Origin of the sequence: Mycobacterium sp. TY815 (assembly GCF_030755135.1) — a bacterium.
GTDB lineage: Bacteria > Actinomycetota > Actinomycetes > Mycobacteriales > Mycobacteriaceae > Mycobacterium.
Genome location: NZ_JAUFRX010000004.1, coordinates 1 through 230,686, shown reverse-complemented (window position 1 = coordinate 230,686; position 230,686 = coordinate 1). Strand labels below are relative to the sequence as shown.

At 63.9% G+C, this 230,686-nt stretch carries 203 protein-coding genes and 24 pseudogenes (1 of these 227 cut by a window edge); 123 read left to right on the top strand and 104 right to left on the bottom strand.

The window, feature by feature from the left end; translation table 11 throughout:
• The 6 genes from QXK92_RS31020 to QXK92_RS30995 all read right to left on the bottom strand — a co-directional run.
• Nucleotides 1-1,222: the 5' portion of an NADH-quinone oxidoreductase subunit L gene (locus QXK92_RS31020; RefSeq protein WP_055581887.1), read on the bottom strand. 611 nt of this gene lie to the left of the window's left edge; the window shows 1,222 of its 1,833 coding nt (coding positions 1-1,222); its start codon is at nt 1,220-1,222; its stop codon lies beyond the left edge, outside the window.
• Between the two features lie 5 nt (nt 1,223-1,227).
• Complete coding sequence (nuoK, locus tag QXK92_RS31015; RefSeq protein ID WP_055581874.1) at nt 1,228-1,530, bottom strand: NADH-quinone oxidoreductase subunit NuoK; 303 nt, start codon at nt 1,528-1,530, stop codon at nt 1,228-1,230.
• Nucleotides 1,527-2,090 carry an NADH-quinone oxidoreductase subunit J gene (locus QXK92_RS31010; RefSeq protein ID WP_055581873.1) on the bottom strand — a complete coding sequence of 188 codons (564 nt, stop codon included), beginning with the start codon at nt 2,088-2,090 and terminating at the stop codon, nt 1,527-1,529. The genes nuoK and QXK92_RS31010 overlap by 4 nt, the downstream gene beginning before the upstream one ends.
• Before the next feature lie 16 nt (nt 2,091-2,106).
• Complete coding sequence (locus QXK92_RS31005; RefSeq protein ID WP_055581872.1) at nt 2,107-3,027, bottom strand: complex I subunit 1 family protein; 921 nt, start codon at nt 3,025-3,027, stop codon at nt 2,107-2,109.
• Complete coding sequence (locus tag QXK92_RS31000; protein WP_231752709.1) at nt 3,020-4,144, bottom strand: hypothetical protein; 1,125 nt, start codon at nt 4,142-4,144, stop codon at nt 3,020-3,022. The genes QXK92_RS31005 and QXK92_RS31000 overlap by 8 nt, the downstream gene beginning before the upstream one ends.
• A gap of 116 nt (nt 4,145-4,260) precedes the next feature.
• Nucleotides 4,261-4,605, bottom strand: coding sequence for an NADH-quinone oxidoreductase subunit A (locus tag QXK92_RS30995; protein ID WP_055581870.1), 345 nt, complete (start codon nt 4,603-4,605; stop codon nt 4,261-4,263).
• Nucleotides 4,606-4,886: 281 nt separating this feature from the next.
• Between QXK92_RS30995 and QXK92_RS30990 the strand changes: the two genes are divergently transcribed.
• On the top strand, nt 4,887-5,612 hold the full coding sequence (locus QXK92_RS30990; protein ID WP_055581869.1) for a TIGR00730 family Rossman fold protein: 726 nt from the start codon (nt 4,887-4,889) through the stop codon (nt 5,610-5,612).
• 73 nt (nt 5,613-5,685) lie between these two features.
• Here the strand turns inward: QXK92_RS30990 and QXK92_RS30985 are convergent, their stop codons facing one another.
• A complete protein-coding gene (locus QXK92_RS30985) occupies nt 5,686-6,072 on the bottom strand; it encodes a hypothetical protein (protein WP_133437411.1) in 387 nt (128 codons plus the stop codon).
• Between the two features lie 229 nt (nt 6,073-6,301).
• On the opposite strand from QXK92_RS30985, the gene QXK92_RS30980 reads away from it, so the two are divergent.
• The 3 genes from QXK92_RS30980 (at nt 6,302) to QXK92_RS30970 (ending at nt 10,080) form a co-directional block, all read left to right on the top strand.
• Nucleotides 6,302-6,508, top strand: coding sequence for a heavy-metal-associated domain-containing protein (locus tag QXK92_RS30980; protein ID WP_082986209.1), 207 nt, complete (start codon nt 6,302-6,304; stop codon nt 6,506-6,508).
• A gap of 36 nt (nt 6,509-6,544) precedes the next feature.
• Nucleotides 6,545-8,797 (top strand): cation-translocating P-type ATPase, encoded by a 2,253-nt coding sequence (locus QXK92_RS30975; protein ID WP_306248256.1) that lies wholly within the window; start codon nt 6,545-6,547, stop codon nt 8,795-8,797.
• Nucleotides 8,798-8,937: 140 nt separating this feature from the next.
• Nucleotides 8,938-10,080 carry a pyridoxal-phosphate dependent enzyme gene (locus QXK92_RS30970; RefSeq protein WP_231752332.1) on the top strand — a complete coding sequence of 381 codons (1,143 nt, stop codon included), beginning with the start codon at nt 8,938-8,940 and terminating at the stop codon, nt 10,078-10,080.
• Nucleotides 10,081-10,509: 429 nt separating this feature from the next.
• Here QXK92_RS30970 and QXK92_RS30965 read toward each other — a convergent pair whose 3' ends face one another.
• A complete protein-coding gene (locus QXK92_RS30965; RefSeq protein WP_065135598.1) occupies nt 10,510-11,175 on the bottom strand; it encodes a class I SAM-dependent methyltransferase in 666 nt (221 codons plus the stop codon).
• A gap of 284 nt (nt 11,176-11,459) precedes the next feature.
• Here QXK92_RS30965 and QXK92_RS30960 point away from each other — a divergent pair, with 284 nt between their 5' ends.
• Nucleotides 11,460-12,053 (top strand): DUF305 domain-containing protein, encoded by a 594-nt coding sequence (locus tag QXK92_RS30960; protein WP_306237986.1) that lies wholly within the window; start codon nt 11,460-11,462, stop codon nt 12,051-12,053.
• A gap of 137 nt (nt 12,054-12,190) precedes the next feature.
• Here the strand turns inward: QXK92_RS30960 and QXK92_RS30955 are convergent, their stop codons facing one another.
• Nucleotides 12,191-14,173, bottom strand: a complete 1,983-nt coding sequence (locus tag QXK92_RS30955) for a serine/threonine-protein kinase PknD (protein WP_306248253.1) — start codon at nt 14,171-14,173, stop codon at nt 12,191-12,193.
• 18 nt (nt 14,174-14,191) lie between these two features.
• Nucleotides 14,192-15,298 carry a phosphate ABC transporter substrate-binding protein PstS gene (pstS, locus tag QXK92_RS30950; protein WP_371934629.1) on the bottom strand — a complete coding sequence of 369 codons (1,107 nt, stop codon included), beginning with the start codon at nt 15,296-15,298 and terminating at the stop codon, nt 14,192-14,194.
• 306 nt (nt 15,299-15,604) lie between these two features.
• Between pstS and QXK92_RS30945 the strand changes: the two genes are divergently transcribed.
• Nucleotides 15,605-17,191, top strand: a complete 1,587-nt coding sequence (locus tag QXK92_RS30945; protein WP_306248251.1) for a PPE family protein — start codon at nt 15,605-15,607, stop codon at nt 17,189-17,191.
• A gap of 124 nt (nt 17,192-17,315) precedes the next feature.
• On the opposite strand, the pseudogene QXK92_RS30940 reads toward QXK92_RS30945, so the two are convergent.
• A pseudogene (locus QXK92_RS30940) lies at nt 17,316-17,938 on the bottom strand (DUF1275 family protein); the annotation flags it as partial.
• A gap of 365 nt (nt 17,939-18,303) precedes the next feature.
• Here QXK92_RS30940 and QXK92_RS30935 point away from each other — a divergent pair.
• Entirely contained in the window at nt 18,304-19,218 is a 915-nt protein-coding gene (locus tag QXK92_RS30935) for an alpha/beta fold hydrolase (protein ID WP_082658380.1), read from the top strand.
• 747 nt (nt 19,219-19,965) lie between these two features.
• Here the strand turns inward: QXK92_RS30935 and QXK92_RS30930 are convergent.
• From QXK92_RS30930 to QXK92_RS30920, 3 genes and pseudogenes are all read right to left on the bottom strand, one after another.
• On the bottom strand, nt 19,966-20,586 hold the full coding sequence (locus QXK92_RS30930) for a DUF5134 domain-containing protein (protein WP_055576599.1): 621 nt from the start codon (nt 20,584-20,586) through the stop codon (nt 19,966-19,968).
• Between the two features lie 67 nt (nt 20,587-20,653).
• Nucleotides 20,654-21,034: pseudogene (locus QXK92_RS30925) on the bottom strand (HAD-IC family P-type ATPase); the annotation flags it as partial.
• Nucleotides 21,027-21,149, bottom strand: coding sequence for a hypothetical protein (locus tag QXK92_RS30920; protein ID WP_256101373.1), 123 nt, complete (start codon nt 21,147-21,149; stop codon nt 21,027-21,029). The pseudogene QXK92_RS30925 and the gene QXK92_RS30920, both read right to left, overlap by 8 nt.
• Nucleotides 21,150-21,457: 308 nt before the next feature.
• Here QXK92_RS30920 and QXK92_RS30915 point away from each other — a divergent pair.
• Nucleotides 21,458-21,751: pseudogene (locus tag QXK92_RS30915) on the top strand (PE family protein); the annotation flags it as partial.
• A 183-nt stretch (nt 21,752-21,934) separates the two neighbouring features.
• Here the strand turns inward: QXK92_RS30915 and QXK92_RS30910 are convergent.
• Nucleotides 21,935-22,969, bottom strand: a complete 1,035-nt coding sequence (locus tag QXK92_RS30910; protein ID WP_065135592.1) for an IS110 family transposase — start codon at nt 22,967-22,969, stop codon at nt 21,935-21,937.
• A 321-nt stretch (nt 22,970-23,290) separates the two neighbouring features.
• Between QXK92_RS30910 and QXK92_RS30905 the strand changes: the two genes are divergently transcribed.
• The 5 genes and pseudogenes from QXK92_RS30905 (at nt 23,291) to QXK92_RS30885 (ending at nt 30,470) form a co-directional block, all read left to right on the top strand.
• On the top strand, nt 23,291-24,346 hold the full coding sequence (locus QXK92_RS30905) for an IS110 family transposase (RefSeq protein WP_055577414.1): 1,056 nt from the start codon (nt 23,291-23,293) through the stop codon (nt 24,344-24,346).
• 625 nt (nt 24,347-24,971) lie between these two features.
• Complete coding sequence (locus QXK92_RS30900) at nt 24,972-26,117, top strand: PPE family protein (RefSeq protein ID WP_306248248.1); 1,146 nt, start codon at nt 24,972-24,974, stop codon at nt 26,115-26,117.
• A 768-nt stretch (nt 26,118-26,885) separates the two neighbouring features.
• Nucleotides 26,886-27,968: pseudogene (locus tag QXK92_RS30895) on the top strand (PLP-dependent cysteine synthase family protein); the annotation flags it as partial.
• A 197-nt stretch (nt 27,969-28,165) separates the two neighbouring features.
• Entirely contained in the window at nt 28,166-28,453 is a 288-nt protein-coding gene (locus QXK92_RS34220) for an anti-sigma factor (RefSeq protein ID WP_371934623.1), read from the top strand.
• A 508-nt stretch (nt 28,454-28,961) separates the two neighbouring features.
• Nucleotides 28,962-30,470: a hypothetical protein gene (locus tag QXK92_RS30885; protein WP_055577116.1), complete on the top strand. Its 1,509-nt coding sequence runs from the start codon at nt 28,962-28,964 to the stop codon at nt 30,468-30,470.
• A gap of 892 nt (nt 30,471-31,362) precedes the next feature.
• On the opposite strand, the gene QXK92_RS30875 is transcribed toward QXK92_RS30885, so the two are convergent.
• Nucleotides 31,363-31,764 (bottom strand): MerR family transcriptional regulator, encoded by a 402-nt coding sequence (locus QXK92_RS30875; RefSeq protein WP_197419784.1) that lies wholly within the window; start codon nt 31,762-31,764, stop codon nt 31,363-31,365.
• Between the two features lie 1,077 nt (nt 31,765-32,841).
• Here QXK92_RS30875 and QXK92_RS30870 point away from each other — a divergent pair.
• Nucleotides 32,842-33,672, top strand: coding sequence for a YHS domain-containing protein (locus tag QXK92_RS30870; RefSeq protein WP_069435279.1), 831 nt, complete (start codon nt 32,842-32,844; stop codon nt 33,670-33,672).
• Between the two features lie 41 nt (nt 33,673-33,713).
• Here QXK92_RS30870 and QXK92_RS30865 read toward each other — a convergent pair whose 3' ends face one another.
• From QXK92_RS30865 to QXK92_RS30850, 4 genes and pseudogenes are all read right to left on the bottom strand, one after another.
• Complete coding sequence (locus QXK92_RS30865; protein ID WP_133450400.1) at nt 33,714-36,044, bottom strand: ABC transporter permease; 2,331 nt, start codon at nt 36,042-36,044, stop codon at nt 33,714-33,716.
• Nucleotides 36,041-36,743, bottom strand: a pseudogene (locus QXK92_RS30860) (ABC transporter ATP-binding protein). The gene QXK92_RS30865 and the pseudogene QXK92_RS30860 overlap by 4 nt, the downstream one beginning before the upstream one ends.
• The gene (locus tag QXK92_RS30855; RefSeq protein ID WP_306237996.1) at nt 36,740-40,771 is read right to left on the bottom strand and encodes an amino acid adenylation domain-containing protein; all 4,032 of its coding nucleotides are present in this window, start codon (nt 40,769-40,771) and stop codon (nt 36,740-36,742) included. The pseudogene QXK92_RS30860 and the gene QXK92_RS30855 overlap by 4 nt, the downstream one beginning before the upstream one ends.
• A 589-nt stretch (nt 40,772-41,360) precedes the next feature.
• Nucleotides 41,361-41,516 carry a hypothetical protein gene (locus QXK92_RS30850; protein ID WP_205879636.1) on the bottom strand — a complete coding sequence of 52 codons (156 nt, stop codon included), beginning with the start codon at nt 41,514-41,516 and terminating at the stop codon, nt 41,361-41,363.
• Between the two features lie 282 nt (nt 41,517-41,798).
• Between QXK92_RS30850 and QXK92_RS30845 the strand changes: the two genes are divergently transcribed.
• Entirely contained in the window at nt 41,799-42,191 is a 393-nt protein-coding gene (locus QXK92_RS30845; RefSeq protein WP_055576571.1) for a condensation domain-containing protein, read from the top strand.
• A gap of 97 nt (nt 42,192-42,288) precedes the next feature.
• Here QXK92_RS30845 and QXK92_RS30840 read toward each other — a convergent pair whose 3' ends face one another.
• A complete protein-coding gene (locus QXK92_RS30840; protein ID WP_055576572.1) occupies nt 42,289-43,425 on the bottom strand; it encodes an NAD(P)/FAD-dependent oxidoreductase in 1,137 nt (378 codons plus the stop codon).
• Between the two features lie 651 nt (nt 43,426-44,076).
• Complete coding sequence (locus QXK92_RS30835) at nt 44,077-44,985, bottom strand: sterol desaturase family protein (RefSeq protein ID WP_055576573.1); 909 nt, start codon at nt 44,983-44,985, stop codon at nt 44,077-44,079.
• Between the two features lie 90 nt (nt 44,986-45,075).
• Here QXK92_RS30835 and QXK92_RS30830 point away from each other — a divergent pair, with 90 nt between their 5' ends.
• Nucleotides 45,076-45,822 (top strand): AraC family transcriptional regulator, encoded by a 747-nt coding sequence (locus tag QXK92_RS30830; RefSeq protein ID WP_055576574.1) that lies wholly within the window; start codon nt 45,076-45,078, stop codon nt 45,820-45,822.
• Nucleotides 45,823-46,041: 219 nt separating this feature from the next.
• Here the strand turns inward: QXK92_RS30830 and QXK92_RS30825 are convergent.
• Nucleotides 46,042-47,219, bottom strand: a pseudogene (locus QXK92_RS30825) (NAD(P)/FAD-dependent oxidoreductase).
• Between the two features lie 1,085 nt (nt 47,220-48,304).
• On the opposite strand from QXK92_RS30825, the pseudogene QXK92_RS30820 reads away from it, so the two are divergent.
• Nucleotides 48,305-48,613 (top strand): annotated as a pseudogene (locus tag QXK92_RS30820) (integrase core domain-containing protein); the annotation flags it as partial.
• A 922-nt stretch (nt 48,614-49,535) separates the two neighbouring features.
• Here the strand turns inward: QXK92_RS30820 and QXK92_RS30815 are convergent.
• The 3 genes from QXK92_RS30815 to QXK92_RS30805 form a co-directional block, all read right to left on the bottom strand.
• On the bottom strand, nt 49,536-51,044 hold the full coding sequence (locus QXK92_RS30815; protein WP_306248244.1) for a multicopper oxidase family protein: 1,509 nt from the start codon (nt 51,042-51,044) through the stop codon (nt 49,536-49,538).
• A 187-nt stretch (nt 51,045-51,231) separates the two neighbouring features.
• A complete protein-coding gene (locus tag QXK92_RS30810; RefSeq protein ID WP_133438223.1) occupies nt 51,232-52,533 on the bottom strand; it encodes an MFS transporter in 1,302 nt (433 codons plus the stop codon).
• Nucleotides 52,533-53,600: a PLP-dependent cysteine synthase family protein gene (locus QXK92_RS30805; protein ID WP_306248378.1), complete on the bottom strand. Its 1,068-nt coding sequence runs from the start codon at nt 53,598-53,600 to the stop codon at nt 52,533-52,535. Before QXK92_RS30805 ends, QXK92_RS30810 begins: the two co-directional genes overlap by 1 nt.
• 1,877 nt (nt 53,601-55,477) lie before the next feature.
• Here QXK92_RS30805 and QXK92_RS30800 point away from each other — a divergent pair.
• The 5 genes from QXK92_RS30800 to QXK92_RS30780 all read left to right on the top strand — a co-directional run bounded on the left by QXK92_RS30800 (nt 55,478) and on the right by QXK92_RS30780 (nt 59,799).
• Nucleotides 55,478-55,777: a PE family protein gene (locus QXK92_RS30800; protein ID WP_055581891.1), complete on the top strand. Its 300-nt coding sequence runs from the start codon at nt 55,478-55,480 to the stop codon at nt 55,775-55,777.
• A 28-nt stretch (nt 55,778-55,805) separates the two neighbouring features.
• Nucleotides 55,806-56,960: a PPE family protein gene (locus tag QXK92_RS30795; protein WP_055581892.1), complete on the top strand. Its 1,155-nt coding sequence runs from the start codon at nt 55,806-55,808 to the stop codon at nt 56,958-56,960.
• Nucleotides 56,961-57,188: 228 nt separating this feature from the next.
• Entirely contained in the window at nt 57,189-57,560 is a 372-nt protein-coding gene (locus tag QXK92_RS30790; protein WP_306248240.1) for a hypothetical protein, read from the top strand.
• A 99-nt stretch (nt 57,561-57,659) separates the two neighbouring features.
• On the top strand, nt 57,660-58,853 hold the full coding sequence (locus QXK92_RS30785) for a PLP-dependent cysteine synthase family protein (RefSeq protein ID WP_306248237.1): 1,194 nt from the start codon (nt 57,660-57,662) through the stop codon (nt 58,851-58,853).
• Between the two features lie 223 nt (nt 58,854-59,076).
• Complete coding sequence (locus QXK92_RS30780; RefSeq protein ID WP_055581894.1) at nt 59,077-59,799, top strand: YoaK family protein; 723 nt, start codon at nt 59,077-59,079, stop codon at nt 59,797-59,799.
• A gap of 847 nt (nt 59,800-60,646) precedes the next feature.
• Here QXK92_RS30780 and QXK92_RS30775 read toward each other — a convergent pair.
• Both QXK92_RS30775 and QXK92_RS30770 read right to left on the bottom strand, forming a co-directional pair.
• Nucleotides 60,647-61,105, bottom strand: a complete 459-nt coding sequence (locus QXK92_RS30775) for a DUF4189 domain-containing protein (RefSeq protein ID WP_240744042.1) — start codon at nt 61,103-61,105, stop codon at nt 60,647-60,649.
• Nucleotides 61,106-61,518: 413 nt separating this feature from the next.
• On the bottom strand, nt 61,519-61,698 hold the full coding sequence (locus QXK92_RS30770) for a hypothetical protein (RefSeq protein WP_306238054.1): 180 nt from the start codon (nt 61,696-61,698) through the stop codon (nt 61,519-61,521).
• Between the two features lie 63 nt (nt 61,699-61,761).
• On the opposite strand from QXK92_RS30770, the gene QXK92_RS30765 reads away from it, so the two are divergent.
• Complete coding sequence (locus tag QXK92_RS30765; protein WP_306238056.1) at nt 61,762-61,914, top strand: hypothetical protein; 153 nt, start codon at nt 61,762-61,764, stop codon at nt 61,912-61,914.
• 415 nt (nt 61,915-62,329) lie between these two features.
• On the opposite strand, the pseudogene QXK92_RS30760 reads toward QXK92_RS30765, so the two are convergent.
• Nucleotides 62,330-62,479 (bottom strand): annotated as a pseudogene (locus QXK92_RS30760) (DUF732 domain-containing protein); the annotation flags it as partial.
• Here QXK92_RS30760 and QXK92_RS30755 point away from each other — a divergent pair.
• Together QXK92_RS30755 and QXK92_RS30750 are read left to right on the top strand one after the other, a co-directional pair.
• Nucleotides 62,435-62,662: a hypothetical protein gene (locus QXK92_RS30755; protein WP_055577519.1), complete on the top strand. Its 228-nt coding sequence runs from the start codon at nt 62,435-62,437 to the stop codon at nt 62,660-62,662. The pseudogene QXK92_RS30760 and the gene QXK92_RS30755 overlap by 45 nt on opposite strands.
• 865 nt (nt 62,663-63,527) lie before the next feature.
• Entirely contained in the window at nt 63,528-64,448 is a 921-nt protein-coding gene (locus tag QXK92_RS30750) for a transposase (protein WP_306248235.1), read from the top strand.
• Between the two features lie 494 nt (nt 64,449-64,942).
• Here the strand turns inward: QXK92_RS30750 and QXK92_RS30745 are convergent, their stop codons facing one another.
• The 3 genes from QXK92_RS30745 to istA (QXK92_RS30735) form a co-directional block, all read right to left on the bottom strand.
• Entirely contained in the window at nt 64,943-65,380 is a 438-nt protein-coding gene (locus tag QXK92_RS30745) for a DUF4189 domain-containing protein (protein ID WP_055577520.1), read from the bottom strand.
• 1,438 nt (nt 65,381-66,818) lie between these two features.
• A complete protein-coding gene (gene istB / locus QXK92_RS30740; protein ID WP_306248232.1) occupies nt 66,819-67,634 on the bottom strand; it encodes an IS21-like element helper ATPase IstB in 816 nt (271 codons plus the stop codon).
• Nucleotides 67,634-68,848 carry an IS21 family transposase gene (gene istA / locus QXK92_RS30735; RefSeq protein ID WP_306248376.1) on the bottom strand — a complete coding sequence of 405 codons (1,215 nt, stop codon included), beginning with the start codon at nt 68,846-68,848 and terminating at the stop codon, nt 67,634-67,636. The genes istB (QXK92_RS30740) and istA (QXK92_RS30735) overlap by 1 nt, the downstream gene beginning before the upstream one ends.
• A 549-nt stretch (nt 68,849-69,397) precedes the next feature.
• Here istA (QXK92_RS30735) and QXK92_RS30730 point away from each other — a divergent pair.
• Complete coding sequence (locus QXK92_RS30730; RefSeq protein ID WP_306248230.1) at nt 69,398-69,532, top strand: hypothetical protein; 135 nt, start codon at nt 69,398-69,400, stop codon at nt 69,530-69,532.
• The gene (locus QXK92_RS30725) at nt 69,501-69,680 is read left to right on the top strand and encodes a hypothetical protein (protein ID WP_065133692.1); all 180 of its coding nucleotides are present in this window, start codon (nt 69,501-69,503) and stop codon (nt 69,678-69,680) included. Before QXK92_RS30730 ends, QXK92_RS30725 begins: the two co-directional genes overlap by 32 nt.
• Before the next feature lie 172 nt (nt 69,681-69,852).
• Here the strand turns inward: QXK92_RS30725 and QXK92_RS30720 are convergent, their stop codons facing one another.
• Both QXK92_RS30720 and QXK92_RS30715 read right to left on the bottom strand, forming a co-directional pair.
• Complete coding sequence (locus QXK92_RS30720) at nt 69,853-70,119, bottom strand: DUF2892 domain-containing protein (RefSeq protein WP_240744041.1); 267 nt, start codon at nt 70,117-70,119, stop codon at nt 69,853-69,855.
• A gap of 133 nt (nt 70,120-70,252) precedes the next feature.
• Nucleotides 70,253-70,507: pseudogene (locus QXK92_RS30715) on the bottom strand (metal-sensitive transcriptional regulator); the annotation flags it as partial.
• Between the two features lie 523 nt (nt 70,508-71,030).
• On the opposite strand from QXK92_RS30715, the gene QXK92_RS30710 reads away from it, so the two are divergent.
• Entirely contained in the window at nt 71,031-72,257 is a 1,227-nt protein-coding gene (locus QXK92_RS30710) for an Ig-like domain-containing protein (RefSeq protein ID WP_306248228.1), read from the top strand.
• A 236-nt stretch (nt 72,258-72,493) separates the two neighbouring features.
• Here the strand turns inward: QXK92_RS30710 and QXK92_RS30705 are convergent.
• From QXK92_RS30705 to QXK92_RS30695, 3 pseudogenes are all read right to left on the bottom strand, one after another.
• A pseudogene (locus tag QXK92_RS30705) lies at nt 72,494-72,792 on the bottom strand (IS3 family transposase); the annotation flags it as partial.
• A gap of 168 nt (nt 72,793-72,960) precedes the next feature.
• Nucleotides 72,961-73,766: pseudogene (locus QXK92_RS30700) on the bottom strand (ExeA family protein).
• Nucleotides 73,763-74,118, bottom strand: a pseudogene (locus QXK92_RS30695) (transposase); the annotation flags it as partial. The pseudogenes QXK92_RS30695 and QXK92_RS30700, both read right to left, overlap by 4 nt.
• A 54-nt stretch (nt 74,119-74,172) precedes the next feature.
• On the opposite strand from QXK92_RS30695, the gene QXK92_RS30690 reads away from it, so the two are divergent.
• Entirely contained in the window at nt 74,173-75,384 is a 1,212-nt protein-coding gene (locus tag QXK92_RS30690; protein WP_055577260.1) for a tyrosine-type recombinase/integrase, read from the top strand.
• Between the two features lie 597 nt (nt 75,385-75,981).
• A complete protein-coding gene (locus QXK92_RS30685; RefSeq protein WP_306248226.1) occupies nt 75,982-77,412 on the top strand; it encodes a hypothetical protein in 1,431 nt (476 codons plus the stop codon).
• A gap of 100 nt (nt 77,413-77,512) precedes the next feature.
• Here the strand turns inward: QXK92_RS30685 and QXK92_RS30680 are convergent.
• A pseudogene (locus QXK92_RS30680) lies at nt 77,513-78,090 on the bottom strand (helix-turn-helix domain-containing protein); the annotation flags it as partial.
• A gap of 52 nt (nt 78,091-78,142) precedes the next feature.
• Nucleotides 78,143-78,786 (bottom strand): annotated as a pseudogene (locus QXK92_RS30675) (hypothetical protein).
• Nucleotides 78,787-79,843: 1,057 nt separating this feature from the next.
• Between QXK92_RS30675 and QXK92_RS30670 the strand changes: the two are divergent.
• Entirely contained in the window at nt 79,844-81,490 is a 1,647-nt protein-coding gene (locus QXK92_RS30670) for a PE family protein (RefSeq protein WP_306248224.1), read from the top strand.
• Between the two features lie 48 nt (nt 81,491-81,538).
• The gene (locus tag QXK92_RS30665; protein WP_055576978.1) at nt 81,539-83,191 is read left to right on the top strand and encodes a PPE family protein; all 1,653 of its coding nucleotides are present in this window, start codon (nt 81,539-81,541) and stop codon (nt 83,189-83,191) included.
• A 31-nt stretch (nt 83,192-83,222) separates the two neighbouring features.
• On the opposite strand, the gene QXK92_RS30660 is transcribed toward QXK92_RS30665, so the two are convergent.
• Nucleotides 83,223-83,603, bottom strand: coding sequence for a hypothetical protein (locus QXK92_RS30660; RefSeq protein ID WP_231752362.1), 381 nt, complete (start codon nt 83,601-83,603; stop codon nt 83,223-83,225).
• A 55-nt stretch (nt 83,604-83,658) separates the two neighbouring features.
• A pseudogene (locus QXK92_RS34215) lies at nt 83,659-83,805 on the bottom strand (alcohol dehydrogenase catalytic domain-containing protein); the annotation flags it as partial.
• 369 nt (nt 83,806-84,174) lie between these two features.
• On the opposite strand from QXK92_RS34215, the gene QXK92_RS30655 reads away from it, so the two are divergent.
• Complete coding sequence (locus tag QXK92_RS30655; RefSeq protein WP_156781265.1) at nt 84,175-84,345, top strand: hypothetical protein; 171 nt, start codon at nt 84,175-84,177, stop codon at nt 84,343-84,345.
• A gap of 24 nt (nt 84,346-84,369) precedes the next feature.
• On the opposite strand, the gene QXK92_RS30650 is transcribed toward QXK92_RS30655, so the two are convergent.
• A complete protein-coding gene (locus QXK92_RS30650) occupies nt 84,370-85,557 on the bottom strand; it encodes a cytochrome P450 (protein ID WP_055576972.1) in 1,188 nt (395 codons plus the stop codon).
• Between the two features lie 81 nt (nt 85,558-85,638).
• Between QXK92_RS30650 and QXK92_RS30645 the strand changes: the two genes are divergently transcribed.
• Complete coding sequence (locus QXK92_RS30645) at nt 85,639-86,214, top strand: TetR/AcrR family transcriptional regulator (protein WP_232007890.1); 576 nt, start codon at nt 85,639-85,641, stop codon at nt 86,212-86,214.
• Between the two features lie 256 nt (nt 86,215-86,470).
• Here QXK92_RS30645 and QXK92_RS30640 read toward each other — a convergent pair whose 3' ends face one another.
• Both QXK92_RS30640 and QXK92_RS30635 read right to left on the bottom strand, forming a co-directional pair.
• Nucleotides 86,471-86,761: an IS110 family transposase gene (locus tag QXK92_RS30640; RefSeq protein WP_231752364.1), complete on the bottom strand. Its 291-nt coding sequence runs from the start codon at nt 86,759-86,761 to the stop codon at nt 86,471-86,473.
• A 253-nt stretch (nt 86,762-87,014) separates the two neighbouring features.
• Entirely contained in the window at nt 87,015-87,482 is a 468-nt protein-coding gene (locus QXK92_RS30635; RefSeq protein WP_055576974.1) for a hypothetical protein, read from the bottom strand.
• A gap of 1,173 nt (nt 87,483-88,655) precedes the next feature.
• Between QXK92_RS30635 and QXK92_RS30630 the strand changes: the two genes are divergently transcribed.
• From QXK92_RS30630 to QXK92_RS30605, 6 genes are all read left to right on the top strand, one after another.
• A complete protein-coding gene (locus QXK92_RS30630; RefSeq protein ID WP_063892821.1) occupies nt 88,656-89,033 on the top strand; it encodes an STAS domain-containing protein in 378 nt (125 codons plus the stop codon).
• Between the two features lie 702 nt (nt 89,034-89,735).
• The gene (locus QXK92_RS30625) at nt 89,736-90,407 is read left to right on the top strand and encodes a hypothetical protein (protein WP_156452356.1); all 672 of its coding nucleotides are present in this window, start codon (nt 89,736-89,738) and stop codon (nt 90,405-90,407) included.
• 804 nt (nt 90,408-91,211) lie between these two features.
• On the top strand, nt 91,212-91,922 hold the full coding sequence (locus QXK92_RS30620) for a hypothetical protein (RefSeq protein WP_055576976.1): 711 nt from the start codon (nt 91,212-91,214) through the stop codon (nt 91,920-91,922).
• Between the two features lie 101 nt (nt 91,923-92,023).
• Entirely contained in the window at nt 92,024-92,650 is a 627-nt protein-coding gene (locus tag QXK92_RS30615; RefSeq protein WP_156452357.1) for an RES domain-containing protein, read from the top strand.
• Between the two features lie 537 nt (nt 92,651-93,187).
• On the top strand, nt 93,188-93,415 hold the full coding sequence (locus QXK92_RS30610) for a ribbon-helix-helix protein, CopG family (protein WP_055580842.1): 228 nt from the start codon (nt 93,188-93,190) through the stop codon (nt 93,413-93,415).
• A complete protein-coding gene (locus tag QXK92_RS30605; protein ID WP_055580841.1) occupies nt 93,412-93,714 on the top strand; it encodes a hypothetical protein in 303 nt (100 codons plus the stop codon). Before QXK92_RS30610 ends, QXK92_RS30605 begins: the two co-directional genes overlap by 4 nt.
• A 671-nt stretch (nt 93,715-94,385) precedes the next feature.
• Here QXK92_RS30605 and QXK92_RS30600 read toward each other — a convergent pair.
• Nucleotides 94,386-95,009, bottom strand: a complete 624-nt coding sequence (locus QXK92_RS30600; protein WP_033719519.1) for an isochorismatase family protein — start codon at nt 95,007-95,009, stop codon at nt 94,386-94,388.
• A 368-nt stretch (nt 95,010-95,377) separates the two neighbouring features.
• Nucleotides 95,378-96,097, bottom strand: coding sequence for an SDR family NAD(P)-dependent oxidoreductase (locus tag QXK92_RS30595; protein WP_306248374.1), 720 nt, complete (start codon nt 96,095-96,097; stop codon nt 95,378-95,380).
• 58 nt (nt 96,098-96,155) lie between these two features.
• On the opposite strand from QXK92_RS30595, the gene QXK92_RS30590 reads away from it, so the two are divergent.
• From QXK92_RS30590 to QXK92_RS30570, 5 genes are all read left to right on the top strand, one after another.
• Nucleotides 96,156-96,734, top strand: coding sequence for a MarR family winged helix-turn-helix transcriptional regulator (locus QXK92_RS30590; RefSeq protein WP_306248218.1), 579 nt, complete (start codon nt 96,156-96,158; stop codon nt 96,732-96,734).
• A 250-nt stretch (nt 96,735-96,984) separates the two neighbouring features.
• Entirely contained in the window at nt 96,985-97,518 is a 534-nt protein-coding gene (locus QXK92_RS30585; RefSeq protein ID WP_306248217.1) for a LysR family substrate-binding domain-containing protein, read from the top strand.
• Between the two features lie 274 nt (nt 97,519-97,792).
• The gene (locus QXK92_RS30580) at nt 97,793-99,127 is read left to right on the top strand and encodes a cytochrome P450 (RefSeq protein WP_306248215.1); all 1,335 of its coding nucleotides are present in this window, start codon (nt 97,793-97,795) and stop codon (nt 99,125-99,127) included.
• Between the two features lie 136 nt (nt 99,128-99,263).
• Entirely contained in the window at nt 99,264-100,043 is a 780-nt protein-coding gene (locus tag QXK92_RS30575; protein WP_033719513.1) for an enoyl-CoA hydratase/isomerase family protein, read from the top strand.
• Nucleotides 100,037-101,065, top strand: a complete 1,029-nt coding sequence (locus QXK92_RS30570; RefSeq protein ID WP_306248212.1) for an MBL fold metallo-hydrolase — start codon at nt 100,037-100,039, stop codon at nt 101,063-101,065. Before QXK92_RS30575 ends, QXK92_RS30570 begins: the two co-directional genes overlap by 7 nt.
• Nucleotides 101,066-101,107: 42 nt before the next feature.
• Here QXK92_RS30570 and QXK92_RS30565 read toward each other — a convergent pair whose 3' ends face one another.
• The 7 genes from QXK92_RS30565 to QXK92_RS30535 form a co-directional block, all read right to left on the bottom strand.
• Nucleotides 101,108-101,350 (bottom strand): anti-sigma factor, encoded by a 243-nt coding sequence (locus QXK92_RS30565; protein ID WP_236724443.1) that lies wholly within the window; start codon nt 101,348-101,350, stop codon nt 101,108-101,110.
• Nucleotides 101,347-101,970, bottom strand: coding sequence for an RNA polymerase sigma factor (locus QXK92_RS30560; RefSeq protein WP_084270468.1), 624 nt, complete (start codon nt 101,968-101,970; stop codon nt 101,347-101,349). The genes QXK92_RS30565 and QXK92_RS30560 overlap by 4 nt, the downstream gene beginning before the upstream one ends.
• Before the next feature lie 287 nt (nt 101,971-102,257).
• Nucleotides 102,258-102,788 (bottom strand): hypothetical protein, encoded by a 531-nt coding sequence (locus QXK92_RS30555; RefSeq protein ID WP_142277974.1) that lies wholly within the window; start codon nt 102,786-102,788, stop codon nt 102,258-102,260.
• A 220-nt stretch (nt 102,789-103,008) separates the two neighbouring features.
• Nucleotides 103,009-104,010 (bottom strand): trans-acting enoyl reductase family protein, encoded by a 1,002-nt coding sequence (locus tag QXK92_RS30550; protein ID WP_033726142.1) that lies wholly within the window; start codon nt 104,008-104,010, stop codon nt 103,009-103,011.
• On the bottom strand, nt 104,007-104,489 hold the full coding sequence (locus tag QXK92_RS30545; RefSeq protein ID WP_080772726.1) for an SRPBCC domain-containing protein: 483 nt from the start codon (nt 104,487-104,489) through the stop codon (nt 104,007-104,009). Before QXK92_RS30545 ends, QXK92_RS30550 begins: the two co-directional genes overlap by 4 nt.
• Complete coding sequence (locus QXK92_RS30540) at nt 104,486-105,493, bottom strand: fumarylacetoacetate hydrolase family protein (RefSeq protein WP_050594273.1); 1,008 nt, start codon at nt 105,491-105,493, stop codon at nt 104,486-104,488. Before QXK92_RS30540 ends, QXK92_RS30545 begins: the two co-directional genes overlap by 4 nt.
• A complete protein-coding gene (locus tag QXK92_RS30535; protein ID WP_033726140.1) occupies nt 105,490-107,532 on the bottom strand; it encodes an FAD-dependent oxidoreductase in 2,043 nt (680 codons plus the stop codon). Before QXK92_RS30535 ends, QXK92_RS30540 begins: the two co-directional genes overlap by 4 nt.
• Before the next feature lie 63 nt (nt 107,533-107,595).
• On the opposite strand from QXK92_RS30535, the gene QXK92_RS30530 reads away from it, so the two are divergent.
• On the top strand, nt 107,596-108,204 hold the full coding sequence (locus QXK92_RS30530; RefSeq protein ID WP_033726138.1) for a TetR/AcrR family transcriptional regulator: 609 nt from the start codon (nt 107,596-107,598) through the stop codon (nt 108,202-108,204).
• Nucleotides 108,205-108,299: 95 nt separating this feature from the next.
• Here the strand turns inward: QXK92_RS30530 and QXK92_RS30525 are convergent, their stop codons facing one another.
• Nucleotides 108,300-108,812, bottom strand: coding sequence for a YkgB family protein (locus QXK92_RS30525; protein WP_033726137.1), 513 nt, complete (start codon nt 108,810-108,812; stop codon nt 108,300-108,302).
• A 408-nt stretch (nt 108,813-109,220) separates the two neighbouring features.
• On the opposite strand from QXK92_RS30525, the gene QXK92_RS30520 reads away from it, so the two are divergent.
• Together QXK92_RS30520 and QXK92_RS30515 are read left to right on the top strand one after the other, a co-directional pair.
• Nucleotides 109,221-110,480 (top strand): molybdopterin-dependent oxidoreductase, encoded by a 1,260-nt coding sequence (locus QXK92_RS30520; RefSeq protein ID WP_236723342.1) that lies wholly within the window; start codon nt 109,221-109,223, stop codon nt 110,478-110,480.
• 44 nt (nt 110,481-110,524) lie between these two features.
• Nucleotides 110,525-111,058 (top strand): hypothetical protein, encoded by a 534-nt coding sequence (locus QXK92_RS30515; protein ID WP_306248202.1) that lies wholly within the window; start codon nt 110,525-110,527, stop codon nt 111,056-111,058.
• 152 nt (nt 111,059-111,210) lie between these two features.
• Here QXK92_RS30515 and QXK92_RS30510 read toward each other — a convergent pair whose 3' ends face one another.
• Both QXK92_RS30510 and QXK92_RS30505 read right to left on the bottom strand, forming a co-directional pair.
• The gene (locus QXK92_RS30510; protein WP_033726135.1) at nt 111,211-111,987 is read right to left on the bottom strand and encodes a DUF427 domain-containing protein; all 777 of its coding nucleotides are present in this window, start codon (nt 111,985-111,987) and stop codon (nt 111,211-111,213) included.
• Nucleotides 111,988-112,278: 291 nt separating this feature from the next.
• Nucleotides 112,279-112,815, bottom strand: a complete 537-nt coding sequence (locus QXK92_RS30505) for a carboxymuconolactone decarboxylase family protein (protein WP_033719505.1) — start codon at nt 112,813-112,815, stop codon at nt 112,279-112,281.
• 101 nt (nt 112,816-112,916) lie between these two features.
• Here QXK92_RS30505 and QXK92_RS30500 point away from each other — a divergent pair, with 101 nt between their 5' ends.
• Nucleotides 112,917-113,591 (top strand): RNA polymerase sigma factor, encoded by a 675-nt coding sequence (locus tag QXK92_RS30500; RefSeq protein ID WP_230484275.1) that lies wholly within the window; start codon nt 112,917-112,919, stop codon nt 113,589-113,591.
• Nucleotides 113,581-113,856, top strand: a complete 276-nt coding sequence (locus QXK92_RS30495) for a zf-HC2 domain-containing protein (RefSeq protein ID WP_033726133.1) — start codon at nt 113,581-113,583, stop codon at nt 113,854-113,856. The genes QXK92_RS30500 and QXK92_RS30495 overlap by 11 nt, the downstream gene beginning before the upstream one ends.
• Before the next feature lie 331 nt (nt 113,857-114,187).
• Here the strand turns inward: QXK92_RS30495 and QXK92_RS30490 are convergent, their stop codons facing one another.
• The gene (locus QXK92_RS30490) at nt 114,188-115,423 is read right to left on the bottom strand and encodes a DDE-type integrase/transposase/recombinase (RefSeq protein WP_033726132.1); all 1,236 of its coding nucleotides are present in this window, start codon (nt 115,421-115,423) and stop codon (nt 114,188-114,190) included.
• Between the two features lie 158 nt (nt 115,424-115,581).
• Between QXK92_RS30490 and QXK92_RS30485 the strand changes: the two genes are divergently transcribed.
• Both QXK92_RS30485 and QXK92_RS30480 read left to right on the top strand, forming a co-directional pair.
• Nucleotides 115,582-115,992 (top strand): YHS domain-containing (seleno)protein, encoded by a 411-nt coding sequence (locus QXK92_RS30485; RefSeq protein ID WP_050594271.1) that lies wholly within the window; start codon nt 115,582-115,584, stop codon nt 115,990-115,992.
• A gap of 271 nt (nt 115,993-116,263) precedes the next feature.
• A complete protein-coding gene (locus QXK92_RS30480; protein WP_050594270.1) occupies nt 116,264-116,845 on the top strand; it encodes a TetR/AcrR family transcriptional regulator in 582 nt (193 codons plus the stop codon).
• A gap of 3 nt (nt 116,846-116,848) precedes the next feature.
• Here the strand turns inward: QXK92_RS30480 and QXK92_RS30475 are convergent, their stop codons facing one another.
• Both QXK92_RS30475 and QXK92_RS30470 read right to left on the bottom strand, forming a co-directional pair.
• A complete protein-coding gene (locus QXK92_RS30475) occupies nt 116,849-117,400 on the bottom strand; it encodes an Mpo1-like protein (protein ID WP_080772724.1) in 552 nt (183 codons plus the stop codon).
• A 143-nt stretch (nt 117,401-117,543) separates the two neighbouring features.
• A complete protein-coding gene (locus QXK92_RS30470; protein ID WP_080772723.1) occupies nt 117,544-118,305 on the bottom strand; it encodes an alpha/beta hydrolase in 762 nt (253 codons plus the stop codon).
• A 558-nt stretch (nt 118,306-118,863) separates the two neighbouring features.
• Here QXK92_RS30470 and QXK92_RS30465 point away from each other — a divergent pair.
• Complete coding sequence (locus QXK92_RS30465) at nt 118,864-119,331, top strand: GNAT family N-acetyltransferase (protein WP_033726130.1); 468 nt, start codon at nt 118,864-118,866, stop codon at nt 119,329-119,331.
• 185 nt (nt 119,332-119,516) lie between these two features.
• Here the strand turns inward: QXK92_RS30465 and QXK92_RS30460 are convergent, their stop codons facing one another.
• Entirely contained in the window at nt 119,517-120,233 is a 717-nt protein-coding gene (locus QXK92_RS30460) for a superoxide dismutase (RefSeq protein ID WP_275532061.1), read from the bottom strand.
• Between the two features lie 288 nt (nt 120,234-120,521).
• A complete protein-coding gene (gene mdlC, locus QXK92_RS30455) occupies nt 120,522-122,114 on the bottom strand; it encodes a benzoylformate decarboxylase (RefSeq protein WP_033726129.1) in 1,593 nt (530 codons plus the stop codon).
• Nucleotides 122,115-122,703: 589 nt separating this feature from the next.
• Here mdlC and mtr point away from each other — a divergent pair.
• The 4 genes from mtr to QXK92_RS30435 all read left to right on the top strand — a co-directional run bounded on the left by mtr (nt 122,704) and on the right by QXK92_RS30435 (nt 128,183).
• The gene (mtr, locus tag QXK92_RS30450; protein WP_033726128.1) at nt 122,704-124,083 is read left to right on the top strand and encodes a mycothione reductase; all 1,380 of its coding nucleotides are present in this window, start codon (nt 122,704-122,706) and stop codon (nt 124,081-124,083) included.
• A 920-nt stretch (nt 124,084-125,003) separates the two neighbouring features.
• On the top strand, nt 125,004-126,524 hold the full coding sequence (istA, locus tag QXK92_RS30445; RefSeq protein WP_306237251.1) for an IS21 family transposase: 1,521 nt from the start codon (nt 125,004-125,006) through the stop codon (nt 126,522-126,524).
• Nucleotides 126,521-127,333 (top strand): IS21-like element helper ATPase IstB, encoded by an 813-nt coding sequence (gene istB, locus QXK92_RS30440; protein WP_055577415.1) that lies wholly within the window; start codon nt 126,521-126,523, stop codon nt 127,331-127,333. The genes istA (QXK92_RS30445) and istB (QXK92_RS30440) overlap by 4 nt, the downstream gene beginning before the upstream one ends.
• 76 nt (nt 127,334-127,409) lie before the next feature.
• Nucleotides 127,410-128,183 carry an SDR family NAD(P)-dependent oxidoreductase gene (locus tag QXK92_RS30435; protein WP_033719499.1) on the top strand — a complete coding sequence of 258 codons (774 nt, stop codon included), beginning with the start codon at nt 127,410-127,412 and terminating at the stop codon, nt 128,181-128,183.
• Between the two features lie 53 nt (nt 128,184-128,236).
• On the opposite strand, the gene QXK92_RS30430 is transcribed toward QXK92_RS30435, so the two are convergent.
• Nucleotides 128,237-128,746: a DoxX family membrane protein gene (locus QXK92_RS30430; RefSeq protein WP_080772722.1), complete on the bottom strand. Its 510-nt coding sequence runs from the start codon at nt 128,744-128,746 to the stop codon at nt 128,237-128,239.
• Nucleotides 128,743-129,069 (bottom strand): DM13 domain-containing protein, encoded by a 327-nt coding sequence (locus tag QXK92_RS30425; protein WP_241780184.1) that lies wholly within the window; start codon nt 129,067-129,069, stop codon nt 128,743-128,745. The genes QXK92_RS30430 and QXK92_RS30425 overlap by 4 nt, the downstream gene beginning before the upstream one ends.
• Here QXK92_RS30425 and QXK92_RS30420 point away from each other — a divergent pair.
• Nucleotides 129,023-129,199, top strand: a complete 177-nt coding sequence (locus QXK92_RS30420; protein WP_306248389.1) for a hypothetical protein — start codon at nt 129,023-129,025, stop codon at nt 129,197-129,199. The genes QXK92_RS30425 and QXK92_RS30420 overlap by 47 nt on opposite strands.
• A 259-nt stretch (nt 129,200-129,458) precedes the next feature.
• Here the strand turns inward: QXK92_RS30420 and QXK92_RS30415 are convergent, their stop codons facing one another.
• Nucleotides 129,459-130,643, bottom strand: coding sequence for a cation:proton antiporter (locus tag QXK92_RS30415; protein ID WP_170925511.1), 1,185 nt, complete (start codon nt 130,641-130,643; stop codon nt 129,459-129,461).
• 1,026 nt (nt 130,644-131,669) lie between these two features.
• The gene (locus QXK92_RS30410; RefSeq protein WP_236722393.1) at nt 131,670-132,128 is read right to left on the bottom strand and encodes a GNAT family N-acetyltransferase; all 459 of its coding nucleotides are present in this window, start codon (nt 132,126-132,128) and stop codon (nt 131,670-131,672) included.
• A 758-nt stretch (nt 132,129-132,886) separates the two neighbouring features.
• Between QXK92_RS30410 and QXK92_RS30405 the strand changes: the two genes are divergently transcribed.
• Nucleotides 132,887-133,843 carry an SDR family NAD(P)-dependent oxidoreductase gene (locus tag QXK92_RS30405; protein ID WP_084021953.1) on the top strand — a complete coding sequence of 319 codons (957 nt, stop codon included), beginning with the start codon at nt 132,887-132,889 and terminating at the stop codon, nt 133,841-133,843.
• Between the two features lie 981 nt (nt 133,844-134,824).
• Here QXK92_RS30405 and QXK92_RS30400 read toward each other — a convergent pair.
• The gene (locus tag QXK92_RS30400; protein ID WP_033719496.1) at nt 134,825-135,460 is read right to left on the bottom strand and encodes an FMN-dependent NADH-azoreductase; all 636 of its coding nucleotides are present in this window, start codon (nt 135,458-135,460) and stop codon (nt 134,825-134,827) included.
• Between the two features lie 162 nt (nt 135,461-135,622).
• Here QXK92_RS30400 and QXK92_RS30395 point away from each other — a divergent pair, with 162 nt between their 5' ends.
• The gene (locus QXK92_RS30395; RefSeq protein ID WP_033719495.1) at nt 135,623-136,159 is read left to right on the top strand and encodes a nitroreductase/quinone reductase family protein; all 537 of its coding nucleotides are present in this window, start codon (nt 135,623-135,625) and stop codon (nt 136,157-136,159) included.
• Nucleotides 136,160-136,724: 565 nt separating this feature from the next.
• Here QXK92_RS30395 and QXK92_RS30390 read toward each other — a convergent pair.
• From QXK92_RS30390 to QXK92_RS34210, 3 genes and pseudogenes are all read right to left on the bottom strand, one after another.
• Nucleotides 136,725-137,030 carry a hypothetical protein gene (locus QXK92_RS30390; protein WP_306248179.1) on the bottom strand — a complete coding sequence of 102 codons (306 nt, stop codon included), beginning with the start codon at nt 137,028-137,030 and terminating at the stop codon, nt 136,725-136,727.
• 653 nt (nt 137,031-137,683) lie between these two features.
• Nucleotides 137,684-137,959 carry a TetR family transcriptional regulator C-terminal domain-containing protein gene (locus QXK92_RS30385; protein ID WP_172435214.1) on the bottom strand — a complete coding sequence of 92 codons (276 nt, stop codon included), beginning with the start codon at nt 137,957-137,959 and terminating at the stop codon, nt 137,684-137,686.
• Nucleotides 137,960-138,117: 158 nt separating this feature from the next.
• Nucleotides 138,118-138,255: pseudogene (locus QXK92_RS34210) on the bottom strand (helix-turn-helix domain-containing protein); the annotation flags it as partial.
• Between the two features lie 457 nt (nt 138,256-138,712).
• On the opposite strand from QXK92_RS34210, the pseudogene QXK92_RS30380 reads away from it, so the two are divergent.
• Nucleotides 138,713-139,548 (top strand): annotated as a pseudogene (locus QXK92_RS30380) (oxidoreductase).
• 337 nt (nt 139,549-139,885) lie between these two features.
• On the opposite strand, the gene QXK92_RS30375 reads toward QXK92_RS30380, so the two are convergent.
• Together QXK92_RS30375 and QXK92_RS30370 are read right to left on the bottom strand one after the other, a co-directional pair.
• Nucleotides 139,886-140,371, bottom strand: a complete 486-nt coding sequence (locus QXK92_RS30375) for a response regulator transcription factor (RefSeq protein WP_084021951.1) — start codon at nt 140,369-140,371, stop codon at nt 139,886-139,888.
• Nucleotides 140,368-141,504, bottom strand: coding sequence for a GAF domain-containing sensor histidine kinase (locus QXK92_RS30370; protein WP_306248175.1), 1,137 nt, complete (start codon nt 141,502-141,504; stop codon nt 140,368-140,370). Before QXK92_RS30370 ends, QXK92_RS30375 begins: the two co-directional genes overlap by 4 nt.
• On the opposite strand from QXK92_RS30370, the gene QXK92_RS30365 reads away from it, so the two are divergent.
• Nucleotides 141,503-141,808 (top strand): transposase, encoded by a 306-nt coding sequence (locus QXK92_RS30365; RefSeq protein WP_186275172.1) that lies wholly within the window; start codon nt 141,503-141,505, stop codon nt 141,806-141,808. The genes QXK92_RS30370 and QXK92_RS30365 overlap by 2 nt on opposite strands.
• 14 nt (nt 141,809-141,822) lie before the next feature.
• Nucleotides 141,823-142,698 carry an IS3 family transposase gene (locus QXK92_RS30360; protein ID WP_244975695.1) on the top strand — a complete coding sequence of 292 codons (876 nt, stop codon included), beginning with the start codon at nt 141,823-141,825 and terminating at the stop codon, nt 142,696-142,698.
• A gap of 26 nt (nt 142,699-142,724) precedes the next feature.
• Here the strand turns inward: QXK92_RS30360 and QXK92_RS30355 are convergent, their stop codons facing one another.
• Nucleotides 142,725-145,214 (bottom strand): GAF domain-containing protein, encoded by a 2,490-nt coding sequence (locus QXK92_RS30355; protein WP_306248170.1) that lies wholly within the window; start codon nt 145,212-145,214, stop codon nt 142,725-142,727.
• Between the two features lie 244 nt (nt 145,215-145,458).
• Between QXK92_RS30355 and QXK92_RS30350 the strand changes: the two genes are divergently transcribed.
• Nucleotides 145,459-146,097, top strand: coding sequence for a response regulator transcription factor (locus QXK92_RS30350; protein ID WP_084021949.1), 639 nt, complete (start codon nt 145,459-145,461; stop codon nt 146,095-146,097).
• A gap of 5 nt (nt 146,098-146,102) precedes the next feature.
• Here the strand turns inward: QXK92_RS30350 and QXK92_RS30345 are convergent, their stop codons facing one another.
• Nucleotides 146,103-146,768 (bottom strand): NAD(P)H-dependent oxidoreductase, encoded by a 666-nt coding sequence (locus QXK92_RS30345; RefSeq protein ID WP_084022911.1) that lies wholly within the window; start codon nt 146,766-146,768, stop codon nt 146,103-146,105.
• 421 nt (nt 146,769-147,189) lie between these two features.
• On the opposite strand from QXK92_RS30345, the gene QXK92_RS30340 reads away from it, so the two are divergent.
• Complete coding sequence (locus tag QXK92_RS30340; RefSeq protein WP_306248166.1) at nt 147,190-147,840, top strand: cutinase family protein; 651 nt, start codon at nt 147,190-147,192, stop codon at nt 147,838-147,840.
• A 318-nt stretch (nt 147,841-148,158) separates the two neighbouring features.
• The gene (locus QXK92_RS30335; protein WP_306248164.1) at nt 148,159-148,845 is read left to right on the top strand and encodes a class I SAM-dependent methyltransferase; all 687 of its coding nucleotides are present in this window, start codon (nt 148,159-148,161) and stop codon (nt 148,843-148,845) included.
• 36 nt (nt 148,846-148,881) lie between these two features.
• On the opposite strand, the gene QXK92_RS30330 is transcribed toward QXK92_RS30335, so the two are convergent.
• From QXK92_RS30330 to QXK92_RS30320, 3 genes are all read right to left on the bottom strand, one after another.
• The gene (locus tag QXK92_RS30330) at nt 148,882-150,744 is read right to left on the bottom strand and encodes an adenylate/guanylate cyclase domain-containing protein (RefSeq protein WP_084022914.1); all 1,863 of its coding nucleotides are present in this window, start codon (nt 150,742-150,744) and stop codon (nt 148,882-148,884) included.
• A gap of 331 nt (nt 150,745-151,075) precedes the next feature.
• On the bottom strand, nt 151,076-151,975 hold the full coding sequence (locus QXK92_RS30325; protein ID WP_084022920.1) for a haloalkane dehalogenase: 900 nt from the start codon (nt 151,973-151,975) through the stop codon (nt 151,076-151,078).
• Between the two features lie 1,128 nt (nt 151,976-153,103).
• A complete protein-coding gene (locus QXK92_RS30320) occupies nt 153,104-153,643 on the bottom strand; it encodes a TetR/AcrR family transcriptional regulator (protein WP_201789632.1) in 540 nt (179 codons plus the stop codon).
• A 95-nt stretch (nt 153,644-153,738) separates the two neighbouring features.
• Here QXK92_RS30320 and QXK92_RS30315 point away from each other — a divergent pair, with 95 nt between their 5' ends.
• The 10 genes and pseudogenes from QXK92_RS30315 (at nt 153,739) to QXK92_RS30265 (ending at nt 161,120) form a co-directional block, all read left to right on the top strand.
• Nucleotides 153,739-154,836 (top strand): NmrA family NAD(P)-binding protein, encoded by a 1,098-nt coding sequence (locus QXK92_RS30315; protein ID WP_084030198.1) that lies wholly within the window; start codon nt 153,739-153,741, stop codon nt 154,834-154,836.
• Nucleotides 154,837-155,123: 287 nt separating this feature from the next.
• On the top strand, nt 155,124-155,339 hold the full coding sequence (locus QXK92_RS30310; RefSeq protein WP_084030196.1) for a hypothetical protein: 216 nt from the start codon (nt 155,124-155,126) through the stop codon (nt 155,337-155,339).
• A gap of 34 nt (nt 155,340-155,373) precedes the next feature.
• Complete coding sequence (locus tag QXK92_RS30305) at nt 155,374-156,165, top strand: cyclopropane-fatty-acyl-phospholipid synthase family protein (RefSeq protein WP_170925322.1); 792 nt, start codon at nt 155,374-155,376, stop codon at nt 156,163-156,165.
• A gap of 49 nt (nt 156,166-156,214) precedes the next feature.
• On the top strand, nt 156,215-157,246 hold the full coding sequence (locus QXK92_RS30300; RefSeq protein ID WP_170925323.1) for an SDR family oxidoreductase: 1,032 nt from the start codon (nt 156,215-156,217) through the stop codon (nt 157,244-157,246).
• The gene (locus QXK92_RS30295; protein ID WP_084260843.1) at nt 157,243-157,500 is read left to right on the top strand and encodes a hypothetical protein; all 258 of its coding nucleotides are present in this window, start codon (nt 157,243-157,245) and stop codon (nt 157,498-157,500) included. The genes QXK92_RS30300 and QXK92_RS30295 overlap by 4 nt, the downstream gene beginning before the upstream one ends.
• Before the next feature lie 617 nt (nt 157,501-158,117).
• Nucleotides 158,118-158,660: a helix-turn-helix domain-containing protein gene (locus QXK92_RS30290; RefSeq protein WP_306248154.1), complete on the top strand. Its 543-nt coding sequence runs from the start codon at nt 158,118-158,120 to the stop codon at nt 158,658-158,660.
• A gap of 139 nt (nt 158,661-158,799) precedes the next feature.
• A pseudogene (locus QXK92_RS30280) lies at nt 158,800-159,551 on the top strand (SDR family NAD(P)-dependent oxidoreductase).
• A 10-nt stretch (nt 159,552-159,561) separates the two neighbouring features.
• Nucleotides 159,562-160,242 (top strand): NADPH-dependent F420 reductase, encoded by a 681-nt coding sequence (locus QXK92_RS30275; RefSeq protein ID WP_306248152.1) that lies wholly within the window; start codon nt 159,562-159,564, stop codon nt 160,240-160,242.
• 22 nt (nt 160,243-160,264) lie between these two features.
• Nucleotides 160,265-160,678, top strand: a complete 414-nt coding sequence (locus QXK92_RS30270; protein ID WP_306248150.1) for a putative quinol monooxygenase — start codon at nt 160,265-160,267, stop codon at nt 160,676-160,678.
• Nucleotides 160,656-161,120: a DUF3237 domain-containing protein gene (locus QXK92_RS30265; RefSeq protein ID WP_306248148.1), complete on the top strand. Its 465-nt coding sequence runs from the start codon at nt 160,656-160,658 to the stop codon at nt 161,118-161,120. The genes QXK92_RS30270 and QXK92_RS30265 overlap by 23 nt, the downstream gene beginning before the upstream one ends.
• Before the next feature lie 151 nt (nt 161,121-161,271).
• Here the strand turns inward: QXK92_RS30265 and QXK92_RS30260 are convergent, their stop codons facing one another.
• The 3 genes and pseudogenes from QXK92_RS30260 to QXK92_RS30250 form a co-directional block, all read right to left on the bottom strand.
• Nucleotides 161,272-162,210 (bottom strand): NmrA family NAD(P)-binding protein, encoded by a 939-nt coding sequence (locus tag QXK92_RS30260; protein ID WP_306248146.1) that lies wholly within the window; start codon nt 162,208-162,210, stop codon nt 161,272-161,274.
• Nucleotides 162,207-162,548 (bottom strand): hypothetical protein, encoded by a 342-nt coding sequence (locus QXK92_RS30255; RefSeq protein WP_139808738.1) that lies wholly within the window; start codon nt 162,546-162,548, stop codon nt 162,207-162,209. The genes QXK92_RS30260 and QXK92_RS30255 overlap by 4 nt, the downstream gene beginning before the upstream one ends.
• Nucleotides 162,549-163,434: 886 nt before the next feature.
• Nucleotides 163,435-164,613: pseudogene (locus tag QXK92_RS30250) on the bottom strand (DEAD/DEAH box helicase family protein); the annotation flags it as partial.
• 408 nt (nt 164,614-165,021) lie between these two features.
• On the opposite strand from QXK92_RS30250, the gene QXK92_RS30245 reads away from it, so the two are divergent.
• The 4 genes from QXK92_RS30245 to QXK92_RS30230 all read left to right on the top strand — a co-directional run bounded on the left by QXK92_RS30245 (nt 165,022) and on the right by QXK92_RS30230 (nt 168,351).
• On the top strand, nt 165,022-165,573 hold the full coding sequence (locus QXK92_RS30245; protein WP_306248141.1) for a hypothetical protein: 552 nt from the start codon (nt 165,022-165,024) through the stop codon (nt 165,571-165,573).
• Between the two features lie 134 nt (nt 165,574-165,707).
• Nucleotides 165,708-166,301 (top strand): RES domain-containing protein, encoded by a 594-nt coding sequence (locus QXK92_RS30240; RefSeq protein WP_306248139.1) that lies wholly within the window; start codon nt 165,708-165,710, stop codon nt 166,299-166,301.
• 379 nt (nt 166,302-166,680) lie between these two features.
• Nucleotides 166,681-167,727 (top strand): tyrosine-type recombinase/integrase, encoded by a 1,047-nt coding sequence (locus QXK92_RS30235; RefSeq protein WP_306248137.1) that lies wholly within the window; start codon nt 166,681-166,683, stop codon nt 167,725-167,727.
• Between the two features lie 69 nt (nt 167,728-167,796).
• Complete coding sequence (locus tag QXK92_RS30230) at nt 167,797-168,351, top strand: MucR family transcriptional regulator (protein ID WP_306248135.1); 555 nt, start codon at nt 167,797-167,799, stop codon at nt 168,349-168,351.
• Between the two features lie 366 nt (nt 168,352-168,717).
• Here the strand turns inward: QXK92_RS30230 and QXK92_RS30225 are convergent, their stop codons facing one another.
• Nucleotides 168,718-169,158 (bottom strand): hypothetical protein, encoded by a 441-nt coding sequence (locus QXK92_RS30225; protein WP_306248133.1) that lies wholly within the window; start codon nt 169,156-169,158, stop codon nt 168,718-168,720.
• Complete coding sequence (locus QXK92_RS30220; protein WP_306248131.1) at nt 169,159-169,797, bottom strand: DUF6308 family protein; 639 nt, start codon at nt 169,795-169,797, stop codon at nt 169,159-169,161.
• 37 nt (nt 169,798-169,834) lie between these two features.
• Between QXK92_RS30220 and QXK92_RS30215 the strand changes: the two are divergent.
• From QXK92_RS30215 to QXK92_RS30200, 5 genes and pseudogenes are all read left to right on the top strand, one after another.
• Nucleotides 169,835-170,399: pseudogene (locus tag QXK92_RS30215) on the top strand (recombinase family protein).
• 102 nt (nt 170,400-170,501) lie between these two features.
• Complete coding sequence (locus QXK92_RS30210; protein WP_306248127.1) at nt 170,502-171,125, top strand: type IV toxin-antitoxin system AbiEi family antitoxin domain-containing protein; 624 nt, start codon at nt 170,502-170,504, stop codon at nt 171,123-171,125.
• Nucleotides 171,122-171,211, top strand: a complete 90-nt coding sequence (locus QXK92_RS34205; RefSeq protein WP_156452507.1) for a helix-turn-helix domain-containing protein — start codon at nt 171,122-171,124, stop codon at nt 171,209-171,211. The genes QXK92_RS30210 and QXK92_RS34205 overlap by 4 nt, the downstream gene beginning before the upstream one ends.
• Nucleotides 171,211-171,432, top strand: coding sequence for a hypothetical protein (locus QXK92_RS30205; RefSeq protein WP_306248126.1), 222 nt, complete (start codon nt 171,211-171,213; stop codon nt 171,430-171,432). Before QXK92_RS34205 ends, QXK92_RS30205 begins: the two co-directional genes overlap by 1 nt.
• A 110-nt stretch (nt 171,433-171,542) precedes the next feature.
• On the top strand, nt 171,543-171,977 hold the full coding sequence (locus tag QXK92_RS30200; RefSeq protein ID WP_306248124.1) for a hypothetical protein: 435 nt from the start codon (nt 171,543-171,545) through the stop codon (nt 171,975-171,977).
• A 1,376-nt stretch (nt 171,978-173,353) separates the two neighbouring features.
• Here the strand turns inward: QXK92_RS30200 and QXK92_RS30195 are convergent.
• A complete protein-coding gene (locus QXK92_RS30195) occupies nt 173,354-173,962 on the bottom strand; it encodes an HNH endonuclease (RefSeq protein WP_306248122.1) in 609 nt (202 codons plus the stop codon).
• A 106-nt stretch (nt 173,963-174,068) separates the two neighbouring features.
• Between QXK92_RS30195 and QXK92_RS30190 the strand changes: the two genes are divergently transcribed.
• Nucleotides 174,069-174,713, top strand: coding sequence for a hypothetical protein (locus tag QXK92_RS30190; protein ID WP_306248120.1), 645 nt, complete (start codon nt 174,069-174,071; stop codon nt 174,711-174,713).
• Nucleotides 174,714-176,535: 1,822 nt separating this feature from the next.
• Nucleotides 176,536-178,005 carry a serine/threonine-protein kinase gene (locus QXK92_RS30185; RefSeq protein ID WP_306248117.1) on the top strand — a complete coding sequence of 490 codons (1,470 nt, stop codon included), beginning with the start codon at nt 176,536-176,538 and terminating at the stop codon, nt 178,003-178,005.
• A gap of 254 nt (nt 178,006-178,259) precedes the next feature.
• On the opposite strand, the gene QXK92_RS34200 is transcribed toward QXK92_RS30185, so the two are convergent.
• Together QXK92_RS34200 and QXK92_RS30180 are read right to left on the bottom strand one after the other, a co-directional pair.
• On the bottom strand, nt 178,260-178,841 hold the full coding sequence (locus QXK92_RS34200) for a DUF732 domain-containing protein (RefSeq protein ID WP_371934622.1): 582 nt from the start codon (nt 178,839-178,841) through the stop codon (nt 178,260-178,262).
• A 588-nt stretch (nt 178,842-179,429) separates the two neighbouring features.
• Nucleotides 179,430-180,595 (bottom strand): IS3 family transposase gene (locus tag QXK92_RS30180; RefSeq protein WP_306248115.1). Its coding sequence is split into 2 segments (ribosomal slippage): nt 179,430-180,308 and nt 180,311-180,595, totalling 1,164 coding nucleotides; the frame shifts between segments, so codons are not numbered across the junction.
• Between the two features lie 254 nt (nt 180,596-180,849).
• On the opposite strand from QXK92_RS30180, the gene QXK92_RS30175 reads away from it, so the two are divergent.
• Nucleotides 180,850-181,332 carry a hypothetical protein gene (locus tag QXK92_RS30175; RefSeq protein WP_306248113.1) on the top strand — a complete coding sequence of 161 codons (483 nt, stop codon included), beginning with the start codon at nt 180,850-180,852 and terminating at the stop codon, nt 181,330-181,332.
• A gap of 185 nt (nt 181,333-181,517) precedes the next feature.
• Here QXK92_RS30175 and QXK92_RS34195 read toward each other — a convergent pair.
• Nucleotides 181,518-181,724: pseudogene (locus QXK92_RS34195) on the bottom strand (phage major capsid protein); the annotation flags it as partial.
• A gap of 978 nt (nt 181,725-182,702) precedes the next feature.
• Nucleotides 182,703-184,547, bottom strand: coding sequence for a hypothetical protein (locus tag QXK92_RS30170; protein ID WP_306248111.1), 1,845 nt, complete (start codon nt 184,545-184,547; stop codon nt 182,703-182,705).
• Here QXK92_RS30170 and QXK92_RS30165 point away from each other — a divergent pair.
• The 6 genes from QXK92_RS30165 to istB (QXK92_RS30140) all read left to right on the top strand — a co-directional run bounded on the left by QXK92_RS30165 (nt 184,501) and on the right by istB (QXK92_RS30140) (nt 192,271).
• A complete protein-coding gene (locus tag QXK92_RS30165) occupies nt 184,501-186,651 on the top strand; it encodes a hypothetical protein (RefSeq protein ID WP_306248109.1) in 2,151 nt (716 codons plus the stop codon). The genes QXK92_RS30170 and QXK92_RS30165 overlap by 47 nt on opposite strands.
• Nucleotides 186,652-186,888, top strand: coding sequence for a tyrosine-type recombinase/integrase (locus QXK92_RS30160; RefSeq protein ID WP_306248108.1), 237 nt, complete (start codon nt 186,652-186,654; stop codon nt 186,886-186,888). It abuts the gene before it with no gap.
• Between the two features lie 69 nt (nt 186,889-186,957).
• On the top strand, nt 186,958-187,512 hold the full coding sequence (locus QXK92_RS30155; protein WP_306248106.1) for a MucR family transcriptional regulator: 555 nt from the start codon (nt 186,958-186,960) through the stop codon (nt 187,510-187,512).
• 832 nt (nt 187,513-188,344) lie between these two features.
• Entirely contained in the window at nt 188,345-189,469 is a 1,125-nt protein-coding gene (locus QXK92_RS30150; protein ID WP_371934621.1) for an IS110 family transposase, read from the top strand.
• A 472-nt stretch (nt 189,470-189,941) separates the two neighbouring features.
• Nucleotides 189,942-191,462: an IS21 family transposase gene (istA, locus tag QXK92_RS30145; RefSeq protein ID WP_306237251.1), complete on the top strand. Its 1,521-nt coding sequence runs from the start codon at nt 189,942-189,944 to the stop codon at nt 191,460-191,462.
• The gene (istB, locus tag QXK92_RS30140) at nt 191,459-192,271 is read left to right on the top strand and encodes an IS21-like element helper ATPase IstB (protein ID WP_306248102.1); all 813 of its coding nucleotides are present in this window, start codon (nt 191,459-191,461) and stop codon (nt 192,269-192,271) included. Before istA (QXK92_RS30145) ends, istB (QXK92_RS30140) begins: the two co-directional genes overlap by 4 nt.
• Nucleotides 192,272-192,898: 627 nt before the next feature.
• On the opposite strand, the gene QXK92_RS30135 is transcribed toward istB (QXK92_RS30140), so the two are convergent.
• The 3 genes from QXK92_RS30135 to QXK92_RS30125 all read right to left on the bottom strand — a co-directional run bounded on the left by QXK92_RS30135 (nt 192,899) and on the right by QXK92_RS30125 (nt 195,933).
• Nucleotides 192,899-193,882 carry a restriction endonuclease gene (locus QXK92_RS30135; protein WP_306248100.1) on the bottom strand — a complete coding sequence of 328 codons (984 nt, stop codon included), beginning with the start codon at nt 193,880-193,882 and terminating at the stop codon, nt 192,899-192,901.
• Nucleotides 193,883-194,015: 133 nt separating this feature from the next.
• On the bottom strand, nt 194,016-194,447 hold the full coding sequence (locus QXK92_RS30130) for a hypothetical protein (RefSeq protein WP_306248098.1): 432 nt from the start codon (nt 194,445-194,447) through the stop codon (nt 194,016-194,018).
• The gene (locus QXK92_RS30125) at nt 194,404-195,933 is read right to left on the bottom strand and encodes a serine/threonine-protein kinase (protein ID WP_306248096.1); all 1,530 of its coding nucleotides are present in this window, start codon (nt 195,931-195,933) and stop codon (nt 194,404-194,406) included. The genes QXK92_RS30130 and QXK92_RS30125 overlap by 44 nt, the downstream gene beginning before the upstream one ends.
• Nucleotides 195,934-196,517: 584 nt before the next feature.
• Here QXK92_RS30125 and QXK92_RS30120 point away from each other — a divergent pair.
• Nucleotides 196,518-196,964 (top strand): hypothetical protein, encoded by a 447-nt coding sequence (locus QXK92_RS30120; protein WP_306248094.1) that lies wholly within the window; start codon nt 196,518-196,520, stop codon nt 196,962-196,964.
• 313 nt (nt 196,965-197,277) lie between these two features.
• Here the strand turns inward: QXK92_RS30120 and QXK92_RS30115 are convergent, their stop codons facing one another.
• The 9 genes and pseudogenes from QXK92_RS30115 to QXK92_RS30075 form a co-directional block, all read right to left on the bottom strand.
• Entirely contained in the window at nt 197,278-197,559 is a 282-nt protein-coding gene (locus QXK92_RS30115) for a hypothetical protein (RefSeq protein WP_205878934.1), read from the bottom strand.
• 210 nt (nt 197,560-197,769) lie between these two features.
• Nucleotides 197,770-197,909: pseudogene (locus tag QXK92_RS34190) on the bottom strand (integrase core domain-containing protein); the annotation flags it as partial.
• Between the two features lie 389 nt (nt 197,910-198,298).
• Nucleotides 198,299-198,711 (bottom strand): annotated as a pseudogene (locus QXK92_RS30105) (AAA family ATPase); the annotation flags it as partial.
• A gap of 71 nt (nt 198,712-198,782) precedes the next feature.
• Nucleotides 198,783-199,145 (bottom strand): hypothetical protein, encoded by a 363-nt coding sequence (locus QXK92_RS30100; RefSeq protein ID WP_306248092.1) that lies wholly within the window; start codon nt 199,143-199,145, stop codon nt 198,783-198,785.
• On the bottom strand, nt 199,120-199,962 hold the full coding sequence (locus QXK92_RS30095; RefSeq protein ID WP_306248090.1) for a hypothetical protein: 843 nt from the start codon (nt 199,960-199,962) through the stop codon (nt 199,120-199,122). The genes QXK92_RS30100 and QXK92_RS30095 overlap by 26 nt, the downstream gene beginning before the upstream one ends.
• Before the next feature lie 25 nt (nt 199,963-199,987).
• Nucleotides 199,988-200,440 (bottom strand): annotated as a pseudogene (locus QXK92_RS30090) (sensor domain-containing protein); the annotation flags it as partial.
• 280 nt (nt 200,441-200,720) lie between these two features.
• Nucleotides 200,721-201,203, bottom strand: a complete 483-nt coding sequence (locus QXK92_RS30085) for a sensor domain-containing protein (RefSeq protein ID WP_306248369.1) — start codon at nt 201,201-201,203, stop codon at nt 200,721-200,723.
• Between the two features lie 6 nt (nt 201,204-201,209).
• On the bottom strand, nt 201,210-201,416 hold the full coding sequence (locus tag QXK92_RS30080) for a hypothetical protein (RefSeq protein WP_306248088.1): 207 nt from the start codon (nt 201,414-201,416) through the stop codon (nt 201,210-201,212).
• Nucleotides 201,417-201,602: 186 nt separating this feature from the next.
• The gene (locus QXK92_RS30075; RefSeq protein ID WP_306248087.1) at nt 201,603-203,462 is read right to left on the bottom strand and encodes a PE domain-containing protein; all 1,860 of its coding nucleotides are present in this window, start codon (nt 203,460-203,462) and stop codon (nt 201,603-201,605) included.
• A 526-nt stretch (nt 203,463-203,988) separates the two neighbouring features.
• Between QXK92_RS30075 and QXK92_RS30070 the strand changes: the two genes are divergently transcribed.
• From QXK92_RS30070 to QXK92_RS30035, 8 genes are all read left to right on the top strand, one after another.
• Nucleotides 203,989-204,363 carry a hypothetical protein gene (locus QXK92_RS30070; protein WP_205878820.1) on the top strand — a complete coding sequence of 125 codons (375 nt, stop codon included), beginning with the start codon at nt 203,989-203,991 and terminating at the stop codon, nt 204,361-204,363.
• Complete coding sequence (locus QXK92_RS30065; RefSeq protein ID WP_306248084.1) at nt 204,360-204,779, top strand: helix-turn-helix domain-containing protein; 420 nt, start codon at nt 204,360-204,362, stop codon at nt 204,777-204,779. Before QXK92_RS30070 ends, QXK92_RS30065 begins: the two co-directional genes overlap by 4 nt.
• 637 nt (nt 204,780-205,416) lie before the next feature.
• Nucleotides 205,417-207,069, top strand: coding sequence for a ParB N-terminal domain-containing protein (locus tag QXK92_RS30060; RefSeq protein ID WP_306248082.1), 1,653 nt, complete (start codon nt 205,417-205,419; stop codon nt 207,067-207,069).
• Between the two features lie 547 nt (nt 207,070-207,616).
• A complete protein-coding gene (gene nrdH, locus QXK92_RS30055; RefSeq protein WP_306248080.1) occupies nt 207,617-207,844 on the top strand; it encodes a glutaredoxin-like protein NrdH in 228 nt (75 codons plus the stop codon).
• 37 nt (nt 207,845-207,881) lie between these two features.
• The gene (locus tag QXK92_RS30050) at nt 207,882-208,166 is read left to right on the top strand and encodes a hypothetical protein (protein ID WP_306248078.1); all 285 of its coding nucleotides are present in this window, start codon (nt 207,882-207,884) and stop codon (nt 208,164-208,166) included.
• A complete protein-coding gene (locus QXK92_RS30045) occupies nt 208,166-209,437 on the top strand; it encodes a hypothetical protein (RefSeq protein ID WP_306248076.1) in 1,272 nt (423 codons plus the stop codon). Before QXK92_RS30050 ends, QXK92_RS30045 begins: the two co-directional genes overlap by 1 nt.
• On the top strand, nt 209,434-209,613 hold the full coding sequence (locus QXK92_RS30040) for an amidohydrolase (RefSeq protein WP_205878832.1): 180 nt from the start codon (nt 209,434-209,436) through the stop codon (nt 209,611-209,613). Before QXK92_RS30045 ends, QXK92_RS30040 begins: the two co-directional genes overlap by 4 nt.
• Before the next feature lie 8 nt (nt 209,614-209,621).
• Nucleotides 209,622-210,200 carry a serine protease gene (locus QXK92_RS30035; protein ID WP_306248074.1) on the top strand — a complete coding sequence of 193 codons (579 nt, stop codon included), beginning with the start codon at nt 209,622-209,624 and terminating at the stop codon, nt 210,198-210,200.
• A 111-nt stretch (nt 210,201-210,311) separates the two neighbouring features.
• On the opposite strand, the gene QXK92_RS30030 is transcribed toward QXK92_RS30035, so the two are convergent.
• Nucleotides 210,312-210,458 carry a hypothetical protein gene (locus QXK92_RS30030; protein WP_205878834.1) on the bottom strand — a complete coding sequence of 49 codons (147 nt, stop codon included), beginning with the start codon at nt 210,456-210,458 and terminating at the stop codon, nt 210,312-210,314.
• A 404-nt stretch (nt 210,459-210,862) separates the two neighbouring features.
• On the opposite strand from QXK92_RS30030, the gene QXK92_RS30025 reads away from it, so the two are divergent.
• The 3 genes from QXK92_RS30025 (at nt 210,863) to QXK92_RS30015 (ending at nt 213,002) form a co-directional block, all read left to right on the top strand.
• Entirely contained in the window at nt 210,863-211,402 is a 540-nt protein-coding gene (locus QXK92_RS30025) for a hypothetical protein (RefSeq protein ID WP_306248071.1), read from the top strand.
• A gap of 398 nt (nt 211,403-211,800) precedes the next feature.
• Nucleotides 211,801-212,130 carry a hypothetical protein gene (locus tag QXK92_RS30020; protein ID WP_205878836.1) on the top strand — a complete coding sequence of 110 codons (330 nt, stop codon included), beginning with the start codon at nt 211,801-211,803 and terminating at the stop codon, nt 212,128-212,130.
• A 497-nt stretch (nt 212,131-212,627) separates the two neighbouring features.
• Entirely contained in the window at nt 212,628-213,002 is a 375-nt protein-coding gene (locus QXK92_RS30015; RefSeq protein WP_205878837.1) for a hypothetical protein, read from the top strand.
• A gap of 71 nt (nt 213,003-213,073) precedes the next feature.
• Here the strand turns inward: QXK92_RS30015 and QXK92_RS30010 are convergent, their stop codons facing one another.
• Nucleotides 213,074-214,282, bottom strand: coding sequence for an IS110 family transposase (locus QXK92_RS30010; RefSeq protein ID WP_306240110.1), 1,209 nt, complete (start codon nt 214,280-214,282; stop codon nt 213,074-213,076).
• A gap of 248 nt (nt 214,283-214,530) precedes the next feature.
• Between QXK92_RS30010 and QXK92_RS30005 the strand changes: the two genes are divergently transcribed.
• From QXK92_RS30005 to QXK92_RS29975, 7 genes are all read left to right on the top strand, one after another.
• Nucleotides 214,531-214,977 (top strand): hypothetical protein, encoded by a 447-nt coding sequence (locus tag QXK92_RS30005; RefSeq protein ID WP_306248064.1) that lies wholly within the window; start codon nt 214,531-214,533, stop codon nt 214,975-214,977.
• 261 nt (nt 214,978-215,238) lie between these two features.
• Nucleotides 215,239-215,793: a hypothetical protein gene (locus QXK92_RS30000; protein WP_205878839.1), complete on the top strand. Its 555-nt coding sequence runs from the start codon at nt 215,239-215,241 to the stop codon at nt 215,791-215,793.
• 363 nt (nt 215,794-216,156) lie between these two features.
• Nucleotides 216,157-217,128 carry a DUF4192 domain-containing protein gene (locus QXK92_RS29995; protein ID WP_205878840.1) on the top strand — a complete coding sequence of 324 codons (972 nt, stop codon included), beginning with the start codon at nt 216,157-216,159 and terminating at the stop codon, nt 217,126-217,128.
• A 335-nt stretch (nt 217,129-217,463) separates the two neighbouring features.
• Nucleotides 217,464-218,432 carry a DUF4192 domain-containing protein gene (locus QXK92_RS29990; RefSeq protein WP_306248061.1) on the top strand — a complete coding sequence of 323 codons (969 nt, stop codon included), beginning with the start codon at nt 217,464-217,466 and terminating at the stop codon, nt 218,430-218,432.
• A 436-nt stretch (nt 218,433-218,868) separates the two neighbouring features.
• A complete protein-coding gene (locus QXK92_RS29985; protein ID WP_205878842.1) occupies nt 218,869-219,849 on the top strand; it encodes a DUF3560 domain-containing protein in 981 nt (326 codons plus the stop codon).
• Nucleotides 219,850-220,238: 389 nt separating this feature from the next.
• Nucleotides 220,239-220,514 (top strand): hypothetical protein, encoded by a 276-nt coding sequence (locus QXK92_RS29980; RefSeq protein ID WP_205878843.1) that lies wholly within the window; start codon nt 220,239-220,241, stop codon nt 220,512-220,514.
• Nucleotides 220,515-220,590: 76 nt separating this feature from the next.
• On the top strand, nt 220,591-220,833 hold the full coding sequence (locus QXK92_RS29975; RefSeq protein ID WP_205878844.1) for a hypothetical protein: 243 nt from the start codon (nt 220,591-220,593) through the stop codon (nt 220,831-220,833).
• A gap of 321 nt (nt 220,834-221,154) precedes the next feature.
• Here QXK92_RS29975 and QXK92_RS29970 read toward each other — a convergent pair whose 3' ends face one another.
• Nucleotides 221,155-221,295, bottom strand: a complete 141-nt coding sequence (locus tag QXK92_RS29970; RefSeq protein WP_205878845.1) for a hypothetical protein — start codon at nt 221,293-221,295, stop codon at nt 221,155-221,157.
• On the opposite strand from QXK92_RS29970, the gene QXK92_RS29965 reads away from it, so the two are divergent.
• The 9 genes from QXK92_RS29965 to QXK92_RS29925 all read left to right on the top strand — a co-directional run bounded on the left by QXK92_RS29965 (nt 221,294) and on the right by QXK92_RS29925 (nt 228,208).
• Nucleotides 221,294-222,496: a hypothetical protein gene (locus QXK92_RS29965; protein WP_241011297.1), complete on the top strand. Its 1,203-nt coding sequence runs from the start codon at nt 221,294-221,296 to the stop codon at nt 222,494-222,496. The genes QXK92_RS29970 and QXK92_RS29965 overlap by 2 nt on opposite strands.
• 421 nt (nt 222,497-222,917) lie before the next feature.
• Nucleotides 222,918-223,976, top strand: a complete 1,059-nt coding sequence (locus tag QXK92_RS29960; protein ID WP_306248052.1) for a DUF932 domain-containing protein — start codon at nt 222,918-222,920, stop codon at nt 223,974-223,976.
• 319 nt (nt 223,977-224,295) lie between these two features.
• A complete protein-coding gene (locus QXK92_RS29955; RefSeq protein WP_306248050.1) occupies nt 224,296-224,706 on the top strand; it encodes a hypothetical protein in 411 nt (136 codons plus the stop codon).
• Between the two features lie 86 nt (nt 224,707-224,792).
• Nucleotides 224,793-225,257 (top strand): hypothetical protein, encoded by a 465-nt coding sequence (locus tag QXK92_RS29950; protein WP_205878846.1) that lies wholly within the window; start codon nt 224,793-224,795, stop codon nt 225,255-225,257.
• A 32-nt stretch (nt 225,258-225,289) separates the two neighbouring features.
• Complete coding sequence (locus tag QXK92_RS29945; RefSeq protein ID WP_306248048.1) at nt 225,290-225,655, top strand: hypothetical protein; 366 nt, start codon at nt 225,290-225,292, stop codon at nt 225,653-225,655.
• 445 nt (nt 225,656-226,100) lie between these two features.
• Entirely contained in the window at nt 226,101-226,508 is a 408-nt protein-coding gene (locus QXK92_RS29940) for a hypothetical protein (protein ID WP_306248046.1), read from the top strand.
• 584 nt (nt 226,509-227,092) lie between these two features.
• The gene (locus QXK92_RS29935; RefSeq protein WP_205878849.1) at nt 227,093-227,575 is read left to right on the top strand and encodes a hypothetical protein; all 483 of its coding nucleotides are present in this window, start codon (nt 227,093-227,095) and stop codon (nt 227,573-227,575) included.
• Nucleotides 227,576-227,652: 77 nt separating this feature from the next.
• Entirely contained in the window at nt 227,653-227,979 is a 327-nt protein-coding gene (locus tag QXK92_RS29930) for a hypothetical protein (RefSeq protein ID WP_205878850.1), read from the top strand.
• A gap of 55 nt (nt 227,980-228,034) precedes the next feature.
• Nucleotides 228,035-228,208 (top strand): hypothetical protein, encoded by a 174-nt coding sequence (locus QXK92_RS29925; RefSeq protein WP_205878851.1) that lies wholly within the window; start codon nt 228,035-228,037, stop codon nt 228,206-228,208.
• A gap of 113 nt (nt 228,209-228,321) precedes the next feature.
• Here QXK92_RS29925 and QXK92_RS29920 read toward each other — a convergent pair whose 3' ends face one another.
• The 3 genes from QXK92_RS29920 to QXK92_RS29910 form a co-directional block, all read right to left on the bottom strand.
• Nucleotides 228,322-228,666, bottom strand: coding sequence for a hypothetical protein (locus tag QXK92_RS29920; protein WP_306248043.1), 345 nt, complete (start codon nt 228,664-228,666; stop codon nt 228,322-228,324).
• Nucleotides 228,667-228,929: 263 nt separating this feature from the next.
• The gene (locus QXK92_RS29915; RefSeq protein WP_205878853.1) at nt 228,930-229,403 is read right to left on the bottom strand and encodes a hypothetical protein; all 474 of its coding nucleotides are present in this window, start codon (nt 229,401-229,403) and stop codon (nt 228,930-228,932) included.
• A 130-nt stretch (nt 229,404-229,533) separates the two neighbouring features.
• Nucleotides 229,534-229,989 (bottom strand): hypothetical protein, encoded by a 456-nt coding sequence (locus QXK92_RS29910; RefSeq protein ID WP_306248367.1) that lies wholly within the window; start codon nt 229,987-229,989, stop codon nt 229,534-229,536.
• 374 nt (nt 229,990-230,363) lie between these two features.
• Here QXK92_RS29910 and QXK92_RS29905 point away from each other — a divergent pair.
• Nucleotides 230,364-230,686: relaxase domain-containing protein (locus QXK92_RS29905; protein WP_306248040.1), on the top strand; the 323-nt coding region annotated here is incomplete at its 3' end.

The window sequence follows — 230,686 nt, the reverse complement described above, 5'->3', positions numbered from 1 at the left end:
CGTAGGCCGCCGACAGCGCGGCGGCCACCAATCCCACGAGATAAAGAGCGATCGAATGGTCGAGCGCAACCGCTAGCACCCCGTCCTTGGTCGCCCATAACGATAGCGGCGCGATACCCGCCAAAGCGGCCGCACTGATGGTGGCGGACCAGCCGAGCAGCGGCCATCGCCGGGCCACACCGCGCAGCGTGTCGAGCTGCTTGGTGTCCAACAGTGACAGCCATGCGCCGGCGGCAAGGAAGAGCCCGCCCTTGGTGAAGGCGTGCGCGACCAGCTGCGCGGCGCCGCCGCTGATCGCCCCGACCCCAGCTGCCATCACCACGAATCCGAGCTGCGCCGCGGTGGAGGCGGCGAGCAGCTGTTTGAGGTCGCGTTGAGCCACCGCGACAGCACCGAGCAACACCGCGGTCACGGCCCCCGTCCAGGCCGCCCATTCGGCCGCCCATCCCGTCGCTGCCAGTAGCGGCTGGATACGCAACAGCAGGTATGCGCCCATGGCCACCATCGCTGCGGAATGCAGTAACGCGCTGACGGGGCTGGGGCCCTCCATTGCCCGGGAAAGCCAGAACGAAAACGGCAGCTGCGCCGCCTTGCCCAAGGCGGCGATGAACAAGCCGACCGCAATGACGTTGCGCCACGTCACGGTTGCCTGGGGCAGGTCGGCCAGCGCAAATCCCGCGCCGCCGGCAAGCGCCGCGCCGGCGCCGACATACAGCCCGAGATCGGCGCTGCGGGTGGTCACGAATGCGGTGAGGCCGGCCGACATTCGAAAGTCGTCGCGCCACCAGAAGCCGATCAGCGCATACGACGCTGCCCCCATCACCTCCCAGGCCAGCAGCAGCGCGGGCAGGGTGGCGGCTGTTGCGGTCAGCAGGGCGGCGGAGGCGAACAACAGCATCAACCCGTGGAATCGGCCCGCCGCGTCGCGGATGTCCGCCACGGCGAACATCAAGACGAAGAAGGTGACCATCGCGACCGCGGGGATCACCACTGCCGACAGGCTATCGACGGACAACCCGAACTGCCCGCCCGCGACGAACGCGACGCTGACCGCGGGGTGAGTGATCGCGACCACGATCGACAACGCCAACACAACCGCCGACACCGCGATCGATATTCCAGGCGCGAACCGATCCCCGCGGCGCGTGAGAAGCAGTGCCGCGCCGCAGCCTGCCGGAAGACAGATCAACAGCCATAAGGCTGGCTGCGTCGTCGAAGTCACCCCGTTCACCCGGCCAAGTCGGCAGCCGAGTCGGTCATGTCTGTGCGGCGCTCCCGGTGCAGCAGCGTGGCCGCCGCGAAACCCATCGCCATCTCTACCGTCATGGCGGCGATGATCACCAGCGCCATCACCTGTCCGGCCGGTGCGGGTGAACAGAACCACCAGAATCCGCCGGCCGCCAGGATGACGGCGTTCATCATCAGCTCGAGGCCCATCATCACCATGACCACGACTTGCTGTGAGAGTGCTCCGTAGAGGCCGACGCTGAATAGCGCCGCGGCGACCAGTAGCACGGTTTGCAGCGTCATCGGCCCAATCCGCCGGGTTGTGGATCGCTCGCGGGTTTGCGTTTGAGATTGTCGCCGAACCGGTCATAGCGGCCGCGGCGGGCGGCCAGGACGATGCCGGCGACGATGGTCGCGACCATCACCGGGCTGATCACCGTCATGGCCAGCATGCTGGGGCCCATCAACTCCTGGCCGAGGGCGAAGGTCAGATCCTTCGGCGGTGCGCCGCGCCGCGCCGGCCAGTCGGTCAGCAGGATCCCCGACGCCAGAATCAGGAACGTTCCGATTGCGGCGGCTACGGCGCGTCGGTTGTCGTGCACCATGCTCATGGGCATCAGCGCCGGGTTCATGCCCATGAACATGACCATGTAGACCGCCATGACCGCCATCTCCATCACCATCATCAAGATGATGACGATGCCGATGTAGTTCTGCTGCAATAGCACAACCACTATGCCGACCGCGATGAACGAAATGGCCAGAGCGTAGGTGGCGCGGGCCATGGAGTCGACGACGAAGACCGCGGTTCCGGCCAGCACGGCGGTCACTGCTAGGACGCCGAACACGATGTGGACAGTCATGAGAGTCACTTCCTCACTACGATCTCACTGCGATGATGGCCACGACGAGGTCTTGGACAAGCGTGAGCGGCAAGAGCACCATCCACCCGATCTCTAAGAACTTTTCGGGCCGCAGCACCGGAAGCCGGCTGCGCAGCCAAACGAACACCGACAGCACGGCGATGGTCTTGAGCAGCACCCACGACCAGGCCGGTAGGAGCGGACCGGCGCCGCCGCCGAGGAACATCGGCACCGCGAACGCCGCACCGGCCGCCAGGAGGCTGTAGCGGCCGGCCTGGAATACGAGTCGATCCACGCCGGACAGTTCCGCGCTGACACCGCCGGCAATATCAGCTCCCAGTGCCGCGGAAAAGGGTCCCCACACCGAAAAGGCCACCACCCCAAGGCAATACACGACGAACGCGATCGGCATCCATACCGCGAACCACAGCCCTTGTTGAGCGGCGGCCACATCGGCGACCCGGAGACTCTGCGCGGCGACGGGCGGGGCGACCAGCGCGAACATCAGCGGCATCTCGTAGCCGAGCCCGTGAGCCAGGAATCGATACGCGCCGACGAGGGGATGGGCGGAATTTGCACCCCACCCGGCAAGCCACACCAGTGCCCACACCATGACATCCATGGCGTTGAACCACATGACCCCGACGTCGAGATCGGCCAGCGTCCAGCGCCCGAGCGGCACCACAGTCACCATGAGCGACGCCGCGACAACCAGGCCCGCTCCGCCGGCGCGCCACAGCAACGTATCGGCGGCCACGGTGGTGCGGCGGCGCTGCCGCATCAGCCGTGCGACTTCGTAGAGCGCAGTGCCCGGTTTGCCGCCGTCAGCCGTGAGCACGACGTCGAGGGTCGCCGCGTAGAAGCCGAGGCACAGCAGCAAGGCGACACCGGCCAGCGCCCAGGCGCCCGAAACCACCGTGACCGAGACCTCAGCCATAGCGACCGCCCGGATGCGGTGTGGTGTCGATGCCCAGGCTGGCGATCACCAGCCGGGCGGCCCCGACGTCCAGTCCGCTCACCAGCCCAGGCACTGCGTCGAAGACGCCGGTTGCAGCTGCGGCGACACCGCTTGGTCCCGTCGTGAGCGCGTGCCGCGCCATGTCGACCTGGGCGAGGAGGCGGTCGTAGCAGTCACCGGCCAGGGCCGTGGGCAGCTCGAGGGTCTTGCAGTCCTCGGGGGTCAGCGATGCGACGTCGCGCAACGACCAGCGCAGCGTTGGCGAGCGGCGAAGTTTACTGTGCAGGGTGTCCAGCAGGGAAGCGGCGTGCCCGGCGTCGGCCTCGCCGAGCAGCTCGTCCCGCGCGCGACGGGCGATTGCGGCCGCACCCGGCCAGGCGGCCAGTGCCAGCAGATCAACGACATGATCACAATGTCGCGCCGCGAGGTGGGCCCTCGGTCCGGGCGGCGGAACGTGGTCGCCGACTTCTCTGTCGGCGATCCACGTCTCGGCTTGGGTGAGCACGTCCCCCTGCAACGAGCACCGCACCACCAGCCCCGCGGGCCAGTAGCGCAGGACCGGCCCAAGGCGAAGGTGCAGCACATCCATTTCCAATCCGTCACGGTCGTCGCCACCTTCGGCCAGCGCAATCCCAGCCGGCGCCATGTCCATCCCACCGTGGTGCATGTGCTGGTGTGCGCTGTGGTCCGTGTGCTCGGGCTTGCCGCGACTGCGGGCGTTGTGCTCGGTGTGCTCGTGCTCGACGTGGTTGCCGTGCTGGTGGTGCTCGTGCTCGCCGTGGTTGCCGTGCTGGTGGTGCTCGTGCTCGCCGTGGTTGGTGGCGTGGTGCTCCTGGTGCTCGTGTTCGCCGTGGTCATTGCCGTTCAGCTCCGGAGATTGCGCCCGCTCGCGCGCGTCCCGGCGGTGCACTTCGACCTCGGCCAACTGCATGGCCGCACGGTGCAGTGCCGATTCGACCGCGCTGGAATCGGGCAACTCGACGCGAACCCGAGGACCTGGCATCTGATCCCAGACCCGGTCGATCGCCTCATTCAGTTCCGGTCCCGGTGTACCGCAGATCGCCAACACGTCAGCGTCCGCGGGGGATTCAGCCACGCACCAACCGCGGACTCGAAGTCGGTGTTCGGTCTGTGCGCGCACCACCCAGAACCCAGGGGCCTCTACAAGGAGCACGTGCGCCCGGCGTGCTGCGCATCGCGCCAGCCGGCGTGTCAGACCCATCGCAGGGCGCCCTCGCGCCACGCCCAGGCCACCGCCACCAGCAGCGCTGCCAGAAACGCAAACATTTCAGTGATGGCGGTCGCGCCCATTTTGATGACGACCAGTGCCCAGGGATACATGAACAACATCTCGACGTCGAAGGCGAGGAACACCAAGGTCGCCAGATACCAGCGAACGTGATATCGCGACAACGCATGCTCTTCAGGTGGCCACCCTGACTGAAAAGGCAGTGTTGTCAGCATGTTCGGGCTGATCGCACTGACGCGATGCAATCCGTAGACACTGACAAGCCCAGCCACGGTAACCGATAGGGTCCACGCCACACCCGCATACATCGCGGCTCCTAGTCTGTTGTGGTCGCCGAATCGGTACCCTTGCGGCCGCTTCTCAAACCCTTGCCGTCGATCCCTTGTCCGTTGGCGGCCTTGGTCCGCGATATGCGTCCCCGGCCGCCGGTCAATGGCCGTCGACATAAGGTACCAGCCCTAGCCGGGGGGAATCTTCAACCGACGAAAGGTACGGGCGCGAACACGTTCGTTGCCCGAGGCCGACAAGACGAAGCTGCTTGTGCCGCTTCAGTTTCATCGGCGCCGCGGCCGTGGCACGATCGACTCAAATGCACGAATCAAGAGACTGCCCCGCGACGTGCGATGAGGATCTGCTGTCCTGCTTAGGGCCGGGCTTTCCGCCGCTGTCGGGCAGCGATCCCGGCCGCGTTGCCAGGATCCGCGACGAGGTGGCGCATGGTTTTGCGGCCCTGGCGGACGTCACCCATGCCGTGTCATTCTTTGGTTCCGCGCGGACGCCGCCGGATCACCCGCACTACAAGATGGCGCGAAAGATGGCCGCGCGCCTGGGCGGTTTGGGATTCGACATCATCACCGGCGGTGGGCCAGGGATCATGGAGGCCGCGAATCGGGGCGCCCGCGACGCCGGCGTGCGGTCGATAGGCCTGGTCATCGAGTTGCCCTATGAGCAGCAGCCCAATCCGTTCATCGACCTCTCCCTTCAGTTCAATTACTTCTTCGTGCGCAAGCTGATGTTCGTCCGCTACGCCTCGGCGTTCGTGGTCCTTCCGGGCGGCTTTGGAACGCTCGACGAACTTTTCGAGGCCCTGACGCTCATACAGACTCAGAAGATACGCAACTTCCCCGTCGTGCTTGCGGGTTCGGACCACTGGACCGGGTTGGAGCGGTGGATTCGTGATCGGCTGCTCGAGACGGGACTGGTATCGGGAGCAGACGTCGACCTGCTCGTGATCGCCGACGATCCGGACGAGATCGGCGAGCTCGTCAAGCGATGGCGCCGCCGACAGTTGGAGACCTACCGTCCATCGCGGTGAGGCGATGTCGAAACGCGCACGATCTGAGTCGTGGCCATTCGTCGGGCCTGTGCGACGTCGGGTCCTTAAAGGCCTAACGACCGAAGGCCCAGGACGAGATGTCAGACATCCGCACGCGGAGCTGATCGTGTGAATAGACTTCCTCGCCACTGCGGCGGTAGGTAACTCGCGACAGGTGCATGTACTCGTGGAGGTCGCCCCCGTTGGGGCAGTTCGGACAGTTGCCATCGGTGGAGGTCTGTCGGCTGTGGTCCCCACCGACCGTTTGAAGGTAGCCAAGGACCTTCTGGTCGAAATGCCAGCAGGGCTCGATGATACCGGTCACAGTTCCCCCTGGCAGGTGCAGCGTCACATCGACGTCTGCGCCGGGCGTGTGCGGATTGGACTCGATTGCGTTGATGATCAGGTGCAGTGAGCGGTCGATCGTCCCTGGCGCGAATGGTGTCGTGGCCGCGGTCACGGTGTCGGCTTGGTCTTTTGCCATCTGCTGTCCCTTCGTCGCCGCATCGATGGTGGGGCATGTGGGCGGGTAAACCGGGTACAGGCTAGTTCTACCGCATGCCGCACCCACGACACCGCGATTGCGGGGAGGAAATCGGGGTGCACCTCTTCATCCGCCGCCTTGATTACCCTAGGGGGGTATGGTAGACAGGAATCATCCGGCGCTTGGCAGAAGATTGGAGAGCGGCATGAGTACCTTGACCGTGATTGTTTCTGGGATGACCTGTGGGCACTGCGCTTCCTCTGTTCGTGAGGAAGTTGGCAGCATTCCTGATGTCACGGCAGTGGACGTGGAGCTTGGCAGCGGCAGGGTGACCATTGACAGCGATGGCGTGGTCGAGCTGGATGCGGTCAAGGCCGCGGTGGAAGAGGCCGGCTACCAGTTGGTCCCCTAAGACGACCTGTCGCGATTGGACTGAAGGAAACAGAGCATGGATTCCGCCACGGAAACCGCCCGGCATCTTGAGCTGCGGATCGGTGGGATGACGTGTGCTTCGTGCGCCGCCCGAATTGAGAAGAAGCTCAACAAGATCGACGGCGTCAGCGCCTCGGTCAACTATGCCACCGAGAGGGCCAGCGTCGACTACGTTGGCAACGTCGCACCCGATCAGCTGGTGATGACGGTGGAGCAGGCGGGCTATACCGCCCAACCGCCCAGCCAGGGTTCACCGGCCACGAACGACGAGTCTGCCGTGCCGGGCGCAGCGACCGATCCGGCGGCGGCGATCAGGCAACGACTACTGGTTTCACTGGTGTTGACCGTGCCGGTGCTTGCGATGGCCATGGTGCCCGCCCTGCAGTTCGCCAATTGGCAGTGGCTCTCGTTGACGCTGGCCGCGCCGGTGGTGGTGTGGGGTGGGCTTCCATTTCATAGGGCCGCGTGGGTGAACCTGCGGCACCACACCGCCACCATGGACACGCTGATCTCGATGGGGACGATCGCCGCACTGGGTTGGTCGGTGTATGCGTTGTTCTGGGGCACCGCCGGGATGGCGGGCATGAGGCACCAATTCGAGCTGACAATCTCCCGTACCGATGGCACTAGCAACATTTATCTGGAGGCGGCCGCAGGCGTCACCACCTTCATTCTCGCCGGCCGGTTCTTTGAGGTCCGGTCCAAGCGGCGGGCCGGTGCGGCGCTGCGGGCGCTGCTCGAACTCGGCGCCAGGGTGGTCGCGGTGCGCAAAGACGGTGTCGAGCACCGCATTCCGATTGAGCAACTCGCCATCGGTGACGAATTCGTGGTACGCCCTGGCGAGAAGGTGGCTACCGATGGCCTGGTTATCGAGGGCTCCTCGGCGGTGGATGCCTCTATGCTCACTGGTGAGTCGGTGCCGGTTGAAGTCGGCCCCGGAGATCAGGTAGTGGGCGCCACCGTCAATGTTGGCGGGCGAATCGTGGTGCGCGCCAACCGGATCGGGTCGGATACCCAGTTGGCGCAAATGGCGCGGCTGGTCGAAGAGGCGCAATCGGGCAAAGCGCAGGCGCAGCGGTTGGCCGATCGGATCTCGGGAATTTTCGTGCCGATCGTGATCGCGCTGTCATTGGCGACACTCGGGTTCTGGATCGCGGCAACCGGATCGGTTGCCGCCGCTTTCACTGCGGCGGTGGCGGTGCTGATCATCGCGTGCCCGTGTGCCCTGGGTCTTGCCACACCGACCGCCTTGATGGTCGGCACCGGCCGTGGGGCACAACTCGGGATCTTGATCAAGGGACCCGAAGTGCTGGAGTCCACGCGGCGAATCGACACCATCGTGCTCGACAAGACCGGCACCGTCACCACCGGCAACATGGCCCTGCTGGATGTCATCGCTGCACCCGATGAGCAGCCCGCCGAGGTGCTGCGGTTGGCGGGCGCGCTGGAGGACTCCTCCGAGCACCCGATCGGCCGCGCGATCGCGAAGGCAGCTCGTGACAAAGTCGGTCAGCTGCCCCCCGTCGAGGGTTTCGCCAACCGGGAAGGGTTGGGCGTGCAGGGCATCGTCGACGGTCACGCCATGACAGTGGGCCGGCAACTGCTGGCGGATCGCTGCCAGCAGCTACCGGACAGCCTCACCGGGTCGCTGGGTCAGGCCGAGTCCGAAGGCAAGACCGCGGTCGTGGTCAGCTGGGACGACACGGCCAGGGGAATCCTGGTGGTCGCCGATGCGGTGAAGCCGACGTCGGTCGAGGCCGTCGAGCGGCTGCGTGCGCTGGGATTGACCCCGATCATGCTGACGGGCGACAACGCAGCCGCAGCCCGTGCCATCGCTGGGCAGGTGGGCATCGACCAGGTCATCGCCGACGTGCTGCCCCGAGACAAGGTGGAGGTGGTGCGACGGTTGCAGGCCCAGGGCAAGGTGGTGGCCATGGTCGGTGACGGTGTCAACGACGCCGCGGCCCTGGCGCAGGCCGATCTGGGGCTTGCGATGGGGACCGGTACCGACGTCGCGATCGAGGCCAGCGATCTGACACTGGTTCGCGGTGATCTGCGCGCGGTGCCCGCCGCCATTGAGCTCTCGCGTAAGACGTTGGCGACGATCAAGGGCAACCTGTTCTGGGCGTTCGCCTACAACATCGCCGCACTGCCGCTGGCAGCCGCGGGCCTGCTCAACCCCATGTTGGCGGGTGCGGCGATGGCGTTCTCCTCAGTATTCGTGCTCACCAACAGCCTCCGGCTGCGCAGCTTCAAACCGCACGCATAGCCAAAGCTGCCACCGAGCGGGAGCCCTCCGATATGAGCGCACGGTATCTCGGATCGCTCCGGTGTCCCCGCTGTGGCGAAGAGGCGCCGGAAGTTCGAGTCTCCTTCGGGTGTCCGCGATGCGCACGCGAAGGTATCGGGGTGAATCTAACCCCCGTCTACGCGATCAATCCGGGCCCGCTGCCATGGAAGGCATCCCAGTCAGGAATCTTCGGATACCGCGAGTTGCTGCCGCTGGCGCCAGAGGACGCTCCGGTGACCTTGGGCGAAGGCCAGACGCCCGTCATTCCGTTGAATCGGCTGGGGCCTCGGCTTGGACTACGCAGGCTCATGCTCAAAGACGAATCTCGAAATCCGACGTGGTCGTTCAAGGACAGGCTGGCGGCGGCGGCCGTCACAAAGGCGGCGGCGTCGGGAGCATCGACTGTCGTCGTCTCATCGACGGGAAACCACGGCGCGGCAGTGGCCGCCTACGCAGCCGCGGCAGGGCTTCGGTGCGTGGTCCTCACATTGTCATCGATACCGCGCGAGATGAGCATTCTCATTCGAGGCTACGGCGCCTGCCTCGTCGCGTACGAGAAAGGCCCGGACCGGTGGTCGGTACTGCGTCAAGCGGTCGAGGCGTTCGGTTGGACTGCGATATCCGGGGCAGTGACTCCGCCGATCGGTTCCAACCCGTTCGGGGTCGAGGGATACAAGACGATCGCCTACGAGCTGTGGGGACAACTCGGGGAAGCGCCCGACGTGGTCGTCGTCCCGACCGCCTACGGGGACGCGTTATCCGGAATCCGCCGGGGTTTTGCCGACCTGATCGGTCTCGGCCTGACAACCCGCATGCCCAGGCTGGTCGCGGTCGATCCGTTTGGCGCCTACGCGCAGGGGCTCCAAGCCCCACCGGGACGTCAGCCGACGGTGCCCACTCGGCAGTCACTCGCGTTCTCGGTCGCTGCGCGGGTGGCCACCTATCAAGGCGTGGAGGCGATCCGGGCCACCAACGGTACCGCCGTGGCAGAACCAAGCGATGACGCGATTGTCCGTATGCAGCTCGAGTTGGCGTCCGGCGAGGGCATCTACGCAGAGGGCGCCTCCGTGTTGGCGGTACTTGCCGCTCGGCAGCTCGCTTCTCGACGTTGGATCGATGCTGACGAGAGCGTCGTCTTGCTGTCGACGTCGACCGGACTGAAAGATCCGGGCTCCACGGCCGGCCACCTGCCCGAATTGCCGGTCCTGGCGCCGACCTTGACAGCCCTTGAGGCGGCGCTACCGGCCGGCATGTGCCCGTGACGCGCCGATCCGCACGGCCGCGTCGGCGCGGTTACGGGGCCTCCGGTTGGGAATTATCACGGTGCCACAACCGGTCAGGCCCCTTTGGAGCCGCGCCGATGTTTGGCGGGCCACTTTCCGGGTAGCGCCTGGGTATGAAGCCAGAGATGGCGACTGCCGCGGTTACCGTTGCAACACAGCGACCTTGGGCGCGGGGTGACTAGGTTGGCGCGGTCAACGCTGAGGCAAAACCTGCACCGTCCCCAACTGATGCGTGTTGCTCTGGGCCCCATGCCAACCCCGTGTGCGACCCGAACTGGGATGGCAATTGGCGCCACGACTCTTTCAACCCCGTTGCAGGCCTTGGTTGTACCGGTTCCGGCGGCGGCGGAGGCTGAAGACACTTTCGCCCTCACCGTCGAGCACCGACCCACGAGCCCGTACCAAAGTTCAGACGTCTGCGAAGGCGGCGGTCAGATCGTGCGGCCGTTCGGCCGTGATGTAGCACAGTCGCGAGACGCGACCGGTTGCCATGGTGGTAAAGCCCGCCTCGGCCATCATCGCGCGAAGTCTGTCGAAGATGTCGTGCATCTCCGCTCGACCGTGCGCCGCGCTGACAACGCGCTCGAGAAGTCGAATCCGCGGCGGACAGACATCAGCGATGCACGCCCGTCCGCCCGGCCGCAACACCCGAAGCGCCTCGCGTATCGCCACGAGACGATGGTCAGGCGCAATGTGATGGAAGGTCAGACTTGACGCAACGACGTCGAAGGACGCATCGGCGAAGGGTAGATTCTGAGCTTGCGCTGGATAAAACGTGCAGTGCGGCGGGGAATGTGCCGCGGCATAGGCTAGGGACGGCAGTGACGGATCGATTCCCACCACCACTCCCGAAGGACCCACCACTGGGGCGATTCGGCGAGCAAAATATCCTGTGCCGCAACCAAGTTCGAGTACTCTTTGACCCGGCCGCGCGCCGGACGATACGACGAGACGGTCCCAAATACGGGCGCGCTGGCCGAAATACCAGACCTCGGACAACGCCTCGTAGGCCCTTGGCGAAATACCCTCGGAACGGGGACCGCGCCGACGCGCAGTTTCGGTACCTGATTGCATTGAAACCTCCTTCGCCGCGGGGGCCGCCTGCCCGTGCCTGCTACCGTGTACCCGTATAGGTATGTTGAAAACGACTCTGCTCTCTTGATTATCGAAAGGAAGTCATCCTGATGGTGCAACGATCGATGACCGCCTCCGCAGCTACAGCTGCGGTCGTGGGGCTACTGACCCTCACCGCATGCGGCAGCTCCGGCAACCAGGCCGGATCCAGTGCCACGACGGCCGGGTCGTCGAGTGTCTCGAGTTCGCCAGCGGGTTCGCAGGCGCACAACGATCAAGACGTCATGTTCGCCCAGCACATGATTGCCCACCATCAGCAAGCGATCCAGATGAGCGACATCATTCTCGGAAAGCAGGGTATCGATCCTCGCGTGATCGACCTGGCCAACCAGATCAAGTCGGCGCAGGGGCCAGAAATTCAGCAGCTGCAAACGTGGCTCAACCAGTGGGGACAGCCGACGACCCCGGGTGGCATGTCCCCCTCGTCGTCGATGCCCGGGATGCCCGGGATGCCGAGTCAGAGCGGGATGCCCGGAATGCCGAGCCACAGCGGCATGCCCGGCATGCCGAGCCACAGCGGAACGCCCGGCATGCCCGGGATGCCGAGTCAAAGCGGAACGCCCGGCATGCCCGGGATGGGTGGGACGGACGGAATGATGTCCGAGCAAGACATGCAGGCCCTGCGAGACGCGCAAGGTGTCGCCGCCAGCAAGTTGTTCCTCAACCAGATGATCCAGCATCATCAGGGCGCAATCAGCATGGCGCAGCACGAAATCAAGTCCGGTCAGTATTCTGCTGCTACTGCGATGGCGCAGTCGATCGTCGACACCCAGCAGAAGGAGATCACGACAATGCAGGCGATTCTGGGCTCGCTGTAGCGAGCGTTGTTGTGATTGCGGCGTTTACTCACTTCGTGGCGCCGGCTCAAGGATTCGCCAAAAGCAGTTTCCACTGGACCGGTTCGCACTGGACCGGCCAACTTCGGCCATGCAGCGGATAGCGGAAACCCTGCCGGCTATCCCGCTGCCAGCTGCACCAGTCTGCCGTTGCCGTTGTCGGCGACGAACACCTTCTTGCGGGAGGCGTCGACCGCCACGCCCACGGGATGGCCGCCGGTGAACGGCAGCGTTGTCGGGGCGCTCGATCCGGTGTCCAGCTTGGCCACCTTGCCGGTCTCGTGGTCGGTGACGTAGACGGCGCCGGCGGTGTCTACCGCGATACCCGAGGGCACGGCAAGTCCGGTGAAGGGCAACTCCGTCGGAGCGCTCGACCCGGGGTTGAGCTTCAGCACCCTGTCATTGTCCGAGTCGGTGACATAAACGCTGCCCGAAAGGTCTACGGCGACACCATCTGGATGGTTTAGGCCGGTGAACGGCAGATCAGCCTGAGTGTTGGATTTGGCATCAAGCTTCACCACTCGGTTGTTGCCGCGGTCTGCGACATAGATATTGCCGGTAGCATCGACCCCCACGCCCTGCGGGTACGCGAGGCCGGTAAACGGCATCACGGTCTGGGTGTTGGATCCGGCTGCCAGCTTGACCACCCTGTTATTGAAGTCGGCGACGTACACGGTGCCGTTGGCGTCTACTGCCAGCCCCTGCGGTTGGTAGAGGCCGCTGAACGGCAGCACGGTCGGGGTGGACGACCCGTCAGCCAACTTCACGACGCGCCCGTACATGCCTTGGCTGGTGACATACACGCTGCCGGTATTGTCCAGGGCGACCCCGCCCGGCGAAAAGGGAAAGCCGAGCCCGGTCATCGGCACTATTGTCTGTCCGGGCGCCGACGCCGCCGGTTGCGGTTTCGGCCGGAGTAGATGTCCGACGACGACGATGACGCCGATGATCACCACTAGTGCGGTGGCGCCGATGGGGACCCATATGCGTTTGCGTCGAGGCTTCGCCCGTGCCCCAGATGTGGGGGCCGGGTCCGGTGGGCCGGTAGGGCTGACGAAGGGTGGGACGTTCGGGCGGCTGCGCCAGCTCGAGGTGTCGGCGGGTGACGGTGTCCACCCGCTCTGGGTCGCGGGCGAACTTGACATCGCTGACCAGGGCCTGGCCTGTGTGACAGAGTCGGCGGCGGCTGGGCCGGCACCGGTCGATGAGATCGTTCGCTCGCCGCGCTGCGCAATCGCGGCCGCCTGGTTCTGCTCGGCTGTGGTCAGTGCGGCGTGGGCGGCGGCGGCCAGTTCACCGGCGCTGCGGAAGCGTTCCTCGGGGTTCTTGGCCATTCCTGTGGCGATCACCTGGTCGAGACCCGCCGGAACTAAGCCGGGCCGCAGTTGGCTGGGCCGCGGAGCGGGCTCCATCAGATGCGCGCCGATCACCCTCTCGATGCTGCTGCCGGGGTAAGGAGGTGACCCGGTCAAGCACTCGGCCAACACACATGCCAGCGAATAGATGTCGGCCCGGAAGTCAACTCTGTCGCCGGCGAATCGCTCCGGGGCCATGTAGTTGTAAGTTCCCAGCGCCATTCCGGTGTGGGTCAGCCCCGGATCGGTTGCGGCACGGGCAATGCCGAAGTCGACCAGGTAGGCGAAGTCGTCGACGCCGATAATGATGTTTTCCGGTTTGACGTCGCGGTGGGTGACCCCGCTGGCGTGTGCGGCGTCCAGCGCGGCGGCGACCTGCCGCACGATGGCCACTGCTCGCGCCGGTGTCAGCGGACCATAGGCCGTCAACATGCGGCGCAAAGAAATACCGTCTATCAGCCGCATGTCCAGGTACAGCTGCCCGTCGATCTCGCCGTAATCGTGGATCGGCACCACATGCGGTTCGGTCAGCCGTCCTGCGGCGTCCGCCTCGCGCTGCATCCGCTCGCGAAACACCGGGTCGGCAGAGAATTGCTCCGAGATCAACTTCAGCGCCACCACTCGGTGTTTGCGGGTGTCCTCGGCCTCGTAGACCTCGCCCATTCCGCCACGACCCAGTAGCCGCATCAGCCGATACGGCCCGACAAGCGAGCCTGCCCTCGGCCCGGACTCACTGACGCCTGCCATCAAACTCCTTCATGTTGATCAAGAGATAGCGTTGACCGCTGTCGCCAGCCTCGCCTGGAGCCAGTTCGGCGGTGTGATGGATCCATACTGCGCCAAGCCGTCTTGCCCCGGACCTATAACCGCCTGCATAAACGCCCTGACGGCTCTGCCCGTGGCGGACTCCGGATACTTCGAACAGACGATTTCATACGTTGGCTCTACAATCGGGTACGCGCCGGGCTGCGTCGGCTTGGCGAACGATGACGTATCCAACACCAAATCATTGCCCTGACTCACAATTCTGGCTCCCGCGATCGTCTTGGCGACTGTCTCGGGTGTGATAGACACGGGATCTGAACCTGCTGAGGTGATGATCTGGGCGATGTTCAGTTGTTTGCCCAGCGCGAATGACCAGGCAGTGTAGGTGATCGATCCGTCGGTAGTCTGCAGGGCCGCCGTCACCCCATTGTCTCCGTCGGCGCCGGTACCGACGCCCCCTTCAAACGTCTCGCCGTCGCCTCTGCCCCAGGCGCCGTTGGATGCGGCATTGAGGTATTGCTGGAAGTTGGCCGAGTTACCGGACTCGTCATTGCGGAAAATGACCCGGATGGGCGACGAGGGCAGGCTGGTGCCTGCGTTGAGCGCCCTGACCGCTGGGTCGTCCCACCGGGTGACGGTGCCGTTGAAAATTTTGGCCAGTGTGAGTGCGTCCAGCTTCAGCGAACTCACGCCGTTGATGTGGTAAGTGACCGCGATCGGCTCAAACAATGCCGGCAGCTGCCAGGCGGGGGACGCGCATCGTGCCGTCGCCTTGTTGGTTTCGCCTTTGGCCGGGTCCAATGGCACACCGGACCCGGCCAGATCCGTTTCGCCCTTGATGAACTGCTCGACGCCGGCGCCCGAGCCGTTAGCCTCGTAGTCCAGCGTGTAACCAGGGCACGCGTGGGCGTAGGCATTGACGAATTGTTGTATCGCGTTCGCTTGTGCGGTCGCGCCGCTGGCGTTGAGTTCCGCTTTCCCACCACAGTCGACTTTCGCGGATGGCCCCGCGGAGGGAGCGGAGGTATTGGTGCTGCCACCGCATCCCGATATCAGCAGCGCACCAACAAGCAGCAGGCCCATCACGTCGGTTCGACAAAATGTCACAGAACTCCTCTGACGGGATAAAGGGACCACCACATATACTTTGCCATCCCCCCGGGGGGAAGCGGTCGCCGTCGACTGATTGGACTCATGGGTTATCAGAATCCACTTGGGAGCAGTTACCGATACAGCAACGTTGGACGCCACTTAGGACTGACGGAGCTGACCATCCGAGGCTACCGACGCACCGCTGAACAGGCCGGGACCTGACGGCTGCGAATATGCCTAAGGAAGCACACTTCCACCTGTTGAAAATGATTGTCAGGTTCACTAAGCTCCGAAGCCAGTCGGGCGAAGGAGTGTGCACATATGGCCACGATGTGGATGGCGTCACCACCCGAGGTCCACTCAACCCTGCTCAGCGCTGGCTCCGGGGCAGGCTCATTGCTGTCTGCCGCCACGGCATGGTCGTCGCTGAGTGCCGAGTACGCGGACGTTGCTGACGAACTCATGGCTTTGCTCGTTGCGGTGCAAGCGGGAGTTTGGGAAGGTCCGAGCGTCGAGCAGTATGTGGCCGCCCACATCCCTTACCTGGCGTGGCTGACGCGCGCAGGCACAACCGCCGCGCGGGCCGCGGCGCAGCATGAAATTGTAGCCGCCGCATACGAAGCAGCGCTGGCAGCGATGCCGACGCTCCCAGAACTAGCCGCCAACCACGTCATTCACGGAACGCTGGTGGCCACAAACTTCTTCGGGATGAATACCATCCCGATCGCGCTCAATGAAGCCGACTACGTCCGAATGTGGATCCAGGCGGCCAGCACCATGGCTACCTACCAAACCGTCTCGGATGCGGCCCTGGCGTCCACTTCGCCAACCGGAACAGCCCCGGAGATAGTCCAGGAGACACAGTCCAGCGCGGGCACCGGTGTGGAGACGCACGCCGGCGAACCCACCGTGATCGACTACGTCGTTGCCGATTTCTTACGTAACATCTCCGGCGGTCGGGTGGATTGGAATGTCACCGAAGGCACCCTCAACGGACTTCCTTTCGAGGACTACACCAATGCCGCTGACCCATACTGGTGGGTGGCCCGTGCCATCGAATTCCCGAAAGATTTTGAAACGTTTATCCAAGAACTGCTTACAAATCCGCAAGAGGCGTTCCAGTCTTATTCCTATCTCATTTTCGTCGACTACCCAGAGCACATACCGCAACTCTTCCAAGCCTTGATTCAGTCACCGCAGTTGCTTGCTTTCGCGTTCGGTGCCGCCGCCTCGAATGTGGGGGCGGCCATCGGCTTAGCAGGACTGTCGGGCCTCGCCGCTGTCCAGCCACCGGCGGTCCCCGCCGTCGTGGCGCTGCCCGGGTCACCGCCAGCGTCGGTATCACCCGCGGTTGGGATGGCACCGGTAGCGTCAGTCGCTCCCACTGCTCCGGCTCCGGCCCCCACTCCTGCGCCTGCTACCAGCTCCATTGCCAGCGCAGGCCCCACACCGCCTCCAGCTTCGGCAATTACGGGACCAGGCTTTCCGTTTCTGGTCGGTGGTGGCCCCGGCATCGGGCACGGATCGGGCATGAGGACCAGTGCCAGCGCTGCCGCGAAGAAGAAGGCGCCGGAGCCCGATGTCGCTGCGGCTGCAGCCGGGGCGGCTGCGCGTTCGCGGACACGTCGACGTCGGCGTGCGGGGCTGCACGACCACAACGATGAGTTCATGAACATGAACGTCGACGTCGAACCGGACTGGGGCGCGCCAGCGGGTGGGGAATCGACGCCGTCAGCCGTGTTTTCCGAACAAGGCGCCGGAACTTTGGGATTTGCCGGCACAGCGAGCAGGGAAGCGGCTATTGCGGCGGGAGGCATGGCCAGGCTGGAGGAAGACGAGTTCGGTAGCGGGCCGAAACTGCCGATGATTCCGGGCACTTGGCGCGGGGACGAGGCCGGTGCCAGCTGAGTGCTGACGGGCCGTCGACCCGTTCGCAGATCCTTTTGCCTCCCGTGCCCAGGTGCGGACTGACATGCTCGAGCGGACGAGCGCCCCAAGCGATTTGGCGAACCCCGCCGCAGCTCGGCAGGAGTCACCGGCTGATTGTGTTCTTCGGCTCTGCTGCGCTCCGCGCGTGTCCGGGCAGCGGGGGCGGAGGTTGGTGTGCTGTTGTCAACCGCTCGCGACACCTGCGGTGATGCAATGCGTTGGCCGCCGCGAAAGCGAGGCACGCGACCGCGGCCGGGATGAGCGCCCGGTCGCCGATGCGACCGCCCACCACCACTCCGGCGGCGGCGCCGCCGACGAACAGCAGCACCGTTGTGTTGAGGATCGCTGCTTTCCAATAATCCAATCCGTGGCGGCGACTAAGGGCTACGAGAAGCCCTAAGTCAGTGGTGGTGCCGGTGAAGTGCGTTGTGCGGATGGGCATTTCAGGAAGCCCAGAAATCATCCCGTTCTGCAGGCCGCACGCCGCGGCAGCCAGCGGCGCCCGGATCAACGGGTGTTCGATACTAGCAGTGGCAATCAGTAGCGCTGCCTCGCCGATCAGGACCGCGGCGTGGCGAGGGCCTGTATGACTGTGCGTGGGAGCCAACAGCACGCCGGAAACCATGACGCCCCCGAGAAATCGACCACGATCGCCGCGATCATGGTTACCGGATGCAGCAATGGGTTGGTGGTGTGCTGGCCGATCTTTGTCGTTAACGCTGTGAGTTTCCGTAGCGTTGCTGGTCTGGGTGTATCCGGTAGGCAATGCTGCGTTTGGCAGCGAAACCGGCGGGCGTGATCGTGTGAAGTGCGCAGGCCGTGTTCGCAGAACGGTGTGGACAGCCCGCAGTTGACGTCGCTGACGCCAGCCCATCTCGTGTTAAAGCAGCAACGGGACAGCGATATCCACCGCCAGTGCCTCAGCCGCAAAATTCGCACCCCCAACACGAGTAAATGCGCTGTACCTGAACCTATTTCAGACGCGCCACGCAGAGCCGCAGAAATTGTTCACTCTGTGATGGTACGGCCCTCGACAGCAGCCGCGCTAGACTGACTCCAATCGTCTTCCATTATTCCGCGTGTGGGCGGCAATGACGACCAGCGGTGTCCACCACGAGAGGGAACTTAGATTGCCGACGCAAGCCGCCACCCGGGTCCATCTGGGTGAGCGAGTCACTCGCGCACGTCTGCTTGGTCAGGGGCCTACGGTCCTCCTTGAAGCCGGTGGGGCAGGTGAAGGAACGACGGACTCCTTCGGCGGCGTGTTGGAACAGTGGGTCGCGTCCTTTGCCACTGTCGTAACCTACGACCGTCTTGGTAGTGGTGACGCGGATGGTCCACCTCGGCGCAGCGTGGCCGAAATGGCTGATGACCTTGACTCCGTAATCCATCAAGTGCGTTGCGCTGCGCCGGTAGTGATCGTGGGGTGGTCGTCGGGTGGATTGGTCGCGCAGATGTTCGCTTTACGACATCCACAAGAAGTAGCCGGGTTGGTCTTGCTTGATCCCTCTGCGCCGGTAACCGAATCACGACTTGTCGAGTTGGTAGGGATGACCCTGGCTGCCGCAGGACTTTTCCTCCTCGGGATCGCCCAGCTGCTGAGGGTTCCCAGGACCAGCTTGGGCCGGCGCGTGTTGCGGCGGATGGCGCCGAAGGATATCTCGAAGCCGAGATTGGGCTGGTTCTACCGTTATGTCGATAATCATCCTTGGGCGGCATTGCAGACGGCACGGCTTGTGCCGCGTCATACGAGCTATTTGCGCGAAGTGAAGCGAGAACTCGAACGCGCATCACTGCCGGATGTGCCGGTGCGGGTGATTGTGCCGCGGTCGCGAACCCGGTGGCGCGCTACGTATGCCAAGATGGATGCGTCCAATCGTGCACTGGTCAAGCGTTTTCCCAGAGGCGAACTTGTGTTCGCTGACGGAACGAGCCACTCGTGGCTGCCTGTCGAACGGCCCGATGTAGTTGTCGCGGCCATCCGTGATGTGCTGAGCGTTGCCTAGCTTCGGATTGTCAAGGGCGGTATCCGCGGCTCGACGCTGAGCCTTAGCTGCGCGCCGAGTCGACAATCTTCCTGCCGCGCAGCTTGTTCAAGGCGTCGCTTTCTGCGGTGGCACGCGTGGGTCCGGCCCCGCCGGGGAATCTCGCGCCGTCAGAAGCGACCGCGCCGCACAAGTACATTGAAGGGCAATACCTTTGATGCAGTATGGGCTGCGGCGTGGGTGGACGATAACCGCCCCGGGACTGCTCTGCGCGACCATGATAGCGGCCATGCTGATGCATGTACTCACCGTGCGTTGTCGCACAAAGCGCTTCGTCGGAACCGCGACCTCCTCCACCCACGCAATACTGGCAGAGGTATGCCGTGTGGGGGGTAACGAAGGCCTCTATGCGAGTCGCCGCAATAGTTTTCGTCGAGGCTGCCCGGGATTGCGCCCTGCGGTCTTCTCTTGATCAGCGGTACCTCAATTTCCGTCCGTCTGTGCGATGTATCAGCATGGCGGGCACATATCCGGTGGCGTAGGGACACCAAGGGCCCTTCATTTGTAGTGGGTGGGCCGGCCAACTGGAAGTGGCACGGAGGTCTCAAGACGGCGCCGTCGAGGTGCCGTTGACGGCTGTAGCGGAGTTTGCCGCAACGGTGTTCATGCCGCTGCCCTCCAAGGGCTGAAGCGCTCGAGGCAGCACCATAGGAACCGTACCCCCCAAACAGTATCCGGCCCCCGGGCATTACAAATTGTGCGCGGAGGTCAAAGTTCGATCAGCGCGGCAGCGAACAAAATCGCCATTCCGGTGGCCATCATGGCTTCGGTGATGTCTCCCAGTAGCGGAGGTTGGATCGTACTGCGTCTGCGCTCGCGGAGGTATGCCACAACCCAAGATGCTGCTGCGATGGTGAAGATAACGACTCCAAGCCAGTTCATCGTGGTCACCCAGGTGGGCGGTTGGGTGGTTGCCGTGTGGTCCATCGCGGCCATGTTCATTTCGGGCATCGGGGCAGGCGGTTGACTGAGCGAAGCCGTAAGCGAGCCCAGGCTATTCATGCTGAGATACATCCATGCAGTGGCCAGCATCATCAGGCTGTGGTAACCCGCTGACGCCCGGGCGGCCGGCGAACGGGCGGTGATCAACGCGATCGCCACGAACCAGACCGCCGCCAACAGGAAGAAGGCCGCGGGCGCGGAGGCCGGCAGCCGCGCGCCCCACGGCCATGCCATCACAGCCATACCTGTTGCCATCAAGAAATGCAGACTGCGGCTGACAACCACCGTCGCGGGCCGGCGTCGCGTGAGGATCGGCACGCCGCATCCCAGGGCGCCGAGTGCAAACAGTCCGGTGACGACCCAACGCACGAGTAGGTCGTGGATCATGCCGGCGGGGGCCGCTCAGGTCGAAAACGATCGGGTCCATGCACTCCGAGAGTGGCGGGCGTTATTGTCATGTACCGCGGCCGAAGCGCCGGAGCCGTAGCGAGTTGGTCACCACGCTGACCGAGGAAAGCCCCATCGCCGCACCGGCAACCACTGGGTTCAACAGGCCGAATGCAGCCAGGGGTATCGCGGCGGTGTTGTAGCCGAAGGCCCAGCCCAGGTTTTGGTGGATCGTGCGCAGAGTCTGGCGGGACAGCTGGATCGAGCGCACGACACCGTCGAGGCGGTCCGACATCAACGTGATGTCTGAGGCTTCAATCGCCACATCGGTACAGGTACCGATCGCGATGCCCAAATCGGCTTGCACCAGCGCGGGGGCATCGTTGACGCCGTCGCCGACCATGGCCACCAGCCGCCCCTCGCCTTGCAGGCGGCGGACCTCAGACATCGAGGTCGCGCTCGCGGGCGCCGGCGACGATAGCCGCGCCGATGGGATGCTCGGAGCCGGCCTCGACCGCAGCGGCCAGCCGCACGTGCAGCGGCTGGCTGACCGAGTCAACCATCCGAGTGACTCCGGCCGACGGCCCGTGCGCCCTGGGCCTCGCGACCCCGACGGCGATGCCGGTGATGCCACAGTTGCGCGGGTATCGCAGCCGACGTGTGGTGCCAGAGCGCATTCCGCCGTCGGCCGCCTCTGCGGGAGTTGCTACCACATTGCCGGCGACGTCGTTTGTTGCCGCGCCGATCCAAAGTGTCCAGCAGCGGATGCCAATCAGGGTCGCCAGGAGACCCGGGCTCGTTCAATCACGGCCGGGAGCCAGCGACGACATCGACTGTTCTTGGACAACCATGACTGTGAGGAGTGAAGTAAATGTCTTTCGTAATCACACAGCCTGAAGCGTTGACCTTCGCGGCGAGCAAGCTGGAGGGTCTCGGTTCTTCGATGGCTGCGCAGGGCGCGGCAGCAGCAGCCGCAACCACTGATGTGATTCCTGCAGCCGCCGATCCGATATCAGCGCTGCAGGCCGAAGTATTTTCTGCCTACGGCACCCGGTACCAAGCGATCGCCGCCCAAGCCCAGGCAATCCAAGAGCTGCTGGTGAGCACCCTGGGCAACAGCGCGGGTGCGTACGGCACAACAGAAGCCGCCAACGCGGCCGCCGCCTCGTCCGACTCTGAATTTTCCAGTGATGATGGTTATCGGATGCCGGCCCGAGGATCTGACCCCGAAATTTCCTGGCCGATCGAGTGCCTTTCGTGAGGACCTGTCGAGCCTTGGGGCGGCATCCACCACATGAGAACTCGGGCTTCGGCGCGAAGCGGTGTGACCTGATAGCGCCTCTGTGTGTCAAGCGGCTTCGGGAAGGAGTTTCCGTTGATCACGCTTGAGCGTGCGGTAGACGGCGTTGGAGAGCCTGCGTTTGAGGGCGCGGCGTGCTTCAGCGGGTGTTTTTCCTTCTGCGATTTTGCGTCGGTAGTAGTTCTGTCCGATTCCGGGGTCGCGGATTTGGCAGGTGGCGATGATGTGCAGCACGCTGTTGAGGGCACGATTGCCTCCAGTGTTGAGTCGGTGGCGGACCGTGTTGCCGCTCGAGGCTTCCAGCGGGGCACTGCCGGTGTAGCTGGCGAAGTGATGTTCGGTCGGAAAGCGGTCAATGTTTCCGACGTGACCGAGGACTTTGGCGGCAAGGACGATGCCCATTCCCGGCAGTTCGGTGAGCGTAGTTCCGGTGGCGTTCAAAGCATCACGCATCTGCGTTTCGCTGCCTTTGATCAACCGGTCGAAGCGCCGCAGGTCGGCGACAAGGTCACGGACGAGGTCGCGCCGACAGCAGTCGGTCGCGGTCATCGGCCTGATCCACTTGAGAATGTCGGCGGCCTTGTCAGTAGATAGCGCGGTGGGCGCTCCTCCGGGGACCAGGTCGCGCAGCAGGACGTGGAGCCGATTGAGCAGGCGGGTGCGCTCGCTGACCAGGTCATCGCGACGTTCGGTAAGCAGCCGCAAGATGGTGGTCTGGTCTTCAGAGCAGACGCGGCGCAAATCCGGGCGGAACAACGCGACATGGGCGACGTGCAGCGCGTCGGCAGCGTCGGTCTTGCGGTTGCCGCCGGTGGCAAGCATCCGGGCTCGCGCCGACAACGTGGAGGGAACATCGACGACGTGCTCGCCGGCCGCAGCGAGCTGCTGGGCGATACCGCGGCCCAACCCGGCGGCGCCCTCTACGGCGAACCTTCTCTGCGGCCAGTGCTGGCACCAGGAAATCAACTGCCGGAAAGTCCCGGCGTTGACCGGGAGGCGGCGTTGAGCAATCTTTTTGCCCGAGCTGTCGATTGCGACTGCGGTATGGGTGGACTTGTGCGGATCAATACCGATCAGAATCACGGGTTAGCGGCCTTGCGCTCGTTGGGATGGGACGTGCGCGGTGGGCACCCTGACTTCAAGTCGATCTACTTGCATGCCTCTGTCGAGCCACACCGCACGGGTGCCAGACGGCGGCGGCACGCTATCAATGAGCCAGCCCTCAGGCGGCAAGGAGCAGTGCGAGCCAACGCCGTCCGGCACCCTCGGACACTGCGAAAAACAAAGATCTTCGCGGTATCCGGTTGTCATTCAACAAGTCAGGAGCGTGCTCGCCCGCGGCCCATCACTGGCTGTCCACCCCTTTCCGCACGGCCCGACTTACGGAAAGGGGCTACCGCGCACATGGCCGGCAGCAAACGACTCGTTAGCGGCGGCGTGGACACACACTGCGCCACCCATCACGCCGCGGTCATCGATCGCAACGGGCGGCTGATCGCTGATGCCGAATTCTCCGCCACACCAGCAGGTTACGCATCGATGCTCACATGGATGCGGTCGAAGGGGAAACTCGGCCAGGTCGGTGTCGAAGGAACCGGCGCCTACGGGGCCGGGCTTGCCCGCTACCTGCACCAGCAGTCCATCGAGGTACTCGAAGTTCCCCGACCTGACCGACGACTCCGCCGCCAACGCGGTAAGAGCGATCCGATCGACGCCGAAGCAGCAGCAAGAACCGTACTGGCAGGCAAAGCGAGCGGAGCGCCGAAGCTCGCCGACGGCCCCATCGAAGCCATCCGGATGTTGCGCGTCGCCCGCAACGGCGCCGTCAAAGCCCGCACCGCCGCCCTCAACACCCTGCGCTCGATAGTCATCACCGCACCCGAACCCCTGCGCACCCAGCTACGTTCTCTGTCCTCGGCGCAGCTCGTCACCGCCTGCGCACGTCTGCGACCCGACCCGACCAACCTCCTCGACCCCGCCCAGTCGGCCAAACAAGCCCTACGCTCGATCGCCCAAAGGGCTCAGCATCTCGACACCGAAACACGTTCCCTACGAAAGCAACTGGACGAACTCACCCAGACCGCCGCACCGGCCACCACCGCCATATTCGGGCTCGGCCCAGAGACCGTGTCGGCACTGCTGGTCACCATCGGCGACAACCCAGACAGGCTGCGCAGCGAAGCCGCATTTGCCCACCTCTGCGGCGTCGCCCCAATCCCAGCGTCCTCAGGCAAAACCCACCGCCACCGGCTACACCGCGGCGGCGACCGCGCCAGCAACAGCGCGCTGCACATCGCCACCGTCGTGCGACTGCGCTACGACCCCCGCAGCCGCGCCTACGCCGACCGCCGCACCACCGAAGGTCTGTCCATGCCCGAAATCATCCGCTGCCAAAAGCGCTACCTGGCCCGCGAGATCTTCCACGCACTCCGCGCCGACTACGCCCAACTCAGCACTTGACATCTATAGGAGCGTCATCATCGATCAGTTGACCCAGTTTGGACAGTTTGGTCTCATCCCGGGAGCGCTGAATAACGGCAGCCTCATCGGAATACAGCAGATGAATACGTTTGGGAGCGGTGCGTCGGGTCTGTTCTCCTGGACATCGCTGGGGGGCAACGGTTCCGTGGCTGACGGCGCCGAGACTTTGGGCGCCGGAGGGCTCGCTTCGGGCGGGCTGGGCGGACTTTCTCCGGCCGCCGGTGCGGCGGGGCCGGTCGGCGCATCCGGCGCCGGTGGGGCGCCATTGCTCGCGGGTGTTGCGAGCCAAGCATCGTCGGTCGGCGGGTTGGCTGCGCCCGCCAGTTGGGCCGCTGAAACCGCACCAGCGGGAGGCGCGGCCCCCGGCGGCGGGGCAGGCGCGGCTTCGGCCAGCGCCGCGCCAGGGGCTGCAGCGGTGACAACTTTGCCAGCCGGCATGTGCCGTCGGTGGCAAGGGCAGGGACGTCCGGCGGCTTGGGTGCGCCGCGCTATGGCGTTAAGCCCACCGTGATGCCCAAGCCGGCAGCCGTTTAGGGCGCCTGGCGGGCGACGCCGGCACTGAACGGAACGCAATCGTTCAATGAGCAAGAGTTAGGTGAAAGAAATGCCTGTCGATTTCGGAGCGCTACCCCCGGAGGTCAACTCAACATGGATGTATACCGGCCCGGGCCCCGGGCCGATGATGGCCGCTGCGGCGGCTTGGAACAACCTGGCCGCCGAGTTGACTACCACAGCCTCCGCCTACGAGTCGGTGATCTCTGAGCTGACGGGCGGGCCGTGGGTGGGCCCGTCGTCGGCAGTCATGGCCGCCGCGACCGAGCCCTACATCGGGTGGATGAACATCACCGCCGCGGCAGTTGAACACGCAGCCAGTCAGGCCATGGCATCCGCGGCTGCCTACGAGGCAGCGTTTGCGATGACGGTGCCCCCGGCCCAGATAGCGGCCAACCGGGCTCAGCTGGCAGCCCTTGTCGCCACGAATTTCCTGGGGGTGAACACGCCGGCGATCATGGCGACCGAGGCCTCCTACGCCCAGATGTGGGTCCAAGATGCCGTCGCCATGTACGGCTACCAGGTATCCTCGGCAAGCGCCGCAACGTTGAACCCGCTGACCTCGCCGACACAGACCACCAACCCGGTCGGGCCGGGCGCCCAAGCCGCAGCAGTCAGCCAAGCCGCGGTGCAACCGGTGGCGTCTCCCCTGGCGGGCTCTGCCGAGTCTTCTTCTGCGGGACTCGTTTCCAGCACCAACGGTTTCTTGAACGACCTTGTTGGCTCGGGATCGAACATTGGTATCTGGAACGACGCCTATAGCATCACCGGCCTGATAGGAGGCGTCGGTTCTTCGGGCATGTTCCAAGCGGTTGCCGGTGGGGTCAGTCATGGTGTGTCGCAGAGCGCTTCGGCCGCTGCCGGTGCTGTCGTTCCGCCGAGTTTCGGAACGATTCTGGCGGGCACGGCGGGGCCGGCAGCCGCAGTTTCCGGCGGGTCGCCGGTATCTGTGGTTATGGGCTCGGCGTCCTCGGTCGGGAAATTGTCCGTGCCGACAGCGTGGACGACGGTCACCTCGGCTGCGCCTGGTGGCGCCACCCTGGTCGGCTCGGGATGGACGGCCCCCGTGGAAGGGGGCACGGCGACGACGGTCGCAGCCGGTATGCCGGCCTTGGCCGCGGCCGATCGCGCAGGCTATGGCGTCGCGCCACGCTATGGTGTCAAGCCCAGGGTGATGCCCACGCAGTTGCTGGGCTAAAGAACTGCGAGTGAGTCTTATTCAGCGAGTGTCGCCGCCGAGTGCGGCCTCGCACTGGCCCGGCCGAGAAACGCGCTTGTGCCCAAGCATTCATAGTGGCGGCGCCCCGCGAGGCCGAGTACCCTCGAGGGGTATGGGGGCAGTGCGGATGCGAACGGACGCGGGTCGCGTCGGCGTCTTTGGGCGGCCTCGGTGGCGGGCTGCCGCCGGTGTGGCGGTCGTGGCGGTCGGCGTCGCGATGTGGGTGCTTGTCTTCGGTGGGCACTCCGTGTTGCGGTCGCAGGTTCCTGCCTCCCACCCGCCGCATGCTCTGGTTGCCTCGTTCGGCAGTCAATTTGCCGTCAACGTCGACCATCCGCATGTGTCGAAGGGGTCGCCGACGGTAGATCACCACGAAGCGTTTGCGGTTGGCGTGCTGCCTAACTCGCCGGGCGCTGCCATTGCCGCTTTGGGTGTTGTCGTGGCGGCGGCTGCCGGTGCGAGTCCGGGGTGGCAGCAGAACATACTGGCGGGGCGGGGCCCGCCGCGCGGGCTTCGCGCTGTTTTGACCGGTCAAGATCTCTTGATTCGGTTGCGCCTAATTCGTCGCTGATTGGTCAGCGCCAGGCCGTTTGTGCATGTCACGACGGCCGGTGGCCGCTGCCCCTTGCCAATGGCCGCGTCTGTGGCCTGTTGCCAGAAAGCGACGATCAGATGGACAACAACTTCTCCCGCTCACCATTGAAATCTTTGGAATCTCGCCTTTCGTGCACTCCACGGTCAACGGCGTTGGCGAAACGCCAGAGCAGCCCCGTACAGTGCCAGCCCGCCGCCGAAAGTCACCGCCAGCCCGCCGGGTTGGTGGGCAATACTCCGGTGTTGCGGATCTCGGAGCCGTTGACTCCGGCCGATCGGGGGTTCTGGGCCAAGCTCGAGGGATTCAATCCCGGCGGCAGCATGAAAGACCGACCCGCAGTACACATGGTGGAACGCGCCCGCGCCCGCGGTGACCTGCGCCCGGGAGCGCGCATCGTGGAATCCACCAGCGGATCGTTGGGTTTGGGACTGGCACTGGCCGGCATGGTCTATCGCCACCCGGTCACCGTGGTCACCGACCCGGGCATGGAACCGATCGTGCAGAACATGCTGCACGCCTACGGCGCCGAGGTGGACCTGGTCACCGAGCCCCACCCGCTCGGCGGATGGCAACAAGCCCGCAAGGACCGCATTGCGGAACTACTGGCCGCTGACCCCGACGCCTGGTCCCCTGATCAGTACAGCAACCCCGACAACGTTGACGCCTACCGACCGCTGGCTTTGGAGTTGCTCGATCAGCTCGGCGGTGTCGATGTGCTGGTGTGCTCGGTGGGCACCGGTGGTCATTCGGCCGGGGTGGCCCGGGTGCTGCGCCAGGCCAACCCCGGCCTGAAGGTGATCGGGGTGGACACCGTCGGCTCGACGATCTTCGGTCAACCCGCGGCCAGCCGGTTGATGCGGGGTCTGGGCTCGAGCATCTACCCGCGCAACGTCGACTATGCGGCGTTTGACGAGGTGCACTGGGTGGCACCGGCCGAAGCGGTGTGGGCGGCGCGTGCCCTGGCGGCCACCCACCACGCCAGCGGCGGCTGGAGCGTGGGCGCGGTCGGGTTGGTGGCCGGGTGGGCCGCACGCACCATGCCCGCCGAGACCACCATCGCCGCGGTCTTCCCCGACGGACCACAACGGTATTTCGACACCATCTACAACGACGACTACTGCCGCAAGCACGGCCTGCTCGACCACCTGCCCCCCGCCGAGCCGGCCCTCATCGAGGACCCCACCCGACAGGTGGTGCAGTCTTGGACCCGATGCACCAGTGTCGTCGACCCGACCGCACTGACGCCCCAGCCCGCAGCCAAAGCACAAGGCGTCCTGAAGGTTTCGGGCGGGCACAACGAAGAGGAGTTCCCTGGAAAAGGCGGGCGGCCATGACGTGGGCGTGGAGTCGATTGATTAGGCAAAGCACTCCATCGGTTGCATTTGGCCGTGCCAGCGCAGCGACAGATGGTGCACAGCATGGGGATGCCCCGGTGACGCGGGTTGTGGAGCTACACCGCGCGGACAGCGCTCGCGGGCAGTTACCGAACGAGTGCAGCGAATACGTGATGTGGGACGCCGCCTATGTGCTGGATTCGCTGTCGGAAGATGACCGCCGCGAATTCGAAGCCCATCTGGGCGGCTGCACGGTGTGCCGGAAGGCTGTTGTTGAACTCAGCGATATGCCAGCACTTCTGGCAGTCCTTAACCGTGGCGAGGTGGCGGCGATCGTCGGAGGCTCGCGTTCCGCGGAGAGTCGCACCGGCACGGGCCGGACCTGATGACGTGAATGCTCGGCCAGGCACATGCGTGCGCTCCTGCGTCGAACGGCAGGCGGCGCGGGCGTGTCCGGTGAGCCAAGTCCACGGCTGGGCGTATAAGGGTCCAACGGCAAGGTTTCAGGGCCCAAGGCCACTACAGCCAGTCGCCGAGTGGTCGTACGTTTGATTTGGGGGCGTTGATTGCACCTTTCGTGGAATTGCGGTCAATGGAAAGAGTTATAAAAATGTTCGTTACATCACCCAAGGTCCCGCGTTACTTGCGTAGCGGGCAGGAAATGCGTTGCCATGATGACGGCGCTATGCGTTTCCTGCTCGCCGATCGCAGTATGGTCACTGAATTCCAAGCCGCGGCAACCGTTTTGACAGTTACGACCGCGAGCCGACCAGCTCGGGGCAACACCAATCACATCGATGCCGCAGAAGCACAGGTTAGTGGCAACGGCGCAGTGTGGCTGTCGCATCGTAGGCCGCATGCCACTGCTGGCTGGCAACAGAGTTTGGAGCAGTGATGGATACCGTACTTGGTGTTTCCATGGCACCCTCGAAGGTTCAGATGGTGCTGGTAGAAGGCGAAAACGCTGACGGTGTCACGGTCGACCAAGACAACTTCGAGATCGAATCAACCGACGACGCGGCACCCTCCGCGGGCGTCGACCAGGTTATCTCGGCCATCCTCGGTACCAGAGAAGGCGCCGCCGAGAGTGGCTACCAGTTGCTCACGACCGGGGTCAGCTATAGGGACCAATTCGACGCAGCGGCGCTGCGCGATGCGCTGGCCAGTCGCAAGATCGAGAACGTCATGTTGGTATCGGCGTTTCTGGCTGCGGCCGCTTTGGCGCAGACGGTCGGCAATGCAACCGGCTACACCCAAACCGCGCTGCTCTTCGTCGAGCCCGATACCGCGACGTTGGCTGTGGTCGATACCGCCGACGGTTCCATAGCCGATGTGCACCGACGACCGCTGCCCGACGATGATGACGAGGCCATGGCCGAGCTGGTTCAGCTGGTTTCGGACGCTGAGGCGCTGGACGAACATCCGGATGGTGTGTTCCTGGTCGGTTCTGGGGTGGATGTCCCGCTGATCAAACCGGTACTGCAGACCGCGACCTCACTTCCGTTGTACGCACCCGAGGAGCCGGAAACGGCGCTCGCCCGCGGCGCGGCGCTGGCGTCGGCGAACGCACCGTTGTTCGCGTCGTCCACTGCAGCGATGGCTTATGCCCAGGATCCTGATTCCGGTATGTTGGACCCGAATGCGATTGCGCCTCCGCCGATTTCCGTCGCGGACACCCTGGGGCCGGTTGACGAGGGCGTCGCCTACAATGCGGGCGCCGACGACGAAGCCGACACACATACGGCCGTCCGGGGCCAGCAAAACTCGATCACCGGCCCGGTGGCCGACACCGGTGCTGATGCCGATGAGCAAGGGCGCAAGTTGTTTTGGCTGCCTGGGAGCGCTTTCATAGCGGTCTTCGTGGTCGGGGTCGTCGCGCTGGTGATGGCGCTGGCGATCAGCGTCCGGCCGATGAACAATCAGCACCCCAGCCCCGGCCAGAACATGGTTACCCCAACGAAGCAGGCCCCGCCAGTGCCGGCAGCTCCGGCCCCTGCGGCCCCGGCTCCGGCTGTTCCAGCCCCAGCGGCTCCGGCTCCTGAGGTTCCGGTCCCCGCTGCTCCTGCTCCCGCTCCCGTGCCGGTAGCGCCTGCTCCAGAGGTCCAGGTGCCGGCGGCTCCGGTTCCCGCTCCGGCCCCGGTGGCTCCGGTTCCCGCTCCGGTGCCGGTGGCTCCGGTGCCGGTAGCGCCGGTTCCTGCTCCGGTGCCGGTGGCTCCCGCAGCTCCGCCCCCCTTACCCGTACCGCCCATCATCGTCCCGCTGCCACCGATCTTTGGTCCTCCTGGGCATGGAGGTGGGGGACGCGGCGGTGGGGATCGCGGTGGCGAAGGTCACGGCGGTGAAGGCCGTGGGGGAGGCGGATTGATCCCGGGAATTCCGGGTCTGCCGGGATTCACGCATTGATTTGTGACCAGCTAGGAGAAGGTGGGTAAGCTCTCTATCTTTGAGAAGGCCACGCCCGCAGCTGAATCCGGCGTGCGGGCGGGCCCGGGAGTCGATGCTAGGCCATTGCGCGGCATTGTTCAGCGCAGGCTCGACAGGCTTTCGCGCAGGCGCGGCAATGCTCTGTATCGAATTTCTCGCACTCGGCCGCGCACGCGTCGCAGATTTCCGCGCACAGTTGGCACAGCTTGGCTGCCCAACTGGAGCCGCGGGCGAGCAGGCTGGTGCAGGTCTGGCAGATGGCGGCGCAATCGAGGCACAGTCGGGCGCAGTCCGCCATGGCGGCTTCGCCGACACAACACGTGTACGCACATGCCTCACACGCCTGGCTGCAGTCGCTGCACGCGTCGATACAGGCGCGGTTTGATTGGTCAACGAGGTTGTTAGCCATCAGGATCGTTTCCTCTCGGATCGGTATTCTCTGTTTCTCTCCCCCCTGGCAGTAGGTGCCGGGGAAGCTTCGGTTGCTCACCAGTCTCATCGTCCGTGGAGGTATCACGGCGTCGACTGGCACTCGTGGGAAGCCGGTTCAGACCAGGCTGCCGATAACCGACCCCGCACACTGCAACCAGTCGGACGTGTCCTTGCAGCGTCGGGAGGAATGCCAGGCCACTGAAGTTCCAAGCGTTGTGTGCTTCCGTCGCCACCGCCATCGCCACATCCTTGCTCGCGGGCTATCGAATCGACAGCCGATTCCCGCCGTAGATATGGCTCTCGGACTCCATCGCCGGCGGTCGATCTTCAACGTAAGGGCTGCCCTTAGGGCAGGGTCAAGCGCTGCATCAGCTAGTCCCGCAAGTCCGTCATCGCCGGCGCCGCCGAGACGAGCGGTTCGATCACGGAGCGAGAGGGCTCAATTTGGGGCGGCAGCCTTCTTGATGATCTGACCCACCACCCTGTCCTCCGATTGGTGGTTGCACTCGTGTGCGGTGGCGAGTGCATCCGCCAGCCAGCGACGTCGGCGGTGCAATTCCATGATCGCGTGGTCCACCTTGGCGATATGTGCATCAAGGATGGCCGCTACACGCCCGCAGGGGGCACAGTAGCCGCGGCGCATATCCAAAATTTCCCTGATTTCGTCGAGCGAGAAGTTCAGTAATTTCGCGTGGCGGATAAAACGGAGTAGTTCTACGTCGTCTTCGGTGAAGAGCCGGTAGCCGGCCTCAGTGCGCGGCACTGGTGGCACCAAACCTTTGGCCTCCCATAGCCGAATCGCCTTGATGCTTACTCCGGCTGCCTGTGCGGCGGCGCTCACTGTCATAACCATTTAAGGTTTCCATTCTTGTCTGCGATTCCCCGCCATAGTCGCTGGTGACGGGTATGCGGTTGCTGCGCGCCGCTGTGCGTTCGGCGAGAATTCCCCCAGAGGTCGAGGAGTTCCGGCGAGGCGGGATCAGCTCGCCGATTGCGGGCCGTCCTTCAATCGCACTGCCACGGCGTAGTTCAGTACCCTCGCGGGCTTTTGCGGCTAAGTGGGGGAGGCCCGACGATCCTCTGTGGTGACTTGTCGCGAAGTTGTTCCCCGGCCGTGGACCGCATCTCATCCGCCGAGGCGAGAACCTCTCTGTACCAGTGCATTCTGATTGAGCGCAGTTCGCCTGCGGGTGGCTCGCGATCGGTACCTGCCGGCGAAAGAGCGCATTATTGACACGGGTGATGCCCGAACTCTTGGGGGCCTCGGCAGCACCGCGGACACGCACTGTTCGCGGGTGATGCCGGGGCGCGGTCACGCTGATCGCGCTCGTGCATTGCACTTTCGCAAGAGTTTGCATGTGCGCCTAGCTGTCGTTCCGAGATATGAAATGCCCCACCCGGGTATCCTATCCCATGCCGCGGCGGTGCTACTGAAAGGCGAAGACCCATGTGATCGCTACTGTAGCCGCAGGCAAGTCGGCTGCGCCCGCATTGGCACCGAAACCCGTTGCCCTTCAGAGTGAAACCACGTTGTCCCGCCCCACTGGGTGCGTGGCGGCCGCATGCCTTCGCGGCGAGGCGACAGCACTGTCGACGATGGTATTGGACGACGTCGGCCGACGCTGGTTGGCCGTGAGACTCGGCACAGACACTTGCCGACCGCGGCCGCCTCCGCCCCGGCACCTGGCAAGCCTGGCGCAACGCCAACGACGCTAACTGACCGCACAGGAGCGTCCAGGCACTACGCACACCATCAGGTCGGAGAATGACCTCCGTCGCACAACACAATTCCTGCATGGAGCCTGAGATGCTCCAGTTCAGGACTTAGTGCCCTAGTTGAGTCGTGGAGATCGCGCAAGGCTGAAGACGTTGCTCTGTCAGCAATTTGCTCATCGAATCGACTGGAGGGGTGATCACGGTGGGAACGTTGAAGGACGAATTGACCGCGAAGGTCGTGGATTACGAGCATTGGGCCAAGCGGCGTCGGTTCGGCCGCTTCGGGTACACCGACCGCAGACTCTGGGTGCTGGCCTGCATGGATGAGCGCCTGCCAATCAACGAAGCACTGGGCATCCAGGTTGATTCACCCATAGGCCACGGAGACGCGCACTGTTTCCGCAACGCCGGCGGGATCGTCAGTGACGACGCGATTCGATCAGCGATGCTGTCGACGAACTTTTTCGGCACCACTGAGATCGTCATCGTCCAGCACACCCAGTGTGGGATGTTGTCAGCCAACGCCGAAGACGTCGAGGCCTACTTCAAAGACAAGGGCATCGACACCGGCCATCCCGTATTGGACCCGACGCTGCCCGAGCTCAGGCTTGACGAGGGGGCTTTCGCCAAGTGGCTCGGGATGATGGACGACGTTGACGAGACGCTGTTGAAGACGATCGAAGTGTTTGACAACCATCCGCTGATTCCCGACCACGTGACCGTCAGCGGTTGGGTATGGGAGGTGGAGACCCGCCGCTTGCGGCCTCCGACGCGTGATCCCGCGCGGCGCGCGCGCACCGACGCGACGGCGTCCGACTACGGCGTCAACCAGCCACAGCCTGCGCGGTGGCAGTTGGGCGACAGCGAAACCGACGTCGTCACGGCAGCCGACCCGGTCTGCGGAATGGAGCTGCTGATCGACCGCGCCGCGGGGCACCGCGACGTCGACGGGCAGACGCTGTACTTCTGCTCCCAGCTGTGCCTCGACAGCTACGACGCCGAACCCGACCGGTATCTGCCGTCCAGCACGTGAAGGTCGGCTCCGATTTCTCCGGAGCACCGTCGAGGTCGCGCTCATAGCGTCCGTTCACGCACCGCCTTGGCGACGTCCATTCGCCCGATCACGCGAAACGCCGGGATGGCCGTCAACAGTGCGGCCGTCAAGACGGCCGCGGCGACGAGTAGCGGAGTTGTGGTGTGCATCATCAGGTGCCATCGATAGCCCTGCGTCACGTAATTGGACATGAACCATTCAGCGAGCCACGTCCCGGCGATCAGGCCGGCCGGCACACCGATCGCGACGAGCGTCATATTCTCGACCGCCACCAGTCGGCCCAGCAGAGGGGCACCCATTCCGGCGGCCTGCAACGTGCTCAGCTCGCCGGTGCGCTCACTGACGTTGGCCGACATCGCGTTATAGAGGAGCGCCATGGCCATCACACCCGCTGACAACAAGGTCAGCGCAACCAGCACGTTGTACAGGGCGAACGCCTTGCGGATGGTGGCTGAGATCGACTCGGTGGGCACGTAGGCGGCCACGCCATGCAACGCCATCACATCCTGGCGCTTCACGTTCTGGTTGACGCCGGGAGCCAGCTTGAGCAAAACGCCCGACGGCGCAAGAGCGGGCACTTGGGTGGACGAGACATATACGACCGGGTTCATCGGCTCGTCGACGAAGCCGGCGACGGGTAGGTCAAGACGAATTTGGTTCTGGGCGTTCGTTATTGAGATCCGGTCACCGACGGCGACGCCGAGAATCGCCCGCAGGCCCTCTCCCAGCAACACGCCGTCGGGCGGAAGACTGCGGCCCGACGGGCCCGATGTGAAGCGGTGCATCTGGGTTGCCGACGCCAAGCCGATCAGCAGGGTGTCGGAACGGTTGTCGCGGTGTTGCACCGTGACATCCAGCCGGGTGAACGGTTCTGCGGCAGCGACTTGCGGGTCGGCTCGTAGAGCACTCGCGACGGCGTCGGCCCTGCCTGCGGCGGTAATGACTTGCGCGTCTTGAAGTTCGACCTCTCCGTACTGTCGGTCGATGACGCCGTTGACGGTGTCGCGTAATCCGGCGAACACCATTACGAGGCATACCGAACTGATGACCCCGGCGACGGTAAGGATGGTGCGGCGACGGTTGCGGGTGATGCCGCGCAATGTCATTCGCCAGCGAGTAGGCATACGCCCCAGCGGCGGCAGCAGTCGTTCCGCGACGCTCACGCCGCCGCGCACGCGTGGCGGCAAAATCCTCATCGCTTCCGCCGGGCTCATCCGCGATGCGGCGCGCGCCGGGGCCCAGGCGGCAAGCGCGGATGCTGCAGCGCCGGCCACGGTTCCGACGATCAGACTGCTCGGGTACACCGACGTCGCCCGCAGCGGCAGTCCCATCGTCTGGGTGTATTGGGCGGTATACCAGCCACCGAGAAGGTAGCCGCCGATCATCCCGGCCATGGCCCCTGCCAGGCCGACGGCCACACCGTACGTCAGGTAGTGGCCGAGTATCTTTCGGCCGGACACTCCGTTGGCCGACAGTGTGCCGATCACGGCTCGTTGAGCGGCGACTAGTCGAGACAAGAGCACATGCGTCCCAACCACCGCTGCCACGAGGAACACCCACGGCATAAATCTTGCGAACTTGCGTACCGATTCCATGCCGTCGCGCAAGGAACTGTAGGACGGCAGCTCGTCGCGCGACGTCACGATGACTCCATGCGAGCGACCCAGTTCCGTTGCCGCGCTGACCAAAGCGGCTGCTTGGTTGCGATCGTGTGCATACACCTGCAGCTGGTCCGCCGGCTGGGCCGCGAATTCAACCATGTCTGGTGCCGGCACGAACACCACGCCGAAGTACTCCGGCGTGGTCACGGTCTCCGCCCGGGAGCGGGCCGGCCACAAATATTCTGTCGACACGGCGGATCCGGAAACGGACACGGGATGCCAGCCGGACGGCCCGAGGAGTTCGACGGTGCTCGCCGGGTGCAGACCGTAATGCGCGGCGAGGTGCTCTTCCACTAGAACCGAGCCGCGGGGCGGCAGAACACCGGATCGCAGTGCCAACTTCGATACCGGGGGTTGGGTCTCAACGGGCACGCCGACCGCGCGGCCGAACAGGGTGCGCCCGTTGATGCGGATACTCACGTCGGCCTGTTGTCGAAGGCCAACCTCCGGATGGCCGGGAAGTTTTAGGGCACTCTCGTACAACCCCGACACACCGGTTCCGGTGATGACCACATCTGGCAGCAGTTGCGTCGCGTATACCCGGGCGAACGACTGCTTCAAGTTGGCATAGGCGTCTGTGGCCCCGACGAAGACCGCCACACCGATGCCCATCACCAATGCCGCGGCAAGGAACTGTGAACGTTGCCGCCCCAGGTCCCGACGCACCTTGCGGAGCAAGATACGGTTCACCAGTCGAGTTCCTGCGCCGGCAGTGGGGCACCAACCCGCTCCTGACGGGCGACCCTTCCCGAGCGCAACCACACCACGCGATCGGCGATCTGGGCGATCGCGGAATTGTGCGTCACCAAAAGGACGGTGTTACCGCCTTCCCGGGCCAACTCGTGCAGCACCGCCAGCACCTGCCGCCCCGTGGCCAGGTCGAGGCTGCCGGTCGGTTCGTCACACAGCAACAGCGGCGGCCCTTTGACGATGGCGCGGGCGATCGCTACTCGTTGCTGCTGACCACCGGACATTTGCCCGGGAAACCGGTCGGCGAGGTCGGCCAGGCCGACTTTCGCAAGCGCCTCACGACTGCGCCGAGCACAATGTCCGCCGGCGAGTTCGGCAATGATCTCCACGTTCTCCTGCGCCGTCAGAGTCCCCACCAGGTTGGATATCGTTGCCTGACAACAAGATCCGTCCATCAGTGGGCGCTTCGATGCCGCCGATCAGATTGAGTAGCGTGGTCTTGCCCGAACCGGACGGACCCAGGATCACGACGAACTCGCCGCACTGAAACTCGAGGTCGATGTCCTTGAGCGCCTCCACCGCTGCGGGTCCGGAGCCATAGGTTCGGCTCACCGCCTCAAGCCTTAACACGGGAGGCGCAGAGGCTACCGCTGCCTCAGCCGATGCGGTGTCGTCCGACGACGGGGAATGTCCGCTCATAACGCATGCCCGGAACATTCGCTTGACGAGTGCGTCGCCCCTTGGCGTTGGCCCTCGTGGACATGCCTCCCGGCAGTCCAGAGACCGGCACGCGACCACCTGACGTCGGGCGTCGTGCAGGCAACAAACTGGTCCGACACGCACACGGGATCGGAAACGTCGGATGCGCCACCTCGCGTCAATGAATCCTTCAGTTTTTCGCCGTACATATCCAGCGATCCGTGAGTCAGCATTTCTTGATGTGTAGCGTCGACCGAATACACGGTGATATTGCCGGCAACGTACGGCCGCCACCTTCGCTGAAGAGACGCGCCCCGATCGCTTGCCTCCCGCGCAGCGGAAATAATGAGCACATCACCGTCGAAGACCGCGGGTTCGTGAGTTCGATACAACGACATACCACTCGTGACGTTTTGGACGAACATATCCAGCAGCTGTCTATAGCGAGGGTATTCTGCCGGGCCCTGTTCTCGGGCAAACTCGTCGATCTGCTCGTAGGTAAGCGGTTCGTTCACCTCCGGAAGCCCTATGTCGTAGAGCCGCAAGGCTTCTAGCTGCTTCCGCCAGTCGTCTAAACTGTGGTTTTGGAGGCTGTCGATAGTGGGATCGGCGTCGAGAAGGATGAGGTATGCGACGACATATCCGCGCCGCCGCAGCTCGATCGCCACTTCGTGGGCGATGACGCCTCCAAACGACCAGCCGAGAAGATTGTAGGGACCGGTCGGATAAACCGCTTGCAGCCTGTTGGCATAGTTTCTCGCCATATCGCGAAGTGACCGGGGTGCGGCTTCCTCGGGCTGCAATATTTGCTGTATCCCGATGATCGGACAGTCCAAATAGCTGCCAAGAGCGTGATATGGCCAACTTATCCCGCCCCCTGGATGAATGCAGAACAGCGGAACGCCGGAACCCTTCTTCAGGGTCTGGACCGGAACGACTTCTTGCACAGAGGTGAAATCTGTACGCCGGTGTAGGTGGTTGGCGAGGTCGGTGACGGTGGGGGTGTCGAAGAGGGTGCGGATGGGGATTTCGGTGTTGAGGGCGAGTTGGAGGCGGGTGGTGGCGCGGGTGGCCAGCAGTGAGTCTCCGCCGAGGGTGAAGAAGTTGTCGTCGAGGCCGACGCGGTCGAGGCCCAGGACCTCGGCGAAGGTGTCGGCGATGATGTGTTCGGTGGGGGTGTGTGGTGGCCGGTATCTGGTGGGGGTGAACACCGGTGGGGGCAGGGCGTTGCGGTCGAGCTTGCCCGAGGGGGTGTGGGGGAATTCGTCGAGCACGATCACGTGGGTGGGGGTCAGGTAGGCGGGTAGCCGCCGGCTGAGTTGGTGGCGGATCGTGGTGGGGTCCAGGGGTGCGGGGCCGATGTAGGCGATGAGGTGGTCGGTGCCGGTGGGGGTGTGGTGGATGGTGGCGGCGGCTTGGGTGACGTGGGGGCAGGCCAGTAGGGCGTTTTCGATTTCGCCGAGTTCGATGCGTTGGCCGCGCAGTTTGATTTGGGTGTCGGTGCGGCCCAGGCATTGCAGGCTGCCCTGGGGGGTCCAGCGGGCCAGGTCCCCGGTGCGGTACAGGCGCGCCCCGGGGGTGCCGTGGGGGTTGGCGATGAACCGCTCGGCGGTCAATTCCGGTTGGCGCACATAGCCGTGGGCCAGGGCGGGCCCGGCCAGGTACAGTTCGCCGACCACCCCGATGGGGGCCGGGTGCAGGCGGGTGTCGAGGACCAGCGCGCACACTCCGGGGATCGGGGTGCCGATGGTGATGGGCTGTCCGGGGGACAGGGCGGTGGTGCAGGTGGCCCAGATGGTGGCTTCGGTGGGGCCGTAGGCGTTGAACATGCGCCGCCCCGGCGCCCAGGTGGTGACCAGCTCCGGCGGGCAGGGTTCGGCGCCGGCGATCAGGGTGTGCAGTTCGGTCAGTGGGGTCGGGTCCAGGGAGGCCAGCACGGTGGGGGTCAGGATGGCGGCGTTGACCCGCTGCTGGTGCAGCAGGTGGGTCAGCGCGTGGCCGGCGTAGGCCTGGGGTGGGGCCACCACCAGGGTGGCCGCCGATCCGGCGGCCCACAGCCATTCGAAGATCGACAGGTCGAAGGTGGGTGCGGCCACCATCAGGATCCGCGCCCGGGGGCCGGCCGTGAACAGTTCGCGTTGGGCGGCGGCCACCCCCAGCAGGCCGGCGTGGCCGACCGCCACCCCTTTGGGGGTGCCGGTGGAGCCGGAGGTGAACAGCACATAGGCGGTGTCGCCCACGCGCAGCGGCGCCAGCCGCTCGGCGTCGGTGATCGCCTCGGCGCGGCGATCGGCGAGGTCGAGGGTGTCCAGGGACAGCACCGGGCGCCCCCCGGCGCCGGGCACGGTGTCCGCGCCGCGGGTCAGCACGCACACCGCCTCGACCGCGTCCAGCACCGTGGTGAGGCGCTGCACGGGGTGGGCCGAGTCCACCGGCACATAGATCCCGCCGGCCTTGATTACCGCCCACCACGCCACCACCAGCTCCGCGCACCGATCCAGGGCCACGCCCACCGCCCGCTGCGGGCCCACCCCGGCCTCGATCAGCACCCGCGCCAACCGGGTCGACCACTCATCGAGCTGGCGATAAGACACCTGCCGGTCCCCGTCGATGACCGCGACCGCCTCCGGATCGGCGGCCACCGCCGCCGCCAACACCTGCCCCACCAGCCCCACCGGCGCCCCCACCGCGTCCCCCGACCACCCCGAGAGCACCAACTCACGCTCCCCGCCATCGACCAACGACACCTCACCCACCACCACCGACGCATCGGCCACCAGCAGCCGGTCGAAGAGTGACTCCAGACGGGTTATGTGCAAGGTGATGTCGTCGGCGCTGTAGCGATCGGGATTCCAGGCCAACTGAATTCGCGGCGCGCCGTGGCCCAGCCGTGGATAGATGTTGACCGCGACGTCGTGTATCGGCCCGTTGGTCAAGATGTTGTACACCGGTTCGGAAGGCCCGAATTCGAACGGGGTCGCGAAATCGAGGATGTTGATGATCGGGCCAAAATCGAGATTGTCGAGATGGGTGGCCCCGGCGATGACGTCCGGCCAGCGCCGGAACTGTTGATGCCGAAGCGCACCGACCAAGGCCTTGGCGACCTGATCGGTCAGTTCGCCGATGGTGTCGCCATCCTCGACGCAGATGCGCAGCGGCACCATATTGGCCACCATGCCCGCAGCCTTTTTCAAGGCCGCAGTCGTGCGCGCCGAGACCGGCAGCGACATGGAGACATCTTGTCGCCCGGTGGTTTTCGCGATGAACACTGCCATCGTCGCGATAACCCTGGCGACATCGAGTTGGTTGTTCTCCGAAAGATGCCGGCACGCCAGTTCGCGCATCTGCGGGTGGCGGGGTGCCAACGACGTCCGCGTCCCGCCCAAGTCGGTGACATCGACGGTACCGCGCAGGATGTTTTGCCAATACTCGGCATCGGCGTGGCTGCGTGAAGACTGCTGATATTTCTGGTCGGCGTCGCGGATCAACGCAAACTCGGAGAAGTCGACGTCGGAGGTGTCCGCGACCGATCCCGAGTAGGCGGCCGCGATGTGCCGGATGAAATTGTAGGCACCATACCCGTCGAAGAGGACATGGTGCGCGCGCAAATAGAAGTACGACAGGTTGTCGGTGATTCGCAACAGCGCCAGATCGGTCAGCTGGTCACCGAACAGATCGATCGGCCGGTGGTAGTTGTCGTTCATCCAGCGGTGAGCAGCTTCGACCGGGTCCGGTTCGGCACGCAGATCGATGCAACGTAGGGACTGCAACTTCTGCGGGAGTTGGCGGTCGACGATGAAGACCGGTTCGCCGTCGACGAGGGACAGTCGCGCGCATTGCGTGCCGAAGTGCGCCGCCGCCGATTCGCACGCCACCGTGAGCCGCTCGACCTCCACGTGGTGATCGATGGCGAGAAAACCGGCGATGTCGTAAGGGACTTCGGGCCTGAGTTGCTGGACTGCCCACATCGACCGCTGGCCGGCGGTCAATGATCCCAGACTGTCGGGTTGAGTGCGGTAGTTGAGCATGATGGGACGAACTCTCTATTGCGACCAACAGCCAGCAATCGATGGGTTCACACCGTTGAGCTGGCTTGTCAGACAGTCCGGCTGGGCTCGCCGCACAGACACTGGCAGGACGGCCAATGCCCGACTAGTGCTGCCGGCCAGCACCGCGATAGGTGGCCTCCGAACTCGAGTACTGCAGAGGAGGTTCCCAATCAGCGGGTTTCCGTCCGCGTGACCGCTGCGGCGAGGCCATGGGCTTCGACGACTACCGTTGCCGCGTACTAAGGCGCTGATTGGCCGAGGACGCGGGAAAAAGGAAATGATAGCAATAACCCCCTGCCCGCATTAACCTGGCGAGACCTATCGTCCGCATCGACCGGTGTAACCGGTAGAGACTTTTGCCCTCGTCCGCGGTGGCTAAGGTCCCTACCCCCGTTTGGTATCTATGGAGGGAATCCGGCGATGGCACGATCGATGGTCGTCATTCCGAACCAGGCAGCAGACCCGCCCGAGCCGCCGCCAACTGTCGAGACATGGCTGACCGGATCGCATCCTCGGTGCCGACACCCCCGCCATTGCGCATCCCTATGTGCGACAGGCGAATCGACATTTATCCCAGTGCTTCATTGATCGGCAGGCGCTCGACCATGCAGGCCAGCACCCATAATCTGCGGGCGGTGGGGCCGAAGCGGCCGAAGCGGCGGCGCTTGGCCCAGTGTTCGTCGTCGATGACCTTGGCTGTCAGTTCATCCTTCAATGTGGCCACCGTGACCTCCATTTCGTGGTCTGCACAAGCTCGGATCCCGACGACCGCTTCGACGCGGCAACGCGTCGACAGACGTCTAAAGCCTCATGGCGGGTCTGCGACAGATCTAGGGCACAGAGTCCTCAACCGACTACGGCCAGGTCCGCATGGCAACTTTCTGTTGCGTTGATCAAGCCGGCGCGCATGATCACGTTGCGGCCGTCGCAGCCATGGCCATGCACCCGCCCCCTCCGCCATCGCCGATTTTCTCGCCATCGATCACCATCCGACGTCAAGCGGCTCGTGGTTGCGTGCGACGCAGAGGCGTCTCGGTTCGGCACGCAATGCGCGCGACTGTCCCTCGTCGACGGCGAACCGGTCTTCATCGTCGACCGCCAACTCCCGCAGAAGTTGCAGTCCCTACGTTGCATCGATCTGCGTGCCGAACCGGACCCGGTCGAAGCTGCTCACCGCTGGATGAACGACAACTACCACCGGCCGATCGATCTGTTCGGTGACCAGCTGACCGATCTGGCGCTGTTGCGAATCACCGACAACCTGTCGTACTTCTATTTGCGCGCGCACCATGTCCTCTTCGACGGGTATGGCGCCTACAATTTCATCCGGCACATCGCGGCCGCCTACTCGGGATCGGTCGGGGGACACCACCGACGTCAACTTCTCCGAATGCCCTGAGCCGCAACGCTGATCGCCAGCATCAGCAGTCTCGCGTTGTCATGCCGATGCCGCGTGACAACAGATAATCGTGCGCGGCGCCCCGACCGATCGAATTTCAGAGCGCGGCGAACCAGCGCTGTTGGCGGGTGCGGGCGAATTCAGCTTTCTCGGCGACAAATTCGGTCGAGGGGCCTCGCAATACCCCGGTCGGCGTCGGACCGCTGAGGAAGTCCGCGTGCATCTTAGCGACTTCTCCGCGGCCAAACTCCATAAAGCAGTCCCCCGCTCCGTCGTAGGGGCCGGGTGGGGGAGTGCCGCGCAAGTCGGCAATGATATTGTCAGCGACGAATTGAGCGGCACGCTCGGCGAACGTGCCGGCTTTTGCAGTAAACGCCGCAGCGACATCGCCCAAGGCATAAACACCGGAAAACCGAGTGGCCAGGTTGGTCTTCTCGACGGGAATCCATCCGTCTGGTGCCAGCTTGGAGTCTGCCACGACCTTCGGAGCCCGGTGCACCGGGATACCGATGAATAAGTCATAAGGAAGTCCTCCGCCCTCGGCAAACTGGGCGACTTTGTCTGCTGTGTTCAGCTGGCACACCGTCCGCTTTCCGACGAAGGTGATTCCTCGCGCGGTCAGGTGCTGCAGAATCGGTTCGGAAACCTCCTTGGCGACCGGCACTGGGGCGCCCATAAAGCCCGTTACGGTAATGCTCACCTGCTCACCTAAGCCCCGGGTGGCGAAATAATCCTCAAGCAGGAAGGCCGCCTCGAAGGGTGCGGGTGGGCACTTGTACGGCTCGCCGAGGACGCTGATCACAATATTGCCGCCCTGAAAAGTCGGTAAGGCGGCACACAGGCGTTCCGCACCGTCCAGTGAATAGTACTCGTAACCATCCTCGGCGAATCCCGGGGTCGCCGCTGGATCATATTGCGCCCCCAAGGCCACAACAAGGATGTCCGCCTGATAGGAACCAGCTTCGGTACGTACGTAGCGGTTTTCTGGGTCAATCGCGGTGATGACTTCCTGCCGGAACTCAACACCTGGGCTGGCGAACGACGCGTATGGCATCCGCACCTCGTCTTGACTGCGTTTGCCGAGTAGCACGTCGAGCTTGGAGAAACCGAACGAGAAGCAATCGTTGCTATCGATCAGTGTCAACCGCACGTGGTCGGCCAGCGACTCGGATAGTCTGGTAGCGAGTTCAAGCCCGCCGAACCCGGCTCCTAGGATCACTACATGCGGCGTCATCGGTTCCCTTCCCGCTGCGGTCGTGTGTTGTCGTTACCGGTGTTACCCCAATCGGCGCGCATAAACAGGCTCTTCGCAATTCAGAGCGCTTGACGAATTGATGGAGCGCTGCTCCCGCGCTAGCAGGGGCTATGCGGATCGCAGAAGCAGATCGGCATGCCGGTGGCCTCGGTGATCTCGGTGTATTGCGCCATCCCCTGCTGGGTCCCCGATCGGCGAGCGACGCCAGCTCTCCGGGATCTCGGGGACTTTGGCCGACATCGCTTCGGCCAGTGTCTGCCGTGTGTTCGCCGCGCAGGTGCAGCAGCACAACAAAAGCGGTGCTGCGCTACGAAGGGGGCGATCGCGGAGCCCCGAGGCGGTGCTGCCCGGTACCGAATCCCCTCCGTAAGACTGTTGAGGGCCCACGAGGGGCCGGATAGGGCCGAGATCGCCCTGCGCTGTGGAAGTGACCGTTGCGGCGTCTGGTGGCGTCGGTGTTGTGGCGCAGTCGAGGAAGTAGGTGGCGCCGAGGTCGTGGTAGGGCATGGCGATGCTGAGCATGTGCCAGATGCGCGATACCTTGCATCAGAGAATTCGCGCTGACGGCTCGCGATTCGAGAGGAAGCCGCTGCGAGCCGCATTACAGCTTCAGGGTGTGTGGCAACCCCGCTAGGCTTGGCCCCCCACCGGCTGCCGCGGATCGCCTTCGGCCGGGTCGTTTAAGTGGCATGCGGCCCTGGTGCGGAACGGCTCGATCAGCTGGGCAAGATATGCCACGGGGTAATTGGGTTTCGCCGCCATTCCGAGGTCGTCGGTACGAAACCGGCGGTGGGGGTCGAATGAGAAGGTGCGCAGGGCGTGATCCCAGGTCAGTGTGAATAACCCGAAGTTGACGTCGCCCACACCAGCCCATTTCAGGTGGTGAAATCGGTGGCCTTCATTGAGCGCCAGAATTAAACGTAGCGGGCCGATCTGGTAGTCGGCATTGGAGTGTTGTAGCAATAATTGGACAGCGATACATACCGCCAGCGCCTCGGCCACCGACGTGGGCATTCCCATAATGACTAAAGGCGCTGTGCCTGCGGCTAGTTCGACTGCGCCGTGCGCGGGATGCTTCATCAGGCCATTGAAGCCGTAGAACCGTTTCACGCTGTGGTGTACCGCATGCAGTCGCCACAGCCAGCCCACTCTGTGACTGACCATATGCGCCAGCGTGATGCCGAGATCGGACACCAACACCGCCAGCAGCACCTGCAGCGCGAACGGCGTCGATGCCGGCCACCAGTGATGAAAAGGGCTCAATAGCGCCGTCACCGGGATGACCAGGACAGTCACCAGGGTCGCGGTCTCGTTGATGAACGCATGCGCCGCGTCGCGGCGCACATCACCGAGTGAGTCGTTCCATTCCTGGTCGTAGGGCAGGGCGCGCTCCACCGCAAACGATAATCCAATTGCCGCGGTGATCAGCACGACCATCCACAATCCGGCCCAGGGTGTGCGGGCTACCGCGATCGCAACACCGTTGATCCCGACGAGCATCAGCGGCACGTACCCGTACCGCGCCAATGTTTTGACCATGGATGGAAGTCTTGAGGCTGGGCGGGGGGTGAGGCATGTACAGATCCGTCGACTTGCACGGTTGAGCACCGGTGGATACTCGAGTGTGTGATGTGGTCTGGCGCGGCGGTCATTGAACCGGGCCGCCTTATCTACGGTGGGCAACTGGGAGCCGCGCACATGCACGCCCACGCCGCTGTCCAGATCGCCGCAACCACCTCAGGGGCTATCGCCTTCATCGACGGCGCCGGGCGGCGGGCGCGGGGGCTTGCCGGGGTCATCCCAGCCGGTGCAGCCCACGCCCTCGACGCCGGCCCCGCTACGGGGCTGATGATCTATCTCGAGCCCACTAGCGCTACCGGTCGCAGGCTGGCCGCGTTGTTGGCTCCGGGTGCCCGTGAGGATGCACGAGCCTGGCTGGCGGCGGCGAGGCGGGTTATCAATCCGACGGAACAACAGGACCTTTGCTCCGCAGCCGGTGCGGTAGTAGAGCAACTATGCGGTTCCGGTTCGGTAGTGTCGAATGAGGGCGCACCGCACTCCAGCGTGCGCGAGGCGATCGACCTTCTGCCCAATTTGCTGTGCGGGCCGGTGCGGCTCACCGACGTGGCGCGTGCGGTGCACCTCTCGGCTGACCGGCTTGGTCGTCTGTTCGCCCGCGACGTCGGCCTGTCATTTCCCGCCTATGTGCGGTGGGCGCGGCTCATCCGGACGATGGAAGTGGCCCGCAGCGGGGGGACCCTGACCGACGCGGCTCACGCCGCCGGATTCACCGACAGCTCACACGCCAACCGGGCGTTTCACGAGATGTTCGGTATCGCCCCGTCCGCCGCGTATAGCAGTGTGCGCCTGCAGTGATCGGCCGCCGCGCGATGCCCGCGCAAGTTGACCGATCAGGCGCTGGGGTGTGACCGCAATAATGTTTTTTTAAAACAGGACCGGATGGCTTCCGGGCAACACGGCGCCGTGGGCCGGGGTCGAGGATCGTTTTGCACTAGGTTGTGCTGAGGCTCGCTCTGGGGGCGCTTGGCGCAAACGTGGGCATCCTCTCTGATCACTTGCGTCCCGGGAGGTGCCTTATCGCGCGGCAGAGCTTTGGTGTTCCCACAGACGTCGCCAGTCCTGTTCTTCTTGTTGTTTGTCGTGATGCAGTTCGTTCGACGGCGCGGTGAGGTGGATGGCGGGGTGGGGCAGGGTGAAGAAGTCTCCTTTGCCCTGGGCGGAGGTGTGTGCGCCGGTGTCGATGTAGCAGTACCCTTCCCCCGAGAGAATGCCGGTGTTATTGGTCAGCTCGAGGTAATGAAGTGCGTTCTCGGCGGCGGCCTTCGCTCCGTTTCTGGCGAAGATCGCTGCTTTGGGCAGGGGTCGGCCGGATGGTGAGGTGACCGTAGTGATGTCACCGATGGCAAAGATGCCGGGGTGCCGGGTTTGCATTGTGGTGGTGTCGACACTGATCCAGCCGGGCCGGTCGAGAGCGACAGCCGGTTCGTGCGGGGGTATGAACATGAGCAGGTCAAAGTCCACGGCGGCGCCGTTTTGGAATGCGATCAACTGATGGTCAGCGTCGACGTGCGAGACGCTGTGTTCGCCGTAGAAATCGATGCCGTCGGCGTTGAGTAGTGCTACGAGTTCGGGGCCAGCATAGGGGCCTGCCGAGGGCATGGGCTGGGCCTCCGGGCTGTAGATCGAAATTTGAGTCGCGGCGCGAGAGCCGTTCTCGGTGAGGAGATCTGCAGCCAGGAGAGCGCCTTCGTAGGGGGCGACTGGACATCGGTAAGGCTGGGAGGTGACCAGGAAGACTAACTTGCCGCCGGTGAAGGTCTGCAGTGCGCGTCAGCGGCCGCGTCGGCGCTGTAGTAGTGCACCGCCACGCCGGCGGCTACAGCGGCTTGCAATCCAGGGACTTGGTCGATGGCGTTGCGAGCACCAGCGGCGATGATCAAGGCGTCGAAGGCGATCGTGGTGGCGTCGGCCAAGGTGATGGTGCGCGCGCCGGGGTCGATGCGGTGGACCGAGCCGGTAATGGTCGTGACTTCGGACAGTGCGTCGGCAGCGGGGCGGATGGGCACGCTGTCCTGGTCGCGCCAGCCGCGCATCACCCACGGTAGGGTGAATCCGAGAAAATGCGAGAAGTCTTCGTCGATAACGGTGATGTCGAGGGCGTCAAAAGTGACGTTGGACTCGGTGAGTTCGTGGATGACACTGAGTCCACCGATGCCGGCGCCGACGATAACAAGCTTTTGCTTGGTGTGCATTTGTTTCCCCATCTTTCTTCTGTCTGGACCGAGTGTGCGAACTGAGTGTCAAGAGGGTTGTCGCAGCACTGGATCGGCGGGTACCCGGCCTTTGACGGCAATGAAGTGACGGCTCGCAGCTGGCGCCGGTGGTCGTGGCGAAGACGCGGCATTGCACGGCATGCACACACGCTGGTGACGCATTAATCACGGCGCGCCGCCGGTGCAGCGGGATGAATTGAGCTGCGGTCCAGCTCGCACCGCATCAGACAACGATGCCGATGCCGGACGACCGCGTCGAGCGATGTGTCTGAGATTGCCGCGGGGTGGTTTGGCGGGCGCCCACCGCGCCCAGGACGTGCGCCACGGCGCCTCCCTCGGACGGGGTCCGCCGCGGTAGTGCTTATTACTTACCGCCGGCGAGGCAGCTTGCGTGCGGCGGCGCCCTGTACCGCATTGACAGCGGCCTTTAGCCGGCGGACTTGCTGGGAGTTGCGCACTTCGCCCGGTTTGGGCCGATGATTCTCGTCCCTCGTTGAGGATGGCCAAGCTCATCGGCTGCCTATCAGCGGCCGACCCAGTCGTCTCGGGGACGTCGCCGAGCCGAAGTTCGTAGATTTCAGGGCATCGGACACACCGGGTCAACCCCATCCGCACCGCCAAATCAGCGTGAAGTGAGCTTGCCATAACCCTTTTATACCATACCCCCTACGGTATTACGGCGACAGGGTTGATGCGTCGAACGCCGCGGCGGACGCCCGCGGCCCGGTATCAGAAGCGCGCACGGAGAACCCGAAGGCTGTACGGATTATGTTGGTGCCATCGCAATCTAGCCCGAATCCATCGGGTTAGAGTTGGCGGGAGACCTTAAGAGGTGTTAAGGCACTGGTTCCTCGCGTACACCTTCTCCTCATGCTTGCCGGAACCAGACCATCCGGTAGTACTGGCCTGTCCCGTCGTTGTCGGGGCTGCTTGCCACCCTTACCGGCGTCTCCCGGTTCGGGCTGCCCGCAGCTTCGCTATGCTTCTGCGACAGCACAACGGCACGGGTCTCTCACTTCCGCGCGATATCAAGATCGGCCCAGACCGGCCGCGGGTCGTGTGGATTCCATGCGGATCACGGAAGTCAGTACACCTCAAGGGCTTTCGCGAAACTCTGCAATGATCGTGGTGTCATCCAATCGATGGGTGGGGTCAAGTGCCGATAACGCGCTCGCCGAATCCTTCAACGCCTCACTCAAACGCGAGATCCTGCAGGACCGCACCTGTTGGCCGAACACGGCGTCCTGCCGTCGCGAAGTCTCCGCTGGCTGGCCCGCTACAACACCAAACGACGCCACTCCCGATGCCGTCATTCCAGTCCGGCCACCTACGAAAACAACCACACAACCACTACGCTGCCACAAGCGGCGTAACCATAAATCCCGTGTCCACCACATGGGGTCAAGGCCCGATCAGACGTGCCCCGCGACGCGTGGGCAAGAGGCGCCGTCTAGCCCGCTTTGGTCAAGGTGAACAGTTGGTGGTGTTCAACGATATAGCAGCTCGGTGGGGTGTGTGGGAAGTCCACTTGCCCCGCGGGCGTAAAGTGCACTTCACCCTTGAGTGTAATAGGGTCCCACCACTGTACGACGCTCACCGGATGGGATCCGGGATCCCATAAGCTGTCGGCCATTTGGTATAGCGGACAGTCAAGACCATCCGGGATGGTCCGTGAATTGACATATCGGCCGTCTATGAATGGGGCGTCAAAACTTCGCCCTAACGCAGTTGTCACGTGAGCGATGCAGTCCGGGCTGCAGGTCGTATTGACAGTCCACGTCCCCGTACCGCCGTCGGCGTCCGCGTAGAGATAGACCCCATCCATCATCGGAGATTCCGCCCTGGCTTGCGGTGCGACCACACCGGGCGCCACTCCGAGCAGCAGCCCAATAGCTGCGACTAAGACTTTGATCCTCATGCGTGTTCCATTCTCGTCTTTCGAGCATCGAGAAGCCAAATTGTATCTCCGCGGGGGCAAGCTGGCCTCGGCTTAATCACAAAAACAATTTCTTGATCATCTGCGCCTGGCGCGGACCATCGGATGGGCGCGATCTCGTCGAATTGCACAGATTCGCAGCGATGAGAACGATAATTTGAGCGAGTCTGCGATCACTGGCGGCCGTCGCATGTAGGTTATCGCAATGGTGTAGGAGAGCAACCGTATTTCGATGTGCCTGCTCTGGGGCGGACGTCGTGAACAACGGTCTGCCCCGCACACCGGATAGCTCGAAGTCGAACACCGGCGAATTGCTATCCGGAGAAGCACTTGCGGCGTCATCTGCGTTGTCAACCGTGTCAGGTCGTGAATTCGGTGTAGTTGAGGGCGGTCATCATGCCGGCTTCCAGGTGGTAGCCGTGATGGCAGTGGATCATCCAGGTGCCGGGGTTGTCGGCGATCAGCACGGCCTTGAGTTTCTGGTGAGGCTGCACGATGACAGTGTCTTTGCGAGCGCCCAGGCTGCCGTCGGATTTGATGACCTGGAAGGTGTGACCGTGCAGGTGCATGGGGTGGTACATCATGGTCGAGTTGGTGAAAGCCAGGGTGGCGCGCTGGCTTTGTTTGACGCTTACCGGCGGACTGTCGGGGTAGGGCTTTCCGTTAATGGACCAGTCGTATTTCGTCATGGAGCCGGTGAGTTCCAGGGCCAGGTTCACCTCTGATTCCGCTGACCCCAAGCTGACGGACGATGGGGCGGTGAAGGTGTCGACGGTGCCGATTCTGCCGTTGAGCTCGGGAGGCGCGAAGTTGACCTCTGGTGGGCTGCCGCCGGCGGTCTTCAGCAGCGCGCGCCCGGGTGTCGCCGATTTGCCTTCAGGCATGGCTACCAGCGGGAAGACGCCGTCGCTGACGGTGACGACGACGTCGTAGCGTTCGGCCATACCGACCAGCAAAGCGTCGGTCTCGGCCGGCGCAACCGGGAAACCATCGGTGTGGGTGACCGTCATGACGTGGCCTGCCAACGCCACGCGGAATGCGGTGTCGGCGCCGGCGTTGATGATGCGAATGCGTATGCGCTGACCCGGTTTCGCGTCGAAGGTGGTCGGCGCCGCCGCGACCCGGCCATTGATCAGATAGTACGGGTAAGCGATGTCGCCGGAGTCGCCGCCCAGCAATGCACTGCTTCCCACCGCTGGCATCCCGGGCATCTCCTGCTGGCTGGGTTCGTGAGCCATTCGAGAGCTCTTGAGCTCATCAAATATCTGCTGAGGATTTCTACCGACGCCGTCGGTCCAGTCGTCGAGGACGACGATCCATTCAGCGTCGTAGCGGCCAGGTTCTGCGGGGTCATCAATGATCACCGGCAGGTACAGCCCATAATCGGTCTGCAGGCCCACGTGCGGGTGAGCCCAATAGGTGCCGGGATGCGGCGAGGAAAACCGATAGGTGAACTCGCTGTTGGCGCCGATATTGGGCGTGGAAGGGAAAACGCCGTCCATGTCGTTGCGCAACGCGATGCCGTGCCAGTGCACCGAGGTGGCGTCGCCGAGCCGGTTCCTGACCGTAACGGCCAGTTCGTCCCCAACATTGGCGCGGATCAGCGGGCCGGGCAGAACGTCGCCGTAAGCCAGTGTTCTCGCGACCGGACCGCCGAGGTCCACGGACACCGGTTGGGCGGTCAGTGTGGCGGCGACGGTCCGTCGCGTGTGTGGGCGGGCTTTTTCCGCTGCATTAATGGCCTGCTGCAAGTCGAGTGCGCGATCGCTTCGCCCGCATGCCCCGAGCGCCAGTCCGGCCGCGCCGGCAATCGACGCGGTCACAAACGTGCGCCGATCGAGTCGGACGTCATTTCGCATTGTTTGCATCAACCTTCCTTCGTCGACTTCTCGTTTGGCGTGCCGCTGCCGGGGGATGGATTCGTCGCAACTACGACACCCTTGAGGACCGGCCGTGGCGACGGGCATTCCGTTGTCATAACGCACCCCGATACGCTGCGCTCATGACTCGCTGAAAGGGGCTACCCATCCAGTGCGGAGCTAAGCAACGGCGCGCTCACGATCGTTTCCGAACAGTGTCGGAGCATTGTCTGATGCCAGAAGATGCGGCTGCGTCTTCATTGCCTGGACGGGTCTGTAGATGCTGGTTGCGGTCGAGCAGGTGTAAAGCAAGAGCTGCGAGGACACCGATGACGAAGAGCCCTGCCCAGACCAGTTCACCGGCTCCTGCCTGCCGCGCTGCACCCATGGCCCAACCGGTCGCCAGGTTGCCGGCCAGGATTCCCACTCCGACGATGGTGTTGTAGAAGCCGTAATGCGTAGCGACCAGCCGGCCTTCAGCCAGAGCCATGACCGTATCCATTTCGAACGGGAAGACCGCGGCCGAACCGACAGCCAGCATGGCGGCGGTCACCAGCAGCGCGGCGGCAGCCGCGACGATCCCGAGTCGAGAGTCGTCGGGGATGGCCACCAGCGGCAAGAAGGAGGCCGCCAGCACACCCAACCCGATGGCCAGGCTGCGCCCCGGGCCCCACCGCGCGGCGAACCAGCGGGTGATGCGCAGCTGTCCGGCCACCGCCACCCCACCTGAAACGACGAAGATCGCCGCCACCAGCAGCGCTTGATAGCGCTTGGTCAACAGCGCCGCCTGCAGCGGCAAGGCGAGATAGACCTGGAAAGACAAGACGTAGGAGCCGATCATCGCCGCGGCGAACAACAGAAAGGACCGGTTTCCCAGGACGACTCGCCAGTCATCGAGTATCGATGTTTTCTCTGGTGCGGCATCGGCGCTGTGCTGCGGCAGCGCCAGCAATTGCGCCACCGTCAGCACCGCAAAGACCGCCGCCGCGCCTGCCGCGGTGATGCGGAAGTCGATAGCAACCAGCAGCACTCCAACTAACGGGCCCAGCAGAATTCCAGCCTGATAGAAGATGTTGAACACCGCGAATGCTTCCACACGGCGCGCACGTGAATCGGCGGCGAGATAAGCGCGCACCGCGGGATTGAACAACGCTCCAGCGAAGCCGGTGGCAGCCGAGGCGATCAACACCACCGGCAACGAGTGAGCGAAGATCAGCAACGCGAAGCCGCCCGTGCGGAGCAGACAACCGGCCACGATCAACGGTTTGTAGCCGATCCGGTCAGCCAGCGTGCCGCCGACAATGAACATGCCCTGTTGGGAGAAGTTGCGGACACCCAAGACCAGCCCTACGGCCCACCCCGCCAGCCCCAGTGGGCCGGCGAGGTAGGCCGCCAGGTACGGCATCAACATGTAGAAACCCAGGTTGATGCCGAACTGATTGATCATCAGCATCCGGCTGGGCCGGTCGAAGCTGCGGAATTGGGTCAGCAACTCCATTACTGCATCGCTCCGGTCGGATCCACCACAGTGGCGCAGCGGGTCCAGGACTGCACGACCTGGTCGTTAGGGTGGTCGATCACGGCCGGCTCCTCGGGCGGAAATTGGTCGAGCAGGCCGTGCTTGCGGCAGTAGTCGTCGTTGTAGATGGTGTCGAAATACCGTTGTGGTCCGTCGGGGAAGACCGCGGCGATGGTGGTCTCGGCGGGCATGGTGCGTGCGGCCCACCCGGCCACCAACCCGACCGCGCCCACGCTCCAGCCGCCGCTGGCGTGGTGGGTGGCCGCCAGGGCACGCGCCGCCCACACCGCTTCGGCCGGTGCCACCCAGTGCACCTCGTCAAACGCCGCATAGTCGACGTTGCGCGGGTAGATGCTCGAGCCCAGACCCCGCATCAACCGGCTGGCCGCGGGTTGACCGAAGATCGTCGAGCCGACGGTGTCCACCCCGATCACCTTCAGGCCGGGGTTGGCCTGGCGCAGCACCCGGGCCACCCCGGCCGAATGACCACCGGTGCCCACCGAGCACACCAGCACATCGACACCGCCAAGCTGATCGAGCAACTCCAAAGCCAGCGGCCGGTAGGCGTCAACGTTGTCGGGGTTGCTGTACTGATCAGGGCACCAGGCGTCGGGGTCAGCGGCCAGTAGTTCCGCAATGCGGTCCTTGCGGGCTTGTTGCCATCCGCCGAGCGGGTGGGGCTCGGTGACCAGGTCCACCTCGGCGCCGTAGGCGTGCAGCATGTTCTGCACGATCGGTTCCATACCCGGGTCGGTGACCACGGTGACCGGGTGGCGATAGACCATGCCGGCCAGTGCCAGTCCCAAACCCAACGATCCGCTGGTGGATTCCACGATGCGCGCCCCCGGGCGCAGGTCACCGCGGGCGCGGGCGCGTTCCACCATGTGTACTGCGGGTCGGTCTTTCATGCTGCCGCCGGGATTGAATCCCTCGAGCTTGGCCCAGAACCCCCGATCGGCCGGAGTCAACGGCTCCGAGATCCGCAACACCGGAGTATTGCCCACCAGGCCGGCCGGCTGCCGGCTTGCCGTGACCGGCGGGCACATCGCAGGGTTAAGTGGCCGGTTCACCGCCACTGGCCGGGAGTTGCACGACAAACGGGCTTCCAGAGAGTTCGAAAAACGAGCAGGGTTGGCGTTCATGCGATCGTCGCTTTCTTGAATGAGGCCGCAGGCGCAGCCATCGACAAAGGGATCGGCCACCGGCCGTCGTGAGATGCACAGACGACCTGGCGCTACCCAGTCAGCGACGAGAAGAGCACAACCGCGTCAAGAGTTCTCGACCGGTTAAAGGAGCGGCGGGCCCACGCGGCGGACCACGACCGCCCGCTATCCTCTGCCACCCGAACAAGCCCACTGCGCCCACCGTCGCCACCACCACGCTCAGAGCCGCCACGGTGGCGACAGGCGCGTTAGGCAACACGGCGGTCATGAACGCCTCGTGATGAGAAACCGAGGGATTTTCTAGGTGCGCGTGATTGCTATTGATGGTGAATTCGCCACCCAACGAACTCACCAGAACATGGGCGGGATGGGGTGCGGCAGGCTCATGCCGCACCTCGGCGTGTCCGAGAACAAGGACCCACACCGCGATCGCGGTCACCGCAGCAGCCAGTGCCGCGGTGAATTGCCACCACGGCCGCGGGCATGCCTTCGATCCGCTCACAGTACTAACAGCGTAGCAACGGGACCCGTGACGCGCCGACGCCGGGCGGCCATGCTGGGACATCACGTCCGCCCGCGCCGCTACGTACCCCATACCCCTTGAGGGTACGGACGAGCCGGGCGTGTGGCAAGGGGTGCGAGGAGGTCCGACAAGGCCGTCGAACATCGTCTGGTGCATCGACAGGCTTAAGGTGCATCACCAATGGTGATCATCGTCATTAACCGGCGGAGGTAGTGCCCTGCTCTGCTCACGTCTTGACAAGGAGCAGGGACCGTCGGCGCGGCGAAGGAAGCCCGATCCCGTTGCGGGGCTGCGAGGTGCAGTCAGCCGGGAACTTAGCCGAGGAGCTGAAAGACGCGTCACCTTCGCAGCGGGAACCTGTCGTGATCCAGCCGCATGGTGTACCCTCGGAGGGTATGAGGAGGATCCGATTGTCGTCGGATGACCGACGTGTCGGATTGGGCAGAGCGCCACGGTTGCGCTTTGCCGTCGTCGTGGCGGCCGCAGTCGCGGCACTGGCCATCATTGGTCACTGCGTGCCAGTGCGCGCCGCTGCCTCGCCGTCTCCGTCGGCGCCACGACAGCCAGTGGCCTCGCTTCCTCTCGCGGTTCATGCCAGCGCTGATCAGTCGCAGCTTGCGCAGGAGCGGCCCATCTGTAAAGGGTCGAAGGTGTTCGCAATTGATGCGATACCTGCGGCGGTGATGACAGCGCTGGTCGTCCTTAGCGCGGGCCTAGCGACGCTGGCGGGTATGGGCTGGCAAACACAGCTTGTGGCACCGGCCGGACGGAGCCCTCCGCACCCACCCGTTGCCGTCCTGTCCGGTCAAGATCTTCTGACTCGGATCCGCGTAGCTCGCCGCTGACTGGTCAGCGTCAGGCCCTCGTGCTCTGCTGCACACGGCCGGAGACGTCTGTCCTGTCCATTTCCGCGCGCTAGTCGCGCCGCTGACGTAAGCCGACTCATGCGACTTATTCACTGCTTGATGACTTCCGAATGCTCTGCGGTGCCCGGGTTGCTGAGCTGCTTGCCGCCGAGGAAGACACGGCGCCGCGCGCCTTCCCACCGAGGCCGAGCGGTAGCCGAGGCTCGCCGACGACGGTCGCTGCCCATAGGGATGTTGAAGGTCCCCGACCGCCGGGACACGATCGCCGCCGGCACCGCCCATCTTTCACAGGCGCCTACACGGTCCATCTGCGGCCTTGTCACGGAAACCCATGTCGGTAGCGGAGACGCATTTTTCAAGGAGAGCAAAGCATGTCGTTTGTGACAACGCATCCGGAATCACTGGCGTCGGCGGCCGGCGATCTGCAGACGATCGGCGCGGCGATGGATGCCCGAACGGTGGCGGTCGCGGTCCCGACGGCCGCAGTGGTGCCGGCCGCCGCTGACGAAGTGTCGTCGTTGACCGCGGCCCAGTTCGCCGCGCACGCCCAGCTGTACCAAGCAGTGGCCGCCCAGGCCACAGCGATTCACGACCAGTTCGTTGCCGCCTTGGCGACTAGCGCTGGATCCTATGCCGCCACCGAGGCCGCCAACGCGGCCGCGACCGGCTAACACGCGGTATAGCTGAAGGAGTACGCGAATGGATTTCGGGGCACTTCCGCCGGAGGTCAATTCGGCACGGATGTATTCGGGTCCCGGTTCCGGACCGATGCTGACGGCCGCGACCGGCTGGGATGAGCTGGCCGTTGAAATGAGTTCGGCGGCAACAGCTTACGCCGGGGTAGTAGCTCGGTTGACGGCCTTGTCCTGGTATGGGCCGGCGGCGACCTGGATGGCGTCGGCAGCTGCGCCTTATGTGATGTGGATGACCACGACCGCAACCGCAGCAGAGCAGGCGGCCGACCAGGCCCGCGCCGCAGCCGCCGCATATGAGGCGGCGTTCGCGCAGACCGTGCCGCCACCGGTGATCGCGGTCAACCGCAGCTTGCTGATGACCCTGATCGCGACCAACATCTTCGGTCAGAACACGCCTGCGATCGCGGCCACCGAGGCCCAGTACGCGCAGATGTGGGCTCAAGACGCTACGGCGATGTATGGATACGCAGCTTCGTCAGCGGCCGCGTCGACGTTAACGCCTTTCGCGCCGCCCCAGCAGGTCGTCAATCCGAGCGGGTTGGCTGCGCAGGGTGCCGCTGTCGCCCAGGCCGCGGGTGGTTCGGCCGCAACCGACACCCAAGCCGTCCTCACGCAGCTGACGTCGTCCGTACCCACCGTGCTGCAGGGACTGGCTTCACCCCTGTCGTCGGGTTCGCTTTCCTCGACGTTGAGTTCGATGAGCCCGATGCTGTCGGTGACCAGCTCGACCGCGTGGATCGCCAGCGCCGGCCTGTCGACCGGGGAGAAGCTCAAGGGCCTGCTGCCGGCGGCCACCAGCGCCCTCGCGCCAGCCGTTGCCGAAGGGTTGGCCACCGGGCCGCTCGGATCAGGTTTGGCCGGTCTGGCAGGCTTCGGCGGCGCCGGCACGACGGTATCGGCGGGTATGGGGCGGGCCGGGTTGGTCGGGTCGTTGTCGGTACCGCAGAGTTGGACAGCCACCGTGCCGGCCAAGGCGGCTGCTGCGCTGACTGGCACCAGCCTCGGCGCCGCTCCGGCCGCCGACTCCGGCGTCCCGAGCAGCATGTTAGGGGGACTCCCGTTGGCGGCTGCAGGAGAGCGCGGCGCGGCCGGAATTGTCCCCGATCCCCGGTTCCTGGAGCGCCCACCAATGGTGCCTCGCTGGTCAAACCTGGTGTAACGAAAGATGGCCACCACCAAGGGCCGCCAGAACCACGGTTGCGTAGGCCTGCAGCGCCGACACGGGCGCCGACTCACGCAAACCGGGGTGCAATGACCGATGAATCGGCGAAACCTTGCCGCGCCTGGTTGCTGGGACAACATCCGACGCCTACCCTCTAGGGGTATGAGGTGTGTGCGAGAACGGACGGGTGCGTCTCGACGCGCCTTGCCGCCGACGCGGCGGTCGATGACCGCGGCCGCCACAGCCGCCCTCTTGCTTCTGCTGATGGGGCACTCGGCACTGCTGCATTCGGAGAACAGCCACCCCCACCACTCCCATGCGCTGTTATCCAGCGTGGGTGCGGAGTTCGCGATCAATGTCGATCACCCCCATCTTGTCAGCGGGGCGTTGACCGCCTGTCATGACGTCTCGGCGTCCGCGGTGTTGCCGCGAACCCCAACCATCTTGGTGGAATTCGGCGTGGCCGCAGCAATGGTCGCGTATGTCGCGGGATTGTCCGGTGACGCCGCGATGTCGGGGCGGAGCCCACCCAACGCAGCACCCCCCGCCCTCACCGGTCGAGATCTCGTGACGCGGTTCTGCCTGATTCGTCGCTGACCGATCAGCGTCAGGTCGTGGTGTCATGCGCACGGCCGGTGCTCGCTGACCGATGTTCGATGTCGCAGTTCTGCGGCGCATCTGCGAAAGCGACGATCAATGAAGGACTCTTTGCCCCTAGCGCACTCTGAGCGTCGCAATACGCTCACTGAAACTGCCGAGCTGCACCGCAATTGTGACGTAATTGATCAGGACATCGCAGGGCATCTTGGTACTGCGGCTGCCTGCGCCTGTTCAGCTGGTAGGCATCGCGAGGCCGCTAGCCTAGTGGGCAATACCCCGGTGCTGTGGATCTCCGACGCAATCGCGGATGGGGGCCGCGGGTTTTGGGCCAAGCTTGAGGGCGCCAATCCCGGCGGAATGAAAGATCGCCCCGCCTTGCACATGGTTCAATGCGCTCGGGCTCGCGGCGAACTGCAACCGAACGCACAGATTGTCGAATCCACCAGTGGCACGCTCGGGTTGGGGCTGGCATTGGCCGGGCAGATATACGGCCACCCCGTAACTTTGGTTACTGATCCCGGCATGGAGCCCATCGTCCAACAGATGCTGGCCGCGTACGGGGTGCGCATCGAGATCGTCCCCGAGCCACATCCGCGCGGGGGATGGCAGCAGGCCCGCAAAGCCCGCGTCGCGCAACTGCTGGCCGCAGATCCGCGTGCCTGGAATCCCGATCAATACAACAATCCTGACAATGTAGCCAGCTACCAGTTGCTGGCGCTGGAACTGCTGAATCAGGTTGGAAGCGTTGATGTTCTGGTGTGTTCGGTGGGCACCGGAGGCCACTCGGCGGGTGTGGCGCGTGTGCTGCGCGAAGCTAACCCCGACCTGAAGCTGATCGGAGTTGACACCATCGGCTCGACAATTTTCGGGCAGCCGGCCGCCGCCATGCGACTGATGCGCGGTCTAGGGTCGAGCATCTATCCCGGCAACGTCGACTACGCCGCGTTCGCCGAGGCGCATTGGGTCGCCCCAGCCGAAGCCGTGTGGGCATGTCGCACGCTGGCAAGCACGTACTACATCAGCGGAGGATGGAGTGTCGGTGCGGTGGCGTTGGTCGCCGGCTGGGCTGCTCGCGCCCACCGTCCCGGTACAACCATAGCCGCCATCTTTCCCGATGGTCCGCTACGCTACTTCGACACCATCTATAGCGACGATTTCTGCCGCGGCCACGATTTGCTCCTCGCAGCCCAGCCGCGTGAGCCCGCAATCATCGCTGACTCGACCGATCAGGTTGTGCGGTCGTGGACGCGGTGCACGACCATACGCGATCCAACCCTGTCAAGGCAGTGAGCATTCTCGGTGTGCACGTCTTCACCCGGGAGGTGGTGGCCGGTGTCAGCGGAGATTACATCGATGTCGCGCTAGGCTGCGGCAGTTCTGTTGTTGTCCCTCAAGTCCGAAGGACAGACGGTACGACGCAATCCTGGCCGTTGACACCGCAGCCCCATCGATCTGCTGTTGGACCTTCGACGCTGACCAACGAGCCGCAACGACCACAGAGAAGGGGAGCTTGATGCCGCCTATCAAACGACCACAGACACGGGACCCGCGCGTAATCCTGCTCCTCTACAGCGGACTGCTGGCCGCGGTCGCCGGTTGGGTCAACTCGGTGGCCCTCCTCGTCTGGGTATATCCGGTAGGCAACCTCACGGCGCTGACCACCAAAATCGGCCAGCACACTACCAATCCACTGCTGCATCCCGGTGGCATGATCGCGGCGATCGTCGCCGGATTTCTGCTCGGCGTTCTGGGAGCCGGTGCCCTGGTTGCTCCCACGCAAAGCCCTACCGGTCCGCGCCACGCCGCGGTGCTACTGGGCGAAGCAGCTCTTCTGTTGGCGGCCGCCGGTATTGAACATCCGTTGATCAGAGCGCCACTGGCCGCCGCGGCGTGCGGATTGCAGAACGGAATGACTTCCAGTTTCCCGGGGATGCCCCTCCGCACCACTCACTTCACCGGCACGATCACTGACCTCGGCCTGCTTGTGGCGCGCAGTTACCGCCACGGAATGGACAATTGGAAAGCGGCGCTACTGACTTCGACCGTCCTGCTATTCATCGGTGGCGCCGCCGGCGGCGTGATCCTCGGCGGCCGGATCGGCGACCATGCACTGATCCCGGCGGCCGTGGCATGCGGCGGCCTCGCAATCGCACACGTGTTGCGTTGTCGCGGAAATCGCTCGCTCGCTGTTCACACGGCACCCGCAACTTACCCTCAAGGCGACGCACCGCCATGAGCTGGCGTCATCACTGCGCTCGCCCGCGAGTCGGATGCAGTGACCCCTGGTGACCACCGAAGCTGCTGCAGGCATTCTCACCGACCTCAACGTTGCAGATCGACCGGCCCAGGTGCAGCGGCCGCCGCGCCCGCCGGGGCTCGCGAGGATAGCGACTGCTCAAGTCGAGTAAGCCTCGCCGGCACAACGCCGTCGAGAAAGCTATGCACGGCGTTGCAGGTACAGCTAACTCAAAGGGAAAATCCGTTCATCGGACGCAACCGTCAATCTGACGCCGCCGTCGCCGCGCGGTCGCGTAGGTGAAGCGATCAGCGTTTTGCGCGCCGGACTTGGCTTGTGAGGCCAGCTATTCGGGTCTGGCGGAACGGCGTTGCCCGTCCGGCGAGCCGGCGATTGGCTTCTGGCTGGGGTGCCCGCCGGCTGGCAAGCCCTTCCTTGATTCCTTCAGTAACCTCGGGAACATCAAAACGATGCCGCGAATCCTGGGAAGGGCACGAGCAACTGAGCCCGCTGTAAGGGTCCCCTGGATCCGCAGCAACCGCCGAAGCGGGGCCGCCGATTGCCGCCCCCATGGCAGCCACGACGGTCATCAAGTTCCGCAGGCGCCTGCCCTACACAGTCATCGCGTTCTACCACATCTCAAATCGCAGATCCGCGAACCCGAACGCGACGCCGCCACCCGAGCCTTCGTGACAGACCTCTCAACTACCCCCACCCGGGTACAGTACCGCCGAACGACACATAGCTCTATATACGGTATCCCTGTACAGTATGGAGCTCAACAGCTTGGCGCCCGGACGCGCGACGCTTTACCCCGCGGAACCTCGGAGCTCAGTCCTCAATGCGCTCAATTGCATACCCAGCTCGCGACCGTCCCACCGCCGAGCCTGTTCAAAGCATCGGCCTCGGCCGCTGCACGCGAAAAGCCCGTTCCACCACGGTAATTCACACCGTCGGAAGCGACCGCGCCACACAGATTGAAGCTGATGACGACGCGGCAGTCGTTGTCGTTGCAGCGGTCGACCGCGACCTGTTCCGCTCGCGCCTTAGTAAGGTAACCCTGCGCTGTACCCCAAGCGCCGCTCGGGGCATAGGCGATCGCGCCGTAGCGCATCACGTGCGGCACGGGCATTTCCGGCCGCATGCCCATCTCGGACATCGCGGCTTTGTCCAGATTGGCGCTTACCTGCGGAACCAGCGGAAGCGCTATAGCCATCAGCCCGGCTGTGGCACCGACGCCCGCGACCGCCAGCGCGATTCGATGACCTCTCTTGGGTGTCATTAATTTGATTCCTTTCTTGTTCACTCTGGGGAGTGACCCTCATGTCTGCGGCACACAGGAAATTGTTCCATCATATACCCCATGGGGGTAGGGACGAAAGTCCCCAAAAGCAAGACTTGCTCGCCGGGGGCCGCGAATCAGCCATCTCGACCAGCCTTGGGTTTGGCACCGTCGCGACCAAGCGAGAACGCAAGTTCCGTCGCTGTGCGCGACCGCGCAGACGGTAGGCGTTGTCAAATTGCTTGCGAAACTCGATGTTTGGCGGTTGTATCCCAACCTGCCTCAGCGAATCACCGGGGTGTGCGGTGCTGGGTGTGCGTGGCGTTGGTATCACAGGTGTGTCAGGACGCCCCGTCGCGCGTCTGTTATTCGGGCTGTATCGACAGTGTGAATCTGTTCGGTCAATGGCGTCAGGCCGTTTCACGGTGCGAGCCTTATTAGGCCGGGTGGACCGGGGGGAGCCGGTGAAGGCTTCGACGAACCGCTGCCACCACCAGACCCGCTGCCCGCTCCAGCGCCACCGCCGCTGCCTCCTCCTCCAGCGCCACCGCCGCCGCTGCCTCCCCCTCCAGCGCCGCCGCCACCACCACCCTGCTGACCAGCTTCAGGTGGCTCAACTACTTGTGGTGGGGGCGGGGGCTCATGAGGAACCGGTGTCGGCGTCTGCTGAAGGGGAGGTGGTGGCTCCTGTGGCGGCGGTGGTGGCTCTTGCGGCGGTGGCGGTGGCTCTTGCGGCGGTGGTGGTGGCTCTTGCGGCGGTGGTGGCGGCGCTTGCGGTGGGGGCGGGGAACGCCTTGGGGGCGCCGGCGCCTCGACTTGCGGAAGCGGCGTGACGATATGTGCTGTGGGAGGCGGGGGAGTCGGAATCGGAATCTGTGGCGGGTTCGGGAGGTGGGGATCACCCGCCGGTAAGCCACCGACGGCCCAGGCCGGCACTGTGTCATGTACCGACCTCCTCTCGGCGTGGTATGTCCAAGCCGGCCGGGAGATTTCAGGCGTCAAGCCGACCACGTGGTCGCCCGGGGTATCCGGCCGCGCGGCAGCCTCGACGCACGGCGTTGCGCGCCGCGTCAGTGAATTAGTGCCCGAATTGACCGAATGGCGCTCATAGCCGCCGACGCGATACATCGATTGATGCGGTCCCGACGCCGCGCCGGACACTACGGGAGCTATTGCGCCACGGTCGTACGGGCAGTAGACCTCCACGGCTGCAGTGATGAATCGGGTCATGGTAGTGGTGACTCGCGCCGGGGGAAAACGGCGCAGTGTAGGGTCCATGTTGTATGCGTCATTGCGTAGCGCGTCGACGATTTCGTCCACTGGCGTACCGCCGTCCAATTTGAGACAAACCTTATGAGCCGCGTTGATGACCCTCGGCGCATTAGCGACAGCAGGGATCTCCTTGCTTTCGAGAAGAGCGAGAAATTGGTCATCCTGGTTTGGGTCGGCCGCTGCTGCGCCGCCACGCAGAATGGCGGTGCCGGTGATGACCGCGAGGGCGGTGACGAGCGCGCCGACATGCGTGTTGATTCTGGTGGACATGCCCTGTGTCTTTCTGCCATGAAGACGTTCGCCCGGTAGGCCGTCCGCCTATATTTCTTGCGTGCGCCGGTTTTCAGGCGCTGCGACGTCGTTGCGCCGCTTAATTCGGTCATGACTCGCCCAGGAACAGGAGCGACGATGATTCGCATATCAAAGACAATTCCCGCCCAGCAGATTGCACCTGCAGTCCTGGTTGCCTCGGGCATATCGCCGTGACCGTTGGCCGCTTTCGTCGCGGCTGGTCGCCCCTAACAAGTCAAGCGAGGCCAACAGACGTTCAGCTACGCGGCGGCACGTTGTTGTGCTGAGTTAACGAGAAGCAGCTGTGGGATCTGCGGCGGAATTACATCTCTCCATAGCGGCTAAATGTACCCCCACGGGGTACATTGGTCAAGCAGTTGTGTTGTCTGCGTGGGGCAACCGGGCTAGGGTACGGGCCGCGTCTTCATCGGGGGAAGTCATCGGAACGCAAGAAGGGCTTCAACGCGTTTTCCGTTCTAGCGAGACTGACCCTGGTGGGTCGCCCGTTCCTGGGCTGAAATGTTGTGGTGGTCGCCTTGCGACGCCGTGGCTCTATGGTTCTTCGACGCCGTGTTCTAGCCGGGCGCTGGAGTCGCGTTCTGGGCCCTTCATTGTTGCTGCCGTTGACGTTTCGGTCGAGCACGCGGATTCGATTCAGTGCTTCTTTTGTGCGGCCCCACAGGCGACCACGCCCTGTTGATGCGAGCGGGAGAGGAGTTGACGCGAACGATGTTGGCCGAGTCCCATGACGAGGAACAGGTCATTGCTAGAGAGTCGCTGCCCTGGATATCGGCAAGGCCGAGTTGGTGTCTTGTGTGCGGGTTGCGGGCCCCGGAGCGAGTCGACTCCGGGAGGTGTCGACACATTCGACGATGACCAGTCGTTGACCGAACTGGCCAACCATCTGGTCGAGGTCGAGTTGCGGATCGAGCGGGTGGTGGTGCAAGCGACCAGTGACTGTCGGAAACCGGTGTCCTACCTGTTGGAGGCGCACGGGCTGGCTCCGTGGCTGGTCAATGTCCGCGACGTCAAACATCTGCCGGGCCGGCCGAAGACCGATGTGCTGGATGCGGTGTGGTTGTGCAAAGTCGCCCAACGGCAGATGCTGCGGCCAAGCTTCGTGCCGCCGTGGCCGACCCGCCGCTTGCGGGATCTGAGTCGCTACCGCGTCGACTTGGTCGGGGTGCGTACCGCGAAGACCCGGGTCGAAAAGCTACTCGAGGACGCCTGCGACATCTTCGGGGTGCCCGGGCGGGCGATGATGGCCGCGTTGATCGCTGGCGAACGCGACCCGCATGTGCTGGCGCAGATGGCGCGCTCGGGCACGCGGACCAAGATCGGCCGGCTGGACGAGGCGTTCAACGGCCACTTCGATAGCCACCACCGGTTCCTCTTGTCGCGGATGCTCGACCGCATCGACGGCATCGATGCCGACATCGCCGCCGTCGATGAACAGATCGAGGCGTATCTGGCCCCTTCCGCGGCGGCGGCAGCGCGCCTGAATGAGATACCCGGTGTCGGGCCGGTCGCTGCCGCGGTAATCATCGCCGAGGTACGACAGCTTCCTGGGCGAGCGGTACCGGCGCATACCCAGACGGCGCGGCAAGAAACGCGCGATCGTCGCTGTCGCACGCTCCATCCTGGTCATCGTATGGCACCTTCTCGCCAACAAAGAGACACCCGCTTCACCGATCTCGGTGCCGATCACTTCACCCGCCATATCAACTCGGATACACAGAAACGTAACCACATCCGCCAACTCGAAGCACTCGGCTACACCGTTACCCTTACTTCAGCGGCCTGACCCCACGGCGCACACTGGTCCCGCCGTCACCCGCACGGCCATGTCGACGTGCAGATTCCCAAGTCAGCTCACCATTGTTTTCGGATTAGCGTCGGATGCCTGGTTTCACAGTCACGCGCCTGTGGCGCGTTTGTCCACGAACGCTCAGGCGCCCGACCGCAAAGCGGTATGACGAGTCGTTCGGTCTGGTTGTATGCGTGGTCGGCGGTTGAGGGTGCACGGTCGAACGTAGCTATCGGATGAGTCGCTCCGCTGGCTCCGATCGCGATCGCCAACGTTGGGAGAATGCAACACATTTGGTCCGCAGTCACGTGTTTGTTGGCGAGCGGACGCCTTCACCGCTGATATGGCTGGCGGCTCTGGCATACCCGCCGCGCCGAGGATGGGTGGAGCCGGCCGAGAAGTGGGCCGAGTCTCGTATTTCTCCCGGGCGCACGCGGCGCAAGCCTAAGTGTCCGGCTTGTGAGCGATTTGATCGAGAATGTGTCGGCAACTCAGTTGCACACCGAGTTGACTACCTTCCCGCCGCCCAGCCTGTTCAACGCGTCTTGTTCTGCCGCTTGACGTGAGAGTCCTGTTCCACCTTGGTATCTCGAGCCATCAGAGGCGACGGCGCCGCAGAGGTTGAAGCTGATGATGACTCTGCAATCATTTTCACCGCACTGGTCCAGAGCGACTCGTTCGGCTTGAAGCTTGACCTGGTAGCCGCGCGAGGTGCCCCATGCGCCGGTGCTTGGGGAGTAAGCGATCGCGCCATAACGCATCACATGGGGGACGGGCATTTGGGGTGCCATACCCATCTCGGCCACTGCAGCATTGTCGAGGTTGGCACCGACCTGGGGAACAAGCGGAAGCACCAGGATCATCAGCCCCGCTGTGGCACCGACGGCGGCCACCGCAAACGCGATTTGCTGACGACGTTTCGTTTTCATTTCACTAACCCCTTTGCTGAGGACTGGCGGAGGAGTTGGCGGGAGACCAACCGGTTACCCCGTAGGCGTTCTGAAGTTATGGATGATGCGGTGTGGGCTGTGGTGTCGGCGTTCCCGATTCATGAGGCTCCATGGAGCTTCCGGGATGCATCGTGCCGGGCCGCATGCCCCCGCCCGATCCCATCATCGGACAGCTGCTGTCGCCCGAGCCGCTGGAGGCTCGCTGCCCACCGCTGGGGCCGTCGGTAGCGCGGCCCAAGAAGAAACCCCAAAAAAAGATCACAGTCACGATGAAGACGACTCCGGCCGTGATTGCTACGACGGACCAGATTCGATCTACCCGGCTGGGTTGACTGGGGCGATCGGCGACGGAAGGCTGTGCCGCCGTAGCCGGCGGCTCGCTGGACTCATTTGTTTGCGTCATGCCGAGTGATTCTGCCACAGAAATACCCTTAGGGGGTAGGGACTAAAGTCACTGGGGCAGGGGTCAAAATCTTAATCTTGCGGCAACCCGCAAGACACTTTGTTGCGGGTCCGGCCACCCGGGATTCCGACGCCGGGTCAGTCGCTGCAAACCCCTTTAGGGGCACGCTGAGAACTGGTTTGCGGGGGACCGTTGGTCCGCTGATGTGCGAAAACAGCCACAGAGCACAGGCCGTCGTGAGGCGGGTGTGTCTGCGATATCGGTCGAGGTCGATGTTTCTGCCCTAGCGCGGTTCGCGGAAACGGGTCAGGTGCGCAGGCGCGTGGTACCGCCTGAAGTGCGTAGCGGGCCGCAGCCGTACAGTATGGCATGTACCCATACGGGGTACCCTTATCGCCCGCGGCAGCAAGAGTGGCCGGTTGGGCGTTTCTGTTCCCCGACGGTGTTCGATTGCGCTTGTTACTAATGCGTCTCACTGCCCCCTGGCGGCGGGTGGGTGCAGTCATCTTAGGGCGCATGCCGCATCCTGCTGCCCGTGGCCTGCTGCCCGTGACCGGCACACCGAATCGGCGAGTTGCGCGGTTTCTGCGGCTGCGGGGCGGGGTCGGAGCGGTGCAGGTCGGGACGGGCTGCGATCTGGCGCGCGATTGGACGGCACGCGGTTGTGAGTGCGGTGGATGCTCGGCGCGGGGTGCCGGGGCTGTGCGGGGATGACTTTGGAGTGCGGCGATTTTGGCGTCTTCTCTACGGACGGGTGGTGCGTTGATGCAATCCGTTGCCACGGTCCGTCGGGCATTACCATTGCAGCTTACTGTGGTACCTTAGCGGGCAAACAGCCGCTGAGATGCGTTCCCGAATCGGCTCCACCATTGGTACAAACTTTCCACGTCGGCGCCGCCGTGGACGACGAGCAAGAGTAGTTGCCGATCTCTTGTCCATTCGATGTCGGGCGCACCTGCGTGTCGGCTCCGGTTGAATCCTGAGCAGCCTGCTCCGGTTGAAAAGTGAGCAGGTTTACGGTGTTGAGTCTGCCTGACGATCGGCTTCGACGGAGGGCAGTGACTCGATCGCGGTGTGTTTGATGCGGTAGCTGGAGCCTTTGAGGGCGATGACGTCGGCGTGGTGGACGATCCGGTCGATCATTGCTGAGGCGATCGTGGCTTCGCCGAAGACTTGTCCCCAGCGCGAGAACGGCAGGTTGGAGGTCAAGATGATCGAGTTCTTCTCGTATCGGGTGGAGACCAGTTGGAAGAACAGGTTGGCCGCTTCGGTGTCGAACGGGATGTAGCCGACTTCGTCGATGACGATGAGGCCGTAGCGGCTGATCTTGCGCAGTTCGGCCTCGAGGCGTCCGATGCGGTGGGCTTCGGCCAGGCGGGTGATCCAGCCGGTGGCTGGGGCGAAGGAGACGCGGTGTCCGGCGTGGGCTGCAGCGATGGCTAGTGCGGTGGCCAGGTGGGTCTTGCCGGTGCCGGGCGGGCCGAGCAGGACGATGTTGCGGGCTTCGGCTAGCCAGCCGCCGGCTTCCAGTCGGGCGATTTGGGCGCGGTCGACGGCGGGTTGGGCGGTGAAGTCGAAGTCGGTGATCGTCTTGATTGCCGGGAATCCGGCGTAGCGAATACGTTGGCGGGCACCAGATTCGGCGCGGGCGTTGGACTCCACGGCCAAGACGGCGCCGAGGTAGTCCTCCAATGACCAGCCCGCTTGGCGGCCCTGCTCGGCCAGCCGCTGGTAGTGCGCGGTGATCCGGGGGGCCTTCAATAGTCGGGCTTGGTGGGCGATTAGCTTGTCGACTTCACCGGGCACTGGGCTGCGTTTCGTGGCGGCCATCAGGCGACCTCCCCGGTCCCGAACCGCGCGTCGTAGGCGCTCAGATCGGCGACTTCTACCTCGACCTGCAGATGCGCGCCTGCGGCAGGGCGGGTGCGGAACTGCTCGCGCAATACCGCCGCCGCGGCCAGATGCTGGGTATCGGTGACCAGTCCGGCGGTGCCCCAGAGTCGTTGATGGTCAGCGACCATCCGGTCACCGCAGTGAGCGGTGATCCGATCCAACCCGGTGGTGACCGTGATCATCCGTCCGATCACCTCTGGGTGCACCGAGTAGGCGTTGCCGCTGCAGCTGACGTAGTAGTCGCGCCCTAACCGGGTTGTGACCGTCGTCCCGATGACCGGAGCCATCGGCGGCAGCGCGGTCATCGCTGCCCGATCGGCGCCCAGCGCCTCGGCGGGGATCAAACCGGTGGTGGCGTGGGTGCGGCGGTTGGCGATGGTGGCCAGCCACGCCCACAACTGGGTGTTGAAATCGGCCGCGTCGGTGAAGGTCCGCGCTGGCAGGAACGAGGTCTGCAGGTAACCGTTGGCCCGTTCGACCAGGCCCTTGGATTCGGGGTCATAGGGTCGGGTCTGGATCAGCCGGGTGCCCAGCACGCCGCAGAACCCGGCGACCCCCTCGGCCAGTCGACCGCGCTGACCGATACCGGACTCGTTGTCCCACAACAGTGTTCGAGGAACCGCGCCGATACATTGAAGCAGTTGCCACATCCCTGCCAGTAGATCTCCGGTGACACGCGACGGGATCATCATTGCGGCGATGAACCGCGAATAGGCTGCGACCATCACCAACACCGGAAACGACCGCAACACCCCGGCGTGATCGGGCACGAGCCGGCCAGGGATCCACAGATCGCACTGCACCTGCTCACCGGGCAGATGCGCCAGCCGGTCACACGGATCGGCCGGTGCGTACTCCGGGCGGATCCGCGCCACGTTCTCGGCGAACCAGGAACGCCCGCCGGTCCAACCGACGCGCTGCGCCAGCACCGTGGCCGGCATCGTCGGATACTGGCCCAGTAGCGCTCGCACCGCTACCTCAATCTGCGCCCAGGCCGACGTCGCCGAGGGAGCTCGTTCATAGCGTGGTGGCGACTCGGCGTTGATTGCCTTGGCCACGGTATTCCGCGACAACGACAACCTCCGCGCAATCGCAGCCTGCGACAGGTTCTCCGACCGATACAGCCGGCGAATCTCCGCCCAATCCTCCACAGTGATCACTCTCCAATCAGAAGGGTGCTCACTTTTCGACCGGAACTACCTGCTCACTTTTCGACCGGAGCCGACACCTGCGACCGTGCCGCAAACGTTCTGGCCAGTGATCACAGTGTCGGACCACCTGGCGGCTGGTGTGAATTCCCTAGCCCCGGGCAATGATGAGCGTTACCTCTAAGCCTTCACGCAGGCCGATTAGGAAAACCCGATGAAAGCACCGTATTCGCCTTGCATATCGCCCTGCCCTCTGCACGAGTCGGGATCTCTCTCAGTCACCGCTTTAGCAACAAGTGTGATAGGACCAGGAGCGTATGGCGCTGAGAAGGCGCTGAGGTGGATGGCCGCTCTGTTCGGCGGGCCGAATGGGCCCCTCGGTTGGGCGCGTCAGCCACCGCTCGAAGTGAATCCCTGATCCTTGGTTGTTCTAGATGTCGAGTCCATAACTTGGGTCGTGGCTGCGGTGGCGGGAGCGGGTCGTCGTGAGGGCGTCGAGTTGTGCTGCGAGATCGGCGATTTCGTCGAGTGCGCTAGGAGGTGGTCGCGGCGGTGCAGAAGTTGGTGGGCGGTCTGGTACTCGGGATGATCCGATGCTGGCGCGGTGGGGTGGTGGTGGTGGTGAGTTCGATGGCGTCGGTGGGGGTGGTCGGGGGTGCAGAGGCGGTGCGCCAGGGCAGTAGGTGATCTGCGGCGGTGGTCGGGGTGTGGGCCGGCGGGCGGTGATCCGGAGCAGTTTGGTGTTGGTGACGCCGGCGTTTTCGGCGATCCACTGCAGGTGGTCGGGGTGCAGGTGGTCGGCGTCATCGACGACGATCAGGGTGGTGCGCGGTAGCGTCCAGCTTGGCCTTGGATGTGGGTGCGGGCGCGTTCGACGGTGGTGTCGGCGTACGGTAGCTGTGGCCTGTGGCCAGGTGTCCTGCCCACATTGGAGCCCGACCGTCGGTGGAGTCGAGGTTCTGAGTAAACGCGAGACCTAGGCTACTATTACAGTATGTAGTAGTAGCCTAGGTCTCGGCGGCCGTCGGAATCCCTGCGCGATGCAGCAGCACACTCAGTGGACACCAGCCCACTGCCGCGTTGAGCAACAAGTTCGCGCCGACCCATCCCGCGAGGAGGCGCAGAAGCCCCGAATGCTCAGATCGCGCGGTCTGCGCGATCTGCGTTGCGAGCACTACAGTCCCGGCTACGAGGCTCACGATCCGCTCGATCGTCCATCCCTGCGGCTTGGGCATCCCGAACATGCCGGGCGCCGTCAACGCCTGGTCTTGCATGACAGTTCTCCTTGTCAGTTCGTCTGCCCGACGCCGCGACTGGCAAGTCGGTTGCGGCGCAGCGCCCAACAGCGGGCCTGGACTCTTGGCTATCTGTCCGCATCACCGATTGAGGCCGCGAGCGAGACAGGGCGAAGAAGCTTTCCAACTGGGTCTCGGTCGGCCGCGGTGGCTCGCCTGAGCTGCTCTCGTTAATGCAGTCCAGCAGACCGGATGCCACGATCATGAACCCAGCCCGGTCAAGGGTGCGGGAGACCGCCGCGAGCTGGGTGATCATTTCTTTGCGGTCGGGGCCTTGCTCGATTATGGCTATCACCCTGGCGAGTTGACCCTGCGTGCGCCGCAATCGGTTGAGCACCGCGGTGATGGTGTCTTCGTCGCCGAACATTGAATTCCCATCTCCAGTAGACATCCCAGATACTACCCCAGGGGGTATCTGGGTGTCATCTTACCGACCGCTTGAATACCTGTACGGGTATTGGTATGGTGCCAGTCATTGGGCGGGTGCAGTCACACCACGAGTTGTTCATGGCGTCTCCGTCTATCCGACTGCCGCAAGCCCGTATCGTGCCCAACCGTCCGTATAGTGGGTCGGTTCTTGGCTGACAGGCGTCAATGCGGAAAGGAACTGACCGATGTCTCGTGTATTGGTCTGAGCCATTGGTGCTGAAGATCGAGAGAGCCGGCAACATGCTATACCCTGAACGGGTATGGGTCCGGACCCATGGAGCCCTGCGGTAAGGGGCAGTGGTCGCCCCATTCCGCAGCTTCGACCACCTGAGCTTCAACGTTCACGATTGACGTGGGCTTGTAGCTTCTGATGCCGTACGTGGCTGTAGCCCGCGCGGCGCCGATGACAACGAATCTGGAAGAACGGAAGGCGTCTCGTGTCTCTTGATCGACAAACTCGTATGAGCCGCATCGCGGTCGCTGTGATCAGTGTGACGGTGATGGCCGTGGTGGCCGCGGTGGTGATCGGGCGAAGCGATGACCGCAATGGTGCGCTTGCCACACAGTCGGCCCCCCGCCGTGAAACGCCTGCGACCGTCACCGTCACCCCAGGCCCCAACGCCGTGAACGTTGACCCGCTGGGCGCAGTCACGGTGAGCGCGGCCAACGGCGCCCTGACCGACGTGCAGATGGTAAACGACCAAGACAAGCCGATCCCGGGTGCCATGAGCCCCGACCACCTAGTGTGGAAGCCCAGCGTGCCGCTGGGGTATGGCCGCAGCTACACCATCACCGTGGTCAGTCGCGGGCCGACGGGAACTCCCGCGTCACAGATGTCCCGGTTCACCACGCTCACACCTAAGAATCAGGCCTCGGTGTCGCTGACCACCACGTCGGGTGCGGTGTTGCGCGACGGCGGCACCTACGGGGTGGGCACGGTCATTGTCGCCCACTTCGATGAACCCATCATCGATCGCACGGCCGCGCAGCGCCGACTGATTGTGACGACGGCTCCGGCCGTGGAGGGCTCCTGGTATTGGGTTGATGACCAGAACGCCCATTGGCGCCCGGAGCATTACTACGCGGCGGGCACGAAAATCAGAGTGGCGGCCAACATCTATGGCGCGCCGCTGGGTGGCGGACTGTACGGCCAACAGGACCAGCAGACTTCGTTCACCATCGGGGACGCGCATGTGTCTATCGCCGACGACAACACCAAACAGGTCAATGTGTACGACAATGGTGTTCTGGTGCGCACCATGCCCACCTCGATGGGCATGGGTGGCACGCAAACCGTCGCCGGGCAGACCCTGACGTTTTGGACCCCACCCGGCGTGTACACGGTGATGGATAAGTCCAATCCGGTCGTGATGGATTCGTCCACCTATGGCTTGCCCGTCAATTCCCACCTCGGCTACCGCGAGACCATCAACTACGCCACCCGCATCAGCCCCGACGGGATCTATCTTCACCAACTCGACAGCACCGTGTGGGCCCAAGGCAACACCGATACTTCCCACGGCTGTCTAAACCTCAACGGCGACAACGCCAAATGGTTCTTCGGGTTTTCCCAGCCAGGCGACATCGTCGAGATCCGCAACACCGGGGGCCCGTCACTGTCGTTGCAGAACAACGGCGACTGGAGTGTGCCCTGGGCGCAATGGCAGGCCGGAAGCGCCCTCGCCTGACCCGGCCCCAACCATGTGCTGGCGCTCACTAACTCGCTAGGCGCCGGTGACGCGATCATCATTGGGCTGGTGCGGTCGCGTATACCTCGACGTAGATCACGGCGGCGGGCATTGCGCGCGGTGGTTAGCTCATTGAACGCGATGTGATTCCCGGCCGGTTCGGGGCAGATCGCCCCGCATAGAAACTTATCGGCCTGAAGGGACTGCCCCGAGTTCAATTGACTCGTGGGTGCGTTCTAGGCCGCGGTTGCGACTGTTGTGTGGAGCAGTTCGAACTCAATCGGGGTGAGCTTGCCGAGTGCGCGTTGCCGGCGGCGTCGGTGGGAGGTCCGCTCGATCACGCCACTATCGCCAGGCGTAGTTCGGCTCGGGTGGACCAGAGTTTTCGGTCGAGCATGTTGCGTTGTAGAAGTGCGAAGAACGACTCCATGGCGGCGCTGTCTGCGCATGCGCCGACGCGGCCCATCGGTCTGTGTAACCCGTTGTGCGACAGTGCGTGGACGAACTTCCGTGACTTGAATTGGCTGCCCCTGTCTCGTTGGTGTAGCCGCGGAATCCTCGGATGGCCTGCTCGGGCCGGGTGTTGACCGGCACTCTGGATGAGCATGACGGCGGCACTGACGGTGAGGACGTGTGGGTATGAAATGACCCCGCCGAGAGGTGTCCGGCGGGGTCGGTGGTGTTCGGGGTGTCGGGGTGGTGTTCAGTCTGCCGTGACTTCGGCAACGGCGGTGCGAGTGGAGGATTCGTCGACTATGGCTTTGTCGGCGGCGAATGCTACGAGGAGGGTTTGCAGGGCGAGGTTGTTGACCGCGCGGGGATAGCCGCGGCTGGTCTGGTGGACCAGCGCGGCCGCGTCGTCGGAGAGCAGGGTGTCCTCGCGTCCGTCCAGCTTGAGGTGGTGGCGCAGGTAGTTGGCGGTTTCTGTATCGCTCGTGGGCGGCATCGTGTAGCGCAGCCCGAGGCGCTGGTCGAGCGCGGCGAGCACGCCGAGTTTCGTTCGTCGCCGTAGCGTGGGCTGGCCGACGAGCAGGCGTGCGAACGGGCTCAAGGAGTCGAGCTCATGGTTGGTCAAGCGCAACGCTTCCAATTGGTCGTGGCCAAGGAGGTGGGCCTCCTCGACGACTACGACGGGTGTGCGTCCCCGTTCGGCCTGTTCAGCGGCCAGCGCGTCGGCGGCTTGGGGGGCCAGGGTGGCGTGGTGGGTCAACGGTTGCCCACCCAGCGAGGCCACGATGCGGTGGTGGATGCCGCGCACCCCGACGGTGGGATCGGGCAGGTAGATGACGGTGTGGCGGCTATGGTCCAGGCGGGCGAGGGCGGCGCACACCCACGGGCTTGCCGGCGCCCACCTCGCCGGTAATCACTCCGATGCGGCGGTCGGCGACACCAGCCGATACGGGTGACTGCTTCGCTGTGCGCGCTGTGGCGGTGCAGCATGGACGGGGCCAGGTCGCGGCCGAACGGCATCCGAGACAAGCCGTAGTAGGAGATCAGCTTGTCCATCATTGGGGTGCCACCTCCTGGCCGGTGAGCAGGTCGAGCTGTCCGGGGATTTGGTCGCTAGCCCCGTGAGGGCGGCGTGGTTCACGCCGTGGGCCAGCTCGGCTTGATGCGTGATCTCGATCAGCCGCGCGTAGTCGATGCCGGAGGGTTGCGTTGGCGCCGAGGGGGTTTCGGGTTTGGCCTTGGGATGGGTGTGACGCCCGATGTGGTGCGGAATGGCCAGGCCCATCGGCGCGCCGGCCAGACGCACCTCGTTGCGGGTGAGGTCGAACGGGTCGAACACCAGCTCGACCTTGCGGCCGACCAGCGTCGGGTCGACCTCGTAGCTGTTGCCTGTTAACTGAACTACTGGGGTAGTTTTCCCTGTTCAGTGGCGCCCGGGCGTTGGGGGCCGTTAGGGTTCGGCGCCGTGGTCGAAGATGAGTCGGGGCGAGACCTGGGGGCGCTGATCGTTGCTCGGGTCGGGCGGCTGGAGGCGACCGGTTCGCCGTGGGAGCCGTATCGGTTGATCGATCCGCGCGGGGAAGTGGTTGTGCCGGTCGCTGCGTTCCTCAAAGAGGTGCAGGCGTGCGGGCGGTCGCAGGCGACGCAGCGGTCGTATGGTCATGATCTGTTGCGCTGGTTCAGGTTTCTGTGGGCGGTGCAGGTGCCGTGGGACCAGGCGACCTGGGTCGAGGCGCGTGACTTCTGCCGTTGGATTCAGATCGGGAGCAAGCCGGTGAGCGTGCGCTGGGAGTGCAGCGACAAGGCACCCTCTGCGGTGTCCGGTGGGAAGTATGCGCCGCGGACTGCCGCCCATGGGGAGAGTGTGTTGCGGTCATTCTACGACTTTCATGTGGACACCGGTGCCGGGCCGATGCTGAACCCGTTCCCGCTAGTGCGGGAGCGGCGACGCAAACGGTTTGGTGCGCACCATAATCCGATGCATCCACATCGCAACGAGCGTGTCGGGTTGTATCGGCCCAAGCTGGTCGACCGACTGCCGCGCTGCATGCCGGATGAGAAGTTCAACGAACTGTTCGCCGGGCTGGGATCGCATCGTGATCGGGCGTTGGTCGCTTTCTTCGTCTCGACTGGTGCCCGGGCGTCGGAGTTGCTGGGCGTTCATTGCGGTGATGTGGATGCCGGGTTGCAGCTGATCACGGTGATCCGCAAGGGTAGCCGGGCGGCGCAGCAGCTTCCGGCCTCGCCGGATGCGTTCGTGTGGCTTCGGCTGTATCAGGCGGAGTTTCACGGACAGATGCCGACCAGGCGCGATGATCCGCTGTGGCAGACACTGCGGTGGCCGTTTCGGCCGCTGACTTATCACGCAGGCCGGGCGATGTTCGTCCGCGTGAATTCCGTTCTTGGAACGGACTATTCGATCCATGACCTGCGTCATACTGCTGCCTATCGGATGGCCCGCGACCCGGAGATGGCGCTGACCGATGTGCAGTGGATCTTGGGTCATGCCCAATTGACCACCACCCAGATCTATACCTCGGCTCCGATCGGGGAGACCATCGCAAGCATCCTGGCCCACCATGCGCGGCGGGCGACGGCGCCGTCTGCGCCGGCGCTCATCGCGCCGGAATACCGACCCGAGTCGCTGGATGTGCTGTTCCCGGGAGCCGCGCGGTGACCACGACGGCGCCGGCTTCGTCGGTGGCACCCGCGACGAGCCGCGATCAGCGGCGACCTCGTTCGGATCGCCGCGACGTGTTCGAACTGCGAAAGCAGTTCCCGCCCCGGGTGAATCCTGTGTCGTGGGAGGCGACCGAAGCCTCGCGCGGACGTGTCCTTGCCCGGGTGCTCACCACGCCGTTCACCGCCGATAACGCCGAATACCAGGCCGAGGTGCGCCGAGGTGTACGCACTGTGCTGGACTGGCTAGCAACGATGCCGGGAAGTACCTGGCAGGCGCGGTGGACTGCTTCAGGCGCGGAGCACGCCGCCGACTGGCGGATCCTTGCGGTGACGCCGTTGGCGGCCGGCCGCACCGAGACCGCGGTCAGCAACCTGAAAAGCCGCTTTTCGCGCGGCCTGTCGGTGCTGATCTGCGCCGATGTGATCCGTCCGAGCCTGGGCTGGTTGCTGGCGACTCCGTCGCCGAAGAACCTCGCGACTGCGCTGGCCCGCAGCCGCGACCCGCAAGGGTTCGCGGTGTTGAACGACCAGTGCCAGCGGCTCCCTAGGCGACTGGGCCCGCGGGATCGCGCTGGCGCGTATCGCCATGATCATGGCAGGCAAAGGAGGTCGGGCCATCGACATCACCGCCGGCGACTGCATCCAGATGGTGCCGCTCGCCGCGGAGGCCACCAAAGCCAGCGGCAGGGACCGCGGATACCGCAGTGCCTTCTTCTACCAGCTAGTGCGTTCTTTGGGTCGGTTCCCCGACAACGCACCGGCGAGCACTAGAGCGTTTCACGTCCACGGCCAGATGAGCGTCGAGGAGATGATCGACCGATACGGCATCCAGTTCCGGCCAATCCGGGACCTGCTGGTGGACTATCTGCGGGAGTTGCAGGCCGGCTCCGACTACGCGACCGTGCTCCAGCTATCCTATGTGCTGGGCAAGTTGTTCTGGCGCGACTTGGAGCTGCATCACCCGGGCATCGCCTCGCTGGGCCTGCACCACGAGGTCGCCGCGGCATGGATGCTGCGCATGCAGGTGAAGACGACCACGACGGTCGAGGGCGGCGAGCTCGTCGAGCGTCATACGCCACGACTGTCGGCGATCCAGCACCTGGGCAACGTCCGCACGTTCTATCTGGACATCGCGCAATGGGCCGCCGACGACCCGGCCCGGTGGGGGCCGTGGGTCGCGGTCTGCCCCATCCGTGACGGCGAATTGACCAGCGGCCGCGCCAAAACCGCCGCTGCCCGCAAGTCCCGGATGGACCAGCGCACTCGCGAACGCCTTCCCGTGCTGCCGACACTGGTGACCGCTGCCGAGAACCGCCGCCAGCGGGCCACCCAAGCGCTGGCCGCAGTCCTGGCCACCGAGCCTGGTCGGGAGATCACCATCGACGGGCAGGCGCTGCGGCGGGCCGAGCATTCACCGGAATCCGGCACCCACCTCTGGGCCGAAGACCCCGCGACCTGCAGTCGTCGTGACCTCAAAGCTGAAGAGCGACGAGCTTTTTGGGCATGGGCCAGCATCGAAGTGCTGCCGCTGACCGGCATCCGCATCGAGGAACTGACCGAACTGTCACACCACAGCCTGATCCAATACCGGCATGCAACCACCGGCGAACTGATTCCGCTGCTGCAGATCACCCCGTCCAAAACCGACGCCGAACGACTGCTCGTGATCTCCCCGGAACTGGCCGACGTGCTGGCCACCATCGTCACCCGCATCCGCCAACCCGACGGCGGCATCCCGCTCGTCTCGGCATACGACTACCACGAGAGGATCTGGAACCCACCGATGCCGCTACTGTTCCAATGGCATTGGCGCCTGGAAGACCGGCCACTGAGCCCCAACATGATCCGCCAGCTGATCAACGACACACTGGCTAGCACCGAGCGGACCGGCGCCAGCGGGGCGCCGCTAAGGGTAACCCCCCACGACTTCCGGCGGCTGTTCATCACCGACGCCGAAATGAGCGATGTTGCAGCTGATGCATCATTCTCCGGACGGCGTGAACGTTTTCTAGCAGGGGCTTGACGTTTCGTCCGAGTTCGGAACTCGCAGCGGCGGCAGCCGAGACACGCCGTGCAGCAGGGGTTTCGGGGGTCTTGTTGCGTCGGATGCCAGGATGTTGCTACAACCGGGAGTGATCATCTAGAAACGCGAACAGATACGTCTTACGGGCCGCAATTCGTATGCCGTACAGCGCATCCCCGGTCCACAGGTCGTGGGGATGCTCGGCTTCGAACCGGCCGAACACCGGCGCCGATCCGCCAGCCGTGCCGCCGGTGAGGCTGAGCCGGTGGAAGTTGCGTTGCAGGGTGCGTTCATCGGGCGCGCCCAGCCTAGCTGGGTGCGCAGGATCCGCCGGATCGCTGCGGCCGTGCGCTGCGGGTCTTCCCGGCGCAGCGCCACCGCCAGCTCCAACGCCTCGGCCGGAGTGCGTGGTGTGCACTGACGCGGATTGGGCACCAGCGCGTCAAACCCGCCGGCGCGCCAGTCGCGGATCCAGCGGTCGATGCTCGGGCGGCTGATACGCACTCGCCGCCCGAACGGGTCGATGTGCTCCCAGGAAGCCAGCTCGCGCACCATCTTTCCCTGCTCCTTGGTCGAAAGCGCCGCATCGGCGGCCTCCCGGATCAACTGGTAGCGAAACAACCCGATCGCCCGCGCGCGCTCTGCACGCACCTTCTCCTCATCGTCGCTGACCGCCACCGGCCCGCTCCTTCCTGGTTGCTGTCCGTCAAACACACAACAGCGCACAGATTTACGGCGTGATCGGCGCCGCCGGCTGGGTCGACTCGTGTTGCACCGGCTCGCCGGGCCAGCCCGGCGCCAACAACCGGCCACCGGAGACCGCCACCGCCGTCTCGGACAGCGACACCTTGGGCAGCAAGAACGGTGTGTGATTGCGGTCGCGACCGCCGCAATCACCGTCACCGCGTCGGCCAACACCCCGCCGGCCGCATCCGGCATCACCGGATCGGCAGCCACCGCAGCCAGCCACACGGTGAACACCGAACGCATCGCCTCGGCCCGCTGGGCAAACCGGCGCAGCCAACCCCGCACCGTCTCGGCCGGACGCGTCGAATCCGCAGCGACTCGGCGAAACCCCACCCGGGGTTGTGGCCTTCGTTGCCAGCGCCGACACGATCACCGCTGCGGTATCGGCGCGGCGCAGCAGCGCGGTCACCGGCAACAAAACATGCGTCACCCCGCACCTAGTGCAGCGCCACTGGCGCGGACACAACTCCACCGGCCCATCCGCGCCGCTGCCGCAACCGTCCCCGCCCCCAACCCGCCAGCACACCCCCGCACGATGGGCAGCTCAGCTCACCAGCCGCCCAGCCTGCGCTCGACTTGATCGACATCTGCTTCTACGGTGACCCCTGCGCCTCCGAGCGCACACAGGCGGCCCTCCCGTAGCACTCGGCCAAGAGACGGCGGGAGGGCCGTCGCCTACCAATGACCTGATCACCGTGCCGCCCCGGCACCACACACACAAACCGGGGCATAACCGGCCCCACGCTGCTTACCGTCAGCGCCGCAACCCTACCTCCATGTGCTCACCCTGAATGCCCCCGAACAGCCGGGTTCGCTGAGGAATTCCTCGGCTTAACGATTCGGGGGATAGTTAGCGTCCGTCGTATCTCTACGTCTGTGGAAGGAGACGGCTATGGGTATGACGGTCGCAGAGATCGGCGTGGTTGCTGTTGCGGAGTTGCGGTCGGCTGGCTACTGGTGAAAGTCGGCCCAGAGCGCGCTGACACTCTTGCGGCTGTTCCGTTTCTCCGGGCCGCTTCCCGAACCCGGCGTGCATCTCTCAATGCACCGGGCTCTCCACAAGACACGTCCTGGTGTCGTGGTGTTTCTCGTCGGCGGTGATCGGCCAAGCTTCGGGATGACCGATCCGCGTAGCGGTATCGGGTAGTGCTGTTCTTGGACAGATCGATCAGTGTCACCTCGTCCCGGCTGGCCACCATCGCCCTGCGCAGTACTGTCCGCGGAGTTGTTTCCAGGTCGATTTCGGGTGTTTACGGCGATCTATCGCCAAACCGTATGCCACGCATAGCGGTTGAGGGGGAGAAGGCAGCCGAGGACCGGAGGTCTCCCCACATCAAGCCAACACGTCTGCTACCAACGTCCTGTCTCGGTACAGCTAGTTGCATCGGACCGGAATTGCCGTCACTGCGGTTCCGGTCCGACGTTTAGTGCGTCGTCTCTGTGCGTGGACAATTGTCTGTGTGCGTGGACATCAGCCTGGCGTTGCGCCGAGTGCTTCGACCTGGTCAATCCGATGTACATTGCCAGAGTTTAAATTGTAAAAAGACTTTACACGGCACCCTGAGTAATATAACCGTTTGATAACGGTGAGAATTCTTTCATATAACTGGTACACCGTTGTCCTGCGCTTACTCGATATGATTCGCCTCTCCCGAGGCAGCAATAAAGTGAGGAACCCCCTGTCATGTCCTTTCTGTTTACTCGGCCGGATTTGGTGATCGGGGCTGCGACGGATCTAGCCGGTATCGGCTCGACGATCAACAGCGCTACGGTCGCGGCGGCTGCCCCCACGCTCAATGTGCTGGCTGCTGGAGCCGACGAGGTGTCCGCGGTGATCGCGGCGCTTTTCGGCGCGCACGCCCAGCAGTACCAGTCGATGAGCGCCCAGGCCTCGGCACTGCACAGCCAGTTCGTGCAGACGCTGAACGCGGCCGGCAACGCCTATGCCGGTGCCGAAGCAGCCAACGTGCAGCAGCAGCTCCTAAACGCGATCAACGCACCGACCCAAGTGGCCCTGGGCCGCCCGCTGATCGGCAACGGTGTTGACGGGGCGGCGGGTACCGGGCAAGCGGGCGGTGCCGGAGGGCTGTTGTACGGCAACGGCGGCAATGGCGGATCCGGAGGCGCGGGTCGGGCCGGCGGCAACGGCGGTACCGCCGGGTTGATCGGCAACGGCGGGGCCGGTGGCTACGGCGGGCTGGGGGCCAGCGGTGGCAACGGTGGGGCCGGTGGGCTGCTGTACGGCAACGGTGGGGCAGGCGGTTTCGGCGGATTGTCCGGTGGCAGCGGCGGTAACGGCGGCAGTGCCGGGCTGTGGGGCACCGGCGGTGCCGGCGGTGCCGGCAGCGCGGGTGGCAATGGGAACAACGGAGTCAACCCCGTGCAGAGCTTCACGGGGTCGGCGACGGACGGCCCCGCCGGTGCACCGGGTGAACCCGGCGGCAATGGCGAGCCCGGCCACCCCGGACTTCCCGGCCAGGCCGGCGGTAACGGCGGGTCCGGGTACAGCGATGCCCGTGACCCCGAACTACTGTCGAACACAGGCGGTAACGGCGGCGCCGGGGGGGCCGGGGGCGACAATGCGCCCGGCGGTACCGGCGGTCCCGGGGGCAACGGCAATCTCGTCGGCGGAACGGGCGGTGTGGGCGGCGACGGCGGGCCCGGCGGGACGGGCGGGAACGGCGGCGACGGCGGAAACGTCTTCTACAACTTTGATGCCGCAACCGGAGGCGCCGGCGGAAATGGCGGAAACGGCGGTGCCGGTGCGCCCGGTGGCACTGGCGGCAGCGGCGGCCTGAACTATACAGCGGACCCAGAGGGAGGTGCCCTTCAAGGTCCCGGTGGTGCGGGTGGTCGCGGTGGCGACGCCAATGGCCTGTTGAGTGCCGGCGGCAACGGTGTCGCGGGTGGTAACGGCGGCGCTGGTGGTCGGGGCGGGCTGTTGTTCGGCGACGGCGGTGCCGGCGGTGGCGGCGGTCTCGGGGGTGCCGGGGGCATCGGAGCCGCGGGTGGGCCCGGTGGTGCCGGTGGTGCCGGCGGCACCACCCCCGACGGTGTTTTTCGCGGTGGCCCGGGCGGCGACGGCGGTGACGGCGCGCCCGGTGGCGCGGGGGGAGCCGGCGGTAACGGTGGCGCGGGCGGCGGGGCTGGGCCGCTCAGCCGGCCGGGCGCGGCGGGGGCCGGCGGCCTGGGCGGCACCGGCGGGGCCGGCGGCACTGGCGGCGCGGGCGGACCCGGCTATGGCTTCGCCCCCCCGTTCCAGGCTCCGTCGGGCAATCCGGGTAACCCTGGCTTGAAGGGTGCCGACGGTGCCAATGGCCGTCCGGGTTAGCCCTGGCCGCTGTCATCCAATTCGGTTCACTTTTCCTTGGAGATCACCATGACCAATTTTGCTGTGTTGCCGCCGGAGATCAATTCGTGGCGGATGTTTGCCGGTGCCGGTTCCGCGCCGATGCTGCAGGCCGCGGTGGCCTGGGAGGGGCTGTCCGCGGAGTTGGAGTCGGCCGCCCACGCGTTTACCGCGGTGACCGCGGGGTTGACGGGCCAGGCGTGGCAGGGGTCGGCGGCGGCGGCGATGGCGGCCGCCGCGGCACCCTATCAGCGGTTCTTGAGCGCAGCCACGGCTCAGGCGGCCGCGGCGGCCGGACAAGCCAAGTCTGTCGCTTCGGCGTTCGAGGCGGCCCGCGCGGCGACCATTCCTCCGGCGGCGGTGGCGGCCAACCGAAACGCGTTCGTGCAGTTGGTGATGACGAACCTGTTCGGCCAGAACGCGCCCGCGATCGCGGCGGCGGAAGGCATCTATGAGCAGATGTGGACCCAAGACGTGGCCGCCATGCTCGGATACCATTCGGGGGCCTCGGCGGCGGCGGCCCAGCTGGTCTCGCTGCCCAGCAATCTGCAGCAGCTGCTGCAGGGCCTGCCCAGCCTGGGCGTGGGCAATAAGGGCAACGCCAACGTCGGCAGCGGCAACACGGGCAGCGGCAACGTCGGGGAAGGGAACCGAGGCAGTTCCAATCTGGGCGGCGGCAATATCGGCAACGACAACATCGGCAACGGCAACCTGGGCAACGGCAACGTCGGCATTGGGAACTTTCGCAACGGCAACATCGGCCTAGGAAACATCGGCAGAATCGCCACCAGCGCGGACCCGGGCCACAACATCGGCATGGGCAACCGCGGCAACAACAACATCGGCTTCGGAAACAACGGCGAAGCCAATACCGGCGGCGGGAACGTCGGCAATGCGAACATCGGCGGTGGCAATACCGGTAACAACAATTTCGGTTTCGGCAACACCGGCAACAACAACATCGGCATCGGCCTCACCGGCAACAATCAGGTGGGCATCAACCTGGCCGGTCTGCTGAATTCGGGCTCCGGCAACATCGGCATCGGCAACTCCGGCACCAATAACATCGGCTTCTTCAATTCGGGTGATCACAACGTCGGCATTTTCAACACCGGCATCAACCCCCTGCAGCCAGGCCAGCTGAACAGCATCGGTTTCGGCAACTCGGGCTACGGCAACATCGGCATCGGAAACGCCGGTTTGCTGAACACCGGCATCGGCAACGCGGGAATATTGAACACCGGCTTCGGCAACTCGGGCAGCGAGAACACCGGCTTCGGCAACGCAGGCTCATACAACACCGGCTTCTGGAATTCCGGTGACACCAACACCGGCAGCGGGAATTCGGGGAACGTCAACACCGGTTCGTGGCATTCGGGCAACGTCAACACCGGCTTCGGCGCAACCACCAACACCGGCCTGGTCAATTCCGGCTTCGGCAACGCGGGAAGCTCCATTTCCGGGTTCGGTAACGCCGCCGTCGGCAGCAACGCAGCGAACATTTCCGGCTTCGGCAACACCGCCAGCGGCCACCCGTTGGCCAACGGCCGCCTGTCCGGCTTCGGGAACACCGGCATACCAGGCCCCCTCAGCTCCGCCACCACCAGCGGATTAGGCTCGGGCTTTTTCAATGTGGGCACCGGCCTGTCCGGATTGTTCAGCATCCGTCGACAATTGCCGTGACGTCAGCACGGGGCTCATTATCAAGGGCGATTCATGATGTGCCGGATTCGGTCGCAGACGTAGATGCGACCGTGTTGCTCACCGCTCGACTCACGTATCGGGGTTGGATCTGCTGTTCTACCGGTCCTTGATCTCCGGTGTTGACGACGGCCAACGCATCCCGCGAACAGTGCGAGGCTGCAACCTCGTCGGCCGACACCAGCAGGGAGGCGTCGATGAGCCCGCCGACGCCTGACTGGTCACCGCTCACCAGTAGGTAATCCGAACAACCCGTAACTTTCAAGCCTGACATTGAGGAATTCGTTGCCACAGGCCGCGCTTTCGCCGCGCGATGGATGGGCTGGTAGGCGGTCATGTATGGGAAAATCACGCTGACAAGCACGGCCGGATCCACATCGTCTGGCACCTTCACCGCCAAGGACTCTGCGACACAGACCACTCGGCGTAGCCACCCCAAACCACTCGCGCGGCGACACGGTCACCCCGGGCACCAGCGTCGAGCATCGCGAACCGACCTGCTCCACAACACCAACGAACTCATACCCAGGGGTAAAGGGCGGCTTGGGACGACCTGGATAGGTTCCGGCTCGAAGCAGCGTGTCCGTGAAGGACACGCCCGCGGACAACACGAGGCCACTCACTTGGTGTCACGTCGAACCACGTCGGCTGCAGATAGTGGCAGCCCGCAAACTTGGTCGGGACCCAGGACGTGTTCGTCCTCCTCGATGACGCTGAGGACCTCTGGCCCTCCGTAGCGTGATACCACTACCCGATTCATCTGCGAACTTTAACTCGAGGCACGAAGTGCGCCTCGCCTCCATTGATAATCTCCACGGAACCGAACTCGCTGGCGCCGCAACGTCGCCGTGGGGGAGCTTTTCCTCAATCTCCGTTGGGGACTCGGCGCCCGTAGCCGCAAATCCAGGCCTGAAGCCGCCGCCGCAGTGCCCCGCCACGGAAGCGTCGCCTCGAAGAAGAGTGCGATGACCCAAGCCACCTCGGCAGGTGGCCTCCTGACCGAGCAGTCCTGCGCGGTTGTTGGGCGGGCTCGGGTGCCTACGGCTGAACCCTGGGAGCGTCCGGTGACCACGGTCGATGAGCGCAGTGTCGCCATTCGCCATAACGGCATCTTCGAAGAAGCTGGCCGAGATTGAGCAGGGGAGTTAGGACGGGTTGGTTCACCACGAGACCGGTAGGTCGACAAGCCCGCCGGCGAGCACGTCGCTACGCGCGGTAAGCATCGCGGGATCCACCGTCAGGTGCATGGCAGGAAACTGCGGAAAGAGCTGGGTGAAAACCGTCTTTAGCTCCATACGTGCTAACGGCGCCCCGATGCAGTACCGCGCGCCGTATCCGAAGGTGAGGTGGGTGGCGTCCCGCCGGGAGATACCCAGACGGTCCGGCTCGGCGAACACCGTCGGGTCGTGGTTAGCCGATTCGATGTCAAGCAGGACCAAGTCTCCGGAATGGATTGCAACACCATTGATGTCGAAGTCGGTGCGCGCATACCGCGGAATGCCGACGACGCCGCCGCCGAAGGCGGCTGCCCGCAATAGCTCTTCGACTGCGATCGGAATAACCGTAGGGTCAGCCAGCATCGCCTGCCGTTGATTGGGATTGGTCAGCAGCAGCAATGCCCCGTATCCGATGGCGACTACCGTGGTCTCGTGCCCGGCGAATAGCAGGAACATCGACAACGTGGCGGCCTCCTCGTCGGAGACGCCGTCAGTTGCACACAAACGGGATATGATGTCGTCGCCGGGGTGGGCGCGTTTGTGCTCGACCAATTTCATGCTATAGCTGAACAATTCGGCCAGGCCATGCTCGGAGCGGGAGTGATCGCGCACATTGGCCGCGTCCTGAGTCCACCCACGAAACTGGTCACGATCGGAGTACGGCACACCAAGGAGCTCGCAAATGACCAGAATCGGCAGCGGCACAGCCAATTTCGCGTACAGGTCGGCCGGCGGACCCTCTTCCGCGAGTTCGTTCAGCAGTCCGCTGGTAAGCGCTTCGACCCTCGGTTGCAGGGTCCGCAAATGCTTGGGCGAGAAGTGCGGCTGCAGTAGGCCACGCATCCGGGCGTGGTCGGCCTCCTCGGTGTTGAAGTTGCCTAACGGGCCGCCGAACAATGCCGATTCCCCGATGCGCGCGGCGGTGTTGGGCTCAGGATGCCCGCGACCCAGTCGGTGGTCGTCAAGCAAACGCCGTACCGCTGCATAGCCAGTGACCAGCCACGCATCATCGCCCACGGGCGTGCGGACCGGGTGAATCGTGGCCTGCGACTGCAACGCGCGCAGTTCAGGCGAGGCTTGGAGCGGATGCGCCCGCGTCAATGGCAGCTGAATTGGTGTGGTCACGGGCATCCTCTAAGGAAAGAAACTCTTGTATAAGATGCCTTAGACAAGGCTAGTTGTAAAGTAACCCGTAAACAAGAGGGGGTTGTGGTGAGTGTCAGCCGAGCCGAGCCGACTCGACGGCTGCCGCGCGAGCGGCGCCGCGAACAGATCCTCGACGCCGCAACCCGCGCCTTTGCCCGGGCAGGCTTTGCTGACACCGGACTTGATGCCGTTGCCGCAGAAGCCGGTGTCACCCCGGTGATCCTGTATCGGCACTTCGCCTCGAAGGCTGACCTCTATCGTGAAGTGCTCGACTACGGTTACCGCCGGCTCCGCGAGGCCACCGGGGCGGACGAATTCGATGATGGCAGCATCCCCGCGCTAGTACGTGCAGCCGCTGCTGATCCGGAGGCCTTCCGACTGCTGTTTCGCTATGCTGCCCGCGAACCCGAATTCTGTGACGTAATAGAACGAGCTCTGGACAACGGGACTGAGATCACGCGCCGCTACCTTGCGGGCATTGCCGACGAGCGGTGGCGGAGCTGGGCAGCGCACCTATTACCTACCGTCACAATGGACGCCGTGATCGCCTGGCTTGACGCCGGCCGGCCCGACCCCGATCAGGCCGCCGCGCGCATCCGTCGTATCGTCGACGCCGTAATCCATGCCGCCCAACCCCGCTGATCTGGCAATAGCACACTGACGACGACCACATTCGCAAGCCGTTATCGGACGCGGTGACGCAGCCAGTTTGCGCTGTCAACACAACATCGTCGGCACAATCCCGGCCAGAGCGGCAGGTGCACACAGTCTGGTTGGAAGGGAGAGACCCGTCTGCCTGGCCTGCGTCGGGCAAAGACCAAGGGTATAAGCCGATGGTTGAAAGTGTGTCCTGCCAAGCTGCGACTCCGGTGTTGGGCCCAGGCGTTCAGCTCACCGATCACACGACATCGCGATCGGTCACCGGGTGTCCGTATCCGGCCAGCACCAGCTCGGTGATCGCCTCCAAGTCGATCACGTCAGCCTTGACCCGCCGTCGGCCCTGCACGCGACGCTGCTCGGCGACCTGAGCGGGATTGAGCTCCAACACTTCCCAGCCGTCCGGCCACCGATGGTCGAGCACCGGGCGGTGGTAGTGGCCGGCGGCTTCCACGCCAACCTTCACCCGACCTGCCGGCGGCACCACAGCCGTGGCCCGCGCCGCCGCTGCGGTCAGACCCAACCCGGTCATCGCGAACTCGACGGACCGACCAGCCGATGACGCGTCGCGTCGGTCATCGAAAACAATGCCGAAGTCTTGCCGACATCAACGGCCACGACGATCGTGGACGACGTGACTGGAGCTGCATGCACAGACACAACAACACCTCCGGGGCGTGTCACGAGGTCAACGTGCGTCAACACGCGGACCCCGGAAGGAATCAGTTACAGATCCCTTCCTGACACCTCCGGAGGCATTTTGAGAAGGACCAAGCCGATCTATATCAGCCGACTTTGGTCAGGGAAAATAATTGATGGTGGTCAACGATGTAGCAGTTCGGTGGGACGTGTGGGATGTCCACCTTAGTGTAGGGCGTGAAGTGCACTTCCCCGTTGAGCGTAACAGGGTCCCACCACTGGACTACGCTCACCGGATGGTATCCGCCATCGAATAAAAAGTCGCCCATCACATATAACGGACACTTCAGACCATCGGGGATAGTCCGCGAATTGACGTATTGGCCATCTTTTAGTGGAGCGTCGAAACTCGACCCCAGCGCAGTCGTCACGTGCGCGATGCAGTCCGGATTGCATGTCGTACTGACAGTCCACGTCCCCGTACCGCCGTCGTCGTCGGCGTAGAGATAGACACCGTCCATCGCCGGAGGTTCCGCCTTGGCCTGCGGTGCGGCCGCGCCAAGCCCCACTCCGAACAACACCGCAATCGCTGCGGGCGGAGGCCACATTCTCATGCGTGTTTCCGTTCTCTTGTCTTACCGCTATCAATGGCGAGGTTCATGTCCCTGCTGGTCATCAGTGTGACCCCCACTTGGCCACTGCGGGACTTCTGACGAACGTGCGTCTGCCGCGGATCACCGGATGAGCACATCTTGTCGGAGTGCCAAAACTTTAATTGAGGGGACGGTGAATTTAAGCGAGCCTCTCAATGCTGGCGCTGTCCCACGTGGATTATCGTAATAGTGCAAGAGGGCAAGCATATTTAGACGCACCATTTTCTTGATCGGATTTGTCAACAACGGTATGCCCGGCACACCCAATGTTTAGAACTCGTGCACCGGCCATTAACTGTCCTAGGGGGCACTTGCAGCGTCATCTGCCTTCCGGCTGTGTCAGGTCGATAAGCGGTGTAGTTCAGAATGGTCATCATCCCGGCTTCCAGGTGCTAGCCGTGATGACCGAGGATCCTGGGTTATCGGCGATCAGCACAGCAGTGAGTTTCTGGTTGGGCAGCACGATGACGGCGACTTTGCGCAATAATTGGAGGGTAGCAGCGCGCCCTGTGCCGTGCTGACGACAGGCGGCCATGGAACATCGCTTTCGTCCGTGCCGACAAGTACCCCATACCCCCTGAGGGTACGGGCAGGTGGCGCGTGTGACAAGGAGCGGGAAGGTTACGAAAGGCCGTCGAACACCTTTCTGGTGCATGGCACGCTGTGCCCGGGGGACCTTCGGCGCCGGCAGGCCACCCGACCCCTGTGTTGGTCCAAAGTTGAAGGCTCGCGGTTCACCGCTTGGCGCACTTTCCTCGCAGTAACTGCCCGCATTTTGACTGACCGCCTGCTCGGTGGCCTCGGGTCAAGCCGTCACCGCAGAGCAACCCATGTCGGTTGTGGGGCGAGATTGGCCACATATGGTACCGTCCGGGGGTATGGGGTATACGCGACCGTCGGCCGATGCCCGATGTACCGGCCGGGCACACCTAACTGGACGGGCCTCCGCGCTGATCGCTGCTACGCGCCAATTGGGGGACACCCTTCCGCTATCATCGCGCGCCGAGCAAGAGGCGTCATCCACATCAGATTTCGCGCAGACGCACATCGAACGCTCAACGACACTGACGAGTTCCGGCGGCAGCCAGCAGCCTTAAGGCACGCCGATACCAGCCAGCGGGGTCACAGGATACGGTGAATTCCTCTCACGGACTTCGTCTTTTAGAATCATATGACGGAGCAGTTCTCGTGCTGTCGGCATCGGGAGTTATTGACCTCGCGACCACGCCACACTTTGCTCACCGCGTCAACGAGGTTCTCAAACAACGGCCCGCCGCGCTCATCATCGATTTGTCCCACGTCGAATTCATGAGTGCGGTGGGCATCGACGTGCTTGTCCAGGCTCACCACGCCACCGACACTACGGCTTATGCAGTGGTCGCTGACGGCCCGGCCACAGCTAGACCGCTGCGGCTGACCGGCCTTCACACCGTCATCGCGATCTATCCGAGCGTGGCCGAGGCCCGCAAAGGCTTAAGGACAGCACCGCCACCCAGCGCAGAGCCACCATGAAGGGCCGGGCGTTGGCGCTCATCCACACTGACCATGCCTCGGTCACTGTCGGTCAGGACGACGCTAGCAAACGCACCGAAAAGGGGTTTTCCCCCGGCGGCACTGACCGCCTGAACCATCACCCCGAAGAATCACACGACGACGTACACCACGTCCTTGGACACTTGACCTCCGCCGAAATCTGCACGGCACGGATCTGGAGACCGCGGAGTACGAAGAGTGGCACTGGTACCGGTTCTTTCGTCTCCGCCGTCGTTTCGAGAGTTGGGCGGCCCAGCGCGGCCCGGGGTGGTTCCGCGGAAAAGCCGGTCGGCCAAGGCGGCTAGGTGAGTGGCGACCATATTCGATGCGGGCACTTCAGCCCGGTCAGAGCCCACGCACGTCGGGCGCTTTTCCTCAGCGTGGCCGACGCCGTTCGCCGTGGTGGTGCTTCGGACCCTTGTGAGACGTGTGCGGCGCACGATTTCAAACGTGCTCGGGCAAGTCTGGTGCCATATGCTGCCCAACCCGACAGTGCCCGGCTGCGGCTGGATTTGCTATTGCTGCCGCGTTGGTGTCGCTGGGGCCGGATCGCCCGCAGATCGCCCTTCGTCAGGCCGAACCCACCACAATGACACGAGTTGGGTCACAGGCGCTTTCGCCAAAACTTTGTCGGCGCTGGTGGCTACGGTAGTGACTGCCGGGATGAAGCAGGAGCCGTCGATGTTCGATGATGAGGTGAATTACCCCACCGCCGTGGCAAGCTATGACGACGGCGGTGTGGCTGAAGCCATCCGCTGGTGCACGTCTCACATGGAGAAGGGCGACACCCTCACTGTCTGGACCAAGCTGAAGTCCAACCTGCGCAACTGCGACATGTTGAACCGACTGGTCATCCGCCACTCCGACGTCGAGCACGTGACCGGCAGAGGAGGCGCATACGTGCGTGGCCACGGCCCGGTGCTGATGGCCTGGCCAGGCATGGACGACATCGGCGAACTGGTCCGATTCAGCAATCACATGATCCGGGGGTTGTGTGTGATCACTTGGAACGCCAACCGGATTCGGCCGTGGGTAACGCAGATGCGACCGGATATCCTCGGCAACGGTTCGGAGTGGGAGGACCTCACGCCGAAGCTAGACCCCGTGGTGATCGAGGCGATGAACAGTCTCACGTTAACGGTCAACCACAACAACACAATCGCGGCTGGCTACGAGAAGGACGACGTCGTGAGTGTGCTCCTCGAACTCCACGATGCCGGCATCCCAATGGACGGCGACGCGATGCGCAGGGATGGGCGCTTGCCCACGGTTGGTCCGGGAAGAACCCGGCATTGCTGGCCAAGTACGTCGAGGACGTCAACGGCGGCAAACGCCCCCGGTGTAACCGAGTGATCCGTTCCGACTACATCGACCACCTGAGGGCGCGGGTGGCCGGAGGCGTCAATGACGACGAGGAATGATCGTGGCCGTCACGTCTGCCCCACAACTTCCGTCGAGTGAGGAATATAGCGGATGCGAATACGGCGGGTTATCAGTAGAACGTAGAACGAGCCCTTATTCCCTATCCTGTTGCAGCGCAGATTATTTCACAGCCCGAGTCAATCGCCGAAAACTTGATCAGCCCGTATGCTCAAGCCAGGGGCCAAGAGCCCGGAAGTGGCGCCGACGAAGGTCGACTCAGACCTCCACCCATAGGCCGCGTCGTACTGCCCAACCGGCGGTTCACCGTCGCAAGGTCATGGTTCGACTACTCGAGAGCGCCAACTTGCAGGACCTCGATCTCTTGGATGCATCCGGCAACCGCGGCCCAACTAGCAAAATGCCAGAGAATTCGACCGATGTTGATACCGCCGATCCGATCAAGGTCGCGATATTCTCTAACATGTTTCGCCGCAGTGCATTTCGCAATTGTCTACACTGGCGATAACTTGCGCAATTCGTACTCATGAAGGGCTTTTCACCGCAGTCGATTGGAGCGAGTGAAAGCGATTGATTCAACAGATGAATCAGGCTTAGCGCTCTGACGCCAATGACGGTGTCGCTTGTCCACGCAAAGATCGACGCCTGAGGCTCAGCGGTCGGCACGATCACCCGCGATGGAACACCGTCCCAACCGTGGGCGTCCGCCGTGCCGTGTGCGTCGATTTGGGTTTGTAGCGAACTGACGCCGATCGCAGCAAGTGCTACGATTGCTACATGATGTCGGACTATGTTATCGCCGAGGTGGACGATGGACTGGAGGTCCGTGGCGTTACCCGAGGGGAGCTCACCGAGGCGCTTCAGCTCCTCAATTTCTTCGGAGGAACCGAGGGCCCACACGAGGCATTCGCCCTGCTACAACTACGCAACGCGCTCGTGCATGACCCGCAGGGCGGTGCACACATCCGCGAGTTCATTGAGGTGTTCAAGGCTATTCGCACGCTGCAAGCCGAGCATGTGGAAGCGTCGCGCGAAGAGCTGCTTCGCGTGCTGATGGGCCATGGCGTTAGTCTGACGCCCGCCGCGACCCTGTCGCAGTCGAAGCGTTTGGCCGCCCACCGCAACGCGCTGCTCGCGACGCCTTTCCACACCTACAAATCGCTGAGTGAGCAGCGCAATTCGTCGGAGTCCAACACCAGAACGTGGGTGGCGCGACGTCGACAAGCGCATCAACTATTCACCGTTGACCATGGCGGCAGGACCTTGATACCGGCGTTTCAATTCGATGAGCACGGCAAGCTGCGCGCCGAGTTGGCGCCGATCCTGGCAGCACTTGCCAATGGGGGAGTGCGGGACTGGTCCTTGTGGACGTGGCTTACCAGCCCGACGAGTTTTCTCTCCGGCGAGGTACCAGAGCGCACCGCAACGACTGATCCAGCGCGTGCGCTGCGCGCAGCCCAGCGCTTCGCCGCGGGTGCGGCCGCCTAGAACACCGGCTCGACGTGACCGCTACGCCTCCGCCCCAGGATCTGGTGTGCCCCCACCCGGCGGGCTGTGGTGTAGTCGCGACGTTGCCCACATTGAATGCAGTGCCCCTCGAAAAAGGCCGCATGCTCTACCGCGTGTACGACGGTAAGTGGGGATATGACGAATTCAATGCAGGCTGGGGCGACACCCGCTTTGCCCCGATCGACGACCCCATCACCGGAAAGCGGTTGTCGAACATGTATGTGGGTGAATCGCCTACCGGGGTCCTGCTCGAGTCGGTCTTTCACGATGTCCACCAGTTGGGCAGCATGATCGCCTACGACGCCCATCTGCACGAGAAGCTGTTGGCGCACATCGAGTTGCCGGTCGATGCTGCGCTGGGCGACCTTCGCGATCCGGAGCTGACGCGGCTAAACCTCAAGCGCAGCCAAGTGATCTCGAGTCCGGCCGAGCACTATGCATGCACCCGGCGCCTGGCGATCGCAGCTCTTGCACAGAAACATGATCCGCCGCTTCAGGGACTGATCTGGCATTCTCGTCAAGCCGAGTTGATCAACAAGCCGCCCGAAGAAGTAATCGTCCTGTTTGGGGAAAGGTACCCGCCGAAGCGGGGTTCCTGGCAGCGGTCCGGACCCGGCTCGCAAAACCTCTACGAAGGGCCAGGGCGACTACTCGTCGAAGAGATCGCCGAAGAATTGCGTGCGCTGATTGAGACGGATAAGGCGTAGGCGCAGTCGTGGCCGGAAGGTAGCAACTTTATCCACGACGGCGATGTGGGCAAAAGTTCGTTGACACCGGCAGGCAGGCGCATTGTCAAGACCGAATTTTGGGCGCCAGTGGGGTCGTGATGTGTAGGTCTAGCTTTCGCGCTGGCAGTCAAGTTTGACGTTGGGCATGGTTGGTCGACCAGGCAGGATGCCTGGCGTTCGACGCGATAAACAGTGCACCGGGAAAGCGGTGGGCCGTCGTGGTCCGGCAGGCTGATGAGTCGCCGTGAGCGGCAGGTTTTCTTGTGCGCCGTGATGACGGCCCAGGTAAGACCAATCACCGACATTTAGTGTTGAGCGCGGGTCGCGGGGCGGGCCGCTCAAGTCGTTCGGAGCGAGGCGGCGAGCGGCGTCCAGCGATCGGCGACCGTGCGCCTGTGCCGTGCACGTGGATCGGATGCCGGAGGGTGATGCTTGCATTGGAGAACAGAACTGAGGAATGCAGGCGACGGTTGGACCAAGCAGGACGCTTATCCTCCTTAAGGTAGGATAATAAGTATGACAAAGGCGAAGGTGTCGGTGACGATAGATCAGGCTGTGCTTGCGGCGGCCGATGCGGATGCCCAGGCGGTCGGCTTGAATCGTTCCGAGATGATCGAGCGGGCCCTGCACCACGAGCATCTCCGGATCTCGCTGGACCACTACACCGCGCACACCGTTCCGGCGTTGGATATCGACGCCTACGCGCAGACGGTCTACCAGGCCAACCGGGCCGCAGGCCTTTGATCACCCCCGGCGACGTCAGGCCGCGCCGCGACACCGGACACGAGCTGTATGTTGTCGTACTCTCCAACGCGATACACCTCGCCGCTGCAACCGGGCGCGTGATCACCTGCCCGTTCATTCCCGGTGAAATCCCCAGTGGCACAATGGCGATGATTGTATCTGTGCAGCAACCCAAGGGCGTTGTCCTGCCCGAGCTAGTTCAGTGGCTTCCCGCGGTAGCGCTCGACGAATCCATCGGCAACATCGGCGCAGCAGCCCTCGCCGACACGACGGCAACCATCGCGGCCCTCGTTTCCTGATTCAGCGCAAAGACCGACCCGGTGTCGCCGTCACCGCCTTGAGAATGCCGGATATGGACCACGGTCGGAATATCTCACCGCTCACGACGTCATCAGGACCGCGACGAAGGCGCCCGAGGGCGACGATCTCGTAGTTGCCGTTCTCGCCGCGGCAGCCGATTCCGGCATAGAAGTCGACGAGGCTTATTTGGCGCCGCGTGCTCGAATTGGAACCGCTCGACCTGTCCGACGTGCGCGAACATCTTGCCCTATAGCTCGCCAACGACCGTCAGGTCAGCTTGCCGGCAACGGGATGGTGGTCGGGTGCGGACAGCCTGTTCGGCCGTCTGGTTGAGGTGAACGGCGGTGTCGCCGCCGTCGCGAAAAAGCTCGGCGTGAATGCCAAGCACCTTGCCTGGGTTGCGGATTGGAGCCGTCGACTTCGGGCAGTCTAGCCCGTATGGGGAGGCTGGGGCCGCACGGCATGTGAACGTGGGTTTACGACCGGTGGTAGCAAAGGTGAACACGGCAGCGACTGTTATCCATGCATAACTGATCCCGCCGCTGTAAATCGCACCGTCCAGCATCTCTAGGTCGAAGAGCCTGGGTGTCGTGGTGGGCGCAGGGGAGTCCATAACTGAGGACATGTGTTCATCCGTCCGTTTCGTTGTGTGGTTATTTCTGTGGCGGTTTCAGTCGCGCGCGGCGAGCTGATGAGTGATAAACCCGAAGTTGGGTACGCGTCGTGCATACAGGTCCGCGAGCGGGGCGGCGAACTCGCCGCCCCAGTCGCTCAGAATTTCGGCGATCACCATGTTTGCGTTGGCGATCTTCACTCCGGCTTGACTCATCCGCAACATTGCTGCAGACAGCGCGTGGTGGTTGAGCGTGCCCGAGGCATCCATGACGGCATATACGTCATAGCCGTCACTAACGGCCCCGAGTGCCGGGAATGTCAGGCACACGTCGGCCGTCACACCGGCCATGACGAGTTTGGTTCGGCCGGTGATACGTACAGCCTCGACAAAAGCGGGATCCTGCCAGGCGTTGATTTTCAGCCGGTCGATGACGGGCGCGGTTGGCAGGGCGGCAAGCAATTCCGGGAACAGCGGACCATTAGCTCCGTCTGGGTTGCTGGTCGTCAAGATGACCGGTAGCCGAAATGCGGCCGCCGATTCCGCCAACCACAGCGTCTGATTCTTCAGTTGTAGCGCTTCGACATCGGTCAAACCGAAATTCATTGTGCCGACTTGGTGGTCGATCAGGAGCAGCGCGCAATTGTCGGCCGTCAGGGTCTCGAAGAAACGCTCAATCATCTGCTGCCCTCATCGTTGGTGCGGGGCACGCCCAGTTGATCGCCGACGAGCGCCGGCAGGGTGTTCATGGACGAGCAACCCCCTCTCTGCGGTGCAGTTCCGTCCGCGTGTGCAACGGACCTCGTGTACCCCAGCGTGTCAGGGTGCGGGGCTCCGCCGCCATCCCGAAAGAGTTGGGCCGCGCGGTGATCGATTGGGTGAAGGGCACTCTGTCCGAAAGTACTGAAACGCGCGACGACGGACGGCGCTCGCAAGCGTGTTTGCCGCGCCCCCGAGGTCAGCGCGCCGTCCGATCTGAGCACACAGCAACCGCGTTCGTTTCCGATCAACGCCGAGGGATAAACCATCGCGACTAGGGGCATTGTGCTTCAGCGACTCGGCCATTCGCCACCGTTGACTGCAATGGTCTGACCGGTGATTTGGCGTGCGCCGGGTGACGCCAGGAACGCGACAGTTGCTGCGATGTCAGCGGGCTTGCTGGCGCGCCGAGTCATCGCAGCATTTACCAAGGTCTCTCGGCGTTCGTCATCTAGGACGTCGCGGAAGAACTCGGTATCCGCAACGTACCCCGGCGAAACGATGTTTGCCGTGATCCCGCGATCGCCCACCGAGCGCGCCAAATCCACATTCCATGAGGCCACCGCGGCTTTCGCCGCCCCGTACGACCCTGCACCCTTATCGGCTGCAATGGATCCGATGGTGATGATCGACGACTCGGCGGCCATCGCTGGTAACAGCGCAGCGGTCATCAACACCGCAGTAGTGACATTGGCGTCCATGTTTGAACGCCACGCTGCGGCGATGTCGACCAGTCGCTTCGGCGACGGCCGATCGAAATCGGTGTTACCTCCGGCATTGTTTACGAGCACGTCGACTGCCCCTAACTCTGCTGAAACCAGCTCAACCCGTTTTGCATCCAGTCCATCAACGACCAGTGCGCGGACCGAACCCGGCAGTTCACGCGCCGTCGATTCCAGAAGCCGACCCCGCCGCCCGGTGATGACGACCTCATCCCCACCGGCGGCGAACACAGCAGCAACGGCCCGCCCGATTCCGCTGCCACCACCAGTAACGACCACTTTGCGCATTGCAGGACCTCCTCGTAATCTAACGTTTAGACCTAAACCAAGGTACCAGGAGGCGAGAGTGGCCGCGCGCAACCCCAACGAGACCATAGATGCCATCGTTGCTGCCTGGCGACGCGAGTTGCCCTCAGTATCAACCGATTCCATCGGTATCGTGACTCGCCTGTGGCAGATCGCCAAGCTGCTCGGAGACGATCGCGCACGGCTTGTCCGGTCCCTCGGTGCGGACACCGCCACGCTCGATCTGTTATCTACGTTGCGCCGTAGCGGTCACCCGTATCGCATGACGACACGAGCGTTGGCCGACGCGTCTCTCATCACCGCGGGAGCGATCACCCAACGCGTCGAACGGGCTGTCGCACAGGGTCTTGTGACCCGCACTAGCCGCGAGAACTCACGGGTGGTCGACGTCGAGCTGACCCTAGCCGGCTGCGAGATCACCGACAATCTCGTCACTGCCGTGCTGACCCACGAGAACGAGCTTCTCGACGGGATCGAACCTGGCGAGCGTCAACGGCTTGCAAACACCTTGTCGACACTGCTGTCACACCTCGCTCAAACCCTCGATGATCGCCGACGGATCGGACACGTCGGACACGAAGATAGTGAACTGGGCATTACGTCCGCCGTTGACTCCTAGCATGATCTGAGGTCTTTCCTCACATAGTCATGTCTGTTGGTTTGAGTTTGAGGGGGTGAGCTCGTTCCTAGCCGATCCAGCCGCCGTGGACCTCGACAAAGATCCCGCTGGTGAAGCAGGCGGCGGGAGAGGCTCAGATGGCGCCAGGGGCGACGGTGTCGACTCTGATGCCGCGGCCCCAGGTTGAGCGCAAGGGCTTTGGCGAAGGCGTCGATTGCTCCTCTGTTTGCTGCGTAGTCGATGACGTTGGTTGCGCCGTAGACACCGCGACATAGTCGCATCTGGCCTTCAGCGCACCGACGCCGCCTTCGTCTGGCTCCCTCTACCCCGGCCGGAGTCCTATCAGTGGCTGCAGGTGGCCACCGAACTCCGCATGGTCGCCCTGCCCCCCAAGCACCGCCTCGCCGACCGCGACACCATTGCCTTCACCGACCTGCTCGACGAGGCCTTCATCGCCCTGCCGCCCTCAAGTGGAGTATTGCGCGATTACTGGCTGGCTCTCGACGCCCGCGACGGGCGTCCCGTGCGCATCGGCGCCGAAGCCGCCAGCACTGACGAAACCGTCGAAGCACTCAACGCTGGGCTGGGCGTGTGCCTACTTGCCGCTGGCAATGTCCCACTGATCGACCGCGACGGCGTCGTCATCCGCCCCGTCACCGGACTGAGCGCGAGTCAGCTCGTGCTCGCCTGGCGCCGCAACGATGACAGACCCCTACTGCAGGCTTTACGCCGGGCGCTAGCAGAAGCGAATCTGGCAACCCGGGACCCTCTGTCCCACCAGTAGAGACTCGGAGAAGCCAAATCCGTTGTCAGTGGCGCGCTTACAGGTGCCGGTTATGGTCGGGAGGAACGAGAGCCGGCGATCGCCGTGCGGCTGCTGGGTAGCGGTTGTGCCAGTGCGGCCGCGACCGCACTGCAGTTGTTGACCGTGCGTTCGGCGGCCACGCGCAGCTGACGTCAAGTCCAACGCCCGACACCCGGTCTTGCACCGTAATGTACCCGCCGGTACGATCTGGATCGGTGTGGTACTATGATGTACCACGGATGGGACGGCGAGTATGCGCGACGTGGTGCCAGTCGCACGGGTTCGGCACATTACGGCCACGGCGAAGTTGCCGCCCGCGCTCCCATGGCCCAAGTTGTTAGCGGGAATCGGCTTTTCGATATCGCGTCCTTGGACGCTCCGCCAGGGGGTGCGCCGCTGCGGCAACGTTTTTACTCTTGATATTCCCGTGTTTGGCAACACCGTTGTGGTAGCCGACCCGCTGCTCGCCAAACAGGTGTTCGCGGCGAGCACCGACGATCTCGTTAATATTCAGCCGAACCTGAGTCGAGTGCTAGGGCCAGGATCGGTGTTCGCCCTTGACCGCCAGCAGCACCGCGACCGCCGCAAACTCCTGACACCACCGTTTCACGGCAGGAGCATCAAAAGCTACCAGCGGATCATCGAGGAAGAGACGCTGCGAGAAGCGTCGCGCTGGCCGATCGGACAGGAGTTCCGAACACTGGAGCCGATGAACCGGCTCACCCTGAACGTGATTTTGCGCGCCGTATTCGGAGCCCAAGGCACCGAATTCGAAGAACTGCGGCGGCTCGTTCCTGGATGGGTCACGCGGGCCTCCCGGCTGGTGCTATTGCCGCGGCCGTCGAGCGGTTTGGCCCGCTACGGCCCGTGGGGGCGCCTGGCGCTAGCACGGCGCCAGCTTGACGAAATCATCTATCGATTGATTGAGAAAGCCAGAGCTGCAACAGATCTCGGCGAACGCAGCGACATCCTTGCATTGCTGTTGCGCAGCCGCTGCGACGACGGCTCAGCGATGTCTGACGCGGAGATCTGCGACGAGTTGCTCACGTTAGTGGGCGCGGGCCATGAGACAACGGCCTCGACGCTGGCCTGGGCCTTTGAGCGGCTGCGCCGACACCCGGCAATCGCCACAGCATTGGCTGCCGAAGCCGCCGGCGAGGGCAATCAGCTGCGGCAGGCAACAATTTGTGAGGTACAGCGTGCGCGCACGGTCATCGATATGGCGGGTCGGCGTGTGGTGACTGCGATGTTCGAACTTGGCCAATGGCGCGTGCCGCAAGATTATTCGATCCTGATCAGTATCGCCTCGCTGCATGGGAACACCCGTGCTTTCTGTGAGCCTGACCGATTCGACCCCGACCGTTTCATCGGCGATCGTCCGTTGAACTTTGCCTGGTTGCCGTTTGGCGGTGGAACCCGACGCTGCGTCGGCGCAACATTCGCCAACTTCGAGATGGATGTCGTGTTGCGAACGGTGTTGCGCCACTTCATTCTCGACGCGACGACCGACCCGGGCGAGAAAATGCACTCGCGCGGCGTCGCGTACACACCGAAAGACGGCGGGCGCATCGTGCTGCAGCGCCGCTGATGTGCGGAACCGGCACGGCGTTACGCGGGATAGAGCAGATCTATCGCGCCCACACCCCCGCAAGAGCCGCGCTCGGGCAACGGCGGCCGTGACATGGTGCCAGCAGTGAAAATCCGAATGACCGCAAGGAAACAGGATGAGTTGGGATATCCGGCGCAGAGATCGCGTCGCGGTGGTGACGATGACAACCAATCTCGTCAACGCGCAGAACCGCGCGTTCTTCGCCGACTTACACGAGGCCTTCGACACTCTGGAACGCGACCACGCTAGCTCGCCGGTGGTGCTCACCGGTAGCGGTACGCGGTTCTCCGCAGGTCTGGATTTGGGGGAGCACTTCCCGCTGTTCGCAGGTGATCGCGCGCCCGTCGCGTCGTGGTTCGAGCAATATCGAGCCACGAACATGCGCGTGTTTACCTATCCACGCCCGGTGGTGGCGGCGCTCAACGGGCACGCCTTCGCGGGCGGCTTGATCACGGCGGCCGTATGCGATTACCGGGTCGCCATCAGCGAGGGTGCACGATTTGGTCTCAACGAGGTGCCGATCGGAATCCCCATGCCGGCAGTATACGTCCGAATGCTTACTCACGCGTGGGGCGAGCCAGTGGCGTCACGTACCAGCCTGCTTGGCGAAACCTTCTCTCCTGCAGAAGCTTACGCGCTGGGGATGGTTGATGAGTTGGTGCCGGCCCACGCGTTGCTTGATCGCGCCGTCGAAGTGGCTGAACGAACTCCCGAGGACTGTCTCGAGCAGTACGCCTTCACCAAGCGGGCCTGTCAGGCCGCTGCGCTGCGTGACATCACCGAACTCGCTGATTCACTCGATGAAGACCTTCCCGACTACATGACCGCCGCGCCGGCCCGTCGGGCGCATCGGCGCTACTGGCAGCAACTCAAAGGCCGTCCCCCGTCATGGTAAGTCGCGCCGCTCAGTCGACGCTGCCACCCTGGACGATTTGGCAACGCCGGCCGTTCCCCGACACCAACCTGCTGTTGATCGCCGGTCGTGAGCCGGCGCTGGTCGACAGTGGCTTTATCGGCCACGCCAAGCAGACGGTCGCCTGGGCCAGTGCGCACGGTCGGCGCACTCGATGGGTCGTCAACACCCACTGGCATTCAGATCATGTCGGTGCGAACGCGCTGCTTCAGGCGATGGGAGCGGCGATCGCCGCCAGCACTCCCGACGCTGATGCGCTCGCCCGACGCGACCCGGGATGCTGCCAGGCGGAATACCTCGACCAGCCGGTCAGCCCCTACGTCGTTGACATGTCCTTGGAGGACAACGCAATCCTCAGGCTTGGCGACTGCGACTGGCAAGTCATCCGCACGCCTGGGCATACGCCGGGGCACCTGTGTCTGTGGCAGCCCGACGAGCGGCTCCTGGTAACCGGTGACGCGCTCTCTGATTACGACGTTGGCTGGGTTAATCTGGCGTTGGACGGACCCGATGCAGCCGAAACCGCTCTCACCTCACTGCATCGCATGACTGATCTGCGTCCGCGGGTGCTGCTGCCAGCGCACGGGCCGATTCCGTCCGACGCGAGCGCCGCCCTAGCCGCAGCGCGCCGCCGAGCCCAGCGCCTCATCGACGATCCCGAAAACGCGGTGTGGTACGGTGCTCGCCGAATCTTCGCGTTCGCGTTGATGATTCACGACGGGATCGCGGTCAACGCGGTCGAGTCTTATCTGCATAAACGGTTGTGGCTGGTTGATGCGGCGCGCCTCTTGCGGACCACGCCGGAAGCCTTCGCAGCCGAGCTGATCGAGGCCATGCTGGCAAGCTCTGCCATCGTCTGCCGCAACGGTCTCCTGTACGCCGCCGCCGAATACACCCCGGTCGAGATGCTGCCGGTGAGCGTGCCCTTTCCCCGCTCTTGGCCGCCGAGAGGCGAGCTCTACCGCGAAGCCGTGCCAGCCAAGTTGAAAGATCAAGCAGACTAACGTATCTCAGCGTGTGTTCGGGTGTGCTGGGCGAGGAATCATTCAGTCGCGCAGTCCGCGCATTGCCGCCAGGAGCCTATCGCGGAAATCTGGGTCCAATTCCTCCTCGGTGATGCGGCCTAGCGCGCCCACCGTCGCCCGAAATTGCTCAAGATAATGTCGACAACCCTCGCAGTCGCCCAGGTGCGCATCAAAGCGGGCGCGGCGTCGAGCGTCGAGCTCGTCGTCGAGATATTTAGAGACAAGCTCGACAAGCTCATTGCAGTTCATAGGCTGGTGCGTCATGGTTGTCCTACAAGATAGTCCTCAAGGCGCTGCCGAACGACCGCCCGCCCACGATGCAGCAGCACGCGCTGATTGGCAAGGCTGATGTCCAGGAGTTGACAGACCTCATCGGAGTCGAAGCCCAGCACATCGCGTAGTGCGACTACCAGCTTTTGTCGCTGCGGGAGTTCACTGAGCCCCTCATTGACCACCTGCAGCAACTCGCCGCCGAGCACCGAACCCTCAGGCGTGAGGGGAAACGGCGATGGATGCTCTTTCCAGTGCCCCGGAGTCGCATCCTCCGGGCCTTCAAAGCGCGCCGGGTCAACCGTGTGTGCTCGCTCCGACTTCTCGCTTTCGCGGCTTTCCGCCACGCCGCGTCGTTTGGCGAGATTGACCAAAATGGAATACAGCCAGGTCCGCAACGCCGATCGACCCTCGAAGCGGTCAATCCCTTTGAGCACGGCAATCCATGTCTCTTGAACGACGTCTTCGGCGACCTCGCGACTGGGAACATATGATTGCGCGATTCGTAACATCGGGCCGGTGTGCTGGTCCACCAGCCTGGTGAACGCCCAGTGCTCGCGGCGACGCAGCGCGTCGAGCAGTTCGGTGTCGTCGGTGGCCTGTCTTGCCGTCATGGCCAATGACCTCCGCTGCCGGTCGTGAATCGGTGACGGGTGTCGAAAGACATCCCAATGTGTACTGGACAGTACAGCATCAGGCGGTGTGTGACGGGCCCTGGCATGAGCGCGCTTCGGTAGATACCAAAAGGCGGTGCCACACGATGGGTAACCGCTGACGAGATCTGTGGGACTGTTTGTGGCCGTGTACCGGCAGCTGCTGAGCCACGCCGCGTGTCGGAGCCATCGCCATGGCATCTCCGTCGGCAGGACAAGCGGTTTACGTTGCCTTGAGGGTCGACGAGTCAATTCCGGACCTGCGGGGTGAAGATCGCTTTCCGGGATCGGATGAGACCCGCAAGCATCAGCGCGACATAGCTGTAGGGCATGACGATGATCGGTTGCCCAGTGGCGGCAAAGAATCGGGTGGCGGCGAATGCGTCGTGAAGCCCGATCCACAGCAAGCAGAAGGCCAGGAACCACCAGGCCCACCGCTGGCCGGCGCGCAGCCCGAACCGTGCGACCACGCTGACCGCGACGGCCGCGGCCGCGACGTTGACACCGCCAACCGATCCCGTCAATTCGGCCCACTGCTGAGCGCCGTTTCCTGCGGCCGCAAGTCTGTTGAAGGTAAAACCCAAGCTGCTCAGGCCGGTCGGCCACGGAGCATCAGGGCGTGCCACGCCGAGCTGCGTGGTCACAAAAGTGATCAATCCCGCGGTGAACGGGATGGCGCCGGCGGCGAAATTCAAACGCCAACCGGGCACCACCTGTGCGCTGTGTGACGTCGTCGCATCAACGGGACTGTGGTCAATGAAATCGCGGGGCTGGGACACGGACGCTCCTTAAGTGTTCGGTGTTCTCTTCGTTGAGTGCACCGCAGTACGCGATGCGTTACACGTCCCATCCGCCGGACAGATCCTGCTCGCATGAGCTGGCTCCGTACGAGGTTGGTCATGTCTTCTAAGTGCGGCAGCGTAGGGATGACGGTCAGCGGTGACGAACTGGGAGCCAGCCAACCGTGACCGCGAGGTCGAACTCGGTTGCGGCGCATACCTAAACGTCGACGCGCACTACCCCGTCGATCTCCAACGCAAGGTCGTACCCCCAGGCGCTGGCTGGTGTGTGCACGCCGGGGGGCGCGTCACCGGCCAGGATGCGCCGCACGCAGGCGGCGGCGGCTTTGGCGGTGAAGATGTACGCGTCGGGACCGCGTAGCACCGCGGTGGTTTGAGCGCCGCCGGTGCCAGTTGCTCGTGCCCACACCGCACTGCGACCTTGGGCCAAAGCCTCGTCGGTGGGGCCCTCGGGCAGGCGGCGGGCCACCGCGCGTAGTAGCCCGCCGTGGGGAATGCCCATCATCATCCGTACCGGGGTGGGGAAAGCCATGTAGGTGTCATAGGACGGAGCCGCCGGAACCGAGGCCACCAGGTCTGCGCGCCACGGGTTAGTGACAACAGTGGTCAGACCATCACCGTCGCCGAAATCGATTTTCATGCGTGCCCGGCCGGCCCGGCAGGCGACGAGGGCGCCGCTGCGCCTGCGCACACCCGGGCGGCGCAGCGAGCCGAGCACTACTTCGGCCGTTCCGCGCGACACTGCGCCCACCGTCTTCAATGCCACTTCAACCCGAACCGGTGGGCCCACCAAGGTTTCCGCGACGTAGGCGGCGAGGCAGTCCGAGGCCACGATGCCATACCCGGCGCCGGGCATCACCAGGACGCCGGCTGCGCGCGCCCGGTCGTTCCAGGCCGCTGCTGCCAGGTGCTCGTCGACCTCGCCGGCGAGATCAAGATAGGCCACGCCCGCGTCCACACAGCGGCGCAGCAACGGCGCTTGGGTCCGTCCAAAAGGGCCGGCGCAGTTGAGCAACGCCTGCGTAGCGGATAGGTCGAGGTCGTCCAATCCGCCGATCCGCACGTCGAGGCCCAGCGGATCGGCGACCGCGCGAAGGGCGTCTTCGCGCCGCCCACTGAGCACCGGCTGCAAGCCTTGCTCGGCGAAGGTGCGCGCCACCAGGCGCCCGGTGTAGCCGGTGGCGCCGTAGAGCAGGATCACGGCCGCCGCCCGCTTTCGGCGATGCGGGCGAGGTTGTCGACCCAGCGCTGGTGCATGCGCCGCATCGCCGGCGCCAGGACCGGACTGAGCAGCTTCGAGGCTGCTCCGCGTTGGGTCTCCTCGGTGCGGATGTCGGTACCGCCGTCGCTGCGGGCGGTCAGCACCCAGGCGTGATGGCCACGTGAACCCAAGCCGCTGCCCGTCCAGGCGAGCCGCTCCTGGGGTTCGTATTCGGTGATTTCGGTAGTGACCAGCGCGCCGAACGTCACCCAGGAAAAGCGGCTGCCCAGCTCGACGCCGGGCCACGGGCCGCCGCGGGTACGCATCCGCTTGGCGTTGCTGTAGTAGTCGTGCCAGCGGTCAGGTCGCACCAGCCATGCCCAGACCGCCTCGGGTGCGGCGCGGCTGGCTCCGAGGTTGGTCTCATGGATCGCGGCGCCGGCCGGTTCGTGGCCCGCGGGCCACTGGACAGTGCTCATTTCGTGCTTCCTCCAAGGCGATTCGTCACAGTTCCGATCCGCGGCACGCTGAGCTTGACTGTCGCGCCGGGCGGCGGTAACCGGCCCAGCTCAATTCCGCTACAACCGGCCAGGGTGCCGGTGGACAAGAGTTCACCCGCATACACCGTCTCGCCGGCGCACGCGCGGTGGAGGCACGCCTGCAGCGAGTGCGTGAAGTCATCGGCGCGACCGTGGCACCACTGTTGGCCATTGACTTCCACGGTCCCCGACAGCGAAGCAATATCGTCAACCACGTCGTCGGCGGTGAGCACCTCATTAGACATGGCAGTGGCAAACGACTTGCACTTATTCACCGGGCCGAGCGGGCTGCCCCGCACTTCCTCCCATTGGGTGTCACGCAGTGAGATGTCGTTGAGCAACACGAGTCCGCCGATCGCGTCGCTGCAGGCGCTGACGGTGGCGTCGCGGACCTGATGGCAGACCACGAAGCCCAGTTCCAGTTCGAAGTCCAGATCGTGGCCGTACGGGGGCACCGGGATCGGTGTTCCGTCGGGAACCAGCGCGCAATGGTTGCCTTGGTAGAGCAGTGGGGTGTGAAGCATCATGGGCCGCACCCGCAACCGGGGGATCGGGCGGCCCGCGAGGCGCTCGTACACGCCGGCCACGCGGGCCGCGCGTGGCGCGTAGCGTGCCAGCATGCCTCGGGCGACACCCTCGGAATGACTCGGTGAGAGCAGGAAGGGCCGCAGCGAGCGCGCGGAAAACGGCAGCCGTGAGCTCAGATCGGGCGTAAAACGCTGCGATGCAACGTGCTCGGCCAGCTCGCGTACCGCCGCGCGGGCCGGGGCACCGGCAGCAAGAAACGTCACCACGTCGCTCGAACAGGCACTCAGCACCGCACGCAGCGATGGAGACACCTCGGGGCGGGCCAGCGCGTCCGCGATCGGCAACCACCGCTCACGCGGCTCATCCCACGCCGCGACGGTGTCCCCGCCGGATCCGCCGACCAGGCGCAGCCTCATAGCTTGCGGCCTTGGCGGTGCCCCTCGTAGACCGCCTCGTAGGTGCCGCGGGGTGCGACGGCGTCACCGATGACCTCGAACGAAACCTCGCGTTCCCGCAGCGGCTGTGCGAGTGCGTCCTGGGAGCGACGCGCGGTGGCCATCACGATCCAGTCGGCAGTGACCTGCCGGGTCGTGCCGCCGGTAGGGTCATGCACCAGCGACAGTGTCACCCGCTGGCCGTCGATGCCGGCGATCCAGTGGTCGCGCACCATTTCGACACCGGCGGCATACAACTGGGGGTAAATCCACTCAAGGTAGACGTCGAGGATCGTCTCCATCCCCACCATCGGCCACCGCGTTACCAGCGACACCTGCGCGCCGCGCTGCGCGAGCAGCACGGCGGTCAGAGGGGCCACCACATCGGACTGATCGTCAACGACCACGACAGTGCCGTCGGGTGACACGCTGCCCTCAGCTACCTCATCCCAGCCCGCGGTGCGGCCGCTCTGCCACCCCGGCACCGGCTGCCCGGTCCAACCCTGGAAGCCGTCGCGGGCGGCGCGCGAGCCGGTAGCCAGCACCACATGGTCGGGCTGCAGCTCGGCCAGCAGCTCGTCAAGGACAGCGCCATCCACACGCACCCCGGTACGTATTTGCGCGCCGTTGCCGACGGCCTGCTCACCCAGCCAGGTACCGATGCGGCCGTACTCGGCGCGGGTGGGCAGCCGCGACTGCAGCAGCGCGTGACCGCCGACCTGGTCGGCGGCCTCCACGACGGTGACGGTGTGCCCGCGTGCCGCTGCCACCCGCGCGTACTCGAGGCCTGCGGGACCCGCCCCGATGACGAGCGCGCGGCGCGGCGCGTCGGCGCGACGGAGCGTGCCTCGACCCCATGCCGCTTCGCGGCCCATCGCCGGGTTGTAGACACACTGCACGCGACGGCCCTGCATCGCAGTCTTCCAGCACAGGTTGGCCGCGACGCAGCGGCGGATATCCTCTGGCCGGCCTTGTTCGGCCTTGGTGACCCAGTCCGGGTCGGCAAAGAGCTGGCGGCCCAAGCACACCGCGTCGCCGTGGCCCTCGACCAATAGCTGCTCGGCCACCCGCGGCTCGGTGATGCGTCCCACCATCAGGACCGGCTTCCCCGACACCGCCTTGATTGGGGAGGCCAAGTCGCGCTCCCAGCCCTGCTCGAAATGCATCGGGGTGTGGATGAATGCGTGGTGGACCCCGGCGGACACGGACACGTAGTCCACGTCGCAACGCTTTTCAAGTTCGCGTACCACCTCGACCACGTCGGGCGTCTCAAGGTCACCCGGCCAAAATGACGTGGAGTTGATCCGGTATCCGAGGAACGGCTGGTCGCCGACCGCGGAGCGCATCGCGTCCAAACAGCGGACCGGGAATTGCAGCCGGCGCTCAAAATCCCCGCCCCATGCGTCGTCGCGGTGGTTGTAGAGCGGGGACAGGAACTGCCATGGCAGGTAACCATGGGAGAGGTGGAATTCGACGCCGTCCAGGCCTGCGGCGACCGCCCGCGCCGCCGCCGCACCGAAAGCGTCGATGATCTCTTCGATCTCGCCATCGTCCATGGCCTTCGGCGTCATCGCCCCGGGAGTTTCGCCCAGCGGGATCTGCGACGGTGCGCGCGAGAACCACTCCGCGTCCGGGTCAAAACGGGTGTCCTGCTTGAACGCCAGCATCGATCGAACCCCGGTGTGCAGCAACTGAATTGCGAGCTTGGCGCCCTCGGCATGCACGGCCTCGGCCACCCGGGCCAACGGCGGGATCGCGCGATTGTCATACAGCGAGCCCACCGTGAGCGGCGCGGCCAAAGAGGACGGGTGAACGTGGGTGGCGCCGATGATGATCAACCCCACCCCGCCCGCGGCACGTTCGCGGTAATACGCCACCGCCTGATCGGTGAAGCGCCCCGACCACGGATCGTCGACCCAAGTGGGACAGGTCGGTGGGAAGACGACGCGGTTACGGATTTCGCTGTGGCGAATCCTCCACGGCGACAGCAACCTCGGGAACGCGGACTCCTTGACGACCATCCAATAATCGTTTACGAAACCAACAAAAGTGTCAAGATATTGTTGGGCTCTATACTCTGGCGTGTGTCAGCCTCCGAAGGGCAGCTGCGTGGGACGCGTGCACGCGATGCCATCGTGGATGCCGCGCGCCGTCAATTCCTTGAGGTGGGTTTTCGCCGCGCCTCCATCGAGTCAATCTCTGCGGCCGCCGGAGTCTCCCGCCCGACTGTCTACGCGCACTTCGCCTCCAAACAGGAGGTGTTTCGCACCATCGTCGCGCAACTGCATGACGACCGCATCCGCGCCATGGCCGATGCCGCCGTCCCCGACGCGCCAATCGCCGATCAGCTCTACGCCGTCCTGTCGGCGCGCTTTGCGCCGTTCGTGGCCCTGACCGCCTCGTCGCCCTATGGTGCAGAGCTACTCGACGAGAACAGTCGCACCTGCGGGGACATCACCCGAGACTCGCGTCAACGCTCCACACGGCTGCTGCGTGAGCTCTTGGCCAACGCTGATCGAGCCGGAACCATCAACCTGAGCGACGTCGATCTCACACCAGCGACCGCCGCCGACGTCATCTACGACGCCGCCCGAGGCGCCAAAGAAGACGCAACACTGACCGTGCACGCCTACCGGCGCCAACTGAGCCGGCTGGTCACCGTCCTCGCCCGCGGCCTGGGTGCCGGCCGCTAACCACTTCGTTTGTGCCATGCGAGCGTTGACCGCAAGTTGTTGGCGCTGCCGAGCATTCGAGTGATATAGAACGGGCGGCCGACCATCGCCGTCGGTCACACAGTCTGTATCGACACCCTGGCCGATCGACGCTCCCAAGCGGCACGCAGCGCCTCACCCAGCGTCCACGTGGCCGCACCCAGCAGAGCAATGTCTTTGATCAGAAAGCCGCCGGTGTCGGTGAGCAACGGAACATATACAGACGAATTCTCGACCACGCCTGGGGTAGTAAACAAGAAACTGAGCGTCGACAGGAAAAGGAAGACGGCGATGGCACTGCCGGTGGCCGCGGCCCAGGCCGAGACCGGCCGGCTCGCGATCAGTACGGCGGCGGTGATCTCGATAGTGCCCAGCGCACTGGACAACCCCTGAAGGCTGAAGATGTTGTACAGCCAGCTCATCAGGGGTTGGTTGTTGATGAACAGACTGATTGCCTGGGCCTCCTGAATCGTGAACTTCTGTAAGCCGATCCAGGCCAGCGGAATGCACAGTCCGTAGCGCAATATGACTCCGCCGAGAGTGCTGATGACATCAGCAGCTTTTGCCAGGGGTGCATGCGGGGTGTGCATCAGAACTCCATCCAAGAGGTTCGGTGAAAACGGGTCACCGGTTAGTGACCGCCAGAGTGCAGAGCGTTACACCGGTGCCAGACCCACGCCCGCAGCTGCCTATGGCTTCGAAGCCGCCGTGATCTGGTCGCAGTGACTCCGGGCAAAGGAGGCCAGAAAGTCGCCATTGATCTACAGGCTGCGGCGTAAGCGTACTGCACGGTACACTTCTGCTTGACGCAGTCAGAACGGTCGCCGACTACTGCCCAACACGAGATGAGGCTCGAGTCCGACGTGACGACCTCTACACCGCCCGAAGGCGATTCGACCGCTTCTCCAACTGGCCGCGCCGAGAATGGCGCTCCTTCATCGGCGCCAACTGGCGAACACGTCGAGGGATATGGCTTTCCCGCGGCGTTATGGCGGGCACTGGAAAAGCGTCCTCCGCCGGGTCTTTCGCTGATCAGGTGGCGCAGTCCACTACGGGGTCCGTGGCTGACATCGGTGTTCGGACTCATTCTGTTGGTCGTATTGCCTGTCGTCATCTTGACCGGTCTGCTGTCATACATTGCTTATGGCCCCCAATTTGGCCAGGCCATCCCGTTCGACGTGGGCCTACTCAAGCTGCCTACCTTCGACTGGCCCACCAGGCCGAGCTGGCTGTACCGCCTGACACAAGGCCTGCACGTCGGACTGGGGCTGATCATCATTCCCGTAGTTCTCGCCAAGTTATGGTCTGTGATCCCACGCCTTTTCAGCTGGCCTCCGGCGCGATCAATCGCCGCCATCCTCGAGCGCGTTTCGCTGCTGATGCTGGTGGGCGGAATACTGTTCGAGATCGTCACCGGCGTGTTGAACATCCAGTACGACTACATCTTCGGTTTCAGCTTCTACACCGCCCACTACTTCGGGGCCTGGGTCTTCATCGCCGGTTTCGTTGCCCATGTCAGCATCAAGTTCAGCAAAATGATGACCGGTCTACGCTCACGATCGATGCGAAGCGTCCTGGCAACCTCGAGAATTGACACGGTCCCGGAACCGTCCGATGAGGACGGACTGGTGGCGCGAAATCCCGATCCGGCGACTCTGAGTCGCCGCGGCATGCTGGCCGTCGTCGCCGGTGGGAGCGCGCTTGTCGGAGTGCTGAGCGCGGGCCAGACTATCGGGGGAGTCATGCGTCGCGCGGCGGTGCTGCTGCCACGAGGACGTAGCTACGGCACGGGCCCAACTGATTTCCAGATCAACCGCACCGCAGTTGCCGCAGGGATCGATTCGAGGTTTACCGGAGCAGACTGGCATCTGCGACTCGTCGGCGTTGGCGATATAGCACTGGATCGCACGCAGCTGGCGGCGATGCCGCACCACACGGTGAAACTGCCGATCGCTTGTGTCGAAGGGTGGTCGACAACGCAGGAATGGACGGGGATCCGGCTCGGCGACCTCGCGGCGGCGGTCGGACTTCCACGGCCTGGTTCTGCACTCGTGTCATCGCTGGAACGTTTCGGAAGCTTCAATCACGCTGTGCTGCAACGTAATCAAATCGTGGACCCGCGATCGCTTCTGGCGTTCCAAGTCAACGGCGCCGACCTTTCGCTTGACCACGGTTATCCGGCACGAATCATTGTTCCGGCTCTTCCTGGTGTGCATTGCACCAAGTGGGTGTCTTCTATCGACTTCCGGATGACATGATGCGTTACCTGCTAGGTGTGGGACGACGACTGTACGGTGAGCGATTGCTGCACCTCATCGTGTTGCTCTCCGCGCTGGCACTTGGGGGTTACGCAGTATCAATCCTCGGCCTCGAAGAACTTTTCAACCGGAGAGTTTGGTGGCAGTCGATCGCTGTCTGGTTCGCTGTCGCCATCATCGCTCATGACTTGGTCCTGTTTCCGCTTTACGCGATGGCGGAACGCCTGATCCCTGCGAGATCATTACCGAATGGGGCCGTTCGTCATCGCTCGGTACGCGATATTTTGATCGTCAATTACATCCGCTTACCCACCATGGCAAGCGGGTTGATCCTCTTGCTCTTCCTGCCCGGCATCATCGAACAAGGGGCGTCGACATATCAGATGGCGACAGGGCTGACTCAGGCGCCGTACTTCTCGCGTTGGTTGTTGCTGACTGCCGGGTTCTACCTCGTGAGCGCAATCTGTTTCGTAGTGCGGGTAGCGCTGACCAAGCCGGTCGCCGGCGAGAACGTTGAGGGCGACGATGTCCGGGTGCCGGTAAGTGCCGACGGCCGGCGAACCGACAATCCGCAATGAATTCCTCACTTCGCGCACCAACACGAGCATGTCATGTCTTTCGACGCACAGAAGGTCGAGTACTTACCTAAGCTACCGAAATAAATTGTTGCACAGAATATCTCATCGTTGATATGAAAGCACCGAGTTGAGGAGAGGGTTCGCGGCGTCAGTCACCCAAAGTGTGTGCTGGGTCGCGACAGCAGCGCTTGGTCGACGTAGATGTCTAGCTTCTCGTTGTAGAACGCGACCATCCCGGCGATTTCCACGACGGAGTTCGTAGGATGCCGATATGTCCAGGCCAGATCCGGGTGAAGACGCTCTCCGATCTCCACCGACCAATAGCCTGAGGTGATCCCCTTATACGGACAAATGGTCTGTGTTGGACTGGGCTTCAGATGCGAGAAGTCGATGTCGGTGCGGTCAATATAGTAGCGAGTAGGTAAACCCGTCTCGAAAAGTAGTACAGGACACTCGGTTTCCGCCAGTAGGACATTGTCGAGTTCGATTCTGACGTGACGGTGCGAGCGTAGCGCATCCACCCGGACATACGGGCTGCGCGGGTGGCCGATGAGCGGTTGGTCCTCCTCGAACCAGTCGAGCGCGTCCCAGTCGAAGCGGAAACTCCCCGCGAGCGGACCGGTATCGTAAAGGCGCGCAGCAGACTTAACCGTGCGGTTGCCGTCTGCCAGCGAGAACAGCCGCGAGGACCCTAGCTGGAGTTTCTGGGTGTGCTGCTCGTCGACCAGGCACAACGTGTCGACGTCCTCGATAGGCACGTAGTACTGCGGGTAATACGCCACCTCCCAGACGTAGTGGGCCGCCTTCGTGTCGAATACCAGGATCCCGTTGTAGTAGCCACGAACCCGGCGTGGGACCGGTTCGATGCGCCCACGGTCGGCCGCCATCTGAGGGTAGTCCCGGTGCGGATTAGTGGATTCTGGAATCATCGTAGCTCCTTCGGCTGGCTGGGAATGGTCGTGACGCGTTGATGGCGTGGCGCAGAACCTCGGTGCTCGAGACCGAACCCGCCGATGAAATATTCGTTGGACCATTTAGCCTTTGAATGCTTCGGGGTGCATCGCGGCCACTCAAGCGAGGCTGTTTTCAGACGAGATAACGGGCCTCACTTCGCGTCGGCTCTACTTTGTGTACGTAATGGTACAGTGCTGGTCCTGACCCACAACGCCTCGGCTCGACGAAGCCTGCCAAGCAGATGCTTCGTCGAGCCGAGGCGACGATCACGCCGACACGACAGGGAAGTCGATGTCGGTGTGGGCGACATTGTTGAAGTAGTTGGTCAGGACATTGAGCCCTACGTGGCCAATCACTTCGGCGATCTCAGCGTCGCTTGCGCCGGCGTGACGTACGGCGGCAAGGGCCGAGTCATCGATCTGTCCGCGGTGTTCGTTGACAGTCACAGCAAACGTGAGAAGTGCTGCGGTCTTCGCGTCGTCGGCGTCGCCCTTGCGCGCTGCGGCCACCTGCTCAGCGCTGAGGCCGGCGACCTTCTGCCCGAGGTAGGTGTGCGCCGACAAGCAGTAGGAGCACGCGTTGGATTGGGCGATCGCGATGGCCAATCGTTCGCGGGTGGACCTGTCGAGCGTGCCGCGGTCGAGGCCGCCTGCCAGGCCCAAATAGCCGTGCAGCAGCGCGGGGCTGTGTGCCATCGCGCGGGTCAGGTTGGGGACTGCGCCCATGGCTTTCTTGACCGCGGATAGGGCCGCTGCTTGGTCGGGAGCCGCAGTGGCGTCGGTTACGAGGGGCAGGTTGCTCATGATGTTCTCCTTCAGCGGGTGAATCTCTCGGGAACCGCGGCGCAGGCGGCGCAGCGGATACTGTGTAGTGACGATCGTGTCCGATTCCGTTACAGCCCTAGATGAAGGAGTTCGATACCGAGGTGGTGGTCGAAACGCGGACGGTTCCTGACAATCGGTGGGAAACCGAGGCCGATCTGATTACGGCGCTGAAAGCCGGCGATGCACAAGCATTTAGCGCCCTTGTCGAAACCCTGCACGCGCCGTTGGTGCGGATGGCCAGCGTCTATGTTCACGCAGCGATGGCCGAGGACGCAGTGCAAGATGCGTGGCTCTCGGTGGTGCGGTCCATCGGTAAGTTCGAAGGTCGCGCGAGCCTCCGCACGTGGATCGTGCGCGTCGTCCTCAACCGTGTGCGCAGCCTCGCGCGGGGTCAGTTCAATACGGTGCCGTACGCGACGGCCGGGCCCGAAACCGACGTGCGGCCGTCGGTTGATCCGGATCGAATGGCCCATCCTGAACTCGGAGCACACTACTGGCGTGATGTGCCTGGCCGGTGGGACCTCTTACCCGAGCAGCGGCTGATGTCGGCGGAGGTTCGTGCGGTGGTACTTGACGGGCTGCGCAGGCTGCCGACTGCTCAACGTGAGGTGGTGTCGATGCGTGACATCGAGGGCTGGTCGAGCGAGGAGACATGCGAGGCGCTCGGCATATCAGCGGCGAACCAACGTGTGTTGTTGCACAGAGGCCGCGCCGTACTACGCAACTTGCTGGAGGTGTACCTCGATGAGCACTGACGACGCCTTCATCGCTAACGACTTGCGCATTGCCTGCGCGGACGCCGTCGCGTTGGTCACCGATTACCTCGAAACGGCCCTAGTGGCAACAGACTTGGCTCGCTTCGAGCAGCACACGAGCCTGTGCGAAGCGTGCAGAGTGTACGTAGACCAAATTCGACGGACGATATGGATTACGCGAGCGGCGCGGCAGGAGTCGATCGAGATCCGTCCCACCAACTTCGACGCGCTCATGGACGAGTTTCGCCGACATAGTCACGACTAGCGAATGACGGCATGCGCAACTCACCCGAGTCAGTTGGCGGCCTGGTATAGACGGCAGAAGCGCCGATAGATGACCCGTCTGTCGAAGCGCTACCGGAGCGATTGACGCAGTTGCCGACCGATCGGCGATTTGCGGCTGACGAATCCCAGCGGCAAACACGATTCTCACAGCAACGCTTGAGTGGTTCACGAAATGCCGTCGGTCGGCCCCCGGGAAAGTTGCCGTCACCGGAAGGCGACTCAAACTTTGTGGGTGAAGTTGCTCGATGGTTGTAACGGGGCGGGGGTCTTTGATGTCTAATCTCTGCTCGTCGCAGTCCTGTTGCCTCACGTCAAGATGCGCGCGAAGGGGGCTTGGTTGCCTCATGTGATTGTGCGCGTTTGGGGACTCGGGCCCGGGTGGCGGGTTGGGACTTGCTGGTTGTCATTTTGTGGAGCTGTGCGGTCAGGGCCTGGATTTGGCGCTGGGTGGCGGCGGGGTTGATCAGAGCATGGGTTCGCGCCAGGGCGGCTTTGCGGTCGGCGGTGGTGTCGGGGTGATTGATGGCGCGGTGGAATGGGGTGGTCGCGGTGTCGTATTTCTTGGTCACCGTGGCGCCGTTACGCACCTTGGATATCAGCTTTTGCTGGGGGTAGAAGTAATTGGTCAATTGGGACTGAAGCTGCCATATTTCGTTGAGTAGCAACAGTTCTGGAGCGGTATCGTAGCGGTGGTAGCCGACCACGGTGCGCACCACTGCCCAGTTTTTCTGCTCGACGTGGCAGCCGTCGTTCTTATTGGTCGCCCGCGCACGGGTAAAGGTGATCTCGTGGTTTTTGCACCACAGGAAGAGATAGACGTTGATGAACTCGGCTCCGTTGTCAGAGTCCACCCCCAGGATCGGGAACGGCATCGTGGCCGCGATGCTTTCCAGGGCCCTGAGCACGCATTTGGCCTCTTTGCTGGGCACTGAGCGGTTCTCGGTCCAACCAGTGGCGACATCGGTGACGGTGAGTGTGAAGGCGAACGGGCCGATGGTGTTTCCGCCGTCGTGGGAGACCAAGTCGATCTCCACGAAGCCCGGCTTCGCGTCGTCCCAGTCCGCCCAGGTGCGTATCGGGATCTGACTTCTGAGGAGCGACCCGGGCTTGGTGGCGCGATGCCCCTTGATCTGACGTTTGGCCCGTTCACCCGCCAAGCGACGATCGATGGTGGCCGCCGACATCGACGCCAGCAGTGCCGCGGTGTCATCGTCGATGACTAGCTCGCGAAAGTGGCGTAACACCGCCACAATTTCGTTCAACATCGGTGCCAGGCGCTTACCGGCCGGCATCCCCAGTACCAGCCAGCACGCGGTCAGTGCAGGGATTACCTCGGGGCCGTAGACCGGGGGACGCGGACTTCGCCTCGGGGCCACCACCTTGGGCCCCAGCGCAGCCTTGAGCGCTTTGCGGGCATGGTTGCGGTGCCAGCCGGTGTTGGCGCACAACTCGTCGAGCATCCTGCTCTTGGCTGGCCGATCGGCCACTACGTAGCGGATCGCGGTCATCTCGGTCACAGCCCTGCGCTCACTCAACGTCAACCCCATCGTCTGGGCCTACCGAGAGCACCGATGATCCCGCAGATAGGCACGCCGCACGCGCGCATTTTTCATGAGGCAACGAATAGCCGCTTTGCGCGCATAAAAGGTGAGTCAACGCGGCAGTTGGGCGGCGAGTCCGAACAAATGAACGGAGAAAGAGATCCATGTCCACCCACTCGCGTGCCCTCGTCAACATCGCCGGGGCCAGCGGCTTCGCTCTCGACGGCTTTGATCCGGTCGCTTTTGTCACTGACAACGAGCCCGTCAACGGTGATCCGAGCATCACCGCCGAACATCACGGCGCGCGCTACATGTTTGCCACCAGCGCACACCAGCAGATGTTCAACGCCAACCCGGACAGGTACGTCCCACAGTTTGGCGGCTTCTGCGCATTCGGGGTCTCGGTGGGCGCCCTGTTCCCGGCCGACATCATCAACACCTGGGAGGTGCGAGACGGCAAACTCACGGTGATCTTGAACGCAGGCCTCCGCAGCGAGTTCAATAAGGATTATGACGGCAACCTGGCCAAGGCCGACAAAAACTGGCCCGGCCTAGTCGGCGAGCACGGCAAGTAAGCAGAGGTAACATCTGGCCGGGCTTGGCGGACGTTCGACATGCGAAGGTCTGCGGTCCGCCAAGTCCAGCCCCAGATGTCCTTCGCTCGGCCGAAACGATGGTTGCCCATGAGACAGTTGCCCCACGAGACGGTTTAGGGCACGGGATAGGCCGGTCGCAGTCCATCGGCGGCCATCGATAGCGCTACCGTCATTGCTTGACCTGTGTGTTTGGCTTCCAGTCATAATCGACGCCAAGTTTTGACAACACTCGCAGACATTGTAGGGAGCCATGGCATCGTTTCAGCAATCTCAGCCCGCGCGGCGCGCCAGTGCTGAGCGCACGCGGCGTCGGCTCATCGAGGCCGGACTGCGCATGGCGGAAGTCACCGGCTTGAATGACATGAGCGTCAATGCTGTAGTCCAATACGCAGGCGTCTCAAAGGGAACATTTTTCCACCATTTCAGCGATCGTGGGGCATACCTCGTGTCGCTGCACCGTCACTTCCACGACGCAATGTTCGAGCAGGTGCGGTCCGTGGCGACGACGTTGCCCGCCGGCCCGGACCGTCTTAACCGGATGGCTACGGTGTATCTGGATTACTGCCTCGAGAATCACGGAGTGCGCGCATTGATCCTAGAAGCCCGCGGTTCGCTGGCGATCCAGGATGAGGTGCGAGCGCGTTCGAAGCTCAGCGCAGCGTTCGTCGCGACGGACTTTGCCGCCATGGGCTGGCCGGAGCCCCAGCGAGCGGCCGATTTGTGGGTCGCCGCTGCCGGCGAGTGCGCCCTAATCGAGTTGGAGGCAGGCGGACCCGACCTCGCGACTCGTCGAACACTGCAATATGCGTTCACGCTTCCTCGGCAGGAATGAAGTTCACAGATCCCGGCAAGGCGCGTGCTCAAGACGGTCAACATCGGAGTCCTCGCCAGAGCTCGCGCTCGCTGAACACGTAGCCGGATCACTCCGGCGCAGCGCGGGAAACACCTCGGCAACAATCATCACCGGACCAAGCAACAGATTTTCTGGCCGCCGGGTGAACTGCGGGGCCCTTCGTTCGAAGAATACATGTCCGACGAACTGGACCGCCCACCCAGCTACAAACGTGGCCGCGAAACTCGTTACAGCATAGGCTGTTTCGCACTGGGTCGCCACGGCGTCCGCTATTCCGCAGGAGATCGTGCTAAAGGCGAGGAAGCCTATTCCGGCACGCACAGACCAGCGCGTTACCACCAACGAGGCCGCTGCTACTGCGACGGCCGCCCCGTTGATCAACGTGGCTGCGCCGTGATCAGACATCCGTACCAGGCTGAGCATGCCCAGCGCCGAGATTGCGATCATGGGAATACCGATTGCATGCAACGCCCGATTGGCCGGTGAACGGTGAATCGATTCGTACGACGCCATGATTCTGTTGAAGTCCGTCATTGCCGTTCCTGTACCGTTTCGGCGATGAATTGAGCGAACTCTGCAGCGAATCGGTCGGGTTCCTCCATAAAGGCAGAATGACCCGCGTTAAACTGCGTGACCCGCCTGCGGCGGAACGTCTCAGCGGCGGCTCTGGAACGACGTCACGACACAAATCGGTCTCGTTGGGCCCACGCCAGCCACACCGGCGCCGCCACGTGGGGTGCCAGCGCCCGGAGATCGGCGTCAGGCTCGCCAAAACCGCGCCACGCGTCGGCCAGCAGAGGCGCAGCGGCGCTCCCGGCGCTGATGATGTTGCGACGTTGCTCCTTGGCCGCCGCACGCGGTAGGACGAGGCATCGATAATAAAAGCCGAAAGCTGCTGGGAACCATTTGGCTTCGCGCGCGCCCGCTTCGAAGAACCAGGCCATCAGCGAGGTGGCCAGCCGAGCGGTCCGATCGACCGGCGCCAGTCCACCGGCATTGCATAGCACGACCGCCGCGAACGCCTCGGGCACGGTTGCGGCGGCAATAAGCGCCGCCGCACCACCGATCGAGTTGCCAACAACGATCGGACGCGTCAATTGGAGCCGATCCACGACCGCCAGTGCAAGTTCGGCGAAGTGCTGGGGGCACATGGGTCGGCCGTCGTCGGGTGAGTGGCCGTGCCCCGGCCAATCGACTGCCACGATTTCGAAGTGGTTGCCTAGACGGGAAGCCATAGACGCGAAGTCTCCGCTGCCGTGACCTATCGCGTGCAGACACAACACTGGTACGCCGTGACCCCACCGCTTGATGGCTACGGATGAGCCACAGGCGTCGATGATCTCGACTGGGCGCGCTGCGCCCACGGCAGCTTTTAGAGCAATGCCGGCTGCGAGTCCTCCGGAAGCGGGCCGCGCGCACCTGACCGACTGCCGATTCATAAAAATTCCTTCCCACGCGTTCCCTAAGTGACCGACCAGTCGGTCACTATTCCAGGTCCCGCAAGCTCGCGCAACTGGCCCGCTCCTGCTTTCGGGTCACGCCGGGGACGCCTAAAGGCGGTTCGCGGGGTTAACTCTTCCCGCTCGACGAGGGCAGGGGCGAGGCTCCGCTGTCGCCGCCGACCACGTAGTCATGCAGCCATCTGCGTCGGGTCGAAAGTGGAAGGCTTTGGTCGCCGCGTCGAGTCGGCGCCGGAATAGCACTGCGGGTACGTCGAGCACGGAAGCGTAACGGTGCTCGGCTGCCTGCAACGCTGGGCAGCAGCAATCAGTAATGCAAAGTTCCGGCCTCGGGAGGATGGCAACAGCAACAACGAGTTGTACTGTTGAGTCTAGTCTCTGCTTGCCGTCGATCGTCTCCATCGAAAGGAACATATTGCCCTCTGTAGCAAAGGAACACGCCGCTGCTGCGCAGCAGAGCGGACACGTTCTCGCGACTCGGCCTCCGAGATGGTTAGCGGCCGCGCCGACAAACTATGTGACACTTCGTTACTCACGATGAGCTCTCTAGTGCGCCCGATCCGGCGTGACGACGTTGCCCAAATCAAGCGCATTGTCGAGGCGGTCGGTCTGTTCCCGTCGACGTTGCTCGAGAAGATGATCGAGCCCTACTTCACACGACCCGACAATCGGCAGATCTGGATTGGACACCAAGCCGGTCAATTTCTTGCTGGCTTTGCGTTCTGCGAACCCGAACGAATGACAACCGGTACGTGGAATGTCCTCGCAATCGGTGTCCTGCCGCAGCTTCACGGGCGAGGCATTGGCGCTGAACTCATGGGTCATCTCGAGCGGTCTCTCGCCGATGCTGGTGAACGCATTCTGCTAGTCGAGACATCATCGCTTCCGGAGTTTGAGCGTGCCCGCCGCTTCTACCGCACGCTCAATTACACTGAGGAAGCACGCATTCGCGAGTTTTACGACGACGGCGACGACAAGATCGTCTTCTACAAGCGCCTCGGCTGACGCCCATCAACGGGTAACTGGAGTGACTCGGGACAGCTACGCTCTGTGACTCCGCCCCACCGCTTCCGGCCGCGAGGACGATTTGGATGCCTCGGCGCGGTCGACCTAGTCTGAGAACTCACCCTTACTATCGTGTGTCTCGCCAACACCGCCCCAGCGCGAAGCAATGTCCTTCGGCGTCACCGTCAGAGTTGTTGTTTACCGGCGTTAAAGTTGTCCAGTCGGCGGGAAACGACGTCCCACGCCACAACATTCCACCAAGCGTCCAAATATTCGGCTCGGCGGTTCTGATATCGCAGGTAGTAGGCGTGCTCCCACACATCGCAAGCCAGCAAACCGGGTCGACCGTAGAGCAAGACGCTGTCCTGGTTAGGAAGCGTGAGGATCTCCAGCTTCTTGGTGCCGGGGTTGATCACGAGAAATGCCCAGCCCGAACCGAATTGCTTCGCCGCGGCGGTCGCGAATTGCTCCTTGAATGCGTCAAGACCGCCGAAGTCGCGCTCGAGTGCGTCGGCCAAAGCACCTTGCGGTGTCGTGTCGCGCGGTGGCCCGATCACCTTCCAGAAGAACTGATGGTTGGCGTGTCCACCACCTTGTTCGCGCACGGTCTGGCGGATCTCGTCTGGCACCTCATCGAGGCGGCGGAGCAGATCTTCGATGATCAGTCCGTGCAACTGTGGGTACGGGGCGATCGCGGCGTTGAGTTTGTCGACATAAGTTTGGTGATGCTTGTTGTGGTGCAGCTGCATCGTGGCTGCATCAATGTAGGGTTCCAACGCGTCGTAGCCGTAGGGCAACGGGGGCAGGACGTACCCGGTGAAAGCATCGGCTTGCGTTCCGCTCGACATGGGGTGAACTCCGTTCGTTGACGTCGGATTCCCAAATTTTTTCTGCGCCTGCATCTGCACGGCCAGATCAAGCGTGCGCCTGATGCCGCCAACCTGCCAGTGCCCGGACGGTCACAGCTGACCCCATCGATCGGTCTAACCGCGCGCTATCCAAAAGTTGTAGAGGAGGACCGCTGTGCTGTTGCACAGCTGAGCCGCACCTTACAACCGAAACCGGAGCCGAGACTGTTATCCAACGACACTGCGCACAGCTCGGCGAATCCGGTGCTTCCTCCCAGCTGTAAAACGCTGTGGGACAACCCAGCACGGAACGCATAAGGCTTGTGGCCAGAGCGTGCGTTGTCACGACAGAAGCGGTCGCAGGGTCGGATCGACCCTGACGCTCAACAGCATTGGCCCGTCAGCGGCAAGGGCTTGCTCGAACGCGGAGCGCAGCCCCGCGTACTGTTCCACCCGGATGCCGGGTACGCCGAATCCTTCGGCCAGCTTGACCAGGTCTACGCCGGGTGTATCCAGTCCCGGCTGGTCATGACCAACGCCGAGGTAATCGCCGGATTCCTTGAGAACGGCGTAACCTGCGTTGTCGAGGACTACCACGACTATGCGCGCCTGATGTTGGGCTGCCGTCCATAAAGCCTGCAACGTGTAGAGCATCGCTCCGTCACCGGTTGCGCAAATGACGCGGCGGTCAGGTTGCGCAAGTTGCACCCCTACCGCGGTGGGCAAGCCATTGCCGATACCGCCCACGCCGGCGTAGAAGAAACCTCGTGGCACGGTGATCGGCATTCGCATGTGCATTGCCGAGGCGTGAGAAGACGCCTCCAACACCACGGCACCATCTTTTGGTCGAAGTTCTTCCAGTAGAGCGAATAAGGCGTGCGGTTGTATCGGATCCCCCGTAGCCGGGGTTGGCATGTTGGGTGTTGTCTGCGGCCAGGTGGCAGTCGTTTCCGGCACCGCCTGGGCCAGGGTCGTAAGCGCTAACTTGACGTTGCCCAGCACAGCGTCGCCTGCGGGCGCGCGGGCGGCCTCTTCGGGATCATCGGTGAACAGCAATAAGTCGCTATCTTCGGGCAGGACCGGACCCATGCCTCCCATGTCGAAGTCGAAAACCGCTGCGCCGACCACGACTAGCAAATCGTGATCCTCAAGCCAATGACGGAGCAGTTCCCGGTCAAACACCAAAGCACCGCGAAAGAGTCGATGGTTCTCGGGAAAAGCCGCACGACTCGCGGCCGGCGCGCCGTACACGGCGGCACGCAACTTTTCGGCAAGCGCGACCATCTCATCCCACGCTCCCGCTCGGTCAATCGCGGCCCCAGCGATCAAACAGGGGTTTCTGGCGGCCGCGATACGCCCTGCGGCTGACGCCAATGCCTGCGGGTCAGGCGCAACGCGGGTAGAGACCCGACGAATGACGAGTGGCAACGGGTCTGCTTCGCGCTCCCAATCATCTACCGGCAGCACCAGAAAGACAGGCCCCTGCGGCTCTTGACAGGCGATGTGGATCGCGCGCTGGAAGGCGGCGGGAATGTCCTGCGCGCGTTGAGGTTCGTAGGACCACTTCACATACGGCTTAGGCAGGTCGCGGGCGTCCCGGTTGTAAAAGCCCGGCTCGTAAAGGCACATATCACGGCGCTGCTGACCACAGGTGATGATCAGCGGCGTCTTGTTGTGAAACGCTGTCTTGAGATTGCCCATCGCGTTGCCCACACCTGGTGCATTGTGCAGATTCACAACCACCGGCATACCCGTCACACCCGCATAGCCGTCAGCCATACTGACGACGGCCGCTTCTTGCAGACCTAGGTAGTAGGTGAAATCCGCCGGAAAGTCGGTGAGAAAAGGCAACTCGGTGAACCCAGGATTTCCGAAGAATGTCGTCACTCCGTGGGCTCGCAGCATGTCGTAGGTCCGCTGGCGCACCGTCGGCATCAGAGGTCTCCTCAAACTCACGGGTCCGTCAACCTAGCGCATGCCCGTCGAGATGGCGAGGCCATCACGCGAGCCAACGCGGGCAGCGCGTTGCCGCACTGTACTGATCAGTCTAAGCTACCGTAGCGTATCGGTGGAACGTCCGAACTTCGCGCGCACCACAGAGATATACCGTGTGTCATTGGCCCGACCCCGCAGCCCGATGCAGGATCGTCGGCTTGAGATCGAAAGGTAGGCTGTGACAGCTCTCGCCGCGCGGTCGGTCGCCATGGCAGATCGCCGCGTCGGCCATGCAACAAGCAACGCGAGCATCCACATGCGACCAGTTTCTGCAGTCGGGCATGTCAAAGGGCTACGGCGGATGGATGGATCGGAACGGTGCCGATGAACCGCCCGGCATGCTCGAACGTGCTTCGGTCGGCTGAACGCGCGGAGTGCCGGCCAAACCCGCGTACGGTGTGGCTTTCGGATCCGCACCGGCAGTCCTGCTGCCGTGTGGACCGCTGGCTCGACGAACATCTCAGCAGGCTCAATGACGCCGACGCCTCGGTCCCGCTCGAGAGCCAGTCGGGGAAAGGGTGACGTATCGATGGAGACCTACGATCTCGCGATCATCGGAACCGGTTCGGGCAACAGTATTTACAACGAACACTATGCGGCCAAGCGGGTGGCGATCTGCGAGCAGGGCACCTTCGGCGGTACGTGTCTGAACGTCGGGTGCATTCCGACCAAGATGTTCGTCTACGCCGCCGAGGTGGCCAAAACGATCCGGGGTGCGGCCCGGTATGGCGTGGATGCGCATATCGACGGGGTGCGCTGGACGGACATCGTGTCGCGGGTGTTTGGGCGGATCGATCCGATCGGGCCCAGCGGCGAAGACTACCGCCGGTCGGCTCCCAACATCGACGTCTACCGCAGCCATACGCGTTTCGGGCCGGTCGCTGCCGATGGGCGTTATCTGCTGCGTACGAACGTCGGCGAGGAGTTCACCGCCGACCAGGTGGTGATCGCCGCAGGTTCGCGACCGACGGTTCCGCCGGCAATCACCGCCTCCGGGCTCAGATACCACACCAGCGACACCATCATGCGGATACCCGCGCTGCCCGAGCACCTGGTCATTGTCGGAAGTGGTTTCGTAGCGGCCGAGTTCGCCCATGTCTTCTCCGCCCTAGGTTCACGCGTGACACTGGTGGTCCGGGGCAGTTGCCTGCTGCGGCACTGCGATGACACCATCTGCGAACGGTTCACCCGCGTGGTGGCGGACAAGTGGGAACTGCGGACCCACCGCAATGTCGTTGGCGGACAGAATCGGGACTCGGGTGTGTCGCTGCAACTCGACGACGGAAGCATCCTGGATGCGGACGCGTTGCTGGTCGCAACAGGGAGGGTGTCCAATGCCGACCTGCTGGACGCAGAGCAGGCCGGAGTCGCCCTCGAGTACGGCCGCGTCGTCGTCGACAAATTTCAACGGACCTCCGCCCGTGGGATTTTCGCACTCGGCGACGTGTCTTCGCCGTTTCAGCTCAAGCATGTCGCCAACCACGAGGCCCGTGTCGTGCAGCGAAATTTGCTCTGCGACTGGGATGACACGGGGTCGATGGCCGTCACCGATCACCGGTTCGTTCCGTCGGCGGTGTTCACCGATCCCCAGTTAGCCAGCGTCGGATTGACCGAAAACCAAGCCGTGGCAAACGGGTTCGACATCTTGGTCAAGATCCAGGACTATGGCGCTATCGCCTACGGGTGGGCGATGGAGGACACCACCGGACTCGTCAAGCTGATCGCCGAGCGCAGCACCGGCCAGCTGTTAGGCGCGCACTTCATGGGCTACCAGGCGTCCTCGCTGATTCAGCCGCTGATCCAGGCGATGAGCTTCGGCCTCACCGCCCACGAGATGGCCCGCGGCCAGTACTGGATCCACCCCGCGCTGCCCGAAGTGGTGGAGAACGCCCTACTGGGGCTGAGCTGACTCCCTCCCGGCACCCTGGGCGAATCCTAAAGTCTTGGATTGAAGGTCGGCTCGACTGCGTCATTGTCCAGCGGCAGGATGGTAGAGCGGCGCCGGCGTGTGCTGGTAATCCTCTGCGAGGATTGACAAGCCGCGGGCTGGCATCGAGCCGACCCAATAGCGCAACGCCTGCCAGCAAGCTCCGTGCAGTAGGTCGAGAACTGCTGGGGGATGCTGCGGTTTCCACGCTCCGTCCGCGAGGCCGCAGTGCCATGAGGCGCTGACGTCTGGCAGGCCGCCTACACCGACTCGCCGCCGGCCCCGTCTTCACCCGAGGCGATGCTGTCACCACATCCTCAGGAATTAGGAGAAGTATTGCGAGGGCGCCTGGAAACCAACTCGGACTGCTCAATTCTCCGCCGGAACCGACGGACCTGTCCGGATGGGCAGGGTCAAGCCCGGTTGTCTGACGGTGGCGGGGGCTCAACGTACAGGCGATGGTGCAGGCAGTGTTTGTGGGAAAGGCTGAAGTGGTGGCTGAACAGCGAAGGGCCTCGGGAGCACGCCGTTTCCAACACAGAGCCGAAGTCTGTGAACACACCACCGCGCGCGACTTCGGCGATCAGAAGGTGGCCACGCGTAGTGGCGGCCTTGCGTCTTTGCGCGATGGGTTCGGCACCTCTAGCGGTGGGTACGCCAGTAGTCTTGCCGTGCGGAAGGATTCCACGAAAGTTGTTAACACGAAGGTGTCAGTCTTCGCCGATCTACAGGGAGTTCTGCCCATGGCCATGAAAAAGTACCCACTGGTGGCCAAGTCGAGGTATCCGTTTTTGGCCGGGTAAAAGTATCCACCCCGTGTTCGTCGTGTCGATCAGGAACTGCGGGCCCCGATGGTGACGGTGAAGGCGCCAACCAATCGCCATCACCACCGGGGAGTTCCATTGAAGTCTGCGAAGGACCGCATGGACATCATTTCTGCCTACCAACAGCTCGGGTCGTATAGGGCCGCCGCGGAGGAGTGCGGCACCACTCACCGCACCGTCAAGAAGGTCGTGGACAAGTTCGAGGCCGACCAGGCCGGTGTGCCGCCGCCACCGCGGGCCCAACGGGCGCATAACTATGATTCGGTGGCCGATCTGGTCGCTGAACGGGTCGCGAAGTCACATGGTCGGATTTCGGCCAAGCGGCTGCTGCCGAAGGCCCGGGCCGCCGGATACAGCGGTTCTGACCGTAACTTCCGCCGTCTCGTTGCAGAGGCGAAAGCGTTGTGGCGCATTAGTAATCACCGTGGCCGGCGGCCAGCGGTGTGGGAGCCGGGTGAGTATCTGGTCATAGATTGGGCCCAAGTCGCGCCGGGGTTGTTCCTGTTCTGCGCGGTGTTGGCGTTCTCGCGGTGGCGCTTCGTGCGCTTCGCCAGCGACCAACGTGCCTCGACCACGTTGGCGTTGATCGCCGAAGCTCTGGCCGCGATCGGCGGGGTCCCGGCGCGGGTGCTCGCCGATCGGATGGCCTGCCTCAAAGGCGGCGTCGTGGCCAATGTCGTCGTCCCTACCGCGGACTACGTGCGACTGGCCGGCCACTACGGGTTCGCCCCGGATTTCTGTCACGCCAGCGACCCGCAGTCCAAGGGGATCGTGGAGAACCTGTGCGGCTACGCCCAGGACGATCTGGCCGTACCGCTGTTGACCGAGGCCGCCGTCACCGGGCAACCGATTACTCTGCGCGATGCCAACGCCGCAGCCAAAGTGTGGTGCGCGGAAGTCAACGCCGCGACCCATTCAGAGATCTGCGCCATCCCCGACGAACGCCTGATCGTCGAACGTGAACTGCTGCAACCGCTCCCGTCCCTTCGGTTGCAGATCGGGGCACCCTCGGTGCTGCGCAAAGTCGACCGACTGTCCTGTATCCGGTACGGGTCGGCCCGCTACTCGGTGCCGATGCGGTTGATCGGCACCACGGTGACCGTGGTCGTCGACCACGGCGCGATCGTCTTGCTCGACCCCGCGACCGGGGTGGTCGTGGCCGAACACCAACTCGTCGCCCCCGGTGGTGTCTCGATCCTCGACGACCACTACGACGGACCCCGGCCGGCACCCAGCCGCGGGCCACGCCCGAAGACCACGGTGGAAAAGCAGTTCTGCGATCTCGGTGAGGATGCGCAGGCGTTTCTGGTCGGTGCGGCGGCCATCGGCAACACCCGCCTGGCCTCGGAGTTGGAGATCCTGCTCGCCCTGGGCGCTGCCCACGGCCGCGACGCCCTGGTCGGTGCGCTGCACCGGGCGGTGGCGTTTCGCCGGTTCCGGGCCGCCGACGTGCGTTCCATTCTGGCCGCCGGCACCGGCACACCCCAGCCCCGCCCGGCCGGCGACGCGCTGATCCTGGACTTGCCGGTGGCCCCGACCCGTTCCCTAGACGCCTACAAGATCACCCCGGTCACCTCCGACGGCGAGGTGATCTCATGACCACGCCGCCACCGGTGACCGCCACCGAACCCGTTGCACCACCATCGGTTCCGCCGCTGGCCGCCGATCTGGACGCCGGGCTGCGGCGGTTGAAGCTGGCCGCGGTGCGGCGCACTGCACCCGAAGTCCTGATCACCGCCAAGACCCAACGCTGGACCCCCGAGGAAGTGCTGCGGACCCTGGTCGAGACCGAACTGGCCGCACGGGATGCCTCCAACGTCGTCAACCGCCTCAAAGCCGCGGCGTTCCCCGTCCCCAAGACGTTGGACAGCTTCGACGTGGCCGCGTCCTCGATCCAGCCGAAAGTGTTCGACTACCTGTCGAGTCTGGAATGGGTTCGAGCGCAACACAACCTGGCGATCATCGGCCCAGCCGGCACCGGTAAGTCTCACACCCTGATCGGGCTGGGGACCGCCGCGATCCACGCCGGGCACAAAGTCCGCTACTTCACCGCCGCCGACCTCATCGAAACCCTCTACCGCGGCCTGGCCGACAACACCGTCGGCAAGATCATCGAATCGCTGCTGCGAGTCGACCTGATCATCCTCGACGAACTCGGATTCGCGCCCCTAGACGACACCGGCACCCAGTTGTTGTTCCGCCTGGTCGCCGGCGCCTACGAACGACGATCACTGGCCATCGGCTCGCACTGGCCCTTCGAGCAATGGGGTCGGTTCCTACCCGAGCAGACCACCGCCGTCAGCATCCTCGACCGCCTGCTGCACCACGCCACCGTCGTCATCACCGACGGCGACTCCTACCGCATGAAAGACGCCAAACACCGGAAGGAGCGGCCCACACCAACCTAGGAACTACCGCACGGGGTGGATACTTTCAACTGGCCACCAGCGGATACTCCAACTTGGCCATTGACAAGTTCGAGCCATGTCGCATTCTGGACGGTTGACAGGAAAGCGTGCGTTGGTAACCGGTGGCGGCCGGGGTATCGGTGCCGCGATCGCGCGACGCTTAGCAAGCGAGGGTGCACGAGTCGCGGTCAATTACGTGCGTGATGCGGCCTCTGCTGAGGCATTGATCCGTGAGCTGGGCGGGGGTGATCGGGCGCTTGCGGTCCAGGGCGACGTAAGCGATGCTGCCCAGACCGCTGATCTGGTTGCTCAGGTAGTGGCGGCGTTCGGCGGGTTAGACCTGTTGGCTAGCAACGCTGGTGTCGAGCATTTCGGGCCTTTGGAATCAATTACGCCGGTCGATGTAGATCGAGTGTTTCACGTCAATGTTGCAGGGCAGCTTTTCGCGACCCAGGCGGCGGTCGCGGCGATGACGCAGGGCGGCCGCATCTTGCTCACCTCGTCGATCAGCGCTCGGATTGCGGTGTATCAGCACACGCTGTACGCAGCCAGTAAGGCCGCGGTTTCAGCGATGGTGCTGAATCTGGCGCCAGAACTGGCCGAACGCGGCATCGGCATCAATGCGATCGCCCCAGGAGGTACGAACACCGACATGGCAGCCAAGCACGCCGCAAGCTACACACCGCCAGTGCTGCGCGACTTGGCGCCCGAGGTCGTCGTTAAGTCAATGAATTCGCTGGGCCGATGGGCCGAGCCGGCTGAAATTGCCTCGGTCGCAGCATTTTTGCTCTCGGATGACGCGTCATACATCACAGGAGCAACCATCGACGCCGCGGGCGGCTGGATGTAGGGCGCGGCTATCGCATCAAGCCCGGGGGCATCACGCTTGGCATCGAAGGACCACTACAGCCAGCGTCGCAGTGGTCCTTCGATCAGTCGTTGCCCGCGCTGGCGACGATGCAGTGTCCGTACCACTAATGATGTGGCGGACAGGCGCGTTGACTGAGCTGGCCACGCGATGACGATCGCGGAAAGCGCTGCCATAATTGGATATTGAGCAATGAGCTGGTCGGAGCTCCAGTAGGAAAGTAGGGTCAGTATCGAGCCCATCGCCGCAGGCAAGCTGAGCACTCCGACAATCAGCGCGATTCCTAACGTGGTTTCGAGTAGCGGAATCATTACCCCGAACAAGCCTGCGTTGTCGCGAAGCACCGATTCCGAGAGAGCTGTGAAGTAGTCGGGGACCCTGCTATTGGCCTTCGCGCCGTCGACAACGAGCAAGATGTCGGCGCGACCAAAGTGTGCGCGATATTTGAACCAGCCCTCGTGCAGCCATAAGATGCCTAGCGCCGCCCTTGCCGCGCCGAAGGCGATCCATGCCAACAGCGCGGCAGGGCGTGCCTGAGAACTCATGAGAGCGTGGCGGCCCCGAAGGATGCCTTGGCCTTATCGCAGTGAATCACTACGGTGGTGTACTTCGATTCGTCGAGGCCGCTGAGCGGGAATGTCTGCGAACTCTTGTCGAAAGCGACGCTGGCGATCACCTTGCCCGCGGCGACGGCGCTCTCGTCAGTGCCATTAGCCAGGTAGATGTGCAAATCCGGCCCTTCGTCGGAGGAAAAGTTCGACAACACGATCTGGCCGTCGGTCACTGTGACTTTGCCCGCAACCTGCTTACCGTTGAGCCCGGTGAATGTGCCTGAACGCGACGCGGCAGACCCTTGGGGAGCCGTCACGCTCGACTGGGATGACGAGCTCGATTGGCCCCCTTTGCTCGAGGAACTGCATCCACTTAACAGCAGGGCTACCGACAACAGTGCTGCGGAGATGAGTGCGGTCAATCGCATCGTGAAGTCCTTTCGGTGAGCGCCATAACGACAGCAGCCTATATGTACTTATCGGTACAGGGAAGCTTGTCGCCGAAATATCCTGCAACCGTGTGGGTGTGTGTGACATCGGTCAGGGTTCCCAACCATCAGGGCTCGCGGGCTGGCGGCGACACCGTGCCGCGACAGCTGTGATGAACGCGTGCTGTGCGATTTCGGAGCTGCGGGTGTCGCGGCGCGCGGTGATTGAACGACCAGTAGGTGTATGTGTGCCTGGGGCCGCACCGAGCAACAATCGATCAGGGAGGTCGGTTTTGGTCGGGGCTCCCTGGTCGCCTGCGCAAGCGTCGACGTCGAGGGCCTGATTGGGGCAGGGCCAGCAGCCGCAGCGCTATCGGTGGAAATGTTAGGACGGACAACATCCCCGCGCCTGCAACGGCGGTGGATGTCGACCGAGACAATAAACCCATCTGCAGACCAACTTGGGCGGCTGTGAGAAGAAATGGCAGCGAAGTTGCCTGCAATAGGGCAGACGCGAGCAACTGAGTTTTGGATAACTCCTGCCAGAACACGACGACAGGCAGACCCCGCACCGCCAACAGTGCTGCGAGGAACAGAGCCATTTCCGCCAGGGTCGCGGGCTGCTGTGTCAAGCCTTCCACGTCGAGCGCCATTCCGCTGCGGATGAAGTAGACCGGCACGAGTAGTCCAAAGGCGATCGCTTCGATCTTGATGCGATAGAGCGGGTGGGCACGTTGGGGTTCGGGGTCGACGGTACGGACCAGCACCCCGGCCAAGAATGCGCCGAGGATCGATTCGAAGCCCAGACGTGCTGCCGCGAAGGCGATTCCCGTCACCACCAACACGGTAAGACGAATCCGGATTTGGGCGCTGGTATCAGCGAGCCGTTGAATGAGAAAGACGAGGCGCGAAGCATGTCTGGCACCTGCTAGAACTGTGCCGACTCCGCCGACAAGGGTCAAGAGCAAACCGAGAAGGAGCAGTCGTCCGATGAGGGGGGTCGGCGATCCGGCCACCCCTAACGAGAACGCCACTACTGCTGCAACTTCGCCGGCGGACGCGCATGACACGGTGATGACGCCTACAGGTTGGCGGGCCACCGCAGCGTCTGCCAGGACGGGCACTACAACTCCGAGCGAGGTCGCCAGCAGGGCTATACCGACCAGAAGGCTGCCCTGACCGATCCTCGCATCCATCGTTACCATCGTCGCGGCGCTGAGCAGCATCGAGATGAGCAACGACATCATCACCTTGGGTCCGATCCTCGTCCTGAAGCGACGCACGTCGACTTCGAAGCCGGCCAAGAACAGTAGGAACGACAATCCCAACGTTCCCAGCGTGTTTACCAGTTCATCCGGCCTGGCCCAGCCGAGCGCCGCAGGACCAATCAAGATACCGGCTAGCATTTCCAGGACCGGTCCGGGCAGTCGCAACTTACCGGTCATGGTGTAGACGAATGGCACGACGGCCCCGAAGGCCAAGACGACCACCAGATTGCTCGATATCACAGACCCTACCTATGGCCTAGGGCAGCGGAGCTTCCGCCGTCAAGGGGTGAATACCAGCCTCGGTATTCACGACTGATGCAAAATTTTGACTACCACAACAACATCTTCGACCGCGAGACCTATTGTACTGTTAGGTACATTTAGGCGGGCTGGTGAAATCCGGCTCGCCAGTGCTCGGCAAAAAGGTGGTCGCGCATTAGTCCGATCGAGTCGGCGCTACATGAGTCTGACGATCAGGTACCTGCAGGCGGCTTACGAACTTCACCAGCGATGGTGTAAAGCCCCAATTCGGCGGTGGCATGCGTCGCCACGATCGCGTCAACGGGCCGCTTTCGGATGATATGCCGGGTTATCCAAAGTCCGTTCTGCTTGGGGTCAGCCTCTGGTGTGCCGCCGGGCGGCCCCGGTGCCGAGAGCCCTGCCGATCTGGGCCGTAGCGATCGGACCATTTAGCACTACGCGAAACAAGAGCTCATCGAATGCGGTTGGCTGTCCGACCTCGACCGGGCTGAGCAGGCCGAGCCGACGGCAATTATCGAGTCCGTCTCGAGTAGAACGCAAACGGAGTTGCGCAACCGCCATCGGTGGAGGACGCGTATCGAGTCGGCCAACGCGATCTTCGAGTTCCAAGAGAACGTCCTAAAGCGCCAACGGCGTCACTCCGCGCTCGGCATACGCACTCCGAGGGAGCTCGAACTGCTCCTACAATCCACCGACCCCGTGGCGTAAAACCAAGTATGACAACACCGTTGAGCGTGAGCGCGGGATAGACCAAATTCTCCGGGGAAACCAGGACAACCAATCGGATCGTAAGCCGCGACTTTGCCGAAGCTATCGCAGCTAATGGCAAACGATTCGCCCGGCATGATTGGGTACATCACCTGCGCGTCGGAGAGGCCTCTAGCTGCACGCCGCAGCATCAACACCCTCCGGATCCGAAAGGTCTGTATGAAAAATAGATTTCGCGGACTGCGGCATGCCCTACCGGGTGAGGTCCCGGGTCAATACTTTTCGACCCTGGTCGGCAAAATTCCTCTTCGCGTAATAGCTGACAAGATGCGCGACGTCGTTGGCCTTCGGCACTACGACCACTTCGAGGGCCTGGCAACCGCGAGACCGAGCCCAATCGCAGCTGTCGTCAATGAGCGCGGTCGCGACTCCCGATCCCCTTGAGGCCGGTGCGACGAACAGATCCTCAAGTTCAGCGATAGCACCATATTCAAGCCCGAAGCTAAGGGTTGTGATGGCAAAGCCAACGATGTCGTGCTGCCGGCCCGCCACGGCGACGCGGGCGGCACGGCTGTGCAGCAGAAAGGCCAGGTTGTCACGGAGCTGTGAAACCGGCGTCGCAAATCCGTCTTCGAGGTAGAAGGCGGCAGCCAAGGTCAGCAGGCGCGTAAGCTCGGTCGAGCCCGCCGCGCGGATGTCGAAACCAGTCATCATGCGCCTCGCAAGGGTGTATGCCAGTCATATCCGCTATCGCGGCTCTGCCCGCCGCGCAAAGATGCTGCTTGACAACGGTAGTGCAGTTCACTGTGTACTGCGTACTGTGGCGGGGAGGAGGGGCCATAGCGGCATTTTCGCCGCAGAGCAGGCAGACATCCTAACGCGCCAACGAAGCTGATCTGACAAGTTATTACTGCAATGCGAACCCAGTCAATGTACCAAAGAGTACACTTAATGTGCCACCCGAACACGAGCAAATCGACCGACGATGCGCCGTGAAACTTTCTCGCGCACTGATTTGTTGGCGTTTCTTGCGTCCGCCCTCCGCAAGATGCGGTCCAGTGCACTGCTGCGTCGCGACTACCACGCCCGACCTCACCGCGGTTGTGGGGCGGCTCCGATGAGCATCGGCACTCAAGGGACGGGTCATCAGAGCATTACACCTCCGGGTTGATCGGGTTCATTGCCCCGTCACAGCCCGGGTCGACCAAGCAGAACAATTCTGATCCGCGGGATTCGTTGTGCAACAGCGACTCCGACTGAAGGAAGGCGTGAATTGCAGTGAGCGTAGACCTGTCTCATTCGGGCTGCCATCGCAGGTCCGGATCGAATTCCCTATCTCGCAATGATCGTCTTCGTCACGATGTGTCGGCTGTCACGTCCATGTGGGAAGCCCACCGACTGCGCCTCGCAGTGTACCAAAGCGTACAGTACAACTATGACCGTGCCGAGCTTGAAAGGATACGGGCGACGTGACGTCACATCTCGCAGCAGTACTAGTTACCGGGGCAAATACGGGATTGGGTAGGGAAGTGGCGCGAACGCTCGCTCGCGTCGACGGCGTCGAGCGCGTCTACGTCAGCTGTCGATCTGAGGAAAAGGCATACAAGGCCGCCGATAACCTGGGCCGGATAGCCGGCAGGCAGATCTATCAACCGCTGATGATGGATCTCACTGAACTTAGGTCGGTGACCGCTGCGATCGACGGCATCGATGACTTTGTGGACGGCATTATCATGAATGCTGGCGGAACCGGGGGGCCGACGCCGAACGCGCGGACGACCGCAGGCGTTACTCACATCTTCGCGGCAAACGTGTTGGGACATGCCGCTTTGCTAGAGGGGCTGATGCAGCGCGGGGCGTTCGGCGGCACTGCCGTACTCGTCGGCAGCGAGGCGGCCCGCGGTGCGCCGAAGCTGCGTATCCCGAGACCGATTTTCCACGTGGGCTCTGCCGCCGAGTATTCATCCGTTGCCGACGGTTCTTTCTGGTCGCGTGGCGGCAGCGTGATGTCGGCATATGCCGCGGTCAAGCATGTCGGCGCCCTCTATATGAGCGCAATGGCGCGACGGCACCCAGAGTCGCGTCTGCTCACCGTCAGTCCCGGCAACACGGCGGGCACCGACGTCCTCCGGGATATGACGCCGATCGTGCGGCTGTTGATGGGCGGGTTGCTCATGCCTTTTGTCCTGCCTGCGTTCGGCATCGCGCACACGCTTCAGACTGGGACCCAGCGGTTGATCCGAGGGCTGATTGACGACGCACTGCTCAGCGGCGGGTTCTACGCGAGCCCGGCCAGCGCCCTGACCGGACCGCTAACTGATCAAGCCAAGATTATGCCCGACTTCGCAGACGAAGCACGCCAGGACGCCGCGATGGAGGCGATACACCGTTTCCTTTCGCCCTCGCCCACGGCGTCAGGTGTTTAGCCGCTGGACGCATCTGGACTGCATGCCGTCGCGCGGCTACGGGCGCAACGCTCGAGCCGCGCTTGGCGGCAACACGTGGACGCCAAGGCGTCGATCAACTCATCGTCTGAGCTTGGGCTGCCACGCGACGGCGACGGTGCTGTGCGGCAGTTTCAGGAGGCGATAGGTGATCCCGGGCTGAGCGTAATACCCTGCGGCCGAGTCACAGGCCGGCGAGTCCATGGCCTCTTGGAACGGCTGCGAAACACATCGGCTCCGTCATCAAGGCCTCCATGCGCAGTTTGTTCACGGCGGGTACCGGCAGCCGCGCCTAAAGGCCCGTCGCTGATCGGTTCTCTCCGAGCAGTTTGCGGCGCATTCCGGCGCGGAAGGAGTCTCCGGTGAGGTGAGGGGAAGGACTTTTGCGCGACGAAGACTTGCAACGAATTCCTAATCGTTGCAGCATGAACCGTCCGCGCTGCCCCCATTGGCACCCGGCTGCAACCCGCTACTCCGGCCGCATCACGCGTTCGACCAAGAGTTGTCTGTAACATCTGAAATTGTTGAAGTCTTTTCTCTCGCGTATTCACCAGACGCACGCGAAGCGCAGCCCGCAGCGATTTGTCGTTCCTGAGATTGACTCCTGAACGTACACACCAAGACTTACCACCCGAATCCCACGGCGGCGACGAAATCCATTGCGACTAATATAAAGTCGTGCCAGTCGTTCTCGGTCGGCACTGGCAGCGTTTCCACGCCATCTTTAGGCGTTGGTCACGTACCGTCGAAGTCGGGAATCCCCGAGGCTTTGGTCGGACTCGAGCTTGGGATGTAGAAGGCCTATCGAACTGTGATATCCCCTTGCGCCAACGCGGCTTACCGTGCTGTTCCGGAATCGTTGTTCGACGCGGTCGTTCGTGCTCTGGCGGACTTCGATCGAATATCGCTGCGTCAGAACCGAAGTCCTAGACGTCGATGACGCGAAACAATACGGGAATGTAATCAGACGCGGCCGTGGGCAGCTGCCAGCTCGACCGCTCGCTCACGGGCTCTGTCGAAGCCACCGTCGGGATCAGGGGTCAGCAACGAAGGTTGAAATCGCAGCTCGTCGATTTCTGTCACCCCCGCCTCGTTGAGCCACGCGCGCAGATGGGTCGAGTGGTGGTCAACGCCGAACGATGAGGGAACGCCCTGAGCGTAGACGCCTGAGGTCAGCACAAGTGTTGCGTGCTTGTTCTTCAGAAGTCCGTAGTAACCGGTCTCTGGGTTGAGTCCCCACAGGAGGCCGGGCTGGTGTATCAGGTCAATATAATGCTTGAGGCGGTACGGGACGCCGCCGTTCCACATCGGCGCGGCAATTAGGTAGCGGTCGGCAGAAATGAATCTGGCTGCCACTGCCACGATTTGATCCCATGCCGTCTGCTGCTTGTCGTTCTGGTTTTGCTCAGTGATGACGTTCATCTTGGCTGCCACCTTATCGCCGTCGAACGCCGGGAGATCGGTCTCCCAGAGTTCAAGAATATCGATGTTCAGGTCCGGGTTGTTCACCCGCAACGCATTGAGGTACGTCTGGGCGATCTGAATAGACTTTGACGCGTTCTTGCGCGGGGAGGCTTGCAAGAAAAGTAGATTCGACAAGAGTTCAACTCCGTTTCGGGTGTCCAGGATGCTGCACGGCAGCCACCAACACTCTGCAAAGTAGGCATACCAGAAAAGTACCGAAAGGTACAGTCACCGGTTGACGCGCGAACGCGATCGAGCATCTACCAGCTCGCGGCAACAAGACGTACCATTCTGCTCATGAGCGATCGGCTGTATGGCATCCCGCGAGTCGATCCCACTGCAAGGCCGGGTGTGATGCGGCGCGCTATCGGCCGGTTCATGTCCACGCACACGGGATCAGCGATCCACCGCAGGCTCTTGGCGCCGCTCGACAACCGCCTAGTTCGGCTTACTCACGGACGCGCACATTTCGCGAAAGGAGCCATCCCCCTTGTCTTGGTTCGCACGACCGGAGCTAAGTCGGGATTGTCGCGAGACGTGATGCTCACCTACTTCACCGATGAAGACGACGTCATCGTGATTGCCTCGAATTACGGCCAGGCCAGCCACCCGAGCTGGTACCACAACTTGCTCAAGAATGCGCAGTGCCAGGTGTTCGCCGATGGCCGTCCCGACCGGGGCGGCGACTTCATCGCCCGCGCGGCCGAGGGTGAGGACCGTAACCGCTTATACGCGCTTGCTGAGCGATATACATCAAATTTTTCGGCGTATGCCGCGAACACCGACGGACTTCGCGCTATCCCTGTACTTCGGCTGACTCCGCAAAGTTCCTGACCCGTAGATGGTTTCGCGAGCACGGCGGGGAGTCGGTGTTTGACTCCGCGGTGTCGAGGCCCGTTGCCGGTTCCTCATTGTTCGGATCTGACTCGGGCATGTCCGTAACGCCGGTTGAGGGCCTCGGCGTATCGAGGGTGGCAGTACTCAAACTGGCTCCGGTGGCTCTGCAACGTGGCCATCCCGCGACACGACCGAGGAGCCACGGCCAAGCGTGGGCCGCCCGCAAAGGCGATACACCAATAAGGCAGCGCAACGCTTCTCGGTGGCTCTTGCCCGCGGCTCGTTTTCGTCGGTGTAGTCGCGTCCCGGGGTGGCTTGGGCGATCTGGGTGATGGCCATGGTGTGCAGGCAGCAGTTGAGTTGACGGCCGCCGGCGCGAGAAAGGCAATGGCGGTGGCTGCTTTGGTGATGCGCCGGTCGAGTTGGCAAATCGCGGCGACGAGGTCGACGGCAAGGCTACGAAGCGTTCTGACCGCCGGCTCGCAGGGTCGGATCCGGCGGAGGACGTCGGCGGCGCGGTCGGCGGTCAGGCCGCGCGGGGCGCCGACCGGTGTGAGATGGGTCAGTAGCACATGGAGCCGGTTGACGGTTTGGGTGCGGGTTTCGACCAGGTCGTCACGGTGTTCGACCAGCGCCCGCATCGCGATGATGTTGGCTCGACGGCGGCGGTGTTGAGCGTGCACCCCGTCAGTGCGGCGATCCCGACTGAGACGGCGTCAGCTTCATCGGTTTTGCGGCCATGCCTGGTCGAGAGCAGCCGCACGCGAGCGGCTAGTTTGGCGGGAACATCGATGACCTCGACGCCGTCGGCGGCCAGCTGCCGGGTCAACGGTGCGCCCAATCCGGCCGCGCCTTCCATAGCCCACACCGGGTTGCTCCACTGCCGGGCGAACCGGCGCAGCCGGCGTCAGCCGTCTGCGCTGACATCCACCCGTAGCACCTCAAGAAGTTCTAAGGCGGTGCCAACCGCGGCGGCAGTCCAGGATGCCTTGTGCGGATCGACAGCGATGACGACACGATCAGTCGGTAACGATGATGGCACCACGGGCGGGTTTTCCTCCGTGCGTTCGGCAACGACGTGAATGCGGTTTGAGCAGAGCAACTTTCGGGATTTCAAGCTCCTCTTCAGCCACTCGCGGCCAACGGTGCCGATCGAGACGCAAGCCGTCTAAGAGCCAACCCAACCGGGCGGCAGGTATCAGAGTGAGCGATCCCGAACCGGCACCTCGGAGATTGAGGCTGCAGACCCCGTTCCCCTGACCACTGTCGAACCAGTTGGCAATGACGACACGATCGGTCGGTGACGACTGGCACCCGGCCCCTTCGCCTTTACAGCAGCCCGAACGACGTCAGATGACCCACCCACCCGGTGGGGTCGCATGAGTCAGCGTGCGCGCTCGGCGCACCTGACAACACGCCGCGCACTCCGGCGAAGTCTTCTAACGCCGCCAACCACCGGCGACAATGCCCCCCGCATCCCACATGACTTGACACGACCTTCAGCCAGCTAGCCGAGCATGGTCATGCGCGCAGGCCCGCGATCAGCGTGCGTTCCAGCTCGGCGCAGACCCGATCGAGGTCGAGTCCGTGCGGGTCGAGCAGCCATTGGTATGCGATGCCGCCGAGCGCGCCAATGATGAAGGCGATGGCGGCCTCGGCGTCGAGGTCGGCGCGGAGTTCGCCGGTGTCGATGCCGCCCTGGATCCAGGACAGGGTGTTGGCGCGCAAGGTGCGGTGCAGCGCGGCGAAATCGACGGCAAGCTCGGGCCGAGGTCCGAGCGCTTCGAAGAGCAGCACGTAGAACAGGCGGGGGCGACGTGGCGGCGCCCGGTGAGAAATCCGCGGTGTGCGCGCAGCGCGCGGGTGACGGCTTCGATTCCACGCGCATCGCCGACGTAGGGCACCAGCTCATTGATCTCCCAGCGCAGGAACGCATCGTCGACGGCGGCGCGCAGCAGTCCTTCTTTGGAGCCGAAGTGCCAGCCGATCGAGCCACGGCTGACAGCGGCGCGGTCGCCGATCGCGGCGAGCGAGGTGTCGCGGTACCCGTTTTTAGCGAACAGCTCGGAGGCCCGCGGCCACCAGCGCGGCACGGGAGCGCTCTGACTGTTCGGCTTTCTTTGTCAGGGGCGCGTCCATGAGGGTGAGGTTACCGGTCATCAGATGCGCCGCTGCTGGTCGGCCCAGAACCTTTCGCGGATCTGGCGTATGAGAATTTTGCCCGCCGAGTTGCTCGATGCCGACGGCTACCGACGCGAGGCCTAATCGGGATAGGGTCCGTCTTACGGCGTCCGGGCCGGCTGCCTTGGCGGCCGCGGTGACTTGGGCGCGTGCGTAATGCCAGACAGCCCACCGAGGTGGCCGTCTTCCCGGGCGGACCCGAGGTGGCCGAGGGGCGTGCACGGCTTCCGTACCTTCAGTCACGCCAAAGGCGTGTTCACGCAGTCCGATCAGGACATCGCCGCAATGGCGGGCCTTCGACTGCCGTTCGACGAGCGGCTAAGCGCTGCAATGGATTTCCAGATTCAACGATAGGGCAGGAGAGCGACGATGAGATGGACACCCGACGACATTCCCGATCTGACGGGACGCATTGCGGTGGTCACCGGAGCCAACGGTGGTCTGGGCCTAGAAACCGCGCGTGAACTCGCTCGCGCGGGCGCGTCGGTGGTGATGGCCGCCCGCAACCAGACCAAGGCCGAAGCGGCCAAAGCGGAGATCCTTGCCGATGTCCCGGCGGCCGACCTCGAGGTCGTCTCCCTTGATCTCGGTTCGCTGGCGTCGGTGCGCGCGGCTGCCGCGACGATCGTCTCGCGGCACCCGAGGTCGATCTGCTGATCAACAACGCCGGAGTGATGGCCGTGCCCGAGGGCAGGACCGCTGACGGATTCGAAATACAGTTCGGCACCAATCATCTCGGGCACTTCGCGCTCACGGCGCAGCTGCTGCCGGCGCTTGCGGCGGCTCGAGCTGCCCGCGTCGTCAGCGTCACCTCTACTGCACGCCACATCTGCCGGCCAGTGGACCCCGACAATCCGCACCTGCACGGCAGGTACAAGCCGCGGCGGGCGTACGGCCAGTCCAAGCTGGCCAATTTGCACTTCGCGGTCGAGCTTCATCGACGTCTGACGGCCGTGGGTCTACCGGTGTCCAGCTTGGTGGCGCACCCCGGGTTGTCCAACACCGATCTGCAGACCGTGAGCGCGGCTCAGAGCGGCGGCTTCTCGCAGCGGTTTTTCAAGAACCTCGCCGGGGCGGCGGGCATGTCCGCAGCGAACGGCGCACGTCCCTTGCTGCGGGCGGCGACCGACCCGAAGGCGCGCGGCGGGCAACTCTACGCTCCTCGTTTCGTTAACAACGGAGCCTTCGTGCACACCGTCCGCTGATGGGGCGATCGCTGAACCGGCGAGCCGCGACCACACGCTGGGAGGTCTCTGAGCGCGAAACAGGCATCGACTTCGACATCCAGGCAACCGCTAGGGCACAGCGATAGGCTCTCGAAACAAGCCACGCGTCGATGAGGCCAGGCGCGCAGATCACTTCGTCGCAGATGCCTAACGCTGAGGGACTTCCCAGCTCACTACACCGCGGACGTTTTCAATCACTCTCTGGGAGGAAGGTCGCATGCTCACTCACCAGGCTCCGATCAACAGGGCCGACATGTCACGGGTTCTTGCGGCGGCGTGATTCTGCGATGGGGCTCTAAACCGCTCTAACCCTGGTTCAAGGTCCGGTCGGTTCTTCTCGCTGACCGTGCTTGTCGGCCGATGGTGTTGCGGCGCAACTCGATTCTCCCCACGCTGCGGTGGGCGGAATGGTTTCACCCGCAGCTACTCTGCGCAGGATCTGCAGAAGGACTTGTGGAGCAACATCTTTGAACAGGCACGCCTTCGCCCCGGCAGCCAGGACGCGCTGAATTTGATGGTCGGTGGCACTAGTGGTCAGCACGAGAATGCAGGCAGTCGGATCAGCCGCCAGCACGCGACGGACAACTTGCAAACCGTCAAGATGAGGCATACGTAAGTCGAGGACCAGCACGTGAGGCCGATGGCACAGGTAAGCGGTCAATGCGCCTTCGCCGTCGCTGCTTTCAGCAACCACGTCGGTGCCCCCGAGAGTTTCGAGAATACTTCGCAGGCTCTGCCGAAAAGCTACGTGATCATCAGCGAGCACTACCCTTAAGCACGCGTCGGCGTTGTCTGCGATCATGGCGGCGGCAGCGGGTAACTAACCGAAACTCGCGTTCCGTGCGGCTGCACCCGCGTCACGGTGAGAACGCCGCCGCCAGTCGCTGCTCGCTCGCGCATTGCACGCAAGCCTCCTCGTTCCCTGGCCTGCGAAATGATGTCCTCGGCAATCCCGGTGCCATCATCGTCGACAGTGACGGTGAGTTGACCCTGGGTAGCGCCGACGTGGACGACGATGGTGCGCGCGTCAGCATATTTGAGGGCATTCTGCAGCGATTCTTGCACGATCCGATAAGCGGAATCTTCCAGCGCGGGTGTCAGATGCAGAAGGGGACCGTGGGACTGCAACTGGCAGTCGATTTGACCGGTGATAGCGCAGTTGTCGACTAAGCGTGTCAATGCGGCGATCAGCCCGTCAGCCTCTAACGTCACCGAGCGCAGTGCGAAGACGGAGCGACGCGCTTCGCTGACCCCGTCGGCTGCCAGCGCTTCGATCCTGCGGAGGAAAAGGTGGCGGTGCGAGTCCTCGTCAGAAAGCAGTGCTGCGCGGGCCTGCATCAATATTGCCGTGAATCCCTGCGCGAGTCCGTCGTGAATCTCGCCGGCCACCCGGCCACGTTCGACGTCGAGAGCGGCGGTGCGGGCGTCTTCGGCCAATCGGGTCAGGCGCACCGCGAGCACGGCTTGTTGAGCTAGGACCTGCGCTACCTCGAGTGTGTTTTCATCGAGAGATAATTCAGCCGATTTGTCGAAACACAACCCGAGGAACCCGATAGCGGTGCCGCGATAGATCATCGGCACGTCAGCGACGTACCGGTGGCCCAACGCGCGATGAAATTGCAGCGCCTCCGGCCAATCGATTGGCGAAGGGTTGTCGTAGTCCATCCACAACACCTTCTTGTCGACGGCCATTGCGCCCCAGGCCGGATCATCCGCTGTCGACCGGGGCGCGCGGAACGCAGCGCCCAAAGGATCGGTAGCGACGTTAACAACGGCACCACGCATAATGAACGCTTCAGCACTCAGCGTCTGCTTTGCGGCGTCATGGATAAACACCGCTCCGCTCACGGCGCCGGCAGCGTTGATTGAGGCTCCCCCCGGACGGTGGACATCGAGATAGCGGGACAAATGCTCCCGCTGGAAGGATGTCACCATGTCCCGAACCCGCCGGTCTTTCACGACCGAATACAAGGTCGAAGCCGCCCATCGGGTGATCGATTCTGGACGCACGATCGCCGAGGTCGCTCGTGAACTCGGGCTCAACGAGGGCCTACTTGGGCGCTGGGTCGCCGATGAGCGTCGCAGGGTCGAGGCGGCTGCGACGCGCAATGAGGAGCCGTTGACTCCCGCGGAGCGCACCGAGTTGGTGCGGCTGCGCAAGCAGGTCGCCGAGCAGGAGAAAGATATAGCGTTCCTGAAAAAAGCCTCGGCGTACTTTGCCGCCAGCCAGCCGAGGTAGACCGCTTCGAGCTGATGGCCGCAGAGTGCGCGACCACCGCGATCACCCGGATGGCCCGCCTGCTGGGCGTGTCCACCTCCGGTTTCTACAAGCATGTGAACCGTTCGACGACAACGGAATTGACCGATCGAGAGCAACGAAAGGCCGACCTGAGCGTGAAGATTGTCGAGCATCACCGCGACTCTGGGGGCACCTACGGCTCGCCTAGAATCACTGCCGATCTACGTGCCGCCGGGGAGAAAGTGTCAGAAAAGACGGTCGCCAAGATCATGGCCGAGATCGGACTGGCCGGGATCAGCCCGCGCACGTTCAAGGTCCGCACCACGATCGTCGACCCCACCGCCTCCTTCCCAGCTGATCTGGTCGAGCGTTGCTTCGATCAGGGCCGGTGCGATGCGGTGTGGAGTTCGGACATCACCTACCTGACCTGCGGTGAGGGCGACATGTACCTCTGCGCAATCCGAGATGAGCACTCCAAACGGGTGCTGGGCTGGACGGTGGCCGATCACATGCTCACCGCGCTGGTCACCGACGCCCTGGCTCAGGCGGTTGCGGTGCGCGGTGGCCACCTCAGCGGCACCATCATGCATTCCGACCGCGGGGTCCAGTACACCGCAAAGGCGATGGTCCAGGCCTGCGCTGATGCCGGCCTGCGTCGATCGATGGGCGCTACCGGGATCTGCTGGGATAACAGCGGCGTGGAATCGCTGTGGTCGACGTTCAAACACGAGTTCTACTATCGCCACGTCTTCGCGACAAAGTCGGAACTCGTTGCAGCCGTTGACAAATGGATGGACTTCTACAACAATCAACGGCGTCATTCGGCACTCGGGATGATCAGTCCCAACGCCTACGAACAATCACTCAACGCGGACACGCAAGCCGCATAACCCCCGTCCACTTTTCGGGGGGAACCTCAGATCGCCTCCATCAGCACGGCGGTCAGAAAGTCGGATAAGCCCTCGCCGGACGCGAGCTGGGCGGTTGAGCGGGTCAACGCGGCATTGGCCTGAGCCAAGGTATCAGCTCGCTGGCGGGCGGCGCTTTCTCTCTCCCGCAGTACCACGGCCTCTCGCGCCTTCGCCGCGGCCTGTTCGAGCGCTGCCACCAAACCGAGCTGATTGGCCAGCGCGCGCAGCAACGCACTGGTCCGCCTGTCAAACACTGGGCTGTGCACGAAACCGAGGCCGAGAATGCCGATCGTTCGGTCACCGTGGCGAAGCGGCACCATGGCCAGCGCCCGGTGGCCCTGGGCGTAATGCCAGGCGTTGCTCGGCGGCCAGAGCCGCGGCGCCAGCGCGTCGAGTTCTTCGGCTACCAATTGGTCATCCGACAGTGCGACGCCGGACGGAAAGTCAGACCACTGGCACGTCTGCCGGCACATGGGGTGAGCCCGATCGCTCTGAGGGTCCACCGGCTCGCCGTCGAGGAAAAGCAGCGGCATGGTGAGGCCCCTGTCGGGCTCTTCCAGCATCAGGGCGCTGCATTGTGCCCCAGCGATGCCACCGATCTCTTTGACCATGCGGGCCATGAGCACGTCGGTCGTTTCCTCCACAGTGGCGTGACTTAACGATCGACTCAAGACCGCATTGGCGCGGGCCAATTCGGCGGCCTGCTCGGCCGCGATAGCGGCCTCGCGATCACGCTCGGCCAGACGGTTGACTTGGATGGCGAGTGCGACTTGCTTGCCGAGCGTTTCCCCCAGGGCAACCTCCCCGGTGCTGAAGGGCTGCTGCTCATCGCGGTGCAACGTGATTGCAGCGCAACTTACGCCGTTAACCATCAACGGCACGTTAAGTTCCCACGCCCACCCGCGGCTGCGGCAGAAGTTGTGTAGTGCTGGCGACGCGGTCGCCTTGGTATGGTGCACGACACTGGGCGAACTGCGCCGTCGGTAGTCAACGCCTAGGTGCGCAGGCGACACGGTGAACCCGGACGCCATCTCACGAACAGTGGTCAAGTCGTCGCCGTTGAGGCTGGGTAGCTCATCCGGCCCGTAGACGACGCCGTGGTCGAGCCAGAAGCGCAGAAAGATGGTATCGGCAGGGTGCTCGAAGTAACCCGCACCGGACGCATTAAGGGCCTCGGCGACAATGCGCAAGGCCTTCGAGATGAAACCTTCAAGGCCGTCGAGGCTAGCTGTCGCGTCAACCAGACGCTGCAAGGCGACGTTGGCAACTTCCAGTTCTGCCGCCCGCGCCTGCGTCGCGGCCTCACGTTCGCGCGTCACCGCCAGCTCACGCTCGTGCTTGCCCGCCCGAATGAGCTGCACTGCCAATGCGGCTTGGTGGCCAAGAGACTGCAGCAGATCAAGTTCGTCTTGCGTGAGTTCGCGACGCCGAAGAAATGCAACGCCAAGAAACCCGGCAAAGCGGTCGCCGTAATGGAGAGGTGTCACCAACACCGTCTGCGAGCCGAAGCGACGGTGATACTCGACTGTTCCCGGCCAGAAGTTCTGGGGCTCGCGGTCAAGGTCGAAGTAACGGGGCGTGCGGCGATCGCGGAGCACCTCGAAGCATCCCGCGCCGCTGGCCTGAATTGTTGCCGGAAATTGGAATCGCTCGGGTTCATTCTTGGCCACGCCCGCGACGGTAAACAGCTCGTCCTTGGCCTCGTCGTACAGCACAAGCTGACTGCCGTCCGCGTGTAGCCGTGAGGTCACCTCGACTGACAACGCATCCGAAAGTGTATCGAGATCGGAGCCACTAGAGAGTCGAAAGAGCAGTGCATTGAGTGACGCGTCATTAGGCGCCGGCTCGGCGGAATGGCCGGCGCCCTCGGCGTCGGTCGCCTGATCCCGAGAATTGCGCCGTAACTGACCACGTCGTGCGACGCGAGCCATGATGATCGCCGCCGACTGGAGAATCTGCCTTTCCGACGCGTCGCAGCGACGAGAAGTAGTATCGTCGAATCGTACCCACCCCCAATAGTTTTCGTTGACTTGGATGGGGCAGCAAACCACGTATGCGACTTTCGCTTCCTTCAGCACACCGCGAAGTGTTTTGTCGGGGAGATCGCCGATCAACGCATCCAGAGGGTGGTCACTGTGGATCGATGCGTCGATCCATGGACGCATGTCGAGTAACGCCAACGAGTTACCGAGAGGTGTTCGGTCCCGGGCACCCCATCCGGCTAGGAGTTGCGGACGCGGTCGTGCTGCCCCACCTTGGTCATTGAGTTCGATGACGCAGGCTGAGGAAAATTCGCCCGCGTCAGCGATTGCTGCCAGGGCGTTCTGCAACGCCTCTTCTGTCGCGTCAGCCTCGGTCAGGACCGTAACGGCATCGCCGATCGCTGACCGCATCTTTGCTTGACGAAGTTTTGCCGCAGACAAGTCGGACGCTTGGCTGCGCGTGGGGCATTCGGTCGTGCCGCGAGTAGTTCCCCCGAAGGCGGTCTGTCTCACCACTGACATGGTATGTGCGGTGGCACGAAAACGCTGCTGGTCTTGGACCAAGTCTGGTCGTTGGTTGCGCCTGCGCCTAGAACTAAAGGTGAGGCAGACCCCAAATTGTCTCGTGTAGCACCAACGGGTAGACAAGTCGGGCCCGGCAGGGGAGCTTTAGTGAACTTGATGGTACAGTCCGAGGGAGTGGACGATGTCGGGTGGGGGACGAGCACACCGTCGCTAGGTTGCGGTAGACCGGAACATGAGTAATAGCGCGGCTCGGATTGCGGTGTTGTTGGCTGACGACCACGAGGTGGTTAGAGCTGGCGTAGCTTTTATGGTCAATCGCCAAGCTGACATGGAAGTGGTCGCCGAAGCAGCTGACGGGCACGAGGCGGTCGAAATGTATGCGGCCCGGCGTCCCGACGTTGCTCTCATTGATCTGCGGATGCCTGGCGTTGACGGGGTGGAGTGTGTTAGCCGGATCCGCGAAATTGATGCAGACGCGCGCGTGGTGATCCTCACGACGTTCGATGCCGAAGCCGACATTCAACTCGCTCTGCAAGCCGGGGCCAAAGGCTTTCTGCTAAAGGATGTCGCAGAAATCGAGTTGGTGCAGGGCATTCGAAGGGCGGCCGCAGGTCAGATGTGCGTTTCGCCCGCGGTGGCCACCAAGCTGGCCGAGCGGCTTCAGCGTGCGCAGCCCACGGCCCGCGAACTCGACGTGCTCAGGTTGATGGCGGAAGGAAAAACCAATCGGGAGATTGCCGGCGCCTTATTCATTGCCGAGAGCACCGTTAAGTTGCACGCCAACAACCTGTTTGCGAAGTTGGGGGCATCGACACGTACGGAAGCGATGCGGATCGCAATCAGACGGGGGCTAGTCCGTTTTCCCGACTGAATGTGTCAACGGCGCGAACCTTGCGCGCCGGCGCCACCGTCATGATCGGACCGGACGGAAAGGACTTCCCTTGATGGAAATCGTCCGCCCGCGTCGAAAAGCTGCCCATCAAGCGCGCGTCGCTTGAGGGCTTCGGCGATACGGCAGATTGCCGCCCCGTGGTGATAGACCGCGTCGAGCGCCTCTTCGGGCAACTCGTGAGGTTGCAGTGGTGTCATGTCGTCAGAAGTGACGCGGATGTGCGGGCCCCAATGCATTCCGGCAACGTCAAAACCTCGGGTGCATTTCGGGAATGGGACCATGACGCAGCCCATTGCTGCCAGATTGGCCAGCATGGACAGCTGCGCCATTTCGCATCCGCCACCAACGTTTCCGTGCCCGCCGCCAGTAGTGAACACGCCGCAAGCCCTGCCGACCATGTCGTCGTAAAACCACGAGGGCTCGCACAGTTCATCGATGAACTTCTTCATCGGCCAGCTCATTCCGCGTTGGTGCACCGGCGACCCCAAGATCAGGCCGTCAAGGTCACGAAAATCGCTGCGGTGACAGCTTGTGACTTGGCGGAGTCGAACATCGGCACCGGCAGCGCGCGCTCCCCGGGCCAGATGTTGACCGGCATAGGCGCAATGCCCATCAGAGGTGTCATAAGCGACGAGCAGTTGAATCGACATCGAGCTCCTCTCTATCGTCCGCCAAGGCCAACCCGAAACGGTTTCGTCATCGGTCGCGAAGCGGCACGCTCAGGGAATACCCAACTGTCATGTAGGAAACCGTGACCCACTGATTGCGCAGTCCCACGATCGGAGGCTGCTACGTAGTCGGCGACGTAGGCCCGTGCACCGGGGCGGATTCATGCTCGAAGTACCGATCGGTACAGTACTAGTTCGCGACGGTCAACGGCCAGCGGGTCTTGCCCATGGACCGAAAGGAGCTCCGATGCATCAATGCAGCGTCGACCCCAACTGCGTGCGACACTGTCCTGTAGCAGAGCAAGTCGGGATCCTCAGGACTGCGGAGTCGAACCCCAAGCGGTCGTTGTGCCTGCGATGGACTACTGGATGCGGACTCCGATGGCCAGCCCTGCTGACAGCAGTGGTAGGGCTCGGGCTGCTTCTGCAGCCTCTTCCCGAGGCCCAGGCTGCACAGTGTCCTAATGTCGCTCTCGTGTTCGCGCGCGGCACTTTCGAGCCACCGGGGATAGGTGTTACAGGGGAGGCATTTCTCGAAGCCCTCAGGACGCGCCTCGGTGGCTTGACAGTGGAACCCTATGCTGTCGATTACCCTGCATCACTGGATTTTTCGCGTGTTGCCGAAGGGGTTGTTGATGCAAGCCATGAAGTCATCACCCTGGCGTCAGACTGTCCCGCCACCAGGATTGTGATGGGTGGATACTCGCAAGGCGCCGCCGTAGCGGTCTACACCACAACGGACGCTGTCCCAGCAGGATACGTGCTTCCGGACGGGCTCGCCGGACCCCTACCGTCAGGAGTCGCGCAGCACGTCGCCGTGGTAGCACTATTCGGCAAACCACGGGACTCGTTTGTGCAGCTAATAGACGGCGGCGCGCCGCCCCTGACGATCGGTAACCTATTTGCAGCTAAGACCATTGACTTGTGTGCCCCCGCAGACCCAGTGTGTTCACCAACAGGCACCGATCGCGCCGCCCACCGTGCTTACCCCGTCAACGGGATGACGAACCAAGCCGCCGACTTTGCAGCGCAAAGGCTTAACGTCACTCGCTGAAACATCAATGAGCACCAGTCGTCCCAGCGATATGGCCGCAAACCGCCGATCCAGATGGTCGGCAATAGTGATCCGGCGACGCGAGCTTGGGATACATCGTCTGTGTACTATCTGGTACAGAAAAATCCGCTACGATAGCTGGGCCGATGCTTGTTTGCGCAGGAGGGTCAGGTTTACGCAGCATGTCGTCGTGACCAGACAGATTTTGGCCTCTGAATGTGATCTGGTTGACAGCCTTATGTTTTCGACGGGTGCATCGTTGGTCGTCAAGTCCGCGACATACTTTGCGTAACTTGGGCTAAACAAGTGGAAAGATCGATGACAGCTGACCTCAGTATGATTGGCACGATTGACGTCATTTATCGAGCCGCTGCCCAAGGTACGCGCTGTTGGGTGCGTAATGATCGTGGACAGGTACGCGAGCTTCCAATGGCGCGCTTCATGGGCTCGTCTGAAATCGCCGCTTCTGATCGTATTGTTGACGAACACGTTATTGCGTGTTGCTCGCAGCACCCAACACTTGACTTGGGCTGTGGACCAGGACGATTCACGGCTTCGCTGCATCACCGCGGATCGCCTGCACTCGGCGTCGACATGTCAGTCGCTGCCATCGAGCTGACGCGTTCGCGAGGAGGAGCGGCAATTTGCACCGACCTTTTCGGTCCGCTTCCGGCCGAGAGGTGCTGGCAGCAAGTGCTTTTGGTCGACGGGAACATCGGCATCGGTGGCAACCCTGTCCGAGTGCTACAGCGCGCCGCCGAGATGCTCGCACCGCAAGGGATTGTCATTGTCGAAGTCGATCCTCGCCCCTTAGCAGTTAGCCATGAAATGTTGCGCTGGGAGACTAAAGACCACACCAGTCCATGGTTTCGGTGGTCGCGAGTGGGGGCAGGTGCTCTTGGGGCCGTAGCCGACGCCGCGGGACTCCTCGTGACTGACGTACGCAGGATTCACTCGCGGATGATCGCCGTGCTTGCCGCCGTGGGAAGCACCGTCAAACACTAATTTGCACGCGCTGGCTTTGCGGTGTTCTTCTCGCGGTCAAGAGGATTCGACCGTGTGATCCAAATCGGCTATTCCAGTGGATTCACAACTCACTAGCCGAACAAATCCGACGGGTTCGGTAAAGCCCTTAAGTGCCACCGTCTCGCGGCGCTGGGTCACGGTGGATAACATCTCTCGCACCGCGGGATCGCAGGCAAGCGCTTGCGACAGTATGATGTCCCCTCCCGCGCTCTGACCTTGCAGGCGCGCCGTCATGTTCACCGTGGAGCCGAAATAGTCGAGGCGGTCATTCAACGTCACCACGACGCTCGATCCGGCATGAACGCCGATCTTCAACACCAGCGGCTCGGCGCCGGATGCTGCCGCGACGATCCGGTGCTGCATAGCCAACGCCGCCCGTACCGCTTGTGCGGGGTCGTCGAAGGACGCCATCACCGCGTCGCCGATCGTTTTCACGACCGCGCCATCGTGGTCCCGTATGACCTCGGCGAGTAATGTGAAGTGCTCGCGAACTAGGTTGTAGGCAGTGGCGTCGCCGACGCGTTCGTAGAGTTCCGTGGAGCCTCGCAGGTCGGTAAACAGCAGTGCCACCTGGCTGATGCCTGCATCATCGCCCGGTCGCAGCGTTGCCTCGGCGAACAGATCGCGGAAGACTTGCAAGGAAAGCACTTCCGGTGCGGTAAGTGTCTCGCGTGTCCAGGTCCGTTCCTCGATCAGCGCCGCCAACTCGAAGCCGGCGTCGTTGACGAACGTCACGGTCCCGGGCCGGTCGGTCGGCTCAGATGTCGCAAGCAACTCTGCACCGGTTGTAGTGATGTGCAAACCGGGAAAGGCGCCCGCTTCATAATCGACTTCGACAGCGTGGCCAGGGTGCAATGTGCGCAGCCGATAGGAACCGGCTGGCAGGTCAACGGGAACGGTGCGGCGCTCTCCCGGGCGTAGCAGGACTTGCACAGCCACATGCTCGGTGCTCATCGGGCCGGACAGGCAGAAGTCGCCTTCTGGCAGGGGACGTACCGTCGGCGACGGTGTAAAGGTCAGCTCGACATTACGTTCGAAGTCGCGATCGTAGTCGATGTTGCACGATGAACAAACCCCGCCGTGGGGTAGCTCGGCGAGTGTCGGAACGCTGGCCTTGGCCCCACGGCAGTTCGGGCACAACAGATCCCACCTCATGCCGAGCAGTCCGGCCCGCACACCGGCGAGACAGGCCTCGGTCGCCGCTCGGGGCGGCACCCCTAACTCGCCGGCCAGAACCTTTGGCCGCAGCCTGGCGAGATCGGCCGCCATGGCATTCAGCACCCGCTCGACGAGGCGGTCGCCGAGTCCGTTCCCATACGGGCTACTGTCGATGTCGCGGGCCATCGCGGTGGCCCGTTCACGTGCGCTCGGAGGCAGTACTGGCTCCCGAAGCACGAACGGGGTCAGCCGCTCGGGTTCGGCGGCGCCGTGCGCGAACGTGACTGCCTCCAGGATCCGCCTTTTCACGTTCTTCCCGGCCTGCACGGCAAGTCGTGTGCCGAACAGTCGCCCCGCCAAGTTCAGCGGCTCCCACTCCAGGGTATAAGACACACGCGAACCGCCTCGGCCGTCCGGCTCGACATCGAAGACCGGGCCAAAGCGGCGGAATGGTCCCTTGCTGAACACTCGCCGCTGGCGAAAGTGTCGACCCGCGATCCATTCGTAGGGTTTTTCTTCCCACTCCTGTGCGAAACCCGCGGCTTTGGCCCGTCCGCGGCGCAGGATCGTGCCGTTGGGTTGCGGTGTTTCCTCGAGGGTGTACGGCGGCAGACCTAGCGCCTCGTTGAACCGCTTCGTGTCGGCCAGGACCGGCCAGAGTTCATCTGGCGGTAGGTCGAATGTCCAGGCCCACGAGCGACGCATCGACTCAAACTTCACGCTGCCCCCACCTCTGTGCGGTGTCCAAATGAGCAGGTACCCTCCTCAGCAACAAACCGGACCAGCCGGTTTCGCGCAGCATGCGCGCGCCATCCAGGTTCTTTACTACGGTTCTGGCCACTGTCTAAACTCCGCCTGAACCGCGATCTGACGGTTCCTCCTAAACCAACCATCAGACCAAAACGTCAGTGCCACAACGTTTATCGCGCGCTGAGCGCCCAGGAAAAGCAACGGGTGAGTGCGGTAGCACAGGCAGTGCCAATCGACCTGAGTATCCATGAATGTCCGACCGCGTTGAGAGAAGTATGTCCACCGGCTCGCATAACGCTTGTCAATCGTGGACGAATTCGGCAATGACTTGGGCTAGTTGGGGTCCGCGGTCTTCTTGGAGGAAGTGCCCGGCCCCTGAGATAGTGACCGGAGCAATATTTTTCGCGCCCGGAATGTGCTCGCGAAGGACCGCGTCAGCTCCCCGAGTGATGGGATCCTGGTCAGAGAATGCGCACAGGAAAGGCCGCGTGAAGCGGCCAAGCGCCGCCATCGCCGCGAGATTGGCCGGCGCGGCGGGATCGTCGGGCGAGGTGGGAACCAGCATCGGAAATTGGCGCGCCCCAGCCTTAAAGGAGTCACCGGGAAACGGCGCGTCGTATGCTGCAATGACGTCGGGAGTCAGATTCGTCGTGCAGCCGCCGTTGACGATCCTGCCTGCATCGAAAGACGGTGTTTCTTGACTGTAGCGCTGCCATGCCAGAAAGGCCTTGCCCCGTTGTTCCCCCGTCGGTAGAAACGTGTTTGCGGCAACCACACGGCTAAAACGCTCGGGCTCCTCGCCGACGATTCGCAGGCCGATCAATCCACCCCAGTCTTGGCCTACTAACGTGATTTCGTCCAAGCCGATTGTGTCGAGGGCTTCTTTAACCCAATTGACGTGCGCCAGGTACGTGTAGTCCGAACGCATCGCGGGCTTGTCACTGCGGCCAAATCCCACGAGGTCCAGCGCCACCGCCCGCAATCCTGAGTCGACCAACACCGGAATCATGTGTCGGTATAAATATGACCATGATGGTTCGCCGTGCAACAACAAGATGGCCGGAGCGCGCCGCGGACCCTCGTCAAGGTAGTGCATTCTCAACGCCACGCCGTCGCCGCGGTCGACCGCAACGTAGTGAGGTGCAAACTCGTAATCCTGCAGCCCCTCGAAACGAGAATTCGGCGTTCGCAGGACACGCATGGACAAACATCCTTTCACCATCGCGTCGCGGATCGACCGGCCTCGACGTCCCAGCTTCGCCTACCACAGACTGTACCGGAAAGTACATCATGAGACGCGCAGGCCGCTCAAGCTGATCCTGCAAGTCTTGGAAACCGCAGCCCGCGTGCAGGCGGCCAAGCACACCCGTTACTGTGCTCGCCGCGCGACCACAGGAAGTCGCCAAGCGAAGCCGAGGGTTCGAGGAGCTGACTGGTACCTTCGCCGAAGTGATGGGCGACCATGTATGACTCGACAGCGGCGCGTCCTAGAACGGTAAGTTGAACGCCCACGCGTAGCCCAATAATACCGATTCCGCCAAATGAAGCACGAGCTGTAGGCGGTGTCACGGCACAGCGGGCGGCGACATGTGGGCCGCGCAGCCAATTATGCTGGCGGTGGTGGGACAATTCGGTTTCGACGGGATTGCCGTGCCCTCGGCGTAGAATCAAGAGATCGCGATAAAGGCCAGGCCGACGGGCGTCACGGGCCGCGGAGTACGGTTCTGCCTGCATCAGCACGTGTATGTGACTCGGCATACTTTGTGCTGGGTGCCGAATGGCACTGTGGTCACGAATCAACCGATGTCAATGACCGTGGTGACAGGTGAGGATCAAACGCAAAGGCCTCAAAAGACTTACATGTCAACGGCAACCGAAAACTGACCAGCGGGCGGCAAGGTGGTTTGAGGGGGCGGTCGCAACACTTCTCTAAGTTCTGGAGGGTCACTGACCACGGCGCGGTGACCTCGACCGCGCCGACTGCCTCAGCACCTTCTACAGTGCGCACGTCTACGAGCCCAGGTCCGCAGTCCTCGTGGTGGCGCCATGGCCACCATGATCGCTGGCTGCCACCGCCTTTACCCTCGGCGTTGCGCTGGTCACTTGGAACACTAACGACGTTAATAACCTCTGCCTGTGCGGCGACGGCGTGAAGGCGGCAGGCGGGTGTCCCATCGCGGGCCTGCATCGTCAATCCGGTGGCCCTCAGCGGTCATTGGCCGTGGATCCCGTGCACTGAACGGCAAGTCGCCCCCGTACGGGTCTTTGCCGCCTGCCGAGAAGTTGGAGCGGCTGGGCCACGGCCGTTTTGGAGTCAGCGGCCGTCGCGTCACTCGACAGCAGCCGAAGCCGCCGCCAGGACTTCGGCGGCTAGGTCCGGGTCGCTGGCGCGGGCGATGACGACGGCGCCGACGAGCATGCTGAACTGTTGCAACGCGGTGGTACGGCGCTCCTCGGGTGCACCGTCCATGGTGGCGGCGAGGGCGTTGACGGTGTCCTCGACGCCGCGGCTGAAAGCCGCTTTGATCTGAGTTGTTCCGCGGCCGACGTCCATACCGAGCGCGGGGACCGGGCAACCGTTTCCGGGGTTGTGGACGTGCGTGTCGGAGAGGTACACGTCCCGCCAAGCCTGCACCGCGCCCGGTCCACCAGTTCTGAGTGTCTCGGTGAACGTCGCGAAGGCCGTCTGCAGCGCGGTTTCCACGAGGGCGTCCTTGCTGGCGAAGTGCTTGTAGAACCCCCCATGGGTCAAGCCGGCGTCCTTCATCACCTCTCCGACGCTGGCACCGTCGATGCCGCGCTCGCGTAGCAGCCGGGACGCACTGGCCACGATCCGGGCGTGGCTCTTGTCCTTCTCCGCCTGGGACATCCGCATGTCCATCGACTCCCGTCTTATTCGCTTGACATTTTGGAGTATAGGCATAATCTTTATAGATTACTACCAACATCTAAAAGGAGATGGCGATGGCGATCAAGCCGACGATCCTGGTCACCGGGGCGACCGGAAAAACCGGCGGGGCCGTGGTGAATGCCCTGCTTGCCCAGGGATTCCCGGTCCGTGCCATGGTCCGCAGCCTCGACGGGCGCGCCGAGGCACTACGGGGGGTGGGAGCCGAGGTGGCGGTAGCCGACCTATTCGACCCGGATCAACTGGTCGCCGCCATGCGGGGCACCCAGCGCGCCTACTTCATGGCGCCCTTCCATCCGCATGCCCTGCAAAGTGCCGTCGCCTTCGCCGTGAGCTCCCGCGACGCCGGCCTGGAGTCGATTGTGCAGATGAGCCAATGGACCTCCCATCGCAATCACCCGGTCAACCTCACGCGGCAGACCTGGCTGATGGACCGGCTGTTCGCCGACCTGCCGGGGATCGCCCACACGATCGTCAACCCCGGCATGTTCGCCGACAACTTCCTGCGCACCATCGACTTTGCCGCTCTGCTCGGCATCTATCCGGTCCTCAGCGGTGACGCGAAAGCGGCACCGGTCTCCAATGAGGACATCGCCCGCACGGTCGTCGCGGTCCTGCAAGATCCCGGCCGTCACGACGGCAGGACCTACCGCCCGACCGGCCCGGAGCTGTTGTCCGGCAAGCAGATGGCCGCTGTGGTGGCCGAGGCGGTGGGCCACCGTGTCATCCCGGTGTCGCTGCCCTATTGGCTGTTCACCAAGGTCGCCCGCCAGCAGCGCGTCGACCCCCTATCGGCGAGTGTGTACCTGCGCTACATCGGCGGCGACATGAAAGCCGGGGTGTTCGAATTCGAAGGGGGCGTGACCGAGACCCTCCAAGAGCTGACCGGCGCACCGGCCGAGAGCTTCCTGACTACGGCACGCCGCTATTCGGCCATGCCGATCGCCCGCCAGACCGCGGCGAACCGACTCACGGCGATGGTGAAATTCATGGCCGTCCCGTTCGTGCCGGGCTACAACCTGCCCCGTCTGGATCGTCAGTGGGACCTGCCCATTCCCCCGAATCCGACACTGGGGATCCAGGACGCCCGCTGGCGCGAGGAGCACACCGCCATGATGAATTCCCGCCTGCTGCAGTCTGTACCCGCAAGCTGACAACGGTGACCACGCGCAGCCGCACGCTGACTCAGTCGATCAGCATTAACGCCACGCCGCACAAAGTGTGGAAATCCTCACCCGTATTGAGACCATCGCCACCTGGTACGACGCCTGGGAACCGTCCTGGTGACCTCAGCTGCCGGAAAGACCGGCCCCCACACCGCCATGGCGCTGCTAGACAAAGGATTTCCGGTGCGGGGGATGGTGCATCACGACGATGCACGCGCCGCGGAATTACGCGACCGCGGCGGGGTGCAACGACTCACGGGACGAGCACCAAATCCATGGAGACCGTCGCCCGGCGTTGCCCGGCCACCATGCCGGGCACCACCCGCGGACTCTCCGGTATGGCCAGGGCGATAACCACGCTGACCAAAGCGATGCCTAACACCGACCGGTATCTGCGAATGTTCCAGGACGGCAAAGAGATCGAAACGCTGGCCGTCGACTCGCCGACCTGGCATGCCACCCACAATCCGGACCGTCAACTGGCGCGGTGACCGGCCATTTTCATCACGAACGAGGAGCAAGAACATGACCTACACCGAAACAGGCGTGCAGCAGACCGTAGAGCGGCTACTCGCCGAAGCCGATCTGACCGGCCCACTGTCCCCGGAGCAGCTGAATTTCCTTGACCAGTACCACATCGGTGGTGTGGCCGCCGTCGACCGCACGATCGGCCCGATGCACCTGACGGCGGCCGATCGGGTGCTGGATATCGGATCGGGTTCCGGCGGACCGGCCCGGCGGATCGCCGAATCGACGGGGGCCAGCGTGCACGGCGTCGACATCACCGCAGGCTATGTCGACACCGCCACGACGCTGACCCGCCGGTGCGGTCTGCACGACCGAGTCACGTTCGAACACAACCCTATCGATGACCACCACCCCCAACGGCCCTACACCGCCGCGATCAGCATGCACGTCTGCATGAACATCGCCGACAAGCCCCGCTGGTACCGCGCGATCGCCGACCGACTCTGCGACGGCGATCAGTTCGGGATCTGGGACGTCGTCCGCATCACCGATGGCCCCGTGACCTTTCCGATGCCCTGGTCGATCGATGGCACCGACAGCCACCTCGACTCTCCCGAACAGTTGCGGACGGCGATCACCGGCGCTGGAGTCGAGACTCTGGAGTGGGTCGATGAGTCCGGATGGGTTCGCGACTGGGTCACCCAGACCTTCGGTGCGGGGCTGCCCCCCGGCCCCGGCATCCCGATGGTCATCGACGACGGATTCACCCGCACCGTCAACTTCGGGGCCGCCTTGGCCGCTGGCACCCTCGGTGTCTATCGCGGCTGCTTCACCAAAACCACACCCTGACAACAACTCCGCCGGTTCCCGTCCCCCAAACCACGAAAGAATCACGACGATGACTACCAACGCTGCCGAACCAGTCAAGATCACCACTCAAACCAAGTTTCTCGTGGTAGGAGCCACCGGACACGTCGGCTCGAAAATCGCCATCCTTCTGGCGGACAAAGGATTCGACGTCACCGCACTGGTGCGCAGTGACGGGGCCAAGATCCGCGACCCGTACCACGGTGTCATCCGTTACGTCACAGGCGACCTCGCCGACGATGCGTCAATGGCCAAAGCCGTCGAGGGGATCGACGTCGTTGTCTCAACGGCCAACGGTGTTGTTCCGCAGAAGAAATCCGACAATGCTGCCAGCGTCAACGACCACGCCCTGCGATTCATCGAGATCTGCGAGAAGGCGGACGTCCAGCGCTTCGTCCAATCGTCGACCCCGAGCTACCCGCGGGAGCAGCGAGTACCCGAGCTGGCCGGCAAGCGCCGGCTCGAGCAGCGCCTCCAACAATCGCCCCTGCAATCGGTCATCGTGCGCAACGCCGCGTTCATGGACGTCTTCCTGGTATTCGGCGGCTTCAAAGGGGCCGTCGACTGCTCTGCTCACGCCACCGTGCTCCGCAACCACGGCTTCACCAAATTCTGGGGATCCCTGACCGGGAACCTGGCCGAGAAGTACGGCTTCTTTCTGGCTCCCGGCGGCGCCTCGCACGGCACCCCGATCATCGCTACCCGCGATGTCGCCGAGATGATCACCGGCGCCGCGCTTTATACCGGCAGCGAGGACCTCCTCATCGAAGCCAACGGACCGCAATGGCTGACCTGGCGGCAGATCGCCGACACCATCGCCGCCACGACCGGACGCAGCAAGGTGCGGATCATCCCGCTGCCGGCTCGGGTGGCCTGGCTCAATCAGGCCCTCGCCCGACCGTTCTCCCCCTCAGCGGCGAACATGTTCGCGCTCATGGGGTTCGTCGCCGAGTACCAACCGCACTGGGACTCCGCACCCGTCGTCGAGCAACTCGGTCTGCCCCCTCAGTGGACACTCGCCGACTACCTCGACCACAACTACGGCGCTCCTGCCAAACGATGACCGACGACGCCAATGGCGAAGAGGCCCGGTTCCGCTACGTCAACGTGGCGCAGTGGACCGATCAGGCGGCCTTCAGTTACGCACAAAGCGGAATGATGCAGCGTTTCGCCGACGAGTCACTGGATCGCGTCGGGTACTGGAAAACGTTGGGCATCAACATGAATGCTGCGACCTTCCACCCCGCACGGCGCTTTTATCCCCACGCGTCGAGACCTTCACCGACACAGGGGACCACCAATCGACGGTCGATGTAGCAACCGCGCTGCGCAAGGGATTCGACACCGGCAACTTCGAGCCTCAGCTGAACATGCTCACCGACGACTTCCAGCTCTGGGCGCCTGCCGGCCCCTTGCGGGGAAAGAATATCGGCCGACAGGCGGCCGCCGAGAACTACGGGCTCATCTCCGGAGCCGCGGACACCCACACCACCCTGCAACAACCATCCTCCACACTCTGCGCGGCCCACCGATGAGCGGTGACAACACGCACCCGGTGCGACGCTCAATGATTTTGAGGTGATGCCGGCGGGGGCTCGGCGACCTGTTTGGTCGACCGAGCGGATTATGGATGTGTGAATAGCCATCTTTTAGCCGGGGGAGTCGGTAATCCGTTTGCGGCGAGGGTCGTCACTGATGGTGTGGTAGTGGAGGAACGCGCGCAATTGAGCGGGCAGTGTGAGCAGCAGGATTCGTCGGCGCATGTGTTTGTGCTGCAATCGATCCCCGTGGCGTCTGCGCGGCAGGTGTGGGTGGATTCGAGTCGCGAGGGGAGCATGTCGGCGGGCCAGATGTCGATTATGCCGGCGGGACTTCCCATGTTGTGGGAGTGACAGGGTCCTGTCCAGGCACTGCACGTCTCAGTAAATCCGGGTGTGGCTGACCTACTGGCGGCCGACCGTCTAGGGCGTTCATATGTCGAGGTGCTTACTCTGTGTCTGTTCGATGACCGGTTTGTTCGCCATCTGCTGGAGCTGCTGCGCATGGAGGCCGTGGCCGGTGCCGAACCGCTGCGATCTCAACACCTCATTCAGCGGCTGTTACTGCGGGTCGGCATCGGTTCTCGCAGAACAATGAAGCCACCAACCGGGGCACTGCGGCCGGACGGCGTGCGCGCGGTGACCGACTGGATTGAAGAAAACCTCGCCGACCCCATCTCGGTCATCGACCTTGCTGCTTTGGCTGGTGTGGAAGCATCATGGTTTACCCGTCTGTTTTCGCGGGCCATCGGGTGCTCCCCGTATCGCTACGTGTTGGAACGCCGTGTCCTGCGCGCCCAGATCGCCCTGCGCAGTGGGATGTCAGTCGCTGCAACGGCATCGCTGTGCGGGTTTGCCGACCAAGCGCATCTGAGCCGCCATTTTCGTCGGCAAGTCGGCGCCACCCCGGCTGCCTGGGCTCGGATCTCGCGCAACTGAAGCGCGAAACGTACAAGATCGTGGTGACTGTCATCGGGTATCAAAAGTGAGTGAGATATGGCATACGCGGTCTCACCCGATGTGGTGAGCCATCGTGTTTTCCGGTCATCGTGTTCCACAACCGCGGCGGTGATATGCCGTGAGCAAGCCGCTGGACGGCAAGGTCGCAGTCGTTACGGGGGGCTCGCGGGGCATCGGTCGGGCTATCGCGCTGCGGCTAGCCGGCGACGGTGCGCTGGTTGCTATCAACTACATGTCCAACGCCGCCGCGGCCGAGGCGGTGAAGCCTTCACCGTGCAGGCCGACCTGAGCTCATACGCCGGTATCCGTGCGTTGTTTGACACCTTTGACGGCGAGCTGACCTCGCGCCGTGACGATTCTGGCTTCGACATCCTGATCAACAATGCCGGCACCGGCCGGGCAGGGACCCCATCGGACACGTCGGAAGCCGACTTCGACGCGGTCTTTGCCACAAATGTCAAAGGACCGTTCTTCGTTACTCAGGCCGCCATCCCACGCTTACGCGATTCTGGCCGAGTCGTGTTCATTTCTTCCGGGCGGTCGAAACGCCCGCTGGTGTCTACCGCCGCCTACTGCATGGCCAAGGCCGCAGTGGACACCTTGGCAGTCATGCTCGCCGCCGAACTGGGCCCGCGTGGCATCACGGTTAACGCATTGGCACCAGGATGGACGGTGACCGAGTTGAGCTCAGAATTTCTCGGCGACCCGCACAATCAGCAGGCCATCTCGGAAATCAGCGCGTTGCGGCGGTTAGGACAAGCCGACGACGTAGCCGCCGTGGCCGCGTTCCTGGCTTCTGACCAGGCGGCCTGGATTACCGGCCAATACATCGAGGCAAGCGGTGGATTCGACTTGGTCGCCACCAGATGAGGAATCCGTAGTGCGCATCGGTGTCGTCAACGCCGGCAACATCGGTCGGACATTAGCGCAGGCGTGGCTTCGCGCGGGTCATGATCTCCTGCTCGCCAAGGACGGATGCCAACGCAAGCTCGACGATTTTATCGTCGACCATCCGATCGCACGTCGCGGCACACCCGCTCACGCTGTCGCCTTCGGCGATGTCGTGCTGTTCTCGGTGTACTGGCCGCGGCTACCCGCCGTGCTATCGGCGACCGGTCCGATCGCCGGCAAAATCGTCATCGACACCATGAAACCGCTGCGGGTCGACGAGCATTTCCAGCACAGCCACGATCTCGAGTTCATGGCCCGCTCGTCGACGACCGAAAAGCTGCAACGCGAATTGCCCGACGCTCGGGTGGTGAAAGCGTTCAGCACCATGCCCTCACAACTCCTCGACATTCGGCTCTGGCATGACACGCTCACCCTGCCGCCGGTGTTTCTGGCCGGCGACGACACTGCAGCCAATGCGGTCGTGGCCACGCTGGCCCGCGATGCTGGCTTCACAGCACTTGATACCGGGCACGCGGCGGCCGCCCGTAGCATCGAGCAGCTCGGGGTATTGACCCACCAGGTCGTAAAACACAACTTCGGCGGCGAATGTCAGAACCTGGCGCCTGCGATACTGCGTGCCGGCCCGGCCATTGCTATCGGGGCGAAATGACGACAGAAAAGGACGCACCGCGATGAGTGAACACGACCAAGGCGACGACTTGCCGGCGCGGATACGGCGCAGCATCGGTGAAAACAGTCCTTTCGGACTCCTGACGATCGTGCGGGCGAAAGACCAGCAAGCCGCAGACAGACTCACCGAGGTCCTGCGAGCCGTGGCCGTCCCGTCACGCGCGGAACCGGGCAATCTTCTATACACCGCCAGCCGCGGCGAAGACGGCCTCACCTTCTATCTCCATGATCGGTGGGCCTCGATCGCCGCGGTCGCTGAGCATGAACAAAGCGCGCACTTTCGTTCGTCCATCAAAGAATTCGGTGCTCTCATCGATCCGGGCTCTGCGGTAATTGACGTCCTGAAGATCATCGATAATCAACTAACCGTCAGCGGTGGGAGGAGAGAAATCGATGCGTTTGACCTACGAATTTGAGTGGACCGTCGCGGCCGAACAGCCCTCCGACATAGGTCGACTCGACAACGGCGTGCTTCACCACCATGTACTTCCCTCCGCACGGCTCATCGGTGACCGACTGAACGCAAACAGCGTTCACCCCGGCACCGACCTGTTCCGCCAACTCGATGACGGCTACGCCGCCATCGACGTGCGCGTCCTGATGCAAACCGACGACGGAGCACTCATCCACGTCGCGTACCAAGGCTTCGTCGAACCCACCGAGGCCTTCTTACAGGCCGTCCAATCGCTCACACCAACCGAATTCACCGACCAATCGATTCGCACCACCTGGACACTGACCACCGGCGATCCGCGCTACAACTGGATCAACCGCGCAATCTTCATCGGCGAAGGCCGTCTACTCCCCGCCGGCGACAACCGATTGGGCATGCAGCACAAGGTATACCGAGCCGCATAGACGAGCTCAGAAGCGTGTCGGACTTTCTTCAGGCCCGTGACACGGGTGTTTTGGTGAGGCGCGAAACGAATGATGCTCATATCTCGGGAGCACAGGCCCTGCGGAGTGGGTGGCCCAATCAACCGCGTTGGGGCGGAGAAGTTTTCAGATCCTAGGATTGAGCCTCGGAGTACGGGCTGGGCTGCCTCGCGAGCCAGCGCGTCAGGTCCTCTACGTCGTCGCCGAGGTCGCGAGTACGAGCGAAATCGGCGCGATAGGAAGGCGGATCGGAGAACCAACGAAACATAGCTCTGCCGTCGTCATCGTTGCCGAATACATCGAGCGGCAGCTCAACGAATGTGGCAGATTCACCAAACCGCTGAGCCACCAGGTTGGCGATCTGCTCGCCGCTAACTTCGTCGCCAGCAATCTCCACCGGCGCAGCGGCGGAGTCGCGGCGAACTAGTAGAGTCGCGGCCACGCTACCGATGTCGCGAACCGAAATCATCTGCAGCGGAACGTTTCCGGGCATGGCCATGCTGAACGCCAGCTTGCCATCCTTTCTATCGATCATCTCCAACAGGTTCTCCATGAAGAACGTCGGCCGGATGATGTTTGCGGGCACCGCGCCGATCAGAAACTCCTCGACCCGCCTCTTGCTCTCGAAATGGGGCACCCCGGACTTGCGCTCGGCACCACCAACCGAGCTGTACACGAGAAATGGTAGTTGGGCGGCGTGCGCCGCCTCGACGATAACTTTGCCGTGCGCGACCTCACCGTCGACGCCGCGCGGTCCCAAAAAGCTCGTCATCGCGAAAGCGGCTCCGGCGCCCTCGAAGGCACGCCGGATGGAGTCCGGCGCATCCAAGTCGGCCTCAACGACTTCCACTCCACGTCCGGCCAGCGCCCGCGCTGCAGCGCTGTCGACGCTGCACGTAAGAGCGCGGACAGCCATCCCACGATCGACCGATGCGTCCACCGTTGCCGAACCCTGCTGGCCGGTCGCTCCAATGACCACGATGGGATCTTTACTGGTATTCGTCATGAAATCCCCCGCTATTTGCGTCTTGGTATTCGGCTGAGATGGCGTCGTGAGCGAACGCACTGTCACGGGGTGCTGCCCGGTTTGAGGTTCGCAGCGACGGCGAGATGATCGACCTGCTCGGGATCGGCGATGCACGGAAACATGATCAGCTCGTCGCAGCCCGCCGCGCTGAAGGCGCTGATGGCTTCGACCACCTCATCGCGGCTCTTCATCGCCCCCGAGATCACGTGCTTGGCATACTCACCGCTGAAGCCGTAATAGTGACCCAGGTAAGTCCTCGCGGCCACGGCGGCACCATCCCCGAGCGCGAAATAGCCCAATGCGACCAGCCGAGGTGAACCGTCTCCACCCGCCTCCTTCCACGCAGTGCGCACTCCGCGCGCGGTCTGAGCGAATTGCTCCACGTCGCCACCACCAGAAATCCACCCGCCCCCGAACTCGACGACCCGTTGATTCGTGGCGTCCCCCCGCCCCGATCAGCAGCGGAGGCCCACCTTCGTGGCGAAATATGGCCCGTCCAAGTCGATAGCAGCGGCAGCTGCGCTTGGACGTCGGCGCCACCGCGATAGCACTCCAGTAGAGTGCGCACTGCGAAGGAATGACGCAGATCACCGACCCTCGGATGCGGCTGGCCGGTGGTGGTATGGATTCCGGCGGGACCGAGCAGATCGGCGAAGGTGTAGTCGATCGTGTTGACCACCAATCGGCCGCTGGCCGAGACGAAAAAACGCTGACCACCCCTTGGTGCCGGCGGTGTGGTCTCGCAGCTGGCTGTAATCGCGCAGCACCGCAATTGTGGTGTGGTGCAGCAAGATCTGCCTGGATTTGTCGTATTTCGAGTTAGCGATGCGCACCACACCGGCGTCGAGGTCGACATGATCACGGTCCAGGCGTGCTGCTTCGCCAGCCCATGAACCGGCAACAACGATGACTTGCCCAGCATCAGCCCCCTTGTCGTATACATAGATTCGAGCGTGTTGCTACCCGTTGATAACGGGCGGGGCCACTAAGACGACGTTGTCTCAGATCGTCGCGCACGGCCTCGGCATCCCAGCCGGCCTTGTCCTAGGTGCAGGTCGTCGGGGGTGGCAGCACCCGCGGTGTTCGGCGATGGTCGAGTTATTCTTTCGGTCCAAGCCTGAGACCATCGCTGAAACAATCGAGACGTTGCGGCTGTGTTGACGCCGTCAACGCGCCGAACCGAAAACCGCAGGTGACGAATTGCACTGAAATCGATCGAGAAAGGTCAAAGGCCCAGCTAGTGGGGTTGACGAAGACCAGATCCAGGGGTTCCGGGCCGTAGCGCAGTTCGTCGTCCATCGAGACCAGCTCGGCGGAATGCTGATCGGCTTTGTCTTTGACTGCCTCGGCATAGATCCGCGGGGTGGCCGTCATGTACAGCCGGCGCGCGGCGCGCAGGTAGGTGTTGTCGTGGATGCGCACGAAGTTGGATTCGTCTTCGCCGGCCAAGGTGACCCCGGTTGTGCGATGCGCCTCGTCGCAGATCACCAGATCGAAGTCATCCAGGCCTAGGGTTTGCGCGTCAGCGACCGTCGGCAGCGACTGATAGGTGGAAAACACCACGGTCAGGCCTTTGGCGCGTTTGCGATGGGCCATCGCTTCCAGCAGGGCGGCCGGGTTGGTGGTGACCGGGATCGGCACGTCATAGACGTTGAAGTCCTCGGTGTTGCGCAACCTGCCGACTTTAGTGTCCGAACACACCGCGAACGCCCGGATGTCCGGCACGGCTTGAGCGGTCCATTCCCGCAGCGATTGACTCAGCAGTGAGATTGACGGCACCAAAAACAGCACCCGGACGCTGCCGGCGTTGTTAGCGGCGATGCGTTCAGCGAGTTTGAGGGCGGTGAAGGTTTTGCCGGTGCCGCACGCCATGATCAGCTTGCCGCGATCATTGCCGACCGCGTATCCGGCCAATACCGCCTCGATCGCGGCCAGCTGGTGGGGACGGGGTTGTTTAGGTGGGGCCGGGGCCAGCTCGATCCGCAGATCGTCCTGCGGCCAAGCGATGTCCCAGTCGATGGGGGATTCGGCGATATCGGCCAAGTTGATCCGCTGCACGGGCGTGAACTGCCCGTCCAGAGCGTCTTCGGCGTTGGCGCCCCACTTGTCGGTGGTGGAAATGATCACCCGGTTGGTGAACGGCTTTTTGCCCGATGCGGTGAAAAACGAATCAATATCGGCCTTGGCTAGGGTGTGGGTGGGTTCGTAGAACTTGCACTGGATCGCGGTGTAGGCGCCGGTGTCGCGTGCGCGGGCCACCAGATCGATTCCGGTGTCGGGTTTGCCTTTACGATCGGGCCAGTCCATCCACCGCCACACCTGCTCGTACTGCTGGGCCAGAGCGGGATCAAGTTCGAAGAACCGCACCATCAACTTCTCGAACAACATGCCCCGATCAACGTTGGTCGGCGCCCGCCGAAACGCCTCGATCACGTTGATTGACCCCACAAACCGCCCCTCTGAACCCGGAAGGTCACTGTGCGTGTCCTGTTCTGTGCCGATAGTCGGCCCCACCGACTCGCGGCCACAATCGCCGGGCAGCCTGCGGGCTGTGCCGGTGTGCCGGTGTGCCGGTGTGCCGGTGAGGCAAGGTCGTAGGCGCGCCAGGCCCGGGCCAGGGCTGCTCGGCGGCTGACCAGCCTCGACTCGAGTCTGTAGCGACCTGACGAAGATTGCAGCAAATGCTACAATTGCTACATGATGTCGGACTATGTTATCTCCGAGGTGGACGATGGACTGGAGGTCCGTGGCGTTACCCGAGGGGAGCTCACCGAGGCGCTTCAGCTCCTCAATCTCTTCGGAGGAACCGAGGGCCCATACGAGGCAATCCCCCTGCTGCAACTACGCAACGCGCTTGTGCATGACCCGCAGGGCGGTACCCGCGTCCGCGAATTCATTGAGGTGTTCAATGCCATTCGCACGCTGCAAGCCGAGCATGTAGAAGCGTCGCGCGAAGAGCTCCTTCGCGCGCTGATGGGCCATGGCATTAGTCTGACGCCCGCCGCGACCCTGTCGCAATCGAAGCGTTTGGCCGCCCACCGCAACGCGCTGCTCGCGACGCCTTTCCACACCTACAAATCGCTGAGTGAGCAGCGCGATTCGTCGGAGTCCAACACCAGAACGTGGGTGGCGCGACGTCGACAAGCGCATCAACTATTCACCGTTGACCATGGCGGCAGGACCTTGATACCAGCGTTTCAATTCGACGAGCACGGCAAGCTGCGCGCCGAGTTGGCGCCGATCCTGGCCGCGCTTGCCCATGGGGGAGTGCGGGACTGGTCCTTGTGGACATGGCTTACCAGCCCGACGAGTTTTCTCTCCGGCGAGGTACCAGAGCGCACCGCAACGACTGATCCAGCGCGTGCGCTGCGCGCAGCCCAGCGCTTCGCCGCGGGTGCGGCCGCCTAGAACGCCGGCTCGACGTGACCGCTACGCCTCCGCCGCAGGATCTGGTGTGCCCCCATCCGGCCGGCTGTGGTGTAGTCGCGACGTTGCCCACATTGAATGCAGTGCCCCTCGACAAAGGCCGCAAGCTCTACCGCGTGTACGACGGCAAATGGGGATATGACGAATTCAATGCAGGCTGGGGCGACACGCGCTTTGCTCCGATCGACGACCCCATCACCGGAAAGCGGTTGTCGAACATGTATCTGGGCGAGTCGCCTACAGGGGTGCTGCTCGAGTCGGTCTTTCACGACGTCCACCAGTTGGGCAGCATGATCGCCTACGACGCCCATCTGCACGAGAAACTGTTGGCGCACATCGAGGTGCCGGCCGATGCTACGCTGGGCGACCTTCGTGATCCGGAGCTTACGCGGCTGAACCTCACACGCAGCCAAGTGATCTCGAGTCCGGCCGAGCACTATCCATGCACCCGGCGCCTAGCCATCGCGGCCCTTGCCCAGAAACATGATCCGCCGCTTCAAGGACTGATCTGGCATTCCCGTCAAGCCGAGTTGATCAACAAGCCGCCCGAAGAAGTAATCGTCTTGTTTGCGGAAAGGTACCCGTCGAAGCGGGGTTCCTGGCAGCGGTCCGGACCCGGCTCACAGAACCTCTACGAAGGGCCCGGGCGACTACTCGTCGAAGAGATCGCCGAAGAACTGCGTGCGCTGATCGAGACGGATAAGGCGTAGGCGCAGCCATGGCGGGGACTACGGATGGTACCAACTTTATCCACGACGGCGACGTGCGCAAAAGTTCGTTGACACCGGCAGGCGGGCGCACTGTCAAAACCGCTTTAGGTGCCAGCGGGATCACATCGTTGACCGAATTCATCCCACAACTCGAAGTCAGACTGCACGCGAGGTTGGCTACACTTCCTACCCTCGCTGCGAGCAGCTGCAAGGTGGTCCAAGTCTAGCGAACGCGCCGACGTGAAATCCTCTCCAACCACCGCGGCGGTTCGGCCCGAGCACGAATTCGACTCCGATCCTGAGCTGGGCGACCTGCTGGCGCCTCGCGCTAGGAACTCCGCATCTTCGTTCCATGCATAACCGCTATTATGCATGAGTTATGTCACCCGCTGAAGCACGCTCGCCAAGTGCGCCACCCCGCACCGACGCCGAGCGGCCCGAATGGTTTCGCGCGTTTCTGGCCGACCGAAGCACCCGCAAACCCTCCCCGCACACCGTGGACGCGTATCGGTGTGACTTTGACGCGATCGCCGTCGTGCTGGCCGGCTGCCCCCAACAGCTGGCTGCGCTGGACTGCGTCGCGATCACCAAGGACACGATGCGCCAGGCCTTCGCGGTGTTCGCCGCCTCCCGCGAACCAGCATCCATCCGGCGCTGCTGGTCGACGTGGAACACGTTGTGCAGCTATCTGTTTACCGCTGAGCTGCTCGAGGCCAACCCGATGCAATTCGTGGGCAGACCGAAGGTCGCCAAGAGCCTTCCGAAGGCACTTCCCGTCGCGGCCGCTAAGGCCCTCGTCGACGCCGTCACAGACCACAGCGATGCGAAACTGCGCAACCAATGGCCCGAACGCGACCGCGCCATTATTCTGACCATCTTGCTCGCTGGCCTGCGCGCCGGCGAATTGCGCGCCGCCAACGTCGGGGATGTCCGCCTCACCGAGGCCGGTGGGGTGATCCACGTGCGCGGCAAGGGCAATAAGGACCGCGCCATCCCGATCGAGGCGGCCCTGATTGACGTTCTGAGTGACTACCTGGCCAGTCGCGGCACTCGCTTCCCCGCGGCCAGCCGGCGCCGGCAGGGCAGCGACGTTCCGGTGCTGCGCCGCTGGCCCACCACAGCGCCGCTGTTCGTCGGTGTCGACGGGCAGCGCATCACCCGCGGGGCATTGCAATACCGAATCCTGCGTGCGTTCAAACTGGCCGGGCCGGACGCTCACCGCAATCCGGGGGCCCTGGTGCACGCGCTGCGACACACCTACGCCACCGAGCTAGCGAACACCAACATCAGCGTCTACACCCTCATGAAACTCCTTGGCCACGAATCCATGGCGACCTCCCAGCGGTACGTCAACGCTGCCGGGGCCGAAACCCGTTCCGCCGCGGCGCAAAACCCGCTCTACCGCCTCACCAAAGACCGCCACTAGTGCCGCTCTGACGGCTGCGGTAGCCAAGTGATCAACCTCGCGGTTCGCGCCTGGCTACAGTAATCAGACATGCGGGTCGGAGATCGTGATGGCCACGGCGCCTACGGCCAGCTCAGCACCGACGACAACGGCCATCTCGTCTGCCACGAATGTGGTCGCGGGTTTCTGCATCTGGCGACTCACGCGATGCGCACCCATGGCCTGTCCGGTGCTCAGTATCGCGAACGCCACGGTTTGGAGCTGACCGCGGTTCTGGTTGCCGGCGAGATCCGTCAGAAGATGTCGCAGGCGTGGGAGCTGCACCGCGACAAGCACGTCGCGAACCTGGACCGGTCACGCAATCCGGATCGGGCGCGCGCACAGATGCGGCCGAGGTCGCAGTGGCCGGCCGCGACTCGGGTCCGTCGGAGCGCGGCGTTGTCGGCGAAGCGAGGGCGGCTGCTGACCGATGATGAGATGCGACAGCTAGGTGATGATCTGCCGCTGCAACAGTGGTGCGACCAGGTGCGCGCCCTGCTGGCCGCCGACCCGACGATCACCGCCATGTCGATCAGCCGCAGCTTCGAGCGCTCAGAGTCGTGGATTTATCAGCGGCTGTACAGATACCCCGGACACGGCGAATGAGCCGCCACGGTCGATCGCTTGGCTGCCATCCAGCCTTAGCGGGCGGGACCGATCCCTTTGTGCTGGCGTGTACGCGATGCGCGCGCACGCGCATCGATGCGAACGGTGAAGGGTTCCACAGCGCGGTGAGAGGTGCCCGCCAGTACCTGGTGGGCACTTGGTCTGGCCGGGCACTGCACGCAGGACACCGCGGGGCCCCACTTCTTCCCAGCCGCGATAAGTAGCACGATCGCCACGACGACTGCGGCGACAAGTGCAATGGCGGCGCACAGAAAGCAACTCACCCGCGCCGCTTCGAGAAGGCCTGCCTCGATTGCGTTTTCCCACAATGAATTTCGCTCCTAGAGTACCAGCGGCTGACTCTCCCTACGCGGCAGCTTCACCTTGGCTGTTGAGACCACTGGCGCTAATCCCGTTGCCAGTGAGCAGGTTTGGCGGGTGGTCAACAGCCGCTGCTGCTGGAACGGCGGATATCACCTGCAGGTCGAGAAGTTGCAGTTCCCAGTTCCAACGCATGGTGTAGGCGGGCGTGCCGATGGCCGCCGCGATGTAGGGGAACCGCTGCGCGTGCTGAGCCGCCGATGTTCCACTGCGTGGTGTCACGGAGGGCCCCGTGACTGCCGGCAAGTTGTAGATGTTGACCGGTCCGGCGGGGGTGTGGAGCCACCATTCGGCGTCGACCAGTGCGGGATTTGTGAACGCCATGGCCTTGGGCGGCCCGAAGAGCTCTGCACACATCAGCGCCGTTGGGCCGTCGCGCATTTCGCGGGTTACCGGGTTGATGAAAATGATGACACGTTTGCGCATTTACTGCCAAGTCAGCATGTCGAGCAGTCTCAGATCGGTGATGTGGTGCAGGTTCGCGCCTAGTGTGCCCTCGTCGCCGAGTACCGCGCGTAGCCGCGTGAGCGCTTCGGACTCAGTATTGGTGATCAGGTCGTCACGAATGGCGGGCCAGTAGGCGGCTCTCTGGTATTTCAGACGCGGGTAGCGGTCGGCGGCTTGCTCAGCGAGCTGGCGGTACACATCGGTCACCTTGGAATCAAGGATGGGGATAGCCGCGGGGCGCTTGATGTGAAGTACCTTGCTGATTTTCGATCGAGCCACGTTGGTTGGCGCGTCCTGTTCAAAGTGCCGGTAGAACGATTCGAGTTGGTCGTAGAGACCATTTCGGATATTCGGCTCAGCGCGTAGAAGATCAGCGTCGGCTGGCGGCCACGGCGCGCTGGTTGCACGTTCGACAAACCATACGAGTTGCTCTTCCGATATACGTGAATAGATGACCCATGTACGGGCTACTTCCGCACGAGTAAGCACTTCCGGGTCGCCGGGACCAGGCAAGTCGTAGTCGACGATGGTCCGGCCCGGATACTGCCGCAGCTGGGCCACACACTCTTCGATCGACCGCTCCCTGCCGGCGATCACAATGACTTCTGAAGTAGACACCCTGTCACGCTCACATGTCCAAGAATGCGAGCGCAAAATCGCGATCGCGGTAACGATCCCCAATCCAACCGTCCTGACCGCCGCTGGCGTTGCTCCTGAGTCGGTGTTCACCGACAAGCTCTCTGGATCGGCCAAAACAACGCGGCCGGGCGTGACTGCGATGATGAACTACGCCCGTGCCGGTGACACTGTGGTGGTCGCCGCCATCGACGGTCTCGGCCGCTGCGTCGCCGAAGTCACCCGCACTATTGCTGACCTCGGAGAGCGGGGCATCGTGCTGCGGGCATTGCGTGAAGGGATCGACACCGCCACGCCCACCGGGCGGGCAGTCGCGGCGATCATGGCTACCTTGGCCGAACTCGAACTCGAACTCGAACTCGGCCGCGAGCGCCGTGCCGCCTCCCGTGAAGCAAGACATTCGCGCCCGGCTCCCGGCCACCAAACCACCCAAGCTCAGCGACGAACGCCAGGACCAACTTCGCCGACTGGCCGCAACTGGAGAGCCTATCGGTGAACTCGCCGCCGCATTCGGCATAGGACGCGCCACCGCCTACCGGTACCTATCTCAAGGCGGCGCTGAGTACCCAGAACCGAATGAGTGACGGGCTGTTGTCGGTAGTGGCGCGGATGATCGGTGTCATGCGACAGCTTGACGGACGAGCGTGATGACGGCCGGCGGGGCCGAGACCTGGGGGTGGGATGGAATGCGCCATCTGGCGTCGCGTCAGTTCGGGTTGTTTACCTCAGCCCAGGCGCGGCGGAACGGGCTTTCCAACATCGAGGTAGCGCAACGTCTTGCCTCGGGCGAACTGTATGTGGCGTATCGCCGTGTCTTCGGGTTCACCGAGAACGACGCCGACATGTTCAGGTGCGAAGACTGGGCTGCTCGATGGCTGGCGCTCAAACCCACCGCAGACATCGAAGCGCGCCGAGCCGCCCCAGATTGCATCCTCAGCCACGAAAGCGCGGCAGCGATCCGCAACCTAGGGACGGTCGTTGCTGACGGTCTGTACCTCACCGGCCCCCGCCCCATCAACAAAACCCCACAGGTGCGCAGCTACCTGCGTGATATCGGTGCCCGCGGCGCGGAATGGAACGTCTTCGAAGGACTTCCGGTCGCGATGCCGGGGCGTATCGTCGCTGACCTGGCCGACGCTGAGATTGACGGGTCCCATCAAGGAACGGTCATCGCCGACATCATCGACGACGGATTACTTACGATGCAAGAAGTCGGCCGCCGCCTGGACCCCTACGCTCACCGGTGGGGGGTTTCCGGCGGTGTTGAACTCGCCCAACTATTCACCGCCGCCGCCTGTCTACCCAAATGATCCACCAGGGAGGCACTACACGCGCGAGTATCGCTCTTTCCCTTGGCATTTCGCGATCCAGTGTGTACCAGGAGTTGGTGGGTTGATGGTCGTCGGTCGGCCCACGTACACCGCGCTCGCCAGCCGCGACGGACGCTGGTGGCTCATCCGCGTCCCCGGCCTCGGCCACAATCCCGAAGATGGCATCTACACGCAAGCCCGCAAACGTGCCGACATCGAACCGATGGCACGGGAGCTGATCGCGCTGTGTCTCGAAGTGGCTATGGACTCCTTCGACGTTCAAGTCGAACTACCGGGCCGAAGTTGAAAGCCGAACAAAAGCGGCACGGTGTCTTTGGTCGGGCCTGTCGTACCGGGCTGGGACAATTCCGGCGATGAAGAAGTCCCACCAGCGGGTGGAGAAAGTGGGGTGTCTAGATGAACGGCGGCAACGGTTGGCTTAACACCGTTGAACGGTTATGCGCCCAGGGGTTCAACCCGGACGGGCCAGCGACCGGCGGCGCCCAGGTGCAAGTCTTCGACCGCACCACCAACACCATGGTGTATCGCCAACCTATCGCCCGCACAGTGCGCCTTGAACCGGCAGAACCGTTGCTGTGGTTCCGCCAAATCATCGGCACCGGACCGGCATTTGATGTCTACGAGTGCCGAGTCCGCTCGCTATGCACCGAAGGTGCGACGGTCGCAGGCGAACAGGTCGTCTTCCCTCAAAATCCCACGCAGACCAACGAATACGCAGTCATCAGTGCCGCTGACCCCGACCAGATCGCAACTCTAGACGCGTGGGACACCTGGAAGCTCACACAAACCAGCGCTGAACAGGAAGAATCACTGGACAACCTCGACGCCTGACTCCGCCCCCCCGGGCTCGGCTGGGGATTTCATCCACGCAGGGCTCCCGCCCGACCCCTCGCGGGTCGGGCGGGGTCCAAAATGTCGAGCGGATCAAGGCCTGGCTGCATGAGAAGGCTTGTCCGGCAGCCGGTGACCTCGCGGCGGCCCGGCCATTGATCGATGCCGAGGCCATTGCGGCATGTGAGCCGCTGACCAGGGTCGGCGGGGGCGGCCGAGTCAATCCGCTGCTGGACCTACCGCTGAAACAATACGCGGGAATGGACAAGACGAAACTCTGGGAGATGTTCGTGTGGCGGCTAGCCGAGGGCGAGGCGAGATGGATTCTGCGCGACGAGCAGTCCTCGGGACCGCCGATGCGCAGCACCATGGATGCGGCCAACACTGCAACCTGTGTCCGAGGAGGAAGCCGACGCCGATTATGCGGCTCGGTTGGCGTGGTGGAAAGAGAACCAGGAGCCGCTGCTGCGCCCCGGGAGACCTCCACGCCGGCGCACCGCGTACCTTCGCCTACGTAATGAGGCTGCGCAAGTAGGTCGTCACCACCCAAACAAACAACCCGCCAACGGGATTCGAATTCTCACTTCATCTGGGGCGCCGCAGGTAGACCGCTACATCGTGCCCCAGATTCAATGAGAACGCCGCAATACAGAGACTTAAACCTATCTGATACATTGATGTTTCCTATGTGGTGTCATGGCCGCTTCGTCATCATGACGATGCTGTGCGCCGCCCTGTTTGTGCCAAACTGTGTTCGTGCGGCGGAGCCGCACCGGGGGACCGATGTGGCTTCTCGTTTGATCTGGCGACACCTGGCGGGCTTGATATGATCGGGCAACCGCAGCCCAGCTAGCAAACGCGCCAGAGAATTCGACCGATGTTGATACCACCGATATCCAATGAATGCCGCCGTGTTCCACTGTGCAGCAACATGTTTCGGTAAATCCACCGTCGTGTTCAGGGTTGGCTTGCAGCGAGTTGCCTCCTAGTGCAATGTGATTCGCGGCCTGCAACCAGCGTCGCCGCAGAGCACATCCTTGATTCATCTGATGCATCAGCAAGGATGCTGTGGGCACGCAGCCGGATCCGTCGGGCGCAGTCGCCACGGCCGGGTTGCCGGGTCGAGCGGTTCGACGGTGCTCCTACTCCCCCGCCGGGGGATAAACGAACCCGCACGTGTGCTTCACACTTCGAGCTTGGCGGAACCTGTCAACCTGATGAGGCATGACATGCGGGCTGTTCAACTTCGCGGTGGCTTGGGCTTTGCGGCGGAACCGCTGCTGAAACGTGGCGTGGTCCGAGTAGTGAGCGGGCGGGGTCTTGGTGGCTACGACGCGGTCGGTCACCGTGTCGTGCGCCCTCCATTACCTCGCCCATCAGTTTTCGGCTTCCGTCGACAAGGCTATCTGCCTGCGCTCTGCTAGCACCGCTTTCGTCGCAGCCAGCCATCGGCGGATGTAATCGTTGGCACCGATTTCCGGGTTGCGGTCGACGTAGCGAACGAACCATCCGGTTAGGCCGTCCCATTCGGTGCAGTCACCACAAGGTTTCCGCAGCGTCCAGTTCAGCTCCTCTAAGGTCCAATGCGCCTTTGCGGAGTTCCGCAGCATCGACGTCGTCACCCAGTTCGTGTCGTTATCGACGCCACGTCGCGAGACCGGGACAACGTGGTCAATCGAGGGAAAGAGCTCCCAGAAGGCAATATGGGTTTGAGACATCGCCCAGTTCGGATGGGCAGGAAAATCGTCTGGCAGAGCGAGCGAAAGCGCCCGAAGTGCACCCGGGTGAACCAGCCGGGCGCCGGAATAGCGGTCGGTGAAGCCGTCTCGGAAAAATATCCGAAGGCACTGCCGCTCGCTGTATCGACGATTCACTTTGTCGACAGCAACGAATCGATACTCTGCCCGAAGAATTTCGCGACCCGCTGCGAGAGAGTCGCCTTCTAGGGCCGCGCAAACGCGCTCGAGAATTGTGGCCTTGTCCACTGTTCCTCCGTCGTACACCTTGATAGTCACCCTGCAACATACCGCCGCGCCGGCAAGGCTGTGCTCACCACAAGTAAACAAGGATCACGCCTGCCATTCTTAGCGAATGGATTACCTCCAGCTGGCGATAGCCCGCGCGCGCATCGAGATCCCGCCCAACGTCGTGGGTTGGGCCCTCGATTCAGTTACTCCAATGCTCCGAGCATGGACGGCACTGCTGACCCGACGCGAGGTGACCGACGCGCAGGCCTGGACGCTGCTATGGCGGGGCGGCAGGCTGGAGAGATCCGTCGAGAAAGTGCCTCAGGGAGAGGCGGGCTATTACGTCTGCAACGCATCATCGGACAGGCTGGCCGGGCATGTCGCTTCGTACTTGGCGCGACCCGACGTCCCACCAGGCGCTATCGCACGGATACGTGAACACTTCGACGGGACCGTCCTTGCCCGACTGGATCTCTTACGCGCCGTGACACGCCGCGATGGCAGCGACACCGTCTCCCATGAGTTGGCAGCAGAACCACCTGTCAACTCTTCCCGCGGCCACCAACTGGGCCCACGTGAGCTTGCGCTCGTCGAACGGTATCGAAACGATGCGCGCACCGAGGCCCGCGAGAGAGCCCAAAGCATCGCGGCGCAGACATCGGCAATTCTCTCGGAAGACGACCTAATTGGTCGCGTGGAATATGCACGCCGCCATGGTGTGCGGGGCTTCGAGGGCCTCGAAGCGTGTCTCTTCGGCCGCGAACGATAGCGCCGCTGCCCGAGTCCGCCGATGCGGCCAGCGCCAAATGGCTCGAGGAAATCGCGGCCAGAGAGCTGGTCTACTCGACCGACTCCTTCCGCCTCGGCCCAAGCTTGTCTGCACTTCGCCCCATTGTCCGTATGCATCGAGATCCCTCCGACCGGTCTGCCCAAAGGTGGGGGCCCCGCCGGATCCGAGACTTCGGTCGAGCCGGGACTGTCCCTCTGACGTTCTCTCTCCCGTCCGAGGAAGGAGAGTTCGTCATCCGCAAACTGGGCAATGACGTACGCCGCTACGAGAAACTCGCCGACCTAATTGAGGAACGGCCGAACGTCCCTTTAGGTCGCCTATGCCATACCACAGGAGGCAGAGCACCAGCTTGAAGACCTCATGGCTCAGCAGCGCAAGGTGAAGGTGAAGATAACGAGTGGGCGGGCCAGTCCTACCGCATGAAAGACACCCAACACCGAAAGGAGACCACCCTGAGGGGGACCCGGTTGGTGGTCCCCCGGAATCGACCGCCTTGCTGTACTCGCTGCTGTACGACGGTCTAGTGTTGCGGATCTGCAGCTTGTTCCGGTACCGGCAACCCAACGACGCCGATTCAGCTGAGTCCAACGTTCCGGGAAAACTGCGCCCCATTAGCGTGGCCAGCAAAGTCGTGGAGCCCAGCACCAGGTGCGCCCGGGTCGCGCGTCGGCACTCCGCTGGCCGCGATGCCCAGACATCTAGTTTGCTCGATGCCGAGGTGTCCGCAACGTGCAGGCCGCGTGGAATACGGCGGATTCGAATACGGCGGGTTACCAGTAGATGCCCCCCGTATTCTCTAACATGTTGCACCGCAACGAATTTCGACACTACTCCCGTACCGATAACCTGCTCAGTCTGTATTGCGCTCGTATGGAGCGCTCTGGCCGCAGTCGATTGGAGCGAGTGCAAAGCGATTGATTCATCAGATGAATCAGCCTGAGCGCTCTGGCGCCAGATGACGATGTTCGCATGCTCAGTATTCAATTGCGCTACTCCCCCGCCGGGGGACCGGGTCTGTGGAGTGCGCAACGGCAGCGGGCGGGCGCCAGCGGTCCTTCGGGTCATCCACGAATTCTTAACTGGCCGGGCGGCAGATCCCGCAATATCGTCCGGCCCTCGGACTGCACGCGGCGTCAGCCACCGTCCGCAGCAAACTAGCGAAACGTCATGCAGTGTCGAGACATATGGCCCCACACATCGCGGCGAACGGAACCCGGGTCTCTCACGCCGCCGTCGGCGGGATGGCGACGCTACCCAGCGTCGACCATCCAATACGGCGGACTCGAATATGGCGGGTTACCAGTAAACGCCGCTGTATTTCCAAACATGCCGTGCCGCAGTGGATTGCGGGATCGCGGGTAATGTCGATAATGTATGTCATTCGTATTACTTCTTTCAAGAAGGGCTTTTCTGCGCAGCCGATTGGAGTGAGTGCAAGGGCGATTGAATCATCAGATGAATCATGTTGAGCCCTCTGGCGGCAAATGGCGGTGTCGCTTGCTTGGTCTACGGATTCAATTGCGCTACTCCCCCACCGGGGGACTGGGCCAGTAGGGCGCGCAACGGCAGTGGCCGGGCGCCACGGCGGGAGTGCAAAGCGATTAATTCATCAGGTGAACGAGCCTGAGTGCTCTCGCGCCAACGACGGTGTCGCATGCTCAGACCATCATTCAATCGCGCTACTCCCCCGCCGGGGGGCCGGACCGCTGGCCGAGAAGTCAACGCCAGCGGCTCTATTGGCTGAGCATCTACCGCGATCTCCTGAACCCGGACGGACCGTGCGCGGCGATAGGATCCCGAGATGACGCTCGGGGTGGGCGATGTATTCGCTGGCTATACGATTATCAGACTGTTAGGCGCTGGCGGCATGGGCGACGTCTACTTGGCGCAACATCCGCGACTACCACGCCGGGAAGCCCTGAAGATCCTGCGGCACGACGTCTCGGCCGACGAAACCTTCCGGCAGCGATTCATCCGCGAAGCCGACTCCATTGCTGACCTAGAGCACCCGAATATCGTCACCATCCATGACCGGGGAGAGGATGACGATCGGCTGTGGCTGGCCACCCAGTATGTGGATGGCACTGATGCAGCCAAGCGGTTGCGGGACAGCTGTCCCGCAGGGATGCCCGTCAAAGAAGCACTGACCGTCATCACCGCTATCGCCGAGGCCCTCGACTACGCCCATGATCGGGGCTTGCTCCACCGAGACGTCAAACCGGCCAACATCCTGCTCGCACAACCCGACCGGGATGGCAACCGACGGGCATACCTCGCCGACTTCGGAATTGCCCGCCCCCTTGATGACCCCGCCGGCTTAACCTCGACCAATTTCACCTTGGGAACCTTCTCCTACGCCGCCCCCGAACAACTCATGGGCAAAGCCCTCGATGGGCGCGCCGACCAATACGCTTTGGCTGCAACCGCGTACCATTTCCTCACTGGCATGCCACTGTTCCCCCATTCCAGCCAAATTGCCGTCATCAGCCAACATCTCACCGAACCGGCCCCGGCGCCCTCGTCGATTTATGCCGAACTCGCATGCTTCGATGCCGCGTTTGCGCGGGCACTCGCCAAGGGTCCTGAAAATCGATTCCCGTCCTGCCGGGACTTCGCCCACGCACTCAGCGAGGGGTCAACAAAGACCGACAACGAGTTTTCGCCCACCGCGACAACCCAGCAGGCCCAGATTCGGGTCACTGCACCGGCAACCGAGGAAACATGGCGCCGTCCCCACCGCCGTGGCCTGCTCATGGCAACGGTCTTGGTGGTCCTGGTCGCCGGCGGGCTACTCTTTCGGGCCTGGGCCCGCCAGAGTGGGCCAACGATCTCAACGCCTAGTACAGATGCACGGCCTACCACGGACTCCGCAAACCCGACCCCGCACGTCATTGCCCCTGAGCCGTCGAGTGCTCCGCCGCCGGCACCGGTTACTAGTAACGCCTTGCCTCCATCCCAAACCCCGTCCACGGCGCCGCGGCCGACGTACCCGCCAGCAGGACAAATCGGTTCGGCATGTCCACCCCCCGGCGGCACCATTGGCACCGGCCCGGACGGCGCGATCTATTACTGCGAAAGAATCGAGGGCACGGACGGCTACGAGTGGACATTGACACCCGGCCTCATCCCAAATCCGGCATTGCATCAGCCCCTGAACATCCCCGCTGGCAGCCCCTGCATGGTGCCGGGCCTAACGGCAGACACCACGAATGGAACCCTATATTGCAAACTGTCGCCCTACGGCCAATGGCTGTGGCTGCCTGGCCCCTAGAAGCAGTTGACAGGCCTGCTCTGAGCCGCATTGAGCGCCTGGCGCGACGCTGGCGCTCGCAGGACCCCGGCGAGGTCATCGCAAACAGGGTATCCGGACGCGCGCCTGGCTCTGAACGACAAACTGCCTAGTTCGGCCGCTTGCGTTAGGATCCCGAGCTGAGCTGCATGCCTCAGCGACACGGTTCTCTGCGCATGTGGCTGCACTCGGCAAAGATTCACTAGGCGAGATGACGCCCGCCCGCCCCCGCTGCATTACGGAAGGGTTATTTTCCACTGTCCAACAGTCGCGTAGAAATCTTTGGAGTACTGTGGACAGTATGTGCTGATCGCGGCACCGGTCACAGCGAAGAGTTGGTTCACAGTCCAATTGCCCTTAGCCAGGTTTATCAGAGTCATGTCCAAGCCAACAACGATGGGATCCCTCGACTTGGTTTCATTGGTTCTATCTATTTCTCTACACGTTTGCTGCGCAATGAAAACGGTGCTGTCGTTGCCTGTGAAACCAATCCGATTCAGCTCGCTCAGATAGGATTGATCCTGTTTCGGATCGGCATGCGAAGCTGGTGCAAGAACTAGCGGGATCGTTAAGACGTGCAGCGCAATTCCGCTAATGAGGAGCCTAATTTTTTGCCTCACCTGAGCGCTGCCTCGACCAAGTACGGGGAGCTGCGCAAGTCCCGTCGTCCTTGTTGTGACGGTTCGGCGCCACGCGGCACCTGATGTTGCGCTCTTAATCTTCGGGCGTACCTCCAGCCGTCCTGCACCTCTCTCATGGGAACTAAATTTAATCAACACGGGTCCACTCTCCGCAATTGTTAGATTCGAAGGCGGCATCGGTTGTCTCGATGGTGACCACTACGGATTGAGATAGCGAAACCATGTCGTTGGCAATGATGTTGCCCTGGCTATCGGGTCGCGCCCAGTAACAGTCAGAGACCCTTCACAATCACACGCAGCGGCGGCGTAACAACCCTGGACGGCCACTCCTGTCCGCGGCCCGGAGAGCAACGGTTTGAACTTGGGCGGATCCATCCACCGCGAGCCACGCTCGCATGGCAATCTGTGGGGTGCAATCCGGACTGGCACGGGCATCGATCGAGCGGACCTGGACCGAGGTTCGGCGGATGAGCTGTGATTTGACTGAGTGGCGCTACACGACGAGCGCCATCCGAACGCTTCGCGTGGAGTCGGGCCAGTTCATCCTGCGCTGCCTGCTCTTAACCTCCACTGCCCGCATTCGGCTTTCGGACCGATCCCGTTGCCGATTTCCCCAGCGTGAAAACCGAACGTCTTCGGTTTTCACGCTGTCCCCGAACCCGTTGCCGTACATTGCTGAACAGTGCAAACATGCGAAACCCCAAGCTGGCAGCGACTTTCGTGGGCAAATAATTGGGTCTGATGCACGAATAGGTGACAGTTTCTTCACGCGGCCTGGCTGGCCGGTGTGGTCATGATTGCTTCGTATTCGATCGGGGTCAACCGTCCCAGAGCGATCTGACGTCGGCGGCGGTGGTAGGTGCGCTCGATCCAGGTGACGATCGCGATGCGTAGCTGTTCGCGGGTGACGTAGCGGCGGCGATTCAGGACGTTCTTTTGCGGCAGGCTGAAGAACGATTCCATGGCGGCGTTGTCGCCAGCCGCGCCGACTCGGCCCATGGATCCGGCCATGTCATGACGGCCCAGGGCGTGAACAAATCGTCGGCTTCGAAATTGCGATCCGCGGTCGCTGTGGACGATGCAACCGGCGACATCGCCGCGACGGGCGACTGCGCTGGCCAATGCCTGTGTGGCCAGTTGCGATTTCATCCGCGAGTCAATCGAGTAGCCGACGATGCGGTTAGAGAACACGTCTTTGATCGCACAGAGGTAGAGCTTGCCTTCGCCGGTTCGATGTTCGGTGATATCGGCTAGCCACAATCGATTTGGCGCGTCAGCGGTGAAACGGCGACCGACCAGATCATCGTGAACCGGCGGCCCGACCTTGCCGTTCTTGCCGCGCTTGCGTTTGCCGAACGCGCTCCACCAGCCGTTGCCCGAGCAGATCCGCCAAGCGGTGCGCTCGGCCATCGGGTGCCCGGCGTCGCGGGCTTCTTCGACCAGGAATCGGTAGCCGAACTCCGGGTCATCGTGGTGGGCGTCGAACAAGGCGTTGGCCCGATGCGCCGCAACATATTCGGCGTCGGTGACCGGATCGGCCAGCCAGCGGTAGTAGGGCTGGCGGGCGAGCTTGAGGACCCGGCACGTCACCGCCACGGGAATCCCGTTGGCGGCGAGCTCTTTCACGAGCGGGTAAATCCTTTTCCCGGCAGGTTCGACTGCGACAGATATGCCGCGGCCCGGCGCAACACCTCGTTCTCCTGTTCGAGCAGCTTGATCCGCCGGCGGGCCTCCCGCAGTTCCGCCGCCTCGCTGGTGGTCCTGCCTTGCTTGGCGCCATCGTCCACATCGGCCTGACGCATCCACTTCGACAGCGTGATCGGATGCACCCCGAAATCGGCGGCGATCTGCTCCAGCGTCACACCGTCGTCACGGTTGCGGGCCACGCGCACCACGTCGTCGCGGAACTCCTTGGGATAGGGCCTTGCCATGGTGACATCCTTCCAGCCCGCCCACCTGGGCAAGCCATCTCAGGTGTCACCTATTCGTGCATCAGACCCATTCTTTGTTTTTCGTTCGGGGGGGGGTATGTAGCCAGCGGGTGGGGAGTGTTGGCTGGAACGCGCCAGCGCGGCTCCCCCACCCCCTGGGGGTTTAGCCAACGCCTGGCCACCAGCGGCGCAAGCGCGCCGGCAATATGGAGTGACACGACGGACGGCATGGGGATAGCTGATACCGTGCCGCCATGTTGAGAAGGATGCTTTCTGTCGGCATTTTTGGATTCGCAGCGATAGCGGCGTCGGCCTGCGGTGCCAGCTCCGAGAGCAGCAAGCCCAGCACAGTCACCGTAACGGCACAGCCGACGACAACCGCCCAGGCTGGAGCGGACTGGAAGTACCTCAAGACGCAATATGCCGCCCTGCTTAGTCGCGACTGCGGCAGTGACGCAGCGGCTGATGGCGTGTGGGCGGCATGCGTGGGACTGCAATACGTCGATATGGATTCGTTTTATCGTGACGCACAATCGTTGCCCATGAGCAAAGATCGCGCTGATCTGCTTAAAGCAATCGAAGATTACAAGCGGGACTACGGGATCTGGCAACAAAAAATGTGCACCCAGAGTGCCAGTGCCACACCAGAGACCGCCCAGTGCATCACCGTACCTCTGCAAATGTCGTTTGAACACGACCTCATGGTGAGGTTGGTCAACCGCAACGCCGGAACATAAATGCCAACAAATAGCTGAAGCGCGAAACTCGTTAAGCCACCAGCATCCGGAAAGCAGCGTAGTTGACCGAATCGCTGCCGTAGCGGGGATACATGTACATCCCCCGCTGACCGGTGGGCCGCTGGTTGGGGCCGAGCAAGTGCTGGATCAGTTCCACAGCGCTGCCGATCCGGTTGGGAAACAACGAAGTTGGAGAAGTCTTCGTACAGCAGCACTGGGTCGTTGCCTGCGCCGCCGCCCAGCGTGGCATCCATGTTGGACAGTTCGTCGACCGGCTTACCGGCAAGTGTGGGTTGATCGGCCCGCAACTCAGGAAACATCACCGACCCGTTCGCCGTCTCAAGCTGGCGAAGTTGGTTGAGGATCGCAAGATTCGTGCACCAGCGGGCGTTGGCCTGCCAGCGAGGACCTGACTTGGCTCACCCAATGTGTGAGCCAAGTCAGGTCACACGCACACGATGATCTGATCCAGTTTGCGGCGCGGCCGATTGCACGGGCGATTCTTCAGGGGGCCAAGCTTCAGCGACGTCGGCAAATTATCAGGAGCCCGCGGCTTGTCGGCCTTCAATACGCAATGGCTAACAGCAAACGATCCTCCCGCAGGCCGGTGTAGCCGTATCCGGTCTGGGCCGCCTGCGGGATCTGGCCGGCAGTCATTGCCTCTCCTGTCAAATTCCACCCCATCCCCTGAAGCGCATCGTGTGGAATACGGCGGGATGAAGTATGGCGGGTTACCAGTAAAACCCGCCGCATCATCTAACATGATGCACCGCAACGTATTTCGACACTTGCTCCTGTGCCGACAACTTGCGTTGTCTGTATTCCCTTTTATGGAGCGCTTTTGGCCGCAGTCGATTGGAGTGAGTGCGAAAACGATTGATTCATCAGATGAATCAGTCCGAGCGCTCTGGCACCAAATGACGCGGTGTTCGCTTGCTCAGTATTCAATTGCGCTACTCCCCCGCCGGGGGACCGGACCGCTGGCCGAGAAGTCGACGCCAGCGGCTCCATTGGCTGAGCATCTACCGCCGCATCCCTGCCCGGAGTATTCATCAAACACGCATGAACCGCAGCGGCCGCTGACCGGTCCGAACTGACCGTCGGAGCGATGCTTCTCATCCGTGCCGGCCTTAATCCCCACCTTGGTTGCGGACTTGCGGTTTGACCGGCAGAGGGCACATACCCTGGTTGCGAGGTTTCCCAAGAGACACAAGGAGTCCGGTGACGGCGCGAAACGGCACGGTCCGTGATCAGGCCGAGGGCGATGGTGCTACCTCGGAACCCGGCACCAGCGCGACGGGGGCGAGGAGGTCTGCTGAAAAGCCGCTGCAGTCGCTGACCCCAAAGTACGAGGAGAAGCACCACGGCACCTACCTGAAGCGCTTGGAGCAGGCGGTCAAGGACCCGAACAACCTGAACATCGCACTGACGGGGTCGGTGTCAATGGCGTTCTGGTCGAACGCGGCCCACCGATCGGCGTCGAGAGCTTCGGGGACGAATACCTCCAGTCCGGCCTGGTCGAAGGCGTGTCCAACCATCGTCGGCCCACCTTTTTCCTGGTGGGCCAGCACAATGTCGAGGGAGCGGGCCCTGGCGACAGCAGCCCAGAAGTCATAATCGTTGCCCTGTTGGGCGGCGAACTCTCGGGAGCCGACCTTCAATCGATAGAGGTTCCACCGGTTGCCGTGCAGCGACGACTTGGCGTCCCTTACGCTCAACGCGAAAAGGTCAAGGCGTTGGCCGAGCTGCTTCGCAAGCCGCTCATGCTCGCGGACCCTTTCTGGCCTGGCCAGCAGGTCGCGGATCCGCTTCTCATGGGCGCTGATGGTGTCGCGGGTGAGGCGCTGGGCGAAGTCGTAGAGCCTGTCCAGGTCGCTGTCACGCCGCGTGATGTTCTCGAAGTCCTCCAGGTGGAAATTCTTGTACACGACCAGCGCGAAAAGGTGTGTGGCATCCAGGCCCGGAGCAGTTGAGGTGGGTGCAGGCGGCTCCAAGAGACGCTCGGCGAAGACCAGGTACTCGTTGCACATGTTGCGCATCAGCCGCATGTCGGTGCAGTGCTGCGCGACCGTGTTGACGAGGCGCGGATCGATGCCGGTGATGTCGCGCTCGTCGAGCAGCTGAACGAGCAGGTCGCGCGCGTTACGGTGCGAGATGAACGGCACCACCGGGATGACGATGTCGAAGAACTTCGTCCGGTTCGCCCGTAGGGTCTCAGCCGCAGCTTCGTCGAGATCCGGCTCTGCTATCGCTGTTGGGCCCTCGTTTTGGCCCTGAGGTGCGAATGCGAGTATAGCTGCGGAACGCTTGGACGAAGGCTTCGCAGGGGTGGCGTCAATCTGGCTAAAGACGCTGTCACGCACCGCGTAGATGAATCGCAATGGCTCGCCCAGTCCCAGGACGCGTCCGGCCCGCGGGTACGGCAGCTTGGTCTCGAGCCGGCCGGGCCACTCTTCGTTCATCCGCCCGAGCACTTGCGCGAATGCGCGCCCGAGGCGGTTCCCATTGCGCTTCCTGCGCCTCTCAGGGGTGTTGTTGAGGAGCACGTTCAGTTCGCGCAACGCCTCGAAAATGTTCGGGTCCTCGAATCGGTCTAGGTCCTCGAAGATGACAACATCCTTCGGCTCCTGCGCGAAGTAGTGCACGATCTCGTCGATGTATTTGTCGAAGAACGTTTGCGGTTTCTCCGAGAGCGTGAGGGCGGCGCCGCCAGCTGACACGTCCTTCACGTCGTATCGGCCATGAGTTAAGAGCCGGACCACTGTCACCAGCGCCGTTAACAGCCCAACAGCAGCCACCCAGGCAACCACCCGCAGGCATATAGGATCTTCCGCAGTGGGCCACTTCAGGTGCGGCAGCACGCCGAATATGTACGCCAGGCCCACGAGCGGGAGCACGACCGCCGCGGATTGCATGAACGCCCTGCGCCGACTCAGAACCGCGATCTTGTTGAACCGAGAGTTCTTCCCAACCTTCTCCGAGGCGCCGTAGAGCAACTGCTTGACGATCTCCTTCTGGATGCGGTTTGTCGTGCTCTCACCCTCTTCGCCGGGCGCGAGGGTCGAGATGGCGAGCCGCAGAACCGCCCTCTTGTTTCTGGCCTCGAACTTGTTCAGCACGCTCGACTTACCCGCGCCGTAGCGGCCAACGAAGGAGATAGACATCGAGATGCTGCGGCGCGCCGACTTCGCGGACCTTGTCACGACCGAGTTCATCCTGACGCTCCGAGACGGAGAAGCAGCGTCGAAGAAGCTCACACGCCTGAAAAACTCTGGAAACTCGCACACGTTCGCGGACCTCACGGACGCGACGTTAGAGTCCGAGCTCGCCCGCGACCTTGTCCGACGCGGCTACATCGACCGGAATTACTCGCTGTATGCCGCCCAGTTCTACGGAAACTTCACCGGCGTCGACGTCGCAAACTTCATGGTCCAGCACGTTCAGCCGAATGTCATGAACATCGACTACGACCTGAGCCGCCCGAAGGAAGGCGGACGCGAAGGCGCAGCCGCGAACCTTCTGATAGAAGCCGAGGAAGCCGGCGAGGACCTGCTGAACACGGTCGTCGCATACAACATCGACCTCCTCAACCACCTCTTGGAGACTGATGAAGCCGGTGCCAGCACGGTCGCGCGGCACCTCATCGCCACCTGGCCCGAGGAGAACGCTCGCAACTTCTTCGCGGCCTACTTCACCTCAAAGAAGGCGCAACGCGAGAAGTTCGCTGAGCTTCTGACACGTTGTGGCTGGCGAGAGGTGTTCACCTACCTGACCTCACACGACGACGTACCCGCCGACGCACGAGTGACTCTGGTCAATGCCGCCCTGGCAGCGTTTGACCCACACACGTACTACGACCTCGGTGAGGACGTCTGCGACCTCCTCACCGCGAAGTACAACCGCATGTCCGTCTTCACCGAAGCACCGCACGCGCAACACTCGTCGGCCGACAAGGCCAAGCAACCCATCTCTGAGAGCCTGCCTCAGCGACTCGACGTGATGCTGCGCCGTGGCAATGTCGTCCTGCCTGAGCTCGCGCCGTTGAACGACGAGATCCGCGCGCTGGTCATCGAGGGAAACCGGTACGCCCTGACGGCTGACAACCTACGCATCGCTCTGAGCCTCGAGGACACCGACTCGGTGTCCCTCGAGACGCTCACGTCCGCCGCCGGCAGCGAGAGGGTCTACGCCTACGCCCTCTCAGACCTCCCCGGCTACCTCGCTGCGATCGACGGCGACGAGCAGACCACCGCCGCGTTGACCACGCCGCGTACCCTCGGCAAGGTGCTCGTCGATATGGTCGAGCAAGCGACTGACGAGCAGGAGTCTCAGGAACAGCACTGGGACGGTGTTCATGACCTCGTCGACCTCCTCGCCCAGACCTCGCCGACCGCTCAACTGAGCAACCTGCGCGACGCCCCGGTGGTCACATGGAAAGCGCTCGCCGACGCGAAGCTGTTCCGCTCTTCCCTGGCTAACATCGAGGCGTACCGCGGCAAGGTCGGCTCCATCGATGACCACCTCGCGGGGCTGCTCGAGTCCGCCGCGACGATCCACGTCGACGAGGACGGAGACACTACTGACCCTGATGGTAACGAGTACGACCGTCAAACCGCCGCGCTCGCCATTCTTAACACAAGTGCGCTACCGCCGCAGGTGCGCGTCGCCCTCGTCATCTCCCTGAACCCGGCGACACCGCTACCGGCGGCGGATGTCGACGCCGAGGGCAACGACCTGTTCGCACGCCTGCTCAACGCCGGCTTGGTCAGTGACGACGCGGAGACATTCACGCACCTACGTACCGGCGGGTGGGCCGCCCTGCGTCCCGCCATCACTGTCTCTGACGGAGTTGAAGCCTTCCTCAACCCTGCCATTCTCGAGGGTGTGGTCGCCGATGCACTCGACGACGGCAATACCTCACTCAAGGTGGCAGGAAAGGTCCTTGCAAACGTGAACGAGTATGTGCCGGAGGATGACTCGGTGGCGTTGCAGGCAGTCGCCATTTACGCGGACCGGAACGGGGTACCGCTCGACCCCGCCGTCGTGGCGCGTATGGCCAGGGTCGGCGACGGGCACAACGCGACCCTGATGCTGCGCCTACTGGACCGGGCCTCTCCATCCGCGTCAGCCGACCACATCGTTGAAACCTTCTCGGAGTTGGGGCCGCCGTACAACCGCATCACGAACTCTCAGGACTCGTTCGAGCTTGACTTCAACGATGTCCATGACCGGCTATTGAAGGTCTTACAGGGGGATAACCGCATTACCCGGGGATTCCCACGAATCCCCAAGCGCCGATATAGCGTCACCGTGCTCTGATTGTCCTGTTCGGTTTATGAGTCATCCGCAGCGACAGCGGACGCCCTCGTCCACGCGCTGCGACACACCTACACCACGGAACTAGCGAACACCAACATCAGCGTCCACACCCTCATGAAACTCCTTGGCCACGACTCCACGCGGACCTCTCAGCGGTACGTCAATGCTGCGGGGGCTGGAACCCGTGCCGCCGCGGCGAAAGACCCGCTCTACCGCCTCACCGCTGATCGTCACTAGTGCCGCTCTGACGGCTGCGGTAACCAAGTGGTCAACCTCCGGGTTCGCGCCTGGCTACGGTGATCAGCTATGCGGGTCGGAGATCGTGATGGCCACGGCGCCTACGGCCAGCTCACCACCGACGAGAACGGCCATCTCGTCTGCCACGAATGTGGTCGCGGGTTTCTGCATCTGGCGACTCACGCGATGCGCACCCATGGCCTTTCCGGTGCTCAGTATCGCGAACGCCACGGTTTGGAGCTGACCGCGGTTCTGATTGCCGGCGAGATCCGTCAGAAGATGTCGCAGGCGTGGGAGCTGCACCGCGACAAGCACGTCGCGAACCTGGACCGGTCACGCAATCCGGATCGGGCGCGCGCACAGATGCGGCCGAGGTCGCAGTGGCCGGCCGCGACTCGGGTCCGTCGGAGCGCGGCGTTGTCGGCGAAGCGAGGGCGGCTGCTGACCGATGATGAGATGCGACAGCTAGGTGATGATCTGCCGCTGCAACAGTGGTGCGACCAGGTGCGCGCCCTGCTGGCCGCCGACCCGACGATCACCGCCATGTCGATCAGCCGCAGCTTTGACCGCTCAGAGTCGTGGATTTATCAGCGGCTGTACCGGTACCCCGGACAGGGCAATTAAGCCGTTACGGTCGATCGCCTAGCGGCCGTCTAGGCTTTGCGGGCGGCGCCGATCGCTTGGTGTCGGCGCGGCGTGTAAATGATGTGCGCGCAAGCGCATCGATGCGTGATGTCGCATGGCTCAGCAAGCAGATCCACGAAGAGATTAATGCGTGGATGGATCCCAAAAGTAGACGGCGGCAGCGCTTCCCGAACAATCTGCTGATTTTCAGTTACGCCCGACTGTCACCCAACGACCCCGGTGGGGGGCGACGACATCACGAAATTCGTTGCCACGCTGCCAGATCGTGAATATGACCCATCCGACGACCACGCAACACCACGCACACCACAGGGCCGCGGACTCCGCGAGGGTAGGGTATGGCACTGCGACAAGGCCAACGAATTGTTGGTGGAAAACGCCGGCATCCGGACCCGCTTCGCGCGCCTGGCAACCGCAGTGTCGACGAAAGCCGCCAAGCTGACTGTTTCCGCGAAAAATGTGGGCGGTGGTCTATCGCCACGAGGCTTAGGATGAAGTGGTCCGCGCACCGTTCGCCTGGCTATCCGAACCAATGCACTGGTCCAGCTCAACGCCGTGTTGCCGGCGCTCGGTGTCAAGGACGAGCCGACTGGCTTCGAATTCGACGTCATCGGCCCGTCGGTCATTCGGTCGCACGCCATGGCCGTGGATCGACGCCCCAAGACCTGGGGTCTGGCTTAGAGGAGTGGTGCCGCCGCTTGGCTGGCTTCAACGAAGTAGTGCTGTCGCGTTTGCCGGTCCCAGGTTTGTCGGAATAGCGGCAACGCGTCCGACCTGTCGGGTCGGTATGCGGGGAGCTTGTGAGGCGCTCATGGTTGTTATCGGGGTCGACACACACAAGAAGACTCATACATTGGTGGGTGTCGATCCCGGTGGTCGAAAACTTGGCGAATTGACGGTGCCCGCGACGACGGCCGGACACCGGAAGGCGCTCGGCTGGGCCCGAGATAGTTTCGAGCTTGAGCTGACCTGGGGTATCGAGGATTGCCGAAATCTGTCGCGGCGGCTTGAACAGGATCTGCTGGACGCCGGCCAGCGGGTAGTTCGAGTTCCGCCGCACCTGATGGCTCGCACTCGCGCGTCGGCGCGGACCCGGGGAAAGTCAGATCCCATCGATGCGTTGGCCGTGGCACGCGCGGTACTGCGAGAACCTGATCTACCGATGGCAACCCATGATGAGGTTTCCCGCGAGCTAAAACTACTGGTGGACCGTCGCGAGGACCTGGTGTCACAGCGGTCCGCTACGACTAACCGATTCTTATGGCGGGTGCATGAACTCGACCCTTCTCACGCGCCCAAGTCCCGCTCGTTGGATCGGGCGAAAACAGTGAAGGCGCTTAACGGATGGCTGACTACGCAGCCTGGGCTGGTCGCCGAGCTGGCCCGCCAAGAGCTAAGTGACATCACACGCCTCACGCTCGAGATTGAAGCTCTCGAAGGTCGCATCGGCATTCGGGTGCGAACGTACGCACCGTCACTACTAGGGATCTACGGCTGCGCAGAACTGACCGCGGCAAAGATCGTCGGCGAGACCGCCGATGTCTCCCGGTTCCGAAGCGAGGCTGCATTCGCCTCCTACGCCGGTTTGGCGCCGACTCCGCGGTGGTCAGGGCAGGCGCGGATCTACTTGGTGGGCTCCCGGTCGGGAAATCGGCAGCTGAACACCGCTTTGTATCGGATAGCTCTCGTGCAAATCAGTCATACCAGCGCCGGCCGCTCGTACTACGAGAAGCGTTGCGATGCACATCAGGACTCACCTCCTGAGGCCATCCGCCGCCTGAAACGGCGGATAGCCCGAACGGTGTTCGCCCGTTTGCGCGCTGATCGTGAGAACCGACCGACGACGCGTCGTCCCCTGACATCTTTCCCTGAGCTCGAGCAGGTCAACGCGCAGTGGGCCAATGCCCTGGCATCCCTTGGAGTGCACGCGCCTTGATAGCGCGCACGGATCCAGAGCATCAGCCGTCAAGGCGCCGCAACCGATGTTTGTCCGCGTCTTCGGACAGCCCTACTTGATCTATGCCGTCTGGCTGCTGTTGCTTGTACTGGTCGTCGAACACCGATACCGAATCGGTGGTCGCAGGTTGCACATCCTCGACCGCAGGAAGGACCTGTGTGCAGTCCAGATCAACAGGTCGTGTCGCTCCTCGGGTATTGGATTGAGCTTGCGCGGGCGGGCGAGCAGCGGGGCTGTTAGCTCCCGAGGGTGCAGACCCCGCGCTGGGCAGGTGCTGCCCCATCTGCTGCCCATGGCCATGAAAAAGTACCCACTGGTGGCCAAGTCGAGGTATCCGTTTTTGGCCGGGTAAAAGTATCCACCCCGTGTTCGTCGTGTCGATCAGGAACTGCGGGCCCCGATGGTGACGGTGAAGGCGCCAACCAATCGCCATCACCACCGGGGAGTTCCATTGAAGTCTGCGAAGGACCGCATGGACATCATTTCTGCCTACCAACAGCTCGGGTCGTATAGGGCCGCCGCGGAGGAGTGCGGCACCACTCACCGCACCGTCAAGAAGGTCGTGGACAAGTTCGAGGCCGACCAGGCCGGTGTGCCGCCGCCACCGCGGGCCCAACGGGCGCATAACTATGATTCGGTGGCCGATCTGGTCGCTGAACGGGTCGCGAAGTCACATGGTCGGATTTCGGCCAAGCGGCTGCTGCCGAAGGCCCGGGCCGCCGGATACAGCGGTTCTGACCGTAACTTCCGCCGTCTCGTTGCAGAGGCGAAAGCGTTGTGGCGCATTAGTAATCACCGTGGCCGGCGGCCAGCGGTGTGGGAGCCGGGTGAGTATCTGGTCATAGATTGGGCCCAAGTCGCGCCGGGGTTGTTCCTGTTCTGCGCGGTGTTGGCGTTCTCGCGGTGGCGCTTCGTGCGCTTCGCCAGCGACCAACGTGCCTCGACCACGTTGGCGTTGATCGCCGAAGCTCTGGCCGCGATCGGCGGGGTCCCGGCGCGGGTGCTCGCCGATCGGATGGCCTGCCTCAAAGGCGGCGTCGTGGCCAATGTCGTCGTCCCTACCGCGGACTACGTGCGACTGGCCGGCCACTACGGGTTCGCCCCGGATTTCTGTCACGCCAGCGACCCGCAGTCCAAGGGGATCGTGGAGAACCTGTGCGGCTACGCCCAGGACGATCTGGCCGTACCGCTGTTGACCGAGGCCGCCGTCACCGGGCAACCGATTACTCTGCGCGATGCCAACGCCGCAGCCAAAGTGTGGTGCGCGGAAGTCAACGCCGCGACCCATTCAGAGATCTGCGCCATCCCCGACGAACGCCTGATCGTCGAACGTGAACTGCTGCAACCGCTCCCGTCCCTTCGGTTGCAGATCGGGGCACCCTCGGTGCTGCGCAAAGTCGACCGACTGTCCTGTATCCGGTACGGGTCGGCCCGCTACTCGGTGCCGATGCGGTTGATCGGCACCACGGTGACCGTGGTCGTCGACCACGGCGCGATCGTCTTGCTCGACCCCGCGACCGGGGTGGTCGTGGCCGAACACCAACTCGTCGCCCCCGGTGGTGTCTCGATCCTCGACGACCACTACGACGGACCCCGGCCGGCACCCAGCCGCGGGCCACGCCCGAAGACCACGGTGGAAAAGCAGTTCTGCGATCTCGGTGAGGATGCGCAGGCGTTTCTGGTCGGTGCGGCGGCCATCGGCAACACCCGCCTGGCCTCGGAGTTGGAGATCCTGCTCGCCCTGGGCGCTGCCCACGGCCGCGACGCCCTGGTCGGTGCGCTGCACCGGGCGGTGGCGTTTCGCCGGTTCCGGGCCGCCGACGTGCGTTCCATTCTGGCCGCCGGCACCGGCACACCCCAGCCCCGCCCGGCCGGCGACGCGCTGATCCTGGACTTGCCGGTGGCCCCGACCCGTTCCCTAGACGCCTACAAGATCACCCCGGTCACCTCCGACGGCGAGGTGATCTCATGACCACGCCGCCACCGGTGACCGCCACCGAACCCGTTGCACCACCATCGGTTCCGCCGCTGGCCGCCGATCTGGACGCCGGGCTGCGGCGGTTGAAGCTGGCCGCGGTGCGGCGCACTGCACCCGAAGTCCTGATCACCGCCAAGACCCAACGCTGGACCCCCGAGGAAGTGCTGCGGACCCTGGTCGAGACCGAACTGGCCGCACGGGATGCCTCCAACGTCGTCAACCGCCTCAAAGCCGCGGCGTTCCCCGTCCCCAAGACGTTGGACAGCTTCGACGTGGCCGCGTCCTCGATCCAGCCGAAAGTGTTCGACTACCTGTCGAGTCTGGAATGGGTTCGAGCGCAACACAACCTGGCGATCATCGGCCCAGCCGGCACCGGTAAGTCTCACACCCTGATCGGGCTGGGGACCGCCGCGATCCACGCCGGGCACAAAGTCCGCTACTTCACCGCCGCCAACCTCATCGAAACCCTCTACCGCGGCCTGGCCGACAACACCGTCGGCAAGATCATCGAATCGCTGCTGCGAGTCGACCTGATCATCCTCGACGAACTCGGATTCGCGCCCCTAGACGACACCGGCACCCAGTTGTTGTTCCGCCTGGTCGCCGGCGCCTACGAACGACGATCACTGGCCATCGGCTCGCACTGGCCCTTCGAGCAATGGGGTCGGTTCCTACCCGAGCAGACCACCGCCGTCAGCATCCTCGACCGCCTGCTGCACCACGCCACCGTCGTCATCACCGACGGCGACTCCTACCGCATGAAAGACGCCAAACACCGGAAGGAGCGGCCCACACCAACCTAGGAACTACCGCACGGGGTGGATACTTTCAACTGGCCACCAGCGGATACTCCAACTTGGCCATTGACAATCTGCCGGAGCTGACGCATAGTCGATTCAACACGGCGTACCGCGAGGTCTCGGGCCTCATCGATCACTCGGGCCTCGGCGTCGCGCCTCACCGCATAGTCCATTCCGACGCGGCGAACGGCTCGAAGATCGTCGTTTGCCGAGCTTGCGATTCGTTGCAGATCAACCTTGAGGTACCTCGCGAGGGTCGCAGTCTCAGCTCTGCCATTCGATAACTCTTCAGGCCACAAACCGCCGATCACCCAGGGAGTGCAATCGATCGGAGCGCTGAAAGTGGGCACCGACAGCGATTCCTGGGTCGCTCGTCGAAGCCGCTGACGTGCCGAAATCCGACGGAACATCCCCACGCGGTAAGACTAGCGGTATCGGCCCCCGCGCCTCGGCGAAGCACATTTCCAGCCGAGGTTTCCCGTTTTGAGGAGCGCTCGTTATGGCGCCCCTTCAGGTAAGCCCGATTGACCACTTAGAGAGTAATCATCGTCCGCCGGGCGACTGAATACCGGTAACCCTGCTTTCGATTCCCGCAAATTCCTCCGCTGGCGCGAGGGGCTACGCGAATCACTACGTCCAGGGGACGCGTATGCCGAGGAGGGAGAACAACTCATTTACCTGTGCGGGGACCCTCCCCGTTTCGAGGCTGTACTGGATGCGCGACAAAATCACTTGGTCGTCGAGAACTCGGAGCTCCCGCCGCCGTCGCTGTTCGGTACCTGGTTCAAGGATGCCAAGGGCAGATTCCAAACCGGGCTCGACGATTACGACTTTGGCTTTGATTGCGCGGTCGGCGAGGTCTCGCTGAATTCGCGCTTTTACCCCGGTCTGATCGCCGTCCGCGACGACGACGAATTTTGGGACCGTGACGGAATGCGGCAGCAGCGCTTCGGCGGTCGGCCCGAAGTTTGACGGCCCTCCCACGGGCACGACACTCTGGCGCTCGGCCCGGGTACCCCAAGACCGAATCACGGCGGAGAGGATGTGCTCGTCTATACGACCTTCGACCAGGACAACTTCACGTGTGTCTTCGGCCCGACGCCGCGGAGCTCCCGCTCCGACCGCAAAAAACGCCGCTCCGGTTTCGGCTGCCACGCGCAGTTTGGCGCGGATCGCTGCGTGGATGGTGATGTCGTCGCGCGCGATCGCCCGCAGATCGTCGCCATCCATGAGGATGAGGTTGAGTTGCTTACCTGCGATCAGGGCGTCGATGGCGTCGGGAGACACTCCGCTCATGCTGACGAAGAGCCCAACGGTCCCAACGAGTTTGCCGCTGATCTTTCCGGTGAATTGATAAAGGGCAGAGGCAGGTTGGGGCTCCGCTGTCCACTTGGCCTCTAAAAGCATGGTCCGTCCGGCGATAACGAAGGAGCCGTCGATCTCTTCACCCTCCGGTCGATACGACAGACGGGGAGACAATCCGGCGTCGTCGAGCATCGCGTGCAGAATCTTTTCGAGCCGGTGCCCCCGCTTAGCTTTCTCTGTAGGGGTAGCGTCAGGTGGTAGTGCATCGAGGACGGCGAATTCTGCGCGCCAATCGAGGACCGAGGTCATGACCACGAGGATGTCATGTCCGTCACGATCAGGTCCGAAACGGCGGAAGCGGTGTGCCTTGGGCCCATGGGCCCGCGAGCGGCACCGTCATAGGCAGCGCCCACGGGCATCTCCGGCAGCGCATCGCGACGAGTCAGCGCGGCCGCTGCCGCGGCAGCTCGACCACGCGGCTTCGGTCAACGGTGGGGGAATCCACCACGAACACATCGCCGGAGAGGTCAACGGCGACTGACGTCGGGTATTTCAAGCCGATCAACGGCAGCTCGGTGGGAACTGGCGCGCCCATGTCGAGCCGCAGCACCCGGTTATGCATGGTGTCGGCGACATAGACTCTGCCGGCGTCATCCACCGCCAATCCCTGAGGCGAACTCAAGTCCGGGAAGGGCAGCTGGATTTGGACGCCGTCGCTGCGGAGCTCGATAACGTGACCTGCGATCTTGTCGACCACGTAGACGTCGTCACTGGCGTCGACCGCGACGTTGACGGGTTCTTGGAGCCCGGTGAAAGGCAGCACGCTCGACTTAGCCGCATCGTGGGAGAGTTTCAGCACCTTGGCTGGGTTCATGGACGGCAGCGTAGACCGCCCGTCCGGTTTGATCGATCGCCACTGCGTGGACGAAGCCGAGCCCGTCGAACGGCAGTGCCGAAGCGTTGGCGGCTCCTGACTTCAGGCTCAGTACACGATGGTTGAGGGTGTCGGCCACATACACTTCACCGCCAGGGTCGACCGCCAGCCCCTCAGGGTAGGACAGGCCCATGAACGGCAGTGCGATCGGTGCGCCGCCATCGTCGGCTAGTTTGTACACCGCGTCGTGCGAGGTGCTGGTGACGTAGACGCTGCCACGGATGTCCACCGCGACGCCGGTCGGATACGCCAGCCGTGAAGACGCCAATTCCTGCTGTTGCCCGTATTCGGCGGGCAGGGAGCGTGGGGACGCCGGCGCGCCCGAACCCGGGGCGACCGGGCGCCGATCAGGGTGGGGTGACCACAGGTCTCGCGTGAAGAACGCTGCGGCACCCGCGAGCACCACAGCGGCTGCGGCTGCCAGCACGCGACGCGTAGTCGTCTTCTTCGGGACAGTGGTCGGATACGACACGATCGGCAACGCGGCTCCCGGTGCACCCTGCGTCGCGTCCAAGGGGTCCCCGACCACCGGGGGACGGGGTCGGTGTCCGCGGACCGACGGCACCGCAGGCGGCTGATCCCCGCCGGAGCCGGCGTCCCGTAACGCAGCGGGGGTTAGTGCCGCGGCGGCGGCTTCGGCGAGCGCGGTGGCGGATTGGTAGCGGAGGTCGGGATCCTTGGCCATGCCGGTGGAGATGACCTCATCGAATCGGGCGGACAGGTCCGGGCGGAGCAGCGACGGGCGGGGCGGTGGTGTGGTGAGGTGCGCGGCGATCAGGTGGGCGCTCGTGCTACCAGCGAAGGGGGGTTGACCGGTGAGGGATTGATACAGCACGCAGGTCAGCGAATAGATGTCGGCACGCGCATCCTCGTGAGCTGAAGGGTTCAACCGCTCGGGTGCGATGTAGGCGAAGGTGCCGATGACGTTGCCGGACTGCGTCATTCGCGTCTCGTCAGTCAGACGGGCGATCCCGAAATCGATCAGATACGCGAAGTCGTCGTGATCGAGTAGGACATTGGACGGTTTGACGTCCCGGTGCAGTAGGCCGGCGTCGTGAGCGGCGCCCAACGCCTTGGCGACCTGCTCAGCCACGCGCACGGCGCGGGCGGGTTCCAGCGGCCCCTCCGCGAGCACGGTGCCCAGGTCGCGGCCCTCGACGAGTCGCATGTCGACGTAGAGGTGGCCGTCGATCTCGCCGTAGTGATGAATCGGTATGACGTGCGGGCTGTTCAGCAGCGCCGCGGCGTGCGCTTCACGCCGGAAACGGAGTTGGAACTCCGGGTCCGCGGACAGGTGTGCGTGCAGCAGCTTGATAGCAACGACCCTGTCGGTGTCGGTGTCGTGCGCACGCCACACCTCGCCCATGCCGCCGCGGCCCAGCAACGTCAACAACCGGTAGCGCCCGAACAGCCGCCCGCTTTGCACGCATCCTCCCGAACCCGTTTCATGGACACCTTAATCAGGGTTCAACGCTCTTGGACGCACGTAGCGCCCGGGCTGACACACCCCGCGGATCAGAACAACGTCTGAGGATCTACAACCACAGTGAGCCATCAAAGATTGACGCCATACCCGGCGTTCCTAGGTTGCTGACCATAGCCTCATCGGGTAGCAATCTGTCACGGTAACAGAAAGCCCTAGGCAACAGTAGCTTTCGTCAAATATCGCGGCATCGATGTGCTCTGGGCGAAAAGTGTTTGCGGACTGGGCTTTTGCGTTACCGTGACGCATGCGGATTGTTGCACGCCCGCCTCAGTCGAGGTAGGACGCGAGCAGACGTGATGATCCGGCCGTCGCGGTCGCCAACCAACCGCAACCGGAGACCCGAAAGAGACGAAAGAATCGACATCACCGGCGACCCTCCCACGGCATTCGGGGACTACAGCCAGGCGTGACTCGAACAGCGCCCGATCTGTGGCCGCACCCGCGCCCATTATTGGGGACTGCTGAAGAAGCACATTCTGCCGGCCTTCGCCACGACAACTCTGCGCGACATCAGCCCCGACGCCGTGGCGAACTGGTATGCCGTCACCGCCACCAGTATGCCCACCACCCGAGTACATGCCTACTCGCTGCTGCGGACAATCATGCAAGATGCGTTGGCTTGCAATTTGATCGATACCAGTCCATGCCAGGACACAGGAGTCAAGACCTCGCGGCGCGGCGAGGCCGTACGCCCCGCAACAGCCGGGAAACTCGAAGTGATCGCCGCGGCGATGCCGGCACGCTACCAAGCCCTCATCCGCATGGCCGCCTGGTTAGCGATGCCGTTCAGCGCGTTAGGAGAGCTGCTGCGCAAAGACGTAGACCTCCACGCCCAAGTCGTGCGCGTTCGCCGCGCGGTCGCCTTGATCAACCGCCACTTTCAGGTCACAACACCGAAAAGCACCCTTGGAATCCGAGATATCCCAATCCCGCACAAGCTGGCTCCGATAATCACCGCCCACCTTCTCTAGTACGTCGAGCCTCATCGCGAGGCTCTGCTGTTTCCTTCAGTTCTCGATAACTGCCGCCATCTGTCTCCGTCGGTCCTATACCCGATGTTTGACCAAGCGCGTGCCACTGCCGGGTGCCCAGATCTCCGCGTGCCCGATTTGCGGCGCTCTTGCGACCTTCTCCTCTGAGCAACATCGCGAAGTCGACCGCTAACGAAGAATGTTCGCCGTCGTAAGGGATATCTTCTCCGCAGCTAGGACAGCGCATTCTCTTGTTCTCTTCCCAAAGAAGCGCAGCTGGACTCGGAGTGTGGCTGCGACGGATGCCGCTGAGTTACAGCGGGGTGAAGGTGAGGGTCCACGGCCCCTGTGTGTTGTACACGTGGAACGTGGTGCGCCCGCTCGCGCGGAACGTCGTCGTGCCGGTAACGCGTTGGGAAGTGCTCTGCCCGATGGCGTTGATGGCGGGAGGACCGTCAGTGCCGTCGGCCTGCACCGGCGCCACGATCATCGTCCAGCTGGATGCCTGGTACTTGATGGTGTAGCCGTGAGCCACCAGCTCGGCAGTCTCGACCGACTCGCCGGTGCCATTGATAGAGACTGGGTAAGCGGGCACTGCCGGTGCAGAAACCGTGCTACTGGGCGCATCGGAGCCACCCACTGTTCCGTGATAGTGCTTGTCAGCACTAGGTGTGTACGTGCAGGCGCTCAGTGCAACAACCGCGGCCGCAGTAATGCACACGGTCCGCAGTCCAGTCGTCGTGATCTTGCGCACTCGTACCTCCTTGTACCGAGCTAACATGAGGGCAGCCGCTATGCGACCCGGGGGTTGGTGGGTCGTGGTCCACTTTAGAGCGAAATCAGCTGGGTAAGTTCACAGTGGGTGGAGTGGGGTCGGTTCGCGTTGTAATGGCGGCGCCAGGCTTCGATGATCACACAGGCTTCCAGCAACGAGTCGACGCGCCACTAGTTGAGAAGTTCATGGCGTAGCCAAGAGCGACGCGAACATTTGCAATCTGGGCTGTGGTCTCTGATAAGCGGCGTTGCCGCGCTGTTTTTCGCTGAGCAGGGATGTGAACCTCGCACCTGCGGCCGCGTCATGCGTAACCGACGCGGTCTTGGAACTTGTCGTCGATGTTCTGGTGACTAGCAGCATTCCCGGCGCCCGAATGATGCTGGTAACTGCTGTGCCCTGCAGAGGATCGTGTTCGGTTGTCGTGGAGCAGGTTTGGGCATCGACGGTAAGGAGAGCCGGATCATAGGAGAAGCGGCGGCCGACCGTGGCGAGCAGGACGGTTGTGTCGAAGGAGACATAAGCGGCGATGTCCGGGTATAGCCGAGTGTGTCCAGGCGCACGGCTCCGGGATCGGATACAGCGTTCCCGCGATCGTGGTCTGCCGTTCTTCCATCGCCTCAAGCATCGCGCTCTGGGTTTTGGCGCTAGAGCGGTTGATCTCATCGAGCAGCACGATGTTGGCGTGCACTGGACCTAGGCGTGCGTGTGACAAAGGAATTGGTGGCCGGCCGAGTCGAAGATCTGGGTGCCGATGATGTCGCTGGGCAGCAGATCCGGGGTGCACTGGATGCGGGCGAAGCGGCCCTCGATCGACTCGGCGATCACCCGTGCCGCGGTCGTCTTGGCCAGCCCGGGCACACTTTCCAGTAGCACATGCCCGCCGGCCAGCAGCCCGATGAGCAGCGTTTCCCGCAGCGTGCTCTGGCCGACCACTTTGGCCGAAAACGCCGCCACCAACGCGGCAATGCTCATCTGAGCCCCCTCAATTTCGTGAGGGGACACACACGTGTTGTCCACGGTCATGACCGGGTCTCCTTGCCGGGTTAGTCGAAGGTCAACGCGGGCGGTGTTTTCGCCATATCCGCGGAGCCGTAGAGGAATTGGCTGGCGGTGGCCGTTTCGGTGCCACCCTTGCGGGTGGCGGCGGTGATCGGCACCGTCACCTTGCCCGAGAAGTGCACCGACAGCTGGTAGGGACTGAAGCGGGAGAAATCCATGGCGCTGGTGTCGGGCGGGCCCCAGCTGACCGTGCCATTGACCAGGGTGCGGGTATCGTAGGAATCCAGTTTCATCGGACACCCCGGCGGCGCCAGCAGATTCGAGTGCTCGCAGGCGGCCATCGCGGCGTTGAACGAATCGGCGACTGCCGCCTTTCCTGTGTCAGACAGGGCGATCTCCGGGCTCATCCACGCCCCCCCCGCTCAGCGAGAGCTGTTCAAGTAGAAGCGGTTTGGCGCTGACCGTCAGATACGGGTTGGTGGAGCCGATGTCGATCCAGCCGGGGAACACATACACCGTCGCGTCGGCCACCGGCTTGCCGAAGAACGTGATTGTCTTGGCGGCGGCGTTGCCTGAGGTGGAAAAGTGTTGACCGTCGAGCTTGATCGCGGCCGCATCCAGCTTCCAGCCGCCGTGGTCCTTCTTCACATACAGGGTGGTGTCGGAGTTTTTGTCGCCGAAGTTGGCGACCACGTGCACCCGGCCCATCCCCAGTCCAACGGAGTCGTCGCTGAGGATCCGGATATTCGAGATCGGCCACTGGGTGATCTGCTTTCTCAGGACCTCGTTGGTCAGGAACTGTTTACTGGCCGGCTGGTCCACCCCGTAGGACAACGCCGCCTCGGCATCACCACGCGCCAGCGCCGCCAGATATCCCTTGACCGCATCCCCGGCAGTGGCGGCCCCACCGTTACCGGATCCTCCCCCCGCCAGAGTAAGGAACAGCACGACCGCCACCGTCACCACGACCACAGCCCCCGCCGCCAGGGTGACCCACAATGCCTTGCGCCGTTTGGGATCCGGTGGCCCCACCGGTGCGCCCGGGCTCGGGGAGTACAGCGGCCCAAGCGGCTGCAGGCCCGCCGTATCCGGCCCGGTGGCATGCGGGCCCACCGGATGCGCTGCCCAGGTGTGCAGTCCCCCGGGCGGTTTCACCGGTGCGTGCGGATTCAGCCCCGCCCCCGGCATTTGCGGGCCGCCCGGCGGTGGTGTCCAATTGTTCACGACACGATCTCCATTTCTCTGTCTGTCAGTGCGGCATGTTCTCGGCGATCGCCGTCACGATCGCGACCGGGTGCGCGGCAGTGACTTTCGGGCCGAAGGTGTACACGTCGATCACGACATTGGCGCGCGAGGCGATCGCGTGCGCGCACACCCTGCCCTGCCCGCCCTCCAGCACGTTGACTACCGTGGCGACATCACCGGTGGCTGAAGGGAAACCCAGCGTGTAGAACAGGGTCACCGGATCCGGGGGCGGCTCAGTGGTCGACAGGTGGACATCGGCGCACCGCTGCCAGGCCAGCGAGGTGCACACCACAAACCGCGTCGCGACGTCGGCGCTGGGAAAGGCCACCACCGCCTCATCGATGTCGTGGGTAGGGTGCGGGCCAGGCTCGTGCAATGTGCGCCCGGCCACCGCGGTGTACCCACTGCCCGCATAGCTGGTGTACATCGTGTTGTACAGCGACGACGCACACGAAGGATCGGAGGAACGACTCCCCCTGAGGCTGCGTAATCACCGAGTAGCGCCGCGAGATCACGAAGCCCTCGGCGGACCGCGCACCGCCTCCCACGATCTCGCCGATCTGGTTCTCCGACAACAATAAACGGTCTACACCGTCGGCGGCCACCACCGGTGCACCCGCGTCTTGGGCACGCTGGGGACGGGCCGCCCCCGACACGATGGTCGAACACCCGCTGCCCACCGCGACACACACCACCCCCACCGCGCACGCGCGCAGCATCGCCATGACCCACCGCATCTAGGACACCGGCACTTTCGCCACGACCGCCCGCGTCACCGACTCCGCCTGCCCGGTCAGCCGCTCCCCGCACACCTGCACATCGACGATGACGTTGTTGCGCGCACTCAGCGCGTGCTCGCACATCCAGGTCGGTTCGTCGGCCTCGGTGGAGGTTTGGGTCAGGATGCCGTCATGATCACCGGCCGACCCGACGTCAAACAGTTGATCCGCTAATGCCGGCTCATCCAGGTAACGCATTGCGATGCGGCGCCCGTCGCACGTGCGCCAGGCGGCCACCTGCCGGGAATAGAACGCCGTGGCGTCCACCGCGAACGGGAACCTCACAATGCCCTGCCACACCCGGTGCTCCTTGTCGGGGGTTGCGACGAACTGCGTGCGCATCGCCACCCACCCCGAGCCGGTGTACATCGGAACCCACGCCACATTCCAGGTTTCTGCGCAGTCATCGGAGGCAGTGGCGCCGCTATATCCGTATGACAGCGACTGCTACACACTCATCCCCTGCACCCCCAACACCGCGTCCAGCTGCTCTGGGGAGGGCAACAATCCCGCCATCGCCTCCACGGCTACCGGCACAGCGACATGCCCCAAATCGGCGGCGGCAAGAGCGGTTCCGCCCACGCGGGTGGTGCACCCCGCGCTCAAGATCGCCACGCCGAGGACGCCGACTGCCGCGCCGGCCCGGGTCAGCATGGCAAGCCCCGACGCAACAGAAGGATCCTCGTACGCGATGACACGGCGGGCCTGGCCTCCGCGCAGATCTCACGGCAGACGCTTACGGCAATGACCGCGAGGTCGGCGCAGGCATCCACCCAGCTCGGCAGGCGGCCGGTCAGGTCCTGCATTAAGGCGCAATCCATCGTCGGCGTCATCCGCTTATCAAGCGAGGGCGAGCGCCAGCGAGCCGAAACCGAGCAGGCTTTCGCCGCGCAGGTAGGTTCCGATGTTGCCGTCGCCGACGTTGGACCAACCGAAGTTGCGATTACCGACGTTGCTGAACCCAAAGTTGTTGCCGCCGTAGTTGTTGGAGCCGACGTTAAAGCTGCAGATGTTGCCGGCTCCGAGGTTGAAGTTACCGAAGTTGGCGTTGCCGAACACATTTACAATGCCGCGGTTGTAGCTGCCGAAGTTGAAACTGCCGGTGTTGCCGTCCCCGAAGTTCAGGACGCCGTTGTTGCCGTTGCCGAAGTTGAAGAATCCTTGATTGTTGTTGCCGAAGTTAAACAGGCCCAGATTGCCTGTCCCGCCGCCGAGGAAATTCAATCCGGCGGCGTTGAGCAGAGATGCTTGTGCCTGTACGGCAAGCTGATGAATCTGTTGGGCGACACTGGCGTTGAAGCTGTTCATCGAGTCGGTCAGCGCCCTCTGGATCGAGGGTCCGATCGAGTTGATGTCCTGAACGACCCCCACCGAGCCGTCGACGCCACCTCGTGCGATGTCGATTATGGTGCCGTTGGAGCCGCCAGCGTATCCGTTGGCTCCGGGTGCGCCTGGCGCCCCGGGTTGGCTCAACAACCCTCCCGGGCCACCCTGCCCACCGAGCCCGGGCGTGCCGGGTAGCCCACCGTTGCCGCCAAAACCGCCGAATCCGGCCGCGCCGCCGGTACCTCCATTACCCGCGGCGCCACCGATACCCCCATTGCCGCCGGGACCGAATAGGCTGCCGTGGCCTCCTGCACCACCGAGCCCGCCCGCGCCGCCGGTAACGCCCATGCCGCCCGAGCCCCCGATCGAGTAGCCGGCGCCTCCGTGGCCTCCGGTGCCTCCGGCCCCTCCGGCCCCTCCGGCGCCTCCGCTGCCGCCGGCGCCGAACAGCATCCCCGCGTCTCCGCCAAGGCCGCCGCCGCCACCGTTGCCGGCTGCTCCACCGTTGCCGCCCCCGCCGCCAACGAACTGCAGGGTGCCGCCGCTGCCGCCGTTGCCGCCAGCCCCGCCGGCCCCCCCGGCCCCGCCGCTTCCGCCCAATATGCCGCCGTGTCCACCGGTGCCTCCTGCGCCACCGAGTCCGCCGGCGCCGCCGGAGAAGTACAACGAGTTTGTCCCGGCCGCACCGGCACCCCCCGCTCCGCCGGCCCCACCGTCACCGAAAAGTCCAGCTGCCCCACCGGCGCCGCCCACACCGCCGACCGTTGCGGGGCTAGCAGCGATGCCGCCCGTGCCGCCGACACCACCGGTGCCGTACAGAAGCCCGCCAGTACCGCCCGCTCCCCCGGCGCTGCCGACGGCTCCAGTGCCACCGGCACCACCGTTGCCGAAGAGACCGGCTGCACCCCCAGCGCCGCCTGCGCCGTTGTAGCCGTTGCCCCCGTTGCCCCACAACAGGCCTCCGGCCCCGCCATTTGGGTTGGCCGCGGAGCCGGCAACTCCGTCACCGATCAACGGCCGACCCAACAGCGCGTTCGTCGGCGCGTTGATCGCCCCCAACACCTCACGCTCCACGCTTTGCAGCGGATTGACGTTGACTGCCTCAGCCGAGGCATACGACGCGGCCCCGGCCGTCATCAACTGAACGAACTGACCGTGAAACGCCGACATTTGCGCGCTCACCGCCTGATAAGCGATGCCATGGGAGCTGAACAGCGCCGCAATGGCCGCCGATACCTCGTCGGCCCCCGCTGCCAACACGGTGGTGGTCGGCGCGACCGCGGCCGCGCCAGCCTCCTCCAGCGCAGAACCGATCCCGGCCAGGTCTTTTGCCGCGGACTCGATCAACTCAGGTGCGATAGTGACGAATGACATTTTCAGAATCCCGTCCTTCGTGAAACTTGCTTCTGTTCAACAGGAGTCGGCGCAGCCGCGCCATCCCCGTCGGGGCCGCCGCGGCGGCAACACCGGACATTCGCCACTGCTACCCGTCCTTGCTCATGGCGCGGTTAACCGCCGCCTCCCACGGTGCGCAACCGCCCGCACCCTTACGTCGTGCGCTGGCAGAGCGTGTCGGCCCGCCCTGCCCGTAGCACCCGCTTCTGTTCCTTGGCGTCGCGGCTCAACCGCGGCGCAAACATAAAAGCATCAGATGCATTAACGCACAGGATACATTACTGCATCAGTGCCTGGCTAGATGCGTGCCTCGCAAGCTGCATCGCACGCTGTGGGCTGCGGGCTAAGAGGTCGCCGGGCCCGGATCCCCCGCCCGACGCGAGAGGCGCCCGGTTTCTCAACAAAATTTGCCGGCAACTTTTTCACGTCGGCTGTCGAATAGCGGCTGTGCGGGCCATACCGTTGCCATACCACCACATCCAACTGGCTGCGAAGGAAAATTGCGGTGTCCGACCCCACCGATCACATCCAAACTCTCGAAGGAGCAATAGTGTTGGCGTGCGCGATGCTTAATTCTCCTGCCGCGCAGCACCATGCCGGCCCTTCGCGCGATATGGATGTGTGGAAGGCGGTGAGCGAGCCGGTGCTGGCCGCACTGCTCTACACCGCATCCCCATGCCAACGCGGCGGCGGAATGACCTGGGTCAACAGCGCTGTCTCCGTGCTGGCAGCAGACATCGGTGATCCCGGTGATGTGGTTGGGATGAGCCACCCGCTGGGGCGCCGTTTCATGGGAAGCCTCGCATCGATGAATGGACCGCAACGGGACTCCGTCTTGCTCACCATCCGCGATGCAGTGCTGCCGTGGATGGCCGCATGACAAGCCACTGCGCGGCGCTCGCCAACCTCAGTGCGCGCGAATGGGCCATCAGCGCCGGTGAACTCTCACCGACCGAGAGGTTGCTGCTGATCCTGTTGTCGGACAAAGTCGATCGCAACTTCACCTGCGAGCCCACCCTGCGCACGCTGGCGGCCGAATCGGGTGCGGGCCGAAGCACCGTCTTGCGCAGGCTCAGGGAGCTCGAACAGCGCGGCCTGATCCGCCGCGAACCGCAGTTTGATGAGGACGGCGCCAGGCTCCCCACCCGCTATTTCCTCAACCACCCGCTCGCGCCGGTTCGCTGCGGTGTATGCGGAGCACCGCGCCAGTCGACACCGTGCTCGAGCGCCAGCCGCGCGCCGCACACCGAAAGCCGCCTCGCTCTCTCCGCCCCAGCTTCCCCTAGCAGTAACTAGCGACCGCAGGTTTGGAATGTACGACCGTGCACCTCCTGGACCTTCCCCGCCGAGCTCAATCAGCACCAGCTGCGTCTGTGCCGGGGCGCCGCTCGTCTAGTGATCCGGCCCGCATCTGCCGTCCAAACTCTGCAACGTACACGACACCTCCAGCAGCGGTGAGTAATTCGTGTGCTCACAGCTACGGCAAAAGTGGGAACGGTGCATGCGTCCGCAGCTGCAATGAGCAACACCAACGAGCACCTGGTACGCGCCGAGCTTCGCGCCACACGCGGGGCGGTGCGGCAGACGGGCTTCTTCCCAGCCGCGCCGGGTCGGGCGAAGCGTCACGTGCGAGATGCTACCCGCCACCACCAGAAGGAAAGCGCCTGCGGCGCTTGCAGCTGTTTGTTGAACTTCTGCCTTTCTGGCCTCCGATTTTGCCGGCGGCGGCCCGCTGCGCGCAAGGCCACGGCCTCCGCTTCGCTACGGGCACAAGGCTCACAAAGTGCCCGCTGCGCTCGCAGGCTCGCGGCGATCACTTTGCGCCCGGACCTTGCACTTCGCTGGGCTCGCGCCGGCCGAAATCTTCGCTGCCAGAACGGCAAAAGATCGGGCGGCCCCGACAAGGACGCCCCCACCTTTGGAAGGTAGCGACATGACCGACATCATCGACCCACAGACCGAGCACGCAGTTGCGGAGGACACCAGCGCGGGCACCCTGGTGCACGTCGACCCCCATGCATTGATCCTGGAAACCAACGTGCGCGACGACGCGGCGCTCGACAAGCAGTTCGTGGCCAGCATCCAGGAGCACGGCGTGCTGATCCCCATCGCCGCTGTGCAAGACAACGACGGCAAACTGTGGGTCCGGGCCGGTCAGCGCCGCACCCTGGCCGCCCGCGAAGCCGGTCTGGCCACTGTTCCAGTCTATGTGCGTGCCGCCGGTGTCGGCGACGACAAGACGCTGTTGGTCGAACGGGTCGCGGAGCAGATAGTGGAAAATGACCAGCGCCGCCAACTCACCGATGCCCAGCGGGCGCGCGGGATCCAGCAGATGATCGATGCTGGAGCGTCCATCACCAAAGTCTCCAAGAAGCTCTCACTTGGCAAGGACACTGTCAAAGCTGCTGCGGCTGTGGGCAAGTCGGACACCGCGATGCGCAGCCTGGCAGAGGGTCAGCTGAGCTTAGAAGAAGCCGCTGCGCTCACCGAGTTCGAGGAGATTCCCGGTGCCGTCAGCCGCCTGATGCAGGCAGCCGGAAGTCGGCGCTTCGAACACGTCGTGTCCCAGCTGCGTCAGGAGAAGATCACCGCTGAGGCAGAAGCCAAAGCGGCCCAGCAATACCTCGCGGCGGGCTTCACCGTGCTGGACGAACAGCCCCCACTGGACCCCGAATGCGTTCCGCTGTACCGGCTGCGCACCGCCGAGGACGCCCAGGCCGACGAGAGCGCAGTCACCGACCCCTCGCATTGGGCGGTGGTGCTCTTCGAATCCGAGGGCCTGGCCGATGTCGAGACGGGCGCGGTCGTGAACGAGGACGAGGTGGACTGGGATACCCAGGACGACCCCAAGGCCACACCCGCCGCAGGGTTGCGCCATGCATCCACCGTCACCGAAACGATCGTGTTCACCCCGCAGTACTTCTGCCTGGATTACCGCGCAGCGGGCATGACTCCCGATGAGCGGTTCGCCCGCCAGACGGGGCTGGTCGGGTATGACAACCCAGCGGGATGCCCGGTCGATCTTGACGACGAAGCACGCCAGCCCGAACGGGAACGGATCGCAGCAGAGCGCGCCGAAGCCGAGAAGCGTGAACGGCGAATGGTGTTGGCGCTGAACAAGCTCGGGGTAGCCGCCCAGGGAGTACGCCGGGAGTTCGTCAAGAAGATGCTGGCCCGCAAGACCGCTCCCAAGGGTGCCGCCATCTTCGTCGCCGACTGCCTGGCCCGCGACGGCTACCTGCTGACCGGTCACAACGCCGCCGAAACAACCGCTGAGCTACTCGGGCTCGACAGCGCCCAATCGGTCAGCAAGGTCGCTGCCACACTCGCGGCCACCGCCGATGCGCGCGCACAGGTCATCACCTTGGGCCTGGTGCTCGGCGCGTTGGAGTCGCGCACCCTCAAAGACTCCTGGCGCAACGCGGCGACAACCAACCACTGGTCACACCACGTGACGGGTGGCGACTACCTCAAATGGCTGGCTGCCAACGGCTACACGCTGGCCCCCGTCGAAGAAGTCATCGCCGGTGACAAGACCGCCGACGAGGTCTACGACCTGCACCGTGCCGAGGTCGACCAGAAGTAACCCGCCCGTGGTGGGGCCAGGCGCACGGAGTCCTGGCCCCACCACCATCACATATCAGTTGCCTGCACGTCCGACAAATGGCGTAAGGGACCGGTGACTGAGCTATTTCTTCACCCCCCAGGAAGATGACTGTGCGCGAGCAGCTAAAGGACTTGCAGATGATTGACATTTGTGAAATAGAGAACCTCTTTACGACATTTTTCGGCGGGAGCGACACCGTATACGGGCGGTGCAAGGCTAGCTCTGAAATAGCAACGGAACGGGAAGGGCTGTATCTCGTTCACGACCTGGGCCCCGCCGTGTTCGGATTTTCTGAAAGCTCGCGGTGTCGACATCGATTACGCCGATCGATCACGCTACGGGCAGGGCCCCCACTGCCCGCGCCGCAGACCGCGAAACAAAAGCCCAGAATCGGCAGTGATAAACAGCACACGACGCGCCGAAAACTCTTAATAACTTTCTACAAACCGACGTCGCATTGCCAAAAGCAGCCCATTACAATTTCAGGTAACGACGCAAAAGAAACCTGCAAGAGGAGTTCCGCACCATGTCGCCAATAACCGTCTACACAAAGCCATCATGCGTCCAATGCAAGGCGACATTCCTTGCTCTGGATAAAGCCGGGCGCAATTACGTGGCGATTGATATCACCCAGGACAGCGAGGCCCGTGACTACATCATGAGCCTGGGATACCTCGCCGCGCCGGTGGTTTACGTCTCCGACGACGAGCACTGGTCAGGCTTTCGCCCCGACCGACTGGCCCGCGTGGCCTGAACACCCTGCCCCCCTCCGCACCGAATGGACAGTTCCCATGACCCTGCCCACCGCCGCCGACCTCGACGACGTCGAACGCGAACACATCCGGCGCATCGCTGATCTGCGCACCAACCTGCTTGCCCACGTCGCCAACAGCATCGGCATCACACAACACGCCCTGAGCTCCTTGCGACGGTTGCGCGACAACGACGTCTACGACACCGAGTTCATCGACGGCCGCGACGGTGACGACATCGGCGCCTTCCTCAACGACTCGATCCGCTACCTGCGCGCGGCCTACGCGGTCGTGCACGCCGTCATCGACAAGGAGGTCCCTTAATGTCTGAGCACACCGGCGGCACCGGTGCCTCGTTGGCGACAGTGCGCGATGCCCTGCACAGCGCAGGGCAATTCGTGCGGCCACGCGGCGCGGATGCATTCATGGCCAGCTGCCCGCTGCACATCGATCACAGTCCCTCGCTGTCTGTCACCTGGCGGGCGGCCACCACCACAGGTCGCGGCGGGGCGGTGCTGCTGCACTGCTTTTCCTGCAGCGCCGCCGTCGCCGACATCGCCGGGGCCCTCGGACTGCGGGTCACTGACCTGTTCGATTCCCCCTTACCCACACCGACGCCGGACAAGCCCAGGTCCCGGCCGGCGGCGCGGCGGCCAGCCCGTGCCGGCAGCGCACTGCGGCCGCTACCACCGCGCATCACCGCCGAACCCCCAAGCGACAACCACCACTGGCGGCGCGTGCGGGTCTACACCTACACCGACCAGCGTGGTCGTCCCGTCCAGCAAGTGATCCGGCAGGAGTGCTGCTGCACCGGGCAACAGCACAAGCGGTTCCAGCAGCGTTACCGCGTTGGCCGCCAATGGGTTTACCGCAAACCGCCGGAATTCACCCCCGTGCTGTACCGGGCGGCGGCGATCGCCACGGCCCAGCAGACCGGTCAGCCGGTGTGGATCGTCGAAGGGGAAAAAGACGCCGATACCCTCACCGCAGCGGGTCGCCTGGCGACCACGAACCCCCAAGGTGCGGCGAACTTCCCCCCAGCACTGCTTGCCCAGTTCGAAGGGCTGCGCGTCGCTGTCGTCGCCGACAGAGACCTCAGCGGCTACCGCCGCGCGACGGCACTGTCGGCGCAGTTGCGTGGCGTCGCCACCGAGGTCACCCTGCTGCTGCCCGCACTTGAGGCCGACAAAGCCGACCTCACCGACCATATCGAGGGCGGGCTGTGGGATCCCGCGCACCCGTGCGGTGGGCTGCTCGAGGTCACCGCAGCCGATCTGCACGCGCTGACGCTGGCAGCCCTAGCAGCACAGGCCGCTCACCGTTGCGCCATCGCGATCACCGAACACCAGGCACACCAGGCTTTATGGAAAACAGGACCGGGTAGCGTGCAGGCGCTGGCGCGTTGGCGGGCCGAAGCCGGCCACCAGTTGCGCATCGTCACCGACAGCGATCAACAACTGCAGCGCCATGCCCGGGAGAACCCAAGCGCGCTCGCCCATCACGCCGTGAGGGCCACCGCAGCGGTGCGCTCACAAATCCACGACACCTACCGCGGTATCGGCGCGGGTCACGACGGCCTGAAGGAATCAGCATGAGCACCATCGCCGCAGACGCCGCGATCACGCGCCGCGCCGCCGCTGCCGTCACCGGTGGCCCCACCGCCCTTCCCGCCGCCCACACGGCGCGGGTCTGGATCGAAACCCTGACCGCCAGAGCCCAACTGCGCTCAGAACGGCACATCCACCACCGACCCCGTCCCCGAGAAAAGTGACCGCAGCCATGACCACGCGAGCCAGCCTCTTCAGCATTGTCACGACCATCTGCGTCGCCGCCGCCATCCTGACGGCCCCGCACGCCTTCGCCAAGGCCGTCATCATCGAACCCGGTGAGCGGATCGACTACATCAATGCCGATGGCGGCAGAAACCAGTACTGCACACTCGGTCACGTCTACAACGGTGCCGATATGCACGTCTACGCCGTCACCGCCGGACACTGCCGCAACAGCACCAACGGCTCTGTCCGTACCGAGCGCAGCGGCCAGACCGGAACATTCCTGCGGACACTGGTCGAACCGGCCAGCGCCGGCGGCGCTGATTACGGACTGATCGACTTCGGCATCGACCCCCTGGCCGGTGCCTACATCGGCGAAGTCCGAACCATCAGCACCAGCCATCCCGAACCCCAAATCGGTCAAACCGTCTGCCGCAGCGGCATATCCAGCGGCACGCACTGCGGCACTATCGCCGACCGGCAGGGTCGAGACCAATACCTGACGACCGGCATGCCAGACAGCATCCCCGGAGACTCCGGGGCACCGGTATGGACCGAAAAGGCAACCGCCCCGCCGAAATCATAGGAATCTGGCTCGGCGAGAAGATCACCGGCGTCGGCCGCCACACCTATGGGCGCTTCGCCAGCCTGGCTGAAGGACTGCGAATCCTTGCCGCAAACTAAGCCCAAAAGAGCATCAGAACACGGGGAAGTCCGGATCGACAGGCACGAAATCGAAGCGCACCGGCGGTTCTGGGCGCCGTCCCGTCACCACCCACTCCACAAACGACGGCGGATACCCGCCCGGCAGCTCCCCAAGTAACTGCACCAACGACTTCTCCATAGCGCCCAGGCTACGACCAGGTCACCCGCTTACGCATCGGCCGACGAAAATTCGGCCGGCACATCCGCGCCGCCCTGCATGCCGAGGAACGTCGCGCACGGAGAACTTCAGCGGTCAGCGGGTTGCGAGTATGAGCGGCGAGGGCACCGCCGCTGTCAACCCACGCCCGGCCAGGCTCGCCCGTTCTGCGCCCCGGGCGGGGCCCGGGGCTGCGCCCGTGCGGCGCCGGCGGATCTGCGACCCTACGCACGCTCGCCCCAGGGCGCACGCGCCCGGGCTCGCCGGGCCGCACATCCCGCCTCCTGCTGCCGCCGAGCTCTGCGGGGTTGACAGCGCCACCTCACCGCTCCCCCGCACCTGCGCGCCGACCGGCGCACCCAACACACACAGAACGGAGAGCACCCATGACGAAATCCGCCGCACCCCTGCACGTAACGCCGGCCGCAGTCATCACCCACAGCATCGTCTCGATCAACGGGGAGGTGGACCCCGACGTCACGGTCCAGCACGCTCGCACACCGGATGCGCGCATCGCGACGACCATCGGCGGCGTACACATGAGCCTCTACAACTGCCAGACCGCCCAGGGCTTACTGGAGGCCTTCGCCGCCACCCGCGGCCAGATGATGCACCTGCCCCGCGAAATCCCGGTCAGCCCCGCACCTGCCGAGCGGCCCGCCGGGCGGGCGATGATGTCCATCGAGTGGACCCGTCCGCCGGCTTACGCCGTCCTCGCGCACGAGGCGCTCAACAAGCTCAAAACCGGGACCGTCCACTGGGTCGAGCTCTACACCGGCCCGATCACCTGGCAACTGCGCGACCGCGCCGCCCTGCTGTCGCTGATCGAGGCATTGAAGCGCGTCCACCATGTCGCAATCGCCGTCTTCGCCGACGGCGAGCAATACCAGGCGGACCCGAGCGAGCTGGGCTACCCCGCGGCCTAAAGCCGCAAGTGCCCCGGGGGCCCGGCCGCTTCCCTTTCGCGGAGCCGGCCGGGCCCCCTTTTTCTTCCAAGGCCCCGTCGCGCCCGGCCGGTGTAAGCCAGCCGGCCCGAGATCCCCAGCGCCACAGAGACGTTCGCCGGGCAGCGGGTGCCCACGATAACCGGGCGGGGACGCGGCCGCTCAACCCACGCCGCAACCGGGTCCCGCCGTACCGGGTGACTGTTTTCGGCCCTGCCAATCGGCACGCCCAAGGCGCTGCGCGCCGGGCGGGCCGCGGGCCGAAAACCCGGCGACACCCCGCTGCGGACTCTGCGGGGTTGACCCGCCGCCCGCCCGGCGCGCCTGCACCCAGCGCCGACCGGCGCACACCGCACCCCACAGGAAACGGAGACCCCACCATGACCATCACCGCCGCCACCTGGGCCACCACCAGCCACCCCGACGAGGCCCAGTCCCTACCCCACTTCGACCGGCCCGACGCCGATCCCACTGAACTCGACTGTGACATCGACGAACTCGCGGTTGCGCAAGTTGCCTGCGACGGGCTGAGGCTGCGACTGCGCGGAGCCGAGCGGGACGAGGCGATCCGCCGCATGCACGGCCGCGTCGCGACGGAATTGATCGCCTGGCGGCTCTACACCACCAAACGCACCGTCAACCGCGTCGCAGCACGACTGGGCCTGACACAACACCGCTGCGGTGAAGACCTCACGACAGCGGAACGCTGATCCAGTCCCAAGGCGCGCAGGCTGCGGCTGGTCCCTCCCCGCGGGGCCGGCTGCAGCCTCGTGCATGCCCCTGGCTGCTGCACGCGCCGTTGCCCACCTCCCGGTGGGCATCAAATCCGCAGCCCCTCACCTGTTTTGCAGTCAGCGCGGTGCTCAGTATGACCGGCGGGATGAAGGCCGCCGTCAACCTGCGCCGGGCGCGGGCTCGCCCGTGCTGCGCTACAGCCGCCCAGGGGCGGCTCCCGCTGCGCCCGTGCGGCTTCGGCGGCATTTGCGGCCCCACCCGAGCTCGCCCAAGGCGCTGCGCGCCGGACGAGCGAGGCCGAAATCCGCCTTCTGCCTCTGCGCCGGGCTCAGTTGACCGCGCCGCCCCGCCGGTCCCCCACACACCCGTGCGCTGACCGCGCGAATGCGACACAGCCACAACGGAATCGGAAAAGGCCACGAGGCCACCAGGCCAGTCAGCGGCAACCGGCACAACCGAAAGGGACAAGACCATGACCATCATCGAGCGCAAGACCCTAGCCACCATCGACGGCTTCGCCCTTCAGGCACGACTGCTACCCGATCCCGACGCAAGCCCCCACGCCTGCCTTGGCTACTACGACAGCGAAGCTGTGGTGGCCTGGCACCGCGGCCACTGGCGCTACGTCACCACCGAAGTCGCCGCCAGCAAGGCCGGCATCGTCTTGGGCGCGGCATCGCTGTCGGGCTGCGAGTACGGCTCGTTTCCTGTCGACGGTGAGTACCAGCGCCTATCCCCGTTGGACGGAGACGACGACGACTTCGCCAACGGCTACGGCCCAGACCTAATAGCGCAAGCGATCTCAGAAGCCAAGGCCACCCTGGCGCAGCTTCACGCACATCCATGAGCACGCCCAGGACATCTCAAGGCGCGGCGTCACCGAACCCATTAGCACCGAAAGGACTCTCAATGAAGAAGTCAAGCCGCCGATTCAGTGATGGGTGGTGAGTCGGGTTGCCAGGTGCGGTTGTCGCGGATGAGTGCGTAGAAGACGTTGGTGCGGCGTCGGGCCAGGCAGATTGTGGCCGGGATCGCTCGTTTGCCTTCGTCTCTCTTGCGCCGGTAGTAGGCCTTGGAGTCGGGGTCGCAGCGGATCGCGGTCAGTGCGGACATGTACATGACGCGGCGGAGTCGACGGCTGTAGCGCTTGGGGGTGTGCAGTCGTCCGGTGCGTTTTCCGGAGTCTTTGGATACCGGGGCCAGTCCGGCCCAGGCGGCGAGTTGGTCGGCCGATCCGATCAGCGCGGGATCGCCTACGGCGGCGAGGAATTCTGCACCGAGCCGAAAGCCCATGCCGGGCAGGCTGGTGATCACCTCAGCGAGCGGATGGCGGCGAAATCGGCCCTCGATGTCGGTATCGGTGGTCTTGATGCGGTCATCGAGGGCGATCACCCCCTGGGCCAATTCGGCGACCAGGGCGGCAGCGACCTCTTCGCCGGGCAGGCGCACCGTCTGAGACTTGGCGGCGGTGACCGCCGCCGCAGCGATCGCGGCTGCGTTGCGGACCCCGGCATCGGCCAGTATCCGGGTCAGCCGCGAAAGCCCCTTCTGACGAATCACTTTCGGTCTTTGATAGCGCGAGAGCAGCACCACCCACCCGCGATCCTGGGTGATCTGAGCGGCCCGCTCCAAGGCCGGGCACACCGCGATGAGTTGCTGGCGCAGCCGGTTGATGGTGCGGGTGCGGTCGGCCACCAGATCCGCACGATGGGCGGTGAGCATGCGCAGTTCGGTGATCAGGTCGTCGTCAGGATGCAGGATCGGCAGATCAGCACCACGCATCCGCGATTGGTCGGCGATCACCCGGGCGTCCTTGGCGTCGGTCTTGGCTTCGCCGCCGCGGTAGGTCACCGAGGCTTGCCAGACCGCACGGCCGGCGAGGTAGCGCACCGACTTGCCGGCGTCAGCCAGCACCGTCAACAGCAGGCTGGCGTACACCGTGGTCAAATCCACCGTCCAGGCCACCTGTCCGGCCACCCCTTCGATCTCGGCGATCAGCTCGCGAATCGATTGCTCATCGTTGGCGAGCTTGCGCGAGAGCACCACGGCGCCCTTATCGTCGACCACGCACACCCAATGGTGTTCCTTGCCGACATCCACACCAGCCCACAACTGGCTCGCCGCCATCGAACCTCCTCTTCGCTTGTTGCCCAACATGATCCCCACGGACGACCCCGCCAGCATGTCCTTAAACAAGCGATCACATCGCAGATCTCAATCAGCGGCCAGAGAAGTCCAAGCAGACCGGGCGGCCAGTCCTTTCAAGCCGCACCCACGGGCCGACAACAACATGACAGCCTCACCCGGCCCACCCGGGTCACAGCACAACGTAACAACACGAAGTAACTGCAACTACGAACTTAAGGACAAACACGATGACACACCAGCACATTCAGCCCAATGCAGGCCGCGATCCCTTCGCCGGACACCGCGTCGCGGTCTACAAGAACCTCCACAAGCAGGCGTGGTCGCTGCGGGCACTCGATGGCCCCCACAAAGGGCGCGTCGTCGCCCACGCCCCCGCGGTCGGCCTCACTCGCTGCCACATGCACATCAACGAGCGGATCCGGCTGCGCATCGCTACCGGTGCCGCCCGCGAAGTGCACGCCTGGATCGTCGGCACCCTCGCCGAGGTCGAACTGGCCCAGCCCCAACGGATCTCCTACCGGCCACACGAACGCGGCACCTTCATCATCGCCGCCACCGGGCAACCGATCTGGACTGCCGACGCCGTCCTGTTCACCGACGCCGCCTACATCGAGACCGCCGAGGAGCACCGCATCCCCTCACCATCTCACCAGTCGGCGGGGCGCCCAGCATGACCGGCGGGGCTGCTGTCGCCGTCAACCGCGGCCGCCGCGGGCCCTCGCCCGTTCTCGCTGCGCTCGCCCGTGCGTCACCGGCGGCATGTGCCGCCCCACCGCGACTCGCCCAGGGGCGCTGACGCGCCCGGCTCGCCGCAGCGACACATCCGCCTCCCGCGCCCCCGTCGGCTCAGTTGACCGCGCCGCCCCGCCGGTCCCCGCTCCCCCAGCGCCGACCGGCGCCCACCAAGCAACACCACACAGAACGGAGAACACGTCATGGGCCAATACTTCACACCCACCTTCCTCAGCAGCGACGGCCGCATCGTCGCCGCACTGGACCCCGCGGACTACGGTTCGGGCCACAAGCTCTACGGCCACACCCGCGCCGACACCCCGCTCATGGCCGCCGTGCAGACGCTCTTAAGTCTCGACGGTGGCCTGCGGCTGGCCTGGGCCGGCGACTACGCCGACAACGAACCAGGCGCGGACACCAACCTCTTTTTCCTCATCGAGGACAAGCACTTCGTGCGCTTCGAGGGCCTGGTATGCGACGACGTCGACCCGAACCGGGCGATGCCGGCTACCAGCCTGGGGACGGCCGGGTACCTGTGCAACCTCGACAAGCAGCAATACATCGCCGACGACGCTCTGCGAACCGACGTCGATGGCCACCGCCGCACCCCGCTGCCACTGCTCACCGCCGAGTACGGCGACGCCGACGCTGATGCTGCACGACGCGCCTACGGCGGCTGGGTGCGCGACCGGATCTGCTACACCCAGACGACACCCCCAGCCGGCTGGGCAGCGGTACCCGCCGGCAGCGACGGGTAGCTGCGCGGGCGCGACTCTGCCCGGCCCGCTCCCGGTGGGCCGGGCAGCTCCGGTGTTCTGTCGCAAATGAGCGCACACCCCGCGCCCCGCTGTTACGGTGCCGCCGCGCAAACCGCAGCCGCTCACCATTTTTCCAGTCAGCGGGTCGCCCAGAGTACTTCGGGATGGGCCGCAGTCAACCCGCTGCACGCAGACCGTGCGGGCGGCGGAAGACATTTGCCGCCCTATCAGCTCGCTGACGCTCGCGGGCGACAAATCCGCCCGCACCGGCCCGCCGCGGGTTGACAACACGCCCCATCCCTCAGTGACCGCGACCCCGCGCTGACCGGCGCACCACTCAGTAGCCAGAACGGGAGAAACGCCATGTCTTACAACGATCTTCGCACCCCCGCCGACCTGCTCGCCGCCTGCCCGGCCCTGCTCAAATATGTGCCGACCAACAGCATGGTCGTCTACCTGGTACAGCGGGCGCCCAACGGCGGCATCCGCGTACGAGACGTGGTGTGCTTCGACATCACCATCACCACCAGCCAAGCCGCCAACTTCCCCACCATCTGCGCCTTGCGCTCCGATCGCTACGACGCCGCCATCCTTCTGGCGATCTGCGAGCAACGCCACGACATCCACGCCAGACACATCCTCGACACAGTCCGAGAGGCGCTGCAACGCAACGGGGTCGGGGTGCTGCGCCGGATCTACGCACGAGACGTGACCACACCCGGGCACTGGCTGGACGCCGACACCGGCGATCACGGCGACACCTACCCCTACACCGACTCGCTGCACTCCGCCCGGCTCGTGCACTCCGGAACACCGATCCACCGCACCCGCAACGACATCGCCGCCGCCTTCGAGCATCTTCCGCCCGCACCGCCCGTCGCAGTCGCCGACCACGCCAACCTCGTCCTTGACACCTTCGATGACATCACCGACATCCTGCTGGGAGGCCCCCACACCGACCCCACCCTGGCCACCCGCGCCGGCATCGTCATCACCGGCCACCCCGCCCTGCGCGACGCCATGATCGGCCTGGCGATCGACCAGCCGCTCGCCGCCGCGGACCTGTGGACCCACATCGGCCGGCGCCTACGAGGCCAACCCCGCGCCGAAGCCCTCACCATCGCCGCCGCCAGCCTGTGCCTGCAGGGCAACACCGTCCACGCAACGCTCGCACTCCAAGCCGCCTTCGCTGAAGCCCAAGCCACCCACACTCCCGACCCCGACCTGGCGGTCGCGCTCGACAGCAAGCTCACCGAAGGCCTCGGACCCACCGAAATCCGTGCCGCCATCACCGCAGCATTCGCCCGCCGCGGCGACGGTCCGCCCCAACCGTGACCATCCATGCCCTGGCCGCTCGGCAATCCCGGGCGGCTGGGGCCACGTCCCCCCTTTTTCGTCCGGCTCCCGATCCGAAACCCGCAGCCCCTCAACCTTTTTGCAGTCAGCGGGGCACCCATCGTACTTCGGGGCTGGTCGCAGTCAACCCTGCCAGGGGCGCGCGGCGGGCGGCGGAGGACATTTGCCGCCCTATCAGCTCGCTGACGCTCGCGGGCGACAAATCCGCCCGCCCCTGGCCCCCTCCCGAGGGTTGACAACACGACCAATCCCTCAGTGACCGCACCCCAGCGCCGATCGGCGCACCACAACCAGTCACAGAACGGAGAAACATCATGTCTCAGATCAGCCTTCGCACCCCCGCCGACCTGCTGGCCGCCGCGCCCTGCCTTCTCGGATTCATCCCCACCAACAGCCTGGTGATCTACCTCTACCAGCGCACCGAAGGCGGCACCATCGGCATCTACTGCGCCATGCGACTGGACCTCACCGCCACGATTGAGCAGATTGCCCAGCTGCCCACCCACGACGTGCTCTCCGATGGCGTCGTCGCCGCCACCGTCATAGCGATCTGCGACCACCACGACGACGATCACGTCTCCTCACTCATGGATGCGGTCCGCGATGTGTTGCAGGCCAGCGGCATTCGCGTTCTGCACCGTCTCTACACCCGCAACGTGACCGAAGCCGGCCAATGGCTCGACATCGACACCGGCAACTACGGCCAGACCTACCCCTACACCGATGGCCAGGCCACCGCCGAATTCGTGTTGAACGAAGGCAAGCAGATCCGCAGCAGCCGCCAGGACATCACCGCGGACTTCGGGTACCTACCGGCTGCACCACAGATCGACATTGCCGACCACGACGAACTCGCCGCCAACGCCCAAGCCGAAATCGCGGCAATCCTGCAGGGCGCGACACCCATCACCAGCCCCACCCTGGCCGCCCGCGCCGGCATCGCCATCACCGGGCACCCCGCCGTGCGTGACGCCATGATCGGGCTTGCTGTCGACCACCCCGCGTCCGCGGCCGACCTATGGACCCACATCAGCCGGCGGCTGCGTGGGCGCCCCCGCGCCGAGGCACTCACCGTCGCAGCGGCATGCCTGTGCCTCGACCGTGACACCATCCGCGCCGGTATCGCGGTCCAAGCCGCTCTCGCCGAAGCCGAGTCCACCGGCACCCCGCGGCCCGGTCTGGCCAACCTACTGGAAGTCGCCCTGAACTCCGGTATCAACCCGGCCAAGATCCGCGACGTGCTCATCACCTCCACCGCCGGCCAACCCCGCCGCGCCCACTAAACCGGCGCCGAACCCGGGCCCGGCCAGCTCTCCACCACGGAGGGCTGGCCGGGCCCCCTTTTTCTTCCCGCCCTATCCAGGCCAGCGACCGCACACCGGGGCGGGGCATGGCTCGTAGCGCACGAAATACAGGACCCCTCAACATTTTTTGCAGTCAGCGGGGTGCCAAGTTTGACCGGCGCGGCTGATGCCGCCGTCAACCGCGGCCGCCGCGGGCCCTCGCCCGTTCTCGCTGCGCTCGCCCGTGCGCCACCGGCGGCATGTGTCGGCCCTACCCAGGCTCGCCCCAAGGCGCCGCGCGCCGGGCTCACCGGGGCCGCACATCCGCCTCCCGTGCCCCCATCGCGCCCAGTTGACGGCGCCGCCCCGCCGGTCCCGCACACACCCAGCGCCGACCGGCGCACACCAACAACACCACAGAACGGAGATCACCCCAGTGTCCGTACAGATCACCCACAGCGCCGCAGAAGGCACCCTCGTCCACGGCACCAACCGCGGCGACGGCACCAACACCATCCTCAAAGCCGCGGGATTCCGCTGGTTCCGCACCCTTGGCCTGTGGGGCATCGCCCACAGCCGCGACCGCCAACCCAACCGCCACAAGATCACCGCCGCCGCCCAAGCACTGCGCGAGGCCGGCCACACCGTCACCCTCGACATCGACGACACACACCGTCCCGCCGCGCAAGCCGAGGCTGATCGCGCCGAGCGCCAAGCCCACCGCGTCGAGGTCCTCAACGACAAAGCCGACCGCCGCGCCCAGGACGCCCACGCGGCGTGGGAGGCCGAACAACGCGCCATGGACGCCCTGCCCCCCGGCGGTGAACCCATCAAGATCGGCCACCACAGCGAACGGCGCCACCGCAACGCCATCGCACGCTCCAACCAAGCCACACGGCGTGCCATCGACGCCACCGATGCCGCCGACACCGCCGCCGCCCGCGCTGCCGCGGCAACACAAACCACCGCCCAGCGCTACGCACCGATCACCGTCAAGAACCGCATCGACAAACTCGAAGCCGAACAACGCGCCGACCAGCGCCAACTCGACGGACACCGCCGCGTCATCGCACGCACCGCAACCGTCGAGTACGCCGACGAATTCCCGCCGGCCACCGGATCTCACCGCGAGCAGATCATCGCCCGCATGGCCCAGCGCGCAGACGGCATCACCTACTGGAAGAACATCTACGCCACCCAGCAGGCCCAGGGAATCGCCAACACCTACAGCCGGGACACCATCGCCAAAGGCGACCTCATCCAATACCTCAACAGCTGGTACACCGTCCTCCGCGTCAACACCAAATCCGTATCAATCCGGCTGCACGACAACGCATCCTGGACCGACACCGTCGCCTACCACAAGATCACCGACCACCGACCCGTGAGGCACACCCCCGCCACCACCGATCAGTAGCTACACTCGCGGGCCCGGCCAGCTCACCAACTCCCCGCGCTGGCCGGGTCCCCCTTTTTCTTCCGCCCTCTCCGAGGCCGGCTGGTCCGCGCACGGCGCCGGCCGGCCCCGCCCCCACGGCCGCGAAATCCAGAGCCGCTCACCTTCTATGCCGTCAGCAAGGGGCGCAGCCTAATCGGCCGGGGACCCGAGCTGTCAACCCACGCCCGGGGTCGGCGCCGACGGCGGAGGACATTTCCGGCCCCTCACGCTCGCTGCCGCTCGCCGCGGCCGAAAATCCGTCGCCGCCGACCCTCAGGCTCTTCGGGGTTGACAGCCCACCCTCACCCGATTAACCCCGCCGGCGCGCTGCCCGGCGCACCACTCAGCACACAGAACGGAACACACCCATGACCACCCACGACCTCACTGAAGACGACTTCTACACCGAGCAAGCCATGCTCATCGACGAACACCGCATCAAGCTCACCGGCGCGCTCAACAGAGCACTGGCCGCACTTCACGACGCCAGCATCAGCCTGGCCGAACTCTCCAGCAACCACGTCTACGACGCCGAATTCGCCGACACTCACCACGGCCGCGACGTCGCCGCCTTCATCGACGACAGCCAACGCTTCACCCGCGCCGCATGCGCCATCACCCACATCATCACCGAGCGCGGATAACCCGCCGACGCCGGCCGGGCCAGCCAACCCCGGTCGGTCACGACTCCCTGCACACCCACCCTCGAAAGGAAAGCCGTTGCCTACCTACATCACTCGCATCGAAACCTACATGAACCCGAAGCTCGACAGCCTCACCGGCGCCGACTATCGCCGCATGTGCCGCTACCTTTCCTCGACCGGCGAACTGGTCCTCACCCGCGAGATCCGCGAACCAGTCGCCTCCAAATACGAATTCGACGACCAAGGCCGCCTGATGTTCGCCAACCTCACCGCCACAGACATCAGGGGCCAACTCGACCGCATCACCGGCCGGCGCTAACCCACTACCCGCGCCAGGCCCGCACACCAGCCGCCCTATCCGGTCCCGGCCAGCACCAGCGACGAACACGGTCTGGCCGGGGCCCCCCATTTTCTTCCGCATCCATCCCCGGCGCACCCATGAGCGCCGGGATGCGGCCGCCCAGGCGGCCCTGAAATCCGTAGCCCCTCAGCTTTTTTGCAGTCAGCGGGTGCCAAGTATGACCGGCGGGGCCAATGCCGCCGTCAACCGCGGTCGCCGCGGGCCCTCGCCCGTTCTCGCTGCGCTCGCCCGTGCGCCGCCGGCGGCATGTGTCGGCCCTACCCAGGCTCGCCCAAGGCGCTACGCGCCGGGCTCACCGGGCTGCACATCCGCCTCCCGGCCCCCCATCGCGCCGAGTTGACCGCGCCGCCCGCCGGTCCTGCGCACACCCAGCGCCGACCGGCGCGCAACGCCGAACTCACAGAACGAGGACACCGCCATGGACACCACCTACCTCGATAGCCAAATCCTCACCACCCACAGCCCCGGGGGCGGCGGCCGACCACCGAGTGTGGTCGCCAGCTTCGGGCTGGGACTGGACTCCTCGGCCATGCTCGTCCGCTGGCTCACCGACCCCGACTCGCGTGACTTCGAGGTCGAGGATCTCGTCGTCGTGACGGCCATGACCGGTCACGAGTGGACCTCTACGGTCGAGGCGGTCGAGCGTCATGTCCTGCCCCTGTTTCGCCGACACCGCGTGCGCTACCTCCAGGTCGCACGCTCACAACGCAGGACAACACGAGCAGGCGGGGGCGTCGTGGTCCTCAATGACTCCCGCTGCACCGGGCAGCTCTTCGCAGCCGGGCACTACACCCTCGGTGATGAAATGCTCTCCGCCGGAACCCTTCCCCAACTCGGCGGGATCCGCGCCTGCTCCATGCACTCCAAGGGTGACGCCCTCGACCCGGTCATCGCCCGCATCACCAGCGGGCGCCCCTACAGGCACGCCATCGGCTACGAGGCCAACGAAGCCGGCCGCTCGACCAAGGACCGCGGTTACAACACCGCGACCAGGACTGGCTGGTATCCGCTACAAGAGTGGGGCTGGAACCGCGAAGACTGCCAAGACTTCCTGCTCGCCGAAATCGGTGCCAGCATTCCCAAATCGGCCTGCAGCTTCTGCCCGTTCAGCATGGCCACCGAAACCGGGCGGGCCCACCAGATCCGCCGCTTCCGCGCCGAGCCCGACCGCGCCGCCGAAGCGCTCTTTCTGGAATTCGTTGCCCGCAGCCTCAACCCCGCCCAAACGCTCATCTCGGGCAGTAGCGCCGCCGACATGGTGGCCCGCGCCGGCCTCGACGACGTGGTGACACGCTTCCAAACCCGCCTGCAACGATCACCCTGGGCTCTCTACGAGGTCCGCCGGCTGCAGCGGCGCGGCCCAGCCGGTGGACGGGGGATCACAGCGCGCTCGATCCGCACGATCGCCACCGGCACCCGGGCACAGATGGCCGCACAACTGGCCCGCGAGCCGGGGCAGCGGGTGCGTGGCGTCGACGGGGTGATCCGCCACGTCCTGAAAGACCGCAGCGTGCACGGCGTTGACCACCTCATCGTCGCAGCCCCCCTGGGCCCGGTCGACAAACAACGCCCCGGCTTCGAACAATGGTGGCACGAGGCAGTCGGCGACGCCCTGTTCTGACGCGGCCACACATCTGGCCGGCCATCTCCCGCGCGCGCCGGTGCCCACTCTTCTTCCTGCACCGCACCGCACCCATGCCCCATGGCGGCAAACGGCCGCCTGGCGGCGGCCGAAATCCGTAGCCCCTCACCATTTATCCAGTCAGCGGGGTGCCAAGTATGACCGGCGGGGCAAATGCCGCCGTCAACCGCGGCCGCCGCGGGCCCTCGCCCGTTCTCGCTGCGCTCGCCCGTGCGCCGCCGGCGGCATGTGCCCGGCCCTACCCAGGCTCGCCCAAGGCGCTACGCGCCGGGCTCACCGGGCCGCACATCCGCCTCCCGGCCCCCGCCAGGCCCAGTTGACTGCGCCGCCCCGCCGGTCCCGCACACACCCAGCGCCGACCGGCGCACACCAAACACCTTCCACCGAAAGGGAAGACATCATGGCACACGAACTCGACATCACCACCGACGCCAACGGCATCGCCCACGTCAGCTTCGCCAACTCACGCTCTGACCACTGGCACCGACTCGGACAGTCCGTCGGCCACGCCATGACGGCCCACGAAGCCCTCCAAGCCGCCCACCTCGCCGGCTGGGACGTCCGCAAGATGGCATTACAGGTCCCCCAGGAACCCGTCATCGACCCCACCGGCGTCACCACCCCGGCACCCCTGGCCGTGCCCGACTATTACGCCACCGTGCGCACCAACCCCATCAACGGCCGCCTCGACGTCCTCGGGGTGGTCGGCTCCAAATACGAGCCCGTCCAAAACGAAGCCTCCTGCGACCTGCTTGACGCCCTGGTCGATGCCTCCGGGGCGCACTTCGAAACCGCAGGTGCCCTGCGCGGGGGCCGCGAAACGTTCATGACGATGAAACTGCCCAACACCATCGTGTTCGACGGCCGCGACGGAACCCAGGACCGCACCGACCTCTACCTTGCAGCCCTGAACTCCCACGACGGGTCCTCAAGGTTCACCTTCTTGGTCACACCCGTGCGCATCGTGTGCAAGAACACCCAATCGGCCGCTCTGCGCAATGCCAAAGCCAGCTGGGGGATCCGCCACACCGGAGGGGCACGCGCCGCCATCCAAGAGGCACGCAACGCCCTGAAACTGACCTGGCGTTACATCGAAGCGTTCGAAGCCGAAGCCGCCGAACTCTACGCGCGCCCGATGGACACCGACGAAGTTCGCCGATTCGCCAACACCCTGCTCGAGGTCGACTCCGCCACCAGCGCCGCCACCGCCCGTCACCGCAGCGAACGCGCCAACGGCATCGTCAAACTGTGGACCTCCTCCCCGACGATCACACCCATCGCCGGCACCCGGTGGGCCGCCTACAACGCGGTCACCGAATACCTCGACCACCACGTACCCGTGCGCGGCGCCAGAACCTCAACCGCCGCCAGCCAAACCCGCGCCCTGCGCAGCATCGCCTCGGCCGCCAGCCCGCAATCGCTGAAGGCCCAAGCATTCCGGCTGCTGCAAACGCTGTAGCTCACACCGATGGGCCCGGCCAGCTCTCCACCACGGAGGGTTGGCCGGGCCCCCTTTTTGGTCCTTTCACACCCACCGCCGCGAGCGCGGCGGATACGGCCGCGGCGCGGCCGTGACAACCCGTAGCCGCTCACCTCTTTGCCGTCAGCAAGGGGCCGCAGCCTAATCGGCCGGGGGCCCGAGCGGTCAACCCACGTCCGGTGCTGGTGCCGGCGGCACAGGACATTTTCGGCCATATCAGCTCGCTGGCGCTCGCGGGCCGAAAATCCGCCGACACCACCACCGGACTCTTCGGGGTTGACAGCCCACCCTCGACCGATTGACCGCGACCCCAGCGCTGACCGGCGCGAACAAACACAACCCGGAAGGAACCACCATGCCCAACCTGCACACCACCGTGTACCTCAACGAATCACCCGACCGCCACTGGGGCATCACCATCCACCAGCCCCTACCCGCCGAGCTGCGCCAGGCCGCCAGCTTCGAGCTGGAGATCGCCGAGCACGTCCTCGCCCACGAACTTTCCAACGCCGCATTGGAAGTCGTGTTCGAACAACTCAACATCGACGAGCCCGACCAGGACTGGGCTTTGCGCTACCGCCTGGCCGGCCATCGCAGCCTCTCGGTCGGTGACGTGGTCGTCGTCGGCGAAACCGCTTGGCTCTGCGAGTCGGTCGGCTGGAACCGCCTCACCACCGACGAACTCTGCGCCGCACCCACTGCGCGCTGAGCACACCCGGCCCGGGCGGGCGCCCCCACACGGCACCCCGCCCGGGCCTACCACCAACTACTCACACCTGAATGGAGCACACCACCATGAGCGCATTCGCCCTCTCCCACGAACACATCCACGTCCTGCTCTGGGCCGCAGACAAATTCCGCGGGATCTACACCAACCTCACCTGGTACTACGACAACCCCTCACGCATCGGCCAACTCAGATGCGACAACTTCGACGAAACCGGGCAGATGCTGGTCGACACCAACATCGCCGCCGCCAACCACGGGCGGTCCCCCGCCCGGGCGCCGGAGCCCCCATCTGAATACCGCTACCAGCGCCCGCAGCACACCACCTGGTCGATCATCGAAATCCTCAGCGCTCTCGAATGCTTCGTCTACCAATGCGCCGATCTGGCTGACTGGGAAACCAGCGAAGCCAACGCGTTCTGCCGAGTCCTCCAAGACACCCTCATACGGGCCCTTCCCCGCTACAACGACGGACCCTGGGCCATCACCCGCGCCAGCGTGCCTCTGACCGTCGCACCCGCCCACGACCTGTGACCACCACAAAACGACACCGAAAGGGCAACCCCATGCCGCAACTCGACCTCACCGCCATCCCGCACACCCATCAAGACTCCGCCCCACACAGCGGCTGGTTCCGACACCGCAGCGGCGTCTACATCAGCCCGCTTGCACTGGCCAAACACCGCATGGCCGGCGAGCCACCCACCACGTTCACCTACCACTGGTGGCGACACGGCGGATGGTACGTCGTCGAAACCACCTGGCCCAACGGCGGATGCGGATGCGTCTCGCGCAACTTCATCGATAAGAAATGGCGAATCGCATGTGACCCTCGCACTTTCGCTGAACAACCCACATTCCGCGACCGCGACCTCGCCGCCCGCGGTGAATGGCTCTTTGTCCAATCCCTCGTCCAGGCAACGCCATGGTGAGATCCGCAACATAATCCAGGCCCGGCCAGCACACCCACCACGGGGGCTGGCCGGGCCCCCTTTTCTCCGCCCTCCGCAACCCGGGCCGATGGCCGGCCGGGTGCGTTGTCACCCGCGCGGCGCAAACGCGAAATCTGCAAACCGCTCATCTTCTATGCCGTCAGCGGGGATGGCCAGTGTGACCGGCGGGGACTGCTGTCGCCGTCAACCCGGGCCCGCGGGGCCAGCTCGCCCGTTCTCGCTGCGCTCGCCCGTGCGGCGCCAGCGGCATTCGCCGCCCTATCCCGGGCTCGCCCCGCGGCGCTGCGCGCCGGGCTCGCCGGGGCGGTCAAATCCGCCTCCTGCTGACCCCCGGGCCGGGGTGGACCGCGCCAACCCGCCGGTCCCGCGCACCCCACGCCGACCGGCGCACAACTGAACTCTCAGAACGGAGAACAACACCACCATGTCCAACCACATCGAATGGGGCACCGCCGCCGGCGCTCTCTACACCGTGCACACCCGCGAGAACGGCATCGAGCACCTACGGCCCGACGACGAAGACGACCTGACCTCCCCCTACATCCTCGGACTGTGGAACGGCAACGGAGACGGCCTCGCTCTGCAGGGAACCCGCCGCGAAATCCTGCACTACCTGCGGCTGGTAATCGCCCGCGTCGAACGTGAAACCGACCCCCGGACCGAACTCGATCAAACCCTCACTCGCCTCAACACGCTGCGCCAACAACGCGCCGCCCACTTCGAATGCATCAACCCCCACAACGCACGCGAAATCCTCCGCCTCGCCGCCGACGAAACGCTCCTGCTGCACGACGTCGCCGGCGCCGCCCAACGCCTGGTCGACGAACTGTGACCACCAGCCGGAAAGGAAAGCCCATGTCAACCGTGCGCACACTCGCCCGCCGACTCATCAGGCAGGGCCACACTCAAGCGCTTATCAGTCGCGAACAAGCCCAAGCATGGGCCGGCCGCCACCTCAGCGACGACGACCTAGGACGACTCCGCGGCTGCATCCCCCACTCGTCGATCCCCGACGCTATCGGCGCCATCATTGGCAGCTGGTAACCCACCCGCCCGGCCCGGCCCGCGCATCGTCGAGGGCCGGGCCGGGTCCTTCACCAACCCACACCGGTCCGCACCGCGCCGCACGGCGGCGCGGACACGGCCGCCTGGGCGGCCGTCAAATCCGTAGCCCCTCACCCCTATTGCCGTCAGCGGGTCGCCAAGCGTACTTCGGGATCGGCCGCAGTCAACCCTCCCAGGGGCGCGGTGCGGGCGGCGGAGGACATTTGCCGCCCTATCAGCTCGCTGACGCTCGCGGGCGACAAATCCGCCCGCCCCGCGCCCCCTCCCGGGTTGACAACACGACCAATCCCTCAGTGAACGCTCCCCAGCGCTGACCGGCGCACCACTCAGCACACAGAACGGGAGAACACCATGGACCACGACTTCGAACTCGCTTTCAACCTCTGCGACGAGGCCGCCGGCCGCATCCAAGACCAGCAGTACGGAATCACCCGCATCCTGGCCCACAACCATGGACCGATCGTGTTGTCCACCGTCCACCAGTACACCCGCGAGAGCGGGCACCACCTGATCCTCCTCGCCCACGACCACCACGGAGATCTCATGGCCGCCGTCGAAGTCGCCGCAGCCCACCTGGACGACACCCCCAACGTCTTCATCACGAAAGTCCGTGCCGGCGAACTGATCTTCCACGCCGACCCACACCACCAGTGGACCTACCGGGCCACCCGCGGCACCGACATCTACACCCTCACCGCCCTCATCCCCCACGAGGCCGACGACCCCATGTGGACCACCCAGTTCAACGACGCCGACGTCATCGACTGGGACGACCTCGACGAGGCCCTCGACGCCCTGCTCACCGCCCCCACTCGCACCGCCGGCGCCGCCTAACCAACCCATCCGCCAGGCCAGGTCCGCACACCCGCGGGCCTGGCCTTCTTTTCACCCCAATCACGAAAGGAGTCACCATGTCAGACATCGACTACGCACTGGCCTACGACTTCATCGACCCCTCCGACGGCATCGCCCGCCAGCTGCGCTTCGAACGAAACTGGGCGCCTCCCGGTGACCGCCGGATTTTCGACGGAACCGGCCAACTCGTCGCCGTCGTCGCCGAGTACGGCCACCCCCGCAACGGCGACACCCTGCCCATCAGCAGGCCAGACGTCCAACTCAGCGACGTCAACAACGCCATCAACGGATGGGAAACCTGGGCAGCCATCACCGACACCACCTACAACCTCGCCCCCATCACCCGCCGCATCAACAGCGCCGGCCTGGGATACCACCCATGACCGGCAGGCCGGCACCCGTCAGCGAGCACGGCCAACCTCTCCGGAAGGAACATTCATGATCATCGAAGGCACCATCACTCGCCGCATCGACAACCGCAACGTGGAGATCCCTTTCCTCATCGACACCCTCACCGGCACCTACACCCAATGGGGTCACACGACGATGACCCTCGGCGAAAACGTCGAGCTGCTCGAAAGCCTGCGTAACGCCGCCTGCGACCTCACCTAAACCGAGGCAATCACACGGGCCTACCGGCCTCCCAACACCGGGGCCGGTAGGCCCCTTTTTTCTTCCGGCTGCCGCCACTCTTCCGGGCCCGAAAAATGCTGCCACCCTGCCGATTACCACAGAGTCGGGTCAGCCGAACCCAGCAGCGCCGCCTGCACCGCCTCGCCGTCCCACCCGCCGCGCACCGCCTCCCGCAACGCCACCGCCCGGGCCCGGCGGGCTTTCACGCCGTGATCACCGCGGCGCACCGCCACCCGGCCACCACCGCGGCCCGCGCGGGCCATCATCATCATGTTGTCGCGCTGCGAACCACCGACGATGTGCAACAAACCCCTCTCACCGGGCGGACTCACCCGCACGCACGCCGGATTGTCACAACCGTGCAGTGCCCGCACCCACGGTTCCAACGCCTTTCCGCCCAGCGCGGACGCCAGCGCATAACGATTGGCTCGCACCATGATCCGCGCACCCCCGCGACGCACCCAAAACCGACCATAACCATCAGCACCGATCGCCGAGCACCAGATAGCGCAATCCTCGGCGCCAGGACCCCGCACGACGTTGGCCTCAAAGCGGCTCAACTCCTCAGCGTGCACCATCGGATCCACGACCAAACGTAGCGGTTGCGAAACCCCCATAACTCCCTTCGCTTTCGATGCCCTAGCGTCCCGCGCCTCGTCTGCGGTGCATCATCGCCTGACCCGCCGACACCCCCAAGCGGCTACGGCTGCGCCGAGACGGCCGGCCGGGAACTCTCTGTCGGATCGACGGCCGCGACCACCGGCGCCTGGGATTGAGCATTCGAGCGCACAATCGTCAGCTGCGGCGCACCCGCCGGGCCCGCTGCATCCTCGGGGCCCGTCTCCGCCTCCCGAACCAACTCCCGCACAGTCTTTTCCGCGATTGCGGCCATGCGGGCGATTTCGCTCACCGGCACGCCGCGATCACGCATCGATTTCAGCGCCTGCCCGCACGCGAGGCGCTGCGCACTGCGCCTTTGCGCAGCTTGCTTGACCAGCGTTGCCTGGCGCTCAGAAAACCACTCATCAACCGCTTCGACTCGTTCGCGAGCAGAGAAGTACGTCGCCAGATCCGCAGTATTGGCCTGCATTCGCTTTCTCAGCTCATCCTGCGCTTCCCTTGCCGCCTCACGCGCTGCTCTGCGTGCCGCCTTCGTCACTGTGCCCGATGCCATGGCTCCCACGCTAAGCCCCGCAGTCGCCCTATGCCGCAATGGAACCGAAAAACTCTGCGCCAATCCGCCCAGCCGCCACCAGCCGGGCTCCGCGGACTCCCAGTCGGGCGCGCGCTCCCCGCGCGGCCTGCTACGGCATTTCCGGCCGGTACCACTTCACTCCGACGTCGAGCTCGCGCACGTCAACCCCGGCAGTGGTGACCATCTCCTGCTCCGTGACGAAAAACCCGGCGCCCACCGGGTCCCCGGTATACCAAAAATGCCACCGCGCCACCGCGCCACGATCCGCTGCGATCGCATCCAGCCGCGACAAAATCACCTCAATCGACAGCGACGCATGACCATCACGCAGATCCCGCGCCACCAGGTCAACACCATCAAGCTCAACAATCAGCTGGTCCCCGACCACGCGCACCGGGCCACGGCTCACCTCAACGCCGGCATCATCCATCGCCGTCAACGCCTTGGACACCAACTCCTCAACCCACTGCTCGGCCTGATCCTCCGGCGCAAAATCACCATCCAAGTACACCCCCCGGTGCCAAAGCGCCTCACCCCACTCGCCGAAAACCTGATGGGCCCGCATCTCGTCCAAACCCGTTGCCCTCCTTAAGCGCTTCTCGGCCAACCGCTAACGCCGGAATCTTCCATCCTGCCCCCGGCCGCGGGCGGCACTCGGCCAGGCCCCCCACCTGCAGTCCCGCCTACGCGAGCACAGCGCCACCCGCCCGCCCTGTGACGACTGGCCACACCCTTCGCTCCTGCATCACCCCACCAGCCAGCCGACACTTAGGGCACCCTAACTACCCTCATGCAGAACCGACAACCGCCATCACACCTAGTGCACATAGGTAACGAATCGGTAACGGCCCCCGGTGGAGGCATGCCGAGTTTGAGTCCGATGTTGCGCGGGACGGGGGGGCCGCCCTTAGTTTTCCGGCAAGGGGTGATGACGCGGTGATGAGTCTGCACAAGCTGACGGCCGGCGACGGGTACATGTACCTGATCCGGCAGGTCGCCGCCGCCGATGCCAGCGAACGTGGCCGCGGATCTCTCAGCGACTACTACACCGACAAAGGCGAGTCCGCCGGAGTGTGGATGGGCAGCGGCCTTGCCGCGCTGGGCACGCCGATCTCGCGCGACACCGACGACGAGAACATCCGCCGCCACTGGCACGTCGAGCACGGTTCGACCGTCACTGAAGAGCAAATGAAGGCCCTTTTCGGGGAAGGTTTACACCCCAATGCCGATCAGATCACCGAGTACATCCTCGGCGGTAAAGG

Excerpts from the sequence above, each read along its gene's own strand:
- QXK92_RS30540 (WP_050594273.1), bottom strand. The coding sequence starts at position 105,493 with ATGAGGCTGCGCCTGGTCGGCGGATCCGGCGGGGACACCGTCGCGGCG.
- QXK92_RS30535 (WP_033726140.1), bottom strand. The coding sequence starts at position 107,532 with ATGGTCGTCAAGGAGTCCGCGTTCCCGAGGTTGCTGTCGCCGTGGAGG.
- QXK92_RS30025 (WP_306248071.1), top strand. The coding sequence starts at position 210,863 with ATGACGAAATCCGCCGCACCCCTGCACGTAACGCCGGCCGCAGTCATC.
- QXK92_RS30480 (WP_050594270.1), top strand. The coding sequence starts at position 116,264 with ATGGCATCGTTTCAGCAATCTCAGCCCGCGCGGCGCGCCAGTGCTGAG.
- QXK92_RS30265 (WP_306248148.1), top strand. The coding sequence starts at position 160,656 with ATGCGTTTGACCTACGAATTTGAGTGGACCGTCGCGGCCGAACAGCCC.
- QXK92_RS30905 (WP_055577414.1), top strand. The coding sequence starts at position 23,291 with ATGGCCGGCAGCAAACGACTCGTTAGCGGCGGCGTGGACACACACTGC.
- QXK92_RS30580 (WP_306248215.1), top strand. The coding sequence starts at position 97,793 with ATGCGCGACGTGGTGCCAGTCGCACGGGTTCGGCACATTACGGCCACG.
- QXK92_RS30755 (WP_055577519.1), top strand. The coding sequence starts at position 62,435 with ATGAGCCGCGTTGATGACCCTCGGCGCATTAGCGACAGCAGGGATCTC.
- QXK92_RS29930 (WP_205878850.1), top strand. The coding sequence starts at position 227,653 with ATGTCAGACATCGACTACGCACTGGCCTACGACTTCATCGACCCCTCC.
- QXK92_RS29960 (WP_306248052.1), top strand. The coding sequence starts at position 222,918 with ATGGCACACGAACTCGACATCACCACCGACGCCAACGGCATCGCCCAC.
- QXK92_RS30435 (WP_033719499.1), top strand. The coding sequence starts at position 127,410 with ATGTCGCATTCTGGACGGTTGACAGGAAAGCGTGCGTTGGTAACCGGT.
- QXK92_RS30040 (WP_205878832.1), top strand. The coding sequence starts at position 209,434 with ATGAGCACCATCGCCGCAGACGCCGCGATCACGCGCCGCGCCGCCGCT.
- QXK92_RS30935 (WP_082658380.1), top strand. The coding sequence starts at position 18,304 with ATGACGACCAGCGGTGTCCACCACGAGAGGGAACTTAGATTGCCGACG.
- QXK92_RS34200 (WP_371934622.1), bottom strand. The coding sequence starts at position 178,841 with ATGCCGCCTTCGAATCTAACAATTGCGGAGAGTGGACCCGTGTTGATT.
- QXK92_RS29920 (WP_306248043.1), bottom strand. The coding sequence starts at position 228,666 with ATGGTGCGAGCCAATCGTTATGCGCTGGCGTCCGCGCTGGGCGGAAAG.
- QXK92_RS34205 (WP_156452507.1), top strand. The coding sequence starts at position 171,122 with ATGATCCACCAGGGAGGCACTACACGCGCGAGTATCGCTCTTTCCCTT.
- QXK92_RS30780 (WP_055581894.1), top strand. The coding sequence starts at position 59,077 with ATGCCGCCTATCAAACGACCACAGACACGGGACCCGCGCGTAATCCTG.
- QXK92_RS30525 (WP_033726137.1), bottom strand. The coding sequence starts at position 108,812 with ATGCACACCCCGCATGCACCCCTGGCAAAAGCTGCTGATGTCATCAGC.
- QXK92_RS30490 (WP_033726132.1), bottom strand. The coding sequence starts at position 115,423 with ATGGGGTTGACGTTGAGTGAGCGCAGGGCTGTGACCGAGATGACCGCG.
- QXK92_RS30065 (WP_306248084.1), top strand. The coding sequence starts at position 204,360 with ATGACAAGCCACTGCGCGGCGCTCGCCAACCTCAGTGCGCGCGAATGG.
- QXK92_RS31005 (WP_055581872.1), bottom strand. The coding sequence starts at position 3,027 with ATGGCTGAGGTCTCGGTCACGGTGGTTTCGGGCGCCTGGGCGCTGGCC.
- QXK92_RS30460 (WP_275532061.1), bottom strand. The coding sequence starts at position 120,233 with ATGCAGGCGCAGAAAAAATTTGGGAATCCGACGTCAACGAACGGAGTT.
- QXK92_RS30300 (WP_170925323.1), top strand. The coding sequence starts at position 156,215 with ATGACTACCAACGCTGCCGAACCAGTCAAGATCACCACTCAAACCAAG.
- QXK92_RS30505 (WP_033719505.1), bottom strand. The coding sequence starts at position 112,815 with ATGAGCAACCTGCCCCTCGTAACCGACGCCACTGCGGCTCCCGACCAA.
- QXK92_RS30305 (WP_170925322.1), top strand. The coding sequence starts at position 155,374 with ATGACCTACACCGAAACAGGCGTGCAGCAGACCGTAGAGCGGCTACTC.
- QXK92_RS29980 (WP_205878843.1), top strand. The coding sequence starts at position 220,239 with ATGACCACCCACGACCTCACTGAAGACGACTTCTACACCGAGCAAGCC.
- QXK92_RS30575 (WP_033719513.1), top strand. The coding sequence starts at position 99,264 with ATGAGTTGGGATATCCGGCGCAGAGATCGCGTCGCGGTGGTGACGATG.
- QXK92_RS30345 (WP_084022911.1), bottom strand. The coding sequence starts at position 146,768 with ATGTCGATTCAACTGCTCGTCGCTTATGACACCTCTGATGGGCATTGC.
- QXK92_RS30395 (WP_033719495.1), top strand. The coding sequence starts at position 135,623 with ATGAGCGATCGGCTGTATGGCATCCCGCGAGTCGATCCCACTGCAAGG.
- QXK92_RS30470 (WP_080772723.1), bottom strand. The coding sequence starts at position 118,305 with ATGAATCGGCAGTCGGTCAGGTGCGCGCGGCCCGCTTCCGGAGGACTC.
- QXK92_RS30360 (WP_244975695.1), top strand. The coding sequence starts at position 141,823 with ATGGCCGCAGAGTGCGCGACCACCGCGATCACCCGGATGGCCCGCCTG.
- nrdH (WP_306248080.1), top strand. The coding sequence starts at position 207,617 with ATGTCGCCAATAACCGTCTACACAAAGCCATCATGCGTCCAATGCAAG.
- QXK92_RS30375 (WP_084021951.1), bottom strand. The coding sequence starts at position 140,371 with ATGATCGCAGACAACGCCGACGCGTGCTTAAGGGTAGTGCTCGCTGAT.
- QXK92_RS30080 (WP_306248088.1), bottom strand. The coding sequence starts at position 201,416 with ATGCTGACCCGGGCCGGCGCGGCAGTCGGCGTCCTCGGCGTGGCGATC.
- QXK92_RS30625 (WP_156452356.1), top strand. The coding sequence starts at position 89,736 with ATGTTCGATGATGAGGTGAATTACCCCACCGCCGTGGCAAGCTATGAC.
- QXK92_RS30665 (WP_055576978.1), top strand. The coding sequence starts at position 81,539 with ATGACCAATTTTGCTGTGTTGCCGCCGGAGATCAATTCGTGGCGGATG.
- QXK92_RS30430 (WP_080772722.1), bottom strand. The coding sequence starts at position 128,746 with ATGAGTTCTCAGGCACGCCCTGCCGCGCTGTTGGCATGGATCGCCTTC.
- QXK92_RS30795 (WP_055581892.1), top strand. The coding sequence starts at position 55,806 with ATGGATTTCGGGGCACTTCCGCCGGAGGTCAATTCGGCACGGATGTAT.
- QXK92_RS29990 (WP_306248061.1), top strand. The coding sequence starts at position 217,464 with ATGTCTCAGATCAGCCTTCGCACCCCCGCCGACCTGCTGGCCGCCGCG.
- QXK92_RS30045 (WP_306248076.1), top strand. The coding sequence starts at position 208,166 with ATGTCTGAGCACACCGGCGGCACCGGTGCCTCGTTGGCGACAGTGCGC.
- QXK92_RS30030 (WP_205878834.1), bottom strand. The coding sequence starts at position 210,458 with ATGGAGAAGTCGTTGGTGCAGTTACTTGGGGAGCTGCCGGGCGGGTAT.
- QXK92_RS30165 (WP_306248109.1), top strand. The coding sequence starts at position 184,501 with ATGCTGCGGCGCGCCGACTTCGCGGACCTTGTCACGACCGAGTTCATC.
- nuoK (WP_055581874.1), bottom strand. The coding sequence starts at position 1,530 with ATGACGCTGCAAACCGTGCTACTGGTCGCCGCGGCGCTATTCAGCGTC.
- QXK92_RS30135 (WP_306248100.1), bottom strand. The coding sequence starts at position 193,882 with ATGACCTCGGTCCTCGATTGGCGCGCAGAATTCGCCGTCCTCGATGCA.
- QXK92_RS30900 (WP_306248248.1), top strand. The coding sequence starts at position 24,972 with ATGCCTGTCGATTTCGGAGCGCTACCCCCGGAGGTCAACTCAACATGG.
- QXK92_RS29950 (WP_205878846.1), top strand. The coding sequence starts at position 224,793 with ATGAGCGCATTCGCCCTCTCCCACGAACACATCCACGTCCTGCTCTGG.
- QXK92_RS30885 (WP_055577116.1), top strand. The coding sequence starts at position 28,962 with ATGGATACCGTACTTGGTGTTTCCATGGCACCCTCGAAGGTTCAGATG.
- QXK92_RS30005 (WP_306248064.1), top strand. The coding sequence starts at position 214,531 with ATGACACACCAGCACATTCAGCCCAATGCAGGCCGCGATCCCTTCGCC.
- QXK92_RS30955 (WP_306248253.1), bottom strand. The coding sequence starts at position 14,173 with ATGGCAGGCGTCAGTGAGTCCGGGCCGAGGGCAGGCTCGCTTGTCGGG.
- istB (WP_306248232.1), bottom strand. The coding sequence starts at position 67,634 with ATGGCCGCCACGAAACGCAGCCCAGTGCCCGGTGAAGTCGACAAGCTA.
- QXK92_RS30410 (WP_236722393.1), bottom strand. The coding sequence starts at position 132,128 with ATGACTGGTTTCGACATCCGCGCGGCGGGCTCGACCGAGCTTACGCGC.
- istB (WP_055577415.1), top strand. The coding sequence starts at position 126,521 with ATGACCACGCCGCCACCGGTGACCGCCACCGAACCCGTTGCACCACCA.
- QXK92_RS30745 (WP_055577520.1), bottom strand. The coding sequence starts at position 65,380 with ATGAAAACGAAACGTCGTCAGCAAATCGCGTTTGCGGTGGCCGCCGTC.
- QXK92_RS30150 (WP_371934621.1), top strand. The coding sequence starts at position 188,345 with ATGGTTGTTATCGGGGTCGACACACACAAGAAGACTCATACATTGGTG.
- QXK92_RS30815 (WP_306248244.1), bottom strand. The coding sequence starts at position 51,044 with ATGCAAACAATGCGAAATGACGTCCGACTCGATCGGCGCACGTTTGTG.
- QXK92_RS29965 (WP_241011297.1), top strand. The coding sequence starts at position 221,294 with ATGGACACCACCTACCTCGATAGCCAAATCCTCACCACCCACAGCCCC.
- QXK92_RS30620 (WP_055576976.1), top strand. The coding sequence starts at position 91,212 with ATGATGTCGGACTATGTTATCGCCGAGGTGGACGATGGACTGGAGGTC.
- QXK92_RS30235 (WP_306248137.1), top strand. The coding sequence starts at position 166,681 with ATGTCACCCGCTGAAGCACGCTCGCCAAGTGCGCCACCCCGCACCGAC.
- QXK92_RS30320 (WP_201789632.1), bottom strand. The coding sequence starts at position 153,643 with ATGTCCCAGGCGGAGAAGGACAAGAGCCACGCCCGGATCGTGGCCAGT.
- QXK92_RS30205 (WP_306248126.1), top strand. The coding sequence starts at position 171,211 with ATGGTCGTCGGTCGGCCCACGTACACCGCGCTCGCCAGCCGCGACGGA.
- QXK92_RS30545 (WP_080772726.1), bottom strand. The coding sequence starts at position 104,489 with ATGAGCACTGTCCAGTGGCCCGCGGGCCACGAACCGGCCGGCGCCGCG.
- QXK92_RS30920 (WP_256101373.1), bottom strand. The coding sequence starts at position 21,149 with ATGGTTGACTCGGTCAGCCAGCCGCTGCACGTGCGGCTGGCCGCTGCG.
- QXK92_RS30650 (WP_055576972.1), bottom strand. The coding sequence starts at position 85,557 with ATGCCCGTGACCACACCAATTCAGCTGCCATTGACGCGGGCGCATCCG.
- QXK92_RS30200 (WP_306248124.1), top strand. The coding sequence starts at position 171,543 with ATGAACGGCGGCAACGGTTGGCTTAACACCGTTGAACGGTTATGCGCC.
- QXK92_RS30050 (WP_306248078.1), top strand. The coding sequence starts at position 207,882 with ATGACCCTGCCCACCGCCGCCGACCTCGACGACGTCGAACGCGAACAC.
- QXK92_RS30830 (WP_055576574.1), top strand. The coding sequence starts at position 45,076 with ATGTGGTCTGGCGCGGCGGTCATTGAACCGGGCCGCCTTATCTACGGT.
- QXK92_RS30000 (WP_205878839.1), top strand. The coding sequence starts at position 215,239 with ATGGGCCAATACTTCACACCCACCTTCCTCAGCAGCGACGGCCGCATC.
- QXK92_RS29910 (WP_306248367.1), bottom strand. The coding sequence starts at position 229,989 with ATGCGGGCCCATCAGGTTTTCGGCGAGTGGGGTGAGGCGCTTTGGCAC.
- QXK92_RS30190 (WP_306248120.1), top strand. The coding sequence starts at position 174,069 with ATGGATTACCTCCAGCTGGCGATAGCCCGCGCGCGCATCGAGATCCCG.
- QXK92_RS30015 (WP_205878837.1), top strand. The coding sequence starts at position 212,628 with ATGACCATCATCGAGCGCAAGACCCTAGCCACCATCGACGGCTTCGCC.
- QXK92_RS29945 (WP_306248048.1), top strand. The coding sequence starts at position 225,290 with ATGCCGCAACTCGACCTCACCGCCATCCCGCACACCCATCAAGACTCC.
- mtr (WP_033726128.1), top strand. The coding sequence starts at position 122,704 with ATGGAGACCTACGATCTCGCGATCATCGGAACCGGTTCGGGCAACAGT.
- istB (WP_306248102.1), top strand. The coding sequence starts at position 191,459 with ATGACCACGCCGCCACCGGTGACCGCCACCGAACCCGTTGCACCACCA.
- QXK92_RS30465 (WP_033726130.1), top strand. The coding sequence starts at position 118,864 with ATGAGCTCTCTAGTGCGCCCGATCCGGCGTGACGACGTTGCCCAAATC.
- QXK92_RS30805 (WP_306248378.1), bottom strand. The coding sequence starts at position 53,600 with ATGTGCCCGCCGGTCACGGCAAGCCGGCAGCCGGCCGGCCTGGTGGGC.
- QXK92_RS30495 (WP_033726133.1), top strand. The coding sequence starts at position 113,581 with ATGAGCACTGACGACGCCTTCATCGCTAACGACTTGCGCATTGCCTGC.
- QXK92_RS30485 (WP_050594271.1), top strand. The coding sequence starts at position 115,582 with ATGTCCACCCACTCGCGTGCCCTCGTCAACATCGCCGGGGCCAGCGGC.
- QXK92_RS30270 (WP_306248150.1), top strand. The coding sequence starts at position 160,265 with ATGAGTGAACACGACCAAGGCGACGACTTGCCGGCGCGGATACGGCGC.
- QXK92_RS30225 (WP_306248133.1), bottom strand. The coding sequence starts at position 169,158 with ATGCGCAAACGTGTCATCATTTTCATCAACCCGGTAACCCGCGAAATG.
- QXK92_RS29925 (WP_205878851.1), top strand. The coding sequence starts at position 228,035 with ATGATCATCGAAGGCACCATCACTCGCCGCATCGACAACCGCAACGTG.
- QXK92_RS30685 (WP_306248226.1), top strand. The coding sequence starts at position 75,982 with ATGGCAGGCAAAGGAGGTCGGGCCATCGACATCACCGCCGGCGACTGC.
- QXK92_RS30560 (WP_084270468.1), bottom strand. The coding sequence starts at position 101,970 with ATGACGGCAAGACAGGCCACCGACGACACCGAACTGCTCGACGCGCTG.
- QXK92_RS29995 (WP_205878840.1), top strand. The coding sequence starts at position 216,157 with ATGTCTTACAACGATCTTCGCACCCCCGCCGACCTGCTCGCCGCCTGC.
- QXK92_RS30785 (WP_306248237.1), top strand. The coding sequence starts at position 57,660 with ATGAAGGACTCTTTGCCCCTAGCGCACTCTGAGCGTCGCAATACGCTC.
- QXK92_RS30060 (WP_306248082.1), top strand. The coding sequence starts at position 205,417 with ATGACCGACATCATCGACCCACAGACCGAGCACGCAGTTGCGGAGGAC.
- QXK92_RS30510 (WP_033726135.1), bottom strand. The coding sequence starts at position 111,987 with ATGATTCCAGAATCCACTAATCCGCACCGGGACTACCCTCAGATGGCG.
- QXK92_RS30945 (WP_306248251.1), top strand. The coding sequence starts at position 15,605 with ATGGCCACGATGTGGATGGCGTCACCACCCGAGGTCCACTCAACCCTG.
- QXK92_RS30990 (WP_055581869.1), top strand. The coding sequence starts at position 4,887 with ATGCACGAATCAAGAGACTGCCCCGCGACGTGCGATGAGGATCTGCTG.
- QXK92_RS30790 (WP_306248240.1), top strand. The coding sequence starts at position 57,189 with ATGACCGCGGCCGCCACAGCCGCCCTCTTGCTTCTGCTGATGGGGCAC.
- QXK92_RS30835 (WP_055576573.1), bottom strand. The coding sequence starts at position 44,985 with ATGGTCAAAACATTGGCGCGGTACGGGTACGTGCCGCTGATGCTCGTC.
- QXK92_RS30475 (WP_080772724.1), bottom strand. The coding sequence starts at position 117,400 with ATGACGGACTTCAACAGAATCATGGCGTCGTACGAATCGATTCACCGT.
- QXK92_RS30960 (WP_306237986.1), top strand. The coding sequence starts at position 11,460 with ATGTTCGCCCAGCACATGATTGCCCACCATCAGCAAGCGATCCAGATG.
- QXK92_RS29935 (WP_205878849.1), top strand. The coding sequence starts at position 227,093 with ATGGACCACGACTTCGAACTCGCTTTCAACCTCTGCGACGAGGCCGCC.
- QXK92_RS30500 (WP_230484275.1), top strand. The coding sequence starts at position 112,917 with ATGAAGGAGTTCGATACCGAGGTGGTGGTCGAAACGCGGACGGTTCCT.
- QXK92_RS30315 (WP_084030198.1), top strand. The coding sequence starts at position 153,739 with ATGGCGATCAAGCCGACGATCCTGGTCACCGGGGCGACCGGAAAAACC.
- QXK92_RS30600 (WP_033719519.1), bottom strand. The coding sequence starts at position 95,009 with ATGATTGAGCGTTTCTTCGAGACCCTGACGGCCGACAATTGCGCGCTG.
- QXK92_RS30035 (WP_306248074.1), top strand. The coding sequence starts at position 209,622 with ATGACCACGCGAGCCAGCCTCTTCAGCATTGTCACGACCATCTGCGTC.
- QXK92_RS29940 (WP_306248046.1), top strand. The coding sequence starts at position 226,101 with ATGTCCAACCACATCGAATGGGGCACCGCCGCCGGCGCTCTCTACACC.
- QXK92_RS30230 (WP_306248135.1), top strand. The coding sequence starts at position 167,797 with ATGCGGGTCGGAGATCGTGATGGCCACGGCGCCTACGGCCAGCTCAGC.
- QXK92_RS30010 (WP_306240110.1), bottom strand. The coding sequence starts at position 214,282 with ATGGCGGCGAGCCAGTTGTGGGCTGGTGTGGATGTCGGCAAGGAACAC.
- QXK92_RS30310 (WP_084030196.1), top strand. The coding sequence starts at position 155,124 with ATGGAGACCGTCGCCCGGCGTTGCCCGGCCACCATGCCGGGCACCACC.
- QXK92_RS30020 (WP_205878836.1), top strand. The coding sequence starts at position 211,801 with ATGACCATCACCGCCGCCACCTGGGCCACCACCAGCCACCCCGACGAG.
- QXK92_RS30610 (WP_055580842.1), top strand. The coding sequence starts at position 93,188 with ATGACAAAGGCGAAGGTGTCGGTGACGATAGATCAGGCTGTGCTTGCG.
- QXK92_RS30170 (WP_306248111.1), bottom strand. The coding sequence starts at position 184,547 with ATGAACTCGGTCGTGACAAGGTCCGCGAAGTCGGCGCGCCGCAGCATC.
- QXK92_RS30155 (WP_306248106.1), top strand. The coding sequence starts at position 186,958 with ATGCGGGTCGGAGATCGTGATGGCCACGGCGCCTACGGCCAGCTCACC.
- QXK92_RS30975 (WP_306248256.1), top strand. The coding sequence starts at position 6,545 with ATGGATTCCGCCACGGAAACCGCCCGGCATCTTGAGCTGCGGATCGGT.
- QXK92_RS30325 (WP_084022920.1), bottom strand. The coding sequence starts at position 151,975 with ATGCGTGTCCTGCGAACGCCGAATTCTCGTTTCGAGGGGCTGCAGGAT.
- QXK92_RS30210 (WP_306248127.1), top strand. The coding sequence starts at position 170,502 with ATGCGCCATCTGGCGTCGCGTCAGTTCGGGTTGTTTACCTCAGCCCAG.
- QXK92_RS30720 (WP_240744041.1), bottom strand. The coding sequence starts at position 70,119 with ATGCAAGACCAGGCGTTGACGGCGCCCGGCATGTTCGGGATGCCCAAG.
- QXK92_RS30670 (WP_306248224.1), top strand. The coding sequence starts at position 79,844 with ATGTCCTTTCTGTTTACTCGGCCGGATTTGGTGATCGGGGCTGCGACG.
- QXK92_RS30810 (WP_133438223.1), bottom strand. The coding sequence starts at position 52,533 with ATGGAGTTGCTGACCCAATTCCGCAGCTTCGACCGGCCCAGCCGGATG.
- QXK92_RS30640 (WP_231752364.1), bottom strand. The coding sequence starts at position 86,761 with ATGACCGGGTTGGGTCTGACCGCAGCGGCGGCGCGGGCCACGGCTGTG.
- QXK92_RS30980 (WP_082986209.1), top strand. The coding sequence starts at position 6,302 with ATGAGTACCTTGACCGTGATTGTTTCTGGGATGACCTGTGGGCACTGC.
- QXK92_RS30930 (WP_055576599.1), bottom strand. The coding sequence starts at position 20,586 with ATGATCCACGACCTACTCGTGCGTTGGGTCGTCACCGGACTGTTTGCA.
- QXK92_RS30565 (WP_236724443.1), bottom strand. The coding sequence starts at position 101,350 with ATGACGCACCAGCCTATGAACTGCAATGAGCTTGTCGAGCTTGTCTCT.
- QXK92_RS30175 (WP_306248113.1), top strand. The coding sequence starts at position 180,850 with ATGTTGAGAAGGATGCTTTCTGTCGGCATTTTTGGATTCGCAGCGATA.
- QXK92_RS30295 (WP_084260843.1), top strand. The coding sequence starts at position 157,243 with ATGACCGACGACGCCAATGGCGAAGAGGCCCGGTTCCGCTACGTCAAC.
- QXK92_RS30370 (WP_306248175.1), bottom strand. The coding sequence starts at position 141,504 with ATGGTGACATCCTTCCAGCGGGAGCATTTGTCCCGCTATCTCGATGTC.
- QXK92_RS30800 (WP_055581891.1), top strand. The coding sequence starts at position 55,478 with ATGTCGTTTGTGACAACGCATCCGGAATCACTGGCGTCGGCGGCCGGC.
- QXK92_RS31010 (WP_055581873.1), bottom strand. The coding sequence starts at position 2,090 with ATGACTGTCCACATCGTGTTCGGCGTCCTAGCAGTGACCGCCGTGCTG.
- mdlC (WP_033726129.1), bottom strand. The coding sequence starts at position 122,114 with ATGCCGACGGTGCGCCAGCGGACCTACGACATGCTGCGAGCCCACGGA.
- QXK92_RS30570 (WP_306248212.1), top strand. The coding sequence starts at position 100,037 with ATGGTAAGTCGCGCCGCTCAGTCGACGCTGCCACCCTGGACGATTTGG.
- QXK92_RS30840 (WP_055576572.1), bottom strand. The coding sequence starts at position 43,425 with ATGACGCCGCATGTAGTGATCCTAGGAGCCGGGTTCGGCGGGCTTGAA.
- QXK92_RS30595 (WP_306248374.1), bottom strand. The coding sequence starts at position 96,097 with ATGCGCAAAGTGGTCGTTACTGGTGGTGGCAGCGGAATCGGGCGGGCC.
- QXK92_RS30710 (WP_306248228.1), top strand. The coding sequence starts at position 71,031 with ATGAGCCGCATCGCGGTCGCTGTGATCAGTGTGACGGTGATGGCCGTG.
- QXK92_RS30855 (WP_306237996.1), bottom strand. The coding sequence starts at position 40,771 with ATGCTCAACTACCGCACTCAACCCGACAGTCTGGGATCATTGACCGCC.
- QXK92_RS30185 (WP_306248117.1), top strand. The coding sequence starts at position 176,536 with ATGACGCTCGGGGTGGGCGATGTATTCGCTGGCTATACGATTATCAGA.
- QXK92_RS30130 (WP_306248098.1), bottom strand. The coding sequence starts at position 194,447 with ATGAACCCAGCCAAGGTGCTGAAACTCTCCCACGATGCGGCTAAGTCG.
- QXK92_RS30635 (WP_055576974.1), bottom strand. The coding sequence starts at position 87,482 with ATGAGAATGTGGCCTCCGCCCGCAGCGATTGCGGTGTTGTTCGGAGTG.
- QXK92_RS29970 (WP_205878845.1), bottom strand. The coding sequence starts at position 221,295 with ATGGCGGTGTCCTCGTTCTGTGAGTTCGGCGTTGCGCGCCGGTCGGCG.
- QXK92_RS30100 (WP_306248092.1), bottom strand. The coding sequence starts at position 199,145 with ATGAGCCCGGAGATCGCCCTGTCTGACACAGGAAAGGCGGCAGTCGCC.
- QXK92_RS30965 (WP_065135598.1), bottom strand. The coding sequence starts at position 11,175 with ATGCAATCAGGTACCGAAACTGCGCGTCGGCGCGGTCCCCGTTCCGAG.
- QXK92_RS30335 (WP_306248164.1), top strand. The coding sequence starts at position 148,159 with ATGACAGCTGACCTCAGTATGATTGGCACGATTGACGTCATTTATCGA.
- QXK92_RS29915 (WP_205878853.1), bottom strand. The coding sequence starts at position 229,403 with ATGGCATCGGGCACAGTGACGAAGGCGGCACGCAGAGCAGCGCGTGAG.
- QXK92_RS30655 (WP_156781265.1), top strand. The coding sequence starts at position 84,175 with ATGACCCAAGCCACCTCGGCAGGTGGCCTCCTGACCGAGCAGTCCTGC.
- QXK92_RS30365 (WP_186275172.1), top strand. The coding sequence starts at position 141,503 with ATGTCCCGAACCCGCCGGTCTTTCACGACCGAATACAAGGTCGAAGCC.
- QXK92_RS30350 (WP_084021949.1), top strand. The coding sequence starts at position 145,459 with ATGAGTAATAGCGCGGCTCGGATTGCGGTGTTGTTGGCTGACGACCAC.
- QXK92_RS30075 (WP_306248087.1), bottom strand. The coding sequence starts at position 203,462 with ATGTCATTCGTCACTATCGCACCTGAGTTGATCGAGTCCGCGGCAAAA.
- QXK92_RS30995 (WP_055581870.1), bottom strand. The coding sequence starts at position 4,605 with ATGTATGCGGGTGTGGCGTGGACCCTATCGGTTACCGTGGCTGGGCTT.